This window comes from Marinobacter nauticus ATCC 49840, from assembly GCF_000284615.1.
GTDB lineage: Bacteria > Pseudomonadota > Gammaproteobacteria > Pseudomonadales > Oleiphilaceae > Marinobacter > Marinobacter nauticus.
Genome location: NC_017067.1, coordinates 2,415,215 through 2,645,900 on the forward strand (window position 1 = coordinate 2,415,215; position 230,686 = coordinate 2,645,900).

Below are 230,686 nucleotides of genomic sequence, written 5' to 3' on the forward strand. Positions count from 1 at the left end.
GTCGAGCTCGCCTTCCCCACGCTGCTGCCGGCGCGGGTTGATCATGTTCAGTGCCCATTTGATGATGGTCAGGGTTCGCAGCCCCAGAAAGTCAAATTTCACCAGGCCGGCGTCTTCCACATCGCCCTTGTCGAACTGGGTCACCAGACTGCCGCCTTCGTCATCACAGTAAAGCGGCGAAAAATCGGTGATCTTGGTGGGTGCGATCACCACGCCCCCGGCGTGCTTGCCGGCGTTACGGCACACACCTTCCAGCTTCAGAGCCATCTCCCAGATTTCCTGGGCTTCTTCGTCCTGCTCCAGAAATTCCTTGAGCTGCGGCTCCTGCTCGATCGCCTTGTTCAGGGTCATGCCCACTTCAAAGGGGATCAGTTTGGAGAGTTTGTCTGCCAGACCGTAGGATTTTCCCTGCACCCGGGCCACATCACGGACCACCGCCTTGGCGGCCATGGTACCGAAGGTAATAATCTGGGATACCGCTTCCCGGCCGTATTTCTGGGCGGTGTAGTCGATGACGCGGTCCCGGCCTTCCATGCAGAAGTCGACGTCGAAGTCAGGCATGGAGACCCGCTCCGGGTTCAGGAACCGCTCGAACAGCAGGTCGTATTCCAATGGATCCAGGTCCGTGATCAGCAGCGCATACGCCACCAGCGAGCCGGCACCGGAACCCCGGCCCGGCCCTACCGGAACGCCGTTGTTCTTGGCCCACTTGATGAAGTCCATTACGATCAGGAAGTAGCCGGGGAACCCCATCTGGATAATGATATCCAGCTCAAACTTCAGGCGCTTGTAATACTCTTCACGCTTTTGATCATACTCCGGATCGTCCTTGCTCAGGGTCTTCGCCAGCCGGGCTTCCAGTCCTTCTTCCGACACATGGCGAAAATATTCGTCCATGGTCATACCGTCCGGAATGGGGTAATTAGGCAGAAAGTATTCGCCCATCCGGACCTTCACCGAACAGCGCCTGGCGATTTCCACGGTGTTTTCCACGGCTTCCGGAATGTCCGAGAACAGCTCGATCATTTCCTCGGCGCTGCGAAGATATTGCTGGTCGCTGAACCGACGATCCCGCCTGGGATCGTCCAGAGTCCGGCTTTCTCCGATGCAGACCCGGGCTTCGTGGGCTTCAAAATCATCCGCCTCAAGGAAGTGAACGTCATTGGTCGCCACCACCGGCAAACCGAGTTCAGCCGCCAACTCCACACTCATGTGCAGACAATCCTCGTCACCGGCCCGCCCTGTGCGCTGCAGCTCCAGGTAATAACTGTCGGGATAGAGGTTTCGCCAGTAGTCTGCACGCTCCCTGGCCAGTTCCGGCTTCCCGGCCAGCAAGGCCTTGCCGACGTCCCCCATCTTGGCGCCGGACAGCACAATCAGGCCCTTGGCACGGGATTCCAGCCAGGTTTTCTGGACAATCGGCTTGCCGTAGCGCTGGCCTTCGGTATAGCCCTGGGAAATGATCTCCGTCAGGTTCAGGTAACCATCGTTGTCTCGGGCCAGCAAGGTCAGCCGGAACGGGGTTTCGGGCTCATCCGGATTCTCCAGCCAGATATCGGCACCGATAATGGGCTTGACGCCCGCGCCCATGGCGGCCTTGTAGAAACGTACCAGTGAGCACATGTTGGACTGTTCGGTCAGGCCAACCGCCGGCATGCCCAGTTCCGCGACCCGGCTGATCAACGGTTTGACCCGAACCAGGCCATCCACCATGGAGTATTCGGAGTGAACGCGCAGGTGTACAAAGGTGTTTGCCATGGTCATTCGCCAATCAGTGCTCGGATGTCTTCTTCGGTCTGGGGCCCGAATCGGGCCTCAATCAGGGTGCCTTCAGGATCCACAACGAAAGTGGCAGGCAGCGCCATCGGCACCTGCCAACCGAACCCCGGCCCCGGATCAGAGGCCAGCATGGTAAACTCAATCCCCATACGTTCGCCGAGTTCAACCAGCGGCACACCCGTAACGCCATCAAAATTAACCCCAAGCACCGCAATATCCGGAGCCTTGTCCAACTCGTTCAGCTCGGGGATTTCCTCAAGGCAGGGTTTGCACCACTCCGCCCAGTAATTCACCAGTACCCATTGGCCGCGGTACTTGTTCCAGTTGGCCAGGGTGCCGTCGGCCCGTTCCAGCTCGATCTTTTCACAACCTGAGACCAACAACAGCATCAGCATGAGTACCGGCCATGCCAGCCAACGTGCGCCACTACAAAAGAGCCCAGACTGAGGGTACTGCAAGGGTTATCCTCCTGTTAGACTAACGCCCCGGAAAAGTCTGCAATCAATAGGTTAAACGGCCACGACCATGACAGAAGCTACCCGTATTTTCCATAACCCCAGGTGCTCAAAATCACGCCAGACCCTGGAACTGTTGCAGCAAAAGGGCATCGAACCGGTGATTATACGCTACCTTGAGACGCCACCGACAGAGCAGGAACTTCTACACATTCTGGATCTGCTTGGTTGCGAACCCAGGGAACTCATGCGAACCAAGGAAGCCGAATACCGGGAACAAGGGCTGGACAACCCGGATCTCAGCCGCGAAGCCCTGATACGTGCCATGGCAAACACACCGAAGCTGATTGAGCGCCCGATTGTACTGGCCAATGGCAAGGCTGCCGTCGGCCGGCCTCCAGAAAACGTACTGGACATTCTCTGACTACCGGGGCTACCCATGACAGAAACAACTCCCTATGTGCTGGTGCTCTTCTACAGCCGCAACGGACAGACCGCCGAGATGGCCACACAGATCGGTCGCGGCGTTGCCAGAGTGGCAGGAATAGAAGCCAGAATCCGGACGGTTCCGCCGGTTTCCCCGGATACCGCCGCCAGCCTGCCCCCGGTTCCGGATGCGGGAGCCCCCTATGCCACCAAAGCCGACCTGGCGGAGTGCGCCGGACTGGCCATGGGTAGCCCGACCCGCTTCGGGAACATGGCAGCGCCACTCAAGCACTTTCTGGACGGCACCGGCGACCTCTGGCTCAACGGCAAACTGGCCGGCAAACCGGCAGGCGCCTTTACCTCCACCGGCAGCCTGCACGGGGGCCAGGAAACCACCCTGCTGACCATGATGATGCCGTTACTGCATCACGGCATGGTACTGTGTGGCCTGCCCTATTCCGAAAGCGCGCTCAACGAGACCGCCACCGGAGGCACACCGTATGGCCCCTCCCACTGGGCCGGCACCGGTGAACAGCAGGCCCTGAGTGACCATGAGAAAACCCTGTGCCAGGCCTTCGGTGAACGCCTCGCCAGACTGGCCCTGAAACTGGCCAACTAAACTGGACCAAACTTTCAAACAACCCTTAATGCGGACTGCTCCATGCTCCACAACGACAAAGCCAGAAATACCGCACGCCTGACCATCGCCCTTTACCTCGCCGTGCTCGCCACCCTGCTGGTCACTACGTTCTGGCCCGCACCGGTGGAGGGTGTTTCCATACCCCTGATGCTGACCGTCAAACTCCTGCCGCTGCTAGCGTTCGCGGTACCGGTTTTCCGGGGTCACAATCGGGGTTATATCTGGCTGGCGTTTGTGGTGATTTTCTACTTCACTCAGGCCGTGGTTTCAGCCTGGCTGTCGGAGGGCGCCGCCGGTCCTGTGACACTGACTATCCTGACGTTCCTGTTGTTTACCGTTGCCATGGTGCATCTCAAGGTCAATCGACCGGTTGCAAACTGATGTTGCTGGCTCCCGGAGGCACATAGATGGCGAATGACATCGTGACCATGCCGGCACCGCCGCATCGCCAGACCCTGACCCTGAGGGACATCTGTTCAGCGCTGGTGGAAAGCGGCGAGATCGCCCAGCGAGATGCTGAAAAAGTACTGACGGCCAATCTCGGTGCCGCCTCGGGTGCCGGCCATACGCCACAACGACATCCTCTCGAGCTGGTGGCAATTGCCGCACTGACCAGCCAGCGGGACGGCCGAACTCTTGATCTGGAGCGGCTGACCCATTGGCTTGCCCGTTGGGGTGGACAGGACTACTACCATATCGATCCGCTCAAGATCGACACGCCGGCCATCGCGCGGGTGATGTCCTACGCCTTCGCACAACGCCATGGCATTCTCGCGGTGGAGATCACACCGGATGAAGTCGTAATTGCCAGCACCGAACCTTTCAAGCGGGAATGGGAAAGCAACCTCCGCCAGGCGGTACGCAAGGACATTCGCCGGGTGGTCGCCAATCCAGAGGATATCCGCCGTTACACCGTCGAGTTCTATCAACTGGCAAGCTCGGTCAGCAAAGCCAGTGGCGGCCAGTCGTCAAGCGGTACCGGAAATCAGAATTTCGAACAGTTGCTGGACCTCGGCGCCAGCGAGAATCCGGACGCCAACGACCAGCATGTAGTCAAAATTGTTGACTGGCTGCTGCAATATGCCTTCGAGCAGCGAGCCTCCGACATTCATATAGAGCCCCGGCGCACGGTTACCCAGGTGCGGTTCCGGATCGACGGGGTACTGCACAACGTCTACGAATTCCCGGAACATGTTGGGGTGGCCGTGACCAGCCGCCTGAAAATCCTCGGGCGCCTGAACGTGGCCGAGAAACGACGACCCCAGGACGGCCGCATCAAGACCCGCAAACCCGATAACAGCGAAGTGGAGCTGCGCCTGGCCACCATGCCAACGGCGTTCGGTGAAAAAATGGTGATGCGGATTTTTGACCCGGAGGTACTGCTCAAATCCTTCGAGCAACTGGGCTTCAGCAAGGAAGACCGGGAACGCTGGCAAACTATGACCTCGCGGCCCCACGGTATCGTGCTGGTAACCGGGCCCACCGGTTCCGGTAAAACCACCACGCTGTATTCCACGCTCAAACAACTGGCATCTCCGGAGCTCAACATCTGCACCATTGAGGATCCGATCGAGATGGTGGAGCCCGCATTCAACCAGATGCAGGTGCAAACCAATATCGACCTGACCTTTGCCCACGGTGTGCGTGCTCTGCTGCGGCAGGACCCGGACATCATCATGATCGGTGAGATCCGGGATCTGGAAACGGCTGAAATGGCAGTGCAGGCAGCGCTAACCGGGCATCTGGTTCTCTCAACACTGCATACCAACGACGCCCCCAGCGCCATCACCCGCCTGATGGAGCTGGGCATTCCGCCCTATCTGATCCGGGCCACGGTACTTGGCGTGATGGCCCAGCGACTGGCGCGTACGCTCTGCCCGCACTGCAAGCAGCCCGGGGAGTCGGATGCTCACGCCTGGCAGACGCTGACCCGGCCGTGGAAGGCACTGCTGCCCCGGCAGTTCTACCAGCCGGTCGGCTGCCTGGAATGCCGGAACACCGGTTACATGGGCCGAGCCGGGGTATACGAGATTATGGCACTGTCAGACAAACTCACCCGCCAGATCACCGATCACTGCGAGCTGGAACAGCTTCGGCTGGATGCCTACAAAGAAGGCATGAAGTCACTGCGGCTCAATGGCGCCCAGAAAGTGGCCGCGGGACTGACCACGGTGGAGGAAATTCTGAGAGTAACGCCGGAAAGCCAACGCTGAGTAAAACGGACCATCAGGCGCCCGGACGAAGCCCGCACTGCCCCAAGAGATCCTGCCAGTGCCGGGTATGCCGCATCATGGCCTGATCCAGTTCCTGCCAGAGGCTATTCCGGGTATCAGCCGCCAGATGACGCTGGTACCAGGGCGTAAAACTCTCTGGCATCACGGCTTGCTGCTGTCTGGCGAGTTCCGCAAAGCCCGCAATCAGCGCATCCCGTGCCCGGCTGACATCACTCATGTACGGCTGGATTTTTCCGATATAGATACTGAAGAAGAAGTTCTGAACAATCTCCGACTGGTTATTGGGCTGGCCATTGAGACACAGCGGCCGGCCCTCCAGTCGAGTGCCGAGCAGCTCGGTGCCGGCACTCAGGGTGCTGATCAGCAAGCGGGCGCTGTTAATAGTCTGGCCCGCCAGCACATCCGCCTGCCAGCGCTGATGAACCTGGCCGAGGTTCTCCAGGGAGATCTCGAGCTTCTGAGCCAGTAAGGCTTCCACCTGGCGGTTCAGCTGCTGCAGATCCCGGACCAGATCCGACGCGGGATTACCCGCTTCCGCCACCGGATAATAGCCTTTGGACAGGGTAAACTGGCGCTCCACCTCTTCGGTACCCCAGGTGGCATTCCAGACCGCCAGCGGCAGACTGTCCCGTTTGCTTTCAATGGCGGATTCCAGAGCGTCTGTGAGTTCCTCGTCGTCTACCTCGGGCAGACAGGCCTCCGCAGCTCGGATAAAACGAATCTCATAACGTAACTGATTGATGGGCTGCATCACCTTGCCCATCACTGAATTGCGTTCGCCCACCACATACTGGAGCTCGCAGCCGTACAGCGACAGAAAATCCAGCATGCCCAGATCCAGCTCCGGCAGGGCAAGTATACGCTCTCTCCGCCTGGGTGGAATGGAGGCGGCGGGCAGCTCGGCCCTGGGAACGGGCGCGGTATCGAGTACCCGGGCCAAACGTTCCAGGTACTCATCGGTGAGGGATTCAGCGTCTGAAAAGGGATTGCACCCGAGCAGGCTCAGTGCACACACAGCCGGTACCAGCCATGAATACCAGCGGCGCCCGGGCATGAATCACCTCCTATCGTTTGCGCAACAGCACATCAACCTCCGAAAAATCCCTGGCCACGACCCGAGCGGTATCCGGCAGTTCGCCCTCTCGTACCAGCCAGGCGGTTTTCAGGCCGGCTTCCTCGGCGGCACGCAGCTCTTCCTCAACATCGGACAGAAACAGCACTGTGCCCGCGTCTACCCCCAGCTCCGCAAGAATGTTGCGATAGGACTGGGACTCCTTTTTGCCCCCGACGGCCGTGTCGAAATAACCAGAGAAGAAAACTGTGAAGTCGCCTTCATTGCTATGACCGAAGATCAGCTTCTGGGCCTTGACGGACCCGGAGGAATATACGAACAGTCTCAGGCCCCGATCATGCCAGCGCTTGAGATAATCCGCGGCATCCGGATAGATATGGCCTTTCAGTTCACCGCTGTGGTACCCCTGCTCCCAGACCATGCCCTGCAGCGCCTTTAGCGCCCCCTCCTTGCGGTCTTCGGCAATCCACTCTTGCAGCACATTGATGAGGCCATCGATATCTTTCCGGTCGGTACCGCTGATCTCTGCCACCCGAACCAGCTGTTCCGCCACCGCCGGCAAGGTGTGATGGTTGGCCCGGATAAACTCCGGCAAGTGCTCGCTGGCGTAGGGAAACAGGACATCGTGTACGAAGGAGATCGAACTGGTGGTGCCCTCGATGTCCGTCAGGATCACTCGAATCATCAGGCCCCTCCCGCCAGGCTCTCATAACGTGGCAGCCGGGAAGCGATATCCTCACCGGTAAAGCTCGCAACCCAGCCTTCCGGGTTGCTGAATAACCGGATACAGGTGAATTCAGGCTCCGGCCCCATATCAAACCAGTGCCGGGTGCCGTCAGGCACACTGATCAGGTCATTCTTCTCGCACAGCAGCGCGTATACCTGGTCACCGAAGTGCAGGTAAAACAACCCCTGACCACGAACGAAGAAGCGCACTTCGTCATCGCTGTGGGTGTGCTCATCCAGAAACTTTTGGCGGAACGCGTCTTTCTGGGGATGATCCGCGGTCAGGCTGACCACGTCTGCGGTCTGAAACCCCCAATCCTGTTTGAGCCTTGCCACTTCGTCGGCATAGGCCTCAAGAATCTCCTCCTGGGTGGCGTCTGCCGGCAGATCGCGGGTTGCCCAACGATCGAAATGCACGCCGTGGGCACTCAGTTTATTCCGGATGGTGTCCGGGTCTGTTACGACCGTCTGGGCCTGTTCGGGCTGGTTCTGATGAAAAATGCTCAGGGTGGTCATCGGCGTACCCTCATGGTTTCGAGTTCACATTCAAAGAGAAATTCAAACGCTTCAATATGGCGCAGGCAATCGGCCATGGTGCGGCCCCAGGTGTAAAGACCATGGCCGCGGATAAGGTATCCAGGCTGTTCCGGGTGCCGCGCAAACCAGTCCCGGGTTTCCTCCGCCAGTGCCGGAATATCCTGGGTGTTGTCGAACACGGGAACAATCAGCTTACCCTCATGGGTTTGCACGCCATTGAAGGCTTTCTGTAATTCATAGCCTTCAAGCTCCAGTGCCTGCCCCGCCGGGATCAGGCGGCTAAGCACGGTAGCCTTGACCGAGTGGGTATGCAGAACGGCGCCAACCTCGGAATAAAGCTGATAGATCACCGTGTGCAGAAGGGTTTCTGCCGACGAGCGGCAATCGCTTTGCACCGCCTGGCCATGAAGATCCACCACCATGACGTCGCCTGCGCCCAACTGGCCCTTGTGCCGGCCAGATACCGTAATCGCCACATGGTCGCCATCGATACGGGCCGAATAATTACTGCTGGTGGCGGGCGACCAGCCGCGGTCGTAGAGAAAGCGGCCGGCCTCGACGATGGATTGGGCGGCGGTGGCGTAGCGGGTTACATCAAACACAGGCATCCTCCGGGTTGGTACGAGCCCTGCCCGGGCGCGAATCTGGCGCCATTATAGAACCACCCCAGCCCGGGTAAAACCGATTCCGCTCAGGCTTTAAGGGGCAGACGGCGCTGGCGCTTGCCGGTCAGCGCAAACAAGGCGTTGCCCAGGGCCGGAATCACCGGCGGGACGCCAGGTTCCCCAACGCCGGTGGGCGGCTCTTCGCTGTCGACAATATCCACCACCATCTCCGGTACCTGATGCATGTGCAGCAGACGATAATCGTGGAAGTTACTTTGCTGCACCTCGCCGCCGTCCAGGGTAATTTCCCCGTTCAGCGCCGCCGTCAGGCCAAAGACAATGCCACCGGTCATCTGATCCTCGACAATTCGCGGGTTCACCACCTGACCACAGTCCACGCTGCAGGTGACCTTGTGAACGCGAATTCCGCCCTGCTCAATACTGGCTTCCACCACCTGGGCAACATAGGTACCAAAGCTCTTGAACAAAGCCACTCCGCGCGCCCTGCCCTCTGGCACCGGCTGGTTCCAGCCCGCCAGCTCGGCAGCCCGCTCCAGAACCCGCCGATGACGGGGCTCACTCTCCAGCAGTTTCAGCCGGAAACTGACCGGATCTTCGTTGGCCTGGCTGGCGAGTTCATCCATAAAGGTCTCAACCGCGAAACCATTGTGGGAATAGCCCACGGATCGCCACCAGGTAATTGGCACGCCCGGGTCAGTATGGGTATGCCGAACCCGGACATTGGGTACCGCGTAGGGATAGCCAATAGCCCCCTCAATGGCCGAAATGTCTTTCGGGGTTGCGATACCTTCAACCATCAGGCCAACCCTGCCCAATGTTCCGTACAGTAATTTTGGTGCCCAGGGGTACTGGGCTGGTGCAGCGTTCCGGACGTACCAGTCAAGTATCTGCGGGCCAACAATCTGATGATCCCAGCCCGTCAACTGCCCATCCTCCAGACTGGCCGCCATACGATGCAACATGGCCGGGCGGAAAAAGCCATGGCGGGTGTCTTCTTCCCGGGACCAGATCAGTTTGACCGGCACTTTCACCCGGTAGGCGACCAGGGCCGCTTCCTCAATGTAGTCCTGAGTCAACCTGCGGCCGAAGCCACCGCCAAGAAAGGTCGTGTGGATAGTCACGTCATCCGGAGAGAGATCGGTGTGTCGCGCGGCGGCTATGCGGCCCAGATCCGGCGCCTGGGTCGGCGCCCAGACTTCCATGCCACCGTCCCGATACCAGGCAGTCGCATTCATTGGTTCCATGGTGGCGTGGGCCAGGTACGGCTGCTCATATTCAGCCTCCACCAGGGTACCCGCTTTCTCCAGAACAGCCTCGGGGTCACCGTCCACCCGTTCGTCCTCGCCGGGATCGTCACCGGCGGCCTGACGATAGTGTTTGAACACGTCCGGATTGGATAACCCGACGGCCTCGGAAAAATCCCACTCAACCGCCAGCGCTTCCTGAGCCTTGCGGGCTCGCCAATAGCGATCTGCCACTACGGCCACACCGCGCTCGGTGATGAAGGCATCAAGCACGCCCGGCATGGCCCGAACCTGATCGCGGTTGAAACTGACCGCCAGTCCGCCATAGCGGGGGCTCCGGGTCATAACGGCATAGACCATATCCGGCAGCTCTACGTCTATCCCGTACATCGCCTGGCCGGTGGACTTGGCCTCGGCATCCAGCCTTCCGGCCTGTCGGCCGATGTATTTCCACTGGGAACGGGGTTTCAGTGGCACATCACCACGAATCACCTCTTTGTCCGCCAACTCCAGCAGTTTGCCATAGGGCATGGAATCCAGGCCGTTGGGGTGGCGTACGTACCCGCCCTCCGTTTTGCATTGTCCCGGCTCGACCCGCCAAACCCGGGCGGCGGCCATCACCAGCATCAGTCGCGCCGAAGCTCCGGCCTCCCGCAGGGGCTGCCAACTGGAGGCGACACTGGTGCTGCCACCGGTAAGCTGGAGCCCGAACAACGGGTTACGGTACTCCGGAGAAACCGGGGCAAATTCCACGCGAATGGCCTCCGGCGCTACATCCAGCTCCTCCGCTATCAAAGTGGTAAGGCCGGTGTAGGTGCCCTGGCCCATCTCAACCCGATCCAGGGTGAAAATAATGTCGTTGTCCCGGGTGAGTTCCAGCCAGGCGTTCGGTTTCCATTCCCCGGTTTCAGGCTCATAGCCGGTTTGCACGGAGGCACAACCAGGCAGATTCAGCGCCAATAGCAGTCCACCGGAAGCCGAGGTGCTGACCTTCAGGAAATCCCGTCGATTCATCGCCATATTACGCATCCTCCCCGGCCGGCTGGTACTGACCCACACCACCGGCGACGGACTCAACCGCAGCCACAATGCGAGGATAGGTGCCGCAGCGACACAGGTTGCCGGTCATGGCGGTGACGATCTGTTCGCGATCCGGAGAGGGGTTGTTAGTCAGCAGGTGCGCGGCCGTCATGATCTGGCCAGACTGGCAATAACCACACTGGGGCACCCCCTGTTCCACCCAGGCTTTCTGTAACGGATGCAACTCGCCATCAGCGGACAGGCCTTCGATGGTGGTGATTTCGGCACCTTCAGCCATCTCCACCGGCGTAGAGCAGGAACGGGCGGGCTGACCGTTCAGGTGCACAGTGCAGGCGCCACAGAGGCCTGCACCGCAGCCAAACTTGGTCCCTTTCAACCCAAGTTCATCCCGAAGCACCCATAACAACGGGGTATCGGGTTCGACATCCAGCGAATGCTGGCGACCGTTCACAGTCAGCGTGAAAGCCATTCCGTGCTCCTCATCATGTTATTGTTTTGGCAGGTTCGGCGCGTTTTACCGCCACGCCTTTACTTGACGACGTCTTCACCATCCTTGTTTACCCAGATCTTGCGCTCACCGGTTTCCAGCTTGCCGTTGGAATCCCAGACTTCACGGTTCTGGGTGGCACTTTCCACTTTGCCATTGTCGTTCCAGATTACCCGGTCTTTACAGCCGGCCAATGTCAGTACAGAAATCAAAGCCACTAAAACCAAACGCATCTTAATTCTCCCGAATCCGTGTTTCCGTCGTAGCGAATGATCCAGACGATTCCTTATCTGGAACCATGGATCTCCCGATTATGCTGTTTTTCCCGATCGTTTTTCCTGACCATTACGTAAACCGCGCCGGTGCCACCGTGGTGTTTCTTTGCCGAATGGAAAGCCAGAACGTTGTCCAGCTCTGGCAACCACTTCGCCAGGTAGCTCTTGAGCTGGGCGATGCCATCGGGATTGCGTTCGCCCTTGCCGTGCAGGATGATCACCGAGCGTAAACCGTAATGTACGCAGTCGTTGATAAAACCGAACACTTCCCGGCGGGCTTCTTCCACCGTCATGCGATGCAGATCCAGCCGGGCCTCGATCGGGTACTGACCAAGACGCAGCTTGCGGAAAACCCCGTGCTGAACGCCTGGGCGTTGCCAGCTGAGAATGTCGTGTGCCGTTAGCGGCTCTACCATATCGGACGTCAGCGGGTTCAGGTCTCGCACCGGTTTTTCAACCGCCGCCCTCTGGCGTTCAAGGTGCCCGGGCGTCAGCTCCTTGGGCACCGATACCTCGGCCCGATTGGGTTTGCGTATCCGCTGCACATCCTTCATTTCTTCGAGGAAGGCAAGGCGTTCATCTTTACTGGTCATGACACTAACTGATTCCGGTTTGACGAGTATCAGAACTCTATCACCGCACCGGTCTACCATAAAGAAAAGCTCTGCGACGAAAATCGTAGAGCCCCTCCGGGTTCCGCTGAACTACACTGCAAGCGGAGAATAATAATGATGGAGCTCCCCTGTACCTGGCTCCCAAGCTTACGGATCACGATATGGCCGCAGCAAATCAGGACACTACCCGCCCTCAGAACACCCGAGCGATTATGTCATTCCTGAGGGAACATGCCCCGTTCTCCAGCATGGACGACACCCATCTGGCCCATTTTGCCGAGCATGCGACCCTGAGGTTTTACGCCGATGGCGACGAAGTGCTCTCGCCCGACGATGGAGTGGTCAAGCGGTTTTATGTGGTCAAGCAGGGACGTATCCGGGGTGAGCGCCACAATGAAAAAGAAGACCGGGCAGAAACCACCTTTGAAATCAGCCAGGGTGAGTGCTTTCCGCTTGCGGCACTGATTGGCGAGCGCCCGACCCGAACGCTACACAGGGCTTCCGGCGATACCTTCTGCCTCAGTATTGAACAGAACGCCTTCATCACCCTGTTTTCCGAAAGCGAATCCTTCCGCGATTTCTGCCTGCGGGGCGTGAGCAGCCTGCTGGATCAGGTCAATCAGCGCATCCAGTCCAAGGCCATGGCTTCCATTGGCTCCAGCAACAGCCTCGACACCCCCCTGGAGCGCTACGCGCTGCGCAACCCGATTGTGTGCTCACCGGATCTGCCGGTTCGCAAGGCCGTAGCCCGGATGCACGAGAATAATGTGGGCAGCATCATTATCACCGATGACAATCGTCATCCCACCGGCATTTTCACGCTGCGCGACCTGCGCACCATGATCGCTGAGGAAAAAGGCCCCCTCGACACGCCCATTCGCCAGGTGATGACAGGCAATCCCTGTCGCCTGCCCGCCACAGCGGACGCCTTTGAGGCGGCAATGCTGATGGCGGAACACCACTTTGCCCATCTGTGTGTGGTCGACGAAGAGGACCGCCTGATTGGCGTGGTATCCGAGCGGGATCTGTTCTCTCTTCAGCGGGTAGACCTGGTCAACCTGGCTCGAACCATTGGCACTGCCACCCACTTGCGCACCCTGGTCAGCCTTCGCTCCGATGTCTCAAGGCTGGTCGACGCCATGCTGGCCCACGGCGCGGATTCTGGCCAGGTGGTGAAGATCATTACCACCCTGAACGATGTCACCGTGCGCAGGGTACTCGAACTTAACCTCAAGAAAAACGACCCTGGCATTCCGTTTACCTGGCTTACCTTTGGCAGTGAAGGCCGCCAGGAGCAAACCCTGCTGACCGACCAGGACAACGGCATTTTGTTCGAGACACCAGAGGGCATGACCGAAGACCAGGTGCGTGAGAAACTGCTGCCCTTTGCCCGCAAGGTCAACGACGAACTGGCGGAGTGCGGGTTCACCCTGTGCAAAGGCAACATTATGGCCAGCAACCCCAAACTCTGCCTGAGTGACCGGGAATGGGACGACTGGTTTATCCGCTTTATTGATGCCTCAACCCCCCAGAACCTGGTCTACTCGTCGATATTCCTGGATATGAGAGCGGTCTTCGGCCCCACTGAGCCACTCCATCGTCTGCTGGAGAAGGTGCTCCAACGCATCCGCAAGAACGCCCTGTTCCAGAAAATGCTCGCTGGCAACGCGCTGCAGAGAAAACCGCCCCTGACCATGTTCCGGAACTTCCGCTATCTGAACGACGAGAAGAAACACTCGCTGGATCTGAAACGTCAGGGCCTGGCGCCATTTGTGGAATCCGTAAGGGTGTTCGCACTGGCCCATGGGGTGGAAGCCGCCAATACCCTGGAGCGCATTGACGCCCTGGCCAGAAAAGACATCTTTGACGCCAAGGACGCCAACGCCTGGAAGGAAGCCTACAGCCTGATTCAGGCCATCCGTATGCGTGCTCATCAGGAGATGCTCGACCGGGGCGAGGAGCTGACCAATTACATTGATCCGGACGACCTGAATCCTCTGGACCGGCGCATACTTCGCGAGTCTTTCCGCCAGGCCCAGCGGCTCCAGCAGAAACTCGAAGTTACGTATCAACTATAGGTCTGCGCACAGAACATGCTGGAATACATCAAACAGTGGCTGGCCAGAAGACGCGGCGGAACAGTCGGCGATCACGATGCCGCCAATCTGCCCAGCCCGAAAACGGTTGGCGACCAGCCCTTGTCCCGGAGCCGGCTGATTGTTCTTGACCTTGAGACCACCGGCCTGAACGCGTCCAAAGATGAAGTGATTGCCATCGGAGCGGTTGCCATCGAAGGTGGTGTCATCCACCTCAATGACCAGTTTGACCTGATACTGCGTCGCCCTGAACTGGACATTCGGGAAACCGTGCTGATCCATGGCATCGGCCCAGAAGCCCTGACTCAGGGCTACGAAACCCAGGATGCACTGCTCTACCTTCTGGAATGGATGAACGGCGACCCGATACTTGCCTACCACTCCGCCTTCGACCAGAAGTTCCTCGAAAAGACGCTGAAAAGCCAGTTGGGCTACACCCTGCCCCACGTCTGGATGGATGTTGCCGAGCTGATGCCGGCGTTCTTCCCGAAAGCAACGATCAAAGGGCGCGGCCTGGACGACTGGGCGGATGTATTTGGCCTGGAAATCAGTGAACGCCATCACGCCGCAGCCGACGCGCTGGTCACCGCAGAACTGGCACTGATAGCCCTCAATAAAGCCCGGAAAAACGACGTCAAAACTCTCAAAGAACTCAGTGAAAAGCTGCATTATCAACGCCGTTTACAGCATATGCACCGCTATTAGCGGAACAGGATCTACTGGCGATGTCCTTGACCAAATACAAGGCAAGTTACTGAGAGTTAGACCATTTGCCAATATCCATAAATCCATTGACCGGTAAAGTCGGAGGAGACAACAAGTCGGAGAAGTACTACATGAATAATAAATTCTCTATCCGCAACACCTCACCAAAAAAACACCCAATCTCCACAACAACAATACAGGAGTGATTGTATGTCAGGTCATAGCTACGACGCTGAAAACTACTGGAAGGCGAATCTACGCCTGATATTCGGGAGCCTGATTATCTGGGCCCTGGTATCTTACGGCTTCGCTATTCTGTTACGCCCGATGCTGGCGGGAATCCCCGTAGGCGGCACCGATCTGGGCTTCTGGTTTGCCCAGCAAGGCTCCATCCTTACCTTCATTGTTCTGATCTTTCACTATGCATGGCGCATGAACAAGATCGACGAAAAATTCGGCGTGCATGAGGAGTAAGGACAAATGAGCCAATTTGCAATCAACATTATGTTCGTAGGGGGCTCGTTCCTCCTCTACATCGCTGTCTGGGCCAAGGCCGGCAGTACCAGCGATTTCTACGTTGCGGGCGGTGGTGTGCATCCTATCACCAACGGCGCCGCAATCGGTGCTGACTGGATGTCTGCCGCTTCGTTTATCTCCATGGCTGGTCTGATCGCGGCCGGTGGCTATGCCAACTCCACGTTCCTTATGGGCTGGACCGGTGGCTACGTCCTGTTGGCCATGCTGCTGGCTCCTTACCTGAGGAAGTTCGGTAAGTTTACGGTTCCTGAGTTCATCGGGGATCGATACTACAGCGCAAACGCGCGACTGGTAGCCGTTATCTGTCTGATCGTTGCCTCGGTAACCTACGTTATCGGCCAGATGGCTGGCGCTGGTGTGGCCTTCTCCCGCTTCCTGGAAGTGGATGCCACCACCGGTCTGATCATCGCAGCGGTTGTTGTATTCGTCTATGCGGTACTCGGTGGCATGAAAGGCATTACCTACACTCAGGTAGCCCAGTACTGTGTACTGATTGTCGCTTACACGATTCCCGCCGTGTTCATTTCCATTCAACTGACAGGCAACCCGATTCCGGGCCTGGGCATGTTCTCTACCCATACCGACTCTGGCTTGCCGCTGCTTGAGAAGCTGAACCAGGTCATCACTGATCTCGGTTTCAACGAGTATACCGCTGATGTGGACAACAAACTGAACATGGTTCTGTTCACACTGTCCCTGATGATCGGTACTGCCGGTCTGCCACACGTTATCATTCGTTTCTTCACTGTGCCCAAGGTGGCTGACGCGCGCTGGTCTGGCGGCTGGGCTCTGGTCTTCATTGCCCTGCTGTACCTGACGGCTCCTGCTGTCGCTTCCATGGCTCGCCTGAACCTGATGACCACTATCTACCCGGACGGAACCCAGGCCGCTCCCATCGAATATGATGAGCGCCCGAACTGGGTCAAGGAATGGGAAGTAACGGGTCTGATTCAGTTTACCGACAAAAACGAAGACGGCCGTATCCAGCTTTACAACGACGTACCTGCGTTTGAAGCTGAAGCCCAGGCCCGCGGCTGGAACGGCAACGAACTGGTGGTTAACCGTGACATCCTGGTACTGGCCAACCCCGAAATCGCCAACCTGCCAGGCTGGGTCATTGGCCTGATCGCAGCCGGTGGTCTTGCAGCCGCGCTGTCGACAGCCGCCGGCCTGCTGCTGGCGATTTCCTCGGCGGTGAGTCACGACCTTATCAAGGGACGATTCAACCCCAGTATCAGTGATAAGGGCGAACTGATGGCTGCCCGGATATCCATGGCCGTTGCCATTGTGGTCGCCACCTATCTCGGTGCAAACCCGCCAGGGTTCGCGGCTCAGGTGGTTGCCCTTGCCTTCGGTATTGCGGCTGCCTCGCTGTTCCCGGCACTGATGATGGGTATCTTCTCCAAACGCGTAAACAACGTGGGCGCGACCCTGGGCATGCTGTCCGGCCTGATCTTCACTCTGGTGTACATCTTCGTGTACAAAGGCTGGTTCTTCATCCCGGGCACCAACAATCTGGCAGACACTCCCGAGAACTGGGTGCTGGGTATTTCCCCGCTGTCTATCGGTGCCATTGGTGCGATCGTCAACTTTGCGGTAGCCTTCGCAGTATCCAAGGTGACTGCAGAGCCGCCCGTTGAAATTCAGGAACTGGTTGAAAGCGTCCGCTACCCGCGTGGTGCCGGTACTGCCCAGGATCACTGAAGCGAAAGACAATCTGATTCATCGCACCTGATGACAGGTTGAAACCGAACGGGCTTCCTCAGTGAGGGAGCCCGTTCTTTTTTGAGGAAACCGTTGTATGTTCTGGACTTTTGTAGCCACCGTTTTTTGCGGTCTTGGTGCCGCTGGCATTGCCATGGGTATTCGCGCGGCCACCGCCAAAAAAGCCCCGAAGTGGCTGATTCCGGTCTTTGCCGGTGCGGGCATGCTGGGTTATCTGATCTATGGAGAATACACCTGGTATGACCACAAACGAGCCATGCTGCCGGAAGAAGCTGTGGTTGTGGCCACCGAACAGGAGAGAATTTTCTTTCGCCCCTGGACCTTTGTGTTTCCCTACGTGACCTCATTCTCTGCGGTCGACAAGGAAAGTATCAGCCGTGATACCGGTGATCAGAACATTGTTCGCTTCACCCTTTATCGTTTCGAGCAGACGGTCACCGATGCGGTTTCGCACCGGATTCATCTCATTAACTGTGGCAGCCGGGAGCTGGTACCACTGGGTTCCGACGGGGCGCCGAGAGTAGATAACATGAAGTTGCTGGAGAGCGACGATCCACTCTATACCATCATTTGCAGAAGCTGAGACCACAGGAGCGGATAACAAGACCCCATGATTAGCGCCTGGCTGCTTGTCCTTATATCGATCACTTACATTTCACTGCTGTTCCTGATCGCCTGGGCAGGTGACCGGCACCCGGGGCTCTACAAGCGCCGTCTGGCCAGAACCCATATTTACGGTTTGTCCCTGGCCGTCTATTTCACGTCATGGACCTTCTATGGCGCAGTTGGTCGGGCCACCCAGGAAGGTCTGGCATTTCTCCCCATCTACCTGGGCCCGTTACTGGTATTCATTTTCTTTGCGCCGCTGCTCCGGCGCATCATCTACATCAGTAAACGCAACAACAGCACCTCCATTGCCGACTTTATTGCCTCGCGTTACGGCAAATCCCAGGTGCTGGCGGCCATGGTGGCCATCTTTGCCCTGATCGGCAGCGTTCCCTACATTGCCCTTCAGCTCAAAGCCATTGCCCTGGGGTTTAATGTCCTCTCGGGCACCGGTGACAGTTATCAGGAATTGAGTACAGCGGCCTGGAACGACTCTGCCTGGTACATCACCCTGGCTCTGGCGGTCTTTACCGTGCTGTTCGGAACACGGCACCTGGAGTCCACAGAACATCATCGGGGCATGATCCAGGCCGTTGCCTTTGAATCACTGATCAAGCTCATCGCCTTTGTGGCGGTGGGGCTGTTTGTTGGCTACGGGCTGTACGATGGCTTCGGGGACCTGTTTACCCGAGTCCGCGAAGCTGACCTGATGGGCACGCTTACCACAGAGTCGCTGGAAGCCCCTGCGTTCCTCACACAGACGCTGGTTGCCATGCTGGCCATCATCTGCCTGCCACGGCAATTTCACGTGATGGTGGTGGAGAACACCGATCACCGGGATTTTGAGGTCGCTCGCTGGGCGATGCCGATCTATCTGATCATCGCCAGCGCATTCGTCATTCCTATTGCCGCCGCCGGACTGTTGAGCACTCACCTGGCGGGCAGCGATCCGGACATCGTCATCCTGCAACTGCCGATCATGGCAGGGGAACACTGGCTTGCCGTACTGGCGTTTCTGGGCGGTGGATCAGCGGCGGCCGCCATGGTGATTGTCTGTTCCGTCGCCATAGCCACCATGGTAAGTAATGAAATCATCATGCCAGGCCTGCTCAAGTTCTTCCGACCAGGCATGAACCGACGAACTGATCTCAGCTTCCTGCTGCTGACGATCCGGCGGGTTGCCATCTTTGTAGTACTGCTGACCGCCTACGGCTTCTACCGCATGGCTGGCGAAGACTACAGCCTGACGGCGTTTGGCTTACTGTCCTTTGCCGCAGCGGCCCAGTTTGGTCCCGCGCTCGTAGGCGGTATTCTCTGGCGCCAGGGTAACTTCACCGGAGCTGCCTGGGGCCTTGGGCTGGGCTTCCTGATGTGGTGTTACACCTTGCTGTTGCCCGCGCTGGTGTCCACCGGGTGGGTTGCGGATACCCTGATTGAGCACGGCCTGTTTGGCTGGAACTGGACCCGACCAACAGCCCTGTTCGGTTCCGACCTGGATCAGATTAGCCATGGCATTCTTTGGAGTCTGGGGGTAAACACCGGGGCCTATATTCTGCTCTCCCTGATTACCCGGCAACGTATTCGGGAGAAGATTCAGATTGCCGCGTTCTTCCACGATGCGCAGCCCAAAGCCGAGAATGCCCAGCACCAGAGCTGGCAGGGTGAGATTCTTACCTCCGACCTGCAGGCCCTGACCGACCGGTTCATGGGGGAAGAACGTTCCGAAAGCATTTTCAGGAATTACGAACGACGTAATGCCATCCGGCTCTATCCTCAGCGGCCAGCTTCCACCCATCTGATGAAGTACATAGAGCGCCAGCTGGCATCGGTGATTGGAGCCTCCACGGCCCGCGTGGTTCTGGAGTCGACCCTGACTGGCCGCGATATGCAGATCGAGGACGTGGTCAGCATTGTCGATGAAGCCTCCCAGGCCATGACCTTCAGCCGGGAGTTACTGCAGTCTGCCATCGAGAACATCAGCCTGGGCGTGTCCGTGGTCAACCATCAGCAGCAACTTGTCGTCTGGAACCATCGCTATCTCGAGCTGTTCAACTATCCCAAGGGCTTTGTCCGGGTTGGCCGGCCGGTTGAAGACCTGATGCGCTATAACCTCACCAACGCCAACCTGTCTGCCCGTCGAATTGACGACATCGTCGAGAACCGCTGTAACAGCATGCGTGAAGGCAAACCCATGTCTTACGAGCGTCAGCGCCCCGATGGCACGGTCGTCCGGGTGGATGGCAGTCCGATTCCAGGCGGCGGCTATGTCACCACATTCCAGGACATTACCGCCATGCGCAGGACCGAGCAGGCCCTGAAGGAAACCAACATCTATCTGGAGCAAAGGGTCCGGGAGCGCACCCAGGAACTGCAGGTGATCAATGAGCAGATGCTCAAGGCCAAGTCGGTAGCCGAGCAGGCGAACCAGAGTAAAACCCGCTTCCTTGCCTCTGCAAGCCACGACCTGCTGCAACCCCTGAACGCAGCAAGACTCTTTACCTCCGCGTTGTCCGGCAAAGTGAACGAGGGCGAAACCCGGGATCTGGTAGACCACATCGACAGCTCGCTGGGCGCGGCTGAGGAGATCATCAGTACACTGCTGGACATTTCAAAGCTTGATGCCGGGGCACTTGAGCCGGATATCGGCGTGTTTCCAGTCAACGAGCTGCTCAGGCATCTGGCCACCGAGTTTTCAGCCATCGCCAAGGATCAGGGGCTGGAACTGCATGTAGTCCCCAGTACCGCCTGGGTCCGTTCCGATGCGAAACTTCTGCGTCGTGTGGTACAGAACTTCCTTTCCAATGCCATCCGCTACACCGCAAGCGGCAAGATTCTGATGGGCTGCCGACGCCTGAAAGGCTATCTGCGCATTGAAGTCTGGGACACCGGACCGGGTATGTCAGATGACCAGCTTAATCACATCTTTGAGGAGTTTCGCCGATTCCAGCATGGTCGCGACAAGAAGGGGCTGGGGCTTGGCCTGGCCATTGTTGATCGTATCAGCGGCATGCTTAACCACCCCGTCACCGTGCACTCCATCCAGGGCAAAGGCAGCGTATTCGGGATCACGGTTCCGGTCGCCCCGGCCGATCAAAGCCGGCTGGATTCGCAGAAAAGCGGCAGCAGTTCAAGACGGGTATCCAATCTCGGGGGCCTTCACGTTCTGTGCATCGACAATGACGCAGCCATTCTGCAAGGCATGGTCGCGTTGCTGGGCAACTGGCAGTGTGATGTCACTGCCGCCGAAAGCCTGGACGATGCCCTGGACAAACTGGACGGACGCAGGCCCGATATTATACTTGCTGATTATCAGCTGGATGATAACCGCAATGGACTGGATGCCATGGACAGCATAAGGGAACATCTGGGAAGCGATATTCCCGGCATCCTCATTACCGGCTATATGGCGCCGGAGGTACGTGACGACGCAGGCAACCGGGGCTACCAGGTACTGTACAAGCCAGTGAAGCCTGCAGCCCTGCGAGCGCTCGTAAACAAACTACTTAAACAGAAGTGGCCATGAATCCATCCGACCGGAAAGACGCAGTAAATCCGTTTGGCAAGCTTACTTTTCTTGTTGTCGACGATTTCGAGAACTTTCGGCTATCCATGCGGCAGATGCTCCGCAGTTGTGGTGCCGACAAGATTGAACTGGTTGCTCACGCCACGCCCGCCATCCAGTACTGTACCTACAATCACGTAGATGTCGTGCTGTGCGACTACAATCTGGGGGAAGGCAAAAACGGCCAGCACGTACTGGAAGAGCTGAGGCACAAGAAACTCCTCAAACGGTCATCGCTGTTCCTGATGGTAACCGCGGAAACCTCCAAGGAAATGGTCATGGGGGCACGGGAATATCAGCCTGACGGCTATCTGACAAAGCCCATTAACCGTGCCATGCTGGAGCAACGTCTGGGCAGCCTGATCAAACAGCGCAATGCCCTGCTCCCCATCACCCGGGAGATCGACCGGGAAAACTACCCGGAAGCCATCAGTCTTTGCCTGCAAACCCTGCCCAAACAGCCCCGCTACAAAACCTGGCTGATGAAGACACTCGGGGAACTCTACTTCATGGTCGGCGACCTGGCCCACGCCCAGAAGGTCTACGATGATGTTCTGAATCAGCGGGAGCTGTCCTGGGCCCGGCTAGGCCGGTGCAAGGTGTTGCTGGCCAACCGGAACTTTGATCAGGCCGTCGACGGCCTCAAGGCTCTGATTGAAAAACACCCGGACTATATGGAAGCCTACGACCTGCTGGCCGAAGGCCTTCAGAAACAGGGACGATCGGCCCAGGCCCAACAGGTTCTTGAGAAAGCGGCTGAACATTCCCCCAACGCTCTGCTCCGCCAGAAGCATCTCGCTGAACTGGCCGGCGCAAACCAGGATATTGACACCGCCTCCCAGGCGTGGCGACAGACGGTGTCTCTGGGCACCTATTCCATACACGACAATGCAGAGCATTACCTGTCGCTCGCCCAGAGCCTGTCCGATCTGAGCGAGGGCGATCTGGACGAAGAAGGCGCGGCGCGCTCGTCAGAAGCCCTCTCTGTGCTTACGAAAATGGAGAAACGCTTCGACAACGATGAAACCATCGGGCTCAAAAGCCGTATCGTGCAGTGCCGTCTCCATGCCGGCCAGGGCCGCCACCGGGAGGCCGAGAAGATTCTTACCGCGGTCAGCTCGGAGCTCGAAAGCCTGGAGGAACTCCCGGCCGATATGGGGCTGGATTTCGCAAAAACCCTGTTCCGGATGGGCCGGGAAGATCAGGCCAAAAGAATCCTCGGCGATCTGGCCTCACGATTTGATAACGACCCGGACACCTTGCAGAAAATTGAAAACCTTCTGGACGAGCCCGTTGGCTTCCGTCAGAAACTGGAAGCACGCAGCATGAACCGGGATGGCATCAAAGCGTTTGAGGCAGGCGACCTCGACGCTGCAGTGGAAGCCTTCAACAAAGCCCTGGCGATCGTTCCGGACCATGCTGCCCTGAACCTGAACCTGGTTCAGGTGTTGATGAAGCAATATGACCAGAACCCGGAGCCGGCGTTACTGGCTGCCTGCCAACAGCGCCTGGACCGTCTGAGCAAGCTGCCGGAGCAGCATCGTCAACACCGTCGATACCTGGCCCTCACCCGAAAACTGAAAGGACTGACCGCATGACCGACCCAAACATCGACTTTTCGATGGTGCTGGCCTCTGCCGTGCACGACATGAAAAATTCTCTCGGCATGTTACTGAACAGCCTCGACGAACTTCGTGGTGAACATGAGCAATCCCTTGCTGGCTCCGACAAATTCAACATGCTCCAGTACGAAGCCGAGCGTATGCATAACGATCTGGTTCAGTTACTGGGTATCTATCGCCTGGGAGAAAACAATCTCTCTGCGCACATTGACGAGCATTTTGTGCCAGATTTCCTGGAGGAGCACCTCGCCAGGCACATCCCTTTGTTGCAGGGACTCGGGCTCAAATATTCAATTGCCGCAGATGACATCAATGGTTTTTTCGACGAGGACCTGTTGACCGGTGTACTCAACAACACCATCAACAACGCCATCCGTTATACCAAAAGCCAGATACGGCTTATTGCGCGCGAAGAAGACGGTTATCTGGTGCTGGGGGTTGAAGATGATGGCCAGGGCTACCCGGAAAGCATGCAACATACTGGTACCCTGAGTTTCAAGTCGCTGGACTTCAATACCGGCAGTACCAGCCTGGGGCTGTTCTTCGCCTCGTCTGTGGCCGCACTGCATAGCGAAGGCGAGCGAACCGGCTCCATCAAACTGCACAACGGCGGCAGCCTGGGTGGGGGTGTATTCGAAATCTGGCTGCCCTGACGCAAAAATGAAATGGGAGTCTCAAAAACGGAACCCGGGCCCGCCTACCCACTGCATATTTTCTGAGCTGCACTTATAGTGCCCGAGTCTTTCGGACTGATTCATCACGGCGTAACAACGTCTGTCACTTCCAGGGAGGAGCTCTCTCATGCCGCGAGGGCACGCACTGATCATCGAAGACTCGTCAACGGCCCGTATTCTGTTGTCCCGGCTGCTTGAACGAGCGGATATCTCCACCAAAGGGGTTGCCACTGCGGAGCAGGCCTTCCCCCTGCTTCAGCAGGAACATTTCGACCTTATCTTCCTTGATCATCTCCTCCCGGGCATGAATGGCTTTCAGGCACTGGAGAGACTCAAGCAGCAGCCGGAGACGCGGGACATCCCGGTATTCATGTATACCTCCCAGAACGCAGAACGTTACCTACAGGAAGCCAGAGCCCTCGGTGCTGCCGGTGTCATTCGCAAGCAGGTTGACCGGGACCAGCTGATGCGAACTCTGGATATCATTCTGTCTAACGTGCCTGATCAGGAACAAAGTGAAGCCATCCGCCTGGCCGTTGAGGAAGGAGGACATCACGGGTTGGAAGCAACGGAACAGAACTCCCGGGGCATGACCGGGCGCCTGTCTACGCTGGAAATTGCCTATGAAGAGCTGGAGGAAGAAATCCGTGAGTTGCGCGCTGCCTTTACCGAATGTCAGCTACAACAGGTTCAGAAGTTAGACCAGCAACAACGGCAAATGCGCTGGCTGGGCGGCTTATCCATTGCGGGTTTGGTGGCACTGGTTTGGCTTGTGACATGGCAGGGAGGGGTTCTGGACGAGTATATTGCGCGCACCGATGAACAATTCAGTTTGCTGCATAGCATTGTTGGCGGCGTTATTGAATTAATCGGTCGATAGTGACCATAAAGGCAGAAATAAAAAAGCCCCAGCATCAAGGATGCTGGGGCTTGTTTATTTAGGAGCCTGACGATGACCTACTCTCACATGGGCAACGCCACACTACCATCGGCGCAGGTCTGTTTCACTTCTGAGTTCGGGATGGGATCAGGTGGTTCCAGACCGCTATGGTCGTCAGGCAAAACGGTTGATCACTGGGGGACGAGAAGGAACTGAGTGATGTGGATTTCGTTGCGTCATCCGCAATTGTCTTGGGTGTTATATAGTCAAGCCGCACGAGCAATTAGTATCGGTTAGCTCAACGCCTCGCAGCGCTTACACACCCGACCTATCAACGTCCTGGTCTTGAACGGCTCTTCAGGAGGCTCGAGGCCTCGGGGAGATCTCATCTTGGAAGGGGCTTCCCGCTTAGATGCTTTCAGCGGTTATCCTGTCCGAACATAGCTACCGGGCAATGCCACTGGCGTGACAACCCGAACACCAGAGGTTCGTCCACTCCGGTCCTCTCGTACTAGGAGCAGCTTTCCTCAAATCTCCAACGTCCACGGCAGATAGGGACCGAACTGTCTCACGACGTTCTAAACCCAGCTCGCGTACCACTTTAAATGGCGAACAGCCATACCCTTGGGACCGGCTTCAGCCCCAGGATGTGATGAGCCGACATCGAGGTGCCAAACACCGCCGTCGATGTGAACTCTTGGGCGGTATCAGCCTGTTATCCCCGGAGTACCTTTTATCCGTTGAGCGATGGCCCTTCCATACAGAACCACCGGATCACTATGACCTACTTTCGTACCTGCTCGACGTGTCTGTCTCGCAGTCAAGCGGGCTTGTGCCATTACACTAACCGCACGATGTCCGACCGTGCTTAGCCCACCTTTGTGCTCCTCCGTTACGCTTTGGGAGGAGACCGCCCCAGTCAAACTACCCACCACACAGTGTCCTCAACCCCGATAAGGGGCCAGAGTTAGAACCTCAAACATGCCAGGCTGGTATTTCAAGGTTGGCTCCACCGGAACTGGCGTCCCGGTTTCAAAGCCTCCCAGCTATCCTACACAAGCATGCTCAAAGTTCACTGTGAAGCTATAGTAAAGGTTCACGGGGTCTTTCCGTCTAGCCGCGGATACACCGCATCTTCACGGCGATTTCAATTTCACTGAGTCTCGGGTAGAGACAGCGCCCCCATCGTTACGCCATTCGTGCAGGTCGGAACTTACCCGACAAGGAATTTCGCTACCTTAGGACCGTTATAGTTACGGCCGCCGTTTACCGGGGCTTCGATCAAGAGCTTCGCACGAATGCTAACCCCATCAATTAACCTTCCGGCACCGGGCAGGCGTCACACCCTATACGTCCACTTTCGTGTTTGCAGAGTGCTGTGTTTTTAATAAACAGTCGCAGGGGCCTGGTATCTTCGACCGGCTTCCGCTCCACCCGCAGGGGCTTCACGTACACACCGGCGTGCCTTCTCCCGAAGTTACGGCACCATTTTGCCTAGTTCCTTTACCCGAGTTCTCTCAAGCGCCTTGGTATTCTCTACCTGACCACCTGTGTCGGTTTGGGGTACGGTCTCGAATAGCCTGAAGCTTAGAAGATTTTCCTGGAAGCAGGGCATCAATGACTTCGCGCCCTTGGGCACTCGTCGTCGCGTCTCGGGATTGTGGACCCGGATTTGCCTAAGTCCACTCCCTACATGCTTAAACCGGGGCAACCGTCGCCCGGCTCACCTAGCCTTCTCCGTCTCTCCATCGCAGCTATCCAAGGTACGGGAATATTAACCCGTTTCCCATCGACTACACCTTTCGGTCTCGCCTTAGGGGCCGACTCACCCTGCGCCGATTAGCGTTGCGCAGGAACCCTTGGTCTTCCGGCGTGCGGGTTTTTCACCCGCATTGTCGTTACTCATGTCAGCATTCGCACTTCTGATACCTCCAGCATGCTTCTCAACACACCTTCGCAGGCTTACAGAACGCTCCCCTACCCCGCATACAAAGTATGCAGCCGCAGCTTCGGTGACCAGTTTGAGCCCCGTTACATCTTCCGCGCAGGCCGACTCGACTAGTGAGCTATTACGCTTTCTTTAAAGGGTGGCTGCTTCTAAGCCAACCTCCTAGCTGTCTGAGCCTTCCCACATCGTTTCCCACTTAACTGGTACTTTGGGACCTTAGCTGGCGGTCTGGGTTGTTTCCCTCTTCACGACGGACGTTAGCACCCGCCGTGTGTCTCCCGGATAGTACTCACAGGTATTCGGAGTTTGCATGGGGTTGGTAAGTCGAGATGACCCCCTAGCCCAAACAGTGCTCTACCCCCTGTGGTATTCGTCCGAGGCGCTACCTAAATAGCTTTCGGGGAGAACCAGCTATCTCCGGGCTTGATTAGCCTTTCACTCCGATCCACAAGTCATCCCCTGGCTTTTCAACGACAGTGGGTTCGGTCCTCCAGTGCCTGTTACGGCACCTTCAACCTGCTCATGGATAGATCGCCCGGTTTCGGGTCTATGCCCAGCGACTAATTCGCCCTATTCAGACTCGGTTTCCCTACGGCTCCCCTAAACGGTTAACCTCGCCACTGAACATAAGTCGCTGACCCATTATACAAAAGGTACGCCGTCACAGAACAAGTCTGCTCCGACTGCTTGTACGCATACGGTTTCAGGGTCTATTTCACTCCCCTCACAGGGGTTCTTTTCGCCTTTCCCTCACGGTACTGGTTCACTATCGGTCAGTCAGGAGTATTTAGCCTTGGAGGATGGTCCCCCCATGTTCAGTCAACGTTTCTCGTGCGCCGACCTACTCGATTTCACTGAACTCAGGTTTCGGATACGGGGCTATCACCCACTATGGCGGCACTTTCCAGAGCCTTCTCCTACCAGTTGTTCAGCTTAAGGGCTGGTCCCCGTTCGCTCGCCGCTACTTAGGGAATCTCGGTTGATTTCTTTTCCTCAGGGTACTTAGATGTTTCAGTTCCCCTGGTTCGCCTCTTACACCTATGGATTCAGTGTAAGATACCAACCCGAAGGTTGGTGGGTTTCCCCATTCAGAGATGTCCGGATCACAGCTCGTTTGCCAGCTCCCCGAACCTTATCGCAGGCTTCCACGTCTTTCATCGCCTCTGACTGCCAAGGCATCCACCGTATGCGCTTAGTTGCTTGACTATATAACCCCAAGACAACTGATCACGAAGTCACACTCATCACCAGGCAAGCCTGATTCCGAGGTATCTTCGAGACAGTCACTTGAAGCAATAGAACAACCACTTCAACGACAACACCGGATAACGCTTGAAATCGCTATCACTTTGAACATTTTCTCTCGGAGATAATGAGAGAAAAATATTCGTGTTCTATCTCGTCCAATTTGTTAAAGAGCAAATCTGACCCAGTGATCAGAAAGGAAGGCTTCATCGATATGAAACATTCGTTTCTGTACACTGCTAACCGAAGTTAGTCAGTAAAGTTTGGTGGAGCTAGGCAGGATCGAACTGCCGACCTCCTGCGTGCAAGGCAGGCGCTCTCCCAGCTGAGCTATAGCCCCAAGAAGCTATCTACAAGAATTGATCAGATCTAGGCGTCGAAGTGCGCCGCATAGCCTGCTATGCAAGTACTTCGACAACGACGAGCTGAACAATTCTGGTGGGTCTGGGTGGACTTGAACCACCGACCTCACCCTTATCAGGGGTGCGCTCTAACCACCTGAGCTACAGACCCAAAACACGGGCCTGCAACGACCCATCTGCTCTCTTTATTAGCCAACCAAGTAATTCGTGTGGACTCTGACCGAAGCATTCGGCTTCGTTTAAGGAGGTGATCCAGCCGCAGGTTCCCCTACGGCTACCTTGTTACGACTTCACCCCAGTCATGAACCACACCGTGGTAATCGTCCTCCCGAAGGTTAGACTAACTACTTCTGGTGCAATCCACTCCCATGGTGTGACGGGCGGTGTGTACAAGGCCCGGGAACGTATTCACCGCGACATTCTGATTCGCGATTACTAGCGATTCCGACTTCACGGAGTCGAGTTGCAGACTCCGATCCGGACTACGACGCGTTTTAAGGGATTGGCTCACTCTCGCGAGTTGGCAGCCCTCTGTACGCGCCATTGTAGCACGTGTGTAGCCCTGGCCGTAAGGGCCATGATGACCTGACGTCATCCCCACCTTCCTCCGGTTTGTCACCGGCAGTCTCCCTGGAGTTCTCAGCATTACCTGCTAGCAACCAGGGATAGGGGTTGCGCTCGTTACGGGACTTAACCCAACATCTCACGACACGAGCTGACGACGGCCATGCAGCACCTGTCTCAGAGTTCCCGAAGGCACCAATCCATCTCTGGAAAGTTCTCTGGATGTCAAGGCCAGGTAAGGTTCTTCGCGTTGCGTCGAATTAAACCACATGCTCCACCGCTTGTGCGGGCCCCCGTCAATTCATTTGAGTTTTAACCTTGCGGCCGTACTCCCCAGGCGGTCAACTTAGTGCGTTAGCTGCGCCACTAAGACTTCAAGAGTCCCAACGGCTAGTTGACATCGTTTACGGCGTGGACTACCAGGGTATCTAATCCTGTTTGCTCCCCACGCTTTCGCACCTCAGTGTCAGTGTTGGTCCAGGTAGCCGCCTTCGCCACTGGTGTTCCTTCCTATATCTACGCATTTCACCGCTACACAGGAAATTCCACTACCCTCTACCACACTCTAGTCTGACAGTTCGAAATGCCGTTCCCAGGTTAAGCCCGGGGCTTTCACATCTCGCTTACCAAACCACCTACGCGCGCTTTACGCCCAGTAATTCCGATTAACGCTTGCACCCTCCGTATTACCGCGGCTGCTGGCACGGAGTTAGCCGGTGCTTCTTCTGTAGGTAACGTCAAGCCTCATGGGTATTAGCCATAAGGTTTTCCTCCCTACTGAAAGTGCTTTACAACCCGAAAGCCTTCTTCACACACGCGGCATGGCTGGATCAGGGTTGCCCCCATTGTCCAATATTCCCCACTGCTGCCTCCCGTAGGAGTTCGGGCCGTGTCTCAGTCCCGATGTGGCTGATCATCCTCTCAGACCAGCTACGGATCGTCGCCTTGGTAGGCCTTTACCCCACCAACTAGCTAATCCGACTTAGGCTCATCCAATAGCGCAAGGTCCGAAGATCCCCTGCTTTCTCCCGTAGGACGTATGCGGTATTAATCCGGGTTTCCCCGGGCTATCCCCCACTACTGGGCAGATTCCTAAGCATTACTCACCCGTCCGCCGCTCGTCAGCGGGAAGCAAGCTTCCCCTGTTACCGCTCGACTTGCATGTGTTAAGCCTGCCGCCAGCGTTCAATCTGAGCCATGATCAAACTCTTCAGTTTAAATCATACAAGAACCCGAAAGTTCTTAATTCTTGCTCAAGACAAAACTCAATTTCGACGAGTCACTGTCCTGATATTTCGTGTCCGAAATACCTCGACCAGCGCCCACACGAATTACTTGGTTAACTTTTTAAAGAGCGTTTGAGCTGTTGCTCAATCAAGGCCGCGTATTCTACATCGTTCCGCTGCCCTGTCAACCACTTTTTTCGAAGAATTTTTGAAGCAAATTTTCGAACACTTTCAAGTAGTTGCATCCCTCGTGAACCGGCGTTGTCTGCCGTGTCCCTCAGAAGTGGTGCGCATTCTACAGCCCTCAGGAAAACTGTCAACGCCCATTTTCAATTTATTTTACCGGGCTTCGGTTTCCACCTATCGAGCTGTTCAGAATACAACCAGAACGACCAAAAATCACCCGGATTTTCACCCCTCACCATGGATTCAGGGATCAGGCTTTCAGAATTCGACCTTTATAGAGCTTGCTGCAGTGCGGGCTTTCTCCCGGGCATCCTCTATGGAGCTACCCAACGCCAGCGCTACCCCCATTCGCCTCCTGCCTTGTAATTCCGGTTTTCCGAACAGGCGTAGCTGGGTTCCCGGTTGTGCCAGGGCTTCTTCCAGGCCGGTATAGGAAACTTCTGTGGAGCTTCCCTCCGGCAGAATGACCGCCGACGCACTGGGACCATTCTGTCGAACAACAGGAACGGGAATACCCAGTATGGCCCTGGCGTGGATAGCAAACTCGGACAGGTCCTGGGATACAAGCGTGACCAGTCCCGTGTCATGAGGGCGAGGTGAGACCTCCGAGAACCAGACGTTCTCACCCTTCACAAACAGCTCAACACCATAGATGCCGTAACCGCCGAGATCTTCCACCACAGCACGGGCGATCTCTTTTGAACGCTGTAATGCCAGGTCATTCATCGGCTGCGGCTGCCAGGATTCGCGATAGTCACCATCTTCCTGCCTGTGACCAATGGGCTCGCAGAAGGTTACCCCCTCTTTATGCCTCACCGTCAGCAAAGTAATCTCATAGTCAAAATCGACAAAGCCTTCGACGATTACCCTGCCCTTTCCTGCCCGGCCTCCGGTTTGTGCGTACTCCCAGGCTCTTTCAATATCGGCTTCGGTCTTTACTGTACTTTGCCCCTTGCCAGACGAACTCATCACTGGTTTTACCACCAAGGGAAGCCCGACTTCCGCAACCGCCTGCAAATACTCTTCCCGCGTACCCGCAAACCGATACGGTGACGTTGGCAACCCGAGCTCTTCCGCAGCCAACCGACGAATACCCTCACGATTCATCGTCAGGTTGACCGCCCGCGCACTGGGTATCACCCGATAACCTTCCTGCTCGAGCTTGACCAACTCCGGGGTGGCAATAGCTTCTATCTCCGGAACAATCAGGTTCGGGCGCTCTTTCTCGATGACGCTCCGCAAAGCCACAGGGTCAAGCATGTCGACAACATGGGAACGATGGGCCACCTGCATTGCCGGTGCATCGGCATATCGATCAATGGCGATCACCTCAACGCCGAAGCGCTGGAGCTCAATCACAACTTCCTTGCCCAATTCCCCGGAACCACAAAAAAGTACCCGGAACGAGTTGCTTTTAAGAGGTGTACCCAATCTGACGCTGGTCTTGGTGTTATCGGTCATCTTATAGAGCTACCTTTTGTTCACGTATTGCCACCAGTTTCAAAACTTCTCGGCGTTCATCGTCTGTCATGCGAGTCCAGTGAAGAATCTCGTCACTGGTACGATGGCACCCTATGCAAACATCGTTCTCGTCTAAGGCGCACACGCTTACGCAGGGTGAGCGCACCCGATCAGCCCTGTTCATTTCTGCTCCGGATCACACGCTTTAAGTTTCTCCAGGTAACGCGTGGCATTCTGAACATAATGCGCCGCGCTCATTTCCAGCATTTTCTTCTGATTGTCGTTCAGTTCACGCTTGATCTTGCCAGGAGAGCCCACAACCATCGAACCATCCGGTACTTCCATACCTTCAGGAATCAGCGTATTGGCGCCAATCAGGCAATGTTTGCCGATCTTTGCCCCATTAAGCACCACCGCATTTATGCCAATCAGTGAATAATCGCCGATATCACATCCGTGCAGCATCACCTTATGACCGACAGTAACACCCCGGCCGATGGTCAAAGGCAGCCCCGGATCGGTGTGCAACACCGATCCATCCTGAACGTTGGATTCAGGACCAACCGTGATGCACTCGTTGTCGCCCCGAATAACCACGTTAAACCAGACGCTACTTTTCTCCAGCAACCGGACATTGCCAATGATAACGGCGTTTTCAGCAACAAACTGACCATCGCCAACTACCTGGGGGCGCTTGTCTTCGAGCTCGTAAAACATATCAGCCTCCTTGAGGGGGTTCGAGCAGATCGATTCCGGCATCGTACACGGCGTTCATAAAGTCGACCAGAACAACCGCGGACAGCCCCCAGATCTGGTAACGCTCCCAGCGATAACAGGGCACATAAAAGGTGTGGTTCAGAAAACTGAGGGCATCGGTGCGCTCCCTCCTGTCTTCCAGAAAGAAGGAAAGCGGTACCCGGAACACGCTTTCTATTTCATAGGGATTGGGCACCACCGGATGATCGCCTGGAACAACCCCTACGTAGGGTGTTACAAGAATGCCGTAGCGTGACATTACCTGGCTTAATGGTGCGATGACGTCCACCTGGTCGGGAGGCAACCCGATTTCTTCATGGGTCTCTCTCAACGCAGTGGCCGCAAGCGACGAATCTTCGGGATCCCGCTTGCCGCCCGGATAAGACACCTGGCCACGATGGGTTTTCAGGTTGGCAGACCTCAGGGTGAAAATCATTTCCGGATTATTTTCATCATCCGTTACCGGCACCAGAATACCGGCTTCCGGATAATCCAGTGCCAGCTGTCGAGGGGCATAATTGGATAATTTTTTAGTTAATAGGTCTCGCACTCGCTACTCCAGTGGCATCCCGATTTTGCATGAGACACAGACAGCCGGGATCGTTAAACTGATCATCAACAGACACTCAGTATACGGGGAAACTAATGAAGTATTGCAGCACATGCGGCCATCCGGTCGAACAACGCATTCCGGAGGGTGACAACAGGCACCGCTACGTATGTGTCAGCTGCGAGACCATACATTACCAGAACCCGAGGATTGTGGCGGGTACAGTTCCGGTCTGGGAAGGCCAGATACTTTTATGCCGGCGCGCGATCGAGCCCCGTTACGGCTATTGGACCCTGCCCGCCGGTTTCATGGAAAATGCCGAGACAACCATTGAGGCTGCAGCGAGGGAAACGCTGGAAGAGGCCCTTGCCGACGTCACCATCGAAGGCCTTTACTCCATCATCGATGTGCCGCATATCAACCAGGTTCACATGTTCTATCGCGCCAGCCTTATAGACGGGCAATTCGGCGCCGGAGAAGAATCCCTGGAGTCCCGCCTTTTCTCCCCCGGCGAGATCCCATGGGACGAGATATCGTTTCCAACCGTACGCAAAACCCTTGAGCTTTTTCTTATCGATATGGAGACAGAGCGGTTTGGCGTTCACGTCAGTGATATCCGCCACCCAATGGGAAAAAAAGCCTGACCGGCCGTCAAAGATCAACCAGCCGAAAGATCTCATAAGCCGGCTCTTCATAAGGATGTGCTTCCTTCAATGCGGCTAGCGCATCTCTTATGAGGCTGTCGTCGCACACTAACTCCACTTTATATTCCCGCACCGTTTCTAATTGCCCCTGCTGCCCCAGAAACGGATCGCTTCCCGCCAGCGGTCGGAACTGTCCCTGGCCTTCACATTGCCAGGCACAACTGTCGTATTCTCCAATTTTTCCGGCACCAACATCGAACAGTGCCTGCTTGGTTTGTTCCAGATGACTCTCGGGTACGAAGTAGCAAAATTTATACACGGACACCTCCCTGACTGATCAAATATCACCCAGCATTAGAGAATTCAAACTTACTCACAGATTCTGTGGATAACTCTGGGGAAAGTTTTTGGGAATCGCCCCCCAAGCCCCATGAATACTGGACTTCTCTTAAATTGCCGACATTTTCACCCATGATTTTATTTCCTTTAATATCAATAGGTTAAAGGTTTCGCACAAAAACTGAACTTAGTTCTCAATGTTTGCTCACAGAACGGCCAGGGCGGCACCGGAAATGTGCATAAAGTTGTCTAGTCAAGCCCCGAGACAGCAAATTTACAGACTATTTTAGGGCATCAGGGGTTGAATTTGGGGTTGACATCAAAGGTACCGGCTTAACCAACCTACAATAAAAAAAGCCAGCCTCGACTCTCTTGGAAACAGAGACCGGAGGCTGGCTTTTCACTTCTCTTTTCAGCTGCGATTCAGCGAATCAACCAAACCACTTTCTGGCGTTGCGGAACATGCGCAACCAGGGACCATCTTCTTGCCAGGTATCCGGGCGCCAGGAGTGCTGAACGGCCCGGAACACCCGCTCTGGATGGGGCATCATGATGGTCACGCGACCATCCCGTGTGGTAATACCGGTAATACCAGACTCTGAACCGTTGGGGTTATAGGGGTAACGGGTCGTTTCCCGGCCACGGTTGTCGACATATCGGAGAGCAACCAATTCGTTATCCGACAGCGCCTTGGCTGACGTGCCGGAAGCGAACTCAACCCTCCCCTCACCGTGGGCAACCGCGATCGGCATACGGGAGCCAGTCATGCCATCCAGGAAGGCGGATGGTGAGGAAGTAACCTCAACCATCACCAAGCGCGCTTCGAACTGTTCTGACTGGTTTCGAACAAAGCGGGGCCAGCCCTCACTGCCCGGAATCAGCTCGTGCAGATTGGATAGCATCTGGCAACCATTGCAGACACCAAGGGCAAGGGTATCCTGGCGATTAAAGAACGCAGCAAACTGATCACGCACCCGGTCGTTGAACAGGATGGACTTGGCCCAGCCTTCACCAGCACCCAGCACATCACCGTAGGAGAAACCGCCACAAGCCACCAGACTCTGGAACTTCTCCAGACTGATGCGACCGGATAGCAGGTCACTCATGTGAACGTCCGTCGCTTCAAAGCCTGCGCGGTCGAAGGCTGCCGCCATCTCAACCTGTCCGTTTACGCCCTGCTCCCGCAACACCGCCACTTTCGGCCGTTTGCCGGTATTGATAAATGGCGCCGCGACGTCTTCATTCAGATCAAAGGTCAGATCAGCACTCAGCCCCGGATCCTCGGCATCGAGCAGGTTCTCGAATTCTTCCCGGGCACAGTCGGCATTGTCGCGAAGAGACTGAATACGGTAGCTGGTTTCTGCCCAGAGGCGCTGCAGATCTGTGCGCGCCTCATCCAGAACCGGCTCTCCGGCAAACAACAACCGAACCCGATCCTTGTCATTCAGAGTACCAATGACACTGGTGTGATCTCCCAGCCCGGCACCGGAGAATTGCTGGAGAACGAAATCAGTGTCTTCACGGCGCACCTGGATAACCGCACCCAGTTCCTCATTGAAGAGTTCGCGGGCAAATTGGGATTCGTCTTCCGCGAGGCCATCCAGCTTGATATCGACACCGGTTCTGCCAGCAAAGCTCATTTCCGCAAGGGTGACGAACAGACCACCATCGGAACGGTCATGATAGGCCAGCAACTTGCCATCGGCGTTGAGGCCCTGAATAACCGCGAAAAATGCCTTGATATCCTCGGGGTCGTCCAGATCCGGCGCCACAGCACCCACCTGACGATAAACCTGCGCCAGCGCAGATCCGCCAAGACGGTTCTGACCAGCGGCCAGGTCAACAAGAATAAGATCCGTTTCACCGGCATCCGTGCGCAGCTGAGGTGTCTGGGTGCGGGCAACGTCGGTCACCGGAGCAAAACCGCTGACGATCAGCGACAGCGGCGCAGTGACGCTCTTCTGCTCGCCATTATCTTCTTCCCAGGCGGTTTTCATGGACATGGAGTCCTTGCCCACTGGAATGGTAATACCCAGCGCCGGGCACAACTCCATACCCACAGCGCGAACGGTCTCGTAAAGGTTCTCGTCCTCGCCCGGATGACCTGCAGCAGCCATCCAGTTGGCGGAAAGCCGGATATCCGACAGCTTTGCGATCGGCGCCGCCGCGAGGTTGGTGATGGTTTCGCCCACAGCCATTCGGCCAGACGCCGGCGCATCAATCACCGCAAGCGGTGTGCGCTCACCCATCGCCATGGCTTCACCGGTGCGCACATCAAAAGATGCTGCGGTTACCGCCACATCACTGACAGGAACCTGCCAGGGGCCGACCATCTGGTCCCGGGCCACCAGCCCGGTGATAGTGCGGTCGCCAATGGTAATCAGGAAGCTCTTGGAGCCAACCGACGGCAGACGCAGAATCCGCCGAACGGCATCGTGAAGATCGATTTTCGTGGAATCGAAAATCGGCTTGGTAAAGGAGGAACGGCTGACACTGCGATGCATGCGCGGAGGCTTGCCGAAAAGCACTTCCATCGGCAGATCAACGGGCTTGTCGTTGAAGTAGGAATCACCCAGCTCCAGATGATGTTCCTCGGTCGCCTCACCAATCACTGCATACGGGCAGCGCTCGCGACGACACAGAGCATCGAAAAGATCCAGGTTTTCAGGCGCAACCGCCATAACGTAACGTTCCTGAGACTCGTTACACCAGATCTCCAGGGGCGACATGCCCGGTTCGTCACTGGGAATATCCCTGAGCTCGAATTTGCCGCCACGGCCACCGTCCTTGACCAGCTCCGGCATGGCATTGGACAAGCCGCCGGCCCCGACATCGTGAATGAAGCAGATCGGGTTTTTGTCGCCCATCTGCCAGCAACGGTCGATAACTTCCTGGCAACGCCGTTCCATTTCAGGGTTGTCGCGCTGTACCGATGCGAAATCCAGATTCTCATTACTGGAACCGGAGTCCATGGAAGAGGCTGCGCCCCCGCCAAGGCCAATCAGCATGGACGGACCACCCAGCACGATAAGCTTGGCGCCGACCGGAATATTGCCCTTCTCTACGTCCTGCTCGCGAATGTTGCCCAGACCACCGGCAATCATGATCGGCTTATGATACCCACGGACCTCTTCACCGGCGGCGCCAGGCACCTTCTCTTCAAAGGTCCGGAAGTAACCGGCCAGGTTAGGACGACCGAATTCGTTGTTAAAGGCCGCCCCACCAATGGGGCCTTCAATCATGATATCCAGGGGAGAGGCAATCCGGTCCGGCTTGCCATAGCCGATTTCCCAGGGTTGCTCGTCGCCGGGAATATTCAGGTTGGAAACGGTGAAACCGGTGAGACCGGCTTTCGGCTTGGAACCACGACCGGTCGCGCCTTCATCCCGGATTTCGCCACCAGAGCCTGTGGCCGCGCCGGAAAAGGGGGCAATCGCAGTCGGGTGGTTGTGGGTTTCCACCTTCATCAGGATATGCACCGGCTCCCGGTTATAGCCGTAGACACCCGAGTCCGGATTCGGGAAGAAGCGACCGGCTTCGCTGCCGGCGATCACCGCCGCGTTGTCCTTGTAGGCCGACAGCACGCCCTCGCTGTTCATCTCGAAGGTATTGCGAATCATCGCGAACAGGGACTTTTCCTGGCCTTCCCCATCGATATCCCAGGACGCGTTGAAAATCTTGTGGCGGCAGTGCTCAGAGTTGGCCTGAGCAAACATCATCAGCTCAACATCCGTCGGATCCCGCTCCAGGCCGACAAAGGATTTGACCAGGTAATCAATCTCATCGTCCGCCAGCGCCAGGCCCAACCGGCCATTTGCTTCCACCAGGGCATCCCGGCCACCAGACAACACCGGTACCCGTCCCAGAGAGCGAGGCTCTTCGTGGCTGAACAGAAGTTCTGCGCCGCCCATCTCGTGGAACACTTTCTGAGTCATACGGTCGTGGAGAAGTGCTGCGATCTGCTCGCGCTGCTCCAGGCCAAGTTTCTTGCTGGCCTTTACATAGTAGGCAATGCCGCGCTCAATTCGGCGAATCTGCCGGAGGCCACAATTACGGGCGATATCCGTCGCCTTGCTGGACCATGGCGATAACGTGCCCGGCCTCGGAACCACCAGGAATAAAATCCCATCCGGCTGCTCAACCTGGACACTGGGACCATAGGTAAGCAGGCGATCCAGGATGGCCTGTTCCGAATCGGAAAGGTCGGCATCAAGATCCACAAAGTGCATGAACTCGGCATACACATGTTCTACACCCGGCACCATTTCCTGTATACGGGAATGCAGTTTGCGGGAACGAAAAGGCGAGAGCGCTGGCGCGCCGCGAAGTTCAAGCATGATATCAACCTGTATCGCGCGAATCGGGGGACGTCTGAAAGGCCGCAATGATACTTGAAACCGACCTCGGGTTACAGCGGAAGCTGGCCTCTTTCCGCACTGTAAAATTGACATTCTTTTGCACAGTTATTAACCAGACCAATTGACCATTTCGCCCTCAGCAGTGATCATTGAGACTATGCATGGAAAGCAAGAAGCATCAAAAAGCAGGAGCATGGGAGCACCTCCCGGACCATCCTGACCATTGAGCGTGTAGCGGAGAGCAGGGATTTGTCACGATTTATCAGCACTTTCCGACGCAGTAGTGCGCAGTTGAGCATTGTATTGGCAGTTCTCCTTGCCACAGGCTGCTCGCAGCCCACAACGCTGCAGGAAATCCGGGAAGAAGGCGTTTTGCACGTCATCACCCGGGTTGCGCCTTCTATCTATTACCAGGATCGAGAACAGGACACCGGCTACGATTACGAGCTGGCCAGACTGTTTGCCGACGAACTCGGGGTTGAACTGCGGGTTCGGGTCGCCGACGATAATTCTGAAATCCTCTCTGTCCTGTCCAGAAACTACGCGCACATCGGTCTGGCCGGCCTGACACAACGGCCCGACTTTGGCGAGCAGTACCGCTCGGTGCCCATAGGTGTCGCCGCGCAATCGGTTATCGTCTATAACAAAGAAGTTCCTGCACCGGAATCACTGGAAGATCTCGCCTCCGAAACCATCCATATGCTGGCCGACAGCAACCATGAGCACCTTGTTGCTGATCCCGGGAACGAGGCTGGCCCCATCATTCAGAAACATCCGGGGCTGGATGCTGCGGGTCTTCTGGCCCGGGTGGAAAGCGGGGAATTCGGCTATGCGGCGGTGGCGTCCAATGAGCTGGATCTGAACCACGTCTTCTTCCCAAAGGTGTACGAAGCGTTCTCACTGAACGAGCCCACTGAGCTTGTCTGGCTGTTTCCAACCGCTCAGGACGACACCCTGGTACAGGCCGCCGAATCCTTCATGGAAAGGATGAACAACAACGGCACCATGGCCCAGCTCGCGGAACGGTTCTACGGCCACCTGGACAGACTGAATTACGTCGGCGCCCGGACCTTCATGCACCATGTCGAGAACCGCCTGCCCCGCTATCAGTCACTGTTCCAGGATTATGCCGAGGAATCCGGCATGGACTGGCGCCTGCTGGCCGCCATCGGGTACCAGGAATCCCACTGGCGCCCCAACGCCGTATCCCCCACCGGGGTTCGCGGTCTGATGATGCTCACCCGCACTACCGCCAATTACATCGGTATTAATAACCGACTGGATGCCGAGGAAAGTATTGAGGGCGGGGCCCGCTATTTCCGGATGGTGCACGGGCGCATCCCGGAACGAATTCCGGAGCCGGATCGCACCTGGTTTGCGCTTGCATCCTACAACGTCGGCTTTGGACATCTTGAAGATGCCCGACGCCTGGCTGAATCCGCCGGAAAAGACCCGGACCGATGGATGGATGTGAAGGAATTTCTGCCGCTGCTGGCACAGAAAGAGTGGTACACCAAAACCCGGTTCGGGTACGCACGCGGGCACGAACCGGTGGTTTACGTGCAGAATATCCGACGGTATTACGACGTTCTGGTCCGGATTACCGAACCGGACGCACCTTCAGCGCCCGGGCTTGAAGATCAACTGGCCTGGCTTGGCGACAACGAAGCTGGCTCCGATGCCCCGGCCAGCGAGTCTCAGCCGGATCTTCGCGCTGATCTGCCTCCGGAACTACGGTTGATACCGCCGACACTCTGAATCAGTCATCATCCGGTCCCGCGCTCAAGGCATGCTCGGATTGAGATGATGAAAATCCACGCCGGGCCAGAAATCGGGCCTGGCGGAGCTTTTCAGGCAGATCCCCCTGCACATCAGCCAGTCCGAACCGTTTATCACGGGCCCGGACCGCTCTCCGGCACCACTCTTCTTCTGCGACGGACGACAGACACGCCGGAGTCTGATTCACTCCACGCTGCTGCAGTTCGGCCAGTATTCGCAGCGGCCCGTAACCCGCCTCGATGCGTTGGCGGGTATAGATCTCCGCGAACCGGTCATCATCCAACCAGCCTTCACACTCATACTCATCCAGCACCGGATCAAAAACATCCGGTGGAATCCTGCGCTGCCGCAGCTTGAGCGCCAGTTCATACCGGCTGTGCTCCCGGCGGGCCAGCAGGCGCAGCGCTACCGAACGAGCCTGGTATTCCGGATCGTCATGTTTTTGATCTTTTGCCATACAGGCCCTTTCCGCGATGACTTGCAAAACGATAGACTTAGCGTCCCGGGGCACCCCCGCAAACACACTACCCGAAACAGACACCTGATCGGGCCGGAAGGCGGAGATACTCTGCCGCCACCGCAAACTGGTTGCAATCCCAAGGATACCGTTTATGGCTGCATTCATTCAGAAATTGTTCAAGAACCGCAAAACCCTCTCACCCGTAAGCGACAAAGCATCCGAAAAACAGCAAAGCAACCAGCCAACCGAAGAAGACAACCGACAGCAGTTGCGCCAGCAGCAGGAACGCCAGCTTGACGCCAGCCCTGAACAATCGGAACTCGCGGCTCTGGCAATAGAAGGTGTGACCTCCGCCATTCGATTGCAGGCAGCGAGCCAGATTAACCAGGAAGAGCACCTACAGGCGGTACTGAAACAGGCAAAAGGCCGCGATAAAAGTGTTTACCAGACTGTCAAACAGTCACTTCAAACCCTGAAGGAACAACAGGCCAGCGAAGCGGCCATCCAGCATCGCATCACTGAACTGGTCAGCCAGGCACAGGAGCAGGCCAGAAGCGAAGATACCAAGCTCTACGAGGCCCGACTGAACGCTCTCCAGGATCACTGGCAAAGCGTTGAAAACAAGGCCAGCGCAGAGCAGACCCAGCAATTCCTGCAAGCGGTCCACCAGATTCGTGAACGCCAGAAGCAACTGGATGAGACGCGCCAGGAAGAGCAGCGGCACCTCGATCAGAAGCAGCAACGGCAGGAAACACTGGAACTGCTGCAGCAAACCCTGAACCAGCTTAAAGCCGCAGCGCCCTCTGGACTTCCCTCAGAATCTGCCCTCGATGCGTTGCAGAAAACCCAGGAAAACCGATGGCTGGAAGCCACGCGGGACACCCAGGTGGACAAACAGGAGCAGAAGCAATACGAACAGGCCATGCTGGCTCTGCGCAACTACCTTGGTGCGGTGCGGCGCCTGAATCTGGCACGACCACAAATCGGTGAGCTGGAAAGCAACGATACTGACAGCCCTCAGACTGCCGCAAAAGCACTGCTTCAGGAAGTGGCCTGGCCGCAGAATTTCCCGCTACCCCAGGCCCTTGCAGAACTGCGGGCCCTGGCCGGCAAGCCGCGCGCCCAGCCCACGTCAGACGGAACCCGGGAACAGCAGCAAGCAAATGCGGCCGCTCTCAATACCACACTGCCCAAACTGGAAGCCGCCCTGGAAGCAAAACAGTTCCGTGAATCCCGCCAGCTCCTGAAAGCAGCCCAGAACCAGTTTCAGGCGCTTGATGATCGCCACCGCAAGAACGTCCAGGCGAAGATGCAGTTACTTGCCGGCCAGTTCCGGGAACTGAGCGATTGGCAGGGATTCGCCACCGAGCCCAAGCAGGTCTCTCTTTGCGAACAGATGGAATATCTGGCGGAACAACCGATGGAGCCGGAGGCCAAGGCAGAGCGAATCAAAGAACTGCAGAACGAATGGCGAGAGCTCGGCGGCTCGTCCGACCGAACCCTCTGGAATCGTTTCAAAGCGGCGTCAGATCAGGCCTATGAGCCCTGCAAAGCCTACTTCGAGGCAAAAGCCGATCTCAAACAGGCCAACCTTCACAAACGGGAAGCCATCTGCGAGGAACTCGAACGATTCCTCGCGCAGGCAGACTGGGCCAGTATTGACTGGAAAGGTGCCGAACGGATTCATCAGACCGCCCGTCAGGAATGGAAAGCGGCCTGGCCGGTAGACTTCCGGGCTAACCGGCAGGTACAGAAGCGGTTTGACGACCTGCTGAAGAACCTGGAGCGGCCCCTGGACGAGGAGCGACAGAAAAACGAGGCCGCCAAACAGGCGATTGTCGAGCGGGCTCAGGCGTTGATTGACCATGAGCCTCTTCAGGAGGCCATGGATCAGGCCAAAGCCCTGCAATCGGAATGGAAGCGTATCGGCATCACCCGGCACCGCGAAGATCGCAAGCTCTGGCAGGCGTTCCGCCAAGCCTGCGACCAGATCTTCGAGCGACGCGATGCCCAGCGGTCTGCACAGCAACAAGCGACTGAGAAGGCTGACGCCGACGCTCGCGCAGTGGTTGCCAAGTACCGCGATCTCGGCACAAAGGCTGACGATGCGTTGATCCATGAAGCCAAGACCGAGCTCAAGCCGTTAGCCGATATGCCGCTCTCACGACCGGTTAGGGGCGAAGTACAAGACCTTCGTCAGCATCTGACAGAGCTGGGGCAGCGCAAAAAGCTGAAAGCCAGACTCGATAACTGGAAGACACTGATCAAAGAGCGTGTGGGTGGCGCCCTTGCCCCGGAACAGGTTCCTTCAAACTGGCAGAATCTGGTTAACGGCGCGACCTCTCTTACAGGTAGAGACCTGGTGATCAGGGCGGAGATCGTTGCCGGCCAGGAGACTCCGGACTCAGACCAGGGACGGCGTATGGAAATCCAGGTTCAGCGTCTGGCCGAAGGCCTGGGTGGTGGCGATCAAACCACACCCGAGCAGGAACTGGAAAGGCTGATCGCACTCTGGTGCCTGCACCCGGAGATGAACGACCAGAGCACAGAACACGCTGGTCGACTGGTTCAGGCTTTGGAAAACCGCCTGCAGCACTAAAGCATCATTCTCTCTGATGCTGCCTTACAAAATCCCTGGCTTGCCTGACCGCAGCCAGGGATTTTTCTTTCATCTCCTTTAATTCCTCATCGGCAAGGTAGAACATCATATCGATGGTGTGCCGATAGTACCTGGCCGGCAAACGATTCAGAGCCACACACATCACGTCGGTCAGATAATCCGCTGTGTCCGACTCCTCCCGGGTTGCATCGATCGCATCCAGCACCAGCCTTTCGTAGAAATTATCGATAGCATCTCTCAGAGACATGGTTACACCTGCCTGCTTTATAGGATCAATCTTTATTCAAGATAGAAGTCACAAGCGTTTGTGTCATTGTCCCTGAGCAATTTCGCCAATGGGATTGGCAGCGGCTGTCATTACCGGGGACTACACTGAACCGCTATGGTTATCACTCTTTGAAAACAAGCCCGGATAACAATCAGAGGAACAGATATGACCACCGAGGCGTACATTTTCGATGCCGTTCGCACCCCCCGCGGCCGCGGCAAGAAAGATGGCTCACTGCACAGTGTTAAGCCGATCACGCTGCTCACTACCGTGCTCAAGGCTCTGGAAGAGCGCAACCGGCTCGACACCTCTCAGGTAGATGATGTCGTCATGGGCTGCGTCACCGCCGTGGGTGACCAGGGCGCGGATATCGCCAAGACGGCGGCACTGGCCGCTGATTGGGATGAGAAGGTCGCCGGCGTGACCCTGAACCGCTTCTGCGCCTCCGGCCTGGAAGCCGTGAACCTGGCCGCCATGAAAGTGCGCTCCGGGTGGGAAGACATGGTGGTTGCCGGTGGTGTAGAGGCGATGTCGCGCGTACCCATGGGTTCCGATGGAGGCGCCTGGGCGACCGACCCGGAAACCAACCTGCATACAGGTTTCATGCCGCAAGGTATCGGCGCCGACCTGATCGCCACTCTGGAAGGCTTCACTCGCGAAGATGTCGACGGCTTTGCCGTAAAGTCCCAGCAAAAAGCCGCCAACGCCTGGGAAAAGGGTTATTTCGCCAAATCCATCGTGCCGGTTACTGATCAGAACGGCGTGGTCATACTGGACCGGGACGAGCACGTTCGCGGCAACACGACCGTGGAATCCCTGGCAGGCCTCAAGCCCTCGTTCCAGATGATGGGTGAGATGGGCTTTGACGGCGTCGCGCGGGAAAAATACCACTACGTGGAGAAGATCAACCACGTGCACCACGCCGGCAACTCTTCCGGCATTGTCGACGGTGCCACCGCCATGCTGATTGGCAGCGAAGCCAAGGGCAAGGAGCTCGGCCTCAAGCCCCGCGCCCGCATCGTAGCCACTGCAGTTACCAGCACAGACCCCACCATTATGCTCACCGGCCCTGCCCCGGCTGCCCGCAAGGCACTGGAGAAAGCCGGTATGACGGTGGACCAGATCGACCTGTTTGAAGTGAACGAAGCCTTCGCGTCGGTGGTGATGCGCTTCCAGAAAGAGTTGTCTGTTCCGGACGAGAAAGTGAATGTGAACGGCGGCGCCATCGCCATGGGCCACCCGCTGGGTGCCACCGGCGCCATCATCCTCGGTACCCTGCTGGATGAACTGGAACGCCGAGAACTGCGCTACGGCCTGGCCACGTTGTGTGTGGGCGGCGGCATGGGCATTGCCACTATCATCGAGCGCGTCTGAACGCCACTTTCATATAAAAGGAACCGACCATGAGTGCCATCAAATACGACCTGGGTTCAGACCAGATACTGACCCTGACCATCGACATGCCGGGCCAGTCCGCCAACACCATGAACGGCGAGTTTCGAACTGCGCTGACCGAAACCGTCAACAAGGTCAAAGGCGACCTGGATAATGTCAAAGGCATTATCATCGCCTCCGCCAAGAAAAGCTTCTTTGCCGGTGGCGACCTGAATGAGCTGTACTCAGTGACCCGCGAACAGGCCAAAGAGTTTGAAGACATGGTCAACGGCCTGAAAGCCGACATGCGGGTGCTGGAAACCTGTGGCAAACCTGTGGTGGCGGCTATCAACGGCACCGCTCTGGGTGGTGGCCTGGAACTCGCCCTGGCCTGCCATCATCGCGTTGCCATTGATGATGACCGGACCCAACTGGGCTTGCCGGAAGTCACCCTGGGCCTGCTGCCCGGCGGTGGCGGTACCCAGCGACTGTCCCGGATGATTGGCCTGGAAGCCGCCTTCCCGTTCCTGATGGAGGGTAAGAAGGTAAATCCAAAAGCCGCTCTGAAGGCCGGTATCGTGGATGAGCTCGCCAGCTCACCGGAAGACATGATCGCCAAGGCCCGGGCCTTCATCGAAGCCAATCCCAAGTGCCAGCAACCCTGGGATCAGAAAGGCTTCCGCTTCCCCGGCGGAGCTCCGCATCATCCGGCCATGGCCCAGAAACTGGCTATTGCACCGGCCATGCTCAAACAGAAGACCAAAGGCTGCTATCCGGCACCGGAACGGATTCTGGCAGCAGCGGTGGAAGGCGCCCAGGTGGATTTCGACAATGGCAGCCTGATTGAAACCCGTTACTTTGCCGAGCTGGCCACCGGCCAGGTGGCCAAAAACATGACGGGCACCTTCTGGTTCCAGCTCAACGCCATCAAGGCCGGCGGCAGTCGCCCGGACGGCGTAGAAAAGGAAAGCTTCAAGAAAGTCGGGGTACTGGGTGCAGGCATGATGGGCGCTGGTATCGCCTACTCCACTGCCAGCCGCGGCATTGAGGTGGTGCTGAAGGATGTCTCGGTTGAAAACGCCGAGAAAGGCAAAAGCTATTCCGAAAATCTTCTGGCGAAGAAAGTCAGTCGCGGCCGCATGACCGAAGCCCAGAAAGACGAAGTGTTGGCCCGCATCAACGCCACCGCCTCTGCCGACGACCTGGAAGGTTGCGACCTGATCATCGAGGCAGTCTTTGAAGACAGCGATCTGAAGGCAAAGGTTACCCGGGAATCCGAGCCGAAAATGGTCGCTAACGGCATTTTTGCCTCTAACACCTCCACCATCCCCATCACCCAGTTGGCCCAGGCCTCGGCCAAGCCGGACAACTTTATCGGCCTGCACTTCTTCTCCCCGGTGGACAAGATGCAACTGGTGGAAATCATCGTCGGCGAGAAAACCTCCGATGACACCCTGGCCCGGGCGTTCGATTACGTGCAGCAAATAGGCAAGATTCCCATTGTAGTGAACGACAGCCGCGGCTTCTTTACCTCTCGGGTATTTGGCACCTTCGTGAACGAAGGTATCAGCATGCTGGCCGAGGGCATTCACCCCTCAAGCATCGAGAATGCCGGACTTCTGGCCGGCATGCCGGTAGGACCGCTGGCCATCTCTGACGAAGTCAGCATGACCCTGATGCAGCACATCCGCGCCCAAAGCAAGAAAGACACGGAAGCCGCCGGCGGTACCTGGCAGCCGCATCCAGCCGAAGCCGTCATCGATGCCATGGTGGATACCCACGGACGCAAGGGTAAAGCCGCCGGTGCCGGTTTCTACGAGTATCCGGAAAAGGGCAAAAAATACCTGTGGCCGGAACTGGAAAACCTGTTCGTGGACCAGGACAAGGCACGCCGTGTGAAGCTGCAGGATCTGAAAGATCGCATCCTGTTCATGCAGGCCATCGAGACCATCCGCTGTCTTGAGGAGGAAGTGCTGAGAACCGTAGAAGACGCCAACATTGGCAGCATCTTCGGTATTGGCTACGCGCCCTGGACCGGCGGTGCCATCCAGTTCGTCAACCAGTATGGCGTTCGGGCCTTTGCGGAGCGGGCGCAGCAGTTGGCAGATCAGTACGGTGAGCGATTCACACCACCATCCCTGTTGCTTCAGAAAGCCGAACGCAACGAAAACTTCAGCTGACCGTGCCGGCCGGAGGGCCCAAACCCTCCGGCCACCTCTACCCTCACACTCCCGACAGTTTACTTCCGGTCACACGCCCCCATAGTTAGCCTCAGGCTGAAACGTATATGGACATATTGTCACGAAGCTATACCCCTGGCCTATGGCAACAGGTGTAGCGGTTGCCTACAATAAATTGAACAGTCACGGGTATTCACCCCCATTGTCATTGGTGGCGATTCCCAGCAGCTTCAGGTATGCATTTATGACCATTGCGGAAAACTCCATGCAGCGCCCTTCCCTGACTTCCCTCACCCGGAAAGCAGGCGCGGTCACGGCTCTGGCCCTGGGCCTCCTTGTCTCCGGCGCCTACGCAAAGATTGATGACTCCGCCAGGTATGAGCCGGTTGCGCCCACTATTGACCAGGCCCGCGCCAACATTCTGATTGCCCGGCAGCTGCAGTTCACGCATTTCCGCAATCTCGGCATCAGCGACGAACTGTCCGGCGATGTTTTCGATGCCTACCTGAATTACCTCGACAGCCAGAGAATCTACCTGACCCAGGAAGACATTGACGCCCTCTCCCGGGTCAAGAAACACCTGGGGTCAGCGCTCAAGACCGGCCAACTCCAGCCGGGCTTTGATATTTACAACCTGGTTCAACAGCGGGTTATCGAACGCCTGAAGTTCGCCCTGGGGCTCATTGATAACGGTATTGAGCAACTGGACTTCGCTGCCGATGACAGGATTCGCGTCGACCGTTCCGAGGCGCCCTGGGAGGCAAACCAAGCCGCTCTGGACGAGCTCTGGACGAAGCGTATTAAAAACGCGGTTCTGGCCCAGAGACTGAACGGCGCAGACGATGAAGCGATCGAAGAGACGCTGCGCCGCCGCTATGAAGGGCAACTCAAACGCGCGTACCAGGCCCGCAGCGAAGATGCATTCCAGGCTTACATGAATGCCTTTACCGGTATGTGGGACCCTCACACGTCCTATTTTTCGCCCCGAACCTCCGAGAACTTCAATATCAACATGAGTCTCTCGCTGGAGGGCATCGGCGCGGTACTGCAATCCGATAACGAGTACACCAAGGTAGTGCGTCTGGTACCCGGTGGCCCGGCCTCCAAGCAGGGTCAGCTGCAGCCTGCCGACCGCATCGTCTCGGTTGCCCAGGGCGAGGAAAAGCCTGTAAACGTGATCGGCTGGCGCCTGGACGAGGTGGTGGATCTGATCCGCGGCCCCCGTAACTCCACCGTAACCCTGGAAGTAATACCGGCCAACGCCAGTGACGAGACCATCACACGCACCATCGCCATCAAGCGCGACGAGGTGAAGCTGGAGGAGCAAAGCGCCAGCAAAGACGTGATTGAACTGGACCGAAACGGCGAGACCTATCGTATCGGGGTCATCAATATCCCCACCTTCTACGCCGATTTCCAGGCCATGCAGGCTGGCGATCCAAATTACAAAAGCACCACCCGCGATGTGCGTAAACTGATTGAGGAACTCAAGGCCAGCGGCGTGGATGGCGTGGTCATGGATCTTCGTAATAACGGCGGTGGCGCACTGCACGAAGCCAACGACCTGGTTGGTCTGTTTATCGACGAAGGCCCCACGGTCCAGATCCGTAACGCCAACAACGATGTCCAGGTACTGGAAGACGAGGATCCGTCCGTGGTCTACGACGGCCCTCTGGTGGTGCTGGTCAACCGGATGAGCGCCTCCGCCTCTGAAATTTTCGCCGGCGCTATCCAGGATTATGGTCGAGGCCTGGTGGTTGGCTCCCAAACCTTCGGCAAAGGCACGGTTCAGGCCGTTCGGCCACTGAACCACGGTCAATTGAAAATCACACAGTCCAAGTTTTACCGGGTTTCCGGCGGTTCCACCCAGCACAAAGGGGTGATTCCAGACATCGAAATCCCGTCGCGCATCGATAAAACCCGAATTGGTGAGGACGCTCTGGACCACGCCCTGCCGTGGGACCAGATTGAGGCCGTTCCCCATGCCCGCTATTTCGACTTTACCGGCGTGATTGACGAACTGCGGAATCGCCACGAAGAGCGGTTCGCCACCAACACGGAGTTCAAGCTGCTGCAGAAGGAAATTGAGTTCCTTAACCGCCAGCGGCAGATGGATTACGTCAGCCTTAACGTGGACGAGCGCAAGAACCAGCACAACCAGATCGAGCAGACCCGCCTGACCATCGCCAATGCCCGCAGGGAACTGAAGGGCGAAGAACCTTTTGAAGACCTGGAAGCTCTGGAAGACTGGCAGGATCAACAGGCGGCAGATCTGGACAACACCGACGAAGAGCTGGATTTCGTCATCCAGGAAGGCGGACACATCATGGCCGACCTGCTGGAGCTGGATCAACGTATGGCGTCCATTCTGATGCCCACCCAGTTTGCGGCCAAGACTGAGGCACCATAAATCATGGCTGGGCAGCCGTCCGGGGAAAGCGGTCAGAGTACCCAACAGCGTGCCCGGGTGTTCCGGGACATGCTACTGGACGCCCTGCACGCCATGTATTCCATGGACGAAGCTGAGGGCCTGGAATCCTCTGGCCCGAAAGATAAAACCCCAGACGGTATGCTGGAACGCATAGCCGGGTTGACGGGTTCGGCACTTCGCCTGGGCGCCCGGGCAACCGACACCTCCCTGCGGGTCGGTCGGGCCCTGATTAACTCTCAGGATCAGTTGCGGGCCATGCTGACAGCCGGCCAATCGCTGAAAGACATACGGGAAGTTGCGGGCCTCACGCTCTCGGAAATGAGTGAAGCCCTGAACCTCAAAGACAAGTCTTTGCTGGAAGCCATTGAAAATGGCACCTCCACCCTCTCCTTCGAGCTGATCCTGAGACTCGCCGCCCTGGTGGCCCGCAACGATCCGATCCCGTTTATCATGCGCACCACCCGTAACTATAACCCCGAGGTGTGGCAGATACTCAACGATTGGGGTATTGGCCGGATTCCGCTCCAGTTTGAGCGGGAACGGGAATTCATCAACATCTTCCGCCGGCACGACGATGCCAGAAACCTGTCGGATGAAGGCTTCCGCAAAGTGCTGGAATTTACCCGCCAGAGCTTTGAAATGTCACTGCATTTTATAGAACAGCAGGAAAAGGAAGTGGCAGAACTGAAAGCTGGCATGAAGACTGCCGAGCCAGCGCCGGACAAGCCGGCAACCAGCTCGGGGGCAAAACGGAATATCAGGTAAACAGCGCCCGCATTCCGGTGATGTTGGGGTTACGCACTGCGCCTTTCTCGGTCACGATGGCATCAATCAGGCTGGCCGGTGTCACGTCGAAGACCGGATTGAAGACCTGAACGCCGGCGGGCGCCAGGGGAATCCCGCGGATTTCACGAACCTCGGTGCCCTCCCGCTCTTCGATCGGAATATCCTTGCCGGACTCCAGCGACATATCCACGGTGCTGGAGGGAGCCACCACCATAAACCCGATCTTGTGGTGCCGAGCCAGGACCGCCAGGTTATAGGTACCAATCTTGTTCGCCACATCACCGTTGGCAGTTATCCGGTCGGCACCCACAACAATCCATTTAACCTTGCCGGAAGCCATAATGGCCGCTGCCGCGCCATCGGCATTGAGCGTAACGGGAATATGGTCACGGGTCAGCTCCCAGGCGGTTAACCGGCTGCCCTGAAGCCAGGGCCGGGTTTCGTCGGCATAGACCCTCTTCAACAGTTTTTCCTCGTGCAAACGGCGAATCACCCCCAACGCGGTACCGTATCCTCCGGTGGCAAGTGCACCGGTGTTGCAGTGGGTCAGCACTGCGACAGGCTTGTCGGGATTCATCACCTCCAGCGCATAATCCGCCATGGCCAGGTTGGCCGCCAGGTCATCCTCATGCAGACGAACAGCCTCTGCCGCCAGCCGATCAGTGGCTTCGTCCAGAGAATGACAGGCGTGGAACACCTTTTCCATGCGCTCCAGCGCCCAGAACAGGTTCACCGCCGTAGGCCGGGATTTCGCCAACACTCGAATAGCCTGTTTGATCTCGGCCTGCCAATCGCCTCCGCCTGCGTGGCGGGCTGCCAGGGCCACCCCGTACGCAGCACTGATGCCGATGGCCGGTGCCCCACGCACCACCATATCCGTTATGCACTGGGCCACCGCCGAGGCACCATCCGCAACAATCCAGTGCTCCTCTGCCGGGAGCAGGCGTTGATCCAGCAATTCCAGCCTGTCCCCGTGCCAGCGCATTGCCACCGTCCCGATGGAACGATTGGAAGATCGACCTGCCATAAACAACTCCCGAACCAAAGAAAAACAGCGAGTATAGCCCTATCAAACCAGATTGACTGCCCTGATTTGAAGAGGCTTGATGAATGTCTGGAAAATCGCAGCACAGCGGCCACCACCGGGGTAGTTCTGCCTGACCGCGCTGGTTATACTTGCCCATTGAATTTCAAGGCGCCTCCGGTGCCCCGAACCCGCAAGGCAGGTTAATGACGGCAGAAACCATCACCGCAGCCGATACCCGAATCAATGCCCGCTGGCTGATTCCCGTCGAACCCTTCGGGGTTGTCCTTGAACACCAGGCCGTAATCCTTCAAGGCAGCCGAATTCTGGCGATCGTGCCGCAGGCTGAGGCAGACCAGAGTTATCGCACCCGGGAAACCCTCGACCTGAACCAGCATGTTGTCCTGCCCGGGCTGATCAACCTGCACGGCCACACCGCCATGTCCCTGTTCCGGGGCCTGGCTGACGACCTTCCATTGATGACCTGGCTGAATGATCATATCTGGCCTGCAGAGGGCAAGTTTGTCAGCGAGCAGTTCGTGGCAGACGGCACGCGCCTGGCCATGGCAGAGATGCTCCGCACCGGCACCACCACGTTTTCGGATATGTACTTCTTCCCGGAAGTGACTGCCCAGGCAGCCCACGACACCGGCATGCGTGCGCAGATCTGCTTTCCTCTGATGGATATGCCAACGGTATGGGGTTCAGGGCCAGAAGAATACCTGCGCAAAGGTGCGGACCTAATTGAACAATGGCAGCGGGATGACTACATCATGCCTGCCATTGGGCCCCACGCCCCTTACACCGTTTCCGACGGTCCTCTGGGTGCCGCCGTGGAATTAGCGCAGCAAACCGGTGCCGCCATTCAACTGCATTTGCACGAAACCGCCTTTGAAGTAGCGGAAGCGGTAAAAGCGAGCGGGCAGCGACCACTGGCGCGTATGGCAGACCTGGGTGTTCTCGGCACCAATACGCAGTGTGTACACATGACCCAGATCGACGAATCCGACCTGGCTCATCTGAAAAAGACCGGCGCCCATGTTGTCCATTGCCCGGAGTCCAACCTGAAACTGGCGAGCGGGTTCTGTCCGGTGCAGAAACTGCTGGATCACGATATCAATGTCACCATCGGGACCGATGGGGCCGCGAGCAACAACGATCTGGATCTGTTCGGCGAACTGAAAACCGCCGCAATGGTAGCCAAGGCTGTGGCGGACGATGCGGCAGCCCTGTCGGCTCACAAAGCGCTGGAAATGGCGACCCTCAGTGGTGCCCGAGCCCTGGGGCGGGACCACGACATCGGCTCCCTGGTGGCGGGCAAACTGGCAGATCTGATCGCCGTCGACTTGAGCGACCCCTATCTGCAGCCTGTCTACGATCCCGCTTCGCACCTGGTCTACAGCAACCACGGCCGGGCAGTAAGCCACAGCTGGATTCATGGCGTACCACAATTACAGGATGGCAGGCTAACCCGCATAGACGTACCAGATCTGGTTCTGCGGGTGAACGAATGGCGCAAACAGATTCTCAGCTGATTATCCGGAGTAACCCCGAACATGAACAACCAGAACGTAGACCAGAACGAGATTGCGAAATTCGAGGCGCTCGCCAGCCGCTGGTGGGACCCGACCAGTGAATTCAAACCCCTGCACGACATCAACCCGTTGCGACTGAATTACATCGACGAGCGCGTCTCGCTGGCCGGCAAACGGGCTCTGGACGTTGGCTGCGGCGGCGGTCTGCTGTCCGAAGGCATGGCACTTCGGGGCGCCCATGTTACCGGTATCGACATGGGCGAGGCGCCATTGTCGGTGGCCAAGCTCCATGGCCTGGAGTCCGGCGTGAAGGTGGACTATCGACAGACCACCATTGAGGAACTGGCGCGGGATCCTGAACATGCCGGCCAGTATGACGTGGTTACCTGTCTGGAAATGCTCGAACATGTACCCGACCCGGCATCGGTTATTCGAGCCTGCGCCAGTATGCTGAAACCCGGCGGCCACCTGTTCGTGTCGACCATCAATCGCAACCCCAAGTCGTTCCTCTTTGCCATTGTCGGTGCCGAATACGTTCTGAACTTATTGCCCAAGGGCACCCATGAGTGGAAGAAGTTTATCCGTCCATCGGAGATGTCTGACCATCTTCGCCATGCCGGGCTGGAAGTCCGCGAGCTCACCGGCATGACCTACAACCCTATCACCAAGGTGTACAAGCTTGGGCGGGATGTAGACGTCAATTACCTGATGCATGCCCGGGATACCCGTGAAGACTGAGCAGACACCGGCGGCGGTGCTCTTCGACCTGGACGGCACCCTGATTGACACCGCCCCGGATTTCATCCGCTGCCTGAACCAGCTCCGACAGCAACACGGCATGCCGGCACTGCCCGCAGAACAGATCCGGCGCTCGGTTTCCAACGGCGCCCGGGCGATGATTCGGGTGGGATTCGGGCTGGAGCCCGAACACGAGGGTTATCCTGAAAAGCACACGGCCTTTCTCGACCTCTATGAAACCGGTGTGGCCGTTGAAACCAGCCTGTTCCCGGGCATGGACGAGTTGCTGAGCAGCCTTGAGAGCCGGGGCATTCCCTGGGGGATTGTCACCAACAAGCCCGCACGCTTCGCAGTGCCCCTGATCGAAGCCCTGGGCCTGGCGCAACGCTGTGCCGCCCTGATTTGCCCGGACCATGTGGCTGAACGCAAGCCGCACCCGGAGTCACTGCTGCTGGCCTGCCGTCAGATTCAGGTGGAACCGATAAAATCTGTTTATGTCGGTGATCATGAACGGGACATTGAAGCGGGCCGGAACGCTGGAATGCACACCATCGCGGTGCGTTACGGCTACATAGAGCAACCGGAGACCGTTGACCTGTGGCAAGCCGACCGCATCGCCGATACCGTCAGCGACCTGACAAAGCTGTTACAATAGCGCCCAATTATTTTCGACCGGGCTGGCCAAGGCCTGGTCTGGCCTGATTTACGGAGACAGGTTATGCAAGATTACCAGGCACCCGCCGATCTTCTGAAAGACCGCATTGTCATGGTAACCGGTGCCGGCAGTGGTATCGGACGCGCTGCCGCCAAAGCCTTTGCTGCCCATGGCGCCACCGTCATCCTGGTTGGGCGTACGGTCTCGCGGCTGGAGGAAGTCTACGACGAGATTGAAGCTGCTGGCCACCCCAAACCTGCCATCGTGCCTATGAACTTTGAAGGGGCGGCGGTCAAGGATTATGAAGAGCTGGCCATGACCCTGGAAGACAATTTCGGTCGCCTGGATGGCCTCCTGCACAATGCCGGAATTCTGGGTGCTCGCAGCCCGGTTGAGCTGTACGATCCGGAAACCTGGAACAAGGTCATGCACGTGAATGCCACAGCGCCATTCCTGCTGAGCCGGGCGATGATTCCGCTGCTGCGCAAATCCGATGACGCCTCCATGATCTTTACCTCTTCCGGCGTTGGCCGGCAGGCACGGGCATACTGGGGAGCCTACGCGGTCTCCAAGTTTGCCGTTGAAGGCCTGGCGCAGTTACTCGCAGATGAGCTGGACGACGAGCGCCACAATATCCGGGTGAACAGCCTGAACCCGGGCGCGACCCGCACAGGCATGCGGGTGCTGGCCTACCCGGCGGAAGATCCGAAGAAAAACCCGGATCCGGAACAGTTGATGCCCGTGTACCTCTACCTGATGGGCCGGGACAGCAAGGGCGTTAACGGCCAGCAAATTGACGCGCAGCCGAAAAAATAATGGAACTGCTTTTTTACACCACACCCCAGTGCCATTTGTGTGAACTGGCAGAGGCGCTGCTGGTCAGCACCCCGATGCCCGAGCCTATTCCGGTGGATGTGGTGGACATCGCCCAGTCCGAAGCCCTGGTGGAGCGCTATGGCACCCGCATCCCGGTGCTGCGCCGCAACGACACCGGGGCGGAGCTTGACTGGCCATTCACCAGGGACCAGTTACTCACGTTTCTGCAATGAGGATCCTCTGACATGCTGATGATCATCTCCCCTGCCAAGACTCTGGATTATGAGAGCCCCCTGGCAACGGAAACCCATACCCAACCGGACTTCCTGGACGATGCCTGTGAACTGATTGACCAGCTCAAGGAGCTGGAACCGCATCAGGTCAGCAACCTGATGAGCATCAGCGACAAACTCGGGCAACTGAACGCCGAGCGCTTCCAGTGCTGGCACACACCGTTTACGCCGGATAATGCCCGGCAGGCCGTTCTGGCGTTCAAGGGCGACGTCTATACCGGTCTGGATGCCGAGAGTTTCAGTAGTGAGGATTTCAGTTTTGCCCAGAAACACCTGCGGATTCTCTCCGGCCTCTACGGACTGCTGAAACCGCTGGACCTGATGCAGCCCTACCGACTGGAAATGGGCACCCGGTTTGAAAATACCCGGGGCAAAGACCTGTACGCGTTCTGGGGCAGCAAGATTACCGATGCCCTGAACCAGCTCCTGGCCAGCGACGACAAGGTGCTGGTGAATCTGGCCTCCAACGAATACTTCAAGAGCGTGCAGAAAAAACACCTGGACGCCCGCCTCGTTACCCCCCAGTTCAAGGACTGGAAAAACGGCCAGTACAAGATGATCAGCTTCTACGCCAAGAAAGCCCGGGGGCTGATGTGCCGTTACGCCATCCAGAATCGAATTACCCAGGCTGATGATCTCAAAGGCTTCAACCTGGAGGGGTACTATTTCAGCGAAGACCAATCCGATAACAACAACTGGGTTTTCCTGCGGGACGAGCAGTAGTCAGGCGGTTTTCCGACCTGTGTTTAACACCTTCAGACATCTGTTGATATCGGAGTAGCAATGAACGAAGCAGTATTTTCCCAGATCGCCATGCTGGTGTTTCTGACCGGCCTTATTGCCTGGATGGGCTTCATTGTTTGGGATCTGGCCAAGAAATCCCAGGCCGGCAAATTCGGCACCATCGCGCTGTTTACCGTGCTTGGCGCCGGTGTTGTCGGCTTTATCGTGAAAACCGTGCTGGTGGAGGTTATGCAGATCTGACCGGCCTGCCGTCACTTTACGGCTACCGCCTGGTAGCCGTATCATCCCTTCCCCTTTTTTCGATTCGACAAGCTCCGACCTGACGCAAGGATTCAGACCCATGTGGTTTCGTAATGCCCGTGTTTTCCGTTTCACCAAACCTTTCGATATTTCCGCAGAAGCGCTGGAAGAGAAACTCCAGGCGGACGCATTCAAACCCTGTGGTCCTCAGGAAACCAATCGCCAGGGCTGGGTTCCGCCCCTGGGTAAGCATGGCGACCAACTGGTGCACAGCGCCAACGGTTATCACCTGATTGCCCTGAGAAAAGAAGAGAAGATCCTGCCCGGGCCGGTGGTGAAGGAAGCTGTGGAAGAGCGTGCCGAAGCCATTGAGCTGGAGCAGGGCCGAAAGGTGCGCCGGAAGGAAAAAGACGAACTGAAAGAACAGGTGATGCTGGAAATGCTGCCCCAGGCGTTTTCACGCAACCGCCGATGCTTTGCTTACCTGGCCCCTCAGGACGGCGTGCTGGTGGTTGATGCCGGCTCTGCGAAACAGGCCGAAGATCTAGCCTCCACCCTGCGCAAGAGCCTGGGATCACTGCCTGTGCGCCCGCCGGCGGTTGAGCAATCCCCCGCCTTCACCTTCACCGGCTGGCTGAACGAAAGCATTGATCACCCTGCCAACATTACCCTGGGCAGCGAATGCGAACTGAAAGACCCGTCAGAAGATGGCGGCGTGGTACGCTGTAAAGGCCTTGATCTCAGAGCCGACGAGATCCGCAACCACCTGGAAGCTGGCATGCAGGTGACCAAGCTGGCCCTGACCTGGGACGACAATGTCTCGTTCGTACTGGACGAAGAGCTGGGCATACGCCGGCTGAAATTCGGTGAAACCCTGCAAGAGCAATTGGACGACGTCGATGTCGACGACGCCCTGGCCAAGTTTGATGCAGCTTTCACCATCATGACTCTGGAGCTGTCACGGCTGATTCCCGGGCTGCTGGAAGCCCTGGGCGGAGAAGATCGCTCCGCCATCGTCGAGGAGTAAAGGAACGGGGGGCTACAGATGCCCCCCTTTGCCCAGCCGTTCCTTCTGCCAGTCTTTCTGCGGCTCGTTCAGTACCAGTCGCAGATCCATCACTTCTTCCTCCGGGTTGTATTTGATTTCGAACCCCAGATGCTCGGCCAGCTGCAACATCGGCCGGTTGTCCGGCAACACATTGCCGATCATTTCCATGGTGCCCCGGGCACGGCAATAATCAATCATCTTCTGCATAAGGGCCACGCCCAGGCCTTCGCCTTTCATCCGGTCATCTACCATGACGGCGAACTCGCAACGCAGATTGTCGGCATCGGTCCAGGTACGCACGGTACCCAGGGTCTCCTCGCCTTCACCATCTTCACGGGGCGCATTGGCGATGAACACCATTTCCCGGTCATAGTCGATTTGCACCATCTGGGCCACGTCTTCCCGGGAAAAATGCTTGCGGTACTGGAAGAATCGGTAACGGATGGATTCCGGAGACTGATGCTCGTGAAACAGCCGATGAGCAGGCTCATCCTCCGCCAGCACCGGGCGAATAATCACGCGGCGACCGGATTTGGGCAATACCAGCCACTCCTCCAGCTCTCGCGGGTAGGGCTGGATAATGGGCTTGATCGGATGTTCATCCAGGTCAATGGCGATGTTTACAGCAACGGCGCCCTGCTCATTGAATAGCAATGGCGAGATTTCCAGGCCCTTGATCTCTGGTATATCGATCACAATCTGTGACAGCGTCACCAGGGTTTCGGACACCGCCCGGATATCCTCTTCCGGCTTCAGGCTGTGTTCTTTAAGCAGTTTGTACATGTAAGTACGCCGCAGCAGCTCGCGGGCCAGCACCATGTTCAGGGGCGGCAAGGCAATCTGGCGATCGGTCATGATATTGATCTGGGCACCGGCTGCCCCGCAAACCACCAGCGGCCCGAACACCTCATCACGAGTGATCCCCACACTGAACTCGATGCCGCCAACATGCTGGTAGGAACGCTGGACGGCAAAACCCAGGAACCCGCTTTTCGGGAAATGCTCCCGATATTCGTCCATCAGGAAGCGGCAGCTGTCGATGATCACCTGTTCGCTGTTGAGCTTTTTGACCGTGCCCTTATAGCGGCGCTGGGTCGGGCTCAGATCCAGGAAGGGATAACACACATCTTCGTGGATAACAGTTACATCAATGGGGCGGCGCTCGACAGCGAAGACCTCCAGCACCTCTTCCACGTCATCACAGTAGACGGTTTCAATGGTATTGATGCCGTAGTCGCAAATCACCCGCCGGGCTTCCCGGTTAGACAGATGCCGCCGGCCATCCCGCAAGGCCCTGGCGACCAGTTTGCGGGTGTTGGCCCGGTCGGCGAAGTGGTCTGTAAACGATTCGGGCGTCTCGGTCAGCAGCCGCTGGATGCGCTGATGCCGAACATGCTGCATGAACGCCATCACCGCTTTTTCCGGGTTAAAGAACGATGGCAGCCCAGCCCGGTAAAACTCTTCCCGGGAATCCATCACCGTGCTCTGCCCCAACCAGCAGGTAAAGATGTTCAGGCGGGTGCCCTTGGACGCCTGCACCACGGAATCGGCAATCTGCAGGCTGTCTTCGATCAGTGTGGGTGCGTACATCACCAGCACGTTAGCCACGTTCGGGTCCTTCGCCAGAATCTTGATGGCCTTGCCATAGAGCTCGGGCGTGGCGTCATAGTTCAGGTCGATGGGGTTCTTGCGGGTCCAGTACGGCGGCAACAGTTCCCCCAGTTCCCTGACCGTATCTTCCGACAGCTCCGCCAGTTCACCGCCGAGATCCGCCAGCCGGTCCACCGCCAATACGCCGGGGCCCACGCCGTTGGCCATGATGGCCAGGGATTCCCGACGCAGCGGGCGCATCCGGGTCAGGGTTTCCAGGGCATCAAACATCTGGCCAAGCCCGTCCACCCTTAACACACCGGCGCGCTGAAGCATGGCATCGTAGACCGGGTCGCTGCGTTTGATACCAGCGGGCAAGGCATGGGTAAACCACTCGGATTCGGGCACCCGTCCGGATTTCACCGCAATCACAGGCTTGGTTCGGGAGGCCACCCGCACCGCTGACATGAAACGCCTGGGATTGGGGATGTTTTCAATGTGCAGAAGAATCGCCCGGGTCTGGGTGTCCTGGGCCAGATAGTCGATCAGGTCGTCGTGATCGATGTCCATGCCATCGCCCAGGGTCAGGAAGTAAGAGAAGCCCACCCCCCTGGCAAAAGCCCAGTCCAGCACCGAACTGGCAATGGTGCCGGACTGCCCCACGAAAGCAACGCGGCCGGGAATGGCCCCCATATGGGCATAGGTGGCGTTCAGATGCCGCGCCGGCACCATCAAACCGATAGTGTTGGGGCCCAGTACGCGGATGCCGGTCTCCCGGGCGGCATCGCGCACTGAATACATCAATGGCTGGCCGGTTTTACTGTGAGTCCGGGACATGCCCCCAGTCATTACAATGGCGGTGCGCACGCCGCATTCACCGAGTTTCCGGATCATTTTCGGCACCGTGTCCGGCGGGGTACAGATGATCGCCAGGTCCGGACTGAAATCCAGTTTGGACACTTTGCGCACACAGGGCACCCCGTGCACGTTTTCGTAGTCGCTCTGGTTGACCACCACGAGCCGGCCCGGATAGCCGCCGCCCAGCAGGTTCCGCAACACCATACCCCCGAGGTTGTCAGCGCGTTCCGAGGCGCCAATAACGGCAATGGATTCAGGATTGAACAGGCTTTCCAGATAGCGGGTACTCAACGCGGCTCTCCCAGTGGTGTGCGCGACAGGAATGTACAAACTTCAATAAAACGGCTTGCTTATCAGTGTATACCTTATCTTAGGTGGCGATTTCATGATGTAAATCGACTAACGAGTTATTAGACCAAAGAAATACGACAGGCTTCGGTTATCCCTGATAACATGAATGCGATAATAAGCATATTCAGGTTCAGGCATTACCCATGACCACGGCATTTTTTTCCCACGACGACTGCAAGAAACACAACATGGGCCCGGAGCACCCGGAAAGCCCTGAGCGTCTTTCAAGCATTCTCGCCTACCTCGCGGATACCAACCTGCAACAGGAACTGGACTGGGTTCGTCCGGAAGAAATCACCCGGGACCAACTGCTGACCGTGCATCCGGAAAGCTATCTGCACCAGTTGGACCTGATGCAGCCAACCCGGGGCCGGGTGTTCACCGACCCGGACACCGCGATGATGCCGGACACCCTGAGAGCAGCGAAGCTGGCCGCGGGGGGCAATGTGCAGGCTGTCGATATGGTGATGAGCAGCCAGGTAACCAACGCTTTTGTCTGCGCCCGGCCACCGGGACACCACGCCGAACGTGCCAAGTCGATGGGGTTCTGTTTCTATAACAATATCGCCCTGGCGGCGATGCGGGCGCTCACCTTCCATCACCTTGAGCGGGTGGCCATTGTCGATTTCGATGTGCATCAGGGTAACGGCACGGTCGATATTGTCAGTGGTGATGAACGCATACTGATGTGTTCCAGCTTTCAGCATCCGTTTTATCCCCATTCCCACGTGCACCGGCAGGCCGACAATATTGTCAATGCGCCGATTGCAGCCGACTGCTCAGCGGCTGAGTACCGCAAGACGGTTGAAGCCGCCTGGCTCAAGAAACTGCAGGATTTTCGTCCGCAACTGGTGTTGATCTCGGCAGGCTTTGACGGGCATCGGCTGGACCCCATGGCGGAGCTGAATCTGGAAACCGAGGATTATCGCTGGTTAACGGAAATGCTGGTGAGTGTCGCCAATGACCACTCCAACGACCGCATCATCTCCACGCTGGAAGGCGGGTATCACCTGAAAGCCCTGGCAGAGGGTGTGGCCGCGCACCTGGAAGTCCTGAACGCAGTGTATTGAAACTCGGGATGGCGTGTTCCGGCTATCCCGAAAACTCGCTTCCCATACCGTTAGCCTGCAGCAGTTCCGGGCGCTCACCCTGGCGTTGCAAACGAATGGTGGTGCGGCGGTTATCAGCCGGCTGGCGGGAAACCGGATACTGATCACCGTGGGCCCGGACCGTCAGCATAGTCTCATCAATTCCCCTGGATTTGAGATACTCGGCCACCACGTTGGCTCTTTCCTCCGACAGCGCGCGGTTATCAATCCGGCTACCAATACTGTCGGAATGGCCGTCCACGAAGATTCTTTCTACCGTGCTGTCGGCCATCACGTAGGTCACAATATTGTCGAGCAAGTTCATGTCTGCCTGTGACAGGCTGGTACTCCCGCTGGCAAACGGAACCCGGCTGCGCCGAACCTGGTCGAAGTTAACCGGCAGCAGACTGGCAACGCATTCACGATAGCCGGCGTACGGGCCGGAAAAATTCACATTCGACAACTGCACCCGCACGGGCTGGCCGCTGTATACCGCGGCTCGGGTTACTGTCGGCTGCATACCTCGGGACAACCCCTGGGCAATCAACACCGCTTCCCGATTCCCCAGGTTCACCGAGCGGGGACTATCCGTTACCTGCACAGCACCAATGGGGCTCGGTGGAACTCCTGGCCGCCAGGGCGGAGCTTCGACCACTAACTGGCCCTGGCCGGGGCGCATCACACTGAGATCCGATTCGAGATAGAAACGCAGGTCTTCCCCTGCCCGGTGCCTGAGCACGGCGCGGCCAAAGCCAGGGACCTCATGGACAAGGGAACACTCAAAGACCGACTCGGAGAGATACCACTGGCTGTTTTCAATACCGGCACCATAACTGGATGACAGCACAGGCGCAGAGGGCAATGACATTAACCCTGCCGTCGCCAGCAATTTCAGCAATCTGCTCTGCCTGAAGAACCAATTGGGTGAAACCATAGGAATGCCCCGTGGAGCCTTTAAACCAGTGAACTAACCGGTTAACGGCGACCCGACCGGGAACTTGAGCCGGATAACTTACGAACAGGTTAAAAACATCTGCTTTTCGCTTCTGATATAATCCGCGAAATTTTGCGCTCGCTTTCGGATACCTTCTCATGACCCGACAGATAACCATCACACGCCCGGACGACTGGCACCTGCACGTGCGCGACGGCGACATTCTGAACGATGTGGTGCCCGCCACCGCCGCCTGCTTCGGCCGCGCTATCATCATGCCTAACCTGGTACCGCCGGTAACCGATGCCAGCGCAGCCATGGCATACAGGGATCGCATTCTGGCCGCGGCCCGGGGAACGGACTTCCAGCCCCTGATGACCCTGTATCTGACCGAGAGCACCACCGCCGAGACCATTCGTGAAGCCAAAGCCGCCGGCGTAGTGGCAGCGAAACTGTACCCGGCTGGCGCCACCACCAACTCTGCCTCCGGCGTAACGGACATTCGCAATATCTACCCGGTGCTGGAGGCGATGGCGGATTGCGGCATGCTGTTGCTGGTACACGGCGAGGTGACCGACAGCGACATCGATATTTTCGATCGGGAAAAGGTGTTTCTGGAGCGGGTTCTGGCACCAACGCTGACTGCGTTCCCGTCGCTCCGGGTGGTTCTTGAGCATATCACCACTGCCGATTCGGCCGAGTTTGTCCGTAACCATCAGGGCAATAACCTAGGGGCAACTCTCACACCGCAGCATCTGATGTATAACCGCAATCACATGCTGGTCGGCGGTATTCGCCCACACCTTTACTGCCTGCCCATCCTCAAGCGCAACAAGCATCAGGAAGCGCTAAGAGAGGTCGTGGCCAGCGGCGATCCCCGCTTCTTCCTGGGCACGGATTCTGCCCCACACGCGAAAGACAAGAAGGAAGCCGCCTGCGGCTGTGCTGGCTGTTACTCCGCCTACGGCGCCATCGGCCTGTATGCCGATATCTTCGAGGAACTGGGCATTCTGGACAAGCTGGAAGCCTTTGCCAGCTTCAACGGCGCCGATTTCTATGGCGTGCCCCGGAACACCGACACCGTGACGCTGGTGCGGGAACCCTGGACCATGCCGGAGAACCTGCCTCTAGCCGGCGGTGGCATTGTTCCGTTGAAGGCTGGCGAAACCGTTAACTGGCGCCTGGCGTAAACCCTATTCATTCACTACCACGAACATCGGAGTTCGAGTGTCAGACGAAAACAAACAGCCCCACCCCATGTCCCAGCGCTTTCGCGGCTTTCTGCCGGTGGTGGTCGATGTGGAAACCGCCGGCTTCAACCCGGAACGTGATGCTCTGCTGGAAATCGCTGCCGTAATGCTGACCATGGATGAGGATGGCTGGCTGCGCCGGGGCGAAACCCACGTGCAGCAGATCGACCCGTTCGAAGGCGCCAATCTGGAGCAGTCGGCCCTGGATTTCACCGGTATCGATCCCTGGAATCCGGAGCGGGAGGCGGTACCGGAACGGGAAGGCCTGAGCGAGATTTTTTCTCCCATCCGCAAGGCGGTAAAAGAACACGACTGCAAGCGAGCGGTCCTGGTGGGCCACAATGCCACGTTTGACCATAATTTCGTTTTCGCGGCAGCGCTGCGGGCCGATATCAAACGCAACCCGTTCCACCCATTCTCGACGTTTGATACCGCTACCCTGGCGGGCCTCGCCTACGGCCACACCGTGCTGGCCCAGGCCTGTAAACTGGCGGGCATTCCCTTCAGCAACAAGGAAGCCCACTCGGCCGCCTACGACGCGGAAAAGACAGCAGACCTGTTCTGCGGCATCGTCAATCGCTGGCGTGAACTGGGCGGGTTTCCGCCGCCGCCAATCGAAATTGCCGAAGAACCCCAGGAATGAAATCGCCAACCTGAAAAAAAACCCGCCGAGGCGGGTTTTTTTCTTGGTTTATAACGACGATTACCAGTATATCCCCCGCATAATCGCCGCAAAGGCCACCTGCTCGGTAGAGACTTTCGGCTTTTCGCCGGACTTGCTGCCAGCGGCTGCTGGAGAATCCGGGAACATCCGGTAGCCAGTGTTCATAATGATCTCACCCATCTTCGGTGCCAGCGCATGCAGAACCTGCGCGAACACGCCGAGACGGGTGGCAATGCGCTTGGGCCGGTACACAATCGCATCCGCCACCATCTGGGCGGCTTCATCCGGCGTCAGCGTCGGCACGGAATCGTAGATCTTGGTGGGCGCGATCATCGGCGTTTTCACCAACGGCATGTTGATGGTGGTGAAGGTCACGTTGCGATCCGACCATTCTGCAGCGGCACAGCGGCTGAACGCGTCCAGTGCGGATTTCGAGGCGACATAGGCCGAGAAACGCGGAGCGTTGGTAAGTACCCCGATGGAAGAAATATTCACCACGTGCCCGCGGCGACGCTCCAGCATGGCTGGCGCAAAGCCCATGATCAGCCGAACGGAGCCAAAGTAGTTCAGCTGCATGGTCCGCTCAAAATCGTGGAACCGGTCAAAAGACAACGCCAGTGAGCGGCGGATGGAGCGACCCGCGTTATTCACCAGAACATCCACGTGGCCGTGATTATCGAGCACCGTCTTAACAAAGCGGTCGCAGTCGTCCATGTCCGAAAAGTCGCACTGGTAAGCATGCACGTTGCCACCTTTGGCCTCCAGACTGGCCGCCACTTCATCCAGAGTTTCCTTGGTGCGGGCACCAATGACCAGAATGGCACCGGCCTCTGCCAGTTTCTCTGCCGTTGCCAGGCCAATACCCGAGGTCGCGCCGGTGACCACGCAAACCTTACCTTCAACCGTGCCCTTGAGGGTGCGGTCCTTGAACAGGTCCGGGTCCAGATTACGCTCCCAGTAGTCCCAGATCACCGGGGCATAGGACGGCAGTCGCGGCACCTCAATGTCTGTACCCTTCAGTACCCGCTCCAGCTCCCGGGTATCAAAACGGGTCGGATAATTAATGAAAGACATCACCGAGGGCGGAATGCCCATGTCATCCAGAAGCGCACCAGTAATGCGCTTGACCGGAGGCAGATTCTTGATGCTCTGGCGAATAAACGGCGGAATAAAACCGAACATCCGGGAATCGATGCGCATACCCATGCGGGGGGCATGGCCGGCCTCGCAGAAGATATTGAGGATCTCACCCACCTTGTACGGATCGGAGTCCACCAGATGGAAACAGTTGCCATCTTCGCCCTCCAGATGGGCAATGTGATCCAGGGCGTCGACCACGAAATCCACCGGTACAATGTTCAGCCGGCCACCTTCAATACCGATGGTGGGTACCCACTGGGGCAACGCGTGACGGATCTTCTGAATCATCTTGAAGAAGTAATAGGGCCCGTCCACCTTGTCCATTTCGCCGGTTTCCGAATGGCCAATGACCATACCAGGGCGGTAGATGCGGAACGGAACCTTGCATTCTTCACGCACAACTTTTTCGGATTCGTGCTTGGTGCGCAGGTAAGGATGATCAAGCTTCTCGGCTTCTTCGAACATATCCTCCCGGAAGATACCCTTGAACAGACCCGCTGCCGCGATGGATGACACATGATGGAAATGTTTGGCGCCCATGGCTTCTGCAGCCTGAACAGCCGCCCTGGTGCCTTCGATATTGGTGGCCGCCTGGGCTTCTTCGTCTGCGCCCATGTCGTAGACCGCGGCAAGATGGAATACGTGGTCAATATTTCCTTTCAGTGATTTCAGCGTTTTCGCGTCAATACCAAGGTTTTTGCTGGTGAGGTCGCCGATCACAGCCTTCACTTGCTTGTCGTCTGCACCCCAGCGCTCCCGGAGTCGCTCCAGCTTGTCCTGGGACTGCTCGCGAACCAGAACATACACGGTGCCGCCGCGCGCCAAGAGTTTCTCAACCAGAAAACGACCGATAAAACCGGTGCCGCCTGTCAGGAAATAATTCATAGGTACTCCATTCTGCCTGTTGTGTTTTTTGTCTTTAACCGACACAGATACGACTAAAGTCGTAGCCGATTCCATCGGTCGGCAATTCTACTTAATTGCAACCCTCATGTATCGAACTTTTTTAGAGCTTTTACTCTGTAACCCATTGTTTTTGTTAGAGTAATTACTCTAAAAGCAGCCAACTCCACCTCACTCCCTGTCCGGTTTATCGACACAATGTGATTGAGATTAGCACAAGAAACCGCGACCACCGCATTGGGTCATTTAATTACGACCAGGCAATGCAAGAGGTTCTTACCAATGACATAATCGGGAACTTCCAGCGCCATCCGGCGTCACTAACCGAGCCAGACATCAAGGTTTAAAAGAAACTGCCATGCCGAAAAACAATCCGAACACCGAACGCTATATTGCCATCGCCCGTGCCTGCCTGAAGGCCATCAACGACACCGCCGCCGACAGTGGTTCCCGGGAAGACAAGATCCAGGCCGTATACCAGGCAATCGACAAGGCGTTTCAGGCCGAGTTTGCCGATTATCGACAGTCCGTTGCGATCATGGCGACGGTGCTGGAGCGGATCGCCTCTGGTGAACTCGACGCTGACCAGGCGGCCAAACTCGCGCGCCAAACCATAGAACAGAAGCCTGACAGCGCCAAAAACAACCAGATGCACTGATCCCTTTTCCGACCTGAACGCCATTCCGGAACCCGAGGCCCCATGACTTCGAAACATCCGTTACCTGTTCGATCTCGCTACGCTCTGCTGCAGAGGCTGTTGCTGGTCGTCACCGTGTTACTGGCTCCACTGGCGACAGCCAGTGTGTCACCCACCCAAAGTCCCAATGATCCGAACCAGTATCGGTTCATCGAACTCGACAATGGCTTGCGGGTGATCCTCGCTTCGGACCCGGAAACAGACAAAGCCGCCGCCTCCATGAACGTTGCCGTGGGCAGCGGAAACGACCCGAAAGAGCGGGCTGGCCTGGCGCACTTTCTCGAGCACATGCTGTTTTTGGGCACCGAGAAGTACCCGGAGGCAGGCGAATACCAGCAATTTATTCGCAGCCACGGCGGCAGTCATAACGCGTTCACAGCGTTTGAGGACACCAACTATTTCTTTGATGTCGAAGCAGAGTTTCTGGAGCCGGCACTGGACCGGTTCGCCCAACAGTTTTCTCATCCGCTGTTCACGCCGGAACTGGTGGATCGTGAGCGCAATGCCGTCCACTCCGAGTACAGTTCCAAGCTTAAAGATGACGGCCGGCGCCTGCTTTCTGTCAGGAAGGCGGCGGGCAATCAGAAGCATGCCTTCAGCCAGTTTGCGGTCGGCAACCTGGAGACCCTGGAAAATACCGAAGGCAACCCACTTCGGCCTGACCTGATTCGTTTCTGGGAAGAAAACTATTCGGCGAACATCATGACCCTGGCAGTCTACGGCCCACAGCCGCTGGATGAGCTGGAACGCATGGTGCAGGAGCGCTTTGGCGCCATCGCCAACCGTAACCTTGAACCCAAGGTTCACCCTCACCCGCTGTACGACACCTCCCCGTTGCCAGAGAAAGTGACAGCCGAGGCGCTGAAAGACAATCGCAGCATGACGCTGTCTTTCCCGATCCCCTCTCAGCAGCGTTACTATAAAAGTAAACCCGCAGCCTACGTTGCCAACCTGCTGGGCCACGAAGGCCCCGGCAGCCTGTTTGACGTTCTGAAACGCGCAGGCATGGTAGAAAGCCTTTCCGCAGGCACAGGGATGGACACCGGCGAACACGCCACTCTCGACATCAGCATGTCGCTCACCCGGGAAGGCCTGGAACACCAGGATGAGATCATTGCCCTCACCTTTGAATATATAGATCGTATTCGTGACAACGGCATCAGCCAGCAACGCTTCAACGAGATGCGACAGCTGGCCATGATTGATTTCCGTTTCCGGGAACGCGCTGAAGCGCAAAGCGAGGCCATGCGACTGTCCAGACTCCTCAAGGACTATCCGCCTGAAGATGTTCTAAGCGCCCCCTGGCTGCTTGAGCGGTATGCCCCAGAGCAATACAGGGCGATCCTCAATCAGCTGAAACCAGCCAACCTTAAAGTCTGGATTGCTGCGCCCAACCTGGACGCGAGCGAGCCGAACCTCACGCGGTGGTATCAGACGCCCTGGGTCAGGACACCCCTGAACCTCGATAATCCGGCAGCTCCCAGCCTGGCTGAACAGCTTGCCCTGCCCGAATCCAACCCCTTTGTTCCAGAAGATCTCGAACTGGTGGGGGGGGATAGCATGGCTCACCCGGAGAAAATTGCCGAACTGGACGGACTGGATATCTGGTACGCCCGGGATACCCGTTTCGCCACTCCGAAAGCCAATCTGTTTGTCAGCCTGAGAACGCCGGCAGCGCGGGAATCCGCCCGGAGTTCAGTGCTCACACAACTGCTGGTGGACGCCATTAACACCAACCTCAACGCCTGGGCCTATTCTGCCCGGCTGGCCGGGCTGGACTACAGCGTCTACCCCCATCTTCGTGGTGTTACCATCCGTGTCGGCGGCTACAGCGACAAGCTGCACAAGCTGGCTAACCAGATACTGCTGGAGTTCGCCAATCCCGCCCTTACCGAACAACGATTCAGGATCGCGCGACAGAACCTGATGGATGCTCTGGAAAACAAGAGCAAAGAACGGCCGGTGCAGCAGACTTCGGAATTTGTCCAAACCGCCTTGCTGGAAGGCACGTTTCCCGTGGAGGAGCGCCTGGCCGCTGCGCGCGACGTCACACTGAATGAGCTGAGGGGGTTTGCCGGCAGTTTCCTCGCCCGCACTGATCCCGTCATGCTCGCCCATGGCAACCTGACACAGGCCAGTGCCCTGAATATGGCCAGACAGGTACAGGCTCTGGTGCTGAACGATCACCAGCGTAACAACGTGGATCGGGCGCGAATTCGCCAGCTGCCTCCGAGCCAGACCGCCGCGCATCTGGCGGTTGAGCACCCCGATACCGGTTACACCTTATACCTGCAGGGCAACAACACTTCCTACGCCGAGCGAGCCCGGTATCGGTTGCTGGCACAAATCATCAGTAGCCCGTTCTATGAGGAAATCCGGACCACGCGCCAGCTCGGATACATCGTCTACGCGACCGCGTTCGAGATTCTGGAAACGCCGGCGCTCGGGCTGGTTGTGCAATCCCCATCCGCTGATGCATCTGCCATCGACTCGGCCGTCAAGGAATTCAGCCAAACCTTTGCGCAACAACTGGCGGAGATGGATGACACCCGGCTTAAGCGGGAAAAACAGGCGGTGATCAGCCAACTGCTGGAGCGTGACCGGCAACTGAGCGAAGTCTCCAGCCGATACTGGCGGGAGATCGACCGGGAAAATGCCGAGTTTAACAGCCGACAAGCCCTGGCCGACGCTATTCGGAACGTATCGCTGGAGGAACTGAAAGAGACCTTCGAACAGGCCATGCTTGAACGACAACGTGCTCTGCTGGTCACCACCGGAGGCGATGCCGTGAATGATGAGGCGATCCTTCAGACCCTGCGGGACCTTGGCCCTGTACCGAAGGATTGACGAGAGATACTACGAACCTGCCCGGCGATCATTCGCCTGCCGGGCAGGTTGTCGGGTTAACAAAGCCGGTTACAGATCCACCGCAAACTGATTGAAATACACCACAGACCCAGTGCCGGTCCCCACATTCAGAATGCTGAATGCCACCTTGCCCTTCTCCTGAATAAAAGCAAACTTGTCGCTTTCATTCTTTACTTCGTAGTTCTCTGTGTCGTTTTTCTTCTCGTTATACACAGACAAGGCTCCGTCCTGGCTGCCATGACGAATCTGGGCCATGGAGACAATAATCTGCGGAATATCCTTTGCCTTGTTGAACGTCAGAATCCAGATGCCCGAGTCGTTGGTGGGCAACATCACTTGCACAAAGCCTTTCTCGGCGCCATCCTGGTATTTAGAGCTGGCCAGGTCGTTCATGCCAACCCAGTAGGAGTACCAGTTGCCTTCCAGAGCAACGTCAATGGTGTCAAATACCTTGACCTTCACACTGTTGTCGGGATCACTGACACCCAGCTGTTTCACAACGGTAGTCAGCAGGGATTTCGTGCCCTCGCCGTAGGAGTCAAAGCCACCAAAACTCTGAGCCAGACTGGCCTGGGAGAAAGACACGACCAGCAACAGCGCAAGCAACTTGTAGAACTTCATGCAGATTTCCTTTTTATCCGGTACTTGATCCGACGGCTCCGCGCCATCCCCTGCCTGAAAACAGGCCGAGCCTATGATAGTCAGCGACTACCCACGTGATCTACCCGGAAACGGCAAGACAGTGTGAACAAATGAAAAATGACGGCCTTGAGCCCGCTGCCTCAGGCCGTTATCATACCGCCTCCTTTACGATGCCCCCGTAGCTCATCTGGATAGAGCGTCCCCCTCCTAAGGGGAAGGTAGCAGGTTCGAGTCCTGCCGGGGGTACCATAAAGGCAGCCACCGAATGGCCCCGTCAGAACAATGGCACCACAACACCGCCCGCGAGCCATAGCAGCGCAACCACTACCAGAACACTCAGCACCTTATCTGTCAGCGAAGATCCGCCATGATCGTGATCATGATGGTGGTGGTCATGTGAATGCTGCTTCTGCCCTTGTCGCCAGAACCATAGCAGTATCGCTGTGGCGGTCAGAAACAGGATGTTCAAGACAGCCTGGTAATTCCACTTGAAGAACTCCCGCTCTCCCATTGAGGTCTGGCCGCTGAAGTCCGGCAACATGCCCAGCAGGGCCAGGCTGTAGTGCATCAGCAATGACACAGTCACAATGCCGACCAGCATCAGTGCGAGGATGTACAGCGCCATCTTCCAGCCATAGTAGGAGGCGTTGATTCTGAGCACTGGCAGCACAACCAGATCGGAAAAGATAAAGGCCATGACGCCCGCAAAACTCACTCCCTGAGCAAACAATACGGCCGCGAGAGGAATATTGCCCATGGAACCGATGAAGGTGAAGAAGGCTGCAATCGGCCCAACCAGTGTCTGCGACAGTACAGCGAGGAAGCCAGGGTTGGCCGCGTTCTCGCCACCGGCGCCAATAAAGAGAGCTTCAAAGAAACTCTGAGGCACCATGGCGGAGATGATGCCGGCTACGGTGAAGCCGATAAGGACATCTTTCCAGACCATTTGCCACTCCATCACATAGGTCTGGGCGATCGCCTGCCATCCTTCTTTACTAGTTATTTTTTCCTTCCAGCTTTTGTCAGAGTTGCCGCCGTCCCCGTCGCCGTCATCCATCTTTCGGCGAGCCTGAGCTTCAAGCCGGCGCGGCCGGGTAAGTCGGATCAGCAGCCAGGTTACAAGAATCAGGAGTACACCACCCACATACTCGCCAACCACAAATTGCCAACCCAGAAAAACCGCGATCACGATACCGAGCTCAATCACCAGATTTGTGGAGGCCAGCATAAACGCCAGAGACGGCGCCAGACCGGCGCCCTTATTGAAGATTGCACGGGTGGTGGCGAGTGCGGAGAAGCTGCAAGAACTGGAAATGAAACCAAAAAACGTGCCGAGCGCGATACTGCGCGGTCCATCCTCCCCCATGGCCTGCTGCATCTTCCTACGGGTAACCAGAACCTGAATCAGACTGCTTATGACGTAACCCAGAATAAATGCCCAAAGCGCCATCCAGAAAAAGCCCAGGCTCGTGGTTGCCGCTTCATTCCATAGGGATAGAAAGTTACTCAAAGCGTTCCTCCTTATCTGCCGAAGCATGCGAAGAGTCACCACCTACCCTAGCGCATAATACGACCAGTTGCTGAAACGCTCACTTGATGCCCGAACCCCTCGGCTATGCAGAGGGGCTTTGGCGGAGGGGGAGAAAAATGCAGATTGAGTTCCGGGCGTGGGGGAACCCTATTTGCGCGGATCGGTTACCGAAACCCACGAGTTGTCTGCGTGAGCATCCCGGAAAGCCAACAGGCTATCGACCCCGGAAAAATCCACCAGGTCACGGAAATCCAGCCAGTCCACCAGACAATAGAGACAGATGGCAGGATAGTTCCACTGCTTAAACTGCCCCGCTTCCACCATGGCGGACAGGGTTCGCAGCGTTGTCATGATGCGTTCGCGCTGAAGGTTATAGAACATTGCATCCTGGCTGGTATCGATTCCGGACCTCTCAGAAAGCAGCATGGTTACCGCAGAATCGTTGGCGCCATCAATCAGCGTTAACTGGTTCTCCTGGTCCCAGGTGAGGGCGTCAAGCCCAAGCTTCTGACCAAGATAACGGGCGATAACCCGTGAGTCATAGAGCTCCTGATCGCCATCAATCAGTACCGGGATTTTCAGGGTGGGATTAGTACGCCGCAGCTCATCACGGTCTTCCCCATAAATATCGAGATTGATGAACTCGTATGGTTCATCGCTCAGCAGGAGCCGAATGCGGCGTACATAAGGCGACGTGATAGATCCAATCAGTTTCATGATACCTCCAGGGAGCCAGGGTCAGGACCCCAGCAAGGATTCGGGGTCTGTATAGGGGTGCCCGGTAGCGTCTGCGACTTCCCGATAGGTGACTTTCCCCGCAGCGACATTGAGACCGGCCTTCAAATGCGGGTCTTCCTTCATCGCCCGGTCAGCCCCCTTGTTGGCCAGCGCAACAACATAAGGCAAGGTCACGTTGTTCAAGGCCAGCGTGGATGTGCGCGCGACGGCGCCGGGCATGTTGGCAACACAGTAATGCACAACGCCATCAACAATGAAGGTGGGATCATCGTGCGTGGTTGCCCGTGAGGTTTCAGCACAACCTCCCTGATCAATGGCCACATCAACAATCACGCTGCCCTCGGGCATCCGGCGAATCATATCCCGGGTAATGATTTTCGGAGCCGATGCACCCGGAATAAGCACGCTGCCAATAACCAGATCAGATTCAGTGACCGCCTGGTCAAGCGTCTGAGTAGTTGAAAATAAGGTGGTCAGACGATTCCCATACCGATGGTCGAGTTCCCTGAGCACGTCCATGTTACGATCCAGCACTGTCACCTGGGCTCCCATACCGATGGCCATGGCAATGGCATTCTGACCAACCACGCCCCCGCCAACCACCGTTACTCGCGCCGGTGGGACACCGGGCACACCTCCCAATAACACGCCACGACCTCCCATGGCCTTTTCCAGGCAGTGAGCCCCCGCCTGAATGGCCATTCGTCCGGCCACTTCCGACATGGGTGCCAACAAGGGCAAATGGCCGGTACGGTCAGTCACGGTTTCGTACGCGATACACGTGGCCCCAGAGCGCACCAGATCGTCAGTCTGGGGTTTGTCCGGCGCCAGATGCAGATAGGTGAAAAGGGTGTGCTCCGGCTTCAGCATCGCCCGCTCTTCAGACTGGGGCTCCTTGACCTTCACGATAAGCTCGGCCAGCTCGAAAACTTCCCTGGGGCTTTCCACAATGTGTGCCCCTGCCTGCCGATAATCCTCATCGGAAAAGCCGATGGCGACACCTGCACCAGTTTCGACCAAAACCTTGTGTTTATGGCCACACAATTCATGAACCGCCGCTGGCGTCAAACCAACCCGATATTCGCGGTTCTTGATCTCCTTCGGTACACCAATCTTCATGCGCTACCTCCTTACGGCCGGCCCAAATGGACCTCTGTTGCAGTGTAGTCAAGGCTATCGGTCAGCACTCACTCCTGATAAATCATCTTGCGCGTCATGCCTCCGTCCACCACAAAATTCTGCCCGGTGACGAAGCCAGCCTCGGAGGAAATCAGGTAAGCCACCAGTGTAGCGATGTCTTCGGGCCTGCCAACGCGGCCGGCCGGATGCTGCTGGTGATCCGCTTCTGACAGAGGCTCGACAGCCTGCTCGCTTCCCTGCCAGTCACGGGTATCTATCCAGCCCGGGCTGATACAGTTCACCCGTATTTCTGGTCCCAGGCTAATGGCCAACGCATGGGTCAGTGCCACAAGGCCGCCCTTGGTGGCGGCGTAGGCTTCAGTATCCGGCTCTGATTGCAGGGCCCGTGTGGAGGCCATATTCACAATCACGCCCCTCGCCTTCCGGAGATACGGTACCGCATGTTTGCTCACCAGAAACGGCCCGGTCAGATTGACATCCATTCGACGCTTCCACTGTTCAAGGCCCAGTTGTTCTATCGGGCCGGTATGAGGGTCCGCAATGCCAGCGTTGTTAATAACGGCATTCAGGCCACCACCCCAGTGCACCGTTTGGGAAATGATATTCTCAACATCCGCTTCGCTGGCAACGTCGCCTGCCAGAAACACGACTTCACCCTCTGCGTTGGCAACCAACTGTTCACCTACGGCTTGGTCAGTATCACAGAATGCCACTTTCCAGCCCGCCGCCGCCAGGTGCAGCACTATGCCTCGGCCAATTCCCTTCGCGCCTCCTGTCACCAGGACTACCTTTTGCATTCGTTCCAAGTCTGCCTCCAACGGTTTCGGTTCCGTCATTACTATTCGGCGGGCTTTGCGCCGGACGGATTGATTGCTGCAGTTTAGCAGCAACTGATTGATACGGTTTTCGCCGAAGGCTGTATCAACAGGTTAGAATGCCCGCCTGCCCACACTACCGGAAACCAACCATGGCCCGCTTTAACGAAATTGGCACCGCAACCATCCCCGGCAACGGCACCTGCTTGCGACTGCTGCAACGTAATGACGAGTTTTCCATCAAGATTGCCGGCGCCCCGGGTGAACTGATGAACAGCCGCTTACATGGTTCGGAGGATGCACTCGCCACCCTCGCCTGTGAACGCCTGAGCCATCTGCCCGCGCCACGGATCCTGATTGGCGGGCTGGGTATGGGCTTTACCCTGGCGGCAGCGCTTTCGGCTACAGGCGATCAGGCTCAGGTGACGGTGGCCGAGCTGGTTCCCGAGGTAGAAACCTGGAATCGCGGACCATTGGGCACAGCTGCCGGCTACCCCCTGGACGATCCCCGGGCCGCCGTTCACATTGGCGATGTGGCAGAACTTTTGCGGCAGGGCGATGGCAACTGGGACGCCATCTTGCTGGATGTGGATAACGGTCCGGAAGGTCTTACCCGTAAAGAAAACAACTGGATCTACTCTCCGGAAGGCATCGCCGCCGCCCAGAAATCCCTGAGCAACGACGGCATTCTCGCCTACTGGTCGGCCGGTCCGGAACAGGCCTTTACCGAACGCTTGCGGCGCGCTGGCTTTTCGGTGGAACCCGTTGTTGTGAGAGCCCTGCGTCCGGGTAAAGGCGCCCGTCACACAATCTGGCTGGCCTGGTAATTTGGGGGATGGCGGGCGATTCCCGATCGGTTTGTTGCCATACGGTCATTCGAAATACAGGTTCAGGTGTACTAGGGTTACTGATGAAGCCGCTATGTTTTGACGAGGATCTGGTCCTCGGCGAAACACTCAGGAGGTCTTTCCATGAAACCCTCAGTGAGTATTACCGGTGAACAGGAAGCCCATAAAGTAGCCGCAATATTCGAGACAGAAACCGATGCCAACGGCGTTGCACGGGTGCTGTCGCAGGAAACCAGTCTGGATCACGAGCAAGTCATTGTTGTAAGCCCCCAGGACCAACACCCGGGTGAAGAGCTGGAGCCAGAGAATCAGGGCATATGGCAAACGCTGGTGCGTTCGCATCTCTGGCTCGGTATCGGCGGTGCAGTCGCAGGCTTTATTGTGTTCCTGATACTGAGCGCTATCGGCGTGGGGTTTATTGCCCAGAATGGCGTGGTTGCCGCAGCCGTTCTTGCGGCGCTCGGCCTGATACTTGGCCTGTTGGTGGCTGGAGGCGTTACGCTCCGGCCGGACCACACACCCTATGTTGCCAAAGCGCAGTCGGCTCTAAAGGAGGGCAAGTATGTACTGACCGTGCATGCCTCCAGTTCTGAGCAACTCAAGGAGGCCACGACGGTCCTGAAAAACCGGAACGTCCGGTTAGTGCGCACTATCTGAGCCTCCGCCCCCGGAGCCACGTTATTGGTAGCAACCAGAGCACGGTGGCCAGTAGCCAGCGCGTAAGCAACAGCAGTGGCAGCAGTACCAGGAACCATCCTGGTATCTGCACCATCCAGGCCGGCACGCCCAGTACCCGGGCAGCGCCGGCGAATACGTCGTTCAGTAAGGCGGGGTGTTTGACAACGACATAGACCAGAGCCACCGCAGCGGGCCACTTTGCGTTGCTAACCATGACCGAAGCCATTCGCCCGGCCCGCGCGAGGCGGGAAGAATAGGCCGCGGAACGGGCGGTGACACTCGAGGCTCTTGCAGTACCTGCTGCCGCCCGACCGGCTTTCAGGAATTTCACCGCACTGCCAATAATCAGCGCGTCTACGGCGGCCCAGCCGACATCTTCCATGCGGATCGGCTGATCGGTACGGTACCGGGATTCCAGAGTCCGGATGCCACTGGTGAAGAACTGCGTAATGCCCTCTGTAATCCGCTCCGTCCAGATCCACTCTATGTTATTGCCATCGGCCCCCACCACGAACTGGCCCGTGAAATCCTGCCCTTCTTTATTGGCGAAGTTGACGGCATACCAGGCACGCTGTTCCGGCGTCAGGACTTTACCGGTGCCGGCAACCCGGTTCATCATCTCAATCGAGCCAACCGGATTCTGATAAAAATGCATCACAGGAGGCATCAGATACTCGCCATGGGCTCGCAGGGCCCGCCGAAATTCCGGTTCTTCACCAAACAGATCCATTACAAACCTGGTCCACTCGGGGTATACCTGCAACGCGGCCTGAGCTTTCAGCAACAGCAGGCGGTCGTCCCGGTAATCCAGCAGGAGCGCCTGCAGAGCCAAGGCTTCGCCCAGCAGCGGTGATTCCGTACCGAATTCATTCTGGGCATGCAGGCGCACAAGCCGTTCTTCAACCGGTTGCGGTTGCAAGCGTACTGACACCAGAACGGCCACCACCAACGTGAAAAGCGCCAGCCACAATAGTCGCCGTCTGGGCCGGGACTGGAACAGTGCGGGCTCTGTCATTCAGTACTCCTGCTATAAAAACCTCAGTCTACATGGAAAATCTCAAACATGAAGGCTGACACATGTCAACATCGGTTACAGAAAACAACTCTAGGTGGGTATACCCGTTGCAAAAAACGGATACCATGTCCTTATAACCTCGCTTTCGTCCGACGGCACCTATGGATATCTTCGAGCAGAAACGCCGCATTATCACCACTGCCATCGTTGCAGTTGTTCTCACTGGAATCAGTATTGCCGTGGTGGTCTCCACCCCCCTGATCAATCAGATCCATAACCAGGCCGCAGACACTGCGAGCCTGGTGGCCGATGCCAAGGCCGAGAGCGTTCGGGCGGTATTCGATCAGCATCAGGATCTGGCGCGACAAACCGCCAGTCGCTCTGAGCTCGCGCGGGTTATGGTCGAATACAACAGGGGAAACCTGGCACTCGCTGACTTGCGGACCTTTTCTCGCCCCAGGCTTGACGATGCCGCAAAAAACATCGACAACCTTGCCGCCATCGTCCGGTTTGATGCCAGTGGCGCCGAAGTTGTGCGCGTCGGGCCTCTGGACGATCAACTTCCCGCTGACCTGCCTATGCCATCCGGGCTTGATATCCAGTCCTACCCGGTAGGGGTAAATAACGAAGCGAGGCCGTTACTGCACGTCATCGCTGCGATACGCGTGGATGAACAGATCGTAGGCTATGATCTTCTGCTGTTCGAACTCTCCTCACTGATTCCCATCTTTCGCGTGGATGCGGACTCCAGTCTGTGCCTGCTTGATGTCGAGAGAACGCGGCGACTGATCTGGACCGAGCGCAGTCATCAGTTTCAATTGACAACACCCAATGGTTGCCTGGCCGAACAGGAAGGTATCGATTACAAACCAGACCTCGACTTTTTCCGGGCTTCGCTTCCAGACGGCACCCGTGTGCTGGCATTCATAAGACTAGTGGAAGGATATGGCTGGGAAATCCATATGAATGCCAGGACTTCCAGCGTGTTCGGTAAAGTGATCGAAGACATTGTTATCAGTGTTGTGCTGATACTCATGCTCTCCGCCCTTGCCGGCACAATGGTCTGGCGTTCACTGATGCCGATTGTGCATGCACTGGTCAACCAGGCCTCCCAGATTGCCCGGTCTACCGATGAGCTTCGGCTGGCCCAGCAGGTCTTTAACCACACCCACGAAGCCATCGTGATTTGTGACACCGGTTTACAGGTTATTCGTGCTAACCCGGCCTTCAACGAGATTACCGGCGCAACAACGAAGACACTTCGCAATACAAACCTGATGGCATTTATCGACAGTGACAGATGCAAGGAGATAGACCGGGAAGAAATCCACCGGCATCTTGTCGCGGAAAATGCCTGGCAAGGCGAGGTCTGGCTGACCGGGCCCGATAATGATCCGTTCCCCAACCTGCTGACGGTTTCGCCGGTACGCAATGCCCGGGGACAAATCCAGCAACTGATCCTGACCTTCAGCGATATTACCGCACGGGTACAGGCAGAAAAGCAGATGTTCCGGCTGGCACATTTCGACAAACTCACTGGCCTGCCAAATCGCACGGCCCTGGAAACCCACCTGGAACAAGCCATCGAGCAGGCACGGCGCCAGCATCATCACTTCGCCCTGATGTTCCTGGATCTGGACAAATTCAAACCGGTAAACGACACCATGGGCCACCAAGCTGGCGATGAGCTGCTACGGAATGTCGCGAGAAGGCTCAAGCACAGTATTCGGGCCAATGATGTGGTGGGGCGCCGGGGTGGGGATGAGTTCGTGATCATAACCGGGCCATTGACCAACGATGCCGATGCCCAACCCATTGCTCGCAAAATGATCCAGGTGCTGAATGAGCCGTTTCACATTCAGGGCCAGACTGTGCACATTGGTGCCTCGGTGGGAATCGCCTTGTACCCGGACAACGGCCAGACCGCTGAGCTTCTACTGGCCACCGCCGACAAGGCCATGTATTCCGTGAAAACCAGCGGTAGGAACAACCTGGCGTTTGCCTGACCGGCAACTAACTCTGCTCATACTCCTGTACCAACTGGTGCAGGAAATAGCTGCCGGCGGAACTGAGGAAATAGCGCCCCGCCCCGGAGCGAAACAGCAGGTTCCGTTTTTCCAGGTAATCCAGCGCTTCGCTCAACCCTTTCTCGAAACGGGCGGCCCGAAGGATGTCCTGATACTCCTCATCCGCCCCCAGATTTGCCAGATCCTGCTCGTTTAAACCGGCTTCAGGGCGCCCCAGATAATCCAGATCTCTGCCGCTTCGGGCAAAGTAACGGCCGATCAGAAGCAATACCACCTGCACCCGGAAAGCGTTTTCATCGTGCTCTTCGCTTTCGTCGTCACTGCTCTCTTTCAGGAAGAAAAAGGCGCCGGTTTCATTGAACACCAGGTCGCTACCCAGATGCTCATAGAAAGTACGGAAGTGAGACAGGTGGTTATACAGCAGGTTGTAGAGGGGGTTGGCACGAAGTTCCGAGCGGTTGTTGTCCCACACATCCCGGACAATCACCCGGCCAGCCTGGAACTCCCGGTAGATGGCGGCACTGTGAGCCGGCAGGATCTGCTCGAAGCTGGTCGCGCCCTGCTCGTTCAGGGGGCTCTCTGTATCCCGGGTTTCCACGAAATCAGGCATGGTCTGGCTCTTGTTCTGTATCAGTCGTATTGGTTTCAAGGCGTCGTTTGCGGTACACAAACTGTTCACAGTCCGGCGCCTGTTCCAGGGTGCGGAAACGGTTAGTGGTTGTCACCTGCATACCCTCCGGCGGCGAATTGACCAGCCGATTCAGGGCTGCCAGCAGGTCCGCAAAACGGTAGCCCGGGATGAAGCCATCCAGCCGGCCGTGAAGCTCCCGCACCAGATCCGCCGTGGGCCGCAATTCCAGGGTTTCCAGCCACTTATACAATTGGTTGATGCGCTGAAGGTCTACCCGGCTTTCGCGGCCGCTTCCGGCCACTTCCTGCAGTACCGGCACTTCGGATTGGCGGCGCAGATCGCTCAGGCGCAGCTCCAGTTCGCTGAACAACAACTGGTAGTAGCTCGACGACTGGCCAAAGGCATAATGCTTGGGCCGCTGCTGTGCCCGCAGGCCCACCAGGAAGCCGGTGCTGCGGGCAAAATCGCCGCCTTCGAGCCATTTTCGGCGCAGGCTGAGGGTTTCGGTGTCGTCTTTGAGCGCACGCAGCTTGCCGTAGAAATGCTCCATGGCGTTGTACTGGGCCATACCCCGGCGGGTTTTGCGCAGGAAGTGTTCGACCTCCTGGGCCACCGCCTGAATGGGCTTGTACAGGGCGTTCAGGCTGATAGAGGAACGGAACAGCTGATCCGCCAGGCTGTGGTCATCGTGGCCCTCCAGCAGGCGCACCATGGCTTCCAGGGTTTCGAACAGATTGCTGCCGTCAGGCAGCCGGGTGTCCGGGTTCAGGAACACCAGCGTGGGTTTGATATGGCGTTCATAAAGGGTCACGATCTGCTCAAACAGATTCTGGCGGAACTCCAGGTACTTCTCCGGCGCCCGGCTGGCATCACCGGACAGGTCCGCCAGCTGGGCACTGATGGTCTGCATGCGCAACACGTTCTGGCGCAACAGGCCGATCAGTTGGCTGACCCGCTCGTTCAGATCGTCCCGCAGCTCGGTGTAATCCGGATCAGCATCACTGAAACTGCTGGTTTCCAGGCGATTGCGCACATCCCGAAGAGTCACCAGATGGCCGCGCAGGCGGGCGTCAGTAAGCTCCTGGTAGAGCGAGGCGTTACAGGCCCGCATCAGATTGATCAGTGCGTCCTGAAATACCAGCCGGCGTTCGCCGTCGGCCTTGATGACGTCGATGATCAGCCCACTGCGAAACAGATTGTCGGTGTTCAGGGCCAGCCGCACGCGCTCCCGATCGGCCTTGCCCAGGCCTCGAGTGTAATCCATCACCTCGGCCACCAGGTCGCTTTCCCGGATGAACCGGGCTTCATTGCGGTCCATGCGCTCGATCATCCGGAACAGGATTTTCGGGTGCTCAAACAGCAGCCGGGTGGTGTCCAGGGTGCTGAAGCGTTTACTCATCCACCGGCTCCAGCAAGCTGTTCTGGGTCTGGTCTGCCCAGTGGCTCAGCGGTTCACCACCAGTAAAACCTTCCGCGCCGCCCCAGAACACCAGAGTGCGTTCCTTGCTGTAGGGCCGCGCGGTGCGCATCTGCCCCACTTCCAGGTGCCGGCCAATCAGGTAGATCACTTCGGCGCTGGCGCTGTGGGTAGCGGCAGAGAACAGGTTGAATCCCTGCTTGCGCAGCCGTTCCAGCAACGACGGCATCTGGCTGATATCCACGCTGGCCAGTTCGTCGAGCACCATAGGGAATGACAGCTGCACGCCAGGGTACAGCACCCGCTTGAGCAGGCGGTAAACCAGCTCCAGGTTGATCAGCGCGGTAGTAGAGGTGGATTGGCCTTTCTTGTCCAGATTGGCGGCGTTCTCCTTGCGGGTGCGGTAGGAAATGCCGGTGATGACTTTATCCATGGTGAGGCGCTTGCTGCCGCCCTGCTCCCCGAAAAAGTCCGCTACAAACACCCTAAGGCGGTCGTAGAAAGCATCGGACTGAAGCTTATTGCCATACGGATCAATGTTGTTGGCTTCTTCCACCAAGTTACGGAATTTCGGATCGGTGTGAATGTCCACCCGGATTTCCACCAGATCGTTGATGCGAACGCCGTCCAGTTCCCGATTGAGCTGGGCCTCGAACCGTGCAATGTGTTCGTGGTTGGACTTCAGGGCCTGGCGGTAGCTGGCGACGGTTTCATTGTGGATGCCGACCTGCTGCTCCAGAACACTCCAGCGCTCGGCCATGCCGGCGTACAGATCTGAAAGGCTCTTGAAGGTGCTTCGGATAACAGACGACGCGGGGCTGTCTTTCTGCAATTCCCCTTCGGTATCTTCATGGATACCCAGGTACACAAACTGGCGAAGGTGGTCGAGAATGTTGCGGCGCCGCTCTTCCAGATCATCCAATTGGCTTTGCAGGGCGTCGAAGGCGGCCGCCGATACACGATCAATGTCCAGTGGCTGCTCCGCTTCAACCGCTCTCAGGTGCGGGAAGCGGTGCTCCACAGTGCCGACACTTTTACTCAGGGCCGCCAGCTCGCGCTCTCGCTCTTCAGTGCGATCTTTCTCTGCTTTTGCTCTCGTGGCTTTCGCCTGAACCGCGTCCTGTTTCTCCTGCTCCAGCCGGGCCTGCTCGTCGAGCTTGGCAAGCTGCTCTTCCGCCGCCTTTTTCTCCTCGGTGGCATCCCGCAGGGTGGTGGCCGCCGCCGGGTAGCGCTGGAGCGTTTCCAGATCTTTCTCGATAGACCGGATTTCCTTGTCCGTGCGCTCGATCAACTGAGGTCGGTCGTGTTCCTGATTGGCGGTGTCAGCCAGCTCTGAGCGTTCTTTCTCCAGACCATGAAGTTCACCTTCAATATAATGGCGTTGCTCGGCAAAGTTGGTGTGCCGGGCAGGCTGGTTCTCGTATTCAGTATCAAACCAGTCAAAGCCGCGATCGTTGGGGGCAAACAGGCGCGCGAAGGCTTCAATGGTGGCTTTGCTATCGGCATCCAGATCCTGGCCGGGGCTCGCCATCATCAGCCGGGGATCAACCGCCCGCAACGGCGCAGCGGTCGTTTCGTCCAGCTGGTTCTGCAACTGCCACTGCTGTTTGCTCTCCCGGTCTTTCAGGGTTTCCAGCTTGCGCTCCAGATCCTGCTTTTTGCGCTGAATCTGCTCCAGTCGGATTTCCGCCTGGGCGGCGCTTTTCAGGGCAGCAAGGTGGCCTTTCTTGCTTTCCAGTTCTTCGGTCTGGATCTCTGCAATTTCCTGCAGGGTCATATCGCCATACTGCGAGATCAGCAGCTCACCGTCTTTCTGGCTCTGTTCGGCCTGCTTGATACGCCGATCGGCGGAGCGAATCTCGCCCTTCAAACCGCTGGCATCCTGCTCCAGTTTTTTCAGGGTTTGCAGCACGTGGCGCAGGGTGTCGTTCTGATCGTTGAAAGCCTCAAGCGCCGCCCCGCGTTTGGCAGCAATATCGGCCAAGGCGTTGGTCACCCCGTCCCGGAAGGCGGCAAACTCGTGCTGGCTGCGCAGCAGGGTCTGGTAGGCCTGGTAGTCCCGGTTCAGCTTCTCAAACCGGTGTCGCTCTTTCTCGATACGGTTGAGCTGGCTTTGCTGCTGCTTGAGCTGATCGTGGCGATTGAGGAAATCGTCGATGTTGAAGTCAAAGGCATCGTCAGCAAACTTCTTGTCCGCTTCGATAATGCTGGCCACGGCGTTGGCCATGGCCTGATCGTCCGCCTTCATCTCGAACAGCAGCAGGATCAGGGTGCGCAGGGACTGAACTCGGCGTTCGCCCGATTCGCCCAGGGGCAGCACGGAGTAGCGCACCGCGTCGGCGTTCATCAACTCACTGCTGTAGAGCATGGTTTTCAGTTTGGCCGGGTCGTTGACCAGCCTGGTCTCTTTCGAGAGCTTTTTCAGCGCCTCCGACAGCCGGGTGAATGAGAGCTCCGGCACCGCCTGGCCAATGCCATCTTCATCGTCGCCGTTCCAGAACAAAGGTCGCAACTGGTCGTAACTGACCGGTACAAAGGCCCGGCCGTAGCTAAGCTGGCTTGCGTTGTCGCGATACAGGATCTGGCAATGGCTGCCCGCCGGGTTTTCCGCTTCCATAATCAGGAAGCTGAACTGGCTGGGGAAGTAGTGCTGGAAGCTTTCTTCGTTGGTGTAGAAGCTGCCGGCGCTGGCGTTGCGGAAGGCAAATTTCTTGCGGCTGTTCTTGAAGTTATTCTCTGGCAACAGGAACAGGCGCAGGGAGTTCAGCAAGCTGGATTTACCCAGGTTGCCCGGCCCCAGAATCAGGCCGTGGTTGTCTACCGGAATTTCCACGTAACAGAAGCCGGCGGAGTCCACCAGCACCAGGCGGCGAATGCCGAAGGTGAACGTGCTCGCGCTCGCCTGTGAATCACTCATCCAGAATCATCTCCTGTTCCATGAATTTGCCGGTGGCCCGGAAGGCCTGCGCCAGCGACACAAACTCCAGATCTTCCGCCAGCGACAGGGCTTTTGTAAACCTTTCGGTGGAGTCCGGGGTTTTGCGGAAACGGCTCAGCCAAGGTTGCCAGTCAGCCGGCTGCAGATAGCAGGCCTTGTCGCCCAGTGCCGATCGCACCGATGAAAACATCTGCAGGCCGCCGGCATCGTAATCAAAGGCGCAGAGCACCTCATCGTAACTGGTCAGCCAGTTCAAATCCGCAGTACCGGTAATCCGATTGCCGCCACCGAGCACGACATCGCTGTTTGTGAGATCAACTGTCTGGCCCAGGCAGTCACCGGCAAAGGCCAGCATCTGTCGGTAGTAATAAAAATTTCGCTCATTCTCCACCACCAGCACCCGGGGCGCTGGCCGAAAACCGATATCCACCGAATCTCCGGTAATCACCACCGAATCCGGCCGGTTGCCTGTCAGGGCGTGATGATATACCAGCAGAAAACTCACATCGGTGCCGTGGCGGTGGGAATCGCCCTTCTTCGCCGCATCTACTCTGCTAACGGGTGAAGCGGCCTGTCGATGTAACTCCGCAAACGCAGCTTCATCAAGAATGGTTACCTGCCAGCGATTGGCGCCAACCTTCTCCGTTGCGAACAGCTCCCGATGCCGCCGACGCTGGGAATCCGGCAGCTTCTTCAGAAAGGCCCCGTAGTTAATCGCCTGGCCCTGAAGGATTTTCTGGAGGTAGTTCTTCAATAGCTCACCTGTCCGCAGATTGTTATTATCGGTCTACCAAAATATGACACCTTATGAGCCACGGAGGGCCCATGCCAACCATCAGTGAATTCTTCGGCATTCTGATACGGATGTATTACGATGACCATAATCCTCCCCATTTTCACGCTTATTATGGGGGAACACGAGGCCATCATTCTGATCGAAACGCTGGAGATTGTTGAGGGCAAACTGCCCAAAAGAGCCAAAGCGATGGTTATCGAATGGGCCTTTGAACACCGGCAGGACCTTATCGCAGACTGGCGCCTTGCCGAGCTGCACCAGCCACTGAAGAAGATAGAGCCATTGGAATGAACAGCATGCCCAGAGTCACCCATGTGGAAGCCAAGGCCGATTACGTACTGGCCGTCACCTTCGATGATGGTACTCACGGCGAGATCAGCCTTGCAGATCGTTTGTTTGGCCCGATGTTCGAGCCCCTGAAAGACCCGGCATTCTTTGCTCAAGCAAAAGTTGATGAGTTCGGAGCCATCTGCTGGCCCAACGAAGCAGACATTGCCCCGGATGCTCTCTACCGCAAAATCAAATCTGAACAAACTGGAACAGTATGTCGCTGAAGTACAAGATCGTACCCGTCACACCCTTTGAACAAAACTGCACCCTGCTCTGGTGTACCGAAACCCACAAAGCAGCGGTGGTCGACCCTGGCGGGGACCTGGATCGCATTCTGGCGGCAGCCGAGGACGAAGGCGTGATTCTGGAAAAGATCCTTCTCACCCACGCCCACATAGATCACGCCGGCGGCACGGCGGAGCTAGCCAAATCAGCGGGGCTGCCCATTGAAGGCCCGCACAAGGACGACAACTTCTGGATTCAGGGCCTGGCCATGCAGGCACAGATGTTCGGGTTTCCGGCGCCGGAGGTGTTCACGCCCAATCGCTGGCTGGAAGACGGGGATACGGTGACCGTTGGCAATGAAACCCTGGAAGTACTGCATACGCCGGGCCACACCCCTGGCCATGTGGTGTTTTTCCATCGAGGCTCAAAACTGGCCCAGGTGGGTGACGTGCTGTTCAATGGTTCCATTGGCCGCACGGATTTCCCGAAAGGCGATTACAACACCCTGATTCACTCTATCCGGGAAAAGCTGTTCCCGCTCGGGGATGACGTTAGCTTTATCTGTGGCCACGGCCCCATGTCTACGTTTGGCCAGGAACGCGCCACCAATCCGTTTGTGTCTGATCACCGGGGCTGAGTGCCCCGGTATATCGCCCATTTCAGCTCTGGGACAGGCGGAACTGCTCGATGGTTTTGCGCAGGGTTTCCGCCATGGCCAGCAGATCCCCTGCAATTCGCGCGGTCTCTTGGGCATCGCTGGAGGTCTGCTCGGCAGAGCGGCTGATTTCAATCACGTTCTGATTGATGGAGTCCGACACTTCGCTCTGCTCGTTAGCCGCACTCTCCATTTCCTCATTCAGCCCCGTGATTTCACGCACCGCTGCAGCAATGGTTTGCAGCTCGGTTTCCACTTTCAGAATTGAATCCACCTGATGCTGGGCAAGTTCCGAGGCATGGCGCATGGTACCGACACAATCCACCACCTCTTTTTTCAGCCCCTCAATGGTTTGGCGAATCTCCTCAGTGGACGCCTGAGTGCGCGAGGCAAGCGCCCGTACTTCGTCTGCGACCACGGCAAATCCCCGGCCCTGCTCACCAGCTCTGGCCGCTTCAATGGCCGCGTTCAGGGCCAACAGGTTCGTCTGGTCGGCAATCTCTGAAATCAGCTCCAGCCGTGAGGCCATTTCCGTTGTCCGCTGATCCAACTGCTCAATACGCTGCGCACCGTTCTGGACTTCCGCGTTCAGAGATTCAATACCCTGAACCGCATTTCTAGCCAGATGCTCTCCGGTTTCTGCCGATTTGGTGGTATCGGCCGATTTCCGTGCGGTAGTCACCGCGTTCTCTCGAACCTGCACCGCGGAAGCGGCCATCTCGGTGGTGGCACTGGCCACCTGGTCGGTATTGTCTTTCTGGGCCAGCACTTCCTGCTCGGTGGTCTCTGCCTTACCGGCGATGGTGCGGGCCGCCGCTTCAACCTGTTCTGCGTTGTCCATCACCGTATGCATGCTGGCGCGGATCTTGGCGACCATCCGATTGAACGCACGAGAGACCGAACCAATCTCATCGTTTCGGGTTACCTCCAGCTCTATGGAGAGATCCGAATTGCGGGAGATTTCATCCATTCGGTCGTGTAGCCGACGTAAGCGGGAAAACACCAGGCGCCCCAACACTACGGTAGTCAGTATGAAAATAACCACAAAGATCAGAATCTGGATACCGCCACTCACCATCAACTGCTGCTGCAGGCGCGCGTCGCTCTCCGCCAAAGAATAGTCGACCCGAATAGCGCCAAGCACGTCCCCTTCCTGGGCCTGGTGACAGCCGAGGCAGTTCACGCCCTGATAGTTTTCGCTGGCAATAACCGGCTCGATCAACGTGTAGACACGACCCGCGTCGTTCTCCGAATAGTGCTCTACCCGTTCACCATCCAGCGCTTTCATGTCCAGCGGCTCACGGCGTTGTTCGGCAGCATTCCCAGCACCGTACATGGCATTCAGCTGATCGCTGCGGATCACCCGAACATCCAGTACGTCCTCGGGAGCCATCACCTTCTCGCGCAGAACATCACGGTTATTAATGGTGCCCGTCACCATCATGGTGTTCAGGCCATCGAAAAAGGACTTTGCCAGACCATCCACGTATTTGTGACTGTACTCTTCGAGGTGGGCTCGCTGGGACTGCGCGCTGTAAACAACCGTAAACACGAGAATGACGGTGAAAGCCGCAGCCAGTGCTGCCAATAACAGGAAACGGATTGAGTATTGTTTTTTCATGTGACCCCGACAACGGAAGATGATCTGGACATCCAAGAGTAATGACGGCGAATTGGCGCATAACTTTATAGATATGCATCAATTTTTTTATGACGCAGATCATCCGGACGCGCCCGCTATGTCATTCCTTGCAATGTTTTACATTCGTCCCGGCACACTCAAACCAGAAGGCAAGGCAGATTGGCCCGAAACCTGCAAAGCCTGATGCATCACGGACTAATTCCGTGATATCCGGCAGAGATTTTCCGTTCAGGGGAGGCAACCATGTCATTGCTGACATCACTGTTACAGGCCAGCACGCGCTTTCAGCAAGCCATGGACAACCGTGCGCCGCGCACTGACGTACCCGCCGGTAAAAGCAATGAAGGCGCCGCCACAGGCGAGCCCCAGAGCAGCACCGACGACCGCTTCACGCCGTCACAGTGGCAGGAGCGCAACTCGGCCAGTCAGAAAACCCGGCAATTGCCACTGACCCAGTACAAGCAGACGGTTGCCCAGGACCTGTCCTACGTTCGTGAAACCTTGCGGCACAAACTTGCCGAATACAACGTACACCCGGCAACGGCGCTGAGCGTGAGCAAAACCGAGCAAGGCAGCATTCAGCTGGACGGCAAAATTCCCGACCAGGTGCGGGAGAGGATACAACAGGATCTCAACAACAACCGGGGATTTGGTGAGGCGTTAAGCCGCTTGAGCGTGACCGAACCCACCCTGCACTTTATGGATAATGCGCTCAAGCTCAATCAGGCTTATGGCGTGAACAATTCCCTGCTGGATTCACTGCTCAGCGAAAACCAGCAGTTCAATGGACTGCAAGATGTCATCCACCGTTATGACAGCCTTCGCCGCACCGCCACACCCGCCGAGACGGGTATCACAGCGCAGCAACGCTACGCCTTCAGCCTGAATACCCGGGCCTGAAGCCCGGGGGTAACTGCTAATCAGATCAAACCTGAAACGGGGCCGGATCACCCTTGCCCACCCGCGTAACTTCAGGCACATCACCGGTAAAGTTGACCACCGTGGTAGCCTCCATACCGCAGAAACCGCCATCAATAATCAGATCAAGCTCATGCCCAAGGGTCTCGCGAATATCGTAAGGATCGGTCAAAGGTTCGGTTTCACCCGGCAGAATCAGGGTGCTGCTCATAATCGGCTCACCCAGCTCACCCAGCAATTCCCGAACAATCTCGTTGTCCGGAACCCGGATGCCGATAGACCGCCGTTTGGGATGCAGCAACCGGCGAGGCACCTCGCTGGTCGCGTCCAGAATAAAGGTGTACGGGCCCGGCGTGAAATTCTTCAGTAACCGATACTGGGTATTGTCCACCTTGGCATAAACCCCGATGTCTGACAGGTCACGACACACCAGGGTGAAGTTGTGCTTGTCGTCCAGGCGCCGAATTCGCTTGATACGGTCTGCCGCCTGCTTGTCACCAAGGTGACAGCCCAGTGCGTAGCCTGAATCTGTGGGATAGACAATCACCCCACCCTTGCGCAAAATCTCCACCGCCTGCTTGATCAGACGCTTTTGCGGTGTTTCCGGGTGAATCTGAAAAAACTGGCTCATCCATTAGCTCCTTGTTGAAGCTTCTTGTCCATTGCTGCATCACCTTTCGACCCGCCCATACAGTTGGGCGAAACCGGAGACGCCTGACCACTGGCCGTCCACTCTTCCGGCGTATACAGATGCAATGCCAGAGCATGCACCGGCCCCGCCAGTTCATCCGCCAGAACCTTGTAAATTGCCTGGTGGCGCCGCACCTTCATCTGCCCTTCAAAATCCGCTGACACCAGCGTTACCTTGAAATGGGTTTCAGAGTTGGGTGGCACCGAATGCATATGGCTTTCGTTCTCCACAGAAATCACGCTGGCGTTAAAGCCCGCGACCAGCTTTTCCTCTATGCTTTCCTGTACTTTCATAAAACACCTACTTCGGACTTTAAGCATCAATGTCCCGACCTGCTGTGTAAACAGTCTACTACAGTACGCCGCGGAACCCCGAAGCCCTTGACACAAAAGCCTCAAAGCGACACATTCCCCTGCCAGCAACCAATCCCCAGATACCCATGCACCTGTACATCGCCGAAAAGCCAAGTCTGGCCAGGGCCATTGCCGCCGCACTGCCCGGCCCCCACGAGAAAGGCCAGGGCTGGATACGCTGCGGTAAAGGACCAGATGCTGCCACGGTAAGCTGGTGTATAGGCCACCTGCTGGAGCCCGCCGAGCCTGCGCGCTATAACCCGGCCTGGAAAAAATGGCGCATTGAAGACCTGCCCATGTTCCCGGAACCCTGGCAACTGGTGCCCAAGGACAGCGTGCGCCTGCAATTCAAAGTTCTTGAAGCCCTGGTTCGCAAGGCCGACCTGATTACCCACGCCGGCGATCCCGACCGTGAAGGCCAACTACTGGTCGACGAAGTCCTGCGCTATCTCGGCACCAAGGCACCGGTAAAACGGATACTGATCAACGACCTTACCCCCAAGGCGGTAGCCCGCGCCATACAGAACCCCCGAGACAACCGGGAGTTCCGCCCACTCTCCCATTCTGCGCTGGCGAGACAGCGGGCCGACTGGCTCTATGGCATCAATCTCACCCGGTTTTATACCCTCAGCTATCAAACCCGGGGCGAACAGGGCGTCTTCTCCGTGGGTCGGGTGCAAACTCCGGTGTTGGGGCTGGTGGTGGATCGAGACAACACCATCGAGCACTTCCAGCCCAAGCCCTGGTACCGGGTCGAAGCCACCTTCCAGGCCAGCGAGCCGGAGGCCGACCAGCGACCGTTCATTGCTCGCTGGTTACCCGGTGACGAATTTCAGGATCATCTGGATGAAGAAAACCGGCTGCTGGACAAGTCGGTAGCCGAGCAGATTGTCGCCGCCATCAGCGGTCGACCCGGCAGAATTGATGAAGCCCGGTTTCGCGATCGCCCGGAGCCGCCGCCGTTACCTCTGTCGTTGTCTGCACTCCAGATAGAGGCTGGACGACTATACCGGATGGGCGCGAAAGACGTGCTCGACACCGCCCAAAACCTGTACGAACGCCATCAACTGATTACCTACCCAAGGTCAGACAGCCGCTACCTGCCAGAGGAGCATTTCAGCCAACGGGAGGCGGTGATTCGTGCCATCGCCCGTGTCGCCCCGGATTTGTCCGGATTCTGCGAGAAAACCGGTACAGAACGCCGCTCTGCCGCCTGGAATGACCAAAAAGTGGATGCCCACCACGCAATCATTCCCACAGTGCGGCCCGCACCAAACGGCAAGCTGTCTTCGGCCGAACAGAAAATCTACGATCTGATCAGTCGATTCTATCTGATGCAGTTTGCACCTGACGCCGTGCATCGGGAAGGCCGGCTGACGGTCGCGATTCAGGACTATCGCTTTCGCGCCACCGAGACAGCCGTGATCGAGCCAGGCTGGAAAACGCTGGAAATCCGCAAGCGGGAACCCGGGCAAGAGCCAGAAAAAGCTCCGTTGCCAAGACTGGAAAAAAACGAGCCGGTCCTTTGCACTGACCCCCAGACTAACGAGCGCAAAACCCAGCCGCCACAACACTTCACCGATGCCACGCTGCTATCGGCCATGACCAATATCGCCCGTTTTGTCGCCGACAACGAGCTGAGAAAAACGCTGCGGGAAACCGATGGCCTTGGCACCGAAGCGACTCGCGCAGCCATTATCGATACGCTGTTCCGCCGCGATTACCTGTTCCGGGAAAAACGCTTTATCCGCGCCACCGACAAGGGGAAATCCCTGATCGCGGCGCTACCGGAATCGATTCGTACGCCAGATCGCACCGCTGTCTGGGAGGCCACTCTCGAGGGCGTTCGCCGGGGCGAAGAGGACCCAAGAGCGTTTCTGGAATCCCTCAAAGATGAAATCCGCGGATTCATGGCGCAAGCGCCCGCTGCGGGTTTGGCGAATACAGAGACACCAGGCACCGCCATTCACTGCCCGAAATGCCGGGCGCCGATGGTTGAACGGGAGGGCAAGTTCGGCGCTTTTTTTGCGTGCACCCGGTACCCCGCCTGCAAGGGCACCCGCCCCCTGGAGGACCATCAACCCGAGGACGGAACCAGCCAGAAACCGGTACCCTGCCCCCACTGTTTCTCGCCCCTGGTGCGGCGCAAAAGCAAAAAAGGCTGGTTCTGGGGCTGCAGCAATTTCCCCGGCTGCCGACAAACAGTTGATGATCACAACGGCCGGCCAGCGGTGGACTTACGGAATTCTACATAACGATACTGAACGGGAACTCATTTTTTGGGATAATCCCCGACACTGCAGGGTCTGACCAAGGGCTCTGCGCTACGGTATATAAACCAGGCAACACGATCGAGGGCCAGGCTTAATGCGCATTGCTCTGCTGGAAGACGAACACGAACAGGCGCAGCACATCCAGTCCATCCTTTCAGAGAAAGGACATCACTGTGACAGCTTTCCGACCGGCCAATCGTTTCTCGGTGCCGTTTTGCACCGCAGTTATGATCTGATCATTCTGGACTGGCAGATCCCGGACATGACCGGAATTGAGGTACTGGAAAACATCCGGGCACAGCTGAACTGGCCTGTGCCGGCCGTTTTCCTGACCCAGCGTGACAGTGAAACCGACATCGTTCGTGCCCTGGATGCCGGCGCCGACGACTATATCGCCAAACCGGCACGAGCGGCTGAACTGGTCGCACGCATCAATGCACTGGCCCGCCGCAGCAACCCGGAAATCGAAAAGGAGGTTCTGGTCTACGGGCCCTTCGAGATCAACACCAACCAACGCATAATTCTCCTGCACGGGGAGCCACTAACGCTCACCGACAAGGACTTCGACCTGACCCTGTTCCTGTTCCAGAACCAGGGCCGCCTGCTCACCCGCGAAATGCTGCTGGAGCGGGTGTGGGGATTGACCAGGGACATCAATACCCGCACGGTGGATACGCATATGAGCCGCCTTCGCAGAAGGCTCGGGCTCAACCCTGAAAACGGATTTCGCATCAAGACCATCTACCAGCGAGGCTATCGGCTCGAAGCCATCAAGCCCGGTGACGCAAACGAAATTCGGAACGATGACACTGCAAATGCCTGACGCTCTGAGCAAGCACCTGAAAACCCTGGCCTTCCTTGCACTGGCGTTCATGGTACCAGCGACCACTGTCGCGGAGCTGTCAATCGCACGGGGTTCTGCGGTATCCGGCAGCCAACAACGGGACAATGCCCCGGAGTGGGTTTATACCTTACGCCAGGGTGATACGGTTGCGAGCATAACCCAGACGCTGCTTTCCCAGCAGACCACACAGCAACGACTGCTGGAGCATAATGGCCTGGCCAGCAACGCCAAACTCGGCGCCGGGGATACCCTGCGCATTCCCGTAAACTGGCTGAAACGTCAGCCCGAACCGGCCCGGGTGATTGCGGTCACCGGCAACGTGCAACAGATCTCCGGAATGGATGGGCGAAAACTCCCTCTGTCCGAAGATTCGATTGTCCGGGTTGGCGACGAAATTCTCTCCGGTGCCGGATCGGCAACCATTGAACTGGCCGACGGCTCGGAACTCCGGATCTCCCCGAACTCCCGCCTCATGTTCAATCGCCTGACCCAGTTTGGCAAATCGGGCATGGTCGACACCCGGCTTCGCCTGCAACGGGGCGAGGTTCACACCCGTGTTCGCCCGGTCATTGAGGGCGGAGCCCGCTTCGAAATCGAAACACCATCCGCTGTCGCCGCGGTCCGGGGTACGGTATTTGCCATTCAAGCCACCACCAACGGCAGCAGCGTGCAGGTTACCGAAGGTGTGGTGGACTTCGGCCAGCCAGGCAACACCCGCCGCATTCCAGCCGGCTATGGCGCGAGTGTTTCCACCGCCAACGGAGGCGCCCTGAATATTCGGCAACTTCCGCCAGCGCCAACCATGAATCCCTTGCCATCGGTGCTTACTCAGCTTCCGGCCGAACTGTCCTGGCAGGCAGGCGGTTACCCGGCCTATCGGCTGGACATTTTTGACCAGGCATCAGGCACCTGGGTGCAGAGTCGTGATGTGGCTGGTACCCGTTTCGACATCGCCCAACTTGACAATGGCCGCTACGAAATCCAGCTCGCCGCGATTGATCAGCGCGGTATTGCCGGAATGCCCGGTACCGCGGAACTTGAGGTAGACCTTCAGGCAAAAAAGCCGGACCTCACCGCACCGGCTGATGGCGAGAGCGTGAACGACGACATGCCGGAATTCCGCTGGCAACTCAATGGCGCCAACGAAGTTGCCCGGGTGGAGATCGCCGAAGATGACAGCTTCCGGCAGTTGGTGACAACCAGCGAGTGGGCGCCGGAAAGCCAGGCGCTTCCGTCGCGCCCCCTGAGCCCCGGCCAGTATTACTGGCGCGTGGTTACGGAGGCGGGAGGCAGCTCTGTTGCCACCTCCGAACCGCGCAAGATCGTTGTTAACGGCACTCTGCCGCCAGTCCGGATTATCAGCGTGAACTATCTGGACAGCCAGGTTCGGGTGTTCTGGGAAAACATCGACACCGCCACGGATTACCGTCTGCAACTGGCTGAAGAGCCGGCGTTTCGCAATATCATCAAGGAAGCCGATATCGCCGATACCACTGCGGCCTTGCGCCTGATTCCCGGAAGAAGGTATTTTGTCCGCGTCAAAGCGCTTTCTGACGGCCCTCTTGCCAGTCGCTGGGGCCCGGGCAGGGAGCTGTATCTCGACTAACCTTCTACGACAAAAAGGCCGATGCGAAGGGACTGGTTACCGATAACAACAACACCGTGGTCCTTGGGCCTGCTACTCGTCACCACCCTGCTACTGATTCAGGCGACTGAGCTGCCGAGTCGAATCAATGACTGGATGTATGACAGGGCGATCACAACCTGGCCAGCGCCCATGGATGATTCGGTGGCCATCATTGCCATTGATGAGTTCAGCCTGGAACAGGTTGGCCGATGGCCCTGGGACCGAAGTCTGCATGCCTCGCTGATCGACACCTTGCGGCAAGCGGGCGCAGAAACCATTGTACTCGACATCCTGTTTCCGGAAGCCGGGCCGGGCGATGAGGAACTGGCTAGCGCCATGGCCCGCCATGGCAACGTTGTTCTACCAGCCTATCTTACCGCTCCAACCCGGGAACGGCTGATCAGTGAACAACTCCCCACACCCAGCCTGGCAGGTGCCGCAGGGGCAATCGGGCATGCCCATATCGAGCTGGACACAGATGGCGTCGCCCGCGGGCTCTATCTGTACAACGGCCTTGCCGGCCGATTATGGCCGACCCTGTCACTCGCCGCTCACCTGCCAATATCGAATCAGATGCAGGCGCAATTGCCGAACTACATCAACGTCCGGGAGGATTATCGGCTGGTGCCCCTGGCAGGCGGGGCCGGCACCTTACCCACCTACTCCTACGCGAGCGTGCTGAGCCACCCGCCCTCACCGCAGGAGTTTGCCGGCAAAACCGTTCTGGTCGGCGCTACCGCTGCGGGGTTTGGCGACATACTGCCAACGCCGTTTTCCGGTCTGAGCCGACCAATGTCCGGGGTGGAATTCCATGCCAATGTCTATTCCGCGAGTAAGCAGAATATACTGATCGTGCCGGCGGAGCCCTGGGTAGCACCCGCACTGAACCTGCTCGTGCTGTTGTTGTTAGCTCTGCTTCTTCCTCGCCTGCGCCCTGCTGCCACCTTGCTGGCATGTGCAACCATTGCCGCAGGACTGGTAGCCGGTTATGTATTGCTGCTAATTGGGGCCCGGGTTCAGCTGTCCGTAGCCAACGCCCTGATTCTGCCGATGGCCGCGATGCCCATTGCCAGTGCACTCCGGCTTGCCATGACCAATCGCTTTCTCAACCGGCAACTGGACGAGATGACCAGAACGCCGCGGCTATCCCTCCCTGAACCTTCGAACCGGCATCCTCACCAACTGCTGATGCACTTGCGTGCGCTGTTCCACCCACCCGGATGGCTGCTGGCAGCAGAGGATGACCTGTTGGAAGTACAGGAAATGACCCTTGCCCAGGCCCCACCCACGGAAACGCCAGGACGGTGGGAACACCAGCAGAACCAAAGCTGGATAACGCTGATTCGTGGCGGCACCAGCTACCTGCTCGGCCTGACACTGCCGAACGACCTCAGTCGGGAGGTCATCCAGCGCTATCTGAACCAGCTGGAGCTGGAGCCCCATGCAGACAGTGAACGCCAGAAGGGGCCCCGGGAAAACATTTCGGCCCGGATCGAGAAAGTGCGCATTGCCACCCAGAAGCTGGCAGAAATGCAGGCGTTTATTCGCCACAGCTTCGAGCACATGCCCGATGGCATCATCGTGACCGATGAATTAGGCGTTATACGGTTTACCAACCGTCACATTGAAGACTGGTTTTGCGAGCCTATGCCAAGTCTCAGCGGCATGCCCCTGGCCACCCTCCTTGATGGCCACGACCCCCGGGACTTGCCGCCCTGGTTCGAAACCATTTCAGAGGCGCTGACCCTGAGACAAAGCCGAACCGTAGACCTGACATTGAACGGTAAAGATTTTCTCATCCACCTGGCACCTTTTGCCCTGCAAAACAGTCGCCAGTTTGGCATTATTGCCAACATCTCAGACATCTCCGAACTCCGGGAGCAGCAACGGCAGCATCGTGAGGCGATCGACTTCATCTCACACGATGTTCGCTCACCTCTGGTCTCTCAGCTGGCCCTGATTGAACAACTGAAACGGGATCCCCGCCATATTGACGCCAACCAACTCGACCAGTTGGGGCGGCTGGCGCGGCGTAGCTATCATCTGGCCGAAGAGTTTGTGCAGCTGGCTCGCGCCGAGCAACTGACCGAAACCCGGTTCTACGAGTGCGAATTTCTGGCGATTGTTGAGAACGCTCGGGATAGTGTGTGCGAGCAGGCCCAGGAAAAAGGCATTTCGATCGTGCTGAACGGTACCGAAGACCTCTGGCTGAAAGGCAACGCCGAACTTCTGGAACGGGCCGTCATCAACCTTTTGACCAACGCCGTGCAATACAGCCCCCCGGACTCTGCAGTCAGCGTTCACGTCTATCAGGCAGCGCATCTGGCCTGTCTGGCCATATCAGACGAGGGCTATGGCATTGATCCGGAGGAACTGCCTTTACTGTTCGACCGCTATCATCGACAGAAGCGCAGCGAGATAGCCGGAGCGCATGGCACCGGCCTGGGGCTTTCGTTCGTTAAAACGGTGGTGGAAAAACACCGAGGGGAGATCAACGTCGACTCACGGCCGGGCGAAGGCACCACTTTCACTCTGAAGCTACCAATCGCAGACCCGATGTTCTGAACCGGTATGCCTGCTCAGGACTGGATGGTCTTGCTGACCGGCTCAGAAGGCTCACTCAGAAGACCGGCAGTGTCCTGAACCTGGATGGTGAAATACCAGGTACCCGCATCAAGATTATCGACCACATAGGACATCTCTGCCTCACCACTGGCACCATCTACGGTGATCTCTCTGGACAGATCATCAGCATCCTGCCCGTAACGAATCACGTATCTGTCCAGCTCTCCCATCGCGATCGACTCACCGTTTACACGAGTCATAGGCGCAGACCAGCTCAATACAGCAGAGCGCTCTGCAACCGGCTGAGCACTGCCAACACTACTTCCGGTATTGGGTAGGCTGCCAGATTGAGTCGCGGATTCACTACCCCCGGAACCACCGCCGCCGCACCCCGCGAGCACCATCCCTACCAACAACGCGGCAATCCATGCCCTTGACATATAAATGACGCGTTTCACGGTTATTCACCACCATATTTCCGTCGATTTTGTGAAATACTATAAAATCGACGCCGATGATGATGCGATAAATGTCATTTTTATAGATAAAAAATCGTCATTTTTCCGTCACCATAATGCAAGACGGAAATCGAAAGGAATTGAGGGGACACCGGCACATCGCAGAGAAGCGGAAACAAAAAAGGCAGACCAGTAAAACTGGCCTGCCTTGCAAGAATCAGGGCCAGAATAAAACACTGGCCCCGGAAACGAGAAAAGCCAGCAAAAGCTGGCTTTTCTGGATTGGTAGCGGGGGCTGGATTCGAACCAACGACCTTCGGGTTATGAGCCCGACGAGCTACCAGACTGCTCCACCCCGCATCAAACTGTTTGTTAACTGGGTTGCCCCTGTCAACGTGGCGCGTATACTACCGCCGACCCCGCACCCTGTCAATCGATATTTTCAAACAAATCGGCAGGATAGTTCAACTCCTGAACAGGCGCGGACGAACCTCCATAAACCCCGACGGCATCCAGCGCCATCTTTACCGGCCGAAAGGATCGGCGATGCTCCGGGGTCACCCCAAGGCGATTGAGCGCCTCGAGATGCACAGGCGTGGGGTACCCTTTGTGCTGGGCGAGCCCAAAACCCGGAAACCGGACATCCAACGCCTCCATCTCGCGATCTCGCGTCACCTTTGCCAGGATAGAGGCAGCACTGATCGCCTCAACCCGACTATCACCTTTGATCACGGGCTCGGATGGCCACTGCCACTTCGGGCAACGGTTCCCGTCCACAAGGACGTACTCCGGGGCTATCGAGAGCCCTTCAACGGCACGCTTCATGGCCAGCATTGTCGCCTGATAGATATTCAGCTCGTCGATTTCACTGGCCTCGCATCGGCCCAGGCTCCAGGCAGCCGCGTTTTCCAGAATATCATCATATAATCGCAGGCGTTTCTTTTCGGTAAGCTTTTTGGAATCCGCCAGCCCGGGGATAGGCCGCGCTGGATCAAGAATCACAGCGGCCGTTACAACCGCTCCGATGAGCGGGCCGCGCCCCACTTCATCCACACCGGCCAGCAGCGAGCCGCGATAGGAACTTTCAAAAGGAGGAAATGCCTTGGCCGCCATCAGCTTCGGGACTCCAGCAGCTCAGACACCGCTGCCGCCGCACGTTCGTCGGCGCCCTGGCGCAGCGCCTGGTGCAACTCCAGAAACGCCTGATGCAGCCTGTCGCGCTCCTGTTCGTTTTCCAGCCTTTCCAGAACCGCCGCCCCCAACTTCTCCGGCGTTGCGTCGTCCTGTAACAATTCGGGCACCAGTTGCTCCTGGGCCAGCAAATTAGGAAGCGCCACCCAGGGAACCTTGACCAATCTGGACAGTATCTTGTAACTGAAATCGCTGAGCCGGTAACCTACCACCATCGGTTTTTTCAGTAACATCGCCTCCAGTGTCGCGGTACCCGACGCCAGCAGCACCACATCGCTAGCAGCCATCACCTCCCTCGACCGACCACGAACCAGCGTGACCGGCAAGCTCACCTCCAGGGATTCAACCAGCTCACGCACCTGCCGCTCACGATCCCGATTGACGCAGGGAATAACCAGCTGCAGATCCGGGCGACGTGCCTGGAGCCAACGGGACGCTTCGAGAAACAGAGTGCCGAGGCGCTCAACCTCACCACCCCGACTACCCGGCAACACCGCCAGCACAGGTTTATCCACCTCAAGACCGAGGCTCTCACGCGCAGCCAGAGTATCCGGTTCCAGCGCTATCCTGTCAGCCAGGGGGTGCCCCACAAACGACACGGGCACATGATGCTCCTCATAAAACCGGGCCTCAAAGGGGAACAACGTCAGCATAAGGTCCACAGACTTGGCAATCTTGAAGATACGCTTCTGGCGCCAGGCCCAAACCGAAGGACTTACGTAGTGTACCGAGGGGATGCCTGCTTCCCGGCACCGACGTTCGATGGCCAACGTAAAATCCGGTGAATCGATTCCAATCACAACATCCGGAGGGGTAGTAAACAGATAATCCAGCAAGCGCGCACGGATACTGAACAGCTCACGGATCCGGCCAAGCACTTCCACCAGCCCCATCACGGAAAGCCGTTCCATTGGCACCAGCGAGTGAAACCCCTCAGCGATCATTTCATCACCGCCGATTCCGACAAAACGAGCCTTCGGGTAACGCTTTCTTAGCGCACGAATCAGTCCGGCACCGAGAATATCTCCCGATGCCTCGCCGGCAATGATGGCGATGGTTCGCCCTGAGAATGTGGCCGAATTGGCCTTTAGCTGTGTCACCAGCGGCCTCCGGCTGGCTTAACGGATGATGCCGCGATCCGCTCCTTTGAGCGAGTCAATCAGCGGGAGAACCTCAGGGACATCGGCAAAGTTGCGCTCAAGCTCTTCGATGGCCTGCTCGGTCGTCAGACCCTGGCGGTAGACCACTTTGTAGGCTCTGCGGAGACTCAGGAGCGTATCCTTGGCAAAACCACGACGCTTCAGCCCCTCCACATTCATTCCATGAGGCTGGGCAGACTGGCCGCTGGCCATGACATAGGCGGGAATATCCTTGAGCACGATACTGCCCCCGGCAGCCATGCTGTGGGGCCCGATATGGCAGAACTGATGCACCATGGTACCGCCGCCCAGAATGGCATGATCTCCTACCGATACATGCCCTGCCAGCGTGGCACAGTTGGCGAGAATGGTATGGTTGCCGACAATACAGTCGTGGGCCACGTGCACATAAGCCATCAGCAAATTGCCATTACCGATCCTGGTTTCACCCCGGTCCTGAATGGTGCCACGATGAATAGTGCAATTCTCGCGGATAACATTGTCATCACCAATGACCAGCGTGGTCGGCTCACCAGCGTATTTCTTGTCCTGGCATTCTTCGCCGATGCTGGAGAACTGGAAGATTCGGTTGTTGCGGCCAATCACCGTCGGCCCCTTGATGACCACGTGAGAGAGAATCTCGGTACCTTCACCAATTTCCACCCCCGGACCAATATAGCTCCAGGGGCCAACCGTCACGTTATCCGCCAGTTTGGCTGACGGGTCCACAATCGCTTGAGGATGGACACCCGACCAGTCATTTGTCGCCATCAAACTTCTCTCTCAGCGGTAAGTATTTCTGCCACGCACACTACCTCGCCATCTACGAGGGCACGGCAATCAAACTTCCAGATACCGCGCTTGCCAGAGATAAACTCTGACTCCATATCCAAGCGATCACCCGGTAAAACGGGGCGCTTGAAACGCGCTTTACTGGATCCAGCCAGATATTGTACCACGCCGTCCGACGGTTTCCGTTCCACAGTCACAAAACCAAGAATCCCCGACAGTTGCGCCATGGCTTCAATAATCAGGACACCCGGCATAATCGGATTGTCCGGAAAGTGACCGGTAAAAAAGGGCTCATTGAACGATACATTCTTGTACCCCTTGATCGACTTCCCTTTTTCGACCTCAGTCACCCGATCCACCAGCAAAAAGGGGTAACGGTGCGGCAGGTACTCCAGAATTTCATCGATGTGCATCATCTTGATCGGCCTCAGCCCTCTAATTTCTTTTCCAGTTCTTTGATCCGTCGCGCCAGAGCATCCAGTTGACGAAAACGGACGGCATTTTTCCGCCATTGGCGATTGGTATCCGCACTGGTGCCGGAGGAGTAGACCCCCGATTCACGAATATCACCGGTTACCAGGGTCATGCCGGTGAGGTGAACCTGGTCGGCTATTTCAAGGTGACCAGCCACGCCAGAGGCGCCACCAAACACGCAATGATTGCCAATCCGGGTGCTACCTGCAATTCCGACTTTGGCCGCCATTGCGCTGTGATCACCAATCTGTACGTTGTGGGCAATCTGAATCAGGTTGTCCAGCTTTACGCCGTTGCCTATTGTGGTGTCGTCCAGGGCGCCACGGTCTATGGTGGTATTGGCGCCAACCTCCACGTCATCGCCCAGCACCACGGCACCAAGCTGCGCGATGCGGTGCCAGACGCCTTTTTCGTTGGCAAAGCCGAAGCCGTCGGAACCAACCACCGCACCACTGAGAATGTGACAGCGCTTACCGACTACCACATCATGTGCAAGCGTGACCCGGGGCCGAAGGATACTGTCGTCCCCGATACTCGCTCTCGCACCGACAAAACCACCAGCACCGATCGCTACGCGCTCACCAATACAAACCCCGGCCTCAATCACAACATGCGGGCCTATGGATGCAGATTCAGGAATACTGGCAGACTCATCAACCACGGCAGTTGGATGAATGCCCGGGGAAGCCTTGGGAGCCGGATCAAACCAATGACTGAGGTGAGCATAGCCCAGGTAGGGATTGTCCAGTAACAGGACATTGGTCGGAACATCATCCGCCGCAGCCGAGGACACAATCACCGCTGACGCCCGGGTATCTTTCAGGTACTTGGCATAGGAGGGATTTGCCAGAAAACTGATCTGGCCCGGAACCGCCGCCTGCAAGGTGGCAAGCCCGGTAATACGGATATCGGGGTCTCCCCGGAGGCTCGCTCCCAATGCCTCGGCAATCTCCTGCAGCCGATAGGACTTCTGTGTCATCGTTTTCTCCAAACACAGGGGCCGGGGAGCCCCTTTCTACATCACTGGTTCAGTTTTTCAAGCAGTTGTGTGGTCAGATTCATCTCCGGCTTAACGTAAACCACCGCTTCGCTGGGAAGAATCAGATCAAGGTCATTTTCTTCCAGGAGTTCCTTCACAGCGGCGTCCACCTCAGGGCGCGCACCTTCCAGAAACTGCTGCTTGCGCTGGTTAACGGTGGCGTCGAGGCGCTGCTTGAGGAAATTAAATTCCTTTACCTTTTCCTGAAACTCGGCGGCCAACTGATTACGCTCGCTCTCGTTCATCATGGCGCCGTCCTTCTCCAACCGATCCTTTAACTTGCGGGCGGCCTCCTGAGCTTCACGCACCTGGGCTTCGTCGCCGGCAAAATCCTGCTGGAGTTTTTCGCTGAAGGCCTGGGCATCATTGGAAGAGAACAGGGCCTGGCGCAGATCCACCACACCAATACGGGTCTCCGCCGCCACCTGGGCCGAGAAGGCCATAAGAGCGGCGGCAAGGATAGTCATCAAACGGGTCATCAATCTTCTCCTTTGTTTCATTCTTTCTTTTTTTATAGACCGGTCAGAACGTCTGCCCCAGTGAGAACTGGAAGACCTGGGTATCGTCACCGGATTTATCGTTCAGCGGCTTGGCCAGACTGAAAGCCAAGGGACCTACCGCGGTGATCCACTGGAAACTGATACCGGCTGAAGTCCGTACCTCACCCAACTCAGGGTCAAAACCTCTTTCGGTATCAAACACCTGACCGGCATCGACAAAGAACGACGTGCGCATCGAACGCGAATCTCCTGCAAAAGGCGTCGGGAAGATCAACTCCAGCCCGCCTTCTGTCAGAACGTTACCACCGAACGGATCGGGATCCGAGAAGTCGCCTGCTGCACGCTCCGCCTTGTTACCCAAAGAGTTTGCTTCATATCCCCGAACAGAGCCATAGCCCCCGGAATAGAAATGCTCGAAGAACGGCATCTGACTGCGGTCACCGTAGCCGTCCCCATACCCGATCTCCGATCGCGCTCTGAAGACCCAGTTGGCGGAATCCGTCAGCGGGAAATAGAAATCCGTTTTGTGGGTCGCCTTGTAGAAGGTCAGGTCACTGCCTGGCACAGCGACATCCAGCGACAGGGAATGACTGTAACCGTTGGTTGGCAGTACACCTCGGTTGAGCGTACTCCGCCGCCAGCTACCAAACAGGAAGTAATTGGTGAACGAATCCCCTTCGTCGGCGATAAAATCGCGAACTTCCTGGGCCGAGAATACCCCCGGCTTAATGTTTGATTGGGTAACGCCAGCACCGAAATTCAACCGCGTAATGGAATCTGTCGGATACCCGAACGTTACCCGGCCACCGTACTCATCGAGCAGGTAAGAGGAAATGTCTTCTTCCTCGTAATCGGTTTCACGGGCAAATAGACTGAAGCCCCGGCTTACCCCATCCACCGTGTAGTATGGATCCAGGTAGGAAACGTTGGCGCTCTTTACCGAATCGCTGAAGTTCACACCAAACGAGACACGCTTGCCGGTACCGAAGAAATTATTCTCGGACACAGACGCGCCCAGAATCACGCCCGAGTTTTGCGAGAAACCCACCGATGCGGACAAGCTGCCCGTTGGTTGCTCCTGCACGCTGTAGTTCACATCGACCAGGTCATCGGTGCCGGGTACCGGGACCGTTTCAACATCAACAGTCTGGAAGTAACCCAGGCGCTCAAGACGGGTCTTGGAGAACTCGATGCGATCGGACGAGGCTACCCCGCCCTCCATCTGGGTCATCTCCTGGCGCAGCACCTCATCCTTAGTGGACACGTTGCCGTCGAAGTTCACCCGACGTACATAGGCCCGCTTGCCGGGCTCCACAAAGAAGGTAACCGCAGCTGTATTGTCTTCACCCGGCTCCGGTACCGCATTGACGTTGGCAAACGCATAGCCTTCGCGGCCGAGCCGGAACGAGAGCGCTTCGGAAATCGCCGTCATCTGTGCACGGGAGAATACATCGCCTTCTTTAACCGGAATGAATTTCCGGAGCTCCTCCTCACCGACAATCAGCTCACCGCGCAAGCGAATGTCGGAGATGGTGTACTGGGGGCCTTCATTAACGGCGATGGCGATAAAGACTTCCTGCTTGTCCGGCGAGATGGACACCTGGCTGGATTCAACGTTGAAGTCCAGATAGCCGCGATCAAGATAAAACGAACGCAGAGACTCCAGATCCCCGCTCAGACGTTCCCGGGCGTATTTATCTTTGTTGGTCAGCGAGTTCCACCAGCTACTGGTACGCAACTCGAAGAGGCCGATGAGTTCTTCATCACTGAAATCTTCGTTCCCAACAATATTGATGTGCTGAATGGCAGCGACAGAACCCTCGTTGATGTCCAGGCGAATAGCAACACGGTTCCTGGGTAACTCTTCCGCGGTGGCTTTTACTCTTGCGTTGTAGCGGCCCTGGGCGATGTAGGAGCGAAGGATCTCCAGTTCCAGTTTCTCCAGGGTAGCACGCCGAAATACCTGACCTTCCTCCAGGCCCGCACCGGCCAGGGCATCCATCAGCATCTCGGTTTCGATATTCTTGTTACCCTCGATCTCAATGGAGGAAATCGACGGGCGTTCACGCACCGACAGAATCAGCACGCCTTCATCACGACTGGCCTGAATATCCGTAAACAATCCGGTCCGAAACAGATCCTTGATGGCGTCGGCCAACCGGGTCTCGTCCATACGCTCGCCGATGTTCACCGGAAAAGCCGAAAACACAGAACCCGCTGAAACCCGCTGAAGGCCCTCTACCTCGATATCCGCAACCGTGAATTCATCCGCCAGCGCTGGCTTTATACCGGTTGCGGTAATTGCTAGGCCAACGGCTACAGCTAGAAGGGAACGTCTCATTCAGTTATTTCGCCTGGTTAATGTGCGGTAAGGAGCCCGCAATTCTCACAACCGCATCAGGTCGTTGTAAAGAGCAAACACCATTAAAGTCAGTATCAAAGCCATACCGATTCGTAATCCAAAGGCCTGGGCCTGCTCGGAAAGTGGCTTCCGGCGAATGGCTTCGATGGTGTAGTACACAATGTGCCCACCATCCAGAACCGGAACGGGGAGCAGGTTAAGCACGCCAAGACTGACACTCAGATACGCCAGAAAGCGCACAAAGTCTTCGAACCCCGAGCTGACACTCGCCTCGGCAACCCGGGCAATGGTAATCGGTCCACTGAGATTGGTCGGAGACAGCAGCCCGGTGACCATCTTTTTAATCGCCACCAGTGTCAGGCGGGTGTCGGCCCAGGTTTCATTCACAGCATTCGGTATCGCCGCCAACGGCCCGTAGCGGACCTCCCGCAACAGTTCATCAGGCCAGTTCACTGCGCTTACGCCGGCACCTACGAAACCAACGACCTGACCATCCTCAAGCGTTCTCGAAGCAGGTGTTACCGGAACATTCAATTCATCGCCAGAGCGCTCGATGGTCAGTTCCAGAGTCTGTTCCGGGGCATTCCGAATATGCTCCACCAGAGCAAACCAGTCCGGTACCGGCTCGCCATCAACAGCCAATATGCGGTCACCGCCTTGCAGCCCGGCCGCATTTGCCCGACCATCGGCAGTCACCTCACCCAGCACCGCGGGCACATCCGGACGCCAGGGGGATATCCCGAATTCCGCCAGCGGGTTCGGAGTATCATCACTCAGGCGCCAGCCGTCCAATGGACCCGCCACAGTGCCCCTGGAACCATCCCGGGAAATCTCCAGCGAAACCTGACCGTACTCCCCCGCCCTCTCGAGCAGCCGCATGTTGACGTCTCGCCAGGAGGTCACCCTATGGCCGTCAACGGTATGGATTTCCATCCCGCTTTCCAGCCCTGCCCGTTCCGCAACGCTGCCCTGGGCCACCTCGCCAACCACCGGAGCGACCGTGGTAACGCCAACAACACTCAACACCCAGTAAGCGAGAATCGCGAACAGAAAATTGGCAATTGGGCCGGCAGCCGCAATGGCGATGCGCTGGGAAGGAGGTTTCGAGGTAAACGCCTGATCACGCAGCTCTTCCGGTACCGGGCCTTCCCGCTCATCCAGCATTTTCACGTATCCCCCCAGGGGGATAGCCGCTACCGCATATTCGGTTCCCTGACGGTCAAACCACGAAAACAGAGGCTTGCCGAACCCCACTGAAAAACGAAGCACCTTCACACCGAATCGGCGTGCCACCCAGAAATGGCCGTATTCGTGCAGCGTTACCAGAATTCCGAGGGTAAGCGCCAGTGCCAGTACGGTTTGAATGATCTGCATAGACGTTCCGGTTTATGGCTGAATGAGCGGCCTGTCAGACCCAGGGACGTCAGACAGCCAGCAGGCTGATCTGTTCCCTGGCCCGGCGGCGAGCCTCGGCATCTTTCGCGAAAATAGTGTCAAAGCTGTCCGCCGGCACAACTTCTGTGGCCGTCAGGGTTCGCTCTATAATAACGGGGATATCGGCAAAGCACAGCCGGCCTTCCAGAAACGCCGCCACTGCAACCTCGTTCGCCGCATTGAGTACCGCTGGCGCTGTACCGCCGGCAGCAAAGGCTTCGGCCGCAAGGCGCAAACAGGGGAAACGCTGCAAATCCGGGCGCTCAAAGTGAAAACGGCCAATGGCGAACAAATCCAGGGGCGCAACACCAGCCTCAATACGCTCAGGCCAGGCCAGGCCATTGGCAATGGGTGTACGCATATCCGGGCTTCCCAACTGGGCAAGCACCGAGCCGTCGGCATATTCAACCATGGAGTGAATGATGCTTTCGGGGTGGACATGAACCTGCACGTTTGCCGGCGTGGTATTGAACAGCCAGCAGGCTTCAATCAACTCCAGGCCCTTGTTCATCAGGGTTGCAGAGTCCACAGAAATCTTCTGGCCCATTGACCAGTTAGGATGGGCGCAGGCCTGGGCCGGCGTCACCGCCCGCAAGTCCTCAGCCGCAGACTCCCGGAAAGGTCCGCCGGAGGCGGTCAGAAGGATACGGGTAATACCCGCGCCATGAGGGTCTCGCACCTTGTCCGCCGGCATACACTGAAAAATGGCATTATGCTCGGAGTCAATGGGCAGCAGCTCGGCCCCGTGGCGCTCAACCGCGTCCATAAACAGTTTGCCGGACATCACCAACGCTTCTTTGTTGGCAAGAAGAACGCGTTTGCCGGCCCGGACTGCGGCCAGCGTTGGCGCCAGGCCGGCAGCGCCGACAATGGCAGCCATCACGGTGTCCGACTCCGCTGAAGCCGCCACCTCACAGAGCCCCGTTTCTCCCGCCAGCACTCGGGTCTCGGGCATATCCGCCAACAGCGCCTTCAGGCGTTCAGCAGCTTCTGAATCGGCCATCACCGCAACGGCCGGTCGAAATTCACGGCACAGGGTTGCTAATTCATCCGCCCGGGTTCCTGCGGTCAGGGCATACACTGAAAAGCGGTCCGGATGCCTGCGAATAACATCCAGGGTACTCAAGCCGATGGAGCCGGTTGCGCCAAGAACCGTAATCGAGCGTTTCGTCATGCCACGACCTGGCCGGCGGTCAACCAGCCCAACAGAGTAATCATCAGGGCAAATACCGGAATGGCCGCAGTGAGGCTGTCGATACGATCCATAATGCCGCCATGCCCGGGCAGCAGCTGACTGCTGTCCTTGATGCCTCGAAAGCGCTTCAGCATGCTTTCAAGTAAATCGCCAAGAACCGAGACAAAACCGGTCACCAGACTTGCCACCACCAGCAGCATGGCTTCCGCGACACCTGCGTTGGCCATAAGGCTGGCCACAATGGCGAGCAAGGCCACGGCAGCCAATCCCCCCCAGACGCCAGCCCAGGATTTGCCGGGACTGACGCGGGGTGCCAGCTTGGCTTTACCAAAGGCACGGCCGGCAAAATAGGCGCCGATATCAGCCACCCACACCACCAGAAAAATATACAGAATAACCACCAGATTATTGGCCACGTCGCCAAACTGGAAGCCGCCATTGCGAAGGTGATTCAGGCCCACCCACGCGGGCACCAGCACCATGAACCCCATCAGCGCCCTGACCGGGATAGCGCCCCAGCGTTCGGATCCGGCGGGATACCGTCTGACCAGCCAGAAACAGACCAACCACCAGGCAATCGCCAGCCAAAGCACCAACAGTGCTGGCAGGCCGCCCAGGGTATAGAGAAGTGCCGCCATAACCAGTGCATACCCGACGCGTCCGGGCTGGCTTTCGATTCCGGACATATTGGCCCATTCCCAGGCCCCTAACGTGATGATGGCGCCGGTAAACAGGGCGAACCCCAGAGGCGGAAGGAAAAAAATACCACCGATTGCAATCGGCGCCAGGATGAGTGCGGTAATGATTCGGGTTTTAAGCACGGTATTGGTCGCTTGGTCGTTATTGTTGTGCAGCGCGAGCAGCAATCTGGTCGTCGGTCTGACCGAAACGGCGCTGTCGATGGGCATAGGCATCAAGCGCCTTGAGCATTTGCTCGCTCTTGAAATCCGGCCAGAATACCTCGGAAAAGTAGAATTCGGTGTAGGCCAGGTGCCATAACAGGAAATTGCTGATGCGCTGTTCGCCTGCTGTCCGGATAAGGAGATCCGGCATGGGAAGATCACCGATACTCAGGTGCTCCTGGATCAGGTCATCGGTGATATCTGACGGTTCCAGCTGGCCCGCCTTCACTTGCTCCGCCACCTTACGGGTCGCCTGGGTGATGTCCCAGTGGCCACCGTAATTGGCCGCAATCACCACCGTCATACGGGTATTGTCACGGGTCAGCGCCTCGGCTTTCTCCATGTGCTCCTGGAGCGCCGGATTGAAGGCTGAACGATCACCGATAATCCGTAGGCGGATATTGTTGCGATGCAGTTTGCGGACTTCCCGCTCCAATGCGATCAGGAACAGACGCATAAGAGCTGATACTTCGTCCTTGGGCCGGCGCCAGTTCTCGCTGGAAAAGGCAAACAGGGTCAATACCTCCACGCCCTCTTTGGCGCAGGTTTCCACCACCGCCTTGACCGCATCCACCCCGGCCTTGTGGCCCGCCACTCCCTTAAGCCGGTGCGCTTTGGCCCAGCGGTTATTGCCATCCATGATAATGGCGACATGCCGGGGGCAGTTATCTGCTGCCACCGGAATTTCTGCGGTAACTTTTTCCGTCATGAAATCCTCTGTGCGGCGGGACTCCCCCGCCGCTGATCCTGCTCCTGAATGAACCCGGGCGCTTAAACCGCCATCAGGTCCTCTTCCTTCGACTTCAACATCTTTTCAACTTCGGCGATGTATTTGTCGGTGAGCTTCTGAATTTCATCTTCGCCACGGTGCTGATCGTCTTCGCTGATTTCCTTTTCCTTAACCAGCTCTTTGATCATGTGATTGGCATCGCGACGAGCGTTACGAATAGACACCCGACCATGCTCCGCATCCGCCTTTGCCTGCTTGACCATTTCTTTACGGGTCTCTTCGGTCAGCATCGGCATGGGCACGCGGATGATGTCGCCACTGGTGGCCGGATTCAGGCCAAGGTCAGACGTCATGATCGCCTTTTCAATCGTGGGCACCAGATTCTTTTCCCAGGGCGCAACGGTCAACGTCCGGTTATCTTCCACGTTCACGCTGGCCACCTGCTTCAGCGGTGTTTCCTGACCGTAGTAGTTCACCATTACGCTGTCCAGGATCGCCGGATGGGCACGTCCGGTACGGATTTTATTGAAAGCCGAGTGCAGAGCCTCCAGGCTCTTTTTCATTTTCTTTTCGGCTTCAGCTTTGATGTCGTTAATCACGTCAGCTTCCTCAATTCGTTCGTCTGGTTCCATGCAGGAAGCCGGCACTTCAGGCGCCGGCAGCCTTATTCATTCAATCAGTGTGCCTTCCCGTTCCCCGGTCACAATGCGCGTCAGAACACCGGGGCGGTTCATGTCGAAGACCCGCAGCGGCATACCGTGATCCCGCGCCAGGCAGATGGCCGTGAGATCCATCACGCCCAGTTTCTTGTCCAGAACCTCATCATAGGTCAGGTGGTCGTATTTTACTGCGGTAGGATCAAGATGGGGATCGGCCGAGTAAACGCCATCTACCTTGGTTGCCTTCAGAACAGCGTCAGCTTCAATTTCAATGCCACGCAGGCAGGCTGCAGAGTCCGTGGTGAAGAACGGGTTGCCGGTACCCGCACTGAAGATGACCACATCACCTTCCTTGAGATCCCGCACCGCACGGCGACGGTCATAATGCTCAACAATACCGCTCATGGGGATAGCAGACATCACGCGGGTACGGATGTTCGAGCGCTCCAGCGCATCACGCATGGCCAGGCCGTTCATGACCGTGGCCAGCATCCCCATGTGGTCTCCGGTCACGCGATCAAGGCCTGCCGCATTGAGGGCTGCACCGCGAAACAGGTTGCCACCGCCAATGACCAGCCCCACTTGAACACCAATGCCAATAAGGGCACCGATTTCCAGGGCCATACGATCAAGAACTTTGGGATCAATACCGAAATCGTGCTCTCCCATCAGGGCTTCGCCACTGAGCTTGAGCAGAACACGCTTGTATCTGGGCTGGTTTTTCGAAGATGTCGGCATGGTGGTCCCCTTCTCGTCTGTTGGCTATCCGGCGCAAACCCGTTGCAGGCTTGTATCTGACATACTCCTCAAAAAAGGGGTATCTCAGATACAAGCCCGCCACGAAAGCCGGGCGAACCCGGCTGACGTGGCAGACTCAGGTGGCACTGCCATATTGCACGGCAGTGCCTCGAAGAGGAATCAGGCCTTGCCTGTGCCAGCGGCAGCAGCCACTTCAGCAGCAAAATCCACTTCTTCTTTCTCGATGCCTTCACCCACTTCCAGGCGAATGAAACCAACCAGGTCGCCACCGGCCGACTTGATCAGGTCACCCACTTTCTGGTCCGGGTTCTTGACGAACGGCTGCTCAACCAGGCTGTTTTCAGCCAGGAACTTCTTGATGCGGCCACCCATCATCTTTTCAACGATCTCAGCAGGCTTGCCTTCCATATCCGGCTGGGCCTTGATGATCTCTTTCTCTTTTTCCAGCTCTTCAGCCGGCATGTCGTCAGGCTTGCCAACGCGCGGGTTAACAGCAGCAACGTGCATGGCGATATCGCGAGCCAGCTCTTCGTTACCTGCAGTCAGGGCAACAACGGAAGCGATCTTGTTGTTGCTGTGCACGTAACCACCCACAACCGGGCCTTCAACCTTGATGATGCGACGAACGGTGATGTTTTCACCGATCTTCTGAACCAGCGCCTCACGCTTGGCTTCCAGGTCGCCTTCCATCAGCTTGGCAACGTCAGTTTCGCCCTTCTCGAAGGCAACATTCAGAACGTCGTTGGCGAAGTTCATGAAGTTGTCGTCGCGAGCAACGAAGTCAGTTTCGGAGTTCACTTCCAGAATGAAGGCCACGGTGTTGTCGTCAGACACCTTGACCAGAGACACGCCTTCAGCGGCAGTACGGCCGGCCTTCTTGGCGGCTTTCAGACCGGAAGACTTGCGCAGCTCTTCAATCGCAGTTTCAACATTGCCTTCAGCTTCAACCAGTGCTTTTTTGCACTCCATCATGCCAAGGCCGGTACGCTCACGCAGCTCTTTGACCATTGCAGCGGTAATTGCAGCCATGTTCAATCCTCTTGTCTTTTCCGAATTCGGTGGGGAGGTATACCCGCATAAACAGGCGGGCATACCTTACAACTCAAACGTTAAGCCTGGATGTTACTCGGCGGCCGGAGCAGCGCCTGCAGCATCTTCGCTGACTTCAACAAACTCGTCAGCGCCAGCGCCGGCAGACTGGGAAGCTTCCAGACAGGTATCGGCAACGGCTTTCACGTAGATCTGGATAGCACGGATGGCGTCATCGTTACCCGGGATCACGTAATCAACACCATCGGGATCGCTGTTGGTATCAACAACACCGATAACAGGAATACCCAGCTTATTGGCTTCCTTGATGGCGATACGCTCGTGGTCTACGTCGATAACAAACAGGGCATCCGGCAGGCCACCCATATCCTTGATACCACCGATGGAGCGCTCGAGCTTATCCATCTCACGGGTACGCTCAAGGGCTTCTTTCTTCGTCAGCTTGTCGAAAGTACCGTCCTGGCTCTGGGCTTCCAGATCACGGTAGCGACGAATAGACTGACGGATGGTCTTGTAGTTGGTCAGCATACCACCCAACCAGCGGTGGTTAACGTAAGGCTGACCGGAACGCTGAGCTTCTTCCTTGATGATCTTGGAAGCCGCGCGCTTGGTACCAACAAACAGGATCTTGTTCTTGTTCTCAGCCAGAGACTGAATGAAGTTCAGCGCTTCATTCATGGCCGGAACAGTCTGCTCCAGGTTGATGATATGAATCTTGTTACGGGCGCCGAAGATGAACTTCGACATTTTCGGGTTCCAGTAGCGAGTCTGGTGACCGAAGTGAGCACCTGCCTTGAGCAGGTCACGCATATTTACCTGAGCCATGATATTTACCTTTTAGCTTCGGGTTAGTCCTCCACGCGTCCGATTGCCCCAACCAGCCTCCTTTAAACAGGAGCCGGCACCCTGGGACAACGTGCTGACACGTGTGTGAATTTGCCGGATTCGTTTCCGGCGGCGCGTTTATACCATATCTGCCAGGCCAAACGCCATTATTTTTAGCCCCGGACTATGGCCAGCATAGCCTGCTCCCCGCCTTGTACCTTATGTCGCCGCCCCTTAAAATGCCGGTTTGATACAAATCAACAGGAAGCCCGATGCAGGTAACTATCAAGACCCCCGAAGAGATTGAAAAGATGCGCGTGGCCGGTCGCCTGGCTGCCGAAGTTCTGGAAATGCTCGACGAACATGTCAAACCCGGCATCACCACGGAAGAGCTGGATCGTATTGCGCACGACTATATCGTCAACACACAGAAGGCAATTCCCGCGCCCCTGAACTACAAGGGCTTCCCCAAGTCTATCTGCACATCCGTCAACCACGTAATCTGTCACGGCATCCCGTCCGAGAAGAAAGTGCTGAAGGAAGGCGACATCATCAATATTGATGTCACTGTCATCAAAGACAGTTACCACGGCGACACCAGCAAGATGTGGATTGTGGGTAAACCCAAGCCCGGCACCGAACGTCTGATCCAGATCACCCAGGAGTGCCTATATAAAGGCATTGAACTGGTGAAACCCGGAACCCGCCTGGGTGATATTGGCCACGTAATACAGCAGTATGCCGAGAAACACCGTTACTCCGTTGTCAGAGACTATTGCGGCCACGGCATTGGCAAAGTGTTTCATGAGGAGCCCCAGGTAATGCACTACGGCAAGCCCGGCACCGGCATGGAACTCAAAGAAGGCATGACCTTTACCATCGAGCCGATGATCAACCAGGGCAAATACCAGACCAAGCTACTGGCAGATGGCTGGACGGTGGTCACCAAGGATCACAAACTGTCGGCACAGTGGGAGCACACCATTCTGGTAACTGCGGATGGCTATGAGGTGCTGACCCGCCGATCGGAAGAGTCATTCTAAGTGGACCGAAGCGAGCTGGAATCCCGAATCAGTAACGACACCTCACCGGTGTTTGCCGCACGCGAACTCTTGCGGGAAAGTTATAACGCTGATGCCGAGGCATTTCAGCAAGGTGCCGATGTCCGCGCCCTGGTTCTTGCCAGGGCCAACACCATCGACAAGGTACTCCGGCTGATCTGGAACAGATACCCGTTCTCCCGCTCCGCAGACATTGCACTGGTGGCCGTGGGGGGGTATGGCCGGGGCGAGCTGCACCCTCATTCCGATATTGACCTGCTGATCCTGACCCGCAATGGCATAGAAGAGGACTGGCAGGAAGACCTGGGAGCGTTTGTCACTCTGCTCTGGGACCTCAAACTGGATATTGGCCACAGCGTTCGCAGCCTGGCGGAATCCATTCAGGCCGCCCGGGAAGACATCACCATTCTGACCAACCTGCTGGAAACACGCACGATCGCAGGCCCGGATGGTTTACGGGCCGAACTCAGTGAGATGGTGTATTCGGACGACGTCAGCTCCGATCGGGACTACTTCCTCGCCAAACGTGAAGAGCAGCAGCAACGTCACAAGAAGTACGGCGACACGGAGTACAATCTGGAGCCCAACGTCAAAGGCTCTCCTGGCGCCCTTCGGGATATCCAGACCATCGGCTGGATCACCAAGCGCCATTTCGGCCTGCAGAATATTGCCGACCTCACCCGCTTCAGCATCCTGACCGAAGAAGAGCACCAGATTCTGTACCAGGGGGAGACCTTCCTCTGGCGGCTCCGATTTGGCCTTCAACTGCTGGCCGACCGCAATGAAAATCGACTGTTATTTGACCACCAGCGCGCCCTGGCACAAATGCTCGGTTACCAGGACGAAGGTAAACGTCTGGGCGTAGAGCTGATGATGCAGCAGTACTACCGCACTGTGCTTGCACTGGCGGAGCTGGCCGACGTGATCCTGCAGTATTATGACGAAGCCATCATTGGCAGCGGCGGCGAAGATGAAATCCGCCCCCTGAACAAACGTTTCCAGGTTCGCAACCTTTACATTGAAGCGGTGAACAATCAGGTGTTCGCCTACGCCCCGTACGCGATCATGGAAATCTTCGTGCTGATGGCGCAACACCCGGAGATCAAAGGTATCCGGGCCACCACGATTCGCTCACTCCGGGCCCACAGGCATCTGATTGATGACGCGTTCCGGTCTGACCTGGCCGTCACTACGCTGTTTATGGAGCTGCTACGCACGCCCCACGCCCTGGACCAGACCCTGTCGGCCATGAAGAAGTACAACGTGCTGGGCCGCTACCTGCCGGAGTTCGGCCAGATCATTGGCCAGATGCAGCACGACCTTTTCCATATCTATACGGTAGACGCCCACACCATGCGGGTGATCCGCAATATGGTGAGGCTCAACAGCACCGAGGCCAGAACCGAATACCCCCTGGCCTCGCGCCTGATACACCGGCTACCCAAACTGGAAACCTTGTTTATTGCCGGCCTCTACCACGACGTGGCAAAAGGCCGGGGCGGCGACCATTCCGAGCTTGGCGCCATTGATGCCGAAGCCTTTTGCGAGCGGCACCATCTCAGTGAACGGGACACCCAACTGGTGTCCTGGCTGGTGGAAAACCACCTGTTGATGTCGATGACCGCGCAGCGCAAGGATATTTCCGACCCGGACATCATTCAGGCCTTTGCCCGCGCGGTACCCAGCCTCGCCCACCTGGACTATCTCTACATCCTCACGGTTTGCGATATCAGTGCCACCAATCCCAAACTGTGGAACACCTGGCGCGCGTCGTTGTTGCGCCAGCTTTATATAGAAACCAAACGAGCGCTGCGCCGCGGCACTGACAATCCGGTAGACCGGCAGTCCTGGATCCGGGCCACCCAGGAGGAAGCCAGGGAAATCCTCCACGCCCAGAACATGACCGATGAACAGATCGACCAGATCTGGAATACCGTGGACGACGAATACTTCCTGCAGGATTCCACTGTCGATATCGCCTGGCAAACAGCCGCCATCATTCGCCACGGCGACAACCCGGATCCTCTGGTGCTGATCCGGGACACCCGGGGTGGCCCGACTGACGGCTATTCCCAGATCATCATCTACATGAAAGATCGCGTCGCCCTGTTTGCCGCCACCACCGCTGTTCTGGAACAGCTGAACCTGAACATTGTGGATGCCCGCATCAATTCCACCGAAGGCCCCTATTCCATCAGCTCCTATGTGGTTCTGGATGACAAGGGCCAGCCGCTGGGTATCGATCCGGCCCGGAAGGAGCGCGTACGCAAGCGACTGATTGAAGAACTGGACGACCCGGAAGACTATCCGGACATCATCCATCGCAGAACGCCAAGGCAGTTGAAACACTTTGCGTTCCCGACCGAGGTGACTTTCTCCAACGACACCATCAATCAGCGTACGGTGATGGAACTGATCACGCCGGACCGCCCCGGTCTGCTGGCGCGGATTGGCCAGGTGTTGCTGGAACACCGTGTGCGGCTGACCAACGCCAAGATTGCCACTCTGGGAGAGCGGGTTGAAGACGTGTTCTTCATCACCGACGAACAGGGCGACCCCCTGCGCGACCCGGGCGTGTGCCAGGCCCTGCAACAGGACCTCTGTAAAATGCTGGACGAGATTCAATGAACCCCAATCTGGAAAGACTTCACCCCTATCCCTTCGAGAAACTGGCCAAACTGAAGGCCGGCATTTCGGTGCCAGAACATCTGGCGCCCATCTCCCTGGGAATTGGTGAGCCCAAGCACCCATCGCCAGCCTTCGTAAAGGACGTTATTGCCGATAATCTGGATAAACTGGCGAATTACCCCACGACCAAAGGCACGGACGAACTTCGTAGCGCGATTGCTGCATGGGCAACCCACCGGTTTGATCTTGCACCGGCGTCATTGGATCCGAACCGCCACGTGGTGCCCGTAAACGGAACCCGCGAAGCCATCTTCGCCCTGGTTCAGGCGGTTGTGGATGCTGGCAAACCCGCCACCGTGGTCAGCCCCAATCCTTTCTATCAGATCTACGAAGGCGCAGCCTTCCTGGCCGGCGCCACACCGGTTTATCTGCCCTGCGATGGCGGCAATGGCTTCATCCCGGACTTCGACGCCGTGCCCGAGTCGGTCTGGGAGAACTGCCAGATCCTGTTCCTGTGCTCGCCCGGCAATCCGAGTGGAGCGGTGATTCCGAGGGAAACCCTGGTAAAAGTGATTGAACTGGCTGACCGGCACGATTTCCTGATTGCCTCGGACGAGTGCTATTCAGAGCTCTACCCGGACGAAGCCAACCCGCCGGAAGGCTTGCTGCAAACCTGCGCCGCCATCGGCCGCCACGATTTCAAGCGCTGTGTGGTGTTCCACAGCCTGTCCAAACGCAGCAACCTGCCGGGCCTGCGGTCCGGCTTTGTGGCCGGCGACGCCGAGGTACTGGCCGGCTACCTGAAATACCGCACCTACCATGGCTGTGCCATGCCTATACATAATCAGCTGGCCAGTATCGCCGCCTGGAACGATGAAGACCATGTGCGCGAAAACCGCGCCGCCTACCGGGCCAAGTTCGAGGCAGTCGTGCCCATTCTGCGCGAAGTGATGAACGTCGACTTCCCGGATGCCGGCTTCTACCTCTGGCCGGAGACGCCCATGGACGACGAAACTTTCGCCCGGGAACTGTCTGCCCGACAGAACGTACACGTATTGCCGGGCCGATATCTGTCGCGCACGGTAAACGGCCACAACCCGGGTGAAAACCGCGTGCGCATGGCGCTGGTGGCTCCCCTGGAGGAATGCGTTGAGGCGGCGAAACGTATCGTTGAGTTCGTAAAAGGTTTTAAACAATGAAGTTATATGGCATCCGCAACTGCGACACCGTTAAAAAGGCCCGGAAGTGGCTGGATGAGCACGGCTTGGACTATGAGTTCCATGATTTCAAGAAAGACGGCCTGAGCAGCGAGAAGCTCAGCCAGTGGGAACAGGCCGTTGGCTGGGAAACGCTCCTGAACAAACGCGGGACCACCTGGCGAAAACTTCCCGACGAGGTTCGTGATACCATTAGCGCCCAAAGTGCCCACCAGATCATGCTGGACAACCCCTCCATCATCAAGCGCCCTGTCGTCGAGCGCGGAGACGGCGTAAATGTGGGGTTCAACGCAGACGACTGGTCTGCGTGGCTGGGCTGAATTTTTCTGACTATTTAATGACAACAGGAGCAACCACCAGATGAGTTTTGCATTCGGTATCGGAATCGGCACCCAGAACAACCAGGGCGAGTGGCTGGAGGTGTACTACCAGCAGCCGATCATGACACCCGACAGAGACCTGATCGACGTGGTTGAGTCTGCGCTGGACTATAAAGGTGGCAACCAGGCCATCAGCGTGAAAGCAGAACAACTGGCACAGTTTGCCAACGCCCTTCGCCAACTGGGCCGGACAGACCAGGCCAAACTGGCCGAGAAAGCGGCTGAGAGCAAGCGCCCCGTAGTAGTCACCGTACTGGCAACGGACGATACCGCTTCCAGCACGCCGGAGGTGTACCTGAAACTGCACCTGATCTCACATCGCCTGGCCAAGCCCCACAGCCTGAAGCTGGACGGCATTTTTGGTCTGCTGCCCAACCTGGCCTGGACTAACGAAGGCGCCATTGACCTGAATGAGCTGCCGGAGCGGCAACTGCAGGCACGCCTGGAAGGCCGCATTCTGGAAGTGAAGTCGGTCGACAAATTCCCGCAGATGACCGATTACGTGGTGCCCAAGGGTGTACGTATTGCCGACACCGCCCGGGTACGTCTGGGTGCCTACGTAGGCGAAGGTACCACCGTCATGCATGAAGGCTTTATCAACTTCAACGCCGGTACCGAAGGCACCAGCATGATCGAAGGGCGCATCTCCGCCGGCGTGGTGATCGGTAAAGGCTCCGATCTGGGCGGCGGCTGTTCCACCATGGGCACGCTTTCTGGCGGCGGCAACATCATTATTTCCGTGGGCGAGAACTGCCTGCTGGGCGCCAATGCCGGCATCGGCATCCCGCTGGGCGATCGCTGTACCGTTGAAGCTGGCCTGTACATCACCTCAGGCACCAAGGTGGCCCTGCTGGATGACCACAACAAACTGGTGGAAGTGGTGAAAGCCCGCGATCTGGCCAGCAAAAACGATCTGCTGTTCCGTCGCAACAGCCAGACCGGTGCGGTTGAGTGTAAAACCAACAAGACCGCCATTGAACTGAACGAAGAACTGCACGCCAACAACTAAGGCTGCAGCCCGCCACAGAACCCACGAACACCGGGGGTTCTGTGGTGTTATTCCCTCTACTCTTTCCTTATCGAACAGGTTTCTCTATGTCGCTCTCCCCCACCCTGGAACTTGCCAAGGACCTTATCCGCCGCCAATCCGTAACGCCGGACGACGCGGGCTGCCAGGAACTCATGATGTCACGCCTGGCGCCGCTGGGTTTCAGTGGGGAGAACCTGCGCTTTGGCGAAACCGACAACCTGTGGGCAAGAAAGGGCGACAATGGGCCGGTTCTGGCATTCGCCGGCCACACCGACGTGGTACCCACCGGCCCCGAGAAAAACTGGGCTCACCCGCCGTTTGACCCGATCATCAAGGACGGCTACCTGCACGGTCGGGGCGCAGCGGACATGAAGGGAAGCCTGGCGGCCTTCATCACCGCCTGTGAACGCTTTGTGGCCAACCACCCGAATCATCGGGGCTCGATTGCCCTGCTGATCACCAGCGATGAGGAAGGCCCGGCCCAGGATGGTACCGTGAAAGTGGTGGAAACTCTCGAATCCCGCAATGAGAAAATGGACTGGTGCCTGATTGGCGAACCTTCCAGCACCCATCAGGTAGGGGATATCATCAAGAATGGCCGGCGCGGCTCCCTTCACGGATACCTCACCGTTCACGGCGTTCAGGGCCACGTGGCCTACCCGCATCTGGCCGAGAATGCCGTCCACAACGTTGCACCGGCACTGGACGCGTTGGCCAAGGAATTCTGGGACAACGGCAACGACTTCTTCCCGCCTACCACCTTCCAGATAACTCGTGTCGAGGCCGGCGTCGGCAGCAATATTGTGCCCGGGGAGTGCCTGGTGCACTTCAACTTCCGTTACTGCACCGAGAACACCGCGGAAAGTCTGGAAGAAAGAGTGGTCGCCATCCTGGACCGCCACCACCTGAAGTACGACCTGCAATGGCACCTCAGTGGCCGGCCATTCCTGACCGACAAAGGCGCGCTGGTATCAGCCGCACAGAATGCCATTCGAACTGTGACTGGCCGTGAAACAGAACTGTCTACGTCCGGCGGCACCTCAGACGGTCGCTTCATTGCGCCCACCGGTGCCCAGGTGGTCGAACTTGGCCCGATCAACGCCACCATTCACAAGGTGGACGAGTGTGTGAAGGCTGAGGACCTGGACACGCTGTCCGAGATCTACGAACAGATCCTGGTCGAGCTGCTGGCATAAAGAATCGAACCAGAGGCTCACAATGAGCCTCTGATCAATAATGCGGCGGGGGTGTTTCCTCTTCTTCCCGCCGGATATTGGACGGCGAGATATCCTTGAGTTGCTTGTGCAGCATTTTCTTGGCGTCCCACAGTTCCCGAATGTCCATCTCCTGCTTGGCGACCTGATCACTCAACGTGTTGATCAGCTCATCCTGGAACGCAAGTCGCATTTCCAGTTCTGCCAGTCGTTCTTCCAGGGAGTTTTTGCTCATGAGGTTTGGTCAGCCCTTTCTGTAATCTGGTATCATGCCGCCTTTTACCGCCTGTGGCCGGGATAATCAGTTTTCCCGGGGTTGGCGGCGTTCACCGGCCAGACATGCCATGTTACCCGATGTCCGGCTTTTTATCGTCAGTGTTAAACCATGGAGAATAACCAACCAATGCGTAATCCAGCCAAAGCGATCCTTGTTGCCATTCTGATCGCGATTCCGGCACCGTTTGTACTCGGCCTTCTGCTTACCACCACTCCGGAACCCCTGAAAATCCTGGCGTTGGGCCAGGGCCTGGAAGCTCTGGGCAGCCAGGGTGGCATAGCGGCCTATCTGTTCGCGTTTGTTGTCTTTGCCGTTGCCGCCTTTGCTGCGATTGCACTCGCCGGCAAGCAGCCTGCCGCCAGGAACTCAGCCGCGCGCAAGGCAGCACCTCGCAGTGCCCAGCCCAGCAATCAGTATGACGACGACGAAGACGATTTTGACGACAGCACTCCGGAAGGTAACGAGGAAGGCACCGTCAAGTGGTTCAACGTCAAGAAAGGCTTCGGCTTTATCGTTCGTGACAGTGGCGACGAGATCTTTGTGCACTTCCGCGCCATCCGTGGCCGTGGTCGCCGCGTGCTTCGCCAGGGCCAACTGGTGCGCTTTAACGTGGTTGAGGCAGACAAAGGCCTGCAGGCAGACAACGTGTCTATCCTGAGCGACTGAGACAGCTCCCGCACGCGCCAATAAAAAAGCAGCCTCTCGGGGCTGCTTTTTTGTTTCAAGCCGAAAACCTTGTGACTGTCAGTTCCAGACCACCAACTGCTCGCCGCGATGATCCAGCCGCCACCACTTATCGTCCTCCACCGGGTCCCCTTCTTTCCAGTCTCCCGGGCTGCAGCGGATTTCAGTATCCATTGCCCGCCAGGCACTACGAGCGCAATCCAGGTCGCTGTTCCAGGGCAGCTCATCGCCTTCCATCACCAGTGAAGTGAAACGCTTGCCGAAAGCGCCCGGATACAGCGTGATGCGCACCCGCGCGCCGCTATACCTGGCCATGCCCTTCACCACGGAACTGACGTCGGTATCGTCCAACTGTAATTCGTCCAGTTGGCCTTCCAGCCAGTTGGAGACCGCGGCCGGTTCAAGGTCACGAATGTAGATTTCCAGATCCTGCACCCAAGGATTCTCCCTGCAGTTGTTCGCAATGTCGCACATAGTGAACCGGCCCGGGCCTCGCTGCAACCCATCGCTCCAGTTCCTCGCGCAGATCGTCCACCAGCAATCGTCGGAGCGTGCCGGCCCGCTTGCGCTCGTGCCAGAGAACATCCGCCGCCGCCTGTTCAATCATCAGGACCTTGGCTTTCTGCTCCGGGAGATGGCAATCTTCTCCCCGCGCCAGTGCAACCAGAGACTGCCGGCGCCACACATCTTTTTCGCCCTCCAGTGCCGCCGCCGACACCGAGCCACGACTGGCAAACAAATCCAGCCGGGCGGCGGCTCGCCGTAACCACTGCAGCATACCACCAGGAGTGCTGACACAGCTGCTTTGTCGGGAAGCCGCATATTCGAGAGCCGCCTGGGAAACCTGGATATTCCAACGCTTTTCGATTGCCGGTTGATGTGCGGTGAGTACCGCCCTCCGCTGACGGACGCTCACTGGAGGCAACTCCAGAACCTCAGGTTCACGACCCAGCAACTGCCCCAGCCGAACGACACCGCTGGAATCCGTCATCGAATCACGACCAATCAGCAGGATTGGCCCAGACCAGCCGGAAACCAGATCCCGGATCAGGCCCAGCGGCTCGGCTATCAACGTCAGCAAATCGGCGGGGCTGACATTGTCCAATACCAGCGCAGGCCAATGCTCAGAGGACGAATCACCTGACGGTAAAACCGGTTGATCACAGGCCAGCACTTCCGACTCCCGGCGAGGATCAACCTGAACCCAGGCCAGGCCGGGAGTGCTCAGGAGCGAGTGCAGCCAGGCCGACTTGCCGGCACCCCTCGGCCCTCGAACCCAAATCAGTGCTTCGGGATTGGCCGCCAGGGCAACCGCAACATCTTCCGCCAGCGCGAGCCATTCTGGTTCAGCAATCGATACCGGCGCAACGAAACGGGCATCGGAGGTGGGCACAGGCACGTCATGTGCCGAGGGCCAGTAGGTCACAAGCTCGAGTACAGCCACATAGGCTTTATCCTGAAGCCGCTCACACTGGGACGTCAGGGCTTTCAGAAGCAAGGGCCAATCGAGCCAGGGGGCCTCGGCCGACTCGCGGGCGGAGGCAATCCAATAGATCAACTGGGAGGACAGATCACCGTCTCCGACCACCCCGGTCACGATGGGCTGCTCACCCTGAATGGTGCGAACGAGTTCGTCCAGATCGATACTCTGGCGTTGCAAAAACGGGGGAATCGCGGGGATGGCATCGAGCAATGCCAGCAGAAAATCTTCGGCAGTAATCACAGAACCGCCCCGGCGCCCAACACTTTCTCGGGCCATCAACAGCGCGGTCTGACACTCCGGAGACAGACATCCTTGCCAATCTTCCATCGGGGCATCTCCTTCCTTGGCTTACGGGCATCGTCCTGATGCCACCTGAACAGCCCGGAATTCTAGAACCGTGTCACGAATGTGACAACGACCAACGCCCGTTTCTGTGAACCGAACAGCCCCTACAATGGTCTTAGGCGCCTGCACCCGGCCACTGGGGCGGCATAACGAACACCCGCCTGTCCTCTACCCAGCGATCGGATTCCGGCCGCCTGTTCAAAATGGCAAACAACTGGGGTATCCCGGCGCACTCCACCCGATCAAGCGCCGCCCTCGCCAATGCCATATCCGGCTCAGCCGATTGAGTCCAGGGGCCGATCCAGTCCGGCTTGAACAGGGGCACCCAGCCAGAGATATTCTCCTGCCGGGCCTGATCAAGCCTCATCCAGTGACCTTTCAGATGCTCCCTCGGCACCTGTGCCGGGGCCTCAGGTAGCGTTTGAGCAACCGGATAGAACAGATAGCCTGGCATGAAAATTCGTGGCGTTACCGTTTCGCAGACGCCAACACTGGCCAGCAAGCCCTGGGTTTCTGGTCGCTGGCACAAGCGGCTTTGGTGATTCAGCAGGCGCTCAGTCTTCAGATCCAGCCGATCCCGGGCATTGGGTCCGTACCACCGGACCTGATTTGCCTCGGTTACGAAGCCGAGATAGAACTTGATGGCAATTTCGTGGTGCTCCAGTTGGCCGGAGCTCCGGTTGCGAACCAGAAAATCCAGCTCACCCAGCGTTCGCCCCTCGGCCTGAACCTGCTGATTCTGCAGTACAATGTCCCAACCCAACAGATCCCGCAGTAACACCTCATACAGGCGCTCGAAATAGTGGCCAAGCCGACCCTCCGGCGTTTCCGTCAACCGCGCAGGCAGGGTATCAGGGTTCCGCTCCCACCGTTTCAACGTCTCCAGGAATTCCGGGGGCAGATGGGCGGCAGGATCGAAACTGAGCTCATGCCTTAACAGCTGAGGCGACAGACACAACCAGGCCAGATGCCGGACCGCCGGCACCTCGAACGCCCGCAACGTCTCGGTAATCTCGTTTTTAGTCATAGCCGAAGAATACCGTAAACTGTGGGGTACACAATTCAGAACCTGACCAGCCAAGGAGCACCTTATGCAATACCTGCACACCATGATCCGGGTGAGCAACCTGGAGGACACGCTGCACTTCTTCTGCGATTTGCTGGGCATGGTAGAAATCAGTCGTAAAAGCAACGAAAAAGGTCGCTTCACCCTGGTGTTCCTCGCCGCCCCGGACGATGAAGCCCGGGCCCGGGAAGACAAGGCGCCCATGATCGAACTGACCTACAACTGGGACCCAGAGGAATACACAGGCGGCCGCAACTTCGGCCATCTGGCCTACCGCGTGGACGATATCTACGCCCTGTGCGAGAAACTCCAGGCCAGCGGCGTCACCATCAATCGCCCGCCCCGGGATGGCCATATGGCGTTCATCAAGACGCCGGACGGGATTTCCATTGAGTTGCTGCAGAAAGGCGATGCGCTCCCGGCACGGGAGCCTTGGGCGAGTATGGAGAATGTGGGGAGTTGGTAAAGTGACTTCGATTCTGTAATGGCGCCGGTTTTCGGTCCAGCCATTACAGAATCGCGCCGGAAGTGAGGGTTGCGGCCGGTGCGACGGCATGTTCAGCGGTGACGGCATCTAGTGTCGAATGGTTCCAGCCTCGGTACATCATGCAAGTGCTGCGCGGTATCCAAGTAGCGCTGAGGCTGGCCCGATAACGCCACCAACTCCTCCTTCTTATGGCTCCCCCTCCTCAACGAGGTCTGGCTCAATTGCTCAGTAGCACTCTAATCCCCTAGCGCTATACTGACTATGTAACGAACACCACTCTTTTCCTCAAATCTAACCAAAAAAGAACGGTTAGTAGCCAATTGGTCATAAATTAAAGGGCTCAGGCCAGAGACGCGACACACGTCTTCATCAAGATAGTAGTTTTCCTTTTCTTCATCTTGGAAAACAAAACAGAACTTTTTATCCTGCGTTTCGCCAACGAACTGCACAGTTTTCATATCAACTAGCGCACCTTTTCCGACTTCATATAAATAACTTTCCCCGAGTTTTCGGGCAGCCAATGTTGAGTTAGAATCTGCGTCCCCCCCCCCGGAATAAAGCCTACCTGCCCTAGATTGCTGAGGTGCCACCTCGCCGATCAAAACTTTCGCAGCTTTCTGAATACGAACATCTACCAGATTATCCATTGTGTTATAAACGGATCGGCCCGAAGCATCATAGAACGGACTAAGCGCCAAATGCTGACGTGCATGCTGTAAGTTATTCGGAATTTTTCCTACGGCAACGAAAGCACCTTCTTTTGCAGCATCGCCTCCGTAGAATCTTACTCCGTCGACGTCCTGCAGCAATTCGATTTCAAGCGCCCTATTGTTGGCAAACCCGAGTTTTCCGGCGTATCAACCTGATTTATCACCCTATAGCTGCCCTCAGGCAGTGAACGAAGGCTAGCCTGAAGTTCAGTGTTTATGGAACTATCAGGTGAACGTTTCTCGTGTGCCGCCAACCCCAACGGATCCACCCACCCCGTCGGATTAGGCACATACTGATAATTATTCAACCCACCCGCAAGGCCAATCGGATCCGGCGTAATGAACCGACCGGTATTCGGGTTGTAGTATCGATGCCGGTTGTAGTGCAGGCCGGTTTCCGGGTCGTGGTACTGGCCCTGGAAGCGGAGCGGGTTGTCGATTTCTGAGACTTGTTGCTGGACCACATTCCCGTAGGCGCGGTAGGTGACTGACCAGACGAGCCTGCCCTGCTGGCTGGTCAGCTCTTGGGGCGTTCCCAAATGGTCCAGGTGGTAATAATAGACTTCGGCTTGTTCGGGGCCGTGGCCATCTACCAGCGCCAGGGGTTTGAAGCTGTCAGGTTCGTACAGGTAGGTGCGGTACTGATCCCCGGTTTCTTCAGCAATCAGGCGATCGCCCTGCCAGAGGAATTCGGTTCGTGTCAGGCCGTTGGTTTTAGCGATACGGCGGCCGAAGGCATCGTACTCGTAGTGCCAGATGCTGCAATCCGGTGTGGTGACGCTCGTGAGCCGGTGCTCGCAGTCGTATGTATACCGGGTGACCAGTTTCTGGCCTTTACCTCGACGCTCCTCAATCAGGTTGCCGAATTCGTCGTACTCGTAATGGCTGTCACCGTGCATGGTAAGCCGGTTACCGCGCACATTGGCAGATTGACCGCTTGAAGCCCCCAGGTTTTGCTCCAGGAGGTTGCCAGCCGGGTCATGTATGAGTTGCTCATAGAGATCGCCCCGCACGCCCACCAAACGATCCATCGGGTCGTAGACGTATTGTCTGAGCCCTTTGCGGCTGTCCTGGATGCTTTTGAGGTTGCCGATGGGATCGTACTGGTAGTCGCGCTGGGCGCTGATGTCTTTAAGGCGACCCTGATGAATCCGGTGCTGGGTCAGGCGACCTTCGTCATCGTATACATAGGCACTCAACAGCTCACCCTGTTGCCGTTCGACTTCCTCGCCGGTGGACGCCATTCGGTGGCGAGTCAGCGGTTGGCCATTCAGGTCGATGCCTGACAACAACCCGGCTGTGTCCCGGTGGTAAGCCAGCGCCTGGCCGTCCGGCAGTACCATTTCGTGCAGGCGATCAAATTCATCATAACGATAACGAAGGCTCGCCCAGCCCTGATGTTCGGTTTTCAACAAACCGAATTCGTCGTACTCGAAAGCCAACGGCCAGTGGCCATCATCAACCCCGATCAGTTTGCCGTCCGCGTTATAGCCGTACTGAATCTCGCGGCCATCGGGTAGCGTCTTTTACAGAGTCTAACATCAGGTGAGGTTCCAACTACCTTGACAGAGGGGGGGGGGATCGATCAGTTAAATCGTCCTGACCACACGTATAGATGTGGCTCGACCCTATGAAACCGGGCACCACTCCACACCGTTGAGAATACCCGTCAGCCGAATCTTGGCCTGCTTGTCCCCCGCACGAGCATTGACCACGACCTCGCCGCTCGCCCGGTCGTATTGGAGGTGAGTGACGGTCGTCGCATGCTCCAGAAAATCTTCGGGGAGCACCTGCCAGGTTTCGCCATTCCAGATTTCCACCCTTGGAGCTTCCGTCAACGAAAGACGCAGGGTGCCTTTGCCCTCAAACAGCACCAGATCTCCCTGCAAGGCCCACTCGCCGGCACCAACGATGTCAATGCTGCTCTCGCCTACGGCAAGCTCGGACAGTTCTATGTCTGGAAACCACTGTGCTGGCATCAGATCCATTGCCAGGGTGTCAGTCATGACTCACCTCCGGTTCTCCATCGAAGCGGGACAGCCATTCGCGGAATTCCTGAGTATGGAACACAGTCTGACCGTCCACGCGGCCCTTGGCTATTCCACCGTGCTTGGTTGAACGAATCGGACGTAAGGCCTGGGCGGCTTGTCGATAGGGGGCGACATCCAGACCCTGCTCCCGGTCACCCAGCAGGGGCTTGGGTCCAGCCTGGATAATCACACCGCCGTCATACGGTGACACCCAACCATCCGGTAACGCCTCCTGCAACGCAGCCTCTCCACCAAGTTGATTCACATAGGGCTGGCAGATGGCAGTGAGCCATGCCGGCGATTTGATGCTGCTCAGCAAATACAGAGAGTGTGTTGTTCCTTTGCCGACATTAAGGCCAGGGAAACGCTGCCCCAACTGATAGACCAAAGGGTCTACACGAGTTTCATAACCGTGAGATATAGCTAATCCAAATCCCGCATACGCTTGCTCAGCGTTCAACAAGCTACACCAACGTTTAAAAATATCTGGTAGTTTTTCGTCGCGGTCGATAAAGAAATCTATCGGAAAATGGCAATAGAGATATGACAACGATCGTTGGTTGGAGAGAGGATGGTCTTCTATGGTTCTTGCCTTCCCGCCTCCCAATGAGACGAAGTCTATGTCCGAAGCATCTGTCTTCTTTTCGCCACCATGAAAAACAAACTCCCACTCCTCGTCCTGTGGCACATCCAACAGCCACTCGTCCGGGTACGGGTAAGGTGTCTTCTTCAGACTTTTCCAACGGCCGGTATTTGGGTTGGTAGTCCAATTGAATTCCTGGCCGAAGTACTCCCGGTATTCATTGAAGACCGCCAGCACCGCCTCCCGGACATCCGTACGCCAAGCATTACGGACGTAAATTTCCACGTTCAGGCAGAGCTTGAGCATGACGCCGTCGGCGTCTTCTACCCTGATGTCATTACTCACATCCATGTAACCCACGCCCCTTTTGATTCCGGTCTACGACGCCGGCAACCACTCCACACCGGTGAGCATACCCGCCAGCCGAATCTTGGCCTGCTTGTCCCCCGCACGAGCATTGACCACAACCTCGCCGCTCGCCCGGTCGTATTGGAGGTGAGTGACGGTCGTCGCATGCTCCAGAAAATCCTCGGGGAGCACCTGCCAGGTTTCGCCATTCCAGATTTCAATCCTTGGTGCTTCCGTCAACGAAAGACGCAGGGTACCTTTGCCCTCAAACAGCAACAGATCTCCCTGCAAGGCCCACTCGCCGGCACCAACGATATCAATGCTGCGCTCGCCTACGGCAAGCCGAGTCAACTCAATGTCTGGAAACCACTGTGCAGGCATAAGATCCATTGCGAGGGTGTCAGTCATGACTCACCTCCGGCTCTCCATCGAAGCGGGACAGCCACTCCTGATACTCAGGGGCATTGAAAACTTTCGCACCATCCACCCGCCCCATAGCTATCCCATCATGATCAGTGGAACGAATTGGTCGCAAGACTTGCGCTACCTTTCGATAGGGGGCCACATCCAGGCTCTGCTCTCGATCTCCAAGAAGAGGCTTGGGACCGGCTTGTATTATCACGCCGCCGTCGTAGGATGACATCCAACCATCTGGCAGCGTTTCCTGCAATACAGCCTCACCACCGAGTTGATCCACATAGGGTTGGCAGATAGCCGTAAGCCAATTGGGGGTTTTAATGTTGCAAATCAAATCATCGGAATGAGATATCCGATCACTGATATTCAGTCCAGGGAAACGCTGACCTAACTGATACACCAAGGGGTCTACCCGGGTTTCATAACCATGAGAAATAGCCAAACCAAATCCCGCATAGGCTTGTTCGGCGTTCAGCAAGCTACACCAACGATTGAATACAGATGGCAGTTTTTCCTCACGATCCATGAAGAAGTCGATGGGGAAATGCATATAGATATACGACAAGAAACTATCAAGGGACGCAGCCCCTTCATCCCCTTTATTTACTCTCCTACCAAGTGACACCACATCCACATCGGAGGCGTCGGTCTTCTTTTCCCCACCATGGAAAACAAACTCCCACTGTTCGTCCTGCGGTACATCCAACAACCACTCATCCGGGTATGGGTAAGGCGTTTTCTTCAGGCTTTTCCAGCGACCGGTATTCGGGTTGGTGGTCCACTTGAATTCCTGGCCGAAATACTCCCGGTATTCATTGAAGACCGCCAGTACCGCCTCCCGAATATCCGTACGCCAGGCATTACGGAAGTATATTTCCACGTTCAGGCTAAGTTTAAGCATGACACCATCAGCGTCTTCCACAGTCATCAGTTCTTTCAGTTCTTTCAGTTCATCCACGGTAAGTCTCCCCTGTCCTGAAGCTTAAAATGCGGCTCCGATGCGCTCCAAGCTTGGACGCAATGATGACATCCTCTGCGCAACGAGTTTGGCGGCTTCACTGCTTCCACGAACCACAGTAGAGGTTCCCCGGTAAAAACGGGCGCTCTGGAGCGCTGCCCTCGCCCCCAGCGGTGCCAGCAGAACATCATCCGCCGTTCCGATCCCGGTGGCATCATCCAGCACCAGCGCTGTCATCGCAACGCCGATGGCCAACACTTCCAACCCGAGCAACAACGAATCACCCAGCCCATGCTCTTCTTCCTGCTCATACAAATCCCGCGCAGGCTGCAAGGAGTCTTCAGGTACCAATTGCTGTTCTGTACCGTTGCACTTGCAAGTGTCCTCGTTGAGTTCGTGCAAGCCATTTCGAGAACCAGCAATCCGTCTATAGGCTTCTGCCTGTCCGTCTCCCCAGCGGTCCCCTCGAAATTTGACCTCCACCACCCCCAGCAGGTTGTCCTGAGTTGGCAACCCGGCAGGGTCTCGCAGAACTACGGCATCCGGTATACGAAGCTCGCCTTTACTGTATTGCTCAATCTCATCTTTGAGCAACGCATCGGCCGGAGTCTTTAGGTTTCGAATCCTATTAATCATATGACCAAAGTTGCGGATCGGTTCAGCCGTTTCTTGCCCCATTCTATCCTTGAGCATTAGTGGCTGTGGAACTAGCCCCGGCGCCAGGGGCATGTAATACCCAACCTGCGGCCGGATGCCGGTATCCGAGACCTGATTCACCGCATCCAGGGAAGCATCGACACACATCTGCTTCATGTTGCGGCCGGTCTGGGACTGCATGGGGTTGACGCTGCAAAAGCAGACGAAGCTGCAAATAAACGCCAGTTTGGGCGTTATGTCGTTACAGATCGGGCATTGCTCGGTGGCTGTCATCCTTGATCACTCCAACGTTGTTCACGGCGCTTGCTGATCAGGGCCGTTTCGTCATACGACGGCATCCAGTCCGGGTCGTGGTGGGGGGCGTAGTGGTCCGGCTGTTCGGCCAGGTCGCGTTCGATGTCAACCAAGGCCTGCGCCAGATCCGCTGATGCCAGGAGCTCCTCTGCCCGGGCTGCCCGATAGAAGTGGGAACAGCGCTCTAAGCACAGTTGGCAGAAAGTGAGTGTTTCCTGGGGACTTGGCGCCTCATGCCATCGATAGATCGCCTGTACGGTCTCGTCAATCCGTTGAACGACAATCTCATTCGCCAGATGCATAAGCCGCCAGGTCATTGACTGGTTTAATTCCACCACCGCCTGTTGCACCCGGTGGCGATGGTAGATCGGCCTCATGGCCTGGATGTGTTGCTCAGTTAACCGAAGCCATAAAGGCTTAAGCCTTTGCCAAGTCGACTGCGCCCCCCGTTCAACAGGCTCACTGAGCCAACAGGTCTCTTCACCCAGTTGTCGGGCGGCCCACTGGGTTACGGGACCGGCAAAGGTCTGCTGCTCGGACACACTCAGCGATTGCCAAAAGACAGGCAGGATGTCCGGATCGTAAAAACGGCACAGCACCTCGCTGTCATTTTCATCAACAAGGGTGAGAGACTTTCGTAAATGGGCTGCCAACTCCGCCAAGTTTGCATCGGCAGTCAGCAATACCCCCCAGTTGTTTGATGGGGAGGACTGGTGCGCCCAGCTCAGGAATTTATGGTCGGGGTTAATCTCGGCCAGTATCGGGGACACCTCTAAGAGGTGTGCAAAGGGTGTTCCGTTGTACAGGGGAATGCTGTCGCTGGTTCCCGCCAGTTCGTACCACTTGGCCCTTAACCCAGGTAACGCCGCATCTACAACAACGAAAGCCCGCTGGCCACTGGAAAATGGCCATTTCATACGCGGCCCCTTTGTGTCATGCGCTCAGAGCAGATTTTGCAAAAGGGCTTACCGTTCACAGCGGCCTGTTTAATGGCTATTGCCTGCCCTTCGGATTCCGCAAAGCCGGTTGGCGGGAAGACCGGTTCAACCATCCCGTGAACATTCTTTTCCACGTCCTGCGGCAACGCTGGCCCACTCGCTCCCTGCCCCGAACCACTCCCCGGGCTACCCCCGGAATTGATCTTGATCCCCGGCCCACTCAACGTAACCCCACTCGGGTCCAGCTTGATAAAGCTACCACCCCCGGAAATCGTCAGCTCTGCCCCGGCATCCAGCACCACCTTGGCACCGGCCTTGTGGTGCACTTCGGTGCCAGCTTCTGCGGCCATGGCACGAGCGGTTTTCTGATGGTAGGTGCCGCCCACGGTCTGGCTGCAATCTGCGCCAACGGACAGCCGGTTTTCGCCGTCGGTGGTGCAATGGTCCGCCGCTTTGATGTGGCTGAACTGGTGGTTCTCCACCGTCAGGTGGCTGTCGTTCTTGATAACTTCGGTGCGGTTGTTTTCCGTCAGCAGGTCCAGGTCTTTCTGGGCGTGCACGTAGATCTGTTCTTCGCCGGCTTCGTCTTCAAACCGCAGTTCGTTGCTGCCCTCACCCTTGTGGGTTTTGGTTTTCAGGGTGGTGCGGGTTTTGTGTTCCGGCAGCGCGTACGGCGGTGTGTTGGTGGCGTGGTAGGTTCTTCCGGTGATGATGGGCTGGTCCGGGTCGCCGTCCAGGAAGCTGACGATGACCTCGTGGCCGATTCTGGGCAAGGCCATGAAGCCGTACTGGCCGCCGGCCCAGCCCTGGGCCACGCGCAGCCAGGCGCTGCTGTGTTCGTCGTTCTTCGAGTATCTATCCCACGGGAATCTTACTTTTACCCGGCCGTACTGGTCGCAGTGGATTTCTTCCCCGTCCGGGCCGGTGACGAGCGCCATCTGGGGGCCGTCCATCACGGGTTTGTGATTACACAGGGGGCGCCAGGTTTTGTCGGCCGGGATGGCGCTGAAGGTGTTGTGGTAGCTGGTGGGTTCGCTGCCACCCTCTTCTTCCAGGGCCTGGGGCTGTTTGCCGGTATGGGTGATGGCGGTGAGCAGCCATTCCCGGTTCAGGGTCTGGCTGTCGTGGTCCTGCAGTTCCACTTTGGCGCCGGGGGTGAAATCCGGGCGGTTGCTTTTACCGTTGGCCATAGCGGCGTCGTTTCTAAGGGCATCCAGTTTGTTCTGGGTGAACGGCTGGCCGCTGGCGTCGGCTTTGTAGCGGCCGGGGTAGTCGTAGTGCTGGTAGTCTTCCCGGTGGTTCGCGTCGGCAGCGCTGTGTTCATGCATCAGGGCGTAGGCGGGGTTCTTGAAGGTGTAGTCCTTCATGGCCACGGTGGCGGCTTTGACCCGTTCTTCGTAGGCAAACTGGAACACGCAGGCCTGTTGGGTGCTGCCGCCGGCTTTGGTGTTACAGGTGACCGGGTCCAGTTTCGGGGCATCGCCGTGGTGGTCGGCAAGAATCAGTGCCGGTTGTTCTTCGCCATCCACGCTGCCGTGCTGGTAGCGGTAGTGCCAGCCTTCTTCGGCGGCCAGGCGTTCCAGGAACTGCAGGTCGGTTTCCCGGTGCTGGACGCAGTATTCCCGTTCTTCCGGTGGGCGTTTGAAGTCGAAGATGGAATCCACAATGCCCCGCTCTTCGAGCAGGGTGCGCACGATGGCGTCGGTGGTCTGGGTCTGGAAGATGCGGCTGTTGTGCATCAGGCCCAGGCGCCACAGGGGCGGCTGGATGACGACTTCGTAGCGGGTGCGGCGGTGGCCGGTGTCGCCCCGCATAAATTCGTTCACCACGCCGGTGAACCGGCGCAGGGGCTGGCCATCCTGCCACACCACCAGGTCTACCGGCTGTTCCAGTACATCGGCGGCGGCCACATCCGGGTCGGTGCTGGCCAGTTGCAACCGGCCATGAAACAGATCAGACAGCCGTTCGGTCAGCGCGAAGCCGACAACGACAAAGTGGTCCGAGGGGAATTCGCCTACACGGGCGGTGAACTGCAATCCGCTTGCCTGGGGCATGACTTCGATCCCTGAAGATTATGTTGAACTGACTCATCCTGAGCAGCCCCGATTATAACCACCGACTTGCAGAATACAAACCAACCATGCCTCATTCCTGAGGCATTCGCCTTAACGCTCAGCGTCTCTGCTGGTTGGACAACCACACACTCTGATACGGCTTCAGGGTGATTGATCCAGCCAGATCATCCACCTCCATTCCGGAGATCAAGTCTACCCAACGATCCGTTCCAATCAGATTAATATCACTGAGCGCCACCTGCTGCACCTCGGGACTGATGTTATGGATACAGAACACCGACTGCTCCCGGCGCATGCTCTGGCGCCAGAACCCGAACAACTGCAACCCCAGGTGTAAGGTGAACTGCGTGGCGTTCGGATGGAAAGCAGGTTGAGCACGGCGTATGGCAATCAAGCGCTTCAGCTCCCGGAATGCCTTGCTGTGGTGGGTCAGTGGATCTGCGAGGGTTTCCTCCAGTTGCGACAACTGCCATTGACTGCGGTTAATGGAGCGCAGGCGCCCGGTATGCTCCACCCGCGCCTGATCGTTCTCCGTGGCCAGCAAGCTGTGAATATAAAAGGCGGGAATGCCCTCGAGGGCCAGCATAATGGTATGCGCACACAGGAATCGCGCGAGCTGCCAGTGGTCAGCACCGCCTTCTGCGGTTCCTTTGAGGGCATCCCAGAGCGCAATGTTCATCTCATAGGGCTGATCCCGCCCGTCGGCCGTCCGGCGGTAGGACACCTTACCCCCAAACGACTCCATGGTGTTGATCAGGCGTTGCTTTTCATCTTCGGTCAGCAGGCCATCTGTGGGCCGCAGACCAACGCCGTCGTGGGAAGCGATAAAGTTCAGATAGGTGGTGCCCAGCTGCGCCGGGGGCATACTCATCAGCCAGGTTTTCAGATGTCGGCAATTGCCGGTCACCAGCGTGTTGATCAGCAGAGGCGGCAACGAAAAGTTATAGATGGCATGGGCTTCGTTGGCATTGCCAAAATAAGTCAGGTTCTCTCGATTGGGTACATTGGTTTCGGTGATCACTACCGCGTCCGGCGTGTGATGTTCAATCAGCAAGCGCAGGATCTTGATCAGCTCGTGGGTTTGCTGCAGATGAATACACGGCGTGCCCGGCTCTTTCCAGAGAAAGGCCACGGCATCCATACGGAAAATCATCACACCTCGTTCCAAGTATTGGCGGATGATCCCCGCAAACTCCAACAGTACCTGCGGGTTGGCAAAGTTCAGGTCTACCTGATCTTCACTGAAGGTGCACCACACATAGCGCTCGCCGTCGTCGGTCTGCACCGGATTGAGCAGGGGCGACGTACGTGGCCTCACTACCTGGCTGAGGTCGTCTTTCGGGTTGCCTTCAAAGAAATAGTCCTTACCCGGGTCGATGCGCTTCTTATAGTTTTCGAACCACCGGCTGCGGGCCGACATGTGGTTGATCACAAGATCGGACATCAACTTGTAGTCCCGGGCAATGGCCTCAATCTCCGGCCAGCCACCGTGACTCTCATTCACCGCAAGGTAATCCATCACCGAAAAGCCATCATCAGAGCTGAAGGGAAAAAACGGCAGTATGTGCACCGCGGAAATGGAGTCCTTAAGGCTGTCATCCAGGAAGCGCTTGAGCGTCACCAGCGGCTTCTCGTCCGGTTGCTGAAGCGTGTCCGCGTAGGTAATCAGCAACACATCGGTTTCGTCCCAATGGTTCTGGTGGGCCGGTGGGGCGTCGGCATTGGGCGCCAGCCCCATGGTGGCCAGTAACTGCTCCGCCAGAAAGTCGCAATCTACCGAGGGATAGACGACCTCGAGCATACCTTGCAGCTTGCTCTTCAGTGGCTGAGTCATGGCCGATATTCCTGATTGTCCAGCTCAACAGCCTCCAGCAGTTGCTCACGAATGTCCGGAATGGCGCTGGTCACCCGGTTCCAGCTGGGGATAAAGGGGGTGTCCATGGGGTTATCCAGGAAGTAGGCGCCGGCGCGCATCACATTCTGGGCAAACAATTCCACTGCCTTTTCTTCCTTGTGCCGATCAAAGCCGAGCCCGTTGATCACGGCGTCGTTCTGATAGGTTTCCACAAAATCCAGAGCAATACGGAAATAGGTCGCTTTGATGGTGCGGAACTTTTCATTGGAGAACACCTCGCCATTGGTGGCCAGCTTTCGGAACAGGGCCTTGGCGATGTCTACACTCATTTTGGACAGCCCTCGGCTGGCGTCCTCCGGCGAGAGATCCTGATGCTTGTGATCGTAGACATCAGCAATATCCACCTGGCACAGGCGATTGGTGGCGTAGTTTCGTTTCATCTCCGAGAGCACACCAATCTCGAGCCCCCAGTCACTGGGAATGCGCAGGTCATTGATAACATCTGTGCGGAACGAGAATTCTCCGGCCAGGGGATAGCGGTAGCTGTCGAGGTAGTCGAGAAAATCGTTCGGGCCGCAGACTTTTTTCAGGGCACGAATCAGCGGGGTGACCAGCAGACGACTGACACGGCCATTCATCTTGCTGTCGGCGACCCGAGCGTAATAGCCCTTACAGAACATGTAGTTGAATCCAGGGTTGGCCACCGGGTAAATCAACCGTGCCAGCAGGTCCCGCGAGTAGGTCAGGATATCGCAATCATGCAACGCCACCGATTTGCTCACCCCGGAGGCCAGCACATAACCGAAGCAGTACCAGACATTCCGCCCCTTGCCCATTTCAGTGGGCGCGAGGCCCTGCTCGCGAAGTTTGAGGTCGATGGCCCGCAAACGCGGCCCATCGTTCCACAGCACCTTGAACGGCTGAGGCAACTCGGAGAAGTACTCCAATGCGTGCCGGTACTGCGCTTCGTTGGCACGATCAAGCCCGATCACGATCTCTTCCAGGTAAGGCACCTTTGTCAGCTCCTGGACAATGTGTTTCAGGGCGGGGCCTTCCAGCTCTGAATACAGCGACGGCAACACCAGTGACATGGGCCGCGCTTTACGGAACTGAAGCAGATCGGCCTCGATGTCTTCTACCGGTCGTCGCACAAGATTGTGCAGGGTCGTTACTATGCCATTCTGGTAAAAGTCGCCCATGGCGCCTCTCCTATGCTTTTGGCCACGCCTGGCGGCCTAGTAGCCGTACTCGAAAAGAAGATTGAGTACGCATTCGTTCCAACCCTCCGGGCCGGGCTTCAGGGAGCGCATGGGGTGCTTCTGCGATGGTAACTGGACCTGATCGCTGTTCACCCCGCGAATCACCACCGGGATATCCGCGGCCTCCAGCATGCGCTGGTCGTTCGGGCTGTCGCCCAATGCGATGGTGACTAGCGGCTCGCCCTGATAGTGCTCCCGGTATTGCTCCAGCAAAAAGCGGGCCCCCTCGGCTTTGTCGAAGCGCCCCATGGCGTGCCAGAAGCGGCCCCCCTGCACCAGACGGAGCCCCTCACGCCCCAGTGCCGCACTGAATTGGTCCAGCTCCGGGTCACTGCCTTGCCAGATCAGCGGCTCCGTACCCAGGCGCTGCCGGGCCCGAGAGGCCTCCACCTCATCCAGGCCCGCAACCTCCGCCAGTTCCGCATCCGCCATATCCGAAAAGCCCCGAAACTGTGCACCTGCCTTTCTCTGCACCATAAGCGTGCGAAGGACCTGCTGGTGATCTGCTCCAAAATTCATCACCTGTTCTTCGGTGCGGCCCAGACAGCCCGTCGGGATAACCGCCGCCGCGCCGTTCTCGACGATAAAGGGGGCCCGTATGCCCATCGCGTTTTGCAGATGGCGCATCTCGGCGGCGGTTTTACTGGAGTTAAAAAGCAAGGGGATACCGTTAGCGGCCAACTTTGCCATGGCCGGCGATGCGGCCCGCCAGCTGTAGCTGTGATGGTCCAGCAAGGTGCCGTCCAGGTCGGTGAAAATTATCAGGTGTGGTTGCATTTGGTTCACCTGCTCTGCAATCTGTTGTTAGGCTTCAACCCTATACATACGCAGTATTCATACCAAAGCCAGGTCGCTTTATGAGCAACAACAGTTTTCAGGTGGAACATCGCTACCTGGAATTACCGGACAGCTTCTACAGTCGGGTACAGCCATCTCCTCTGTCTGAACCGCGCATGGTCTGCTTTAACCAGGCCCTGGCCAGCGATATGGGATTTCTGGTGCGGAATGAAAATGACTGGGCGGCCATTGGTGCCGGCGCCGAACTTCTGGAGGGGATGGACCCGGTCGCCATGAAGTACACCGGGCATCAGTTCGGCATGTATAACCCGGAACTGGGCGATGGCAGAGGCCTCTTGCTCTGGGAAACCGTGGGGCCAGACGGCACACGCTGGGACTGGCACCTGAAAGGGGCAGGCACCACGCCCTACTCCCGCTTCGGCGATGGCCGGGCAGTACTCCGGTCAACCATTCGTGAATATCTGTGCAGTGAGGCCATGCATGGCCTGGGAATTCCCACCACCCGGGCGTTGTTCATGATCAGCGCCAAAGACCCGGTGCGCCGGGAATCTATTGAAACCGCCGCCGCTTTGATGCGGGTAGCGAAAAGCCACATCCGGTTTGGCCACTTCGAGTTTGCAGCCCACCATGAAGGGCCGGACGCCCTGAAAACATTGCTAGAGCATGTAATTGCCCTGCACTTCCCTCACCTGATCAGCTTGCCGGAGGACCAACGCTACGCCCGCTGGTTTGAGGAAGTGGTGGAACGCACCGCCAGGTTAATCGCGAAATGGCAGGCCGTTGGTTTCTGCCATGGGGTGATGAACAGCGACAATATGTCGATTATCGGTGACACTTTTGACTATGGCCCCTTCGCCTTCCTGGACGATTTCGACGCCGGCTTCGTTTGCAATCACTCCGATCACGAAGGCCGCTATGCCTACAACCGCCAGCCCCAGGTAGGCTTTATCAACTGTCAGTACCTGGCCAATGCGTTGTTGCCGATCATGGACGAAGATACCGTTCGCCGGGGACTGCGACGCTATGAAACCGCCTACAACGAGCATTTCAAACACCAGATGCTCGCCAAACTGGGGCTGGAGGAAGCGGATGGGTCAGATATGGGCCTGATCATGGACACCTTCAACATGCTCCACGAACACCGCGTGGACTACACCCGGTTTTTCCGCGGCCTGTCCAACCTGCACGACCATGGTACCGCGCCGGTTCGTGATCTGTTCGCAGATCGCAGCGTGGCTGACGAATGGCTGGAACGTTACGAAGCCAGACTACAGAAGGAAACCCGTGGCCACGATGAACGGGAATACGCCATGCGCCGGGTAAACCCGAAGTACATTCTGCGCAACTACCTGGCCCAGCAAGTCATCCTGGAGGCGCAGAACGGCGACTATGAGCCAATGAAGGAACTGCTCAAGGTGTTGGAAAAGCCCTTTGATGAGCAACCCGAGTATGAGAAATACGCTGCCCTGCCACCGGATTGGGGGAAACATCTGAACATCAGCTGCTCTTCCTGAACGGCCGCTATTTCACCAGGGCATCTTCCTCATGTTTGACTGGCGCCAGCGCATCCAGCCTGGCGCCGTGTCGCATCATAAACAGCACCAGAAGAATCGCAGGCACGCCCATCAACCCCGCAATCAGGAAGAACTCGGCGTAGCCAAAGTTCGCCACCACAATCCCGGAAAAGCCCCCCAGGAACTTGCCCGGCAGCGTCATCAGCGAGCTGAACAAGGCATACTGGGTGGCGGTGAACGAGGCACTGGTCATGCTGGACAGCCAGGCAATCAGCGCCACGTTGGCAATACCGCCACTGAGGTTATCGGCACTCACCACCAAGGCCAGCGCCGCGATATCCGGTGGTTGCTGGGCTAGCAGCACGAATAGAAGATTGGTTGCCGCCGTCATGACGGCACCTGCCAGTAGTATCCGGCGCACGCCATAGCGCACCACCAGCACCCCACCGACCATGGAGCCAACAATGGTCATGAAAAACCCGAACACCTTGGTGACATCGGCCACCTGGGTTTTACTGAAACCCATAAAATCCAGATAGAACGGATTGGCCATCACCCCCATGGCAATATCCGAAATGCGATACACCGCCACCAGCACCAGAATGGCCACCGCCAGCTCCCGATACCGACGGAAGAAGTCCAGAAACGGGCCAGCCACCGCGGCATAGAACCAGCCAGTTAACCTGGCCAGGCGTTCCGGTAGGTGGCTTCGTTTCTCCACCTCTTCCTCAATTCGGTGGGCAATGTCCTGCGCAGCCGCAAAATGGTTTACTTCCGGCTCTTTCACGAACAGAACCGTCAAGGCACCCACACCCACCAGCGCTGCCATCACCTGATACGACACTTCCCAGGACCAGAACTCCGCCACATACAGTGCACCGGCGCCAGCCACCAGCAACGCCAGCCGATAACCAAAGATGTATGTGGCCGCTAACGCCGCCTGCAGGCGCTCCTGAGCAATCTCAATGCGATAGGCATCAATGGCCACATCCTGCGTGGCGGAGGAAAAAGCCACCAACAATCCGAACAACGCCAGTGTCTCCGGAGCCGCCAGGGCGTTCGTCTGGGACATCAGGTACAACCCGGTGGCAATGCCCGCCTGGGCCAGCAGAATCCAGCTGCGGCGCTTGCCAAATAAACGGTCCAGCACCGGCAGTTTCAGCCGGTCCACCACCGGCGCCCAGAACACCTTGATGGAATAGGTAATGCCAAGCCAGCTGAAAAAACCGATGGTGGCGGTCTCCACCCCAACGTCTGCCAGGCGGGCATTGAGGGTGGAAAACACCAGCAGAAAGGGCAGCCCCGCCGAGAACCCGAGAAACAACATGGCAATTACTTGCCAGCGGGTGTAGGTGTAGGCGGTATCCCGAATCAGGGCTACAACATTGGGGGGAAGATAAATAAGAGCCTCTCCGAATCAGTCGCGAAAGTTGTTGAACTGCAGCGGGATGTCCAGTTCTGCCTCACGCAACATGGCAATGGCTTCCTGCAGGTCGTCCCGTTTCTTGCCGGTAACCCGTACCTTGTCGCCCTGAATGCTGGCCTGCACTTTCATCTTCTGCTCTTTGATCATCTTGACGATCTTCTTGGCCATGTCCGTTTCAATACCCTGCTTCAGGGTGAAATGCTGCTTCACCAGCTTGCCCGCTTTGCTTTCGCCATCTTCCGACAGGGCACGCGTGTCGATGTTGCGCTTGGCAAAAGCCATTCGCATCATGTCCACCAGTTGCTCCAGCTGGAACTCCTGCTCTGCGCTCAAAGTCAGGCGCTTGTCCTCCAGCTCGATATCCGCCTCAACATTCTTGAAATCCCAGCGGTTACCCAGTTCACGCTTGGCCTGATCCACCGCGTTGGTAACTTCGTGCATTTCGATTTCTGAAACAATGTCAAAAGAAGGCATAGTCGTTATTCTCCAAAGGCCACGGAGGGGTATACTGTGGCGACAATTTGATTACGGATGTTCGAAACCGCCAAGAATACCAAGAGCTGTGGCGAACCGCATCTGACAATGGACTGGTAAGAAGTAGATAAATAATGCCAAACCTCGATCTTCCCATTCTCGTAGTAGACGACGCCAAATTCAGCAGTATGGTGGTGGGCCGTACGCTGCGAAATGCCGGATACCGCGACATACGCATCGCCAACAACGCACCGGCTGCCCTGAAACTCATGGAACAACGCCCGGTCAGCGTACTGATTGCAGACTGGCTGATGCCGGAAATGGACGGCCTGCAGCTGACCGACCAGGTTCGCCAGCAAGACGAGCAGAACAACCACTACACCTATGTGATTCTGCTCACCGCCCGCGAGAGCGTGGAAGCCTTGTCGGAAGCGTTCGACCGGGGTGTGGACGACTTCATCTACAAATCAGACATGACCAAACAGCTCATCCCTCGCATCTTTGCGGCGGACCGCATGGCAGACCGGCAGAACACCCTGCTGCGCGCCAACGCGCTGCTGGTGGAGAACAACCGGGAACTGGAATCCAGCAACATCATTGATCTGGAAACCGGGCTGACCAACAACAAATACGCGCGCCAGCGCTTGCAGAAAACCCTGCGCCACGCCGAATCCCGCGGCGGGTCAACCGCCTACGTCATGTGCGGCATCCGTAACTGGCAAGAGCTGAAGCGCAAACATCCGCCCAGCGTGATGAGCGAACTGTCGATCGGCATCGCCCGGCGCCTGAGCACATTGATTCGCCCGATTGATGCCCTGTGTCGGGTAGGTGACAACCAGTTTGCGATTGTCTCCTACTTTCCCAACAGTGATCACTGCACCACCACCGCGTTCCGGCGCATTTTTGACGGCATCAACCACAAAGCCCTGAAAACCACCGCCGGCTTCATCTCTGTGGAGGCCGGTATGGCCCTGTGCAAAGCCGATGCCCAGGACGGCACGCCAACAGTGCAGGATTTGGAGCGCGCAGCCGTTCAAGGATTGGTAGATGCCTATGAAACCCGTCGTTTCACCGAAATCACCCCGGAGATACGGGAAGGTGTGTAGCGATCACAAACAGTAACACTGGGACACACTTCACAAACAGACAGGAAAGGCGATCAGGCTTATTCTGACATTGTGGAATCAAGCAGTATCCACCCATGGCGGAGGAGCCGAGTAGTACCTCCGCCGCCATATGGGTACCGCAGGTGGATTCCTCAGGATCAACGAATTTTTCAGGCACTTTCGTTCTTTCCGAATTTCTTAAGCCGGCTTTTATAAGCTGGCTTTTTTATTGCCTGCGAAAATCCCCCGGCGTCTTACCCGTCGCTGCTTTGAACTTTCGATGAAACGACGTGGTTTCGCTGTAGCCCAGGCGCAAGGCAATATCCGGAATACTCATGTCGGTATTCTGCAAATAGTCCTCCGCCATCTGCTGGCGCACCTCATCCAGCAATTTCTGGTACGACACCCCTTCCTGACTCAGCTTTCGCTGTAAGGTACGGCTGGTCATCCCCAGATCCTCGGCGACCATATCCTGGCGGGTAATGCCCTCGGCGAGCTGTTTCTGGATACTTTGCTTTACCTTGCTGGTCAGATCCGTGTCGGTGTCGAGCAACGCCAACTGAGACAATGCGTGTGCTTCCAGGGTTTTTCGCAATAGCGGGTCTGGCTGACGCAGGCGGGTTGCGAGCAGTGCCTGAGCAAAGGTGACACTGTCCTCCTCTGCATCAAACTGTACAGGGCATTGCCAGCGCAAAGCATAGGCCTTCTCATGCTCCGGGCCGGGAGAAGGCCGCCTCAGCCGAACTTCCAGCGGCGTGGCGTCCGTGCTGTCTGCCAGCCATCGCGCATAGTTGATCCAGGAGGCAAAGACATTGTCCACCACCTGGGGCCACACCACAGAATCGGTAAAATTGCAGGTCCAGATCAGTGTCGCGGAATCGCCCTTCATCTTGAGGCGGGTGGTACCCATATCCCCCACCAGCTTCTCATAGGGCGCAATACGGGTAACCGCTTCCCCCAACGTGGCGCAGCTCATGGTGATGTAACCCAGTACACTGTAGGAACCGGGTTGCACATAGTCGCCGGTCTCCAATCCCAATACCGGGTTACCGGTATGTTCGGCCAGCAAGTGAATAAATGCCTGGAGCTGTTCGCCGTCGATTCGGCCCTCATCGGAATCCAGGATCTCCGGCTTCAAACCCGCCTTTTCAAACAGCGGATCAACCGCGATACCTTTGGCATCGGCGTAGCGAACATACTGCCGCAAAGCGGCGACGGAAGCTGTGCCCAACGCATTCATGGTGATGACTTTCGTTGTTGGAATTGTTTGAAAAGTATAAACAAAAACGCCCGGTTATGAACCGGGCGTTTTCAGGGCATCAACAAACCATCAAAGCTTGCGGCCTTTGCCAGCGGCAATCCGCAGGCGCAGCGCGTTCAGCTTGATAAAGCCTTCCGCATCTTTCTGATCGTAAGCACCCTGGTCTTCTTCAAAGGTGGCGATCTTCTCATCGAACAGAGAATCGTCAGACTTACGGCCGACCACGTCTACATTGCCCTTGTACAGCTTCAGGCGAACGGTGCCGTTCACGTAGTTCTGGGTCTGGTCGATCAGCGCCTGAAGAGCCTCACGCTCCGGGGACCACCAGTAACCGTTGTAGATCACCTCAGCATAGCGCGGCATCAGGCTGTCCTTCAGGTGTGCCACTTCACGGTCCAGAGTAATGGACTCGATGGCGCGGTGGGCGCGCAGCATGATGGTACCACCCGGAGTTTCGTAACAGCCTCGGGACTTCATGCCCACGTAGCGGTTCTCGACGATGTCCAGGCGGCCAATACCATTTTCACCGGCCAGCTTGTTCAGGGTTTCCAGCACCACGTGGGGCTTCATTTCCTGACCATCAACGGCAACGATGTCGCCTTTCCTGTAGGTGAGCTCCACGTAAGTGGGCTTGTCCGGCGCGGCTTCCGGAGATACGCTCCAACGCCACATGTCTTCCTCGGCTTCCGCCCAGGGGTCTTCCAGGTTGATGCCTTCGTAGGAGATGTGCAGCAGGTTGGCGTCCATGGAATACGGGCTCTTGCCCTTCTTCATTTCCACGGGGATGTTGCGCTCTTCACAATACTTGAGCAGCTTTTCGCGGGAGTTCAGATCCCACTCACGCCAGGGAGCGATCACCTTCACGCCCGGCTTCAGGGCATAGGCGCCAAGCTCAAAACGAACCTGGTCGTTACCTTTACCGGTAGCACCGTGAGAGATGGCGTCTGCACCCGTCTCGTTGGCAATGTCGATCAGGCGCTTGGCAATCAGCGGGCGGGCGATAGAGGTACCCAGCAGGTACTCGCCTTCGTAGATGGTATTGGCGCGGAACATCGGGAACACGTAATCGCGCACAAACTCCTCGCGCAGGTCCTCGATGTAGATTTCCTTAACGCCCAGCGCTTCGGCTTTCGCACGCGCCGGCTCCACTTCCTCGCCCTGGCCAATGTCGGCGGTAAAGGTTACCACCTCACAGTTATAGGTATCCTGCAACCACCGAACGATGACGGAAGTATCCAGGCCACCGGAATAGGCCAGCACCACCTTTTTAATATCAGACATGCCCTTGCTCCAGACTGAACAGAATGGATGTGTTGAAAAGAAGGGCAACATTGTACGGGATGGCGGGGGGAATGGCTATAAAGCCCCTACCCTGCCAAAGGATAGGGGCGCCATGGACGGCAAAAGTACTGGTTTAGCCAGCGGCCTGGGAGTGCTGGGTTACCACTTCTTCGCGGATGCCATCCCAACCTTCTTTGATTGAACGCAAGAGCTCAGCGACCTCATCCAGTTTGGCGGGATCGTTTTTCACATTCGCCTCGAACAGAGTCCGCTCCATATAGTCGTACAGACCTTCCAGACGCTCTGCAAGATCGCCACCCTTCTCGAAATCAAGGAAGCTGCGCAAGCCGCCGATGATTTCAATGGCCTTGCTGATGAGCCGGCCTTTACCCTCAATGTCATTGGCCTGCATCCGGGCCTTGGCCATATTGATCCTTTCCAGGGCACCGCTGTATAGCAGTTGGATCAGCTTGTGAGGGTCAGCGTCAGTGATGCTGGTTTGAGCGTTTACCCGCTGATATGCCTGTAAACCGTTCATAATAAACCTCTTCGTTACCGGGACTTGCCCCGCTTATCGATTACTGTTGTTCTGCGGAGCCAGTGCCGCAAGCTGCTGTGTCAGGTAATCGCCTGTACTGTTGAGCTGGGAGATCAGGGAATCCGCCGCCGTGAACTGGCTGACCAGCCGCTCACGGTAGGAGGCAATCCTGTCTTCCAGCCGGATCCGTTCCTCCTGAATCCGCTCAAGATCACGGCTCAGGCTATCCGTTTTTGCGTCGAGAATGCCGTCGGCACCCACAATGTCGGTGACAAGATTAACGGCCTGTTCACCAATACCTTCGATGAAATTTACCCGCCCGAGATCGCCGTCCTTATAGCCGGCAACCTGAAGCTGCATGCCTTTGGCACCGCCCGCGCCAGTGACGGTCAGTACCCGGCCATCACCGGTCGCCTCCTGGCCATTGACCGTACCGGCAACGTCTTTGCCTAAGGTTCCGGTTTTGGCGGAAAGCCCGAGCGCCGCACCATTTTCCACGGACAGGATGCTGACATTTGAATTACTGCCGAATGCTCCAGAGGTAAACTGGAGTACGCCATTGCTGTCGAGCCCTACCCGCACAGATTGCCCGGCTGCATTCAAGGCCGAGTTGCTGTCGATCTGGCTCTGGATTTCAGCCACCAGATCGGCCGCACTTGCGTAGGTTTGCTGGCTGAGCTGAATGGTAAAGTTGGTGGAACCGTCGACGGTGAACTCGATCTCGTCATTGGTACCGTCAATCACCACACCGTCGGCCAATGCCGAATCACCCAGCACGCCACCCTGAGTGGCAGCCTGGGTGATATTGATCGCGTAGTTTCCACGGGTTGTGCCGCTGCCAGAGCCAAGGAACTCAACGTCTGCGCTTGAGGTACGGCCCTGCTCGGCGAACAGCGCAGTCACGTCGTCCGGGTTCTTTTTCAGCTGCTCTTCAAACTTGGCACGATCAAAGCTCAAACCGCCGGTTTCATAGTCTGTGGTAATGCCGACATCAGCCAGGGTCCGAATACTGGCATTCTCAAGCCCTGGCACCACGCGGCCCAGAACATTGCGCAACTGCGCCTGGATTGAGCGGATGGTGGTATCACCCGAAAGAATACCGCCTTGCCCCGTCTCGGCATTAAAGCCGGACAACCCTTTGATGGTTGTCTGGAGGGCATTGAACTTTTCAACAAACGCTCCGACACGATCTGCTACCGCACCGAAATCCTGCTCGACTTTGATGGTGGAGGTCACACCTTCTGCTTTTGCCTCAAAACTCAGGCCATCAATAACATCCGTGAAGGAGTTGGTCGAACGGGTAATCTCAATACCGTTGATCTCGACCCTCGCGTCTTTGGCAGCGATGGTCTCCTGCATGTTCTGAGTGGTGTCGTTAAACACAAACTGGGACAGACCGGCAGCGTCGTCATTGCTACCATCATCATCGGTAACCGAAACGGAAATGGCATTTGCCTCGCCGGTTTCTTCGGAAGACAATACCAGCCTGAAGCCGCTACCTGTGTCGATAACGCCAGCCGATACGCCAATGCCCGCTTCGTTGATTTCGTCCGCCAGCCCCTGCAAGGTGTTGTTAGAACCATCGATGGTGAGCGTCGCCGATTTATCACCGGAAGAAATGGTGAACGATCCGGTACCGACCGACGTAGAGTCACGGTCAGCAAACGTAGAAGACGCCAGGGACTGCGACTGCGCAAGGCTCAACACATTGACGTTGTAGGTGCCACGGCTGGCCTTGGTGCTGTCTACCGTAACCGACACATCCTCATTTGAAGACGTTGCCGAAAAGGCTTTCAGATTGTCGGGCGCGCTCAGCTGACGCATCGGCAGCCGAAGCTCCGTGATAGCACTCTTCAAGGTGCCATAGGCAGAAATGAGCAACTCTGCCTTCTGGGTTCGGGTGTCGAGCCGATTCTCTTTAGGCGCACGCTCAGCTTCAACGAGCTGATCAACCAGATCAGAGTTCAGAACTCCCGAGCCGATACCTAATGCTGAAATATTTGCCATAACCATGCCTCCTCAAGGGGGCGCTTCGCTTACTTAGTCCTTTATCGGCTGCCAGCGGCAAAACTTTGCCTATATTTCGGCTAACCACTACACCAATTTGTAACACCCTGTAACGGACAGTCTAGCACCGTATAAAGCAGAACACCGCCGGACCCTGTCAGGGTGCGGCGGTGCTGAAATACCGTTGTCTGGCATCCGCGTAAAAGCGGCAAGCTTTCACACTTTGATGTTAAACAACGTCAGCGGTTCATCCTGCTGCAATTTTTCTGCCAACCTCATTGCCACTTCGTCCGGGATCTGACGGATGACTTCCTGGGTGCTCTGATCAACCACTTTAACAATGGTCTGCCCCATCTCGTTATCCACCTCAAACTGAAGATCCCGCTGCACATTCTGCACGAAATCATTCAATTGGCTCACCGCATCATTCAATTCATCCCGCTGCGCTTCCGAACGAGCCTGAAGCTTCTCGGCTCTGGATGTCTCAGTCGCGGCCTGCGGGCTCTGAATGGCTGAGCCACTCGAACCTGAAGCAGCAAGGTCAGGGGCTTTTCCGCCCTCGGCCTGAGATGACGACAGTGCCTTCCCCGGAGCCTGGGCGTTGGAACGCACCAGCTTGAGATCCGGGTTATTCAGGTTAACGTCATTCATAGCTTTACCTCGCTATTCCTCTAACGGCGTAAAGCCGGAACCCGAAGGTTCCGGCCGTTACCGCCAAGCCCTTACTGCAGCAGAGACAGAACCTGCTGAGGACGGGCGTTCGCCTGAGCCAGGACGGAGATACCGGCCTGCTGCAGCACCTGGGCCTTGGACAGCTTGGCTGTCTCAGCCGCGAAGTCCGCGTCCAGAATCCGGCTCTGAGCGGCGCTCAGGTTGGTGCTGGTGGACTCCAGGTTGGAGATGGTGCTTTCGAAGCGGCTCTGGATCGCACCAAACTTCGCACGCTGGGAGTTGATGGTGTTCAGTGCCGCGTCTACGGTCTTCAGGGCCTGGGTCGCGCTCTCGAAAGAGGAGATGTCCAGATCAGACACCTTGCGCAACTCAGAACCAGTATCCGCGAAGGCATTAGAGCTTGTGACATCGACCGCGAAGGAGCGATCAGAATCCAGCTGCAGATAGCCACTGGTTGCCACATCTTCAGCGGTGGTGTCCGCAGTCAGGGTTGCCGCAGCACCGGCATCCTGGAGCGCACCCTCGTCATCGCGGTACTGCTTGGTAATAGTCACGTTACCGGCGTTCTGCACCCCAGTATCGCCAACCACGATATCCGCACCCGTTTCGTTGGTCAGGACGATGGAAGCACCATCCTCGGCAACTTCTGCGGTGATACCGGTCTTGGAAGACTGGTCATTGATCGCCGCTACCGCAGCAGACAGAGAATCCTGGCCGCTGGTTGCGTCAATGGTGAAGGACACAGACTGAGCTTCGCTGTTGTCCGCAGTCAGATTCAGGGTATAGCTACCAGAAGCTGCAAAGGCCAGATCCACTTCGGTACGGGCCGTGGCGGTTACGCCAGTGTCTGCAGTCTTGGAGTTGATATCAGCAGCGATATCCTTGGATGTCGCGTTGGCCGCAACGCTGATGGTTTCTGAACCCAGGTAGCCGTTGATGGCCACAGAACCGGAAGACACACCATTCACCGCGCCACCACCAGAAGCGGCTGTGCCAGCTGCTGCACCGCTCGCGATCACCTGGTTGTTACCGTACTTGTCGGTACGCAGGTTGGAAGTAGAGGCAGAAATAGTTTCGTTGGCGTTGGCACCAACCTGGAACTGGGCGGAGCCGAAAGTACCGTCGAAGAGCTTCTGGCCGTTGAAGTTGGTAGTTGTTGCAATACGATCCAACTCAGAAACCAACTGGTTTACTTCGTCCTGCAGAGCCTGACGATCAGAGGAAGAGTTGGAAGCGTTAGCAGACTGAACCGCCAGCTCACGAACACGCTGCAGGATGTTGCCTGCCTCGCCCAAGGCACCTTCAGCGGTCTGCGCCAGAGAGATACCGTCGTTGGCGTTACGGGTTGCCTGGTTCAGACCACGGATCTGAGCTTCGAAGCGGTTGGAAATCGCCAGACCAGCCGCGTCGTCTTTGGCAGAGTTAATGCGCAGACCTGAGGACAAACGCTCCAGAGCCTGATTGGACTGGTTCTGGGATTTGTTCAGCTGGTTCTGAGCGGACAATGAAGCAACGTTAGTGTTAATACCGAGAGCCATAATGCTTCTCCTTCGACTGATGTCGTTTTCTCTTGAAACGGTCTGGCGCCCGATTCAAGTTTGGAGCGCCGCCCTGTTATTCCACTTAACGGCACGCTCAGACTCTCCTTTAGAAAAAATTTCGCTTCTTTTGTAAAAAAATGTAAGACATCAGAATTTAGTCCAGGCATTCAGCCAGAGCTTCAGATTGTCGCCTGACAGCATCCACTTTTCACGCACACTCTGCTTGAGCTTGTCACCCGCCCGGGCGGTCGCTTTCATATCCGAAAGATGCATTCGAATAGCATCGACCCAATCCTTGAAGCGGTTCTTTACGAGCGTGACCGGCAATCCGTGTGCCCGATACGGTTCGACATCGCTGCACACCACAGGATAACCACAGGCCCCGTACTCCAGCAGTCTCAGGTTACTCTTGCAACGATTGAACAGGTTGTCTTCCAGTGGCGCTATAGCCAGGTCCAGATTCAAACTGGCCAGCTTTCGCGGATACCGCGAAATCTCGATCCCCTCATGAACCTCTGCGACAAATGGACGAAGCTTGTCCGGGCACATGCCAAAGAACACCCACTCGACCTCATCAGCCAGTTCCTGCACAACCGCTTCAACCAGTTCGAGGTCACCGGTATGCCCCATACCGCCTGCCCAGCCCACCCTGGGCTTTTCGGACTGGCGCCTCAGGCTTTCCAGGTCTCCCCACCACGCCATTGGCAAACGGTTTTCAACCACCTGGATATCCGGGTGCAATCCGGAAAATGCCTCTGCCAGCGGGTAAGTTGAAACAACAAACCGATCCACATGCTTCAAGGAACGACGCAAGGACTTCAATATATCCTTTGGCATGTTTTCCCGGTACGCACTTTTGATCGGCAAATTCGGTAAATAGTCGTCGAGCTCGAAGACTGTCGGCTTCTTCAGTATCCGACGGGCTGATTGCATGTGCTCCACAGCCTGATCGGTGATCTGTCGCTGATACACCAGGACATCGGGATCCAACCGGGCCATTTCAGCAATGTTAAGCCAGTCAAAGTCCGCCATGCCGCCCGCGACGGCTTCTTCTTTCATGGCCAGTAACGGCTGCATGATCCGGTAGTGACCACAGCCCCAGGGATCCGCAGGGTGAGCAAGAATGGTGGAGAGTCCAAGGGCCTTCTGGGGCTGCCAGTTCAGCTCCACACGATGATCCACCTCAAATCCATTCGCTCTCAACGACAGGTTTCTGTTAAAAGCGGGGTCGTTGCCCATGTAGGGCAACCAGCGTTGAAACATCGCTTCCTGCTCTTTCTGGAAGCGACGAACCTTGTTCTCGTCGGCTGTTTTATCGACCGAGGTCTGACTGGCATTGGCAACATGCATCACCAGCGCATGGGGGGTCCAAACGCTCAGATAACCCGCCTGAGCCACCTTCAGACAGAAATCGATATCGTTGTAGGAGACGGCAAAGGCCTCCTCGTCCAATCCACCGACCTGCTCGTAAACTGATTTTCTGACCAGCATGCAGGCGCCAGTCACAGCCGAGTAATTCTGGTCGACCATGAGTCGGTTCATATAACCGGGGTCATTGGCCTCTGCATCAATACAAATGTGCTCAGCCGGCCCCCTCATGCCCACGACAACGCCAGCGTGTTGAACCTTGCCGTTGGGGAACAACAACTTGGCGCCAACAATGCCCACTTCCGGTCTTTGAGCATGGTTCATCAAGGCGTCGAGCCAGTCCTCTTTTATGATACCTGTGTCGTTATTGAGCAGCAGAACGTAGTCTCCCCGGCTTTGCGTTACCGCAAAATTGTTGATTGCCGAGAAATTAAAGGGCTTCGGGTAACGAAGCACGCGAAGGTTGGGCAGGCCCATACTGTTGAGGCCATCAAGCCATGTGCGCGCTTCAGGCGTTTCGCTGTTGTTGTCCACCACCAGAATTTCGTAATTCGGGTAGGCGGTCTTTTCGAGAATAGATTCCACACAGGTTTGCAGGAGATGTAGCTGGTCCTTGGTAGGAATAATGATCGACACAAGGGGCGCGCCGGCATGGGGGTAGCGAACCCGCAGACTGCTTGAGGTCAAGCCCGGCTCAATTCCGGCACCAGCATACCCTCGGCGTTCCAGATGACTTCGGATCACTGGTACGTATGCGGCCAGGTCGAACGTCTGCGTACCCGCGTGCAGCAGAAACAGGGGCTCGTCGGTACGGCCGATACAACCGAACCCCCGCTCCTCTATAAGGCGCAGGATGTAACCCAGCTCAAAAGCACTGTCATCGTTTTTGCTGAACCCACCAAGCTCGACCAGCGTTGCCCGGCGAAACAGCCAATGCCTGGACATATCGGCCGGTGAACTGAGCAACATATCGAGGTTGAGGCCGGGTCGGAAATAGCCGCTTTCGGTCTTACCATTGTTTTCGACCAGCTCATCACCATAAGCGGCATCCAGCACTGCACCAGAAGACTCAAGCTCAGCCAACAACAGCACCAGGCCCGCCGGGGTCAACTCGGAAGGCGTTCTGGCCACCACCAACCAGTCACTCTTGAGATCAGAGGCAGCCGCTTCGTTAAGCACCGAGATCAGGTCTGATCGGTCATATTCGGCAAAGGAAACGTCCTGAAAAAGCTCCTTCCGGTAGAACGATTCATCCGGGGTGAGCACCAGACACGACAGTGAGGGGCAGTAGTAGCGTGCGATCCTGAATGCCAGTACAGAAATATTGAGGTTGTAATCCTCCGGCTTTTCATCGATCAGAACCAGACACAGCGATTGCCGTGCTGCGGTTGTCTCCAGACGTTTGGCCAGAGGAATGGACAACTCACGCTGCCCGTACCAGTTATCGAGACTTATCACGCCGCCGGGACGACCACACTCTTCGGTACGTCGCTCGAGGTCGGAAAAGGACATCAAACCAGCGTCATCAATACCTCCGGCTTTTTGGTAAAAGCCCTTGAAATCGACTTTCTGGAAGTTGCTGCTTTGATCCCAAAGAGGTTTGGCCTGAACGTGCCCTTCCTGTTTGATCTCCCCGCCCAGCATTGCATCCAACTGGGCCAGGAAGGCTTTTCGGCCATTTTCACCGAGTGTCTGAGCGCTTGCGTGGCGTTGATTCTGACCAGCGTGAATGCGGAAACAGGATAAATGCTCCTGCACGTACCCAAGATCACCCACCATCAACAATCGGGCATAAACAGCCAGGTCGTTGACCGATGTGATCAGGCGATTGTTCAGGGCGCTCAAATGGGGATACGCGCCCAGCAGGTCTCTTCGGCGAACCATGATAGTACTGGGCTCACCAATGAAATTGATTGGAAACACCCGGAAAAACTCGAGCACGTCTTTTCCAAGTAACCGTGCGTCTTCGCGGACCGGCATAAGGTTAAAGAGCCGGTCCTGAAGCGCATTGCCGGAGTCATCAATCAGCTTCCGCCGGGAGGTGGCCAGAATAACGCCCGGCTGCTCCAGCGCCGACCTGAGTCTGACCACGCAGTTTTCCGCCAGCACGTCATCGTCGTTGAGAAACTTGATGTAGCGCCCGCGGCTGAGGCGAACGCCGTAATCCATTCCAACAAGGCCACCCAACTGTGTTGCGGACTTGATGTAGCGGATGCGAGCGTCATCATAACCAGTGACGACATCAGCCACCGAGTTATCGGCACAGTCATCCATCACCAGGATTTCGAAGCCCTCAACGTCTTTCTGAGCGTAGATGGAATCAATGGCCTCTCGCAGAAACCTGGCCTTGAAAGCCGTGATGATAAAACTTACGGCCAGGGTTTCGTTTTGCTGATCTGTCATTGGTCACTCTTTTCGGGTTTGGTTACAACGTAAAGAACGCTTTCTTTTTTCAGGCCAAGCGACTGGTAAACGGCAGTACCAAAATACCCGACATCCAGCAGTTGCAACCTGAACCCCGCGTTCTGTACCCGGGAGACATAGCCCTCCCGGTTGTACAGACGAACATGATCGTCCTGGCCAAAGCGCCGCCACCTCTCGGCTTCCCGCTCCTCAGCAGGGTCCTCATCAATCTCGTCAAGGTCACAGATAATCGGCACCATCAACAGCGCACTGCAACCTGGCCTCAGAACGCGAAACAACTCTGACAATGCTTTGGCATCGTCCTGAACGTGCTCCAGAACATGACTGCACACGAAAAAGTCCAGGCTGTTCGCATCAAAAGGCAGATCCATCAGATCAACCCTGTGATCCACTCCCTGCATGGCGAAATCGGCAGTCTGGTAATCGGCGAAGCCAATCTGCTTTAACCAGCGGGAGAAACCCGGTTCCGGCGCGAAATGCATGACGCTGGCATCACGGGACAATTCACCTCGACATAAAAGGGCGGACAGCCAGTACGCATAAAGACGCTCCCGGTCCGACGCACCGCAAGACGCACAGGTATAGGAATCGTGGGCTGTCATTTCACCCTGGCCAAAATATTTGAAGCCATTGTCCTCGGCATGCTTCCGGTAGAACTCCGGAAGCGCGTGGAACCCCTGGTTAACGGCATTACACAGGGGGCAATAGCTTTTAGAAAGGTGACGCGCGATCACCTGCTCCGGCGGAATCACCGGTGCTTTAGCCGCGCCACGCTCCTTCATGACTTCAACCAGGTTGTCGAGGATCAGGCGAGACGTGTTTGCCTGCAACTCTGACGCTTCTCGGAACTTATTGATGGCTGATTCGAAGTCACCATGTTTGAACTGCGCCACCGCGATGTCATTTGACAACGCATCGTAGCTTCCGATGACCGACTCAACCTGCAAAAGAAGTTCTGCAGCGCGCTTATAGTTGCCAGCTCCGAACTCGCTGTAGGCGCTGGCCTTCAATTGTTCTATTTCAGCGCTCATGTCTTACCTCTAGTAATCTTTGTGGCGGCTATGACCAGCCAAGGGAATTTGCCAGATAATCCAGAACCGTTCCGGCCTGTGCTTCCGAATATCGACCGTTGCAAGTGACAAACACCGGTACCTGTTTGCGAACACCGTAACTGCTACGAACGTTGCGGGCTCTCTCCGCGAGCTCGTCAGAGTTAAACAGTAATACCGCGCCACCGTGCCTTGTTGGTAACTCCAGCAGGACTGGCTCAGGAAAGCCATCGGAAATCCCCTGCTCCGGGCGGTCGCTTGACCAGTCCGGATAATGGACGACAAGCTGCTGCTGGCCCTGACCAACCGCTGCACAGTTCAAGTCGCGTTCCTCCCTGAGCGTCCGAAACAGGACATCGGTGTCCTGAACAACACTGTCGGGGTTATCCAGAGCATGAACTGAAAGACCACTGAACGCCCCTACGTGTACCAGGCACGGATCTTCATCCCCGGGGTAATAGACCAGGCGTGAATGCTGCCCTGTTCGCAACGCAATCAGGGCCACCAGAAGCCCCAGCTCCAGGCTTCCGACCAACACCGCGTGCCGGGCCCCCATGTGTTCTTCCAGTGTCTGCTCCAGCGCACGGGCAAGAGGCCCATGGTTCGTAAAATAGCGGTTGGCCAGAATGTCGGAAACCACTTTACGGGCATTGTATTCAGCCATCACAACCCCCGGGGACGTCCGATAGTAGAGACTTGATCATGGCGACGACATGCGTCACATCCGCTTCAGAGACTCTGAAGCCACAGGGTAGATTGAGCAATGCCCGGGCAGCACGTTCGGTTGCGGGAAGAGGCTCCGGGCACAAAACCGGGTACTCATGGCTTTTGCTATGAAGCGGTGGTGAATAGTGGGCCCGGGCCAGAACGCCAGCCTGATTCAGATTCCGCACAATGCAGTCTCTTTCTTCCCCGCTCACGCCTGGAACCTCAACAACAATATTTTTGAATGATGTTTGCTGAGCCTCATCAAACGCGAGAAGCCGGATACCGGCAACCCCTTTGAGCTCTCTTTGATACGCCCGGTAAATCCTGCGGTTGTGGCGGACGTTTTCTTCTATTTCGTCCAGTCCGGCAAGGGCAAAAGCAGCATGGATATCGGGCATGTCCGAAGCGAGCCAGTGCCCGGGTTTCAGACGTCGGGCGTTACTTTTGTCGCGGGATCTGAAATCACGAAGCCTGCCTGCATAGGCACTGTCGTTCACACACACGTAGCCGCCCTCCAATCCATTGATCAGCTTGCTCGCGTGCAACGAGAACACCTCGGGCACATCAAAAGACCCTACGCGTTTTCCCTGCCAGGTTTCGTGAACGGACTCCACGGCATCGATGACCATTGGCACGGCATATTTCGCTGCAATCTCTGTCAGTCGCGAAACATCGCAACAATTCACGATGGGATGAACCGCAAGGATGGCTGCGGTGTTTGACCCAATAGCCCGCTCAACTGACTCGGGAGAGATAGCCAGCGTGGACTCATCAATGTCCACGAAACGGGGAACCTTACCGGCCCAGAACACAACATCAGCCAGCCGGCGGTAGGTAAACGACGGGATAATGACCTCTGGAGCATCAAGGGCACTTAACCGCAAGCTCGCCACCAATGACCAGAAACCCGTGGACATGGCCACGCAGTGTTCAGCCTGATGGTACTCACAGAGACGTTTCTCAAGTAACGACACTAACCAACCCGGACGGCTCTCCCCACCGTTTTCAAGCCACTGATCTATATACCTCAGAATGCGCTCTTTCTCAGGCTCGTAAAGGTTGGATGTTGAGAGAAAGCCTGTCGAAGACATCAGACTGGCCTCGTCATAAGCACATCAAATCGGTAGCCGGCGCCGTAGAAATCATTCGGCATCGTCATGATGTCTACGTTAAAACCGCATGCTTCGCCCAGGGCAACGAACTCGTCCGCGCTCCACCAGACCCCAATCGGCGACTTCGGGTCGTCCAACCGATAATCCGCGACATTGCGCCGCTGGAAGAAATCGGCCGCCTTCGTTTTATCCGGCACATTGCCGATAAAGATTCGCTCACAGGCGCTGTACTGACTCCAGATGGTCTTCAACAGCGTGCTCACTGAGCCAGCGGAAAGATAAGAGATCACACCGTAGACGAGCACCCGCGTAATTCGGGAAGCCTCAGTAAACTCAAGGGTCGCCTCTACCGCATCCCCACAATAGAAATGCGTTTTGCCCGGTATCGAAAAAAACTCCCGGGCCACACCAACCAGGTACTCCGAAAAATCTACGCCATGGTATTCTGATATCGAATCAAACAGATAGCTGGCCAGCGCGGCGTTTCCACATCCCAGGTCCAGGAGAACGTCGCCTGGCCGAAACTGTAGCGCCCCCGATATCTGATCCACGATCATCCGAATATCCTGCTCACTGACAGGCTTGCCATTCACCGTCCGCTTGATCTGTTGCCAGAACGCGTCGCGATCAAACTGTTTCGGGTATTCCTTGTGCAGATAATCGTCACTCATCACTGACACTCAGGCTGGGTGGAGGGTGAAGTCGTTCAGCAATATGTCTTGCAGCGTCCCCTCATCACACCACATCAAGGCGTCGAGGATGGACAGGTTCGGAACGTAATCGTAGCCATTCTGAACGTACGGGCGAATAGTCGATTCCATAAAGGAGAGACCAATGCCCGCCTCACGGAACTGTGCAGGGTCAAACAGAGCCTGCCCCCCCATTGGGTTAATGTAGTGCTCCGCCCCCATGGCCTTGGCGATCTTGAGCGCCCACTCCCCGGAATGGGCGACCTGATCGATCCCCAGGTCCAGCTCAGAATACACCAGGATCTTTGTATTGATGCCAAGATGATCAGCCAGTACCCGGAGACTGTGGGTCAGAAATCTGGACAGGACAGCGTTGGGCGCCCCGATGGCTGATTCAAAAACCGACATGGTTTTCCGATAGTTCGGCGCGCGACGATAATGAACCAGCTTACCTGTGAGGCTTTTACGCCAGTCACTGCTGTCGTCAATCTCAATGTCATCAATGAAATCGAAACGCCCCCTTTTGCTCAGGGGTACGGTGATGTACTGCCACCCTTTCTCCGGATTGGGGTGCAAAACACGATTGCGATTGACCCACCCCTTGTTCACAAACTGGCAATGATCAAACACAACCCAGGTGTCCGCGTGCGCCATCAACTGAAAATAGCCCGGATACGGAAAGAAATAGGGTTGCATAACCGCCAGTTTCATTGCCCGCGTCCTGAAGCCCCATGATGGCCATTGGCGGCTTCACGGAGACAGCTTATGATTCGGCCAAAATCCTCATCATTGAGGTCGCTATAGATTGGCAGACAAAGAATTCGCTGGGCGGTATCTGCGGCATTTTCGAACACCGCCGAAGGGTCAAAGTACATTGGAAAATCGGAGACCAGCGGATAGAAATAGCGGCGTACCAGAATCCCCTGCTTTCGGAATTCAGAATAAAGGTCATCCCTGGACAGTGGGAAGCTCTCATTTACCAGAACCGGACAGTAGGAGTAATTCCACTCAGTGTCGACCGGCTCTTCCATCAGTTGCAGGCCTTCAATACCCATGAGTTCCTCACGATATTTCCGGTACACACTCTGCCGGGCCCGAATGTCGGAATCAATTTTCTCAAGCTGTAACAAGCCCAACGCTGCCTGGAACTCGTTCATCTTGCCGTTAATACCCGGGGCGACCACCGTGGTCTCGTTGGCAAAACCGAAGTTCTTCAGGTAATCGACCCGCTGCTTCGTTTTCTTGTCCTTGAGTATCAGCGCCCCACCCTCGAAGGTGTTGAACACCTTGGTGGCGTGAAAGCTGAGCACGGAAATATCACCAGCCTCCAGTAGGCTCCGGCCCCTGTATCTGACTGCAAACGCATGGGCCGCATCATATATAACGTGCAACCCGTAAAGATCGGCGATTCGCTGGATTTCATCAATATTTGCAGGAGTCCCATAGCAGTGTACGGGGAGTATGGCTGTGGTCTCCGGGGTTATCGCGGCTTCAATTTTTGAGGCGTCGAGGTTAAAGCTATCCGGCTCGATATCCACGAAAACAGGCTTGAGCTTGTTCCATAACAAAGCATGGGGCGTCGCCGCGAAGGTATAGGGCGTGGTAATCACCTCCCCGGTAACGCGCATCGCCTGCAAAGCAGTAACCAGAGCAATCGTGCCGTTAGTGAACAGGGACAGATGTTCGACCCCCAGATACTCGCAAAGGCGGGCTTCCAATTCCTCATGAAAGCGCCCACCGTTGGTTAACCGCCCGCTTTTCCAGATTTCCTCCAAAAGAGGCTGCAGCTTTTCAAGATCAGGAAGGCTGGGCCGGGTAACGGTAATCAGGTCATCAGCCACGTAGGCGTCCTCAAAAAGTCGTTATTGTTCATCTACTTCAATCCTAGCAGTAAACAGAACCCGGGCTCCAATGAGTTTCTTGTTCACCCATACCGGCAAATCCTTACCTCTCGGCCGGTCATTTTATTGACAACGCGGCAAGAAAACGAAACCGCGTCAGCACCATCCCTCCTTAAAATTATGTTATTAAAGTATTTTTTTAAACATGGCACGCGCCTGGCTTTGATCCCTGCAAACGGCAAATTAACGAATTCCAGCCGGCAAAGGTTCACCTTCTCGTTTTTCGACGAACCAGCCCCCGGCAAAAGCTGAGCAGGGAGAACAGACATGCCTCAGATCATCAACACCAACATCGCGTCGCTGAACGCTCAACGCAACCTGAACGCCTCTCAGCAGGACGCAAACACAACACTTCAGCGCTTGTCCTCAGGTTTGCGAATTAATTCAGCAAAAGACGATGCGGCCGGGCTGGCAATTGCGGAACGCTTTACCTCGCAAGTAAAGGGCCTGAACCAGGCGGTACGAAACTCCAATGACGGTGTCTCGCTCGCTCAAGTAGCTGAGGGCGCGCTGGGGGAATCTGGCAACATCCTTCAACGGATGAGAGAACTGGCCGTGCAGGCTGCGAACGCCACCAACTCTGCTTCAGACAGGAAAGCCCTGCAGGCCGAGGTGAATCAGCTCAAACAGGAGCTCGAGCGGATCGCAACCACCACAGAGTTCAACGGCCTTAAACTTCTCGACGGAACGTTCCAGGCTCAGAAATTCCAGGCCGGTGCCAACGAAAACCAGACCATTTCTGTGTCGATCACCGGTACCAGAATTGACACTTTGGCAAACAACACGGTCGAGACCATCGCCAGCGGTAGCTCCACAGGCTCTATCACCGTAGCCTCAGGTGGTACGGCACCCGCACTGAATGCGATACAGCCTCAGGATATTACGATTTCCAGTTCGCTTGATGAGCAGACGGTTAACATCACAGCCTCTGGTGCCACAGCAGAATCGATTGCCGCCGAAATCAACAAAGCCGCCGAAACAACCGGTGTCTCCGCGAGTGCCCGCACCAGCGTTGAGCTGTCCAACCTGAGCGCAAGCGGCACCGTGACAATGAGCCTGTCGACCGGCGATGGCAACAATGCAACTATCTCCGCCCAGATATCCGACGTTAACGACCTTGAGCCATTAGCCCGCGAGATCAACGCCAGCAGTGGCAAAACCGGCATTACGGCCGAAGTGGATGGCGGAACCATCAAGCTCATCCAGGAAAGCGGTAAAGACGTTGTCATTGAAGGCTTTACCAGCAATGGAGCTGGCTCGCCGACGATGGATCTGACCGGCTCCTCCCAGGCGACAGCCCAGTTGGCCACAGGCGGTAACGACAGCGCCCGGATAGCTGGTGAGATAAACTTTGACTCCGCTTCCAGCTTTGCCGTTTCCTCTACGGTGGCCGGTGGCGCAGGCGGCATTTTCGCAACCACAGACACCTTTGGCTCCGACCCGGAAAAAGTAGCCGACATCGACATCAGTACTTTCGAGGGCGCCAGCAGTGCGATGAGAGTGCTCGACTCTGCATTGGAAACCATTAACGGAATCCGCGCAGACCTGGGTGCAGTGCAGAACCGGCTGGAATCGACCATCGCCAACCTGAGCACCACGTCAGAGAATCTCTCTGCAGCTCGCTCCCGGATCCAGGATGCCGACTTCGCGGCGGAGTCTGCGAACCTTGCCAGAACCCAGGTTCTCCAGCAGGCCGGTCTCTCAGTTCTGGCTCAGGCCAACGCCCGCCCCCAGCAGGTACTTCAGCTGCTGCAGGGCTAACACACCAAAACAAATGTCCCAACAAAAAAGCCAGGGCAACCTGGCTTTTTTGTTTCTGCTACAACACTAGGGAAATAATTCCCGGAAAGGCCGGCCGGCAGCGTCTTTGTCAGAAATGATCAACCGACGGGTTTCGACACTCCCCCAGTCGATACCCAGGTTTTCATCATCCCACCGAATACAGCGCTCAAACTCCGGAGCGTAGAAGTCCGTGCACTTGTACTGGAAGTCCGCCTGCTCGCTCCTGACCAGAAAACCATGCGCAAACCCAGGAGGGATCCACATCATCCGGTGATTGGTATCGGACAGCACTTCGGACACCCATTGCCCGAACGTCGTGGAATCCGGACGAATATCCACGGCCACATCCAGCACCTCTCCCTGGCTCACCCAGACAAGCTTGCCTTGTGGTCGTTCGCACTGATAGTGCAGGCCCCGCAACGTGTTCCGGCAGGAGCGGCTGAAATTGTCCTGTACGAAGGACAGGTTCAGTCCCAGCTTTTCCAGCTGTCGCTGATTCCAGGTTTCCTTGAAGAACCCCCTGCTGTCCCCGAACACCCGGGGTACCAGCACTTTTACATCGGGTATCTTGGTTTCAATGATATCCATGGTCGCCTTGTTGTCTTCTATTGCGCGAGTCGTCTGAGGTAGTGGCCATAACTGTTTTTATCAAGCTTATCCGCCTGAGCCAGCAACTGATCACGGTCTATGTAACCCATTCGAAAAGCAACCTCCTCAAGACAGGCAATCTTCAGTCCCTGCCGCTTCTCAAGCGTTTCAATAAAACCGGACGCTTCATAAAGAGAGTCAAACGTTCCCGTATCTAACCAGGCAAAACCACGACCAAGGAGCTCCACGTTCAATTTCCCGGAAGCCAGATACGCCTGGTTTACCGCAGTGATCTCAAGCTCTCCACGCGCCGAAGGCGAAATGCTCCTGGCAATCGAAACCACATCGTTATCGTAAAAATACAGACCCGTGACCGCATAGTCGGACTTTGGCACCGCGGGCTTTTCCTCAATGGAAACCGCTCGCCCCTCCTCGTCGAATTCAACAACGCCAAACCGCTCGGGATCTTTCACCTGATAGCCGAAAATCGTAGCACCGGAGTCAAGCGAGGCCGCCCGCTGAAGTTTCTGGCTCAAGCCCTGGCCGTAATAGATGTTGTCCCCTAACACCAGGCACACGCTCTCTGCACCAATAAACGACGCACCAATAAGAAATGCCTGGGCGATACCCTCTGGCCTGGGTTGAACCGCGTACTCGATCTCGATGCCAAACTGGCTGCCATCGCCCAGCAGCCTTCGGAATGTGGAACTATCCTCAGGTGTGGTGATAATCAGGATTTCCCGAATACCCGCCAGCATCAGTATCGACAGCGGGTAATAGATCATGGGTTTGTCGTAAACCGGCAACAGTTGTTTAGACACGCCCTGAGTAATGGGGTACAGCCGGGTTCCGGATCCACCAGCCAACACGATACCTTTCACAGCTGCCTCCGTTTCTCGAAATAAAGCCCTTCGTCGACAACCCGAATCACGCCCGTGGTCCAATCCGGAAGCTCCAGATCAAAAGCCTTTTCAAGCCGGGATGTATTCAGGCAGGAATTCTTCGGCCGCAAAACCTCTGAGCCATAGACCGCAGCCGTTACCGGGACAATGGCCGCATCGTCAATCACCTGCCCGGCCGATCGCTCCCTTAACAGGTCTGCAATCAGACAGCTATAGCCGTACCAAGACGTTGCCCCACTCGCAGTCAAGTGATAAAGCCCGCATAACGCACGATCTGGGTAGGTGCGGGCAACAGCATGAGCAGTCACGTCCGCCAGCAGCTCTGCCGAGGTCGGCGCACCCCGCTGATCATCAACCACCGTTAGCCGATCTCTCTCACGCAAGAGCTTCAGCATCGTTGTCAGGAAATTCTTGCCACGGACGGAGTAGACCCAACTGGTTCGGAAAATAAGGTAGTCGCAACCTGACGCCATAACTCGACGGTCACCGTCGAACTTGCTCTCACCATAGACATTCAAGGGCTGTGCAACGTCCGTCTCGGAATAGGCGTCATCAGACTGGCCGTCGTAAACGTAATCGGTTGAATAGTGAACCATCAAGGCACCACAGCGCGCCGCCTCCTGCGCCATGGCTTCAGGCGCCAGAGCATTGATGGCAAAAGCCCGCGCCCGTTCGTGCTCCGCTGCCGGCACATCGGTGTAAGCGGCGGCATTCACCACCACATCCGGACAATGGCGCCGAATGGTTTGCCTCAGGCCCTCCAGGTCACCTAAATCACCACCCTCTCCCGGCTTTCTGGCAGGTACCACTAGCTGCCCGAGAACCGACAACGCACGCCTCAACTCCCAGCCAACCTGGCCCTCACCACCAAACAGAAGAATGCGCATCAAACGCTCCCCGACCGATAACTGCCGTCGGCAATTCGCTCGCACCAGTTCTGGTTATCCAGATACCAATACACTGTTTTCCGAAGCCCGGATGTGAGGGTTTGTTTTGGTTCCCACTCCAGGTCACGGCGGATCCTGGAAGCATCGATAGCATAGTGCAAGTCGTGCCCGGGCCTGTCCTCAACGAAGGCGATCAGGTCTTCAAAACGCTGAACTCCTTGCGGTTTCTCGGGAACAACTTCCTCCAGTACATCACACAAAGCACGAACCAGATCAATATTCCTCATCTCGGCATTACCGCCAATGTTGTAGGCCTCGTTCGCACTGGCTTTCGTGAGCACTAGATAGAGAGCCTCAGCATGATCCTCAACGTAGAGCCAGTCCCGGATCTGACGCCCGTCACCGTATACCGGCAAAGGTTTACCTGCCAGCGCGTTGGTAATCATCAGCGGTATGATTTTTTCTGGAAACTGAAACGGCCCGTAATTGTTGGAGCAATTGGTAATAAGAATCGGCAAACCATAGGTTCGACTCCAGGCCCGGACCAGGTGATCCGAACTGGCCTTGCTTGCACTGTAGGGGCTGCTCGGGGAGTAAGGCGTTTGCTCGGTGAAGGCGGTTTGTCCTGTCCGTGAATCCGCCAGATCACCAAACACCTCATCGGTGCTGACATGATGGAACCGAAACATCTGGCGCTCACCTTCCTCAAGCCGGCCCCAGTATGCGCGGGTAGCCTCGAGCAGGGTATAGGTTCCAATGATGTTGGTCTCAATGAAAACTGCAGGCCCCTCAATAGATCTGTCTACATGGCTCTCGGCAGCCAGGTGCAGCACAGCAGAAGGCCGGTACCGTTCCAACAGGCGATCCACCAGCTCACGGTCACAGATATCGCCCTTTTCAAACACAAAACGAGGATGGCCCTTGAGCCCGGCCAGATTGTCCAGATTGCCGCAATAGGTGAGCTTGTCAAGCACCACAACGCTATCGTCAGTGCGCTCAATAATGAACCGTGCAACGGCAGAGCCAATAAACCCTGCCCCACCTGTTACGAGAATTGTCCTCGTCATGCTATTGCTTCCCGTCATAAGTTCCCGGCGTCTCTTTTCCTGGCATCGAGGCCCGAGTATAACCAAAACCTTCAACTCGTCGCTGTAAACAGACACGACTATGGACAAAACTGAAACTGGCACACCTTTCGCTACACCTCCCCCAAACCCCGGCAAACCGTCAAAAAACTGCAGACCTTTGCCGCATCGGATATTGGCTGGTAACGAGGTGTTCCATGCAAGTACAACATCATAACGCGCATCTTTCCCGCTCCGTTCAGGCTCAGGTCGCGCGCCTGGTGCTCCAGGCAAACCTGGCGTACGGCGAGTCCAACAGCAACGGGCTCTCCTACATTCAGCGGCTGAAAGCGCGCAATGAATGCCGGGAATACCTGAATCAGGCGCTGGCGCTGGAGGCCGATCACGCAGCGGCCCTTGGTCTGCTCGGCCGAGTGGAGATGGACGACGGCCAGCTTGAAAAGGCCCATGCCCTGTTCAATGCCAGTCTCAATCGGCAACCGGCGCAGGCCCAGCAATACTGCAACCTGGGCTATTGGGCACTGAAGAGCGAGCGCCCCGCCCTGGCGGAGGAGTATTTCCTGCAGGCACTGGAATGCGACCGGCAATCTGCCGCCGCTTTCTGCGGCGTTGCTCATGCCAAACGGCTGCAAGGCCAGTTTGATGTTGCCTATCTGCACTACCGCAAGCTACTCCAAAGCGGATCGGAATGGGATTCTGTCTATTCCGGCATGCTCTCCTGCGCGCAGCACCTTCAGGTTCACAAAGCCGACAGCGATCTGGCGCTGGACGCCATTGCCCTGCTTCGGCAAGAAGGTCTGCCACACCAGGAAATCGGCCACTTTGTCGGCGCAATCATCCAGCAGCAATACGACCTGGATAACCCTAACGCCGAAATCTTCCTGGATGCCGCGGCAGAAGATGAATTGCTGATCCTGGCGCTCCAGAAAACTCTGATGCCCAATGCCGCTGTGGAAGAACTGGTGGTGCTACTGCGCCGCGCCATTATGGCGGAGGTCGCTCAAACGGCCAGCCTGAGGGACGAACTGCAGCCCCTCTGCCTGGCGATCGCGGAATACGCCGACCGCACCGGCTTCGCGCTGGCCGCGGAAGACGATGAGGAACGCCTGGCGGCCACCATCAATGAAAGCATCATGGCGCAATTCGCCGTAGGGGAACCTCAAGAGGCCCTGATTGGCTCTCTGATGATCAGCGCCATGTATGGTGCGCTTTTCCACCAGAACTTTGCAGTTCAACTCGGCCAATGGAACCTGGTGGACTGGCCACTGGCCATGCAACCCATTATGGCAGCCAGCTACTACAACCGGGCAGAAGAAGAGGCCATCAAGCAGAATTTTGACGAAAAAGCCGAGGAACTCTGCCTGGAGAAAACCGATGTGCCCCAGGCATGGCCGGCCTGGAGCCAGCTGGCCTATCGGACGGAGACCAGCCTGAAAGCCGTGATGGCGCAGGAACTTGGCCTGAACACCGACAACCTCCCCGCCGCGTTGCGGATTATGGTGTGCGGCGCTCAGTCTGGCCAGCGAGCCATGGAGCTGGCGCAATACCTGAACGATGTCGAAGTGATTGCAGTTGATGAATCCCTGGCCAATATCGCCAAAGGCACCCGCATGGCCCAGAGCCTGAACATGGACAACATCGTGTTCTGGCCCTGGTCCATCGCACAGCGTTTTGTGGCCGATGGTCACAAGGTCCATTGGGTGGAAGTGGGCCGTGTGCCCTCACCGGCCATGACCGAGCTTTCTCTGGCCGCACTCATCAATACTGCCTCGAACACCGGTGCCATTGTGCACATGCACACGGCGCTGGCCGAGCAAACCCAGGGCGACAAACAGATTCGCCGCCTGGTCGCGGAGCACAATCTGCAGCCCACTCGTACCGCCCTGCGTCAACTTCGCAGGATGGTATTGGCCAACCGGCAAGATACCCTCTGGACAGAGCTGCTGAAGGACGAGGACTTCTACAGCCTGGGCGGCTGCCGCGATCGATGGTTCCGGCCGCAAGACGCCAACCAGCTCAAAGAGCTGCTGGCCCTGGTGAGCAATGAAGTGGAGTGGAAGCTGATTAAAGCCCGGGACGAAGATGGCCACAGCCTGGCCACCGGCCCGGTACAGCGCCAGATCCAGGCGGAAGCCCTGGGTAGTGAAGTTCAAAGCCTGATGGGGCAGAACCTGAGCGTGTATTTCCAGCGTCGGCGCTAATCGGCGCCACCCAGATCCCGGGACAATCCTCACGCGAGGATGCCCGGGGTCTTCAATTCGCTACAGGTAGGGAATCAAAGATTCACCGTAAAGATGTAGATCTTCCAGAACCTGCTGCTTTTTGGGCGTCAGCTCAGGATCAGAGGCCAATCGCTGAAGTTCCCGACCGTAAGCCTCCAATGAACGCCACCCCTTTTTCGGCTGCATCAACCGTTCGGTACGAAACTGCTCCCAGCGCTCCATTTCCTCGCCAATCAGGGTATCCGGATAGTTGCGGGCACGGTAACGGAACAGCATCTCCGGCAGGCGCGCATCTTCAAACCTCACTTCCTGCTCGGCCAGGGTTTCCACGGGCTGGGTCAGCAACCAGTTGAGTTTCTCCCGGTCGGTTTTGCTGATAAACCCGCCCGCGTACAGTTGCTCGTCGGGATCGGTCAGGTCGCTGCCCTGGAAATCCTGTTCGAAGGCCTGGGCAATGCGGGCGGGCAGATCTGGTGCTTTGCGCAGTTTGGCCAGGTTGGCCCGCAGTACGTCTCCATCCAGCTCCAGCTCGGCCAACCGCTCCTGTGACAGCGTGGAGAGCATGGTCGCTGGCGCCAGCACAGGGCACTTGTTCAATTGCACGCCTTTCAGTGGAAAGCGGCTAACACCCTCCCCCAGTTCCGCCTGAGACGTAAATACCCGCTCACGTATCTCCTCGACCGAGGCATTGATCAGCGCCTCCGGGTCTTCCCGAAGATCGTAAACGATCACCTGGTTTTTGTTGCTCAGGCTCTCTGCCAACGGTGCCACCAACGCACAACAACCTCTTGTAGCCGGATATTTAGCAGAAATATGAAACACCGGCTTCATAGCGGCGGTATCCAGCATTTGCCGCGCGGAATGTTTGTCTTTATTGTTCAGAACGAAATCAAACAGTTTGGGCTGCTTTTCCTTGATCAGCTTTGCCACGGCAATGGTGGCCAGCACATCCGACATGGCATCGTGGGCAGCCTCATGAGCAATGCCATTGGCCACCGTCAGCTCTTCCAGCCTGAAACTCGGGCTGCCATCTTCTTTGCGGGGCCAGTGGATACCTTCCGGCCGCAAGGCGTAGGTCAGCCGCACCATATCAATGATGTCCCAGCGAGAGTTTCCGTTCTGCCATTCCCTGGCGTAGGGATCCCGGAGATTGCGATACAGCGTATGCCGGGTCACTTCATCATCAAACCGCAGGCTGTTGTAGCCCACGGCACAGGTACCGGGCTGGCTGAAAGCCTCATTAATCTGGGCGATAAACTCGGCTTCCGGAAATCCGTCCTCCAACGCTTTCTGGGGAGTAATACCAGTAATCAGGCAGGCTTCGGGGGATGGCAGGTAATCGTCGGCTGGCTTGCAATAGATCACCAGCGGGTCTTCGATGATATTCAGATCCGCATCGGTGCGCACACCCGCAAACTGGGAGGGCCGGTCATGAACCGGGTCTACGCCAAAGGTTTCGTAATCGTGCCAGTAGAAAGAGCGGATCAAAGGAAGACTCCTGCGTGTTGGTTCAGAGGCAGGAGTCTAGCAAAATCAAAACAGCTTGGTACCCATATCCGTCTGATGGGTGCGCAGGCGGTCAATGCCATCCGGGCCAACAAGTTGGCTCAGATCCACGGTCATGTTGGTAGGCAGGTTAATAAATACCCCTTTCCCAACACTGATGGTGTTGGCACCGTCCAGCGTTTGCCAGGCTACGCCGTCATCGCGCTGAAAACCGACGAAAAACGCATCTGTAAACCCGATGGTGCCATCGGCACTGCCGTTATCCTCACCTATGGTCAGTGATTGCAGGTGGGTAAGTGGCGTGCAGTTAGCTCCGGAAACACAGGAGTTGGGATCAATACCAATGTGAGAGGCACGGTAGTTGGTGGCCGCGCCACCATCGCCATCAAACAGATAGGTATCGTAAACCGCACCGGTTGCATCCTGCACTTTCAGGCCGATGTCGCCGCTGAAGCTGGTGGTATGGGACGACACCGAGCCCCTTGCCTGCCCAAACCCCATGCGGAATCCGGCAAGGCCCGCGGCATCCTCCGCCAGTTCGATGTAGGGCATGCGCGCTTCGAAAGGAATTTCATCCCCGGCATTGTAGGTCTTGCCATTGAAGATCTCGCCGTCGTTACGGGCGATATGACCAAGGGCCAGGTGGGTGGCAGAGAAGTCCGTGCCGCCATTGATCTGGCCGGCCTGAATATCGTCAATATTCACACGGGTCTCTACATCCATGGTCAGCGTCATGCGCGTGAACTCATGGTTCTGGCCGGGGATGTTTTCAATCTGCATAAAGGCCTGCCCGGTTACCTCGCCCATCGCATTGTCTGAAATGGGCTCCAGTTCTGCCTGGGAAACGGGCGAAATACCCAGGCAGAGCATGGCAAGGGCAGCGCATCCGTACGCTTGCGTTGTCATAGATTGTGTCTCTGATTGTTTTAGTGAGTCAGTTTCGACACCCGACTCCATGCCTGCCCGCTGGTTTTACTATTTCGATGCTGGCATGCGGCCCGTTATTCTTTGTAACAAACTGTTTCTTTTTGACCGCAACACGACTATATCCGACCGAGCCTCGTACATTGAGTGAGGTACATCACATTCATTCATTACCTGGCCGTCATTTGTTGTTCAAGCTTGATGTTCGTCACAGGACTAAACTAACTTAGGAACCAATATGTAGCTTAGCGAACTTGTAATGTAGCCCGCATATACACAACGCTTGAGATTGGTATACTTACGCCCTTTCGTTAAAGGCCCCAAACGGCACTCCATGACCACCAGAATATTGATCTGCGACGACTCTGCACTGGCGCGCAAACAAATGGCCAAAGCTCTGCCACCCGGCCTGGCAGACGACATCCTCTTCGCCAAAGATGGCAAGGAGGCGCTAACCATACTTCGCGATCAGAAAGCCGAGCTGTTATTTCTGGACCTGAACATGCCGGAACTCGACGGCTACCAGGTGCTGGAACACATCCGCTCAGAGGATCTTCCAGTTCTGACCATCGTGGTCTCGGGCGACATTCAGCCGGAAGCCCGGGAACGTGTGCGCAGACTGGGTGCCATCGACTTCATCAAAAAGCCAACCGACACCGGCGTTGTTTCCCGACTGCTCGAAGAGTACGGTTTCTATCGCCCTTCCGAACTCGAAGACACTGCCCTTAACGACGCCAGCCTTCATACCCGAGAGGCAGCCAGTCCGGAAATATCGGTAAGCCTGAGTGATTACCTGCAGGAGATATCCAACGTCGCCATGGGGCGCTCCTCCGACTTGCTGGCCCGGCTGCTGAAGGTATTTGTCAAACAACCTATCCCCAAAGTTGCGTTTATCGCCAACTCCGAGCTGCACATGGCAATATCGGCTGCGCAGCGAGCAGAAGACTACTCAGCCGTTTGCCAGGGCTTTACCGGCGCCGGTATCGCAGGCGAGGCCCTCCTGCTGTTTGAAGACGCCAGTTTCCGGGAAATGGCCGAACTGCTTCACTATGACGTGCTGGAAGGCGAATCCGTGAACGTGGAAGTGCTCATGGATATGTCGAGCATCTTGTTTGGCGCGTTCATCAACGGTATTGGCGATCAACTCGACCTGAAGCTGGGCCTGGGTCATCCGACCGTTCTCGGCCAGCACCGCCCGGTTAACGAACTGTTGGATCATCACAGCAAGCGGGAAGAACAGCTGCTGTGTATTGAGATCAGCTATGCTCTGGAAAACCGGGATATCCGCTGCAACATGCTGATCCTGCTAACCGAGGACTCCATCCCATTTCTTGAAAAACGCCTCGCGTATCTGGTGGATTGACTATGGCCTTTAATCAGGGCGCCAACGAATTCCATTGGCTGATGGACATGCTCGAATCCGTCGAGGTGGGGCTGGTCGTGCTGGACCTGGATTTCCACGTCCAGGCATGGAACGGCTTCATGGAACACCACAGTGGCATTACCGCCAGCCAGATTCAGGACAAGGTTTTGTTCGAAGCCTTTCCGGACATCCCGGAAGCCTGGCTTACCCGAAAGGTAGACGCCGTCGCCATGCTGAACACCCGGGCCTTTACGTCCTGGGAACAGCGCCCTTACCTGTTCAAGTTCCGGAATACACGCCCGATCACAGGCACGGAAGAATACATGTTCCAGAACCTGACCATCAGCCCGATCACCGCTCCGAACGGAGAGGTGGAGAAGGTGTGCCTGCTGATTTACGACGTAACCGAATTCGCCAGCAGCAAACGGGCCCTGGAACGTGCAAACGAACAACTGGCGAAACTCAGCATGACAGACCGGCTAACAGGGCTGCTGAACCGGGGCACCTGGGAAAACCTGGTGGATGCCGAATATGAACGTTTCCGGCGCTATGGCCAGGCCACAAGCCTGGTGATGTTCGATATCGACCACTTCAAACCGGTGAATGACACCTACGGCCACCTGGCCGGAGACGAGGTGATTCGCCATACCGCCGAGGTCACTCGCAATAACATCCGGCAATCGGACAGCGCCGGCCGCTATGGCGGTGAAGAGTTCGGCATTATTTTGCCAGAAACCGATGCCGAGAGTGCCCGGGTCATTTGCGAGCGCATTCGTGAGGCGATTGAGAACAGCACGGTTAGCACAACGGCAGGCGATATTCGCTACACAGTAAGCATGGGCATCGCGCAATTAACTGAAACGCCAGAGAACTATATGCAGTGGATGCAAAAGGCAGATGAGGCTTTATATAAAGCCAAGGAAAGCGGGCGGAACAAAGTCGTAATCAGTTAATATCCCCCTCCCTCTATTGAGGGAGGGGGATAAGCAGTTAATCCTGCTGCCAGCTCTGTACCGCTTCCTTACCGTGCTTTTCACGCCACTCATTCAGAGTCTTGTGATTACCACCGCGGGTTTTTACCACTTCACCAGTGTGCGGGTTTTTATAGGTTTTCAGCGGACGCTTGGCACGGGTACCGGTTGCAGTCTCGGCCTTGGCGCCAGCGATAGAAGGATCAATAGCAGACAGAATCTGCAGAACGTCCTTCGGTGATTTGTCATACTCTTTCATCAAATCGCGAACTTTGTTTTCGAATTCCAGTTCGCTTTTCAGTGCCTGGTCCTTTTCGAGCTTCTCCAGCTCGGCGGCCAGCTTTTCCATCAGCTGCTTCTTCTGGTAATAATCATTAATCTTTGCCATGGAAATAAAACCTTTTATCGTGGGGTTTTAAATACTGATTGAATATGACCGAAAGTCGAAACAAATAATAATAGAGAAACCGAAACGAGGCAAAATTAATTACTTAAATCCACTTAACAAAAAAGCCGGCACAATGGCCGGCTTTGTATTTCACCTAAAGATCAAAGGCGTAAATCCGCCTGCCCTAACGGCAACACACCCTTCAAATCAAATAAAACGCCGTTGCTATTGGTATAAGCACGCAGTTGCTCCGCTGAAAGAGCGGTATATTCGCGGTGCGGTACCGCAAGAAATACCGCATCATATTCACCGGCTTTCGGTTCGGGGACCAGAGAAATACCATACTCATGTTCGGCTTCTTCATTATTGGCCCAGCAATCGGTGACATCTACCTGACAACCGAAATCCTTTAACTCATTAACCACATCAATAACGCGGGTATTACGCAAATCCGGACAGTTTTCCTTGAACGTTAGCCCCATGACCAATACACGCGAATTGGCAATGGTATGTCCCCTCTTGATCATCGCCTTAACCAGTTCGGCGGCTGCGTACGGCCCCATATTGTCGTTCACACGGCGACCAGCAAGAATAATCTCAGGATGATAACCAATGGCCTGAGCTTTATGGGTGAGGTAATACGGATCTACACCAATACAATGCCCGCCGACCAATCCGGGTTTGAACGGCAGGAAATTCCATTTAGTGCCAGCAGCGGCCAACACTTCATGGGTATCGATCCCAATGCGGGCAAAAATCATCGACAGCTCATTCATCAGCGCAATATTCAAATCCCGCTGAGTATTTTCAATGACCTTTGCCGCTTCCGCTACCTTGATGGAACTGGCCTTATGGGTTCCCGCAGTAATGATGCCGGCGTAAAGATCATTTACCTCATCGGCAATCTCGGGCGTGGAGCCGGAGGTTACCTTCATAATGGTGGTAACGCGGTGTTCCTTATCGCCCGGGTTGATACGCTCCGGACTGTAACCGGCAAAGAAATCCTGATTGAACTTGAGGCCGGACATCTTTTCCAGAACCGGCACACAGACTTCTTCAGTCGCACCGGGGAACACCGTGGATTCATAAACAACGATGTCACCCTTCTTGAGGACTTTACCCACACTCTCACTGGCCTTTACCAACGGGGTAAGGTCTGGCGATTTGTATTCGTCAATCGGGGTTGGCACGGTCACGATGTAGACCTGGCAATCGGCAATGCCATCCAGAGAATCCGTAAACGACAGTTTCGACGACGCCGCCAGTTCATCCCGGCTCACCTCGCGCGTGAAATCAATGCCATCCTTCAGCTCGGCAATCCGTTTGGGGTTGATATCAAAGCCAACCACCTCACGCTTTTCGCCGAATGCAGCCGCCAATGGTAAGCCCACGTAACCAAGGCCGATTACCGCAATCCTTTTCATATATTCTCCTGCCTTAAATAAGGTCTAAGCGCTTGGGCGAACGGTCGCATGATCAGCGCATGCTCACCCCGTTATCCTACTGGAATCAGAATATCAGAATCCGGCGCCATTGCCTCCAACGCCAGCTTAAAAGCGCGCTTGGCACCCGAATCGCCATGGACAACGCGAATTTCGGCGGGCGTCTCAGGAATACCTGCAATGAACCGAAGCAAATCATCCTGCCCGGCGTGAGCAGAATAACCACCGACCGAGTGAACACGAGCCGAAATGCCATATCGTTCTCCGTCCAGCTCCACCCATCCACCACGCGGCCCGTAAGTCAGAATATCCCGCCCTGGCGTTCCAGCCGCCTGATACCCCACAAAAACCACATCATTTCGGGCATCGCCCAGCATCGCCTTGAGGTAATTCACCACCCTTCCACCAGCGCACATACCAGACCCCGCAATAACCACGCAGGGACGATGAGTACGAGCCAAATACTCAACCGCATTCAAATGGTCCTCGTGGGAATTGATCACCGTGAGCTGCTCAAACGACAGAGGATGCCGGCCGGCACTGACAAGTTCCCGGGCCTCGTCATCCCAAAATGGCTTGAGATCCCGATAGATTCGGGTGAATTCAGCGGCCAGCGGCGAATCCACAACAATTTCCAGATTCTGCCATCGGAGTGGTCCAGAGGAGCCTTCTGCACTCGACTGCGAAATCTCAGTCTCCCCAAACTCGGCAATCAGTCCTTCGATCTCATAAAGCAGATCCTGGGTGCGCCCGATACTGAATGCCGGAATCAGCACCGTACCGCCGTCTTCCAGGGCATGCTCAAGAACCGATTTCAATCGATAGCGGCGGCTTTCCCGGTCTTCGTGGTTCTTATCGCCGTATGTGCTTTCGATGATCAGGCGATCAGCCTTCTCAGGTGATAACGGCTCGGGCAGGAGTGGTGCGTGACTCGCGCCAAGATCCCCGCTGAATACGATACGTTCGTTGCGATGGCCATCGTGGAGCTCGCATTCCACGTAGGCAGAACCGAGAATATGCCCGGCCCTCTGTAACCTGATTTTCAGCGCAGCATCGCCCTCAGAAACCAGCTCATGCCACTGGCCATAGGGCAGCGGCACCAGTTGGCTACGTATACGGTCCAAAACCCGGGTAATCAAAGCCCGATCCCGGGTAAAGCCGATCTTCAGCGCATCCTCGAGGATTTCCGGCAGCATAATGGCAGAGGGTTCAGAGCAGATAATGGGCCCCTCAAATCCAGCTGCCAGAAGATAGGGAATCCGCCCAACGTGATCAATATGGACGTGAGTGACCACAAGTGCGCGGATATGATCAATGGGGAAGTCTATCGCCAGCTCCGTGGCGGAAGAGGCCGCGCCTTTCTCCTTCCCCTGGAAAAGACCGCAATCAATCAGAATACCAAAGTCCGAGACCTGGAGCTCATGGCAGGAGCCAGTGACGCCATTCACAGCACCGTGGTGTTTTATCTCAATCATTCAACAATCCTTGTTGATGTCTCTGGCGGAACACTTCCATGCAGTCAGCTCAAGCGAAGGACTTTGCCATCTTTATCGTGGTGTTCAGGAATTGCCGCCCCGGTTTTACACCAAACCAGATCAGCCACATCACCGTTAGGCGCATAGGCCGTTCGGGCTTCTATTAAAATATTCAATGCGGCTTTACAGTCAAAGCTCTGGCTGGCTCTTGTGAGTCGCCCCAGATACTCCTCAACTTCATCCCATGTCAATGACACTTCGCGCGCCATCAATATTCTTGGGTGAGCCGTACCCTGGGGGTTATCGCCTATCAACAATTCCTCGAAAAGCTTTTCCCCCGGCCGTAACCCGGTATAGACAATCTCAATATCGCCGCCCGGAGATTCTGAAGTTTTCTCTTCAAGCCCCATCAAGTGGATCATCTTACGGGCAAGGTCGGCTATTCTTACCGGCTCTCCCATATCCAACACGTAAACCTCTCCCCCCTGCCCCATGCTACCAGCCTGCAGCACCAACTGGCTGGCTTCCGGAATGGTCATGAAGTAGCGGATGATATCCGGGTGCGTAACGGTGACTGGCCCACCATCACGAATCTGGTCTCGAAAAAGAGGTACCACAGACCCAGAAGACCCCAGCACATTCCCGAAGCGCACCATAGAGAAAACAGTCTGGCTCTGGCGCTGCGACAAGCCCTGCAGCACAAGCTCTGCCATACGCTTGGTCGCACCCATCACATTGGTTGGGCGAACGGCCTTATCTGTTGAGATCAACACAAATCGCTCGACACCTGCTGCTATGGCCGCTTCGGCCGTATGCCAGGTACCAAACACATTATTCTGTATGCCTTCGATGACGTTATGCTCTACCAAAGGCACGTGCTTGTATGCAGCCGCATGATAGACCGCTTGCACACCAAAAGCCTTCAAAACGGCCTCACACCGCCTTCTATGGGTCACACTTCCAAGAATCGCGTGTATGGTCACATCAAGATTTTCGATCTGACTGATCGACCGAAGTTCTCGCTCAATGGAGTACAGTGAAAACTCAGATTGTTCAAACAGAACCAACATTCTGGGCTTGTGCCGGATAATCTGTCGACACAACTCAGAGCCGATGGAACCACCGGCGCCGGTTACCATCACCGATTTTCCGTAAAGGCTCTCAGATACAATTGCCGTATCAGGCCGAACAGGATCACGCCCCAATAGGTCCTCAATCTCCAAATCCCTGATGTCGTTAATTCGTGCCTGACCGGCAACGAGTTCGGACATAGACGGGACTGTCTGAACCGGAATGGACAATTTTTCCAAAGACGCGAGTAACTGCTTCCTGTTTACTGGTATCGCATCCTCTAGAGCCAGTAACGCCCGGGATGCATCAAGCTCCCTTACAGCCTTGTCCAGATGTTCAACCGAATAGACCGGTAATCCACCGATAACCGAGCGGTGATTCCCTTTGAGCAATGAAACAAATCCAACCGGCCGATACTCAACACCCTGCGCGAGAGCGGAAGCCAACTGCATGCCCTTTGCGCCAGCTCCTACAATTAAAACGCTATTCTTTGCCTTTTCTCGTGGGCGTCTCACAACAGACCTGATCGTGAAACGCGTCCCGGCCACAAGCAGAAACGCAAAGGCTCCATATATGACTGGAACAGAACGCGGAACCAGAGCTTGAAATAGAAAACCACAGACAATCAATGACACACTGGAGAAAGCAACACCAATGATAATGGCCAGAAAAGCGTGCTCGCTAAGATAACGGATAACCGCTCGATACAGACCCAACTTAACAAAGGCGCCAATGGTAACGAAGACCGTAGCCAAAGAAACTGCCAGTTGTTTGCTGTCTGGCAACCAGGTACTTGATTCAAATCTAAGTGCAAACGCACCCCAAATAGCGACCGATAATAAGACAAAATCGACTACCACAGATACAGAACGCTTCTGGGGCCGAGACCAATTCAACACAGCTTCAATGATTCTACTAGCCAAGTTTTTAGCCTCCACGACGTACCCGATCACCTGCTCCCTTTCCTGAAACAGTCTGGATGATGTAGGCAAAGTACTTCCCGACACTCAACGATTGAAGCATCTCCGAGTCAGTCTTGGCCAGAAGCTCGGGCGTTGACATGTCAATACCACTGACTTGAGCGAGACCGGTGATCCCGGGCCTAGCGTCCAGCACACCTCGTTTTTCGCGCTCCTGAATCAACTCCTGCTGACTAAACAAACAAGGCCTGGGACCAACAAGACTCATATCACCTTTCAGTACATTCCATAACTGAGGAAGCTCATCCAACTTCGAGCCTCGCAGAAATCGGCCAAAACGGGTTATGTCATCAACATTGGCCAAATGCGTGGCAACGGAAGCCGCGGTCTTCCTCATCGTCCGAAATTTAACGAGCCTAAAAGGCTTCCCGTGACGTCCTACCCGCTCCTGAACAAAAATTGGTGACCCGGTGTCAAGCAAGCCTACCAAGTACAAAAGTACCATGATTGGAAAGCCAACAATCAGTCCCACAAAAGCGATCCAAATATCCAAAAGCCGTATCACAGGGACACCTCCTCACGCCCAAGCCTTTTTACCTCGTCCAGTGTATTTGCCACGTTTTGCCACCCTAATTCTCGAACGGCTTTACCGGCATCTACAACAAGATCGCCAAAAAGTTGTTGATATATCGGGCGTTTCCCTAATAACAAAAATGTTGATCTAGCTAGAGTTCTTGGAAAGGGGAAGACCCCCGGCCTTTTATTCATCCCCGATCTGATGGATACAATCAGATCCTTTGTAGAAACAGGGTATTTATCAGCAGCAACATATACCTGGTTCTTGGCCGCCTTTTGTTCCATACAAAGAACAATAAGATCAATGAGGCTGTTAACGGAGACAAAACTTCTACGATTAGTTGCCATTCCCAACGGCAACATAACTGGACTGCGACATGCCTTGATCAATCGCGCAAAGTTACCTGGAGCATTCACTCCATATACCAAGGTCGGCCTAATGATTGCGTAGCTCGTTTCCTGGTCCGCCAAAGCATCTTGAAGTACCTGCTCGGCCAATACCTTAGACTCAGCGTAATTGGCGTGTGGCTTCAGCTCGCTGTCCTCTCTAAGAGGCTGTCCTTCGCTTTTGTCTCCATGCACCCCGATAGAACTCAACAGCACAAACCGACAAGCTTTTGCCGTCGCCGCAGCCTCAGCCAAAGCGCGTGTCGGATCAACATTACTTTTCACAAATGAATGAAGGGTCTGCTCAGCTTTGCCACCTTTGCCATGAGCTCGACCAGCAAGATGAACCACGTAGCAAACATCCCGAACCAAGTCTTGTACATCTGTCGTTGTTTCCAGATCTAGTGCCACATAGGACACGCCTTGCACTGGCTCATCGCCACCTGGACGAATAACAGCACGAACTGAAAACCCTTGATCCACTAGTCGCTTACACAACGCACGACCAATAAACCCTGATGCACCAGTGACCAAGACTCTTTTTGGCGCCCCCATATATCAGTCAAGGTCCGCTATTTTTAAAAGCTCATCAAAATAAGATATGGTTTTGGTAAGTCCTTCCTCCAACTCAATGGTCGGGGACCACTTGAGCCGATCTTTTGCCAAGGAAATATCAGGTTGCCTCTGCTTGGGGTCGTCCTCTGGCAGGGGCTTAAAAATGAGCGTCGAGGAAGAACCTGTTAACTCTATGACTCGCTCTGCAAGTTCCCGTATCGTAAACTCATTCGGATTTCCAAGATTAACCGGCCCAGTCAAATCTTCCGGCGCATTCATGAGCCTGACAAATCCCTCAATCAAGTCGTCAACATAGCAGAAACTACGGGTTTGCTGACCTTCACCATAGATCGTTATGTTTTCTCCACGCAATGCTTGAACAACAAAGTTGCTGACAACCCGGCCATCGTTCGGATGCATTCGCGGACCATACGTATTAAATATGCGAGCAACTTTGATTGAGAGGTTGTGCTGACGGTAGTAGTCGAAGAACAACGTTTCAGCACAGCGCTTCCCCTCGTCATAACAAGAACGGATTCCTATCGGGTTTACCTTACCCCAGTACCCTTCCGATTGCGGATGTACCTCAGGATCCCCGTAAACTTCGCTTGTAGAGGCCTGAAAAATTCTCGCACCCAACCGCTTGGCAAGACCAAGCATGTTTATAGCCCCGTGAACACTCGTTTTCGTGGTCTGGACTGGATCGTGCTGATAGTGAACAGGAGAAGCAGGGCAGGCAAGGTTGTAAATCTGATCAACCTCGACGTACAACGGAAAGGTGACGTCATGGCGCATCACCTCAAAATAGGGATTGCTCATCAAATGAGCAATATTGCGTTTTCGCCCTGTGAAAAAGTTGTCAACACACAAGACATCATGCCCTTCGGAGAGCAGCCGTTCGCACAAGTGGGAGCCGAGAAAGCCCGCACCACCAGTTACCAGAATCCGCATATCACATACCCTTCTTCAAAAATCGGAAGTAAAAACCACCCAGAACGTGCGTAAAAGTGAAGGCCAACGCAGCGATGCGAGAGCGCCCCGGGTACTCCCGGTGAACCATCAAAACCTTTTTCATCATCATCAGCTTGGAGCCGGAAATCTGACCCTCGCTTCTGCGGTAATAAAGCAGCGGAACCTGAAGTTTCACGCAGACACCGACCATTTGCAGCACTTGCAACCAGCAATGATAGTCCTCGACCGCTTTGTAATCCGAGTCCTCCCTGAACGGAGCTCGCATCAACAACGCTTTAGACGCAATTACACTCGAAGTAGGAATCTGAGCTCTGACAGTCTGGCTCCAATAGGTCACCTTGGTCTGCTCCACATTATCGATGGAGGGAAATGACAGATGACTCTCATCAACAAAATCGGTCATTGCGGTGCAAACAAACGCGGCCTCAGTATTATTGATCACTTCGAGCTGAAGCCGTAGTTTTTCTGGATGCCAGATATCATCTGAGTCCAGGAACGCGACAAGATCAGCACGAGCTGCCTTGACCCCGACATTCCGTGGCCCTGCCGGGCCACCGAAGTTCTTCTCCAGCGCAATCAGGCGAATACGGGAATCTTCGTTAGATAAAGCCGTCACTACCTCTCGGGTGTTATCTGTTGAGCAATCATCGACAACAATCAACTCCCAGTCTTCAACGGATTGCCCCAACACTGATTGAATGGTCTCGGCAATGAAAGCACTGGCGTTATAGGCCGGCATAACGACAGACACTCTTGGTTGACTACTTATCATTGCGCCCGGTCTCCTCTAGCGAACTTTGCCCTCAAGCTGTCAATCCAGCGAAAGCCCGGGCGTCTTTTAATAGATAGCGGTTCCCCCGGCTCAATTGGAACCGAGTAATCAGCCAATTTTCCCCAATCTGCCTGTTCCATTGCCTGAACTACCTCATTCTCGCCGACATCCGATTCGGCAAACTGCGGATCGTCTGGTTCGATTCGTCCCTGCTTGAACATCTCGATGACGACAGATGCATCCGCACCCTTGAAATACCTGTATTTAGTCGTTTCAATCGCCTTCACAAATGGCACAAACTGCGGAAACCTATGCGATCGAACGTATAAAAATCTCAATGTCTTTCGACGAATCAACTCGGGATCCAGGTCAAGCTGGGAACTGCTGTTGAACAGCTCGTTTCTCGAGCGAAAAACGTGAACGAAACCGGCATCCTGATATGTTGATGGCCCGAGACAGACGACCTGTTTGCCACACGCACCGGCCTCGACAGAAGAACTTCCTCCATTGAGAACAACGATGTCTGCCTGTTGAATCAGGTCGTAGGTATTTGCCTTCTCCTCACTGCGAATACAATAGATCCCCCTTTTTTCGGCCCACTGGGTATAAAGGCGGAGAGATCGATCACCATCCACGTTGCCGATCTTTTCCCCCCAGTTGGGATGGCAACGGAGAACGACTTGACCAGCCCGAATCCCGAAAGCATCAAAGAAATCGTCTAATGCCTCGGTATTATCTTTCCACTCGGTAAGCCACTCATCATGACCAGCGAACTCATTCTTGCTACTGGGGAGCACCAACACTCTTTTGCCATCAGACTTCAGTGGCCAAGGGGCCGGCTCTGGGTTCTTATTGTAAAGTCGCCACTCAAGGGAGTTTCTCTGTAAGAATCTGGAACCGATGAGCTTTCCGGCATAAGCCGCCTGGGCAGCAGTCAGCGGCTTATCGTCAAATTCCCTTACCAATTCTCCGAGTGCTCTTAACGACAGGCAGTTTCCATTGGGAATCAACTGAATTCCATCCCCAAACCAGGTCCTTTCATGCGTAATAAAAGGCACGCCCATACTTTCGCATGCATAGGTCACCGCACGGGGCAGGTCCATTCTGCCGTTAAAACAAATAACCCCTTCAATCTGCTCGTCCTTGATCCATTTTCGCGCGCTCTGGTAGACCTGCTTGATGGGACCTGCCAGTCTCGCTCTAATCTCGCGAACCTCCGGCTCACCCCATTCAAGCTCCGACTCAGTTCTCGTCAGCGTTGCCGAGCTGGACAAGGCCAAATCGTCAACTTCAGAATCCGTCAATACACCTTGATCCTTGCCCACCGAAGTCACGCCAGCTGTACGGTAACTACGGACACCACCGGCAATACACTGCGCGCATTCCCGGAGCCGTGACCGATTGCGGAGCTCTCGGATATAACAGGTTTCAACCGCAGAGTCGCAAGTAAAGAAGACGACCTCATGACCAGCCTCCTCCAGCAATTGAGCCAAAAACTCCAAATGCTCAACATGCGGCCTGAACGAGAAAAGATTGGTGAGACCTATTTTCATGAAAACCTTGTATTAACCAATTGTTTTAACGTAGCGGCCATCAGAAAGAGTCCGCCTAAAAAAAAGCCAAGCAAGACCGCCAGAAGAAGGCCGGGCAAGTTAAACGGGAAAATCAAGAATGATAACAGCCAGAGTGCAATCAGGAATACGGTAGAATACACCGCGAACCCCATATCCCCCACCCTTAAATGCCGGATACTGCCCGCAGCCAGCACTCCAAAAGCAGCAGAAACGCTCAACATGCCAACAATGCCAAAATCACTCGTCAAAGATCCTGCCGCGGGAATCCAATATCCCTCAAAGGCAGACTGCGGGGCATCGAATCCAAAGCGCGAGAAAAAGACAGCAAAAAGCCCCTGTGGTGTAACCAAACTTTCAGGGTAGCTTGATGAGATAACAGATTCACTGAACCACACACCATGCGTTCCGTAGAGCATGACCAGATGGAAATAATTTGAGATATCTTTCCAAGGCCCAGATTCAATGCCAAAATCACAGGCTAGATTCGTACCCTTGGTAAGATGCCCACATATATTCAGATAATATAAATACGAATTACCACTGCCGAAGGCTACACTTCGGAACCAGAAAAACAACCCGAAAGTCAGTAGTGCCAAGACCCCAATAACAGTTAGTCTCAGAGGAGTAAAAAAGGAAGGTCGATAACTCTTACCCAGGAAATGCCGTGTAACGAAGCTCGCCAAACCGACCATAATCGTTAATAGGATTGCGGTTCGGCCACCCATTAAAAAAGAAGCCGCCACTAATTCAACAAAAACAGACACCAAGATGAAACGCAGGGTTTGAGGCTGTCGCTCTTCCCATTGAATAATCGAGCGGATTAAGGGAAAAAGATAGGAATAAAGAAAGAAGTTACCGAACACACTATAAACTGTGCTGGCATGGACTCCTTCGTTGAGCAAAGACCGACTTTTTGCAATACCAACCGAAAAGTAATCAATTCCTCTCAAATAGTAGCGATCGTAAAACAAAGCAGCAATTGCAAGGGCACCCAACAAAAGGGCGAACAAGTCCCACCTGATACTTACCGGCGTTGGCCAACGAGCCTCGCGATGCGGATGATGTGGCAAGACCTGCACGGTAAAACCGAAACCCACAACAAAGGCGATCACCCAAGCCAACATAAGACCGAGATAGCCCCAATGATAACCCTCAAACACCCAGCCCGTGTATCCAAAAGCACCAAAAACGGCTATCAACGGCAACACTAGCCAAGCCAGCCCGTACCGGAACGTCATGCCACACACCCAACGGACTGGAGGTTAAGGATTATTCTCATCCTTAACTAACTCAGCAACTTGGCGCACGAAATAGTACGAAAGCACAACCATCACGGATGCGACCAGTGAGAAAAACACCACCAGTCCTAATCTAACCCGCAACCCGAGTCCCAGCGGCTCATCTTTCCGCTGCGCTATCACCCTGACGTCTGCAGCGCGCAAGCCAGCGAGTTTCCCCTCAAGTGAGATCAGAGTCTCAAAAAGATCAGTACCGGGCGACGATGCGGACTCCGGTGCCTCTGGCGCCTCGAGCGCCCTTTTTGCAAGGGTAATCTGCGATTCGAGTTTTGTTCGGGCTCTTAGCTCCAGCTCAGCCTGACGTTCAGTTAACTTGCTTGTAACATTTGAGTGGAACCACTTTACCTCTTCTTCGGTGCGCTCTTTACCATACGAAGAGAGCAACACGTACCCCCCATCAATAACATCCACACTTAAACCAAAGCCCGGAGGGTGGCCCCATTCATTCCGAAATTCTCTACGGATTTCCGGGAGCCACTCATTGTCCACGAAAGATACAATTGCCGGACCGGGCTGAAGCAAAGTACCCTCGCCGTCTTGCGCTACCTCCACAAGGGTGACGAATTTATATGTCGGCGCAGAAAAGAGTTGATACCCGCCTCCCAAGCCAAGCAGGGCTAACAGGCTAATGCAGAATATTCTTCTTTTCCTGACTAAAGCCGCAGTCAGCTCTACGAGGAAAAATCGCTCAGAAGTTGACATCAAAATCCCTAGTTAGGATGTAATTACCGCCGAGATTGCAAAAACACGCTAACTTCGGCAGAGATCGATAGACGGGAGATCATTTTACGGCAAGATGTCGTGGTTTTCAGTAACGAAAATGTAAGAACCCCCGAAGGAGCTCGGGGGTTCTTACATGACAACCGCACATCCCTACCAGTGCGTCAGGTATCCGAAAGCAGCTCAAACGAAACTGGCGAATTACAGGTCACATCCACCTTCAAGCGCTTTCCAATAACCTCATCCATATACTTCGGCGCAACGCCGTAGCCAGGTCTTACACTTCTGATTGCGGCAACGTCGACAACATCTCCTGCCTTCAGATCTTTTACAAAATACAGTGAACGTCGAAACTGCGCATTACCCTGCTCACTGGATTTCCGGCCATAATCTACCTCACCAAGAGCTTTCCAGGCAGTTTTGCTATCTCGACATAATGCAGTCAGATCCTCAGGTTCGAGGGAGAAGCTATCATCCGGCCCTCCGCCATTCCGATCGAGTGTGAAGTGCTTTTCAATAATCGAGGCACCCAAAACGACACTTGCAATCGCAGTAGTATTGTCCAGCGTATGATCCGATAACCCTGTTACCAATCCGAAGCGCTCGATCATGTCTGGAATCGTACGCAGATTATAGTCCTCGGCTGGCGCAGGATAGCCGCTCACGCAGTGGAGAATCGCTAATTCCTTGCACCCACCCTCTCGAGCCGCTTCGATAGCCTCCTGAATTTCCTCTGCATCGGCCATGCCGGTCGAAATAATCATGGGTTTACCGGTACTGGCAACATACCGAATGAGCGGAAGATCTACAGCCTCAAACGATGCAATCTTGTAGGCCGGTGCATTGAGATTTTCCAGCAAATCCACCGCTGAAGTATCAAAAGGAGAACTGAAAATAGGGATACCGAGTTCTCTGGCGCGCTTGAACAGAGGTTCATGCCACTCCCAGGGCATGTGGGCTTCCTCATATAACTCATAAAGAGTGCGGCCATCCCACAATCCACCCTTAATTCGAAAATCTTCAGCAGTGGAATCCAGAGTAATAGTGTCTGGACGGTATGTTTGCAGCTTCACCGCATCAGCTCCGGCTCGAGCCGCTTCCTCAATAATCTGCAAAGCCGTTTCGAGCCGTCCATTATGGTTCGCTGAGAGTTCCGCAATGATATAGGGCGAATGATTACGTGAAATCTGTCGACCTGCGATCGAGATTACCGGATTACTCATCTTTGAATTCCTTAAATGTTTGCCTGCCACTCGTGCTCCAGCAACCCGAAGCACACGACATCATGATAAACGGCACCGTCATAATGCTGCTCTCTCAGCACACCTTCCTGCCTGAAGCCCAGCCGACGGTGGAAGGCGATCGATTTTTCGTTAAACGAAAGCGCCTGACCGCAGAGCTTATGCAGACGCAAATCACCAAACGCAAACGATAATGCTGCGCTCCCCAGCAGTTTCCCCATACCTTTTGGAGCGTCCGGAGACATATAAAACCCCCAATCGGCTACTGAATCACACCGACCTTGAGTGATGTTCACGAACCCAAGATCTCGCCCATCATGCTCATAGATCATCAGGTGCACGGCCGGGTTTTCTCTCGCTTTGGCATACCATGCAGAATGCTCCTTGAGCTCAATCTCATGAGTCGTATACATGTAGCGGCGGACGTTGGGGTGATTTCTCCATGCAAGCACCAACTCGAGATCTGAAGCCTGCATTTTTCTGAGCCTATCGCTCTCCACTAGTGTTCCTCCGAGCAGAGCATCATTTTTTCAAGCACCGATTCAACTCCGTTGCCTTCTGTGACTGACGAGGCCATTTGCCCAATCTCAGAAAGCTCATGAGAACCCAAAAGCCGGTCAACGACGCTCCCCAACGCGTCAAGGCTTTCACCTTCGCGCCGGACCACAATTGCCGCACCCACATCGCCGAGAGCCTTGGCTCCCCCCTCCTGATTCTCTGCCAAAACCAGCAGGACTGTCGGTAAACCAAGACAACAGCGCTCCCAAGACGTGCCTCCAGCAGCTCCTATACAAAGGTCCGCCAGACACATACGTTCGGCCATGTCGCTCACGTTCACGCTCACCGTCGCCCTGAACGGGAGTTTGCTTGCCTGAACTCGAACAGAGTCCAGACCGGGAGCAGATGCGCCCATCACAATGTCCAACTCGGTTTCCGGAGGCAAACGGCTGCGAGACAGTACTCTCAGTACTTCACCAGTAACGTTCTCCCGATCTACCCCCCCAAGAGTAATCAGGATTCGCCTTACTTCTGGCGATCTCCTTCTCTCAAGACTGAGCTTCCGCATAGCCGCGAACTCGGGCCGCAGAAGCGCATAGCGTGGGCCACAGAGCCGGATACAGTCAGGCTTGGTCAGACCATCATAATCTTCTGGTTGCCGACCAAGATTCTGATCCAGCAATAAACGGCAGTGGTGGTTTCTGTCGGCCAGATCATCAATAACCATAACCTTCGCTCCCACCTGGGATACTTCCTGTTCCCAGCGAGCATCGAGAGCATAGTGATCTACAACGACCCAATCAACCTGCCTTCCGCCCACAATATTCCGGGTTTGGTCTGCATCGAAATGCCAGGGAACGCCCAGCCAATCAGAATGAGCCGGCACGCTTTCCTGCTCGGGGATTAGCGCATCGGAGCGTCCTGGCGCCAACAAGTGAACTTCAAATCCCTTTTGCCGAATCAATGCTTCAAGGTTACCGGGGTGATCGCGACCGATGAACAGACACTCATGCCCCCTGCTGCGCAGAGCTTCCGCCAGCGTCAGACAACGCATAACGTGGCCGGTACCAATATCGATTGAAGCATCCGCACGAAACGCAATACGCATCAACTTGCACCTTGCTCCCGCATAGCGCGGAACAACCATTCTGCTCGATCCCAGTCTTCCGGCGTATCAATATCCTGAACCCGATGCCTGGGTAAGATAACCGGTACGGCGTCTTCTGAAAAAATCGGCCGACCTTCCCTCCATGCCTCAGCTGTACCCCAATAGAACTGGCCCGCATCATGCCAGGCCTCTTCCAAATCCTGAGAACGAGTTTGAAAGTGCTCGGGGCTGAACATCGCTATTCGACCATCATCCTTGATTCGAATGGCCCGCTGGATAGGAAATGCGTAACTGGTTACCGAGAACGCATAGCTGCAACCCTCACCAACCAGTAACTCCTGCCCCCGTATGAGATCATCTGAGCTCACAAATGGAGCCGTAGCGTACAGGCAGCAAACCCGAGACACCGGAACTCCAGTGGACGCCAGCCATGCGACAGCATGCTGAATCACCGGGATCGTGCCGGTATAGTCATCGGAAAGATCTGCTGGACGCATGAAAGGCGTTTCTGCACCGTATTCCCTTGCAACCGCAGCGATTTCTTCGTCATCGGTTGAAACGATGATTCGTTCGAAACACCCGCTCTTCAGCGCAGCCTCAATCGACCAGGCAATCATTGGCTTACCGAAGAAAGCTTTGACGTTTTTCCGGGGTATACGTTTGCTGCCACCTCGGGCGGGTATGATCGCTACTGACGTCATGATCACTCTCCCGCCAGAGCCACTCGGAGTGCCTCAACTACTTCGTCTTGCTGATCATCGGTTAATCCCTGAAACATAGGGAGGCTGATCGCTTCGCGGTAGTAAGCCATTGATTGAGGTAACGCTTCAGCCTCAAAGCCCATGGACTCATAAAATGGCTGCGTATGTACCGGAATGTAGTGCAGATTGACCCCAATTCCCTGTTCCCGCAAAGACTCGAACACCTCCCGGTGAGTTCGGGAAATGACATCCAGCTTTAGGCGGACAACGTAGAGGTGAAGTCCAGAATAGCTGTCTGGATGCTGCCAGGGCAATACAACAGGCAAATCGCTCAACAGTCTATCGTATCTTTTTGCCAACTGATGCCGGCGGGCCACAAAAGCATCAAGCCGGTCCATTTGGCTAACGCCGAGCGCCGCCTGTAGCTCGGTCATCCGGTAGTTGAAACCCAAGTCCACCTGCTGGTAATACCAGGGGCCGTCTGGCTCACGCGTCATCAAGGCGGGGTCTCGGGTAACACCATGACTACGGAGCAGGTTCATTTTTTCCGCCAGCTCTGCGCTATTGGTTACGGCCATACCACCTTCAGCCGTAGTCACGATCTTCACCGGATGGAAACTGAAGACGGTTATATCGCTATACCGACAACTGCCAATGAATTCGCCCTGATACTTACCGCCAATCGCATGGGAGGCGTCTTCGATCAGCTTGAAACCATACTCTTTCGCCAAGCCGTCGATCGCTTGCATATCGCAAGGTTGGCCGCACAAATGAACGGCCACTACCACTTTGGGCAATCGGTTTGACTGCTTTGCCGACTCAAGCTTCGCCTTCAACGCCTCTGGACAAAGGTTGTAGGTTTTGGGATCGATGTCGACAAAATCCACATTTGCGCCACAATACAAACCGCAGTTAGCAGACGCCACGAAAGTCACGGGGGTCGTCCATAGCCAGTCGCCTTTACCAAGGCCCAAAGCCAGGCAGGCGATGTGCAACGCGGACGTCGCACTATTCACCGCCAGAGCGTGGCTGGCGCCAACGTGGCTTGCCACGGCCTGCTCAAACCTGGGTACCATTGGGCCCTGGGTCAGAAAGTCTGACTCCAAAACGCCCAAAACCGCATCAATATCGGCTTGGCTAATATCCTGTTTTCCGTAGGGAATCATGATCAAATCTTGCCAATTTCGCTGTTATGACGGTCGATCCAAGCTTGCAGCTCAGCATCACTCATCCACTCATCATTATTGTCACTGGCGTAGACAAACCCTTCCGGAACACGCTTACCGTCTTTAATCCGGTCTTTGCAGGTTCCCCAATCATTAATGTTGGGCAGAATTTTGAAGTGTTCGGGATACTCGTAAGTGAAATAAGAGTCTTCCGCGCCAATCATCTGCTCATGCAGTTTTTCACCCGGCCGAATACCTACCACTTCCTGCTTGGCTTCTGGTGCAACAACGCGAGCCAGGTCGGTCACCTTCATGGAAGGAATCTTCTTCACATAAATCTCGCCACCAACCATATCTTCAAAGGCATGCCAAACCAGCTCAACGCCCTGCTCCAAGCTGATCATGAAACGCGTCATACGTGGGTCTGTAATCGGCAGAACCCCTTTATCTTTGATGGACATAAAGAACGGGATAACCGATCCACGCGAGCCCATAACATTACCGTAGCGCACGACTGAGAACTTGGTTTGATGGCCACCAGCGTATGAATTCCCCGCCACAAACAATTTGTCTGAGGCCAGCTTGGTGGCACCATACAGGTTGATCGGGCTGCTTGCCTTATCCGTCGAGAGCGCCACAACGCCTTTGATACCCTTATCAATGGCAGCATCAATCAAATTCATGGCGCCATGGATATTGGTCTTTACACACTCGAACGGATTGTACTCTGCGGTGGGAACAATCTTCGTGGCGGCCGCATGCACTACGTAATCGACTCCATCCAAAGCCCTGTAAAGACGATCTCTGTCACGGACATCACCAATAAAGAACCGAAGACGATCGTCACCCTGGAACAGCTTGGCCATCTCCCACTGTTTCATCTCGTCTCGGGAGAAGACAATGATTTTCTTCGGGTTATACTTTTCCAGAGTCATCGGAATGAACTTGTGGCCAAATGACCCAGTGCCGCCAGTGACCAGAATAGTTTTACCTTGCAACATAAGCTTTCAATATCCTCAATTGATCAACTTAGAGTATGAGTGATTCCCATCGCTCGGAATACCCGGGCGCATGAAACCTGTTTAATTATCCCAATTGCCAGCGATGCGCCTCCGAACGCCAGGATCACAGCCCATTCCGGACTTGTCTGGCCAAGAACCAACACCAGCAAAACAAACACCAAGAGCCCAATAAGATGGGCTGCAATGATGGGTTTATCGCGGGAAACCGCGTAGAGGCCGTAATGAGGGATCATCCCCACTACAAAAAGCCCCATGGAGACCAAAACCCCGACGAACATTGGCCAATGGTCAAAATAGATTGCGTTGGGCAGAAAACTAAACAGAACGGGCCCTGCCACTGACCCGCCGAGCACCAAAACCATCGACCAGACCAACGTGTGTTTCTTCAGAGTCGCCCTCGCTGACAGAAACCCAGACAGGTCTTCGCTATTGTGAGCTGTGATCATACGTGGATAGAGGAACGCGAATACGCCGGCATCCATAAACGCCAACACGGCCCCCGCCATGCCCATGAACAGGCTGTATACGCCAAGAAGATCCGGCCCATTCAATGCCTCAAAGGCAAATCGATCTACCGTCATGATGCCTCGCAAGGCAAGCGTGGCAATCAGCAACGGCAACGCAACGAGCACGCCTTTTTTCAACCACGCCCACTCAACGCCGAGATTGCGCCAGTTGATAGAACGCAACAGCAGCCCACCCATCAGCACACTCAACACCGAACCTGCAGCCCAAAAGGGCAGTAAAACAGCCAAAGATCGATAGGATTCGGAGTAAACCAGGCAGACCATAAACAGCAAAGCCCAGATACCCTGCCTGAAAAACACCATGAGTGAAGCAAATACTGGGCGCCCCATGGCAATGGCCAGGCGCGATACTTCCTGAGCCAGATGCTCGGAGACAATCAACAGCATTACCCACCCCGCCAGCCACCAGGGAAGCAAGCCAAAAACGAACAAGAGAAGAGATACCGGCAGCATCAGGGCGTACAGCCCACCAAAAAACACACCCTGTGAAAACAACAACCGCCCCCACTGATGGGCTGGTCGATTCAGGAGATCTCGCGTACTGAAGGTGTAGAAATCAAAACCAACAAAATACAGGGCATAGCTGACCGTGACCACGATCAAACCGTACAAGCCAACTTCAGAGGGCGGGAGATAGATCGCAAGAATAAAGATCAAGCCAAACCGTATGGCCAGCGTGACCGCGCGGATTGCGACGTTCAATAGTTTAGGATTGGCAAAAACTGATACCAACAACTTAGAAGCGCCACATAAATCGCAGATAACGGGAAATTTGTGTTCTGACCCGCTGTAGAATAGTCACTTCAGCCCGGGCTAGTTGAATCTCATCCAACACCCTCTCAACACTGGTAAAATAACCACTTGAGCTACTCACATATGTTGGGTACAGAATCAACGCAGCCGCAACCAGCTCTGGAAGCGAACGCGGGCGAGTTCGACGTGCAACGGGCTCCTTATCTTCCGTCAATCCCCAACCGCAATAAAACGGTTGCCCATAACAGACGACTCTTTTCCCTCTGATTAAACCCTCAAACCCTGCCAATGAGGTCATGGTGTGGACCTCATCGACCTGCATTAACATATGATGCATGTCCTGATCCGTGACGACCTCATCATACAGATCTTCTTCCAATCGCCGCTTACCCTTGCGCATGCCTGCAGCAACATCTGGATGGACTTTATAAACAATCCATGCGTCGGGATTATCGCCTCTAACCGCAGCTAAAAGATCAGCATTTGTCTTTATCGTAGGGGAGCCAAACCTAACAGAGGCATCGGACTCTACTTGCCCTGGAACCAAAATGACCCTTTTACGATTCGGAGGCCTTACCCAGTCCCTCAACCCTACATTGTATTTCGTAGCTCCAACCTTGCACAGGCGTTCAATGAGTGCTTTACCTCTCTCAACAGTGGTTTGATCAATCTCGGAAAACTGCAATATTTGCTCGAGATCTGAGGGTTTGGTCGAATCGTAGTAGATTCCCCTTGTATCCAGCACCCATGATTGGGGAGCTACGAGGTCGACACCAAGTCCAGCCGAACGGATGAACCCGTCTTCGACTCTGATGACCTGTCTGTGGCGATCACCCTCAGGCACGTTACTCATACCCCAAACTACAATAGGTGCATCAGGGTCCGAGCAATTCTCAATTAGCTCAGACCCCAAAAAGAATTTTTTAAGATGGCGCCTTTTCCATCGGGGGAAGCGTGCAACCTTCAGTGTCGCACCAAATCGCTCCATCATGTTCCGCTGCAAACCCATCCACGAAATCAGGCGTTCCGGATCACAACGCTTATTTGTTTCTGGGTCTACATAACGGCAATAGTCTATTAAGGCTGCATGTACTAATTGTTCGATGGTGCAGGGTTTTCGGAAGGTAGGGGCAACCAAAGTGTCTTTCGTTAATCCCCGACCAGCATAAAATGGCATACCAAAACAATGCACCCGCTTGCCCCAAAACAACGCCTCAAGCCCCATTTGAGAAGTAACACAAAAGACCGCATCAACGATTCTTAACAAGCTTGGCGAGTGGATGTCATCGGCAACCAAAACGACCCGATCCTCTTTTAGTAGAGGGTGATCTGTTAAGTAGCCCTTTTTACTTCCTGCAATGACCTCGGGATGGGTTTTGACCAGAATCCTATGATCTGGATAACTAGTCCAAGCTTGATTCAGCATATCGTCGAAGTTCGTTTGCGAAGCCGCCCCATATTTTATCGAAGCGTCTCCTCGCGTTTGGTCTACAACCAATACGCACCTACTCGACGGATAAACGTTAAGCGATCTAGCGTGATTATACTTCGAAACCTGAGCGCCAACCCATTGTCTTCGGATGCTCTCGGACCTTTCCCTTTCTCGCTCAGATAGTTTTCTACACGAGAAAACGTCAAATGCGCTCAGGACAGAACAGTCGTAGTATATTCCTTTATCGTCGAATACGAGTGAAAGGGTATGCTCACTCTGCCCTGGAGCAAAAGAGCGCAAAAATCCATCCTCAACCCTATAGAGCGGTAGATTTAGCCGCCTTGCGACCCTCTCTGCCACAATCGCTGAGTCCTTCCGTCCCCAGGCCAGAACGGCATCAACATCGGTCCCAACCTTTACCTTAGAAGCCCACTTAACTAATCGACTGAACCTAACATCCCCTCCAACCAAAACTTTTAAACTAGATATATCACGCAACGCAGGTGAGACAACGAGGTATCTCTTCATAAAGTTTATGCTCGGCCATGAAGCATCACTGGGCCCTCAAATTTCTCGACGATCCTCTTCGCTATATACTCCATCTTCGGATCGCCCTCGTTCAAAAACTGTTCCATCAATTCGTCCCGCCAACTAGGTACTCCAATTTTGTCGTTGGTCAACTGCCTTTTGGAATATCTATTCTCAATAGAAATCTCGTCCGTACCCAAATAACACAAAAGAAAGGCAGCCTGCCTCCGGAGATCTTCATCAGGGTAACGATACATCTTTTTTGAAATCATCTGTTCATAATGCTCTCGAGACTCTGGGTAATTCAAACAAATAGGATAATCATGTTTCCCAAAATAGGAGGTCATAATAACTGGAATGCCTTGTGCTGTGAGCTCGACACCACTAGACCCGTTATAAAGAAGAGCAAGATCTAAGTATGGCGCAAGAGCATGACCATTTATCTCCTTATGGTCTAACAATTTTACGTTGTCGCCCACCTGAACAGAAATCAGATCATGAAAGCCTTCAACCAAATCTAAAGCAATCTCAGGCTTCAGCTCATGTGGATGAGGCTTGACCAATAAAACCACATCATCAAGCTCCGAACATATCGAAACAGTATGATTGATCCAGTCAGCCATATCGCTATGGGCAGGACCGCCGTCATAGGGGACATTCAAGTCGACGGGTACCTTTCCAAACGCACATACTATTCGTTTACCACTCGCCTTCATTGTCTTAAGATATTCGATCAACTGAACTGCGGACGCATCTGAGTCGGACCCAACCCGATTTACGTTAATCAAAGCATCGGCCTTCTGCATATACTCTGGATTATCTCTATTCTTTTCATACCAAGGGACAAACTGATCGGCACGGGCCATAAACGGCGCACGGATATCTTTATGAAGGGTCATGTCAGTAACACACATTGTATTCGCATACTTGCTACCTAAATTAGAAAAGTACGCTTCATAAGCAACATTGCAATTCACGTAGGATAGCTTTTCATCATCCTTATTAATCGCATAATCTCTAAATATAGAAAACGGAGTTACGTGGGAGTTACCGCTAACAAATACGACCGGCATATTGTTATCTTTAACAATTTCCCTGTAAATTCTTTCACAAACACTAAGACAGAGATCCGATCTGTCCAGCATATTTCTTAGCTGCTCATCCACCTTCCGAACATTTATATCAACGTAAAAACGTCTAACATAGGTAGATAATCTTTCGTAAAAACCTTGATAAAAATTAATACCTTGACAGGAAATGACTTTATTTTCCCAATCAACGGTCCAGTCGTATTGCCTTGAACTAGGCCTTAAATTTAACGGGATAACCCCTTGAAACTTATCAATAAATTCAATACCAGTTGAGTCATGCTCCACCATACCCTGAGTTAGACAAACAACAGCATAACCGTGCTTTTTACACTGAATTAAAGCCGGAGTCATCATAGCCAACGTATTAAAGCAAGTCTGCGAGGCAAGAAAAATCACACCTTTTGGAAATTTTGGTTGAGATACGCTATTTAAGTACCGACTGCTATTTCTAAGAAAACTCAGTTTTTCAATCTCGGTACGAATAGCGTTTTTTCTGGCAACGGTACCCGGAAGGGCTAACATTCTCTGATACTCATGTATCGAACGTTCAAACTGGCCAATCTCTCGATAAAACCTGGACTTCAAATTAATAACACGATCAGTATCGCCAAACTCATCCACTAGTCGAGACAAATAAGCCTGAGCGGTTTTGCTTTTGCCTAGACCTCGCGCAATCAGAAAACTAAAGCGTAGGCGCTCAGCTTCATCAAAAATTTGGAAATCAAGCTTAGATAAAAGCCGATCCGCAAATATGAAGGCGTTATTTTTTAAAAGAGCATCGATTACGATACCCCAATGCTTTTTTCTCTGTGAGAGGATTACAAAAAGACTACTACGCTCGTTAAAACTTAGTTCCTTATCTGATGTATCTCCAGCAATCTCAAAAAGGGCGAGCAGATTCGTAATCGACAATTTCAGAGATTCAAAGTCTCCTGCACCTATCGCAGTCAACATGCCATTAAGATAGGCATCGCTGAACGACATGTATCTATTAGACAAAGCAGACTTCAAGCAACCAAGAAGAATTACCAATATTTCTTGGCGCTTCTGGTGATTCCTTTCCGACCTCGATGGCCCCTGCCGTATAATTGACAAAACTTGAAGTAGCCAGTCGGGACTTGGATTAAGCCGTCCGATCTTACGAATCTGCTCTTCTAAACGATTAGAGTCCAGATATAACTCTAATCCTTCATATTCTCTTAATGATTGCTCAAGTCGCTTCACAGCATGACCAAGAATATCATACTGGATATTCAATGAAAGGCACGTAATATAGTGTTTTAAGAAATCGAAATAATTATCACCTCTTACCGCCTTGCCTTCAACGTATGGAATAAGATTTGGAATTTCCCCCAAAACTCTACCGTTTGAATTCCTGAGAGCAATTGATAAAGCATAAAAAAACTCAGAAAGCTCTCTAAAATCAACTAGCGCAGATGATTTAACATCACTTAGGATATTATCCAAGCAGTAACCTGTAACCAACCGCAGAAGATCATAATTCGCGCTCTTAATCAGCAAATGACTCAAATGAGGATATTCTGAAAAAATCAGCTTTGACTCATTTAAATCTTTGACATCATCTTCGTTTAGGCTTGCATAATTATCGCTTCTCTCAATTCTTGCAAGCAACTCAAAACTTAGGCCTAGATACTTATCAAAACTCAGCGTCTCACAATAGAGCTTGTTACCAGAAAGGGAAAAATAATCATTATCTTTGAGAGATTCAACTATAAAATATCCCGCAATATCAAAAAAACTACACTTTCGTCGACTCTTGGGATGAATATACACGGGATATTTAAGATAAGCCGCAGCCACCAACTGTTCAATAGACCGACTTTTATTTCGCCGACGAAGTTTTACACGGTCGTCTGTGAGCCCCCAATTAGAATAAAATGGAGCGCCTAGCGTTGTAACCTTCAAGCCATATATAAGAGCCTCAAATCCAGAGAGTGAAGTAATTGTGTAAACATGATCAGATACGGAAAACAACTCATACAAACTGACTGAAGGTGGCACTACGTGACATAAATCCTTATACCCTCTTTCCTTCCCAATTCGCTTTCTTATCCCGGACCAATAATCGGGATGAGGTCTAAATAGCACTCTCGCATTAGGATTTTCTTTTCGAGCCAACTTCACGAGATCATAATTAGAAGCAACAGATGCTTTTCCTTTTAATAAAGAAGCATCATCCTCGACTTGGCCAATTACCAGGATAGTTTTTTCACCTGTAGGGTTCTGACGAAGCCTCTCCATATAAGGGTCTGGATCATAGTATTTTGTCAACCGTCCTGACCTAATCAAACTAGCTACAACACCCGCTTCTTTAAGAAGCTCAGGTGCACTTAACTCTTCTGGATCGTTTATAATTTCCTCTAAACGAGAAGGCCTGCTCGCGTCAAAATATATACCAAGATCATCCACACACAACGAGGCTGGCCTAGTATGCAACACGCCAGATCCAATTGATCTCAAAAAGCCGTCTTCTATCCGGCTTACTTGAATTTTTTTCTTTTTTGATTTAGAGAAGTAAGTATTTTTTGGAAAGGTTTTCGGATACTTATTTCCCCAACAAAAAATCTTCAAATGGTAGTGTTCGGGGAGTTTGGATATGAACTCCCTTTCCACTCGCCTCATGGAAGCTTTCCCAAGCACAAAGGCACTTTTATACTCCGGGAAAAGCTCGCTTATAACCTGCCTCTTCCAAGGACTAAAACCAAAGAATAAAGCTACCACTTTTACATCGTTATCTTTCCATTGTTGGCCGTATAGCTCTACCGGAAGCTCAAGCTGGCTTTGCTTTCCAAAGATCAGCTTCAATCTATTCTTATAATTAGAAAACTTTAAATACTTTCTGTCAAAAAACTTCACAGGCTTACCTTGTAGGATAATTGATGGATATTTTCTATCGCAATACTTTTTTAAAATTTTCGTTAGTAGAGATCAACGAAATATTATTTAGATCGTATATTATTCTTTGATTGATTGAAGCGATATTGAACTTACTTCTCGCAATCTTCACGCTTTCATAACTCATTAGTGTAATTGAGCTCGGATCGAGAACGAATTTCAAGATCGCTTGATTAAGCTCTCGTTGGTTATGTGCTGACACTAAGTAGCCATTCCTTCCGTCTTCTACAGTAGCTTTGCACCCTGGCATATTTGTCGTGATCACTGGGCGTCCCATTGCGAGTGCTTCTTGGGCACTTCGTGGTACGCCCTCCCTGTAGTAACTGGGCAACACAAATACGCTACTTCTCGCAAGCCAAGGCCTTACATCTTTTACTGGCCCGGGATAGGTAATAATCCCGTCCTCCACAAGCTGCTCAAGCTGGGGCCGAGTGATTGCCCCACGGTTATTATCTACAGCCCCTACAATGATGAATTCGGTATTGGGGTATAGCGGCTTTATAGCTTTTGCAGCCTCAATAAAGTATTCGATGCCTTTTTCTTTCAGCAAACGGCCGACAAAGATAAATCGTATTGGATCTGTGCTTGGTGGGGTGTAACAGTAGCGGTCCAGATCTACTCCGATACCGTTAATCACAACTGGCTCTGGCTTGCGCACACCAAAGCTGAGCAATGAACGCTTATCGTCTTCGTTAAGGACTATAATATGATTCGCCAAAGGCAAGGACATCCGAAACAGACACTTCATAACCCATGCCACGACCTTTTTCTTCCAACTTTGGCCATTGGGTCCTACGGTAAAAACGCGGCCTAGCCCCTCAATTTTGGCCACCCTTGTTGGAACCTTAGCGAGGTATGCGGCAACGGTTCCATAGATGGCGGGCTTGGAAAAATAGCAATAGCTAAGATCAATTCGGTGGGCTCGAAACAATCGATATAACTGGTAACCGGAAGCTAATTCTGCGAACGGATTAAGGCTGAATTGCCCCATACGGTAAGCCACTGGCGTCGCACCGATCTCCCTGATCTGTTGCGAACTCTGTTCCGTATAATCCGTTGCAAAGGCGAATACCTCGTGCCCCTGTTTGACAAGGTCTTTGATGAGTTCGCCCCGGAACCCGAGCATTGTCTCAGCCAGAGTACCAACAATCGCTATGCGTTTTGGTTCCGGCGTAGCCCTGAAGTGTGCAATGCCTATGGCGCTCTCCTTATTATCCCAACCGCCCGCCTTGCGCTCCGTTTCAACAACCGTCTCCAGCCTTGCACCCATGATCGTTCCCTCACCTTCTGTCGCTGAATTTCATTCAACACTTGCTCAGGTGTTATGGGCATACCTGATTCCAGGCTTACGTAGAATGGATACTGAATCAGGACTGCGTGCGCCAATTCTGATAAATGTAGTTCGCGATTACGCCGGCTGCTTACCTTATCCTCAGTAAGCCCCCAGCCTGCATAAAAGGGTAAACCGTAACAGGTTACCGGTTTGTGTCTGATTAACGCTTCGAAGCCGGCCAGCGAGGTGAGGGTGTGTACTTCATCAACCTGTTCCAACATTGGTCCAATGGCGGCGTTTATGACAATCTCATTGGCGTAATCAGACGCTGCCGCTTCGCCTTCTCCAACACGTCTGGCACCGGCCACGACATCCGGGTGGGGCTTATAAACGATCCAAGCGGTTGGATTTTGTTGCCGTACTTGCTGCAGAAGGCCGAGGTTAGTTCGAATTTCCCCGCAACCATATTCAATTGAGGCGTCCGTCTCTACCTGCCCCGGCACGAGGATAACCTTCTCTTTTCCCACTGGCGCTCGCCAATCGTCCCCGTTGAGATTATATTTGCTAATGTTCCTGTTTCGGATGTCCTGGAGCAGCCGTTCGGCACGAGCTCTTTCACTATCCGTAAAATGATGGGAGGCAAGGAGTGTTGCCAGCCTTGATTCGCCTCGTGCACTGAAGTAAAGGTGCTCAAAGTCGGCGACCCAGGACAACGGCTGCTGAAACTCCGCGCCCAGCCCTACGGATCTAAGAAACCCGTCTTCCAACCGCACCAAAGTGATGTCCTGGCCCTCGCCAGGCATCAGGCGCTGCCCCCAAACAACGGCGACCTGGCGGTCTGGGACTTTCTCTACCCTATTAACGTGGGTGATACTGGCCCCTTGCAGGAACCGGTGAAGCGCCGGCCGCCAGTGCCAATTAAAACCCACCGCGTAGACGTGGTTCGGGATATTGTATGCTTGGCAGAAATCGCTCCAGGTAAATGGAGCTTGCTCAGATAGCATCAATCTCGGTGGTCCCTGATCACCGCAATCACAAGCTGTCCTATCGTGGCGAAAAGAAGGGCAAAAACCGTCACCACCGCTATATTGTATAAGCGTTCCGGTTTCTCTGGATACTGAGCCAGGGTGGGGTACTCTAAAATTGAGACCTGTTTGAGTTTACGGGCCGCTTCTACTCGAGTGCTTTCTAAGGAGGTCAGTGCGCTTGAGTAAAGATCCAAGGCAAATTTCGCTTTCAGCTGAAGAGTTTCATATTCCGCAGAAACCCGATTAAGAGCGTTTCCTCCAGTCGTAGCCAGCTTTGCTTTTTCAATTTCAATCTGTTGTGCCAGGGCGTCCGCCTCGGACTGCATTCGCCTAACGGTAGGCGATTGAATACTTTGATAGGTTTTCTGTGACTTGATTTGTGCCCTCAACACCGCCAACTCGGCTTCCAAGCGAGAAACCGTTGAGAAAATTGCTTCAACAGTCTGGGTGGGGGCTACCAGTCCTTTTTCATTCTGATAGTGCAGCAAAGCTTCCCTTGCAGAAAGCAAACGTTCTTCAAGAGTCTGCACTTGTTTATCGATGAAGGCGACCTGCTCCTGTGCCAATCGCTGGCCCATCAAGTTCATGTGTCGCTCCCCCTCGTCAAGAAGGGCCTGTGTTATTGCTTGGGCAGTTTCTGGATCGTAAGCCTGAACCTCAATCCGTAACACTTTCGAATAATCATCGAACGTGATGGCCACGCGCTTATTCATATAGTCGTGAAAAGCTTCAATTGGCACATCCGCAGACTCCAACCGGGACCACCGATCAATCTCAGGATTCGAGTAATGTTCTCTTAGATTCATACTTCCTTGCAGTTTTTGTAGCATCGAGACCGACTGCAAATGCTCCCTCAGAAGCAATAAATCCCCCGATCCCGATGTTCCTGACAGAATGGAAGATACGTTAAGGCCGCTGGGAATAATCTCAGGGCTCTGCAACACGATGTGGGCTCTTGATACATAGCGGTCTGAGGCCAGGAACCCCCAATAGACAACGACAGTAAGAATAACCAAACCAGCAACAATCCAGGTCGGATTACGCTTCAGAAATCGACTCATTTACCAATGCTCTTGTGATAGCTTTTGATGGCTTCGTGCACGTCGTCGAACCAGACGGCTTCACCATCATTGATCCATATTCCGGCCTGACACAGGTCTTTCAGAATACCGGTTTGATGAGACACCATGATCAAGCTGGACTTACCAACCCGATCATGGAATGCTTTTTTCGCTTTCTCTTTGAACGAAGCGTCACCTACGGCTGTCGCCTCATCTGAGATATAGACGTCAAAGTTGAACGCAAACGACAAACCAAATGCCAGACGGCTTTTCATACCAGAGGAATAGGTCTTCACTGGTTGGTCAAATGCCTTTCCAATCTCCGCAAACTCCTGAACCTGTTCAATGATCTCAGGGATGCGGTGCCCTCCGCCTTGCACTCGTGCTACAAACTTGACGTTCTGGCGGCCCGTCATGGAACCCTGCAAGCCTCCGCCAAGGCCTATCGGCCATGATATTCTGCAATTCTTTTCAACTGTCCCCCGGTCAGGAGTATCCATCCCACCGATGATTCTCAGCAGAGTAGATTTGCCTGCTCCGTTTTTACCAACGAGGCCAACACTTACGTTGCGGGGAATGGTGAAGCTGACGTCCCGAAGCACCCAATCTCCACCGAACGGACCGTGATATCGTTTGTATACATTCCGAACATCAATCACTTGGCAATCAACCTGGCTTTAAACCGTATGTGCAATAGAAACCCGAGGGTAATACTCGTGGTTGTCCAGCCGAGAAGATAGACGTAGCTAACACCCTCAACAGCTCGGTAGCCCTCAAAATAGGCGAGCCTGATGAGTTCCACTGCGTGAAGCATGGGGTTATACAGCAGGTATTTCTGGAGGTCGTGGGGAAAGTATTGAACGGGAATCATCACCCCGGAAAGGAAATAGAGGGGAAACATGGCCATTTTGATAAACTTAGATGCCTCCTGCGCGGCGGTTACCACAGTAGAAAAGACCAAGGCAACGCCCATTCCGAATGCAAAGACCGTAAACCACACAACCAGTGCTCCCAGCGGCCGACCTGGGGTCATGTCGTAACCCAGCAACTTCAAGCCCAAAAGCAACATCAATACGACCAGGGAACTCAGGACTCCCTCCAAAGAACAGCGCACCAGAACCGTGTCTATGGGTAGCACCTGTCGATAGGCAAACAGGGCCTTATTGGCATTCACCGCTTCCATACCCCGATTGACCTGATTGCGGAACAGAATGAAGAGTGTGATACCGATAATAAGCCAAGGAATAAACTCGGCACCGGGTATCACCCTTACCCGTCCCAGAAGCGTCCGTACCCAAACCAGCAAGGCAACATGAGCAATTGGCTCAGCCAGTAGCCACAGCCAGGCAATACGATCTGCACTCAGACGGGCTACCGCCTCACGAAGGAATAGCCCCTCCCAGACATTCAGAGTAATACGCAACGGTGTTCGGGTACCGAGTGTCGTCACTACAGATCCAGCGCCACTTTTGTTGCTACAGCAATCTGATAGAGAATCTGGGTAACCGTAGACGCAATCTGCAGATTCTTGGTCTCTACCTTCGGTAGGACCAGTATCTGATCCCCCGGCAGGAGCTGCACCTCACCCGCGTCCCTTACCTCACCATTCTGGCGGGCAATCAGAATATGGTCAGGGTTGGCATGCTGGCTGAAGCCGCCGGCTGCATCAATGTAATCGCGAGCGCTGCGGCCCGGGATATACACCAGGGATTGCGGAATATAGACCTCACCGGACACGAGGATGGCATCCGTGCGCTGTGGTAGCGTAATGGTGTCGCCATCCTGCAGCCGCACATCTACCAGCTTCCCTTGGTGGGCCACCACCAGGCGTCCATTGGGCTCCACCTTGCGGGCTTCTTCCACGAAGCGAGAGATCAATTCCGCCTCCTGTACCCGGATGGCAGATTCTTCTGCAGTGGATGATGAGGCACCAAGGTAGGTGGTCTCCAGCCGGCGCAGGCTGTCGTTCAGAGCTTCCTTCTGGCGTTCAGCCACGGTTTCCCGGCGCAGCGAGATGCTTTCCCAGGCGGTTTCTTCCGGGTTGATGGCAATTTCGTTCAGCAATTCGTGAAGCGATGTGCCTTTGGGTACCACATAGTAAGATTTGCCCAGGTAGGCGCCCTCTAACTGAACCACAAGATTCTGGGAGCGCTGATCAGCCAGAAACAGGACTTCATCGCCGTTGGCGAGTTCAGCAGATTCAAAACGCTCAAGAGGTAAATATTCGGAATAAGGCGCAGTACCGCGCTTTCCACGAATCAGGGCGTGGGAAACACCGGGACGCAACGGCGCCAGCTCACTAAGCATGGAGCCTGTAAGAGGGCCTGGGGATAGTTCGAAAAGATAGGGTTTGCTGACATCTCCCAATGCGGTGATGGCGGGGCCACGCTTTTCAACCAGCAGGGTGTCGCCTTCCTGCAACTGTGGGTGGTTCAGCGTGCCTTGAAGTAGAAAATCGTATAGATCGATCCGGGCGATAACTTCGCCATTTCTGCTCAGTTTGATGTCCCGATAGCTACCCAGCTCCTCATCTATACCAGAGGCCTGATCCAGCAGGTAAAGGATAGAATCACTAGGCACACCCACATACCGGCCCGGTTTGTTGACGTAGCCAGTCACGAATACCGAGACGGGCTGAACGCCCTGCAGGTTGGTGTAAACATTCACATTGTCCGGATAGACACGGCGCACAGCACTTTTCACAACGGAATCCAGCTGGCTATGGCTGACTCCCTCGACCTGAACGGGGCCGACCGCAGGAATGAATATGTTGCCTTGTGCGTCTACCGGGAGCACTCGATCCATCTCGACAGCGCCCCAAAGGCGAAGCGTTACCTGGTCGCCCGGCAGAACGCGGTAGTCTGGATTGAGCCCGTCTGAACGTAAGCCTCGAAAGCCACCGGCGAACAGCTCCGCACCGAAAGGCTGCAGCTCCTCTTGCTGTTGTTCCGTCAGTATCGGGCCGTAAGTACCCGTAGACCTCAGGGTTCTAGCTTGGCGTTCCTGGTCTGCGGTATCTGCTTCGGAAGGGCCACTGCCCGCGTTTTCCGTTGCCGCCTGGATTTGAGGCATCAGGCGCTCACGCTGGCTTGCGGGTATATCACCGATGCTTTGAGCGCTCACACCCACACTCACTATGGAAGTGACTACAAATAACAACGCCGTCACCACGGAGGCAAAATGACGAGTGATCATTGCACACCTCCGATTTCCTGGTCTTGAACCGCCTCTTGTTCTGCAGTGTAAGACCGGGTTACTCCCCAGTTGCCTTCAGGGTACTCGCATACCGTTGCGGGCAGATTCCCTTCCGAACCTACGATGCTGGTAATAAAGCAGGATTTACCGGTAGCAGAGAAGTACCGCTCGCCGACCCGTAGCTGTGCATTCTCGCCCCACGGCGAAGCTCCCAGCTTTACGGTCTCTCCGGTTCTGGCGTTATCGATCTGCTGAGAATGCTGGTCTGAAAGGAAGGTTACAGTGTTTTTGGTGTTTAACCACTGCGGAACTGGAATCGTTTTAGCCGTGTTGATCTGCCCACTGCTCGCACAACCGGCTAATACAGCAACGAAGGCCATCAGCGGAGCGGTCTTCACTGCGGCTTTCGCTTGGTGATGTCTATTCATTCAATCTTGCCTGAATTATCAGAATCCATAAGACCACCGCGCAGAGAGAGACCACTGGTCCAACTCTCGCGAGCGTACTGCAATTTTATCTTCTGCGATCTGGCCAGAGAGCCTGACCTTACCGTATTCCGTCCCAAACTCCCAAAAGCCGCCGAACAACATGACAGCCTGATCTCTTGAGGAATAGAAGTATGTTACGTCCGAATCTGGCACAGTAACTCTGGAAGGGGGATTGCCAGTAAAATCAACATAACTGACAGAAGCGCCGATGGTATTGCCATCCGACAGAAAATCGAAATAGCCCAGAGTGAGAATCTGGCTGTCTGAGTCAATGCTTGCGGCGAGGTTACGGCCCTTGTAGCGGTAGCCCGTGCGATAAACCCGGTGTTCGTACGCTATGTCTTCCATCGGCGAACCAAACAGGTTATCAGCCAACGTGTCTGCTCCCTCCAGATACCAACGCTGCTCCCTGCCCCACAAGCTGGTGGTTGCATCTGCGCCTAATAGCCAGGATTTCCGGGACGGAAAGCCGCCCGCCTCGTCTTCGCCCATCATCTGGCCGTAAATCGAGGCGGTTTGCTCGCCTATTTCAAAGCCGTATCTAACGTCCACTGCCCCGAGCTGATTGCTCGGGTCCTCGGCGGCATCCCTTGGGTTGTCATTACCAGCAAAGGCATCCCAGAACGTAGAGAAAGAGGCAGACCGGCCATCCCCGCCAAAAATAAATGTGCGTGTAAGGCCGATATCCAGCCCTTCGATCGGTCTGAATGTTCCGCGAAATCCAACCAGGAGTGGATCGGCCACTTCACGCTCACCTTCAAGCTGGCTCACGGTGGCGGTGATTTGCCAGGGACCGAGCCAGGATAGCCAGGGCGTTTCAAATGGCGTTTCACGATGGCGGCTTAACCAAACGCCAGGTGCAGGCCGAGCATTATTCGAAAGAATCAGACTGCTCTGCCAACCTGGTCCCCACCATCTTTCCACGGCGCCTGCCCCCAGGACCCAGTTGCCCGGAAACAGAGCCAGGTAACTACCATCGAGGCGGGCTGCATCGTCGTCGCTTGGATTGGCAACCAGTTGCGCATTGATTCCTGCAGCCCACCAGTTAGCATCATACTCCGCCCTGGCTGCAAGCATGCCTTCCTGAGACTCCGCGCTGGCGTAGTCGGTAATAAACTCGTTCTCTGTGCTGCCCGAGATCGCCAAACCAGCAGACAGGCCGTTATTGCGAGCCATGCCAACAGAGTCTTTCATAACTGGCCAGGTCGTAACGGTATGGTTCAAAGAACCTGAATCCGCTCGTTTCTGGAGTTGATGGCGCTCATAAGCATCGCCAACGGTTGTCCACGGTGCAGCATCGACTGTGCTAACGCTAAGGCACGCTACCGCCCCACCGACCAGGGCCCAGTGTTTTGAGGTCATAGGATTTGATTTTCTTAGGACAAGGATAGAACGGCTACAACGGGAGAGAAGTTCCCAACAGCTTCCTTGTCTGGGAATGAATGAAGTATTTCAAAAGCGTGACGATTCTACGGCATGGGGTATGACACGCAAGTGACAAAAAGTCTGACACTTCAACAATCAGGGCGTTATGGCAGTAAACATTTGTTAAATATTAGAAAGTGCAGCTAATCAGGTCACATTTTCGCCATCAGGCTTTTCAGGATCTGATGACGGAAACAGGCACCTTTACTTGCTGCTGCTTCTGCATAAACGAAATCAGCACAATCGCGCGCTCTTCACCATCATAGGCCTGAAAAATTGCGCTAATACCTTTAAACGGCCCATCATCCAGCTCTATGGGCTGGCCCGGCTTGATGCCGCCCTGCTCTGCCACCTTATCCATACTGCTTTTAATGTGGGCGATCACTTCATCGTCAATCGGTGCTGGCCGGTTGGCAAAGCTGACAATGCGCAACACTCCCCGGGTGGACCGGAGCTTTGCCCACATCGGGTCGGTTTGCTCCAGGTTCACAAATACGTACCCCGGAAACAGGGGCTCCAGTTTTCTGGTGCGTTTACCTGCCTTGATCTTCTCCACCTCGATTTTCGGGTAGAAGCAGGCGATATCCTGATTCTGCAGGTGCTGGACCGCCCGGTCGCCCTGGGCCGGCTTGTGTTGTAGTGCGTACCAGGTCATGGGTTAGAAATACCAGTTTCCCGCGGCAATGAAATTAGGGTTCAGGATGTTTTCTTTTCCGTAAACCAAGGGCTGGCCCTCCGGCGTTTGCACCTTCCCCCCTGCGGCGACGAGCACCGCGTGGGCGGCTGCGGTATCCCACTCGCTGGTCGGGCCCATTCGCGGATAAATATCAGCATGACCCTCGGCAATTCGGCAGAATTTCAGGGAGCTGCCAGCCTGGACGGTTTCGTGTGCGCCGAGGGTGTCGATAAAGGCGCGGGTCTCTTCATTCAGGTGGTTTTTGCTGGCCACCACCCGCAACGTGTCTTTGGGTTCTGCCACCCGTATGCGGTGCACCCTGCCAGTGCGGTCCCGCATGTGAGCACCCTCACCCTTGATGCCCCAGAAAGCTTCTTTCAGGGCCGGAGCGGTGACCACGCCCATTACAGGCTCGCCGTCCTCAATCATCGCGATGTTGACGGTGAATTCGCCCGTGCGCTGGGTAAAATCCTTGGTGCCATCGATGGGGTCAATCAGCCAGAATCGCCGCCACTTCTTACGCTCTTCCCATGGAATTTCCGCGCCCTCTTCCGAGAGTATTGGAATATCCCGGCTGATTTGGCGCAGCCCCTTAACAATGATGTCGTGGCTGGCAATGTCTGCAGCGGTGATTGGTGAGTGATCTTCCTTATAATTTACTTTGAAATCAGACTGGTAGATATGCAGCACTTTTTCGCTGGCTTCATCAGCAATTTTGATCACATCTGGCAGTATGGAGCTGTAGTGCATCAGATCTCTACCTCTTCGAACAAATCCGGTACCTCGGCATCCCATCCGAACTTTTCCGAGATGCGCTTGCGCATGGTATCACTGGCTACCGCTTCGCCGTGAGTCACATACACCTTTTCGGGCTTCAAGGTACCTTGTTCCAGCCAGTGCAGGATTTCCCGATAGTCGCCATGAGCACTCATGGAATCCATATTATGGATCTCTGCTTTGACCGGCCAGTACTCACCGTGAATCTTGACCGACTCGGCGCCATGCACCAAGACATCGCCGCGTGTACCGGGTGCCTGGAAGCCGGCAAAGACAACGCTGTTTCTGGGATTTGGCAGCAGGGTTTTAAGGTGGTGCAACACCCGGCCGCCCGAGGCCATTCCACTGGCTGAGATGATCACGCAGGGATATCTCACGGCGTCCAGCTCAATGGATTCCTCGACGGTGCGAACGAACTCTGTTTTGTCGTCGATCAGCTCGCACTGGGCGCCGTTAAGCTTGTGCTCTTTGTGATGTTTGCAGAAAATTTCCGTGGCTTTGATGGCCATGGGGCTGTTGAGATACACCGGCAGTTTGGGAATTCGCCCCTGCCCCATCAGTTTGTGCACAACGTACAACAACATCTGGGCCCGGCCAACGGCGAAAGCGGGCATCAATACGATCCCGCCGCGGCCCGCGGTTTTAGTGATAATCTCCTCCAGATCCTTTTCTGGATCGGTTTCACCATGGGTGCGGTCGCCGTAGGTAGATTCACACACCAAAACATCGGCATGACTGATGGGCTCTGGTGGGCGCATGATGATGTCGTCCTGGCGCCCGACATCGCCACTGAACACCACGGTGCGGGATGAACTCTTGTGCGTAACGTGCACGCAGGAGGAGCCCAGGATATGCCCGGCCGGGGTGAACTGAACCTCAAAACCCCTCACCGGCTCGAACTTCTCGTGGTAGTGCAACGATTCAAAGTGTTTCAGAGCTTCCCAGGCGTCTTTTTCGGTAAACAGAGGTTCCGGTTTTTCGTGCTTTGAGAACTTTTTCCGGAAGGCGTACTTGGCATCCTCTTCCTGCAGGAACCCGGCATCTGGCAGCAGTACTTTGCAGAGCTCATGAGTGGCTTTGGTGCAGTAGATCTTGCCTTTAAACCCGTTCTTGACCAACGCAGGAAGGTAGCCGGAATGGTCAATGTGCGCGTGGGTAAGCACCACCGCATCGATAGTTGAAGGATCTACCGGAAACTTGGCCCAGTTTCGGCGGCGCAGGGTTTTCACGCCCTGGTACATGCCACAATCCACCAGCATGCGGTGATTGTCGTCGGAAAGCAGATAACGGGAGCCGGTGACGGTGCCTGTACCACCGAGGAAGCGGAGTTTCATAGGCGCGTAAGTCCTTGTCTGGTTGGCGATAGACAAAGCTTAACGCAAAAACCGTGGGTGAGTGAGGGGCTATGGACCGGAATTTACACACCCTCAAGACGGAACACCGCCCGATTCGCGTTTTTTTGATCTTTGGCAAGATCAGTTGCTGGCCCCCCGATTATTCTCTGGCCTTTCCGAAGAAGTAGGTGGCTTATGCTGGGTAGTTCGCACTTGAGGAAACTGATGATCGTCGTAGGCTTGGCGGCCGGTCCAGTGGTTTCAGCCAGCCCTGCCGACGATGCAATGTCACAACTGAACGCCATCATGGCCGATGACGCCAAGCGCCAGGCCAGCTACGAGGCCGGTCACGAGCGCATCCGCTTCTGTGGCTATTGTCACGGTGAGGACGGCAACAGCAAGCGCGAGTACATACCCAACCTGGCCGCCCAACATCCGCTCTACCTGTTCAACCAGTTCGAGAAATTCCGCGACGGTACCCGTGAGGACTATGTGATGTCCAAGCTGGCGAAAACACTGTCATTGGAGGAGCGAATTAATATTGCGGTTTATTACAGCCAGCAAACGGCGAAGCCCCGCACCGGCAGCGACCCGACCAAGGCTGACGCTGTCGAAAAATTGTTTGCTGTGCGCTGCGCCGGTTGCCACGGTGACAAGGCACAAGGTTTCAGGGATATGCCCCGTCTGGCCGGCCAACCGGCTGAATATCTTGGGATTGCCCTTAGACGGTTCAAGGAGATGGACCCGACCAAACACAGTACGCCGATGATTGGGGTGGCTGGAGTTTTGTCGGAGGTGCAGATCGAGGCATTAACCTCTTACCTGACCCGCCAATAAGCCCTTCTATCAGATCTCAGTGCAACCGGGAGGCAGCAGGCGAGACTGCCAGTTTGGCGCAGCGGTTCTGTCTATAACGCAAGCCCAGGCACCACCAATGCTCCGCTCGTATCGAATCACGATGCCCGCCAAATTTGGGTGAGCATTGCCGCCCATGGTCACCTCGATATGACCAGAACCGTCAGGGTTAACCGCTGCAATTTCAATTGCGGAGCTTCCAACCGTCAAAGCGGATGGAGAGTAACCCAAGGTTTCATTGTTGACCGGCGTGGAAGCAGAGAGGTTCGCCTCAAACGCCGATCGGTACGACGCAAGCTCCGCCGCAGCACGATTGATTTGGGATTTCATGGTGTTAGCCTGAAGAAAAGGCAGAGACACAGCCGCAAGAATGCCAATAACGGCAACAACAATCATCAATTCTATCAGGGTAAAACCGTCGCTATTCCGAACCATGACCATGCCTCACTCTATGCATCTTGGCATTTAGTAAGGCAAAAAACAGGCCATCAGCGTCAACTCCACAGGGCGCTAATTTCAGCTTCCCACGTCATTGCGCGGGAAATAGCCATGCAACCAGAATCGGGGAAGAGCTCGCTCCCTCAAGACTTGGTAATAATAGGACTCGTCCTCTCTCATATCGAGATAATAATTCTTCACCTCAACCGCCCAGGCACCCCAGAGCAAAAAGACAAGCGTGGCGATTACGGCCGCCTGAAGGGCTTTTCTCAAGGGTCGCGAGGCATCGTTCTTATATCTCTTCCCCTTAAGGGTACCCGGAACAATAAAACCCAAAAAAACAGGCATGATCAACAGCCCCACTAGCATCGAGCCAGGTGCGATAAAGACCGCTGATACGCCCGCATGAATCAAGGCACCCACAACAGAAGCCAACAGGGCTGCAAGAACAACCGCCTCGGTTGAACCTGCACTCGACTTTATGACTTTGCAGCGAGCGTAGAGAAACGAAGCAACTTGAAAAACCACCCAGAACAATATCAGAACAAGCAGCCACCCATACTCAGCAGCCCACATAAGGTACATGTTGTGCGGATGGCCAAACTTTTTGCTCTCAGCATAAGATGACGTCAAAAGATCGTGAGTCAGCCAAGACTGGGGCCCCATTCCAAAAGGAAATCTCTGCAGGCTCATTTGCCACGCTTCGATAAACAACGGCGCTCTGCCCGAGCTCCCCTGACTAATGGTTCGCAATTCCAGCTCCCCGAAAACCAGAATTGGCACAAGCAGCGACAATACAAACCAGAAGAAGCCACCAAGCACAAGGTAGACCAGGAATTGCTTCAACCATGGCCAACACTGGCGACCAATGATTACGCTCGCGACAACGACACCCACGGCCACACCCAGCGCAGATCCACGAGATGCCGACAGGAAGACAATCCACCACCATAGCCCAGCACCAACGGCAACAAGCACTCGCCAAAGCCGATGGTTTGCATAAGGACCCACCAACACAGCTAAGGGAAAGACAGGGAGAAGCCACGTCGCCACATGGCTCCAATAGCGAATATTGACAAATCCCCAGGGAATCAGATCAGAGAGTTCGGAATAGCTACCAGCCAGGGCAAACAGGTAAACATTCAGCGACATTGCACCGTAGAGAAAACAGACTGCAGCCGTTATAACAACAAGTGCCTCAAGGCACTTCATGGTGACATCTGATTGGGCCAGAGCGATACCGCCCAGAATGACGGCGGCAAAATAGAATGAGTACAGGCCGGGCTCGACATAGGCGTAGGGCTGCTGGACAAAAGCCAGCGAAAGCACTGGAAAGCCAATAATCAGCAGAACAAACGGCAAGGCCAGCACAAAGGCTGGTTTGAACCAAACACCTCTGGAGATCAACAAATAGGTAGAGACAACCGTAATGCCCCCCAGCCAGGCCACCAAAAGAAATCGTTGGTCTGCGTACGACCCCGCAGAGCTTGATAGAAAATCGGCAAGAAGAACCACGAGCAATGTAGTCGCCGCGAAGGCAACTGTGGCTATCACCCTAACCTGAACTGTCCTCAAAACAATCTCGCCTCCCAATAAAAAAGCCCAAAGCATTTGCTTTGGGCTTTTAGTCTACCGCATTGACAACTGGTGATCGTTGCGGTGTCTCAGCTATGCGATCTTCGCATTAGGAAGCCGGGCAACCTGCAGGTGCGTAGCTGTCCTTCCAACCGTTGTTGGTAGTTGGCGGAGTAACAACACAGTTGTACGCGCCTTGCAAAGTACGGGTAACTGTAATAGTTGCGCCACGAACCGCTGCAGATGCATCAGTGCCCATAACAACGTTCCAGGACATGTTAGCTGCCGCCGGGTTGTTGATGGTCAGACCGTAATCAGGAGCGTTTGCTGCGCCAGTACCGTTTTCTACGAGGTTAGAACCAGTCCAGCCAATACCGATGGTGCGAGGATCAGTTGTCAGATCGTCTTCAGTACCGATCTGGCCACCATTATTGAAGATGCTTTCCGCGTTGGATTTCAGAGCATTAACCTCGCCCACCAGACGAGAAACCTGGGTACGAGCGGTGTAGTCCTGGTACTGAGGAATAGCAACAGCCGCCAGGATACCGATGATCGCTACAACGATCATCAGTTCGATCAGGGTAAAACCCTTCTGAGCGTGATTCATTTTGATTTCTTGCATGTTATCGACCTCTAGAGTTGTCGTTTTGCGTGTTACAGCTCCGGGGGCTGTGGAGCAAGGCCCCGCATCCGCTTTGAGCTGCTCTTAGCAAAGCATGCGGCGTGCCAATTGTCATATAATGCAAAAAAGTCACTCTTGGTCAGCGTGTTATGAGCTTATGTGAACCAGGTCACGAACTCGCAGGTGCGCCGCGCTCAGTCCAGGTGTGACGTTTTTTGTCACCCTTGCAGCGAATTTTAGACACGAACCCTATTGCGACATGTCTCTCCATGTTGCGCCAACTCTTTTGACAGCACCTTTCCAAACCATTCCGCTCCATCTAAACTCTCCATCGTTGAATACGACATTCAGTCACTTAGACGATTCTTCTCAGAGCATTTATGGCGACCAATAACAGAAACGTGACACTGACAGGACTTGCACGCCGCTTCGTAGACGACGGCCTGCTGGATGAAGAAACAGCAAAGGATGCATTTCTCCAGGCCTCCCAGAACCGCATTCCACTGATCACCTATCTGACACAGAATCAGCTGGCTGACAGTTCCAAGCTCGCCTTCTCAGCGGCGATGGAATTTGGCGTTTCCGTAATGGATCTTGATGCGTTTCTGCCTGAGATGATGCCTGAGAAGGTTGTCGACGAAAAACTACTCCGCAAACACAACGCCCTGCCGCTCTACAAACGCGGGAATCGCCTGTTTATCGCGGTGTCGGACCCCACGAACATTCAGGCCCTGGACGAGATCAAGTTCAATACTGGCCTGAGCACCGATGCCATCCTCGTAGACGACGCCAAGCTACGGGCTGCCATCGATCGCTATCTGGAATCCCATGATTCCACCATGGGCGACCTTGAAGATGCAGACCTCGAGGGAGTTGAGACGGAGAGCGGCGATCACGAAGATGACGACGGTTCCGTATCGACAACCGAAGTTGACGATGCCCCGATCGTTAAGTATGTGAACAAAATGCTGCTGGACGCTATCCGTGGTGGCGCCTCCGATATTCACTTCGAGCCTTATGAAAAAGCGTACCGGGTTCGATACCGTACAGACGGCATTCTTAAAGAAGTATCCCGCCCTTCCATCAAGCTGGCACCGAAGATTTCAGCGCGGGTGAAGATCATGGCGCAACTGGATATTTCTGAGCGCCGAGTCCCCCAGGACGGCCGGATAAAGCTGAAGTTATCCAAAACCAAAGCCATCGACTTCCGGGTGAACACCCTCCCGACCCTGTGGGGAGAGAAGATTGTTCTGCGGATTCTGGATCCCAGCCAGGCCCAGCTCGGGATTGACGTGCTGGGCTACGAAGAAGACCAGAAGGAAATGTATCTTGAGGCGCTCGAGCAGCCTCAGGGCATGATCCTGGTAACTGGCCCGACCGGATCTGGTAAGACGGTATCACTCTACACCGGCCTTAATATTCTGAACACCACCGAGCGGAATATATCGACCGCTGAGGATCCGGCGGAGATCAACCTTGAGGGTATCAACCAGGTAAACGTCAACACCAAGGTAGGCCTTGGGTTTGCCGAGGCCTTGCGCGCATTCCTGCGTCAGGATCCGGACGTCATCATGGTGGGTGAGATCCGGGACCTTGAAACTGCAAACATCGCCATCAAAGCCGCACAGACCGGTCACCTGGTTCTATCTACACTGCACACCAACAGCGCCGCCGAGACGCTGACCCGGATGATGAACATGGGCGTGCCTGCCTTTAACATCGCAACGTCGGTTAGCCTGATCATCGCCCAACGACTTGGCCGAAGACTGTGCAACAGTTGCAAGCAACCCTCAGACGTCCCTCAGGACGTGCTTTTGAAGGAAGGGTTCACACAAGAACAAATTGATACAGGCTTCACGTTGTACCGCCCCAAGGGCTGTGATAAATGCAATGGTGGATATAAGGGCCGCGTCGGTATTTACGAGGTGGTCCGCATTACCGATGAACTGGCAAACATGATTATGGAAGAAGCCAGCTCCATTAAAATTGCAAAGCAGGCTCAGGCAGAAGGCTTCCGAAATCTCAGGCAGTCGGCTCTTATGAAGGTGATTCAGGGAGTGACCAGCCTTGAGGAAGCCAATCGCGTGACGAAGGATTAAGCATGGCAGAAAAAGCGCAGAAGCTGGAATCGTATGTTTGGGAAGGAAAAGACCGCAAAGGCAACAAAGCCAAGGGCGAACTGACTGGATCAAACCTGGCCCTGGTTAAGGCCCAGTTGAGAAAACAGGGCATTATTCCGGACAAGGTAAAGAAAAAGCCCAAACCACTCTTTGGTGGCAAAAAGAAAATCACACCGTTCGACATTGCGATGCTGACCCGCCAGCTCGCAACGATGATGAAGGCTGGCGTACCTCTGGTGCAGAGCTTCGACATCGTTGCCGACGGCCTTGAGAACAAGGGTCTGCAAGAACTGGTGATGAGCATTCGCAACGACATTTCGTCTGGTACGGGTTTCGCTTCTGCGCTGCGCAAACACCCAAGACACTTTGACGATCTTTATTGCAACCTGGTGGAGTCCGGCGAGAAAGCCGGTGCTCTGGAGCAGATGCTGGACCGAATTGCCACGTATCTCGAGAAAACTGAGCTGCTCAAAAAGAAAGTGAAAAAGGCGATGACTTACCCCATTGCCGTTATTGTGGTTGCCATTGTCGTAACCGCCATTTTGCTTGTTAAGGTTGTCCCCCAGTTCGAAAGCCTGTTCCAGGGTTTTGGCGCAGAACTGCCGGTGTTCACGCAGATGGTGGTGGGACTCTCCGAATGGATGCAATCCTGGTGGTTTGTCGTTTTGCTTGGCATTGTAGGCGTTATCTTTTCATTCAAAGAGGCAAAACGCCGCTCGCCAAAGTTTTCGGATTTTGTCGACAAGTACACACTCAAGTTGCCCGTTGTGGGTGAAATTCTCGATAAATCCGCCGTCGCGAAGTTTGGCCGGGTGCTTTCCACTACCTTTGCTGCCGGTGTCCCCCTTGTTGATGCGCTGGATTCGGTAGCCGGTGCGACGGGCAATGCGGTATATCGCGATGCGGTTATGCGCATCAAAAATGATGTTTCAAGCGGTACCCAACTCCAGGCATCAATGCGTCAGCAAGACGTCTTCCCCGTTATGGCCGTCCAGCTGACAGCCATCGGCGAAGAGTCCGGTAACCTGGACGAAATGCTCGGCAAGGTTGCGGAGCATTACGAAGCTGTTGTTGACGATATGGTGGACAACCTCACCGCCTTGATGGAACCCATGATCATGTCGGTTCTCGGCGTGTTGGTTGGCGGTCTCATCGTCGCGATGTACCTCCCCATCTTCCAGATGGGCCAGGTCGTCGGCTGATTTCCACCGGCATACCCCCTCTCCTGCAGGGAGAGGGGGGCAAAAAAAACGATAAACCAGAGTCTTTGAATGCTCCCCCTAGAAACCATCCTGTCCACTCCCTGGCTTCTCTATCTGGTCGTCATTTTCGTCTCTCTCTGCGTCGGTAGTTTTCTGAACGTTGTCATCCTTCGCCTGCCCAAAATGATGAAGCAGGAATGGCGCTGCCAGTGCGAGGAGTTTCTGGAAGTGCCGGAGGGCGACCGCAAGTCAGATGAGCGGATAACTCTTTCAAAGCCGGCCTCCACCTGCCCGTCCTGCGGCCACAAAATTCGTGCCTGGGAGAACATTCCGGTCATAAGTTGGCTAATGCTTGGTGGCAAATGCTCTTCGTGCAAAACACGTATTTCGCCGCGTTACCCCATCATTGAAGCACTGACTGCGGTTTTTTCCGTTGTAACGGTTTATCTGTTGGGGCCATCCGAGTCCGCACTCTGGGCGTTGCTGATGGTCTGGGCGCTGGTGGCGCTGACCATGATCGATTTCGACACCCAGCTCCTGCCAGACGGCATCACCCTGCCCCTGATGTGGCTTGGCCTGGTGCTTAACTCTTTTGGAGTGGTGACGGATTTTGGCAGTGCTTTCTGGGGCGCCGTGGCAGGTTACCTCTCGCTCTGGAGCGTGTACTGGTTGTTCAAGCTGGCCACCGGCAAGGAAGGCATGGGGCACGGGGACTTCAAGCTGTTAGCGGCGCTGGGGGCCTGGCTGGGCTGGCAGCTGCTGCCTGCGGTGATTCTGCTCTCTTCTCTGGTGGGCGCGATAGTGGGCATCAGTCTGATGGTATTCCGCAAACACGGGCGTGAAGTGCCGATTCCTTTCGGCCCTTACCTGGCCGCTGCAGGCTTACTCTCGTTGTGGTTTGGGCCTGAAATCCAGGCCATATGGTTCGGGTACCTAGGAGTCTGAATGTCCCCCTATTCGGTTATCGGCCTCACCGGAGGTATTGGCTCCGGAAAATCCACCGTTGCACGCATGTTTGGTGCTCTCGGCGTGCATTGGGTGGATGCTGACGATGTCGCCCGACAGGTCGTGGAACCAGGCACACAAGCCCTCAGGGCCATCGCTGATCACTTCGGCGAGAGCATTCTTCAGGGTAACGGCGAACTGGACCGTGCTGCCCTGCGTCAGAAAGTATTTGAGGATCTGGAACAACGACGCTGGCTGGAAGGCCTGTTGCATCCCATTATCCGCCAGGAACTGATCCGCCAGTTATCACCCGAGGATTACAATCTGCCCTATGTGATGCTGGTCTCTCCCCTGCTTCTGGAGACCAACCAGCACGAACTGGTGGAGCGGATTGTTGTGGTGGATGTACCGGAAGAAACTCAGATTGACCGCACCATGGAGAGAGACGGGAATAGCCGCGAACAGGTGGAGCGGATACTCGCCGCCCAAATGCCCAGAGCCGCCCGCCGCGAAAAAGCCGATGCGATTATCAACAATGCGCAGCCGCTGGAGCGTGTGGAAGCTTCAGTACAGGCTCTGCACCAACGTTTTCTGGCGGATTTCAGCCAAGGAGCATAGTCTGATCCGCCCCGCACTTATTCTTACTGCACTTGCCACCGGTCTCCTCGCTTGTTCCTTCATAAAAGCGGCAGAACCGGTTATCACCATGCGCGACATCTCGGTGCCCGCCCTTCTGGCGCCGGAGCGCCTGCCAATCTCGTTCTATACCTTCGAACCCGCTGATTTCTGGGCAGAGCCCAGGGATTCCTGGTGGCTGGGAGTCAGCGACTGGGTTATTCGGCAGGAACGTCAGCATGGCCCAACAGTGCAGTCCCTGGGTGCATGGGCGGATCGAACACTGTCCGGCTCTTCCCAGGCGCTGCCAAATAACGAAAGCTACCTGAGACTGGGGTTTGCAGCAGAATCCGAATACAGCGATCCGGCCCAGTTTGAGCCGGAGCTTCGCTTTCGTCTCGATGTCCCCACCGCTGAGGAGAAACTGCGACTGGTAGTAGAGAGTGAAAGCGAGGAACTGATCCCACTAGCGGAGCGTGAGCGGGACAGGCAACTGACAGAGCCAGAGCGAACCGACACTGAAACAACCGGCGCCCTGAGATTTCTGACCGATGTCGGTGATGCCATCAACCTCTCAACCGATATTGGTGGCCGACTGAGGCTGCCACCCGAACTCTTCTGGCGTATGAAAGCGCGCAAGGGCTGGAAAATCGACAACGATTGGGCACTCAATGCCCAGCAACGTTTTTACTATTATCATACCGAAGGCTGGGGGGCTCGCAGTTGGGTTGGTTTAAACCGCTCACTGGGTAACGGCTGGCATTACTACAACTCATCCGAGCTGGAATGGATTCATTCTGACCGCGAATTTGTCGGGGCCCATGTTCACAGCGTGCAGAAACGTCTGAATACCCGGTCGGTGATCACCCCTCGTATTGGCGTGCTTGGCGAGAGCCAGCCAACCTGGCGCACCACAAACTACTTTACAGATATCACATGGCGCTACCGGGTGTATGACGATTGGCTGTTCGCGGAGCTGATTCCGGCCCTGGAGTATCGGCGCGATGACGGGTTTGACGACCAGGCGTCAATCGTATTCCGAATCGAAATGTACTTTGCAGGCACCATTGACCGGGAATGACATCAGAAATGAGCAGACCACTGCATAAAAGCCGGCCCGCCGAGGAAGCTCTGACACTCACACCGATTGCCATCACTCGCTCCTGCTTTCAGGACAAGTTCGGCGTTCCCCGGCAACCCGGCCTTACCCGCCATGCCCACGCGGAACTGGTTATACAAAGTCCCTTTGATCGTGAAGACGCTTTCCGGGGCCTTGAGTCAGCGAGCCATATCTGGCTTACCTTCCAGTTTCATGAAGCCGTTCGCGCCGAATGGCGCCCGGTGGTTCGGCCCCCGAGGCTTGGGGGTAACAAGAAAATCGGTGTGTTTGCCAGCCGATCGCCTTTTCGCCCGAACAGTCTCGGCCTTTCCGTCGTCAGAAACGAAGGGCTCGCTCGCAAAAATGGCGAACTGGTCCTGAAGATCAGTAATCACGACCTGATTGAAGGCACACCGATTCTCGACATCAAGCCCTACCTGCCATTCTCGGATTCTGTCCCGGAGGCATCACTGGGCTGGGCAGACAGCGCGCCGACCGACAGATTGGAGGTGATCTTTGCACCGGAAGCCTCTGACCAGCTAAGCCAGCTTCCGGAGGCCGACTATCCGGATTTCCGCGCCCTGATTGAGGACGTCGTCAGTTACGACCCGCGCCCGTCGTTCCGCCGAGGACGGGATGAACAACGAATCTACGGAGCCAACCTGTTCGACAAGAACGTTCGGTTTCGATTTGTGAACGAAGATTCAATCATGCGTGTGGAAGTGATATCCGTCTGTTAAGATGCACCTTGGTGATTTTGTAGTCGACACAGGGAACTTGTGCCTTGCCTTCAAACCAGTTCTTCAAGCGTTTGGGTTTGCGCCCACTGGCACTGCGGTTGCTTGGGTGGGTGCTGCTGTACAGCCTGATATTGTCACTGGTGGCAACGGGTGTTCAGATGATTGGCGAATTCGAACGCCAGAAATCGGAATTGCAGAGCAGTCAGGAGCGCGCCGCTGAACTTATCGCTGGCGGCATGAGCACCAACCTGTGGGTGATGAATTTCAGCGAAGTAGCTAATAGCCTGGACGACATGCGTTCCATGCCTTTTATTGGCTATGCGCGGGTAATCACGACCACCGGCGAAGAATTCAGTACCGGCTCCTACCCTGAAGGCCGGGTAATTACCCAGACATTCCCCCTCGAATTCAACCGTTCCAGTTTTGACCGTCCGCAACGAGTGGGGGAACTGACCATTGTTTCGTCTATTGAACAGGTATACCAGGATATCCTCGATCGCGCCCTGCTGAATCTCCTGTTCCAGTCCATTGTGGTGATGCTGGGCACATTGGGATTGCTGTTGATTGTACGGGTAGCACTGTCCCGCCACCTGGAAACCATGGCGGACTATGCGGCCAAGCTGAATCTGGATGCGCTTGTTGAACCTCTCAAGCTGCGCCGGCGCAACCCTTCCCGGCCCGATGAGCTTTCAGAACTGGAACAGGCATTGAATAAAATGCGGTTGCAGATTCTCGAGGACACCCGCTCATTAAGGCAGACCACCATCCAGACTCAGGGCGAACGGGACGAAGCCATCCGGGCCAATCACGCCAAGAATCAGTTCCTGGCCAATGTCAGCCACGAGCTGCGTATTCCGCTTCAGTCTGTCCTCGGTTACGCCAATTTGCTGACCGACACGCCTCTGGACCAGGAGCAACGGGAGTATGTGAATACCCTGCTCAATGCCTCGGAAAGCCTGTCTTCCATCATCAATGACCTGCTGGATATCTCCAGCATGGAAGCCGGCAAGCTGGAGCTTGAGGCTATTCCTTTTGACCTGCGCGAAACCCTGAACGACCTGATTCATATGCTTGGCTCCAGGGCCCGGGAAAAAGGTCTGGCCCTGGAAGTACGGGTGGATGAAAACCTGCCCTGGGCGCTGACGGGAGACCCGGTACGCATTCGACAGGTGTTGCTGAACCTGTTATCAAATGCCATCAAATTCACGGATTCCGGCCATGTGCTTATCAGCATTGAGGTTCTTGGCAGAAAAGAAGGCAAAGTGCGCCTACGGTTGGCGGTTGAGGACACCGGGGTTGGTATAAATCCGGAGGACATACCTCTGGTCTACGAGCCCTATGTTCAACTTGGTCAGCGCTTCCAGCGTCAGTTACCTGGTGCGGGGCTTGGGCTCACCATCTGCCGTCAACTGGTCGATTTGATGGGCGGCTCGATGGATCTGGAGAGCCGGCCCGGCGAGGGCTCTACCTTCTGGGTGGAACTGTCACTTCAGGAAGCAACCGACGGCTCCGCCAAGGTGCGGCCGGATTCAAGGCAGGTGCAGGGCCGACGGGTACTGGTCGTTGATTCCTACGAGCTGTCACGCAAGATTACCCTGGAGATGCTATCCCGCTACGATGTTCATATTGATGCCGTCCGGTCAGCCGGGGAAGCACTGACCGCCCTGCGACAAGCCTTTGATGCAGGCATACCCTACGACGCTACGATTCTGGACGGCTTCGTGCCCGACATGGATGCGGATTTACTGTGCCGCCAGGTACGGAGCAACCCGCAATGGACCGAAATGAGGCTTCTGATCCTGTCCTCCAACCCCCAGCGAGGGGACGCCGAGCATTTTCGCCAGGCCGGTGCTGATGCCTTCTTGAGCAAGTCTCTCCGGGAATCCTACCTGATTCCGATCCTGAACCAGCTGTTTACCCATGACACTCAACAGGAACGCCGGTTTCTTACCCGCTTTTCTCTGAAGACCATGGCGGATGCCGGAAGTCGCCAGCGGGAAATCCCTTGCGGTCGGATGCGGGTGCTGCTGGTGGAAGACAATCCCGTAAACCGCACCCTTACCCGGCGATTGCTGGAAAAACTGGGCTGCGAAGTCATGACGGCAAACGACGGGCAGGCCGCATCCTCTTTGTGGCAATGGCACCAGTTTGATGTGGTTTTCATGGACTGCGTTATGCCCCGGATGGACGGCTACGAAGCAACACGCCAGCTCCGGGCCTGGGAAACCAACCATGGTCGCAGCCGGGTACCGGTTGTGGCACTGACAGCCAGCGCCATGGAAGAAGATGAGGAACGTTGCCGCGAAGCAGGCATGGATTCCTTTGTGGCTAAACCTGTCAACCTTGAAATGCTACGGGCAGTGCTGGAACAATATTGTCAGGCTTCTGCAACATCCTGATGAAGCCGCAAGTCACCTGCCCGGAATCATGCCATGAATGTAGAGTGTCCCACCTGTAAGAAATCCGTGGAGTGGAGCGAGGCCAACCCCTGGCGCCCCTTCTGCTCTGAGCGCTGCAAACTGATCGATCTGGGTGCCTGGGCCAATGAGGAGTATCGGGTGCCCGCCGAAAACGCCTCTCCCGATGATCTCGACCAGGGCGGCGAAGTTACCCGTCACTAACGTGTTGGTTGCGAGCCACTTACGGGCTTTTAAGTTGTTAACCACCCGGCAGATGTTTAACATCCGTTGACGTTGAAACTATCGCATATACCGGCAGTTGCGCCGGCCACGCTCTCATAACGACAGCAAAAAAGGTGTACACATGAAGATTACCCGCGTCTCAGCACTGGCACTTTCTCTAGCCGCCGCTCCGGTTCTGGCCAGTGACCTGGATCTGAGTCTGACCAACGATTCGGTCAAAGGTCAGGTTAACTTCTTCGGCAGCCAGGAAGAGCTGCAAATGGGTGCTGGATACACCTACCATGAAGGTAGTCGCCACATTATCAATGCCGATTTCCACGCCCAGGGCCGCACTGCCCTTGGTAACCTGCCAACAACTGCCGGCATCGGCATGCGTGGCGTAGGCTGGGATGACGACGATGTTGATGGCGGTGCCATCGGCCTTGGTGGTTTCGCCACGGTGAACATTCCGACCGTGCCCGGTCTGTCGTTTGGCGGCAGCCTGCACTACGCTCCAAGTATTCTGTCGTTCGGCGATTCCGACGACATGACCAGCGTAGAACTTCGGGGCAGCTACCGTGTCATCCGTAATGCGGAAGTGTTTGCCGGTTACCGTTACCTGAACACAGAACTGGATTTTGCCGGTTCTCCAGATGTGAATCTGGATGAGGGCGTGTTGGCCGGTATCAAGATCTTCTTCTGACCCCTTCGCCTCGGTTACCCGGCGCCTTGCCGGGTGACTGATTCGTGCAGCCATTCACGCCCTGCCCTCCTGATTACTGCTAGTCTGTCCGGACATTTGCAAACCGGACTGCGCTTTCATGAGACTGACAATCCCTTCCATATTGGCTACTTCCTTGTTGCTTTCCGCCTGTGGGGGCGGAGATAGTGCGATTGACGGCGCCAAAGACATCCCCAACCGGTTTGGCAACACTCAGAACGCATTGGATGATTTTAGTTCCGGCAGTACCGGGGATTCCAGCAACGCCCGGGGCCTGAAGCCAAATCAGGTACGGGTTACCATGGAATTACCCGTTAATCTGGCACCTGAGGGCGAGCAAACACGGCGTAACCTTCGTATTGTGATTCCCGATCAGGTTCGGGTTTACCGCACCAACACCAGCGCACAAACCTTTGATGATGTTCGTTACTCCACTGAAAAAGGGACGGACGGCCACTTTATTCTGACCTTTGATAATGGCGTTCCCGTTGGTCCGGATGTGATCATTGAGGCCCGTTATGGCACCGCCACGATGACCGCTCTGGCAGCAGACGCCGACCGGGATGTAAAGGTGAACCCCTTTTCCCATTACCTGGTTACCGAGGTGCTCTGGCGCCGGTACTCCACCAATGATTTTCAGACCGTGTTGGCCTGCGTGGATAACGCGTCGTGCCTGAACAAGTATGTATGGGGAACTCTTGCCGATCAGGTACACGATTTTGAGATTGATATTCCGGAGAACGCTAACGTTACCCAAGCGACCTCTACACTGGCTAACCGGGCTGATTTTGCCAGCTATGTAGCAGATATGGCGGATTACGCACTGCTCGGCCAGGCATCCTCAGACCGTATTTCCGCCAGTGCGGCGGATTACAACTCCGTGTTTCTCGGCCTGGAGTTGGGCCAGACATTTCGCGAATCCAATGTGGCTGGAGCCGGCCAGTGGGGCGTCCGTATGGCTCAGGTAGAGCGGCTGACCGAGGACAACCGCGCCTTTTTGTATCCCGCACTGACGCTCACGTCGTTTGATGCCTTCAACCTGAACATCACGTCTCTGGCCACGGACATACCTTACGATCGCCAAACGCAGATTCACGGTTTTTTCGAGCGGAATAATTCCGGCATTCCAGAGCAGCTCTTTTTCGAGCGCGGGACCGAAACCTGGGAACGAAACAGCCATTCCAGCGCCCCGGGTGCTGCCACACTGACCACCGAAACACCGGCTCGCTTGCTGGCAGGAAGAGCCCTGTACCAAACCATCACCAAACGAAACAGCAGCCTGATCAATGGCTGGACCAGAAACCCGTACTATCTGGATGCCTTTACTTCCGAACCGGTGAATGACCAGAGCGGGCCAGACCGGGTACTGACCAACTATTTCACCGGCGGCAAAGCGATCGCGCTGGAAGATGATAACGGCAAGCTCAAACGCCGGAACATTCTCGAAAACCACTACCTGAGCGTATTCGAGCTACACCTCCAACGTGCGGAGGCATTCCAGATCTCCGATATGGCCGGACAGGCCTATAACGTGGCCTACCTCGCCACCCGCTTCGCCGATGGGGCGCCTGCGACATTCGAAACCGGGCATGGTCAATGGGTATTCGGCTCAGCGAACGATCAGACCCTGAACGGCACCGCCAATGTGGATCAGTTCACCCTGGCCCGCGACGCCTCCGGTGGCGTAGCCACACCCGATACCAGCAACGACACCTGGAATCTGATTAACCGGCGTTCCCGCCTGAGCTCGGGTGATATTTATATGGGGCGGCTGGGGTTGTTCCGCAACGAGATCGACGAACGAACCAACTTCAACGACCCCAACTTTGGCATCCCCGACATGGGCCTGGGGGCGGCAACCCCAAATCAGGATCTGATGGCCTTTAACCTCAATGATGGCACGTTGGGCAGTGGCCTCCTGGTGGCAGGAAAAACGCTCACAGACGGAGCACTGACAGAAGGCACCTATCGGTTACAGGGCGCCATCGTTGGCGTGACCCAGGAGGAAAACCGGCTCTACCACGTGAACAATGCACAGCTGACCCTGGCGAACAGTTCTGCCAGCTTCGAGGGCACAACCATGATGGTGAACCACCTTATCGAAGACAACGAGGTGGTGGCCCCTGAAGAACTGACGATGCAATTTAATGGCAGCTTCACAACAACATTGGAAGGGGGCATTTCGATTACCAGCGCCGGAGAATACGAGATGCGCGGCTTCTATACCGCGGCCGGCAACCAGGTCTTCCTGGTTATCAGCGACGATACCGGCCCGGAAATGAAAACCGGGCTATTGCTCGCAACCCTTGTTGAGGAATCCTCTGCGCCTTAAAACCTGAACCGCGGACAGCCCCGTATAACCTGTTATAATTCAAGCCATATCGATAGTAACGAGGGGTTTATGACTGCAGTTAACCGGGCGCTGATGCTGTTGATGCCGTTGTTTGCGTTTGCTGTTGCGGGTGCTATTTACACACCAACCGCAAGTCAGAACACCCTGCCGGGAGAAGGCGAAGGCGAAGTTACGCTGTCTTCTCTGCCACCGCTTCCAAATTGGGCGAATGAGGGTCTTCCGGACTTCTCAACCTATCAGGACACCACTGAAAAGAAAGTCGCGTTCTTCTCTTACCTCTATCCCAGGATAGTGCTTGCCAATTCCCGTATTCTGCTGGAGCGCGAATATCTCACCACGCTTGAAGGCAAGGATGCTCTGACTAAAGATGAACTCGCATGGCTAACAAGCCAGGGAGATCGACTGCGCATTGAGGCCGAGGCCGGAACTGACCAGCAGTTCGACCTGCTTCGGAAACGCCTCGATGTCATTCCTCCGTCTCTGATCCTGGCTCAGGCAGCGAATGAATCCGCCTGGGGGACCTCCCGGTTTGCGACCGAAGGTAACAATCTCTTTGGTCAATGGTGTTTCTCCCGTGGCTGCGGGCTGGTTCCGCAGAGTCGAATCGAGGGTGCCAATCACGAAGTGGCAAAATTCCCCTCACCTTATTACTCCGTGCGCTCCTACATTCAGAATCTGAACCGTCATCCCACCTATCAAACGGTTCGGGATATTCGACTCGCTGATCGCAAAGCCCAGAAACCCCTGTCTGGGTGGGAGCTTGCAGAAGGCCTGCTTGGCTATTCCGAGCGTGGTGAGGAGTACATAAAAGAGATTCGCGCCATGATCCGTTACAACAATCTGGAGTTCTACGACGAGGAATTCAGAACCCTGCTGGGTGACCGGACCCCTGCGCAGTTTGAACGGCTGGCATCCGCCATTCCGGACACGACGCTCCTGCCCGGTGGATCCGGTGGCCAACTGAGCCCGTTTGAAGGCTAATCCCTGAACCTGACAGATTCGAGATTCTCCGATGCTTGATTTCCTGCCCGCGCCGCTAAAAGGCATCCTTGCGGTGCTGTTGATACTGATCAACACCCTGTTGTTTCTTCCGCTACTGTTGCTGGTAGCACTGGCCAAACTCGTTGTTCCAGTCCAGCCGTTTCGTAAGGCGTGCACTATCGTGCTGAATGCCATTGCCTGGTACTGGATCGGCTTCAACAACACCCTGATGAATCTGCTCCACCGGGTGGAATGGGAGGTCCGTGGTGCGGAAGAACTCAGCAAGGAGCACTGGTATTTTGTCACCTGCAACCATCAGAGCTGGGCTGACATTCCCGCTATTCAATATGTACTGAACAGCAAAATCCCACTGCTGAAGTTCTTCCTGAAAAAGCAGCTGATCTGGGTGCCTTTGTTAGGAGTTGCCTGGTGGGCTCTGGATTTCCCGTTTATGCACAGACATACCAAGGAACAGATCGCCAAACGCCCGGAACTGAAAGGCAAGGACATTGAAGCGACAAAGGCCGCCTGTGAAAAATTCCGGTACACACCAGTGACCATTTTCAATTTTATGGAAGGCACCCGTTTCACCCCGGAAAAACACCAGCGCCAGAACTCACCTTACAAGCATCTGCTGAAACCCAGAGCGGGCGGCACGGCCTTTGTATTTGGCGCCATGGGCGAGATGATTCATACCATGCTGGATGTCACTATCGTGTATCCCGGTGGTCGACCCGGCATCTGGGACTACCTGTGCGGACGGGTGCGCAAGATCGTGATCGATATTCGCACCCGCGAAGTGCCGGAGCGTTTTCTTGGAATGGATTACGAAAACAACCGGGAGGTCAGGGTCGACTTCCAGCGATGGGTAAGTGAGATCTGGGCGGAGAAAGACCAGCGAATTGAAACACTGTTGGCCGAAAACAGCTAACGAATAATCCCTGCGGGGCTGCGGTATTACAGCAGCCCCAGCTCCCGGGCCCGGACAATTGCCTGTGTCCGTGATTTAACATCCAGCTTGGCGTTTATCCTTCTGGCGTGGGTTTTCACGGTATGCAGCGAAATGTGCAATTTGTCGGCGATTTCCTGGTTTGATAGCCCCTGGGCGATCAATTCCAGAACGCCCTGCTCTCGATCACTGATAGGCTCGGCCAGGGGGTCTGCCGCCGGTGCCACGGGCTCACAACCAAACAGCCGCCCAAGCGCTGCGGTGAAGTCCCCGTTATCAAGATGGCGATAACATTTGTCCATCAACGGGCCAAGCTCTTTCATAAGCTCTGCAAAGGGGCTTATAAAATGCTCCCGGCTCGCCTGGGCAACGACGCTCTCCAGCCTCTTCCGGGCGGCAGGAAGGCCTTTCTCGGCTTCCAGCAGAACAGCATCCAGCAAACCCGCATGCAGCTGCAGCCCCCAGGGCATGCCGCCCTCGTATTTCTCTGAGACAGCATCCAGATGTTCCCGGGCTCTCACCAGGTCGCCATTGGCTATATCAGCCCGCACCTGCAAGCAATCCAGCAGGCCTGGCATCATCGGGAAAAGCTCTGGAACACATCCACCTTTACGGTAAGGTTCCAGTTTGGCGATCGCCTGCGTCGCACTGTCGTGTTGGCCTTGAGCCAGCCAACAGCTGGCCTTCAACGCTTCCAGAACCGGTACGTACAGGCTCTCATCCACCTGCCAGGTATGCATGGTGCGCTCTGCCCGGCCCACCCAGACGAAGGCATCATCCATCCGGCCCTGGGCGCGACACATCAGTACCCTCAACGCCATGGCGAGCAGCAACCCGAGATCACGGGTCTGTTCGGCATGACGGGCACAGTTGACCAATAGTCGATCGGCTTCCGTCAGACGCCCCTGATGCCAGAGCACCAGAACCAGATTCAGCTGCAGGCGGGTTTCCCCGATTCGTGCCGGCCGGCTAAGCTCCTGCATGGCCGTATCCAGCCCGGTTCGCAACAGTTGCTCCGCGTGGCGCAGTGCCCCTTTGCCCAGTTCAATGCGGGCATGGGCGTATACCGCCAGGGCCTCGGACCCCGAATCGCCAGCTTCGCGGGCCAGCTTGGAAGCAACGCGATTGGCATCCCGAGCCTCCTGAAAAGACCCGGCCGCACAAAGCGCGCTCGAACGAACAATTTGAGTCACCAACTGCGCCTGGGTCGACATACTACCCATCGCCAGCGCCTTGTCAGCCATGGCCAACGCGGGCTGCACAAAGCCCTCACCGCGCAATATAAACGCCTTCAAAGCGTAGATGCGGCCCTCATGCTCGTTCCGGTCCCGGTCATTGAAGCCTTCAAGAAGCTGCTTTGCCTGCTGGAACTGACCACCAATGGCATGTACCCAGCCGTAAACAATACGCAGCCGGGCGCTTCGCTCCAGCAATTCTGCAGGCAGGTTTTTTCTCAAGCTCAACAAAGAGGCAGTATCCTGGCCCAGTAACAGCGCCTCGGTACTCTCGGAGGCAATGCGCACGACCTCATCGCTATCACCGGCCAGGACCGCATACTTTAATGCTTCCGGGAATTGCTGGCGCTGCTCGAACCATCGGCTGGCCATAAGCATTCGGGTGATGTAGCCCCCCATCACCGGGGTTTGCAGCCAGGCCTGTAGCAATGGGTTCAGGCGATACCACCGGCCCCGGCCAGGGACCGGCTTCAAGGGCAGACCACGATCAGCAGCCTCAGACGGTGGCATCCCCGACTCTGACACGGAAGGCTCGATAGCGAAAAACAACTCATCCGAACAGCTGTCCATCTCGGCAATCGCCCGCAGTGATTTCAACTGAGCGGACCCCAGCTGGGCCGCAATACAGTCTTTCAGGAAACGCTCTACCGAAGGGGTTTCGTGCAGGGCCCGACGCTCCCCGCCCTGTTTCAGCTCCCGCCGATACAGTGCCAGTGGCGTTGGCCAACCTTCAGTCAGCCCGAATAAATGATCAATCGCGACGCTGGTAATCAGGCTGTCGGAGCGCGCCTTCGCAAAAAACTCAAAGGTTTCAGACCGCGAAAACTCCAGAATATCGGGTCCTAGCTTGGTGTAGTTGCCATTCAATTCCAGTGTGTGGCTCTCAAAGGGCACCGGAAGCCGAGAAGCCATAGCAACTGAAAGACCCGAAGGCAGGTGGGTAACCAACTGGTGCAATAAGCCGCTGACTGCCGGGTTGGTAAGATGATGGACATTATCCAGAACCAGCACTTCTCTGACCTCGCGGGCCTGCCGATCCCGATTGACCAGAAGCATCGTCAAATGGTCTTCAAAGGTTCCACCATTCGGCGGCAGTACCTCTGCCAATCCCAATGCCATCGCAAGTATGGAAAGAAAACGGGAGGGAGCGTTGTCCCCGGCGTTCAGGGATATCCAGCGAACATTCACGTCCGGTGCACTGGCCAGCGCACTGACCAGGGCGTGAGTCTTGCCGTAACCTCCGGGTGCTTCTAGCTGTAGCAGTCTACCTGCTTGCAAGGCCTGGCATATCATTCGATCCAGATTCGGCCTCGCCAGGGTATCGTCTGGTACAGATGGCACCCTCAGCCGGTGCTCCATAAGATCCCGCACCAGCTCACCGCTCTGTAGACTGGAGTTCGCGGTCTGGAACTCGTCGTTGGCTGCACAGCCTTCTTTAAAGGATTTCACGCACTGCCCCGTTTGAAACCGGCCGGACGAACGCCCAAACCGGAAAATAAGAGTCTTGCTTAGGCCGAAAACGGCATGGCGTCCTGCATGGGGTACGCCTTTAGTATGAGTCTTGAGGGAGAGGTTAAACCAAAGCAGGTGCTTGCTGCAAAAAATTGACGGGGAAAAAAGAGGTTAGAGGCGATTTTTTAACGCGGAGACACTTACCAACGGCCAAAAAAAAAGCGAGCCGTAAAGGCTCGCTTTTCCTGACAGCGGTGAAACGCTGTTATTAACGGGTTCCAGCGCGACGCAGAGCCGCCGGCGTGTAATCCCGTGACTGACGCTCGACACCGAAGGTGTACGGCTGGTTCTCTTCGTTCGTCAGGCCAAGAGCCAGGTAACGACCGGAGAGCAGATCGTACAGTACTTCGATCGCGTACCAGGGCACGTTCTGATCGTAGAACTGCATTCCGTGGGCTTCAGCGACACGCCAGAGCTCGCCACGGCCATCGTAGTGATCGATAACCGCTGCCTGCCAGGAGTCCTCATCAATGTAGAAGTCACGCTGGGCGTATACATGCCGCTCACCGTCCTTCAGGGTTGCACGCACGTGCCACACACGGTGCAGCTCGTAACGGGTCAGATCCTGATTGATGTGTCCGGCTTTGATGATCTCGTCATAGCTCAGGCTGCGATCCACCAGCTTGTAGGAGTTGTACGGAATGTACATTTCCTTCTTGCCCAGCAGCTCCCAGTTGTAGCGGTCTGGCGCCCCGTTGTACATATCGAAGTTATCAGAGGTACGCATGCCGTCGGCTGCAGTACCCGGACCATCGTAGGCAACCTGCGGAGCACGACGAACCCGACGCTGACCGGCGTTGTAGATCCACGCCCGGCGCGGTTCTTTCACCTGATCAATCGTTTCATGTACCAGCAGTACGTTACCCGCCAGACGCGCTGGCGCAGTAATAGCCTGCTTGAAGTAGAACAGAACGTTGTCGTCTTCACCTGGCTGATAATCGTTCAGGTAAGTACGCCATGTCAGTTCGTCCTGGAACTTGACCACTGAGTAGTCGCCACCAGCTGTAGGAGTGACCTGGCCAACGTTCCGCTGCACCGAACCACCGCGATACCGGGTAATGTGGTTCCAGATAGCTTCGAGGCCGTTCTGGGGAATCGGGAACGGCGTTGCACTCTCGTAATTGCCCAGCCCGTTACCGTCCTGAATCAACTCCACCTTGGTGGCGTTCTCAACGGTCTCATCCATCACTTCTTTCGGGTAAGCCGCCGTACGATGGGTCGGATAGACCGGAATCTTGTAATCGGCGTACTGGCGAATCATCGCCACCTGGCCCGGAGACAGCTTGTCGGCATATTGATCAACATTGCTCTGATCAATGACAAACTCGGGCTGCTCATTCGGGAACGGATTTACATAGATACCGTCGCCCTTGTAGCCCGCCGGCGGAGTTGTTAACCCGCCGGTCCATGCCGGGATGGCACCGCCATTACCAGACTTCTCTGCACCCATCGGGGTCAGAGTATCGCCCAGCTTGGCCGCTTCTTCTGCAGAAACCGCGCCCCAGGCCTGACCGGTAAAGAGACTTGCAGCCAGTACACCTGTGGCCAGTAGTTTCTTGTTTAATTTCATCTAAATTACCTCGTTGAACGAATTCGGTCCGGTTCAGAATGAGTAGGAAACGCTCGCACTCACGAAATCACGGTCGGTCAACTCGTTATACGGTTTGCCACCGAAAAAGTTTGTGTAGCCGATGTTGCCTGTGATCTTGTTCTGATAAACCGCCTGAACGGACAGACCAAGCGCCTTGCTTCCTTCGTTGAAGGCACCACCCGGCTGCGGGGAATAACCTTCTACGTCGTGACTCCAGGCCAGCTGCGGCGACAGGTTAATGCCTGCAAACACGTTCGGGTAGTCCCAAACCAGACGCGTGCGATAACCCCAGGAGAAGTCTGTGGTATAGCCGTCGTTCTCACAGTAGTCCGGGTTCAGATTCAGCTGGGGACAGATATCACCCGCAGGCGTGGGCACCGGACCTACGCCAAAAGTACCGGAGCGCCCATAACGTGCCTCGTCGTAGCCCGGCAGATCGTGTACCCAGGTCATACCCACTTCATTGATCAGGGACAGACGGCTGGCACCCATAACCTGATCGAAGAACTTGATCAGCGTGAACTGGAATTGGGAGACATTGTAACGGTCATAGCCAGAAGCCCTCAGACCGTTGATATCGAAGTCCGCTCCAAGTTCTTTTTGCCGCTGTTGTTGCAAGAGGCTAACAGGCGTCGAATTTGGATCATTAGGGTTGGTTGGCAGTTGCAGACCAGCATAGATCAGCTCAAAAGCGTTCCACTGAAGGGGCACATCCTCACGGAAGCTGTACTCGGCACCCAGTGACCAGCCGCCGGGCGTGGTTGTGTTGATACTGATACCGTAGAGGTCAATGTTCTCCGGGTACTCCATAAAGTACTCAGGGAACCCACCCGCCTGGGGCCCAGGACCATCGTTCAGCACACCGCTGACGTACGGCAGACGGCTGTTGTACTTAATGTAATAGAAGCCCAGCTCGGAATCATTCAGCGCCGGCACATACCAGCGAACCGCCACACCAAACTGGTCCTTTGAGTCCGCTTCTACGTCAGCAAGGCGATTAATGGCGTAACCACCAAGACCAAGTCCATCTGTGGCATCAATCAGTTGACTCTGAGCCTCGCTCACATCACCTGCTGGCCAGATTGGGCCACAGCCATCGGCGACAAAATCGATGGTGGAGAAGAAGGTCCCGCAATCGTCCGGCCGGACCGGCTCCCATTTGGCCTGAACGAAGGCTTCAATGGAGACGTTTTCAGTCACACCGGCAGACATGTAGAACATCTCAACCGGCAGCAGCGCATCCTTCAGCTCAGAGCCCGGAGCACGGAACGCCTGAACGTCTACCGGGTTGATGGTGTTGATACCACCCTGAATAAAGGTACTTTCACCCCAGCTCACCACCTGCTTACCATAGCGCAGGCTCACGGGGATGTTGCCGAAATACCAGTCAGAAAACACATAGGCATCGAGAATTTCGCCGCCTGACGCGTTATCCTTTGCTTTCTCATTGAGCTCTACGTAACGGCGATTCTCATCTTTGAGTTCAAAGTCATACCAGTAACGGCCACGAACAAAACCGCCTACTCGGGTCAGATACTGACTGTCGACTGCGTAATCCAGGAACAGCTCACTGTTGCCCTTGACGATCTTCGAGATGGTATCGCCTTTATCGAAGTTGCGGTTACCGTCGTCATAGTTGTTGG

Annotated in this window: 196 protein-coding genes, 4 tRNA genes, 3 rRNA genes and 1 pseudogene (2 of these 204 cut by a window edge); 73 read left to right on the top strand and 131 right to left on the bottom strand. The window is 55.7% G+C overall.

The window, feature by feature from the left end; genetic code table 11:
* Both dnaE and MARHY_RS11285 read right to left on the bottom strand, forming a co-directional pair.
* On the bottom strand, positions 1–1,758 hold the 5' portion of the coding sequence (gene dnaE / locus MARHY_RS11280) for a DNA polymerase III subunit alpha (RefSeq protein ID WP_041655546.1). It extends 1,725 nt beyond the left edge of the window; only the first 1,758 of its 3,483 coding nucleotides appear in the window; it begins with the start codon at positions 1,756–1,758; its stop codon lies off the left edge, out of view.
* Positions 1,759–1,760: 2 nt separating this feature from the next.
* Positions 1,761–2,237 (bottom strand): TlpA family protein disulfide reductase, encoded by a 477-nt coding sequence (locus MARHY_RS11285; protein ID WP_014421922.1) that lies wholly within the window; start codon positions 2,235–2,237, stop codon positions 1,761–1,763.
* Positions 2,238–2,304: 67 nt separating this feature from the next.
* Here MARHY_RS11285 and arsC point away from each other — a divergent pair, with 67 nt between their 5' ends.
* From arsC to tfpB, 4 genes are read left to right on the top strand one after another with little or no spacing between them, the layout of a single operon-like run.
* On the top strand, positions 2,305–2,658 hold the full coding sequence (arsC, locus tag MARHY_RS11290) for an arsenate reductase (glutaredoxin) (protein WP_014421923.1): 354 nt from the start codon (positions 2,305–2,307) through the stop codon (positions 2,656–2,658).
* Positions 2,659–2,673: 15 nt separating this feature from the next.
* Entirely contained in the window at positions 2,674–3,279 is a 606-nt protein-coding gene (gene wrbA / locus MARHY_RS11295) for an NAD(P)H:quinone oxidoreductase (RefSeq protein ID WP_014421924.1), read from the top strand.
* 42 nt (positions 3,280–3,321) lie between these two features.
* A complete protein-coding gene (locus MARHY_RS11300; protein WP_014421925.1) occupies positions 3,322–3,681 on the top strand; it encodes a DUF2069 domain-containing protein in 360 nt (119 codons plus the stop codon).
* A 38-nt stretch (positions 3,682–3,719) separates the two neighbouring features.
* Positions 3,720–5,513, top strand: a complete 1,794-nt coding sequence (gene tfpB / locus MARHY_RS11305) for a type IV pilus assembly ATPase TfpB (RefSeq protein ID WP_370231760.1) — start codon at positions 3,720–3,722, stop codon at positions 5,511–5,513.
* Positions 5,514–5,526: 13 nt separating this feature from the next.
* Here tfpB and MARHY_RS11310 read toward each other — a convergent pair whose 3' ends face one another.
* The 8 genes from MARHY_RS11310 to smrA all read right to left on the bottom strand — a co-directional run bounded on the left by MARHY_RS11310 (position 5,527) and on the right by smrA (position 12,135).
* Complete coding sequence (locus MARHY_RS11310; protein ID WP_014421927.1) at positions 5,527–6,588, bottom strand: DUF3080 domain-containing protein; 1,062 nt, start codon at positions 6,586–6,588, stop codon at positions 5,527–5,529.
* Positions 6,589–6,598: 10 nt separating this feature from the next.
* Positions 6,599–7,291 carry an acireductone synthase gene (gene mtnC, locus MARHY_RS11315; protein WP_014421928.1) on the bottom strand — a complete coding sequence of 231 codons (693 nt, stop codon included), beginning with the start codon at positions 7,289–7,291 and terminating at the stop codon, positions 6,599–6,601.
* Positions 7,291–7,848 (bottom strand): 1,2-dihydroxy-3-keto-5-methylthiopentene dioxygenase, encoded by a 558-nt coding sequence (locus tag MARHY_RS11320; RefSeq protein WP_014421929.1) that lies wholly within the window; start codon positions 7,846–7,848, stop codon positions 7,291–7,293. Before MARHY_RS11320 ends, mtnC begins: the two co-directional genes overlap by 1 nt.
* Positions 7,845–8,471, bottom strand: coding sequence for a methylthioribulose 1-phosphate dehydratase (locus MARHY_RS11325; protein WP_014421930.1), 627 nt, complete (start codon positions 8,469–8,471; stop codon positions 7,845–7,847). The genes MARHY_RS11320 and MARHY_RS11325 overlap by 4 nt, the downstream gene beginning before the upstream one ends.
* 89 nt (positions 8,472–8,560) lie before the next feature.
* Positions 8,561–10,759 carry a xanthine dehydrogenase family protein molybdopterin-binding subunit gene (locus tag MARHY_RS11330; RefSeq protein WP_014421931.1) on the bottom strand — a complete coding sequence of 733 codons (2,199 nt, stop codon included), beginning with the start codon at positions 10,757–10,759 and terminating at the stop codon, positions 8,561–8,563.
* Between the two features lies 1 nt (position 10,760).
* A complete protein-coding gene (locus tag MARHY_RS11335; RefSeq protein ID WP_014421932.1) occupies positions 10,761–11,249 on the bottom strand; it encodes a (2Fe-2S)-binding protein in 489 nt (162 codons plus the stop codon).
* A gap of 59 nt (positions 11,250–11,308) precedes the next feature.
* Positions 11,309–11,500 carry a hypothetical protein gene (locus MARHY_RS11340; RefSeq protein ID WP_014421933.1) on the bottom strand — a complete coding sequence of 64 codons (192 nt, stop codon included), beginning with the start codon at positions 11,498–11,500 and terminating at the stop codon, positions 11,309–11,311.
* Between the two features lie 53 nt (positions 11,501–11,553).
* Positions 11,554–12,135: a DNA endonuclease SmrA gene (smrA, locus tag MARHY_RS11345; protein ID WP_014421934.1), complete on the bottom strand. Its 582-nt coding sequence runs from the start codon at positions 12,133–12,135 to the stop codon at positions 11,554–11,556.
* A 182-nt stretch (positions 12,136–12,317) separates the two neighbouring features.
* Here smrA and MARHY_RS11350 point away from each other — a divergent pair, with 182 nt between their 5' ends.
* The 9 genes from MARHY_RS11350 to MARHY_RS11390 all read left to right on the top strand — a co-directional run bounded on the left by MARHY_RS11350 (position 12,318) and on the right by MARHY_RS11390 (position 24,563).
* Positions 12,318–14,234, top strand: coding sequence for a putative nucleotidyltransferase substrate binding domain-containing protein (locus tag MARHY_RS11350; protein ID WP_014421935.1), 1,917 nt, complete (start codon positions 12,318–12,320; stop codon positions 14,232–14,234).
* A 15-nt stretch (positions 14,235–14,249) separates the two neighbouring features.
* Positions 14,250–14,957 carry a 3'-5' exonuclease gene (locus tag MARHY_RS11355; RefSeq protein WP_011784418.1) on the top strand — a complete coding sequence of 236 codons (708 nt, stop codon included), beginning with the start codon at positions 14,250–14,252 and terminating at the stop codon, positions 14,955–14,957.
* Between the two features lie 210 nt (positions 14,958–15,167).
* Positions 15,168–15,431, top strand: coding sequence for a DUF4212 domain-containing protein (locus MARHY_RS11360; RefSeq protein ID WP_011784417.1), 264 nt, complete (start codon positions 15,168–15,170; stop codon positions 15,429–15,431).
* 6 nt (positions 15,432–15,437) lie between these two features.
* Positions 15,438–17,198, top strand: coding sequence for a sodium:solute symporter family protein (locus MARHY_RS11365; RefSeq protein ID WP_014421936.1), 1,761 nt, complete (start codon positions 15,438–15,440; stop codon positions 17,196–17,198).
* A 97-nt stretch (positions 17,199–17,295) separates the two neighbouring features.
* A complete protein-coding gene (locus tag MARHY_RS11370; protein ID WP_014421937.1) occupies positions 17,296–17,802 on the top strand; it encodes a hypothetical protein in 507 nt (168 codons plus the stop codon).
* A gap of 27 nt (positions 17,803–17,829) precedes the next feature.
* On the top strand, positions 17,830–21,348 hold the full coding sequence (locus tag MARHY_RS11375) for a PAS domain-containing hybrid sensor histidine kinase/response regulator (RefSeq protein ID WP_014421938.1): 3,519 nt from the start codon (positions 17,830–17,832) through the stop codon (positions 21,346–21,348).
* Complete coding sequence (locus MARHY_RS11380) at positions 21,345–22,985, top strand: tetratricopeptide repeat protein (RefSeq protein ID WP_014421939.1); 1,641 nt, start codon at positions 21,345–21,347, stop codon at positions 22,983–22,985. The genes MARHY_RS11375 and MARHY_RS11380 overlap by 4 nt, the downstream gene beginning before the upstream one ends.
* Positions 22,982–23,662 (top strand): sensor histidine kinase, encoded by a 681-nt coding sequence (locus MARHY_RS11385; protein ID WP_014421940.1) that lies wholly within the window; start codon positions 22,982–22,984, stop codon positions 23,660–23,662. The genes MARHY_RS11380 and MARHY_RS11385 overlap by 4 nt, the downstream gene beginning before the upstream one ends.
* A 148-nt stretch (positions 23,663–23,810) precedes the next feature.
* Positions 23,811–24,563, top strand: coding sequence for a response regulator (locus MARHY_RS11390; RefSeq protein ID WP_014421941.1), 753 nt, complete (start codon positions 23,811–23,813; stop codon positions 24,561–24,563).
* 64 nt (positions 24,564–24,627) lie between these two features.
* Here MARHY_RS11390 and rrf read toward each other — a convergent pair.
* The 9 genes from rrf to MARHY_RS11435 all read right to left on the bottom strand — a co-directional run bounded on the left by rrf (position 24,628) and on the right by MARHY_RS11435 (position 32,861).
* Positions 24,628–24,742, bottom strand: a 5S ribosomal RNA gene (gene rrf / locus MARHY_RS11395).
* A gap of 83 nt (positions 24,743–24,825) precedes the next feature.
* Positions 24,826–27,717, bottom strand: a 23S ribosomal RNA gene (locus MARHY_RS11400).
* 303 nt (positions 27,718–28,020) lie between these two features.
* Positions 28,021–28,096 (bottom strand) — tRNA-Ala (locus MARHY_RS11405).
* A gap of 96 nt (positions 28,097–28,192) precedes the next feature.
* Positions 28,193–28,269 (bottom strand) — tRNA-Ile (locus tag MARHY_RS11410).
* Positions 28,270–28,358: 89 nt separating this feature from the next.
* Positions 28,359–29,899, bottom strand: a 16S ribosomal RNA gene (locus tag MARHY_RS11415).
* Together the 16S, 23S and 5S rRNA genes with 2 tRNA genes alongside form the textbook arrangement of a ribosomal RNA operon.
* A gap of 453 nt (positions 29,900–30,352) precedes the next feature.
* Complete coding sequence (gene purT, locus MARHY_RS11420; RefSeq protein WP_014421942.1) at positions 30,353–31,555, bottom strand: formate-dependent phosphoribosylglycinamide formyltransferase; 1,203 nt, start codon at positions 31,553–31,555, stop codon at positions 30,353–30,355.
* A gap of 1 nt (position 31,556) precedes the next feature.
* The gene (locus tag MARHY_RS11425) at positions 31,557–31,739 is read right to left on the bottom strand and encodes a DUF1289 domain-containing protein (protein ID WP_011785938.1); all 183 of its coding nucleotides are present in this window, start codon (positions 31,737–31,739) and stop codon (positions 31,557–31,559) included.
* Positions 31,736–32,272 (bottom strand): gamma carbonic anhydrase family protein, encoded by a 537-nt coding sequence (locus MARHY_RS11430; RefSeq protein WP_014421943.1) that lies wholly within the window; start codon positions 32,270–32,272, stop codon positions 31,736–31,738. Before MARHY_RS11430 ends, MARHY_RS11425 begins: the two co-directional genes overlap by 4 nt.
* Before the next feature lies 1 nt (position 32,273).
* The gene (locus tag MARHY_RS11435) at positions 32,274–32,861 is read right to left on the bottom strand and encodes an NUDIX hydrolase (RefSeq protein WP_011785940.1); all 588 of its coding nucleotides are present in this window, start codon (positions 32,859–32,861) and stop codon (positions 32,274–32,276) included.
* Positions 32,862–32,956: 95 nt separating this feature from the next.
* On the opposite strand from MARHY_RS11435, the gene MARHY_RS11440 reads away from it, so the two are divergent.
* The gene (locus tag MARHY_RS11440) at positions 32,957–33,505 is read left to right on the top strand and encodes an NUDIX hydrolase (protein ID WP_014421944.1); all 549 of its coding nucleotides are present in this window, start codon (positions 32,957–32,959) and stop codon (positions 33,503–33,505) included.
* Positions 33,506–33,512: 7 nt separating this feature from the next.
* Here MARHY_RS11440 and MARHY_RS11445 read toward each other — a convergent pair whose 3' ends face one another.
* Both MARHY_RS11445 and purL read right to left on the bottom strand, forming a co-directional pair.
* A complete protein-coding gene (locus MARHY_RS11445; protein WP_014421945.1) occupies positions 33,513–33,824 on the bottom strand; it encodes a YqfO family protein in 312 nt (103 codons plus the stop codon).
* Between the two features lie 451 nt (positions 33,825–34,275).
* Positions 34,276–38,181, bottom strand: coding sequence for a phosphoribosylformylglycinamidine synthase (gene purL, locus MARHY_RS11450; protein WP_014421946.1), 3,906 nt, complete (start codon positions 38,179–38,181; stop codon positions 34,276–34,278).
* A gap of 270 nt (positions 38,182–38,451) precedes the next feature.
* On the opposite strand from purL, the gene mltF reads away from it, so the two are divergent.
* Complete coding sequence (gene mltF / locus MARHY_RS11455) at positions 38,452–39,960, top strand: membrane-bound lytic murein transglycosylase MltF (RefSeq protein WP_081496571.1); 1,509 nt, start codon at positions 38,452–38,454, stop codon at positions 39,958–39,960.
* A gap of 1 nt (position 39,961) precedes the next feature.
* Here the strand turns inward: mltF and MARHY_RS11460 are convergent, their stop codons facing one another.
* Entirely contained in the window at positions 39,962–40,438 is a 477-nt protein-coding gene (locus MARHY_RS11460) for a regulatory protein RecX (protein ID WP_014421948.1), read from the bottom strand.
* A 154-nt stretch (positions 40,439–40,592) separates the two neighbouring features.
* Between MARHY_RS11460 and MARHY_RS11465 the strand changes: the two genes are divergently transcribed.
* Entirely contained in the window at positions 40,593–43,040 is a 2,448-nt protein-coding gene (locus tag MARHY_RS11465) for a DUF349 domain-containing protein (RefSeq protein WP_014421949.1), read from the top strand.
* A gap of 4 nt (positions 43,041–43,044) precedes the next feature.
* On the opposite strand, the gene MARHY_RS11470 is transcribed toward MARHY_RS11465, so the two are convergent.
* Entirely contained in the window at positions 43,045–43,308 is a 264-nt protein-coding gene (locus MARHY_RS11470; RefSeq protein WP_014421950.1) for a late competence development ComFB family protein, read from the bottom strand.
* A gap of 186 nt (positions 43,309–43,494) precedes the next feature.
* Here MARHY_RS11470 and MARHY_RS11475 point away from each other — a divergent pair, with 186 nt between their 5' ends.
* The 4 genes from MARHY_RS11475 to MARHY_RS11490 all read left to right on the top strand — a co-directional run bounded on the left by MARHY_RS11475 (position 43,495) and on the right by MARHY_RS11490 (position 50,079).
* Positions 43,495–44,703, top strand: a complete 1,209-nt coding sequence (locus MARHY_RS11475) for an acetyl-CoA C-acetyltransferase (protein ID WP_014421951.1) — start codon at positions 43,495–43,497, stop codon at positions 44,701–44,703.
* A gap of 29 nt (positions 44,704–44,732) precedes the next feature.
* Positions 44,733–46,883 carry a 3-hydroxyacyl-CoA dehydrogenase NAD-binding domain-containing protein gene (locus MARHY_RS11480; RefSeq protein WP_014421952.1) on the top strand — a complete coding sequence of 717 codons (2,151 nt, stop codon included), beginning with the start codon at positions 44,733–44,735 and terminating at the stop codon, positions 46,881–46,883.
* Positions 46,884–47,127: 244 nt separating this feature from the next.
* The gene (locus tag MARHY_RS11485) at positions 47,128–49,293 is read left to right on the top strand and encodes a carboxy terminal-processing peptidase (RefSeq protein WP_014421953.1); all 2,166 of its coding nucleotides are present in this window, start codon (positions 47,128–47,130) and stop codon (positions 49,291–49,293) included.
* 3 nt (positions 49,294–49,296) lie between these two features.
* The gene (locus MARHY_RS11490; protein ID WP_014421954.1) at positions 49,297–50,079 is read left to right on the top strand and encodes a helix-turn-helix domain-containing protein; all 783 of its coding nucleotides are present in this window, start codon (positions 49,297–49,299) and stop codon (positions 50,077–50,079) included.
* Here MARHY_RS11490 and mtnA read toward each other — a convergent pair.
* Complete coding sequence (gene mtnA, locus MARHY_RS11495) at positions 50,072–51,127, bottom strand: S-methyl-5-thioribose-1-phosphate isomerase (RefSeq protein ID WP_141068010.1); 1,056 nt, start codon at positions 51,125–51,127, stop codon at positions 50,072–50,074. The two genes, MARHY_RS11490 and mtnA, sit on opposite strands and share 8 nt — an antisense overlap.
* Positions 51,128–51,330: 203 nt before the next feature.
* On the opposite strand from mtnA, the gene MARHY_RS11500 reads away from it, so the two are divergent.
* The 8 genes from MARHY_RS11500 (at position 51,331) to rdgC (ending at position 57,172) form a co-directional block, all read left to right on the top strand.
* The gene (locus MARHY_RS11500) at positions 51,331–52,659 is read left to right on the top strand and encodes a TRZ/ATZ family hydrolase (protein WP_014421956.1); all 1,329 of its coding nucleotides are present in this window, start codon (positions 51,331–51,333) and stop codon (positions 52,657–52,659) included.
* A gap of 21 nt (positions 52,660–52,680) precedes the next feature.
* Entirely contained in the window at positions 52,681–53,397 is a 717-nt protein-coding gene (gene ubiG / locus MARHY_RS11505; RefSeq protein WP_014421957.1) for a bifunctional 2-polyprenyl-6-hydroxyphenol methylase/3-demethylubiquinol 3-O-methyltransferase UbiG, read from the top strand.
* Entirely contained in the window at positions 53,372–54,052 is a 681-nt protein-coding gene (gene gph / locus MARHY_RS11510; RefSeq protein ID WP_158011885.1) for a phosphoglycolate phosphatase, read from the top strand. The genes ubiG and gph overlap by 26 nt, the downstream gene beginning before the upstream one ends.
* Positions 54,053–54,115: 63 nt before the next feature.
* A complete protein-coding gene (locus tag MARHY_RS11515) occupies positions 54,116–54,868 on the top strand; it encodes a YciK family oxidoreductase (protein WP_014421959.1) in 753 nt (250 codons plus the stop codon).
* Positions 54,868–55,101 carry a glutaredoxin family protein gene (locus tag MARHY_RS11520; protein ID WP_014421960.1) on the top strand — a complete coding sequence of 78 codons (234 nt, stop codon included), beginning with the start codon at positions 54,868–54,870 and terminating at the stop codon, positions 55,099–55,101. The genes MARHY_RS11515 and MARHY_RS11520 overlap by 1 nt, the downstream gene beginning before the upstream one ends.
* A gap of 12 nt (positions 55,102–55,113) precedes the next feature.
* Positions 55,114–55,884, top strand: coding sequence for a peroxide stress protein YaaA (gene yaaA, locus MARHY_RS11525; RefSeq protein ID WP_014421961.1), 771 nt, complete (start codon positions 55,114–55,116; stop codon positions 55,882–55,884).
* A gap of 60 nt (positions 55,885–55,944) precedes the next feature.
* The gene (locus MARHY_RS11530) at positions 55,945–56,145 is read left to right on the top strand and encodes a DUF2788 domain-containing protein (protein ID WP_011785959.1); all 201 of its coding nucleotides are present in this window, start codon (positions 55,945–55,947) and stop codon (positions 56,143–56,145) included.
* Positions 56,146–56,245: 100 nt separating this feature from the next.
* Entirely contained in the window at positions 56,246–57,172 is a 927-nt protein-coding gene (gene rdgC / locus MARHY_RS11535; protein ID WP_014421962.1) for a recombination-associated protein RdgC, read from the top strand.
* 12 nt (positions 57,173–57,184) lie between these two features.
* On the opposite strand, the gene MARHY_RS11540 is transcribed toward rdgC, so the two are convergent.
* Positions 57,185–59,932, bottom strand: coding sequence for a bifunctional acetate--CoA ligase family protein/GNAT family N-acetyltransferase (locus tag MARHY_RS11540; protein ID WP_014421963.1), 2,748 nt, complete (start codon positions 59,930–59,932; stop codon positions 57,185–57,187).
* Positions 59,933–60,135: 203 nt separating this feature from the next.
* Between MARHY_RS11540 and MARHY_RS11545 the strand changes: the two genes are divergently transcribed.
* A complete protein-coding gene (locus tag MARHY_RS11545; protein WP_014421964.1) occupies positions 60,136–61,062 on the top strand; it encodes a histone deacetylase family protein in 927 nt (308 codons plus the stop codon).
* Between the two features lie 22 nt (positions 61,063–61,084).
* On the opposite strand, the gene MARHY_RS11550 is transcribed toward MARHY_RS11545, so the two are convergent.
* On the bottom strand, positions 61,085–62,014 hold the full coding sequence (locus tag MARHY_RS11550) for a flagellar protein MotY (RefSeq protein ID WP_014421965.1): 930 nt from the start codon (positions 62,012–62,014) through the stop codon (positions 61,085–61,087).
* A gap of 158 nt (positions 62,015–62,172) precedes the next feature.
* Between MARHY_RS11550 and pyrC the strand changes: the two genes are divergently transcribed.
* Both pyrC and rnt read left to right on the top strand, forming a co-directional pair.
* Complete coding sequence (pyrC, locus tag MARHY_RS11555; RefSeq protein WP_014421966.1) at positions 62,173–63,204, top strand: dihydroorotase; 1,032 nt, start codon at positions 62,173–62,175, stop codon at positions 63,202–63,204.
* 37 nt (positions 63,205–63,241) lie between these two features.
* Entirely contained in the window at positions 63,242–63,907 is a 666-nt protein-coding gene (gene rnt, locus MARHY_RS11560) for a ribonuclease T (RefSeq protein ID WP_011785965.1), read from the top strand.
* A gap of 60 nt (positions 63,908–63,967) precedes the next feature.
* On the opposite strand, the gene MARHY_RS11565 is transcribed toward rnt, so the two are convergent.
* On the bottom strand, positions 63,968–65,953 hold the full coding sequence (locus tag MARHY_RS11565; RefSeq protein ID WP_014421967.1) for an SDR family oxidoreductase: 1,986 nt from the start codon (positions 65,951–65,953) through the stop codon (positions 63,968–63,970).
* A 376-nt stretch (positions 65,954–66,329) separates the two neighbouring features.
* On the opposite strand from MARHY_RS11565, the gene MARHY_RS11570 reads away from it, so the two are divergent.
* Positions 66,330–66,629, top strand: coding sequence for a hypothetical protein (locus MARHY_RS11570; protein ID WP_011785967.1), 300 nt, complete (start codon positions 66,330–66,332; stop codon positions 66,627–66,629).
* Positions 66,630–66,671: 42 nt separating this feature from the next.
* Positions 66,672–69,515, top strand: a complete 2,844-nt coding sequence (locus MARHY_RS11575; protein WP_014421968.1) for an insulinase family protein — start codon at positions 66,672–66,674, stop codon at positions 69,513–69,515.
* Between the two features lie 69 nt (positions 69,516–69,584).
* Here MARHY_RS11575 and MARHY_RS11580 read toward each other — a convergent pair whose 3' ends face one another.
* Positions 69,585–70,157 carry a hypothetical protein gene (locus tag MARHY_RS11580; RefSeq protein ID WP_011785969.1) on the bottom strand — a complete coding sequence of 191 codons (573 nt, stop codon included), beginning with the start codon at positions 70,155–70,157 and terminating at the stop codon, positions 69,585–69,587.
* Positions 70,158–70,350: 193 nt separating this feature from the next.
* Here MARHY_RS11580 and MARHY_RS11585 point away from each other — a divergent pair.
* Positions 70,351–70,427: transfer RNA gene (locus MARHY_RS11585), tRNA-Arg, on the top strand.
* A gap of 25 nt (positions 70,428–70,452) precedes the next feature.
* On the opposite strand, the gene MARHY_RS11590 is transcribed toward MARHY_RS11585, so the two are convergent.
* From MARHY_RS11590 to MARHY_RS11605, 4 genes are all read right to left on the bottom strand, one after another.
* Entirely contained in the window at positions 70,453–71,688 is a 1,236-nt protein-coding gene (locus tag MARHY_RS11590; protein WP_014421969.1) for a permease, read from the bottom strand.
* A gap of 168 nt (positions 71,689–71,856) precedes the next feature.
* Positions 71,857–72,426, bottom strand: a complete 570-nt coding sequence (locus MARHY_RS11595; protein WP_014421970.1) for a glutathione S-transferase family protein — start codon at positions 72,424–72,426, stop codon at positions 71,857–71,859.
* 21 nt (positions 72,427–72,447) lie between these two features.
* On the bottom strand, positions 72,448–73,566 hold the full coding sequence (gene ald, locus MARHY_RS11600) for an alanine dehydrogenase (RefSeq protein ID WP_014421971.1): 1,119 nt from the start codon (positions 73,564–73,566) through the stop codon (positions 72,448–72,450).
* A gap of 68 nt (positions 73,567–73,634) precedes the next feature.
* Positions 73,635–74,423: an SDR family oxidoreductase gene (locus tag MARHY_RS11605; RefSeq protein WP_014421972.1), complete on the bottom strand. Its 789-nt coding sequence runs from the start codon at positions 74,421–74,423 to the stop codon at positions 73,635–73,637.
* A gap of 131 nt (positions 74,424–74,554) precedes the next feature.
* Here MARHY_RS11605 and MARHY_RS11610 point away from each other — a divergent pair, with 131 nt between their 5' ends.
* Together MARHY_RS11610 and MARHY_RS11615 are read left to right on the top strand one after the other, a co-directional pair.
* Positions 74,555–75,229: a spermidine synthase gene (locus MARHY_RS11610; protein ID WP_014421973.1), complete on the top strand. Its 675-nt coding sequence runs from the start codon at positions 74,555–74,557 to the stop codon at positions 75,227–75,229.
* A 144-nt stretch (positions 75,230–75,373) separates the two neighbouring features.
* Entirely contained in the window at positions 75,374–75,907 is a 534-nt protein-coding gene (locus MARHY_RS11615) for a hypothetical protein (RefSeq protein WP_011785974.1), read from the top strand.
* Here the strand turns inward: MARHY_RS11615 and MARHY_RS11620 are convergent.
* Positions 75,900–76,943, bottom strand: a complete 1,044-nt coding sequence (locus tag MARHY_RS11620; RefSeq protein WP_011785975.1) for a hypothetical protein — start codon at positions 76,941–76,943, stop codon at positions 75,900–75,902. The two genes, MARHY_RS11615 and MARHY_RS11620, sit on opposite strands and share 8 nt — an antisense overlap.
* Positions 76,944–77,104: 161 nt before the next feature.
* On the opposite strand from MARHY_RS11620, the gene MARHY_RS11625 reads away from it, so the two are divergent.
* Complete coding sequence (locus tag MARHY_RS11625) at positions 77,105–78,949, top strand: sensor domain-containing diguanylate cyclase (RefSeq protein WP_014421974.1); 1,845 nt, start codon at positions 77,105–77,107, stop codon at positions 78,947–78,949.
* 7 nt (positions 78,950–78,956) lie between these two features.
* On the opposite strand, the gene MARHY_RS11630 is transcribed toward MARHY_RS11625, so the two are convergent.
* The 4 genes from MARHY_RS11630 to MARHY_RS11645 are packed head-to-tail and all read right to left on the bottom strand — an operon-like array spanning position 78,957 to position 84,710.
* Positions 78,957–79,580, bottom strand: coding sequence for a condensin complex protein MksE (locus MARHY_RS11630; protein ID WP_014421975.1), 624 nt, complete (start codon positions 79,578–79,580; stop codon positions 78,957–78,959).
* A complete protein-coding gene (locus tag MARHY_RS11635) occupies positions 79,573–81,000 on the bottom strand; it encodes a hypothetical protein (protein WP_014421976.1) in 1,428 nt (475 codons plus the stop codon). The genes MARHY_RS11630 and MARHY_RS11635 overlap by 8 nt, the downstream gene beginning before the upstream one ends.
* A complete protein-coding gene (locus tag MARHY_RS11640) occupies positions 80,993–83,935 on the bottom strand; it encodes a coiled-coil domain-containing protein (protein ID WP_014421977.1) in 2,943 nt (980 codons plus the stop codon). The genes MARHY_RS11635 and MARHY_RS11640 overlap by 8 nt, the downstream gene beginning before the upstream one ends.
* Positions 83,928–84,710 (bottom strand): Wadjet anti-phage system protein JetD domain-containing protein, encoded by a 783-nt coding sequence (locus tag MARHY_RS11645; protein WP_014421978.1) that lies wholly within the window; start codon positions 84,708–84,710, stop codon positions 83,928–83,930. The genes MARHY_RS11640 and MARHY_RS11645 overlap by 8 nt, the downstream gene beginning before the upstream one ends.
* A gap of 71 nt (positions 84,711–84,781) precedes the next feature.
* Here MARHY_RS11645 and MARHY_RS19110 point away from each other — a divergent pair, with 71 nt between their 5' ends.
* From MARHY_RS19110 to MARHY_RS11660, 4 genes are read left to right on the top strand one after another with little or no spacing between them, the layout of a single operon-like run.
* Positions 84,782–84,913 carry a DUF4160 domain-containing protein gene (locus MARHY_RS19110; protein WP_407635395.1) on the top strand — a complete coding sequence of 44 codons (132 nt, stop codon included), beginning with the start codon at positions 84,782–84,784 and terminating at the stop codon, positions 84,911–84,913.
* Positions 84,864–85,043 (top strand): DUF4160 domain-containing protein, encoded by a 180-nt coding sequence (locus MARHY_RS11650; RefSeq protein WP_370230653.1) that lies wholly within the window; start codon positions 84,864–84,866, stop codon positions 85,041–85,043. The genes MARHY_RS19110 and MARHY_RS11650 overlap by 50 nt, the downstream gene beginning before the upstream one ends.
* Entirely contained in the window at positions 85,040–85,306 is a 267-nt protein-coding gene (locus tag MARHY_RS11655; RefSeq protein WP_011785982.1) for a DUF2442 domain-containing protein, read from the top strand. Before MARHY_RS11650 ends, MARHY_RS11655 begins: the two co-directional genes overlap by 4 nt.
* Complete coding sequence (locus tag MARHY_RS11660; RefSeq protein ID WP_014421981.1) at positions 85,297–85,944, top strand: MBL fold metallo-hydrolase; 648 nt, start codon at positions 85,297–85,299, stop codon at positions 85,942–85,944. Before MARHY_RS11655 ends, MARHY_RS11660 begins: the two co-directional genes overlap by 10 nt.
* A gap of 22 nt (positions 85,945–85,966) precedes the next feature.
* On the opposite strand, the gene MARHY_RS11665 is transcribed toward MARHY_RS11660, so the two are convergent.
* The gene (locus MARHY_RS11665) at positions 85,967–87,583 is read right to left on the bottom strand and encodes a methyl-accepting chemotaxis protein (RefSeq protein WP_011785984.1); all 1,617 of its coding nucleotides are present in this window, start codon (positions 87,581–87,583) and stop codon (positions 85,967–85,969) included.
* Between the two features lie 264 nt (positions 87,584–87,847).
* Between MARHY_RS11665 and MARHY_RS11675 the strand changes: the two genes are divergently transcribed.
* The gene (locus tag MARHY_RS11675; RefSeq protein ID WP_014421984.1) at positions 87,848–88,504 is read left to right on the top strand and encodes a hypothetical protein; all 657 of its coding nucleotides are present in this window, start codon (positions 87,848–87,850) and stop codon (positions 88,502–88,504) included.
* A gap of 25 nt (positions 88,505–88,529) precedes the next feature.
* Here MARHY_RS11675 and MARHY_RS11680 read toward each other — a convergent pair whose 3' ends face one another.
* Both MARHY_RS11680 and MARHY_RS11685 read right to left on the bottom strand, forming a co-directional pair.
* Positions 88,530–89,153 (bottom strand): L-threonylcarbamoyladenylate synthase, encoded by a 624-nt coding sequence (locus MARHY_RS11680; protein ID WP_011785986.1) that lies wholly within the window; start codon positions 89,151–89,153, stop codon positions 88,530–88,532.
* The gene (locus MARHY_RS11685) at positions 89,150–89,506 is read right to left on the bottom strand and encodes a BolA family protein (RefSeq protein ID WP_014421985.1); all 357 of its coding nucleotides are present in this window, start codon (positions 89,504–89,506) and stop codon (positions 89,150–89,152) included. The genes MARHY_RS11680 and MARHY_RS11685 overlap by 4 nt, the downstream gene beginning before the upstream one ends.
* Positions 89,507–89,652: 146 nt before the next feature.
* Here MARHY_RS11685 and MARHY_RS11690 point away from each other — a divergent pair, with 146 nt between their 5' ends.
* The 4 genes from MARHY_RS11690 to MARHY_RS11705 all read left to right on the top strand — a co-directional run bounded on the left by MARHY_RS11690 (position 89,653) and on the right by MARHY_RS11705 (position 96,875).
* Positions 89,653–91,821 carry a DNA topoisomerase III gene (locus tag MARHY_RS11690; protein WP_014421986.1) on the top strand — a complete coding sequence of 723 codons (2,169 nt, stop codon included), beginning with the start codon at positions 89,653–89,655 and terminating at the stop codon, positions 91,819–91,821.
* A gap of 112 nt (positions 91,822–91,933) precedes the next feature.
* A complete protein-coding gene (locus tag MARHY_RS11695) occupies positions 91,934–92,662 on the top strand; it encodes a response regulator transcription factor (protein ID WP_011785989.1) in 729 nt (242 codons plus the stop codon).
* Positions 92,655–94,289, top strand: coding sequence for a FecR domain-containing protein (locus MARHY_RS11700; RefSeq protein WP_370257272.1), 1,635 nt, complete (start codon positions 92,655–92,657; stop codon positions 94,287–94,289). Before MARHY_RS11695 ends, MARHY_RS11700 begins: the two co-directional genes overlap by 8 nt.
* Before the next feature lie 21 nt (positions 94,290–94,310).
* Positions 94,311–96,875: a CHASE2 domain-containing protein gene (locus tag MARHY_RS11705; RefSeq protein WP_036149847.1), complete on the top strand. Its 2,565-nt coding sequence runs from the start codon at positions 94,311–94,313 to the stop codon at positions 96,873–96,875.
* A 14-nt stretch (positions 96,876–96,889) separates the two neighbouring features.
* On the opposite strand, the gene MARHY_RS18765 is transcribed toward MARHY_RS11705, so the two are convergent.
* From MARHY_RS18765 to rpsB, 17 genes are all read right to left on the bottom strand, one after another.
* A complete protein-coding gene (locus MARHY_RS18765) occupies positions 96,890–97,333 on the bottom strand; it encodes a fibronectin type III domain-containing protein (protein WP_014421988.1) in 444 nt (147 codons plus the stop codon).
* Between the two features lie 283 nt (positions 97,334–97,616).
* Positions 97,617–97,693: transfer RNA gene (locus MARHY_RS11715), tRNA-Met, on the bottom strand.
* Positions 97,694–97,762: 69 nt separating this feature from the next.
* Positions 97,763–98,446, bottom strand: a complete 684-nt coding sequence (gene rnhB, locus MARHY_RS11720) for a ribonuclease HII (protein WP_014421990.1) — start codon at positions 98,444–98,446, stop codon at positions 97,763–97,765.
* The gene (gene lpxB, locus MARHY_RS11725) at positions 98,446–99,624 is read right to left on the bottom strand and encodes a lipid-A-disaccharide synthase (protein ID WP_014421991.1); all 1,179 of its coding nucleotides are present in this window, start codon (positions 99,622–99,624) and stop codon (positions 98,446–98,448) included. The genes rnhB and lpxB overlap by 1 nt, the downstream gene beginning before the upstream one ends.
* Positions 99,625–99,642: 18 nt before the next feature.
* Complete coding sequence (lpxA, locus tag MARHY_RS11730; protein ID WP_011785995.1) at positions 99,643–100,434, bottom strand: acyl-ACP--UDP-N-acetylglucosamine O-acyltransferase; 792 nt, start codon at positions 100,432–100,434, stop codon at positions 99,643–99,645.
* Complete coding sequence (fabZ, locus tag MARHY_RS11735; protein ID WP_011785996.1) at positions 100,434–100,871, bottom strand: 3-hydroxyacyl-ACP dehydratase FabZ; 438 nt, start codon at positions 100,869–100,871, stop codon at positions 100,434–100,436. The genes lpxA and fabZ overlap by 1 nt, the downstream gene beginning before the upstream one ends.
* Positions 100,872–100,882: 11 nt before the next feature.
* Positions 100,883–101,908, bottom strand: coding sequence for a UDP-3-O-(3-hydroxymyristoyl)glucosamine N-acyltransferase (lpxD, locus tag MARHY_RS11740; RefSeq protein WP_011785997.1), 1,026 nt, complete (start codon positions 101,906–101,908; stop codon positions 100,883–100,885).
* 41 nt (positions 101,909–101,949) lie between these two features.
* Positions 101,950–102,447: an OmpH/Skp family outer membrane protein gene (locus MARHY_RS11745; protein WP_014421992.1), complete on the bottom strand. Its 498-nt coding sequence runs from the start codon at positions 102,445–102,447 to the stop codon at positions 101,950–101,952.
* A 43-nt stretch (positions 102,448–102,490) separates the two neighbouring features.
* Positions 102,491–104,809, bottom strand: a complete 2,319-nt coding sequence (gene bamA, locus MARHY_RS11750) for an outer membrane protein assembly factor BamA (RefSeq protein WP_014421993.1) — start codon at positions 104,807–104,809, stop codon at positions 102,491–102,493.
* 45 nt (positions 104,810–104,854) lie between these two features.
* Positions 104,855–106,204, bottom strand: coding sequence for an RIP metalloprotease RseP (gene rseP, locus MARHY_RS11755; protein ID WP_014421994.1), 1,350 nt, complete (start codon positions 106,202–106,204; stop codon positions 104,855–104,857).
* A gap of 49 nt (positions 106,205–106,253) precedes the next feature.
* Positions 106,254–107,438, bottom strand: a complete 1,185-nt coding sequence (ispC, locus tag MARHY_RS11760) for a 1-deoxy-D-xylulose-5-phosphate reductoisomerase (RefSeq protein WP_014421995.1) — start codon at positions 107,436–107,438, stop codon at positions 106,254–106,256.
* Positions 107,435–108,280 (bottom strand): phosphatidate cytidylyltransferase, encoded by an 846-nt coding sequence (locus MARHY_RS11765; protein WP_041655549.1) that lies wholly within the window; start codon positions 108,278–108,280, stop codon positions 107,435–107,437. The genes ispC and MARHY_RS11765 overlap by 4 nt, the downstream gene beginning before the upstream one ends.
* 19 nt (positions 108,281–108,299) lie before the next feature.
* Positions 108,300–109,070, bottom strand: a complete 771-nt coding sequence (uppS, locus tag MARHY_RS11770) for a polyprenyl diphosphate synthase (RefSeq protein ID WP_014421997.1) — start codon at positions 109,068–109,070, stop codon at positions 108,300–108,302.
* A 62-nt stretch (positions 109,071–109,132) separates the two neighbouring features.
* Positions 109,133–109,690, bottom strand: coding sequence for a ribosome recycling factor (gene frr / locus MARHY_RS11775; RefSeq protein WP_031210096.1), 558 nt, complete (start codon positions 109,688–109,690; stop codon positions 109,133–109,135).
* Between the two features lie 69 nt (positions 109,691–109,759).
* The gene (pyrH, locus tag MARHY_RS11780) at positions 109,760–110,488 is read right to left on the bottom strand and encodes a UMP kinase (RefSeq protein ID WP_011786005.1); all 729 of its coding nucleotides are present in this window, start codon (positions 110,486–110,488) and stop codon (positions 109,760–109,762) included.
* A 180-nt stretch (positions 110,489–110,668) separates the two neighbouring features.
* Positions 110,669–111,538 (bottom strand): translation elongation factor Ts, encoded by an 870-nt coding sequence (gene tsf, locus MARHY_RS11785; RefSeq protein ID WP_014421998.1) that lies wholly within the window; start codon positions 111,536–111,538, stop codon positions 110,669–110,671.
* A 93-nt stretch (positions 111,539–111,631) separates the two neighbouring features.
* Positions 111,632–112,384 carry a 30S ribosomal protein S2 gene (rpsB, locus tag MARHY_RS11790; RefSeq protein ID WP_011786007.1) on the bottom strand — a complete coding sequence of 251 codons (753 nt, stop codon included), beginning with the start codon at positions 112,382–112,384 and terminating at the stop codon, positions 111,632–111,634.
* A 272-nt stretch (positions 112,385–112,656) separates the two neighbouring features.
* Here rpsB and map point away from each other — a divergent pair, with 272 nt between their 5' ends.
* The 6 genes from map to dapE all read left to right on the top strand — a co-directional run bounded on the left by map (position 112,657) and on the right by dapE (position 119,896).
* Positions 112,657–113,427 carry a type I methionyl aminopeptidase gene (map, locus tag MARHY_RS11795; RefSeq protein WP_014421999.1) on the top strand — a complete coding sequence of 257 codons (771 nt, stop codon included), beginning with the start codon at positions 112,657–112,659 and terminating at the stop codon, positions 113,425–113,427.
* Positions 113,428–116,073, top strand: a complete 2,646-nt coding sequence (locus MARHY_RS11800; RefSeq protein ID WP_014422000.1) for a [protein-PII] uridylyltransferase — start codon at positions 113,428–113,430, stop codon at positions 116,071–116,073.
* On the top strand, positions 116,070–117,272 hold the full coding sequence (gene dapC, locus MARHY_RS11805) for a succinyldiaminopimelate transaminase (RefSeq protein WP_014422001.1): 1,203 nt from the start codon (positions 116,070–116,072) through the stop codon (positions 117,270–117,272). The genes MARHY_RS11800 and dapC overlap by 4 nt, the downstream gene beginning before the upstream one ends.
* Positions 117,269–117,610, top strand: a complete 342-nt coding sequence (locus tag MARHY_RS11810; RefSeq protein WP_014422002.1) for an ArsC family reductase — start codon at positions 117,269–117,271, stop codon at positions 117,608–117,610. The genes dapC and MARHY_RS11810 overlap by 4 nt, the downstream gene beginning before the upstream one ends.
* Before the next feature lie 40 nt (positions 117,611–117,650).
* Complete coding sequence (dapD, locus tag MARHY_RS11815; RefSeq protein ID WP_014422003.1) at positions 117,651–118,679, top strand: 2,3,4,5-tetrahydropyridine-2,6-dicarboxylate N-succinyltransferase; 1,029 nt, start codon at positions 117,651–117,653, stop codon at positions 118,677–118,679.
* 86 nt (positions 118,680–118,765) lie between these two features.
* Complete coding sequence (gene dapE / locus MARHY_RS11820) at positions 118,766–119,896, top strand: succinyl-diaminopimelate desuccinylase (RefSeq protein ID WP_014422004.1); 1,131 nt, start codon at positions 118,766–118,768, stop codon at positions 119,894–119,896.
* Between the two features lie 34 nt (positions 119,897–119,930).
* Here the strand turns inward: dapE and MARHY_RS11825 are convergent, their stop codons facing one another.
* On the bottom strand, positions 119,931–120,149 hold the full coding sequence (locus MARHY_RS11825; protein ID WP_011786014.1) for a SlyX family protein: 219 nt from the start codon (positions 120,147–120,149) through the stop codon (positions 119,931–119,933).
* 168 nt (positions 120,150–120,317) lie between these two features.
* On the opposite strand from MARHY_RS11825, the gene MARHY_RS19050 reads away from it, so the two are divergent.
* A complete protein-coding gene (locus MARHY_RS19050; RefSeq protein ID WP_014422005.1) occupies positions 120,318–120,857 on the top strand; it encodes a cold-shock protein in 540 nt (179 codons plus the stop codon).
* A 78-nt stretch (positions 120,858–120,935) separates the two neighbouring features.
* Here MARHY_RS19050 and MARHY_RS11835 read toward each other — a convergent pair whose 3' ends face one another.
* The 3 genes from MARHY_RS11835 to MARHY_RS11845 all read right to left on the bottom strand — a co-directional run bounded on the left by MARHY_RS11835 (position 120,936) and on the right by MARHY_RS11845 (position 123,730).
* Positions 120,936–121,310, bottom strand: a complete 375-nt coding sequence (locus tag MARHY_RS11835; RefSeq protein WP_011786016.1) for a hypothetical protein — start codon at positions 121,308–121,310, stop codon at positions 120,936–120,938.
* Positions 121,282–122,685: a hypothetical protein gene (locus MARHY_RS11840; protein WP_014422006.1), complete on the bottom strand. Its 1,404-nt coding sequence runs from the start codon at positions 122,683–122,685 to the stop codon at positions 121,282–121,284. Before MARHY_RS11840 ends, MARHY_RS11835 begins: the two co-directional genes overlap by 29 nt.
* A 133-nt stretch (positions 122,686–122,818) precedes the next feature.
* Positions 122,819–123,730 carry a DUF1853 family protein gene (locus MARHY_RS11845; RefSeq protein WP_041654834.1) on the bottom strand — a complete coding sequence of 304 codons (912 nt, stop codon included), beginning with the start codon at positions 123,728–123,730 and terminating at the stop codon, positions 122,819–122,821.
* Positions 123,731–123,794: 64 nt separating this feature from the next.
* On the opposite strand from MARHY_RS11845, the gene MARHY_RS11850 reads away from it, so the two are divergent.
* Complete coding sequence (locus tag MARHY_RS11850; RefSeq protein WP_014422008.1) at positions 123,795–124,235, top strand: VOC family protein; 441 nt, start codon at positions 123,795–123,797, stop codon at positions 124,233–124,235.
* Between the two features lie 257 nt (positions 124,236–124,492).
* On the opposite strand, the gene MARHY_RS11855 is transcribed toward MARHY_RS11850, so the two are convergent.
* The 12 genes and pseudogenes from MARHY_RS11855 to MARHY_RS11910 form a co-directional block, all read right to left on the bottom strand.
* On the bottom strand, positions 124,493–125,065 hold the full coding sequence (locus MARHY_RS11855; protein WP_014422009.1) for a hypothetical protein: 573 nt from the start codon (positions 125,063–125,065) through the stop codon (positions 124,493–124,495).
* Positions 125,066–125,178: 113 nt separating this feature from the next.
* Positions 125,179–126,492: pseudogene (locus MARHY_RS11860) on the bottom strand (RHS repeat domain-containing protein); the annotation flags it as partial.
* Positions 126,493–126,594: 102 nt separating this feature from the next.
* Positions 126,595–126,972, bottom strand: coding sequence for a hypothetical protein (locus MARHY_RS11865; RefSeq protein WP_014422011.1), 378 nt, complete (start codon positions 126,970–126,972; stop codon positions 126,595–126,597).
* Entirely contained in the window at positions 126,965–127,930 is a 966-nt protein-coding gene (locus tag MARHY_RS11870) for a type VI immunity family protein (protein WP_041654837.1), read from the bottom strand. Before MARHY_RS11870 ends, MARHY_RS11865 begins: the two co-directional genes overlap by 8 nt.
* 27 nt (positions 127,931–127,957) lie before the next feature.
* Complete coding sequence (locus MARHY_RS11875) at positions 127,958–128,335, bottom strand: hypothetical protein (protein ID WP_041654838.1); 378 nt, start codon at positions 128,333–128,335, stop codon at positions 127,958–127,960.
* Complete coding sequence (locus MARHY_RS11880; RefSeq protein ID WP_014422014.1) at positions 128,328–129,302, bottom strand: type VI immunity family protein; 975 nt, start codon at positions 129,300–129,302, stop codon at positions 128,328–128,330. Before MARHY_RS11880 ends, MARHY_RS11875 begins: the two co-directional genes overlap by 8 nt.
* Before the next feature lie 24 nt (positions 129,303–129,326).
* The gene (locus tag MARHY_RS11885) at positions 129,327–130,232 is read right to left on the bottom strand and encodes a VRR-NUC domain-containing protein (RefSeq protein WP_041654840.1); all 906 of its coding nucleotides are present in this window, start codon (positions 130,230–130,232) and stop codon (positions 129,327–129,329) included.
* On the bottom strand, positions 130,229–131,170 hold the full coding sequence (locus MARHY_RS11890) for a DUF4123 domain-containing protein (protein WP_014422016.1): 942 nt from the start codon (positions 131,168–131,170) through the stop codon (positions 130,229–130,231). Before MARHY_RS11890 ends, MARHY_RS11885 begins: the two co-directional genes overlap by 4 nt.
* Entirely contained in the window at positions 131,167–133,245 is a 2,079-nt protein-coding gene (locus MARHY_RS11895) for a type VI secretion system Vgr family protein (protein ID WP_014422017.1), read from the bottom strand. The genes MARHY_RS11890 and MARHY_RS11895 overlap by 4 nt, the downstream gene beginning before the upstream one ends.
* 118 nt (positions 133,246–133,363) lie before the next feature.
* Complete coding sequence (locus tag MARHY_RS11900) at positions 133,364–135,100, bottom strand: alpha-amylase family glycosyl hydrolase (protein ID WP_014422018.1); 1,737 nt, start codon at positions 135,098–135,100, stop codon at positions 133,364–133,366.
* The gene (locus MARHY_RS11905; RefSeq protein ID WP_014422019.1) at positions 135,097–136,320 is read right to left on the bottom strand and encodes a glycosyltransferase family protein; all 1,224 of its coding nucleotides are present in this window, start codon (positions 136,318–136,320) and stop codon (positions 135,097–135,099) included. The genes MARHY_RS11900 and MARHY_RS11905 overlap by 4 nt, the downstream gene beginning before the upstream one ends.
* A 36-nt stretch (positions 136,321–136,356) precedes the next feature.
* A complete protein-coding gene (locus MARHY_RS11910) occupies positions 136,357–137,157 on the bottom strand; it encodes an HAD-IIB family hydrolase (protein WP_041654842.1) in 801 nt (266 codons plus the stop codon).
* Positions 137,158–137,237: 80 nt separating this feature from the next.
* On the opposite strand from MARHY_RS11910, the gene MARHY_RS11915 reads away from it, so the two are divergent.
* A complete protein-coding gene (locus tag MARHY_RS11915) occupies positions 137,238–138,692 on the top strand; it encodes a protein adenylyltransferase SelO (protein WP_014422021.1) in 1,455 nt (484 codons plus the stop codon).
* A gap of 7 nt (positions 138,693–138,699) precedes the next feature.
* Here MARHY_RS11915 and MARHY_RS11920 read toward each other — a convergent pair whose 3' ends face one another.
* On the bottom strand, positions 138,700–140,094 hold the full coding sequence (locus MARHY_RS11920) for an AmpG family muropeptide MFS transporter (RefSeq protein ID WP_394131292.1): 1,395 nt from the start codon (positions 140,092–140,094) through the stop codon (positions 138,700–138,702).
* A gap of 15 nt (positions 140,095–140,109) precedes the next feature.
* The gene (locus MARHY_RS11925; protein ID WP_011786031.1) at positions 140,110–140,592 is read right to left on the bottom strand and encodes a YajQ family cyclic di-GMP-binding protein; all 483 of its coding nucleotides are present in this window, start codon (positions 140,590–140,592) and stop codon (positions 140,110–140,112) included.
* A 134-nt stretch (positions 140,593–140,726) separates the two neighbouring features.
* Here MARHY_RS11925 and MARHY_RS11930 point away from each other — a divergent pair, with 134 nt between their 5' ends.
* The gene (locus MARHY_RS11930; protein WP_011786032.1) at positions 140,727–141,698 is read left to right on the top strand and encodes a response regulator; all 972 of its coding nucleotides are present in this window, start codon (positions 140,727–140,729) and stop codon (positions 141,696–141,698) included.
* 226 nt (positions 141,699–141,924) lie between these two features.
* Here the strand turns inward: MARHY_RS11930 and MARHY_RS11935 are convergent, their stop codons facing one another.
* The 13 genes from MARHY_RS11935 to MARHY_RS11995 form a co-directional block, all read right to left on the bottom strand.
* Entirely contained in the window at positions 141,925–142,938 is a 1,014-nt protein-coding gene (locus MARHY_RS11935; RefSeq protein WP_014422023.1) for an AraC family transcriptional regulator, read from the bottom strand.
* A 90-nt stretch (positions 142,939–143,028) separates the two neighbouring features.
* Entirely contained in the window at positions 143,029–144,240 is a 1,212-nt protein-coding gene (locus tag MARHY_RS11940; protein WP_011786034.1) for an argininosuccinate synthase, read from the bottom strand.
* 133 nt (positions 144,241–144,373) lie between these two features.
* Entirely contained in the window at positions 144,374–144,778 is a 405-nt protein-coding gene (gene fliS, locus MARHY_RS11945; RefSeq protein WP_011786035.1) for a flagellar export chaperone FliS, read from the bottom strand.
* Positions 144,779–144,811: 33 nt separating this feature from the next.
* Positions 144,812–146,785 carry a flagellar filament capping protein FliD gene (gene fliD / locus MARHY_RS11950; RefSeq protein ID WP_041654845.1) on the bottom strand — a complete coding sequence of 658 codons (1,974 nt, stop codon included), beginning with the start codon at positions 146,783–146,785 and terminating at the stop codon, positions 144,812–144,814.
* A 216-nt stretch (positions 146,786–147,001) separates the two neighbouring features.
* A complete protein-coding gene (locus MARHY_RS11955; protein WP_014422025.1) occupies positions 147,002–147,436 on the bottom strand; it encodes a flagellar protein FlaG in 435 nt (144 codons plus the stop codon).
* 71 nt (positions 147,437–147,507) lie between these two features.
* Complete coding sequence (locus MARHY_RS11960; protein WP_014422026.1) at positions 147,508–148,995, bottom strand: flagellin N-terminal helical domain-containing protein; 1,488 nt, start codon at positions 148,993–148,995, stop codon at positions 147,508–147,510.
* 150 nt (positions 148,996–149,145) lie between these two features.
* The gene (locus MARHY_RS11965) at positions 149,146–152,769 is read right to left on the bottom strand and encodes a glycosyltransferase (RefSeq protein ID WP_014422027.1); all 3,624 of its coding nucleotides are present in this window, start codon (positions 152,767–152,769) and stop codon (positions 149,146–149,148) included.
* Positions 152,766–153,821 carry a class I SAM-dependent methyltransferase gene (locus MARHY_RS18385; RefSeq protein WP_014422028.1) on the bottom strand — a complete coding sequence of 352 codons (1,056 nt, stop codon included), beginning with the start codon at positions 153,819–153,821 and terminating at the stop codon, positions 152,766–152,768. Before MARHY_RS18385 ends, MARHY_RS11965 begins: the two co-directional genes overlap by 4 nt.
* Before the next feature lie 28 nt (positions 153,822–153,849).
* Positions 153,850–154,503 (bottom strand): DegT/DnrJ/EryC1/StrS family aminotransferase, encoded by a 654-nt coding sequence (locus MARHY_RS11975; protein ID WP_041654846.1) that lies wholly within the window; start codon positions 154,501–154,503, stop codon positions 153,850–153,852.
* Positions 154,496–155,638 (bottom strand): DegT/DnrJ/EryC1/StrS family aminotransferase, encoded by a 1,143-nt coding sequence (locus MARHY_RS11980; RefSeq protein ID WP_014422030.1) that lies wholly within the window; start codon positions 155,636–155,638, stop codon positions 154,496–154,498. The genes MARHY_RS11975 and MARHY_RS11980 overlap by 8 nt, the downstream gene beginning before the upstream one ends.
* Positions 155,638–156,330, bottom strand: a complete 693-nt coding sequence (locus MARHY_RS11985; protein WP_041654847.1) for a class I SAM-dependent methyltransferase — start codon at positions 156,328–156,330, stop codon at positions 155,638–155,640. Before MARHY_RS11985 ends, MARHY_RS11980 begins: the two co-directional genes overlap by 1 nt.
* Positions 156,331–156,339: 9 nt before the next feature.
* The gene (locus MARHY_RS11990) at positions 156,340–157,059 is read right to left on the bottom strand and encodes a WbqC family protein (RefSeq protein WP_014422032.1); all 720 of its coding nucleotides are present in this window, start codon (positions 157,057–157,059) and stop codon (positions 156,340–156,342) included.
* On the bottom strand, positions 157,056–158,189 hold the full coding sequence (locus tag MARHY_RS11995) for a DegT/DnrJ/EryC1/StrS family aminotransferase (RefSeq protein ID WP_014422033.1): 1,134 nt from the start codon (positions 158,187–158,189) through the stop codon (positions 157,056–157,058). Before MARHY_RS11995 ends, MARHY_RS11990 begins: the two co-directional genes overlap by 4 nt.
* 327 nt (positions 158,190–158,516) lie before the next feature.
* Between MARHY_RS11995 and MARHY_RS12000 the strand changes: the two genes are divergently transcribed.
* Positions 158,517–160,010 carry a flagellin N-terminal helical domain-containing protein gene (locus tag MARHY_RS12000; RefSeq protein ID WP_014422034.1) on the top strand — a complete coding sequence of 498 codons (1,494 nt, stop codon included), beginning with the start codon at positions 158,517–158,519 and terminating at the stop codon, positions 160,008–160,010.
* 66 nt (positions 160,011–160,076) lie between these two features.
* Here the strand turns inward: MARHY_RS12000 and rfbC are convergent, their stop codons facing one another.
* The 4 genes from rfbC to rfbB are packed head-to-tail and all read right to left on the bottom strand — an operon-like array spanning position 160,077 to position 163,475.
* Positions 160,077–160,619 carry a dTDP-4-dehydrorhamnose 3,5-epimerase gene (rfbC, locus tag MARHY_RS12005; protein WP_014422036.1) on the bottom strand — a complete coding sequence of 181 codons (543 nt, stop codon included), beginning with the start codon at positions 160,617–160,619 and terminating at the stop codon, positions 160,077–160,079.
* Positions 160,620–160,636: 17 nt separating this feature from the next.
* Positions 160,637–161,500 carry a glucose-1-phosphate thymidylyltransferase RfbA gene (gene rfbA, locus MARHY_RS12010; protein ID WP_041654849.1) on the bottom strand — a complete coding sequence of 288 codons (864 nt, stop codon included), beginning with the start codon at positions 161,498–161,500 and terminating at the stop codon, positions 160,637–160,639.
* The gene (rfbD, locus tag MARHY_RS12015) at positions 161,497–162,408 is read right to left on the bottom strand and encodes a dTDP-4-dehydrorhamnose reductase (protein ID WP_041654852.1); all 912 of its coding nucleotides are present in this window, start codon (positions 162,406–162,408) and stop codon (positions 161,497–161,499) included. The genes rfbA and rfbD overlap by 4 nt, the downstream gene beginning before the upstream one ends.
* On the bottom strand, positions 162,408–163,475 hold the full coding sequence (gene rfbB, locus MARHY_RS12020) for a dTDP-glucose 4,6-dehydratase (protein ID WP_014422039.1): 1,068 nt from the start codon (positions 163,473–163,475) through the stop codon (positions 162,408–162,410). Before rfbB ends, rfbD begins: the two co-directional genes overlap by 1 nt.
* 215 nt (positions 163,476–163,690) lie before the next feature.
* On the opposite strand from rfbB, the gene MARHY_RS12025 reads away from it, so the two are divergent.
* Positions 163,691–165,694: a tetratricopeptide repeat protein gene (locus tag MARHY_RS12025; protein WP_014422040.1), complete on the top strand. Its 2,004-nt coding sequence runs from the start codon at positions 163,691–163,693 to the stop codon at positions 165,692–165,694.
* Positions 165,695–165,754: 60 nt separating this feature from the next.
* Here MARHY_RS12025 and sbcB read toward each other — a convergent pair whose 3' ends face one another.
* Both sbcB and MARHY_RS12035 read right to left on the bottom strand, forming a co-directional pair.
* Positions 165,755–167,203 (bottom strand): exodeoxyribonuclease I, encoded by a 1,449-nt coding sequence (gene sbcB / locus MARHY_RS12030; RefSeq protein ID WP_014422041.1) that lies wholly within the window; start codon positions 167,201–167,203, stop codon positions 165,755–165,757.
* A gap of 45 nt (positions 167,204–167,248) precedes the next feature.
* Positions 167,249–168,127: a DUF6160 family protein gene (locus tag MARHY_RS12035; protein ID WP_041654854.1), complete on the bottom strand. Its 879-nt coding sequence runs from the start codon at positions 168,125–168,127 to the stop codon at positions 167,249–167,251.
* A gap of 352 nt (positions 168,128–168,479) precedes the next feature.
* Between MARHY_RS12035 and MARHY_RS12040 the strand changes: the two genes are divergently transcribed.
* Both MARHY_RS12040 and MARHY_RS12045 read left to right on the top strand, forming a co-directional pair.
* Positions 168,480–169,508, top strand: a complete 1,029-nt coding sequence (locus MARHY_RS12040; protein ID WP_014422044.1) for a response regulator — start codon at positions 168,480–168,482, stop codon at positions 169,506–169,508.
* A gap of 2 nt (positions 169,509–169,510) precedes the next feature.
* The gene (locus MARHY_RS12045; RefSeq protein ID WP_014422045.1) at positions 169,511–170,461 is read left to right on the top strand and encodes a GGDEF domain-containing protein; all 951 of its coding nucleotides are present in this window, start codon (positions 169,511–169,513) and stop codon (positions 170,459–170,461) included.
* A gap of 37 nt (positions 170,462–170,498) precedes the next feature.
* Here MARHY_RS12045 and MARHY_RS12050 read toward each other — a convergent pair whose 3' ends face one another.
* From MARHY_RS12050 to MARHY_RS12200, 31 genes are all read right to left on the bottom strand, one after another.
* Positions 170,499–170,867, bottom strand: a complete 369-nt coding sequence (locus MARHY_RS12050; RefSeq protein WP_014422046.1) for a histone-like nucleoid-structuring protein, MvaT/MvaU family — start codon at positions 170,865–170,867, stop codon at positions 170,499–170,501.
* 161 nt (positions 170,868–171,028) lie between these two features.
* A complete protein-coding gene (gene tviB, locus MARHY_RS12055; RefSeq protein WP_014422047.1) occupies positions 171,029–172,291 on the bottom strand; it encodes a Vi polysaccharide biosynthesis UDP-N-acetylglucosamine C-6 dehydrogenase TviB in 1,263 nt (420 codons plus the stop codon).
* 71 nt (positions 172,292–172,362) lie between these two features.
* The gene (locus MARHY_RS12060; protein ID WP_014422048.1) at positions 172,363–173,784 is read right to left on the bottom strand and encodes an MBL fold metallo-hydrolase; all 1,422 of its coding nucleotides are present in this window, start codon (positions 173,782–173,784) and stop codon (positions 172,363–172,365) included.
* Between the two features lie 44 nt (positions 173,785–173,828).
* Entirely contained in the window at positions 173,829–175,766 is a 1,938-nt protein-coding gene (locus MARHY_RS12065) for a polysaccharide biosynthesis protein (protein WP_041655555.1), read from the bottom strand.
* 16 nt (positions 175,767–175,782) lie between these two features.
* Entirely contained in the window at positions 175,783–176,340 is a 558-nt protein-coding gene (locus MARHY_RS12070; RefSeq protein ID WP_014422050.1) for a sugar transferase, read from the bottom strand.
* Positions 176,337–177,293 carry an NAD-dependent epimerase/dehydratase family protein gene (locus MARHY_RS12075; protein WP_014422051.1) on the bottom strand — a complete coding sequence of 319 codons (957 nt, stop codon included), beginning with the start codon at positions 177,291–177,293 and terminating at the stop codon, positions 176,337–176,339. The genes MARHY_RS12070 and MARHY_RS12075 overlap by 4 nt, the downstream gene beginning before the upstream one ends.
* A gap of 3 nt (positions 177,294–177,296) precedes the next feature.
* Entirely contained in the window at positions 177,297–178,244 is a 948-nt protein-coding gene (locus MARHY_RS12080; protein ID WP_014422052.1) for a UDP-glucuronic acid decarboxylase family protein, read from the bottom strand.
* Position 178,245: 1 nt separating this feature from the next.
* On the bottom strand, positions 178,246–179,037 hold the full coding sequence (locus MARHY_RS12085) for a glycosyltransferase family 2 protein (RefSeq protein ID WP_014422053.1): 792 nt from the start codon (positions 179,035–179,037) through the stop codon (positions 178,246–178,248).
* Positions 179,034–180,590 (bottom strand): hypothetical protein, encoded by a 1,557-nt coding sequence (locus tag MARHY_RS12090; protein WP_014422054.1) that lies wholly within the window; start codon positions 180,588–180,590, stop codon positions 179,034–179,036. The genes MARHY_RS12085 and MARHY_RS12090 overlap by 4 nt, the downstream gene beginning before the upstream one ends.
* A complete protein-coding gene (locus tag MARHY_RS12095; RefSeq protein ID WP_158011888.1) occupies positions 180,587–181,849 on the bottom strand; it encodes a hypothetical protein in 1,263 nt (420 codons plus the stop codon). Before MARHY_RS12095 ends, MARHY_RS12090 begins: the two co-directional genes overlap by 4 nt.
* Before the next feature lie 24 nt (positions 181,850–181,873).
* A complete protein-coding gene (locus MARHY_RS12100; RefSeq protein WP_041654858.1) occupies positions 181,874–182,611 on the bottom strand; it encodes a Wzz/FepE/Etk N-terminal domain-containing protein in 738 nt (245 codons plus the stop codon).
* A gap of 182 nt (positions 182,612–182,793) precedes the next feature.
* Complete coding sequence (gene pseI / locus MARHY_RS12105) at positions 182,794–183,852, bottom strand: pseudaminic acid synthase (protein ID WP_014422057.1); 1,059 nt, start codon at positions 183,850–183,852, stop codon at positions 182,794–182,796.
* 11 nt (positions 183,853–183,863) lie between these two features.
* Positions 183,864–184,370 carry a UDP-4-amino-4,6-dideoxy-N-acetyl-beta-L-altrosamine N-acetyltransferase gene (gene pseH / locus MARHY_RS12110; RefSeq protein WP_226374328.1) on the bottom strand — a complete coding sequence of 169 codons (507 nt, stop codon included), beginning with the start codon at positions 184,368–184,370 and terminating at the stop codon, positions 183,864–183,866.
* Positions 184,370–185,515 carry a UDP-2,4-diacetamido-2,4,6-trideoxy-beta-L-altropyranose hydrolase gene (gene pseG, locus MARHY_RS12115; protein ID WP_014422059.1) on the bottom strand — a complete coding sequence of 382 codons (1,146 nt, stop codon included), beginning with the start codon at positions 185,513–185,515 and terminating at the stop codon, positions 184,370–184,372. The genes pseH and pseG overlap by 1 nt, the downstream gene beginning before the upstream one ends.
* Positions 185,476–186,177: a pseudaminic acid cytidylyltransferase gene (gene pseF, locus MARHY_RS12120; RefSeq protein WP_041654863.1), complete on the bottom strand. Its 702-nt coding sequence runs from the start codon at positions 186,175–186,177 to the stop codon at positions 185,476–185,478. The genes pseG and pseF overlap by 40 nt, the downstream gene beginning before the upstream one ends.
* A 2-nt stretch (positions 186,178–186,179) precedes the next feature.
* Complete coding sequence (gene pseC, locus MARHY_RS12125) at positions 186,180–187,343, bottom strand: UDP-4-amino-4,6-dideoxy-N-acetyl-beta-L-altrosamine transaminase (protein ID WP_041654866.1); 1,164 nt, start codon at positions 187,341–187,343, stop codon at positions 186,180–186,182.
* Positions 187,344–187,345: 2 nt separating this feature from the next.
* Positions 187,346–188,344, bottom strand: coding sequence for a UDP-N-acetylglucosamine 4,6-dehydratase (inverting) (gene pseB / locus MARHY_RS12130; protein WP_014422062.1), 999 nt, complete (start codon positions 188,342–188,344; stop codon positions 187,346–187,348).
* Positions 188,345–188,367: 23 nt separating this feature from the next.
* Entirely contained in the window at positions 188,368–189,627 is a 1,260-nt protein-coding gene (locus MARHY_RS12135) for a lipopolysaccharide biosynthesis protein (RefSeq protein ID WP_014422063.1), read from the bottom strand.
* 1 nt (position 189,628) lies between these two features.
* A complete protein-coding gene (locus tag MARHY_RS18620; protein ID WP_014422064.1) occupies positions 189,629–191,605 on the bottom strand; it encodes a capsule polysaccharide biogenesis protein in 1,977 nt (658 codons plus the stop codon).
* A gap of 5 nt (positions 191,606–191,610) precedes the next feature.
* Positions 191,611–195,573 (bottom strand): capsular polysaccharide export protein, LipB/KpsS family, encoded by a 3,963-nt coding sequence (locus MARHY_RS18395; RefSeq protein ID WP_014422065.1) that lies wholly within the window; start codon positions 195,571–195,573, stop codon positions 191,611–191,613.
* 34 nt (positions 195,574–195,607) lie between these two features.
* On the bottom strand, positions 195,608–196,882 hold the full coding sequence (locus tag MARHY_RS12150; RefSeq protein ID WP_014422066.1) for a glycosyltransferase family 4 protein: 1,275 nt from the start codon (positions 196,880–196,882) through the stop codon (positions 195,608–195,610).
* Positions 196,807–197,889, bottom strand: a complete 1,083-nt coding sequence (locus MARHY_RS12155; protein WP_050999012.1) for a capsular polysaccharide export protein, LipB/KpsS family — start codon at positions 197,887–197,889, stop codon at positions 196,807–196,809. Before MARHY_RS12155 ends, MARHY_RS12150 begins: the two co-directional genes overlap by 76 nt.
* On the bottom strand, positions 197,889–198,974 hold the full coding sequence (locus MARHY_RS12160) for a KpsE/RkpR family capsule polysaccharide export protein (RefSeq protein WP_014422068.1): 1,086 nt from the start codon (positions 198,972–198,974) through the stop codon (positions 197,889–197,891). Before MARHY_RS12160 ends, MARHY_RS12155 begins: the two co-directional genes overlap by 1 nt.
* Complete coding sequence (locus MARHY_RS12165; protein ID WP_226374330.1) at positions 198,971–199,576, bottom strand: ABC transporter ATP-binding protein; 606 nt, start codon at positions 199,574–199,576, stop codon at positions 198,971–198,973. The genes MARHY_RS12160 and MARHY_RS12165 overlap by 4 nt, the downstream gene beginning before the upstream one ends.
* Positions 199,577–199,629: 53 nt before the next feature.
* The gene (locus MARHY_RS12170; RefSeq protein WP_014422070.1) at positions 199,630–200,424 is read right to left on the bottom strand and encodes an ABC transporter permease; all 795 of its coding nucleotides are present in this window, start codon (positions 200,422–200,424) and stop codon (positions 199,630–199,632) included.
* Positions 200,424–202,169: a polysaccharide biosynthesis/export family protein gene (locus MARHY_RS12175; protein ID WP_014422071.1), complete on the bottom strand. Its 1,746-nt coding sequence runs from the start codon at positions 202,167–202,169 to the stop codon at positions 200,424–200,426. The genes MARHY_RS12170 and MARHY_RS12175 overlap by 1 nt, the downstream gene beginning before the upstream one ends.
* Entirely contained in the window at positions 202,166–202,597 is a 432-nt protein-coding gene (locus MARHY_RS12180) for an RT0821/Lpp0805 family surface protein (RefSeq protein ID WP_014422072.1), read from the bottom strand. The genes MARHY_RS12175 and MARHY_RS12180 overlap by 4 nt, the downstream gene beginning before the upstream one ends.
* A gap of 18 nt (positions 202,598–202,615) precedes the next feature.
* Positions 202,616–204,019, bottom strand: coding sequence for a capsule assembly Wzi family protein (locus MARHY_RS12185; RefSeq protein ID WP_014422073.1), 1,404 nt, complete (start codon positions 204,017–204,019; stop codon positions 202,616–202,618).
* A 238-nt stretch (positions 204,020–204,257) separates the two neighbouring features.
* Complete coding sequence (gene rfaH / locus MARHY_RS12190; protein ID WP_014422074.1) at positions 204,258–204,737, bottom strand: transcription/translation regulatory transformer protein RfaH; 480 nt, start codon at positions 204,735–204,737, stop codon at positions 204,258–204,260.
* Positions 204,738–204,740: 3 nt separating this feature from the next.
* Positions 204,741–205,508: a 3'(2'),5'-bisphosphate nucleotidase CysQ gene (cysQ, locus tag MARHY_RS12195; RefSeq protein ID WP_014422075.1), complete on the bottom strand. Its 768-nt coding sequence runs from the start codon at positions 205,506–205,508 to the stop codon at positions 204,741–204,743.
* A complete protein-coding gene (locus MARHY_RS12200) occupies positions 205,508–206,869 on the bottom strand; it encodes an MBL fold metallo-hydrolase (RefSeq protein WP_014422076.1) in 1,362 nt (453 codons plus the stop codon). Before MARHY_RS12200 ends, cysQ begins: the two co-directional genes overlap by 1 nt.
* 225 nt (positions 206,870–207,094) lie before the next feature.
* On the opposite strand from MARHY_RS12200, the gene MARHY_RS12205 reads away from it, so the two are divergent.
* The gene (locus MARHY_RS12205) at positions 207,095–207,706 is read left to right on the top strand and encodes a c-type cytochrome (RefSeq protein ID WP_014422077.1); all 612 of its coding nucleotides are present in this window, start codon (positions 207,095–207,097) and stop codon (positions 207,704–207,706) included.
* 9 nt (positions 207,707–207,715) lie between these two features.
* Here MARHY_RS12205 and MARHY_RS12210 read toward each other — a convergent pair whose 3' ends face one another.
* From MARHY_RS12210 to MARHY_RS12220, 3 genes are all read right to left on the bottom strand, one after another.
* On the bottom strand, positions 207,716–208,165 hold the full coding sequence (locus MARHY_RS12210) for a pilin (RefSeq protein ID WP_014422078.1): 450 nt from the start codon (positions 208,163–208,165) through the stop codon (positions 207,716–207,718).
* 75 nt (positions 208,166–208,240) lie between these two features.
* A complete protein-coding gene (locus MARHY_RS12215; protein ID WP_158011890.1) occupies positions 208,241–209,716 on the bottom strand; it encodes an O-antigen ligase family protein in 1,476 nt (491 codons plus the stop codon).
* Between the two features lie 130 nt (positions 209,717–209,846).
* On the bottom strand, positions 209,847–210,344 hold the full coding sequence (locus MARHY_RS12220; protein ID WP_041655568.1) for a pilin: 498 nt from the start codon (positions 210,342–210,344) through the stop codon (positions 209,847–209,849).
* A gap of 395 nt (positions 210,345–210,739) precedes the next feature.
* Here MARHY_RS12220 and pilB point away from each other — a divergent pair, with 395 nt between their 5' ends.
* The 12 genes from pilB (at position 210,740) to yihG (ending at position 224,687) form a co-directional block, all read left to right on the top strand.
* On the top strand, positions 210,740–212,458 hold the full coding sequence (gene pilB / locus MARHY_RS12225) for a type IV-A pilus assembly ATPase PilB (protein ID WP_014422081.1): 1,719 nt from the start codon (positions 210,740–210,742) through the stop codon (positions 212,456–212,458).
* A 2-nt stretch (positions 212,459–212,460) separates the two neighbouring features.
* Positions 212,461–213,681: a type II secretion system F family protein gene (locus MARHY_RS12230; protein WP_014422082.1), complete on the top strand. Its 1,221-nt coding sequence runs from the start codon at positions 212,461–212,463 to the stop codon at positions 213,679–213,681.
* A gap of 69 nt (positions 213,682–213,750) precedes the next feature.
* Positions 213,751–214,626 (top strand): prepilin peptidase, encoded by an 876-nt coding sequence (locus MARHY_RS12235; protein WP_014422083.1) that lies wholly within the window; start codon positions 213,751–213,753, stop codon positions 214,624–214,626.
* On the top strand, positions 214,627–215,244 hold the full coding sequence (coaE, locus tag MARHY_RS12240; protein WP_014422084.1) for a dephospho-CoA kinase: 618 nt from the start codon (positions 214,627–214,629) through the stop codon (positions 215,242–215,244). It begins immediately after the preceding gene.
* An 88-nt stretch (positions 215,245–215,332) separates the two neighbouring features.
* Positions 215,333–216,322, top strand: coding sequence for a hypothetical protein (locus MARHY_RS12245; RefSeq protein WP_014422085.1), 990 nt, complete (start codon positions 215,333–215,335; stop codon positions 216,320–216,322).
* 8 nt (positions 216,323–216,330) lie between these two features.
* Positions 216,331–217,080: a tRNA (N6-threonylcarbamoyladenosine(37)-N6)-methyltransferase TrmO gene (gene tsaA, locus MARHY_RS12250; RefSeq protein ID WP_014422086.1), complete on the top strand. Its 750-nt coding sequence runs from the start codon at positions 216,331–216,333 to the stop codon at positions 217,078–217,080.
* 44 nt (positions 217,081–217,124) lie between these two features.
* Positions 217,125–219,479: a hybrid sensor histidine kinase/response regulator gene (locus MARHY_RS12255; RefSeq protein ID WP_014422087.1), complete on the top strand. Its 2,355-nt coding sequence runs from the start codon at positions 217,125–217,127 to the stop codon at positions 219,477–219,479.
* Between the two features lie 33 nt (positions 219,480–219,512).
* Positions 219,513–219,701, top strand: a complete 189-nt coding sequence (gene yacG, locus MARHY_RS12260) for a DNA gyrase inhibitor YacG (RefSeq protein WP_014422088.1) — start codon at positions 219,513–219,515, stop codon at positions 219,699–219,701.
* 142 nt (positions 219,702–219,843) lie between these two features.
* Positions 219,844–220,404 (top strand): YfaZ family outer membrane protein, encoded by a 561-nt coding sequence (locus tag MARHY_RS12265; protein ID WP_014422089.1) that lies wholly within the window; start codon positions 219,844–219,846, stop codon positions 220,402–220,404.
* Between the two features lie 118 nt (positions 220,405–220,522).
* Positions 220,523–222,754 (top strand): hypothetical protein, encoded by a 2,232-nt coding sequence (locus MARHY_RS12270; protein WP_014422090.1) that lies wholly within the window; start codon positions 220,523–220,525, stop codon positions 222,752–222,754.
* A 69-nt stretch (positions 222,755–222,823) separates the two neighbouring features.
* Positions 222,824–223,756: a glucosaminidase domain-containing protein gene (locus tag MARHY_RS12275; protein ID WP_014422091.1), complete on the top strand. Its 933-nt coding sequence runs from the start codon at positions 222,824–222,826 to the stop codon at positions 223,754–223,756.
* A 31-nt stretch (positions 223,757–223,787) separates the two neighbouring features.
* The gene (gene yihG / locus MARHY_RS12280; protein WP_014422092.1) at positions 223,788–224,687 is read left to right on the top strand and encodes a 1-acylglycerol-3-phosphate O-acyltransferase, YihG family; all 900 of its coding nucleotides are present in this window, start codon (positions 223,788–223,790) and stop codon (positions 224,685–224,687) included.
* Positions 224,688–224,713: 26 nt separating this feature from the next.
* Here the strand turns inward: yihG and MARHY_RS12285 are convergent, their stop codons facing one another.
* The 3 genes from MARHY_RS12285 to MARHY_RS12295 all read right to left on the bottom strand — a co-directional run.
* Positions 224,714–227,389 (bottom strand): LuxR C-terminal-related transcriptional regulator, encoded by a 2,676-nt coding sequence (locus MARHY_RS12285; RefSeq protein WP_014422093.1) that lies wholly within the window; start codon positions 227,387–227,389, stop codon positions 224,714–224,716.
* A 271-nt stretch (positions 227,390–227,660) separates the two neighbouring features.
* Positions 227,661–229,022 carry a DUF1329 domain-containing protein gene (locus MARHY_RS12290; protein ID WP_014422094.1) on the bottom strand — a complete coding sequence of 454 codons (1,362 nt, stop codon included), beginning with the start codon at positions 229,020–229,022 and terminating at the stop codon, positions 227,661–227,663.
* A gap of 33 nt (positions 229,023–229,055) precedes the next feature.
* A protein-coding gene (locus tag MARHY_RS12295; RefSeq protein WP_014422095.1) for a DUF1302 domain-containing protein crosses the window boundary here: on the bottom strand, positions 229,056–230,686 show its 3' portion. 217 nt of this gene lie beyond the right edge of the window; 1,631 of the gene's 1,848 nt are visible here — the last part of the coding sequence; its start codon lies beyond the right edge, outside the window — the gene reads right to left on this strand; the stop codon is at positions 229,056–229,058.

What these genes read in the sequence shown, in the direction of transcription:
- MARHY_RS11635 (WP_014421976.1), bottom strand. Translation starts at nt 81,000, where the DNA reads ATGAGTAAACGCTTCAGCACCCTGGACACCACCCGGCTGCTGTTTGAG.
- pseB (WP_014422062.1), bottom strand. Translation starts at nt 188,344, where the DNA reads ATGTTGCAAGGTAAAACTATTCTGGTCACTGGCGGCACTGGGTCATTT.
- MARHY_RS11915 (WP_014422021.1), top strand. Translation starts at nt 137,238, where the DNA reads ATGAGCAACAACAGTTTTCAGGTGGAACATCGCTACCTGGAATTACCG.
- MARHY_RS12095 (WP_158011888.1), bottom strand. Translation starts at nt 181,849, where the DNA reads ATGACGTTCCGGTACGGGCTGGCTTGGCTAGTGTTGCCGTTGATAGCC.
- MARHY_RS19050 (WP_014422005.1), top strand. Translation starts at nt 120,318, where the DNA reads ATGCGTAATCCAGCCAAAGCGATCCTTGTTGCCATTCTGATCGCGATT.
- yihG (WP_014422092.1), top strand. Translation starts at nt 223,788, where the DNA reads ATGCTTGATTTCCTGCCCGCGCCGCTAAAAGGCATCCTTGCGGTGCTG.
- MARHY_RS12040 (WP_014422044.1), top strand. Translation starts at nt 168,480, where the DNA reads ATGACCACCAGAATATTGATCTGCGACGACTCTGCACTGGCGCGCAAA.
- MARHY_RS12200 (WP_014422076.1), bottom strand. Translation starts at nt 206,869, where the DNA reads ATGAAACTCCGCTTCCTCGGTGGTACAGGCACCGTCACCGGCTCCCGT.
- MARHY_RS11955 (WP_014422025.1), bottom strand. Translation starts at nt 147,436, where the DNA reads ATGAATGACGTTAACCTGAATAACCCGGATCTCAAGCTGGTGCGTTCC.
- MARHY_RS11700 (WP_370257272.1), top strand. Translation starts at nt 92,655, where the DNA reads ATGCCTGACGCTCTGAGCAAGCACCTGAAAACCCTGGCCTTCCTTGCA.
- MARHY_RS12235 (WP_014422083.1), top strand. Translation starts at nt 213,751, where the DNA reads ATGCTCCCCCTAGAAACCATCCTGTCCACTCCCTGGCTTCTCTATCTG.
- MARHY_RS12275 (WP_014422091.1), top strand. Translation starts at nt 222,824, where the DNA reads ATGACTGCAGTTAACCGGGCGCTGATGCTGTTGATGCCGTTGTTTGCG.
- MARHY_RS11910 (WP_041654842.1), bottom strand. Translation starts at nt 137,157, where the DNA reads ATGCAACCACACCTGATAATTTTCACCGACCTGGACGGCACCTTGCTG.
- MARHY_RS12160 (WP_014422068.1), bottom strand. Translation starts at nt 198,974, where the DNA reads ATGAGTCGATTTCTGAAGCGTAATCCGACCTGGATTGTTGCTGGTTTG.
- MARHY_RS12075 (WP_014422051.1), bottom strand. Translation starts at nt 177,293, where the DNA reads ATGGGGGCGCCAAAAAGAGTCTTGGTCACTGGTGCATCAGGGTTTATT.
- MARHY_RS12100 (WP_041654858.1), bottom strand. Translation starts at nt 182,611, where the DNA reads ATGTCAACTTCTGAGCGATTTTTCCTCGTAGAGCTGACTGCGGCTTTA.
- MARHY_RS11705 (WP_036149847.1), top strand. Translation starts at nt 94,311, where the DNA reads ATGCGAAGGGACTGGTTACCGATAACAACAACACCGTGGTCCTTGGGC.
- MARHY_RS11490 (WP_014421954.1), top strand. Translation starts at nt 49,297, where the DNA reads ATGGCTGGGCAGCCGTCCGGGGAAAGCGGTCAGAGTACCCAACAGCGT.
- tsaA (WP_014422086.1), top strand. Translation starts at nt 216,331, where the DNA reads ATGAGCAGACCACTGCATAAAAGCCGGCCCGCCGAGGAAGCTCTGACA.
- MARHY_RS11685 (WP_014421985.1), bottom strand. Translation starts at nt 89,506, where the DNA reads ATGAAAGTACAGGAAAGCATAGAGGAAAAGCTGGTCGCGGGCTTTAAC.
- MARHY_RS11335 (WP_014421932.1), bottom strand. Translation starts at nt 11,249, where the DNA reads ATGGCTTTCACGCTGACTGTGAACGGTCGCCAGCATTCGCTGGATGTC.
- MARHY_RS11565 (WP_014421967.1), bottom strand. Translation starts at nt 65,953, where the DNA reads ATGAATTATTTCCTGACAGGCGGCACCGGTTTTATCGGTCGTTTTCTG.
- MARHY_RS11845 (WP_041654834.1), bottom strand. Translation starts at nt 123,730, where the DNA reads ATGACTAAAAACGAGATTACCGAGACGTTGCGGGCGTTCGAGGTGCCG.
- MARHY_RS11440 (WP_014421944.1), top strand. Translation starts at nt 32,957, where the DNA reads ATGAAGTATTGCAGCACATGCGGCCATCCGGTCGAACAACGCATTCCG.
- MARHY_RS11875 (WP_041654838.1), bottom strand. Translation starts at nt 128,335, where the DNA reads ATGACTGACACCCTCGCAATGGATCTTATGCCTGCACAGTGGTTTCCA.
- MARHY_RS11900 (WP_014422018.1), bottom strand. Translation starts at nt 135,100, where the DNA reads ATGACTCAGCCACTGAAGAGCAAGCTGCAAGGTATGCTCGAGGTCGTC.
- MARHY_RS11575 (WP_014421968.1), top strand. Translation starts at nt 66,672, where the DNA reads ATGACTTCGAAACATCCGTTACCTGTTCGATCTCGCTACGCTCTGCTG.
- MARHY_RS11520 (WP_014421960.1), top strand. Translation starts at nt 54,868, where the DNA reads ATGGAACTGCTTTTTTACACCACACCCCAGTGCCATTTGTGTGAACTG.
- uppS (WP_014421997.1), bottom strand. Translation starts at nt 109,070, where the DNA reads ATGACGGAAAAAGTTACCGCAGAAATTCCGGTGGCAGCAGATAACTGC.
- MARHY_RS19110 (WP_407635395.1), top strand. Translation starts at nt 84,782, where the DNA reads ATGCCAACCATCAGTGAATTCTTCGGCATTCTGATACGGATGTATTAC.
- fliS (WP_011786035.1), bottom strand. Translation starts at nt 144,778, where the DNA reads ATGAACGGTTTACAGGCATATCAGCGGGTAAACGCTCAAACCAGCATC.
- MARHY_RS11840 (WP_014422006.1), bottom strand. Translation starts at nt 122,685, where the DNA reads ATGGAAGATTGGCAAGGATGTCTGTCTCCGGAGTGTCAGACCGCGCTG.
- lpxA (WP_011785995.1), bottom strand. Translation starts at nt 100,434, where the DNA reads ATGGCGACAAATGACTGGTCGGGTGTCCATCCTCAAGCGATTGTGGAC.
- MARHY_RS12155 (WP_050999012.1), bottom strand. Translation starts at nt 197,889, where the DNA reads ATGCTATCTGAGCAAGCTCCATTTACCTGGAGCGATTTCTGCCAAGCA.
- MARHY_RS11965 (WP_014422027.1), bottom strand. Translation starts at nt 152,769, where the DNA reads ATGACAGATCAGCAAAACGAAACCCTGGCCGTAAGTTTTATCATCACG.
- MARHY_RS11680 (WP_011785986.1), bottom strand. Translation starts at nt 89,153, where the DNA reads ATGAGCCAGTTTTTTCAGATTCACCCGGAAACACCGCAAAAGCGTCTG.
- MARHY_RS12205 (WP_014422077.1), top strand. Translation starts at nt 207,095, where the DNA reads ATGATCGTCGTAGGCTTGGCGGCCGGTCCAGTGGTTTCAGCCAGCCCT.
- MARHY_RS11385 (WP_014421940.1), top strand. Translation starts at nt 22,982, where the DNA reads ATGACCGACCCAAACATCGACTTTTCGATGGTGCTGGCCTCTGCCGTG.
- MARHY_RS11925 (WP_011786031.1), bottom strand. Translation starts at nt 140,592, where the DNA reads ATGCCTTCTTTTGACATTGTTTCAGAAATCGAAATGCACGAAGTTACC.
- cysQ (WP_014422075.1), bottom strand. Translation starts at nt 205,508, where the DNA reads ATGCACTACAGCTCCATACTGCCAGATGTGATCAAAATTGCTGATGAA.
- MARHY_RS11975 (WP_041654846.1), bottom strand. Translation starts at nt 154,503, where the DNA reads ATGGCTGAATACAATGCCCGTAAAGTGGTTTCCGACATTCTGGCCAAC.
- MARHY_RS11620 (WP_011785975.1), bottom strand. Translation starts at nt 76,943, where the DNA reads ATGACAGAGCCCGCACTGTTCCAGTCCCGGCCCAGACGGCGACTATTG.
- MARHY_RS12185 (WP_014422073.1), bottom strand. Translation starts at nt 204,019, where the DNA reads ATGACCTCAAAACACTGGGCCCTGGTCGGTGGGGCGGTAGCGTGCCTT.
- MARHY_RS11850 (WP_014422008.1), top strand. Translation starts at nt 123,795, where the DNA reads ATGCAATACCTGCACACCATGATCCGGGTGAGCAACCTGGAGGACACG.
- MARHY_RS11595 (WP_014421970.1), bottom strand. Translation starts at nt 72,426, where the DNA reads ATGAAACTGATTGGATCTATCACGTCGCCTTATGTACGCCGCATTCGG.
- purL (WP_014421946.1), bottom strand. Translation starts at nt 38,181, where the DNA reads ATGCTTGAACTTCGCGGCGCGCCAGCGCTCTCGCCTTTTCGTTCCCGC.
- tsf (WP_014421998.1), bottom strand. Translation starts at nt 111,538, where the DNA reads ATGGCTGCAATTACCGCTGCAATGGTCAAAGAGCTGCGTGAGCGTACC.
- MARHY_RS11745 (WP_014421992.1), bottom strand. Translation starts at nt 102,447, where the DNA reads ATGACCCGTTTGATGACTATCCTTGCCGCCGCTCTTATGGCCTTCTCG.
- rfbC (WP_014422036.1), bottom strand. Translation starts at nt 160,619, where the DNA reads ATGGATATCATTGAAACCAAGATACCCGATGTAAAAGTGCTGGTACCC.
- mtnC (WP_014421928.1), bottom strand. Translation starts at nt 7,291, where the DNA reads ATGATTCGAGTGATCCTGACGGACATCGAGGGCACCACCAGTTCGATC.
- MARHY_RS12090 (WP_014422054.1), bottom strand. Translation starts at nt 180,590, where the DNA reads ATGAAAATAGGTCTCACCAATCTTTTCTCGTTCAGGCCGCATGTTGAG.
- rdgC (WP_014421962.1), top strand. Translation starts at nt 56,246, where the DNA reads ATGTGGTTTCGTAATGCCCGTGTTTTCCGTTTCACCAAACCTTTCGAT.
- MARHY_RS11355 (WP_011784418.1), top strand. Translation starts at nt 14,250, where the DNA reads ATGCTGGAATACATCAAACAGTGGCTGGCCAGAAGACGCGGCGGAACA.
- MARHY_RS11665 (WP_011785984.1), bottom strand. Translation starts at nt 87,583, where the DNA reads ATGAAAAAACAATACTCAATCCGTTTCCTGTTATTGGCAGCACTGGCT.
- MARHY_RS12210 (WP_014422078.1), bottom strand. Translation starts at nt 208,165, where the DNA reads ATGGTCATGGTTCGGAATAGCGACGGTTTTACCCTGATAGAATTGATG.
- rfaH (WP_014422074.1), bottom strand. Translation starts at nt 204,737, where the DNA reads ATGACCTGGTACGCACTACAACACAAGCCGGCCCAGGGCGACCGGGCG.
- MARHY_RS11425 (WP_011785938.1), bottom strand. Translation starts at nt 31,739, where the DNA reads ATGAACAGGGCTGATCGGGTGCGCTCACCCTGCGTAAGCGTGTGCGCC.
- gph (WP_158011885.1), top strand. Translation starts at nt 53,372, where the DNA reads ATGCCCGGGATACCCGTGAAGACTGAGCAGACACCGGCGGCGGTGCTC.
- bamA (WP_014421993.1), bottom strand. Translation starts at nt 104,809, where the DNA reads ATGAGACGTTCCCTTCTAGCTGTAGCCGTTGGCCTAGCAATTACCGCA.
- rpsB (WP_011786007.1), bottom strand. Translation starts at nt 112,384, where the DNA reads ATGGCTCAGGTAAATATGCGTGACCTGCTCAAGGCAGGTGCTCACTTC.
- ubiG (WP_014421957.1), top strand. Translation starts at nt 52,681, where the DNA reads ATGAACAACCAGAACGTAGACCAGAACGAGATTGCGAAATTCGAGGCG.
- ald (WP_014421971.1), bottom strand. Translation starts at nt 73,566, where the DNA reads ATGAAGATTGGTGTACCGAAGGAGATCAAGAACCGCGAATATCGGGTT.
- pyrH (WP_011786005.1), bottom strand. Translation starts at nt 110,488, where the DNA reads ATGCCGACATCTTCGAAAAACCAGCCCAGATACAAGCGTGTTCTGCTC.
- MARHY_RS11960 (WP_014422026.1), bottom strand. Translation starts at nt 148,995, where the DNA reads ATGGCTCTCGGTATTAACACTAACGTTGCTTCATTGTCCGCTCAGAAC.
- lpxD (WP_011785997.1), bottom strand. Translation starts at nt 101,908, where the DNA reads ATGACACAGAAGTCCTATCGGCTGCAGGAGATTGCCGAGGCATTGGGA.
- MARHY_RS11465 (WP_014421949.1), top strand. Translation starts at nt 40,593, where the DNA reads ATGGCTGCATTCATTCAGAAATTGTTCAAGAACCGCAAAACCCTCTCA.
- MARHY_RS11470 (WP_014421950.1), bottom strand. Translation starts at nt 43,308, where the DNA reads ATGTCTCTGAGAGATGCTATCGATAATTTCTACGAAAGGCTGGTGCTG.
- mtnA (WP_141068010.1), bottom strand. Translation starts at nt 51,127, where the DNA reads ATGGCAGGTCGATCTTCCAATCGTTCCATCGGGACGGTGGCAATGCGC.
- fabZ (WP_011785996.1), bottom strand. Translation starts at nt 100,871, where the DNA reads ATGATGCACATCGATGAAATTCTGGAGTACCTGCCGCACCGTTACCCC.
- MARHY_RS11550 (WP_014421965.1), bottom strand. Translation starts at nt 62,014, where the DNA reads ATGGTTTCACCCAATTGGTTCTTCAGGCAGAGCAGATTGCTGAAATTG.
- rfbB (WP_014422039.1), bottom strand. Translation starts at nt 163,475, where the DNA reads ATGACGAGGACAATTCTCGTAACAGGTGGGGCAGGGTTTATTGGCTCT.
- yacG (WP_014422088.1), top strand. Translation starts at nt 219,513, where the DNA reads ATGAATGTAGAGTGTCCCACCTGTAAGAAATCCGTGGAGTGGAGCGAG.
- MARHY_RS12220 (WP_041655568.1), bottom strand. Translation starts at nt 210,344, where the DNA reads ATGAATCACGCTCAGAAGGGTTTTACCCTGATCGAACTGATGATCGTT.
- pyrC (WP_014421966.1), top strand. Translation starts at nt 62,173, where the DNA reads ATGACCCGACAGATAACCATCACACGCCCGGACGACTGGCACCTGCAC.
- coaE (WP_014422084.1), top strand. Translation starts at nt 214,627, where the DNA reads ATGTCCCCCTATTCGGTTATCGGCCTCACCGGAGGTATTGGCTCCGGA.
- dapC (WP_014422001.1), top strand. Translation starts at nt 116,070, where the DNA reads ATGAACCCCAATCTGGAAAGACTTCACCCCTATCCCTTCGAGAAACTG.
- map (WP_014421999.1), top strand. Translation starts at nt 112,657, where the DNA reads ATGCAGGTAACTATCAAGACCCCCGAAGAGATTGAAAAGATGCGCGTG.
- ispC (WP_014421995.1), bottom strand. Translation starts at nt 107,438, where the DNA reads ATGACGAAACGCTCGATTACGGTTCTTGGCGCAACCGGCTCCATCGGC.
- MARHY_RS12045 (WP_014422045.1), top strand. Translation starts at nt 169,511, where the DNA reads ATGGCCTTTAATCAGGGCGCCAACGAATTCCATTGGCTGATGGACATG.
- MARHY_RS12050 (WP_014422046.1), bottom strand. Translation starts at nt 170,867, where the DNA reads ATGGCAAAGATTAATGATTATTACCAGAAGAAGCAGCTGATGGAAAAG.
- MARHY_RS11630 (WP_014421975.1), bottom strand. Translation starts at nt 79,580, where the DNA reads ATGCCTGATTTCGTGGAAACCCGGGATACAGAGAGCCCCCTGAACGAG.
- MARHY_RS12000 (WP_014422034.1), top strand. Translation starts at nt 158,517, where the DNA reads ATGCCTCAGATCATCAACACCAACATCGCGTCGCTGAACGCTCAACGC.
- dapD (WP_014422003.1), top strand. Translation starts at nt 117,651, where the DNA reads ATGAGTTTTGCATTCGGTATCGGAATCGGCACCCAGAACAACCAGGGC.
- MARHY_RS12150 (WP_014422066.1), bottom strand. Translation starts at nt 196,882, where the DNA reads ATGGGTGCAAGGCTGGAGACGGTTGTTGAAACGGAGCGCAAGGCGGGC.
- MARHY_RS18385 (WP_014422028.1), bottom strand. Translation starts at nt 153,821, where the DNA reads ATGAGCGCTGAAATAGAACAATTGAAGGCCAGCGCCTACAGCGAGTTC.
- yaaA (WP_014421961.1), top strand. Translation starts at nt 55,114, where the DNA reads ATGCTGATGATCATCTCCCCTGCCAAGACTCTGGATTATGAGAGCCCC.
- MARHY_RS11890 (WP_014422016.1), bottom strand. Translation starts at nt 131,170, where the DNA reads ATGAAATGGCCATTTTCCAGTGGCCAGCGGGCTTTCGTTGTTGTAGAT.
- MARHY_RS12035 (WP_041654854.1), bottom strand. Translation starts at nt 168,127, where the DNA reads ATGACAACGCAAGCGTACGGATGCGCTGCCCTTGCCATGCTCTGCCTG.
- MARHY_RS11660 (WP_014421981.1), top strand. Translation starts at nt 85,297, where the DNA reads ATGTCGCTGAAGTACAAGATCGTACCCGTCACACCCTTTGAACAAAAC.
- MARHY_RS11650 (WP_370230653.1), top strand. Translation starts at nt 84,864, where the DNA reads ATGGGGGAACACGAGGCCATCATTCTGATCGAAACGCTGGAGATTGTT.
- MARHY_RS11430 (WP_014421943.1), bottom strand. Translation starts at nt 32,272, where the DNA reads ATGTTTTACGAGCTCGAAGACAAGCGCCCCCAGGTAGTTGGCGATGGT.
- MARHY_RS18620 (WP_014422064.1), bottom strand. Translation starts at nt 191,605, where the DNA reads ATGAAGAGATACCTCGTTGTCTCACCTGCGTTGCGTGATATATCTAGT.
- MARHY_RS11895 (WP_014422017.1), bottom strand. Translation starts at nt 133,245, where the DNA reads ATGCCCCAGGCAAGCGGATTGCAGTTCACCGCCCGTGTAGGCGAATTC.
- MARHY_RS11930 (WP_011786032.1), top strand. Translation starts at nt 140,727, where the DNA reads ATGCCAAACCTCGATCTTCCCATTCTCGTAGTAGACGACGCCAAATTC.
- MARHY_RS11300 (WP_014421925.1), top strand. Translation starts at nt 3,322, where the DNA reads ATGCTCCACAACGACAAAGCCAGAAATACCGCACGCCTGACCATCGCC.
- MARHY_RS12180 (WP_014422072.1), bottom strand. Translation starts at nt 202,597, where the DNA reads ATGAATAGACATCACCAAGCGAAAGCCGCAGTGAAGACCGCTCCGCTG.
- MARHY_RS11905 (WP_014422019.1), bottom strand. Translation starts at nt 136,320, where the DNA reads ATGGGCGACTTTTACCAGAATGGCATAGTAACGACCCTGCACAATCTT.
- MARHY_RS12085 (WP_014422053.1), bottom strand. Translation starts at nt 179,037, where the DNA reads ATGATAAGTAGTCAACCAAGAGTGTCTGTCGTTATGCCGGCCTATAAC.
- MARHY_RS11605 (WP_014421972.1), bottom strand. Translation starts at nt 74,423, where the DNA reads ATGACGGAACCGAAACCGTTGGAGGCAGACTTGGAACGAATGCAAAAG.
- wrbA (WP_014421924.1), top strand. Translation starts at nt 2,674, where the DNA reads ATGACAGAAACAACTCCCTATGTGCTGGTGCTCTTCTACAGCCGCAAC.
- smrA (WP_014421934.1), bottom strand. Translation starts at nt 12,135, where the DNA reads ATGACCAGTAAAGATGAACGCCTTGCCTTCCTCGAAGAAATGAAGGAT.
- MARHY_RS12245 (WP_014422085.1), top strand. Translation starts at nt 215,333, where the DNA reads ATGCGCGACATCTCGGTGCCCGCCCTTCTGGCGCCGGAGCGCCTGCCA.
- MARHY_RS11885 (WP_041654840.1), bottom strand. Translation starts at nt 130,232, where the DNA reads ATGACAGCCACCGAGCAATGCCCGATCTGTAACGACATAACGCCCAAA.
- MARHY_RS12290 (WP_014422094.1), bottom strand. Translation starts at nt 229,022, where the DNA reads ATGAAATTAAACAAGAAACTACTGGCCACAGGTGTACTGGCTGCAAGT.
- MARHY_RS11935 (WP_014422023.1), bottom strand. Translation starts at nt 142,938, where the DNA reads ATGAATGCGTTGGGCACAGCTTCCGTCGCCGCTTTGCGGCAGTATGTT.
- MARHY_RS11500 (WP_014421956.1), top strand. Translation starts at nt 51,331, where the DNA reads ATGACGGCAGAAACCATCACCGCAGCCGATACCCGAATCAATGCCCGC.
- MARHY_RS11580 (WP_011785969.1), bottom strand. Translation starts at nt 70,157, where the DNA reads ATGAAGTTCTACAAGTTGCTTGCGCTGTTGCTGGTCGTGTCTTTCTCC.
- MARHY_RS12060 (WP_014422048.1), bottom strand. Translation starts at nt 173,784, where the DNA reads ATGATTGAGATAAAACACCACGGTGCTGTGAATGGCGTCACTGGCTCC.
- MARHY_RS11695 (WP_011785989.1), top strand. Translation starts at nt 91,934, where the DNA reads ATGCGCATTGCTCTGCTGGAAGACGAACACGAACAGGCGCAGCACATC.
- MARHY_RS11825 (WP_011786014.1), bottom strand. Translation starts at nt 120,149, where the DNA reads ATGAGCAAAAACTCCCTGGAAGAACGACTGGCAGAACTGGAAATGCGA.
- MARHY_RS11985 (WP_041654847.1), bottom strand. Translation starts at nt 156,330, where the DNA reads ATGAGTGACGATTATCTGCACAAGGAATACCCGAAACAGTTTGATCGC.
- MARHY_RS11570 (WP_011785967.1), top strand. Translation starts at nt 66,330, where the DNA reads ATGCCGAAAAACAATCCGAACACCGAACGCTATATTGCCATCGCCCGT.
- MARHY_RS11480 (WP_014421952.1), top strand. Translation starts at nt 44,733, where the DNA reads ATGAGTGCCATCAAATACGACCTGGGTTCAGACCAGATACTGACCCTG.
- arsC (WP_014421923.1), top strand. Translation starts at nt 2,305, where the DNA reads ATGACAGAAGCTACCCGTATTTTCCATAACCCCAGGTGCTCAAAATCA.
- MARHY_RS11460 (WP_014421948.1), bottom strand. Translation starts at nt 40,438, where the DNA reads ATGGCAAAAGATCAAAAACATGACGATCCGGAATACCAGGCTCGTTCG.
- MARHY_RS11980 (WP_014422030.1), bottom strand. Translation starts at nt 155,638, where the DNA reads ATGTCTTCGACAGGCTTTCTCTCAACATCCAACCTTTACGAGCCTGAG.
- MARHY_RS12025 (WP_014422040.1), top strand. Translation starts at nt 163,691, where the DNA reads ATGCAAGTACAACATCATAACGCGCATCTTTCCCGCTCCGTTCAGGCT.
- MARHY_RS11530 (WP_011785959.1), top strand. Translation starts at nt 55,945, where the DNA reads ATGAACGAAGCAGTATTTTCCCAGATCGCCATGCTGGTGTTTCTGACC.
- MARHY_RS11370 (WP_014421937.1), top strand. Translation starts at nt 17,296, where the DNA reads ATGTTCTGGACTTTTGTAGCCACCGTTTTTTGCGGTCTTGGTGCCGCT.
- MARHY_RS11690 (WP_014421986.1), top strand. Translation starts at nt 89,653, where the DNA reads ATGCACCTGTACATCGCCGAAAAGCCAAGTCTGGCCAGGGCCATTGCC.
- MARHY_RS11340 (WP_014421933.1), bottom strand. Translation starts at nt 11,500, where the DNA reads ATGCGTTTGGTTTTAGTGGCTTTGATTTCTGTACTGACATTGGCCGGC.
- pseC (WP_041654866.1), bottom strand. Translation starts at nt 187,343, where the DNA reads ATGATTCCCTACGGAAAACAGGATATTAGCCAAGCCGATATTGATGCG.
- MARHY_RS11865 (WP_014422011.1), bottom strand. Translation starts at nt 126,972, where the DNA reads ATGACTGACACCCTGGCAATGGATCTGATGCCAGCACAGTGGTTTCCA.
- MARHY_RS11390 (WP_014421941.1), top strand. Translation starts at nt 23,811, where the DNA reads ATGCCGCGAGGGCACGCACTGATCATCGAAGACTCGTCAACGGCCCGT.
- MARHY_RS11610 (WP_014421973.1), top strand. Translation starts at nt 74,555, where the DNA reads ATGGCCCGCTTTAACGAAATTGGCACCGCAACCATCCCCGGCAACGGC.
- MARHY_RS11375 (WP_014421938.1), top strand. Translation starts at nt 17,830, where the DNA reads ATGATTAGCGCCTGGCTGCTTGTCCTTATATCGATCACTTACATTTCA.
- MARHY_RS11365 (WP_014421936.1), top strand. Translation starts at nt 15,438, where the DNA reads ATGAGCCAATTTGCAATCAACATTATGTTCGTAGGGGGCTCGTTCCTC.
- MARHY_RS11475 (WP_014421951.1), top strand. Translation starts at nt 43,495, where the DNA reads ATGACCACCGAGGCGTACATTTTCGATGCCGTTCGCACCCCCCGCGGC.
- MARHY_RS11380 (WP_014421939.1), top strand. Translation starts at nt 21,345, where the DNA reads ATGAATCCATCCGACCGGAAAGACGCAGTAAATCCGTTTGGCAAGCTT.
- MARHY_RS11810 (WP_014422002.1), top strand. Translation starts at nt 117,269, where the DNA reads ATGAAGTTATATGGCATCCGCAACTGCGACACCGTTAAAAAGGCCCGG.
- MARHY_RS11655 (WP_011785982.1), top strand. Translation starts at nt 85,040, where the DNA reads ATGAACAGCATGCCCAGAGTCACCCATGTGGAAGCCAAGGCCGATTAC.
- pseF (WP_041654863.1), bottom strand. Translation starts at nt 186,177, where the DNA reads ATGACGTCAGTAGCGATCATACCCGCCCGAGGTGGCAGCAAACGTATA.
- MARHY_RS12265 (WP_014422089.1), top strand. Translation starts at nt 219,844, where the DNA reads ATGAAGATTACCCGCGTCTCAGCACTGGCACTTTCTCTAGCCGCCGCT.
- MARHY_RS11870 (WP_041654837.1), bottom strand. Translation starts at nt 127,930, where the DNA reads ATGGATGTGAGTAATGACATCAGGGTAGAAGACGCCGACGGCGTCATG.
- MARHY_RS12270 (WP_014422090.1), top strand. Translation starts at nt 220,523, where the DNA reads ATGAGACTGACAATCCCTTCCATATTGGCTACTTCCTTGTTGCTTTCC.
- MARHY_RS12230 (WP_014422082.1), top strand. Translation starts at nt 212,461, where the DNA reads ATGGCAGAAAAAGCGCAGAAGCTGGAATCGTATGTTTGGGAAGGAAAA.
- rfbD (WP_041654852.1), bottom strand. Translation starts at nt 162,408, where the DNA reads ATGCGCATTCTTCTGTTTGGTGGTGAGGGCCAGGTTGGCTGGGAGTTG.
- MARHY_RS12080 (WP_014422052.1), bottom strand. Translation starts at nt 178,244, where the DNA reads ATGCGGATTCTGGTAACTGGTGGTGCGGGCTTTCTCGGCTCCCACTTG.
- fliD (WP_041654845.1), bottom strand. Translation starts at nt 146,785, where the DNA reads ATGGCAAATATTTCAGCATTAGGTATCGGCTCGGGAGTTCTGAACTCT.
- MARHY_RS11675 (WP_014421984.1), top strand. Translation starts at nt 87,848, where the DNA reads ATGTCATTGCTGACATCACTGTTACAGGCCAGCACGCGCTTTCAGCAA.
- MARHY_RS11545 (WP_014421964.1), top strand. Translation starts at nt 60,136, where the DNA reads ATGACCACGGCATTTTTTTCCCACGACGACTGCAAGAAACACAACATG.
- MARHY_RS11350 (WP_014421935.1), top strand. Translation starts at nt 12,318, where the DNA reads ATGGCCGCAGCAAATCAGGACACTACCCGCCCTCAGAACACCCGAGCG.
- rnhB (WP_014421990.1), bottom strand. Translation starts at nt 98,446, where the DNA reads ATGGCGGCCAAGGCATTTCCTCCTTTTGAAAGTTCCTATCGCGGCTCG.
- MARHY_RS11625 (WP_014421974.1), top strand. Translation starts at nt 77,105, where the DNA reads ATGGATATCTTCGAGCAGAAACGCCGCATTATCACCACTGCCATCGTT.
- MARHY_RS11940 (WP_011786034.1), bottom strand. Translation starts at nt 144,240, where the DNA reads ATGTCTGATATTAAAAAGGTGGTGCTGGCCTATTCCGGTGGCCTGGAT.
- MARHY_RS11640 (WP_014421977.1), bottom strand. Translation starts at nt 83,935, where the DNA reads ATGAGTGATTCACAGGCGAGCGCGAGCACGTTCACCTTCGGCATTCGC.
- MARHY_RS11360 (WP_011784417.1), top strand. Translation starts at nt 15,168, where the DNA reads ATGTCAGGTCATAGCTACGACGCTGAAAACTACTGGAAGGCGAATCTA.
- tviB (WP_014422047.1), bottom strand. Translation starts at nt 172,291, where the DNA reads ATGAAAAGGATTGCGGTAATCGGCCTTGGTTACGTGGGCTTACCATTG.
- MARHY_RS11320 (WP_014421929.1), bottom strand. Translation starts at nt 7,848, where the DNA reads ATGACCACCCTGAGCATTTTTCATCAGAACCAGCCCGAACAGGCCCAG.
- MARHY_RS11485 (WP_014421953.1), top strand. Translation starts at nt 47,128, where the DNA reads ATGACCATTGCGGAAAACTCCATGCAGCGCCCTTCCCTGACTTCCCTC.
- MARHY_RS11310 (WP_014421927.1), bottom strand. Translation starts at nt 6,588, where the DNA reads ATGCCCGGGCGCCGCTGGTATTCATGGCTGGTACCGGCTGTGTGTGCA.
- MARHY_RS11615 (WP_011785974.1), top strand. Translation starts at nt 75,374, where the DNA reads ATGAAACCCTCAGTGAGTATTACCGGTGAACAGGAAGCCCATAAAGTA.
- rseP (WP_014421994.1), bottom strand. Translation starts at nt 106,204, where the DNA reads ATGCAGATCATTCAAACCGTACTGGCACTGGCGCTTACCCTCGGAATT.
- pseG (WP_014422059.1), bottom strand. Translation starts at nt 185,515, where the DNA reads ATGGTTGTTCCGCGCTATGCGGGAGCAAGGTGCAAGTTGATGCGTATT.
- MARHY_RS11990 (WP_014422032.1), bottom strand. Translation starts at nt 157,059, where the DNA reads ATGAAACTGGCGGTTATGCAACCCTATTTCTTTCCGTATCCGGGCTAT.
- MARHY_RS11330 (WP_014421931.1), bottom strand. Translation starts at nt 10,759, where the DNA reads ATGGCGATGAATCGACGGGATTTCCTGAAGGTCAGCACCTCGGCTTCC.
- pilB (WP_014422081.1), top strand. Translation starts at nt 210,740, where the DNA reads ATGGCGACCAATAACAGAAACGTGACACTGACAGGACTTGCACGCCGC.
- pseI (WP_014422057.1), bottom strand. Translation starts at nt 183,852, where the DNA reads ATGAGTAATCCGGTAATCTCGATCGCAGGTCGACAGATTTCACGTAAT.
- purT (WP_014421942.1), bottom strand. Translation starts at nt 31,555, where the DNA reads ATGACCGATAACACCAAGACCAGCGTCAGATTGGGTACACCTCTTAAA.
- dapE (WP_014422004.1), top strand. Translation starts at nt 118,766, where the DNA reads ATGTCGCTCTCCCCCACCCTGGAACTTGCCAAGGACCTTATCCGCCGC.
- MARHY_RS11515 (WP_014421959.1), top strand. Translation starts at nt 54,116, where the DNA reads ATGCAAGATTACCAGGCACCCGCCGATCTTCTGAAAGACCGCATTGTC.
- MARHY_RS12175 (WP_014422071.1), bottom strand. Translation starts at nt 202,169, where the DNA reads ATGATCACTCGTCATTTTGCCTCCGTGGTGACGGCGTTGTTATTTGTA.